Origin of the sequence: Sphingomonas sp. CD22, assembly GCF_034556155.1 — a bacterium.
In the GTDB taxonomy this organism is placed as follows: domain Bacteria; phylum Pseudomonadota; class Alphaproteobacteria; order Sphingomonadales; family Sphingomonadaceae; genus Sphingomonas.
Window position 1 is genome coordinate 1 of the sequence record NZ_JAYDYX010000006.1, and the last position, 230,686, is coordinate 230,686.

At 64.9% G+C, this 230,686-nt stretch carries 196 protein-coding genes, 1 tRNA gene, 3 pseudogenes, 2 riboswitches and 1 other annotated feature (1 of these 203 cut by a window edge); of the genes and pseudogenes, 112 read left to right on the plus strand and 88 right to left on the minus strand.

Annotated elements, in window-relative coordinates:
• Window positions 1–121 precede the first annotated feature (121 nt).
• Window positions 122–487: a bleomycin resistance protein gene (locus tag SFC76_RS12605; protein ID WP_322850035.1), complete on the minus strand. Its 366-nt coding sequence runs from the start codon at window positions 485–487 to the stop codon at window positions 122–124.
• Between the two features lie 167 nt (window positions 488–654).
• Window positions 655–1,575, minus strand: coding sequence for a LysR family transcriptional regulator (locus SFC76_RS12610; RefSeq protein ID WP_322849791.1), 921 nt, complete (start codon window positions 1,573–1,575; stop codon window positions 655–657).
• A gap of 177 nt (window positions 1,576–1,752) precedes the next feature.
• Here SFC76_RS12610 and SFC76_RS12615 point away from each other — a divergent pair, with 177 nt between their 5' ends.
• The 5 genes from SFC76_RS12615 to SFC76_RS12635 all read left to right on the plus strand — a co-directional run bounded on the left by SFC76_RS12615 (window position 1,753) and on the right by SFC76_RS12635 (window position 11,111).
• Window positions 1,753–3,975, plus strand: a complete 2,223-nt coding sequence (locus SFC76_RS12615) for a beta-glucosidase (RefSeq protein ID WP_322849792.1) — start codon at window positions 1,753–1,755, stop codon at window positions 3,973–3,975.
• Window positions 3,972–5,981, plus strand: coding sequence for a glycoside hydrolase family 3 protein (locus SFC76_RS12620; protein ID WP_322849793.1), 2,010 nt, complete (start codon window positions 3,972–3,974; stop codon window positions 5,979–5,981). The genes SFC76_RS12615 and SFC76_RS12620 overlap by 4 nt, the downstream gene beginning before the upstream one ends.
• A 344-nt stretch (window positions 5,982–6,325) precedes the next feature.
• Window positions 6,326–8,611, plus strand: a complete 2,286-nt coding sequence (locus SFC76_RS12625) for a TonB-dependent receptor (RefSeq protein ID WP_322849794.1) — start codon at window positions 6,326–6,328, stop codon at window positions 8,609–8,611.
• 7 nt (window positions 8,612–8,618) lie between these two features.
• Window positions 8,619–10,091, plus strand: a complete 1,473-nt coding sequence (locus tag SFC76_RS12630; RefSeq protein WP_322849795.1) for a tannase/feruloyl esterase family alpha/beta hydrolase — start codon at window positions 8,619–8,621, stop codon at window positions 10,089–10,091.
• 9 nt (window positions 10,092–10,100) lie between these two features.
• Window positions 10,101–11,111, plus strand: coding sequence for an amidohydrolase family protein (locus SFC76_RS12635; RefSeq protein ID WP_322849796.1), 1,011 nt, complete (start codon window positions 10,101–10,103; stop codon window positions 11,109–11,111).
• Between the two features lie 108 nt (window positions 11,112–11,219).
• Here the strand turns inward: SFC76_RS12635 and SFC76_RS12640 are convergent, their stop codons facing one another.
• Entirely contained in the window at window positions 11,220–12,890 is a 1,671-nt protein-coding gene (locus SFC76_RS12640) for a carboxylesterase/lipase family protein (protein WP_322849797.1), read from the minus strand.
• 47 nt (window positions 12,891–12,937) lie between these two features.
• Window positions 12,938–15,883 carry a TonB-dependent receptor domain-containing protein gene (locus SFC76_RS12645; RefSeq protein ID WP_322849798.1) on the minus strand — a complete coding sequence of 982 codons (2,946 nt, stop codon included), beginning with the start codon at window positions 15,881–15,883 and terminating at the stop codon, window positions 12,938–12,940.
• A gap of 359 nt (window positions 15,884–16,242) precedes the next feature.
• Between SFC76_RS12645 and SFC76_RS12650 the strand changes: the two genes are divergently transcribed.
• The 5 genes from SFC76_RS12650 (at window position 16,243) to SFC76_RS12670 (ending at window position 23,723) form a co-directional block, all read left to right on the plus strand.
• Window positions 16,243–18,510, plus strand: a complete 2,268-nt coding sequence (locus SFC76_RS12650; protein ID WP_322849799.1) for a beta-glucosidase — start codon at window positions 16,243–16,245, stop codon at window positions 18,508–18,510.
• Between the two features lie 231 nt (window positions 18,511–18,741).
• Window positions 18,742–20,052, plus strand: coding sequence for a citrate:proton symporter (locus tag SFC76_RS12655; protein WP_322850036.1), 1,311 nt, complete (start codon window positions 18,742–18,744; stop codon window positions 20,050–20,052).
• Window positions 20,049–21,392 carry an acyclic terpene utilization AtuA family protein gene (locus SFC76_RS12660; RefSeq protein WP_322849800.1) on the plus strand — a complete coding sequence of 448 codons (1,344 nt, stop codon included), beginning with the start codon at window positions 20,049–20,051 and terminating at the stop codon, window positions 21,390–21,392. Before SFC76_RS12655 ends, SFC76_RS12660 begins: the two co-directional genes overlap by 4 nt.
• 1 nt (window position 21,393) lies before the next feature.
• On the plus strand, window positions 21,394–21,702 hold the full coding sequence (locus SFC76_RS12665) for a hypothetical protein (protein WP_322849801.1): 309 nt from the start codon (window positions 21,394–21,396) through the stop codon (window positions 21,700–21,702).
• Complete coding sequence (locus SFC76_RS12670) at window positions 21,699–23,723, plus strand: alpha/beta hydrolase domain-containing protein (RefSeq protein ID WP_322849802.1); 2,025 nt, start codon at window positions 21,699–21,701, stop codon at window positions 23,721–23,723. Before SFC76_RS12665 ends, SFC76_RS12670 begins: the two co-directional genes overlap by 4 nt.
• 457 nt (window positions 23,724–24,180) lie before the next feature.
• Here the strand turns inward: SFC76_RS12670 and SFC76_RS12675 are convergent, their stop codons facing one another.
• Both SFC76_RS12675 and SFC76_RS12680 read right to left on the minus strand, forming a co-directional pair.
• The gene (locus SFC76_RS12675) at window positions 24,181–25,242 is read right to left on the minus strand and encodes a sensor histidine kinase (RefSeq protein WP_322849803.1); all 1,062 of its coding nucleotides are present in this window, start codon (window positions 25,240–25,242) and stop codon (window positions 24,181–24,183) included.
• A gap of 91 nt (window positions 25,243–25,333) precedes the next feature.
• A complete protein-coding gene (locus SFC76_RS12680) occupies window positions 25,334–26,638 on the minus strand; it encodes a sigma-54-dependent transcriptional regulator (RefSeq protein WP_322849804.1) in 1,305 nt (434 codons plus the stop codon).
• Window positions 26,639–26,889: 251 nt separating this feature from the next.
• On the opposite strand from SFC76_RS12680, the gene SFC76_RS12685 reads away from it, so the two are divergent.
• The 4 genes from SFC76_RS12685 to SFC76_RS12700 all read left to right on the plus strand — a co-directional run bounded on the left by SFC76_RS12685 (window position 26,890) and on the right by SFC76_RS12700 (window position 33,638).
• Window positions 26,890–29,313 (plus strand): ABC transporter permease, encoded by a 2,424-nt coding sequence (locus SFC76_RS12685; protein WP_322849805.1) that lies wholly within the window; start codon window positions 26,890–26,892, stop codon window positions 29,311–29,313.
• 330 nt (window positions 29,314–29,643) lie between these two features.
• Entirely contained in the window at window positions 29,644–31,206 is a 1,563-nt protein-coding gene (locus tag SFC76_RS12690) for a serine hydrolase domain-containing protein (protein ID WP_322850037.1), read from the plus strand.
• 171 nt (window positions 31,207–31,377) lie between these two features.
• On the plus strand, window positions 31,378–32,529 hold the full coding sequence (locus tag SFC76_RS12695) for a S41 family peptidase (protein ID WP_322849806.1): 1,152 nt from the start codon (window positions 31,378–31,380) through the stop codon (window positions 32,527–32,529).
• A 41-nt stretch (window positions 32,530–32,570) separates the two neighbouring features.
• Entirely contained in the window at window positions 32,571–33,638 is a 1,068-nt protein-coding gene (locus SFC76_RS12700) for a DUF5694 domain-containing protein (RefSeq protein ID WP_322849807.1), read from the plus strand.
• A 183-nt stretch (window positions 33,639–33,821) separates the two neighbouring features.
• Here SFC76_RS12700 and SFC76_RS12705 read toward each other — a convergent pair whose 3' ends face one another.
• Window positions 33,822–34,283 (minus strand): VOC family protein, encoded by a 462-nt coding sequence (locus tag SFC76_RS12705; RefSeq protein ID WP_322849808.1) that lies wholly within the window; start codon window positions 34,281–34,283, stop codon window positions 33,822–33,824.
• A gap of 196 nt (window positions 34,284–34,479) precedes the next feature.
• Between SFC76_RS12705 and SFC76_RS12710 the strand changes: the two genes are divergently transcribed.
• Window positions 34,480–35,708 (plus strand): IS3 family transposase gene (locus SFC76_RS12710; RefSeq protein WP_416222426.1). Its coding sequence is split into 2 segments (ribosomal slippage): window positions 34,480–34,812 and window positions 34,815–35,708, totalling 1,227 coding nucleotides; the frame shifts between segments, so codons are not numbered across the junction.
• Window positions 35,709–36,090: 382 nt separating this feature from the next.
• Window positions 36,091–38,115, plus strand: a complete 2,025-nt coding sequence (locus SFC76_RS12715) for a M13 family metallopeptidase (protein WP_322849809.1) — start codon at window positions 36,091–36,093, stop codon at window positions 38,113–38,115.
• Window positions 38,116–38,230: 115 nt separating this feature from the next.
• Here SFC76_RS12715 and SFC76_RS12720 read toward each other — a convergent pair whose 3' ends face one another.
• Window positions 38,231–38,491 carry a hypothetical protein gene (locus SFC76_RS12720; RefSeq protein ID WP_322849810.1) on the minus strand — a complete coding sequence of 87 codons (261 nt, stop codon included), beginning with the start codon at window positions 38,489–38,491 and terminating at the stop codon, window positions 38,231–38,233.
• A gap of 329 nt (window positions 38,492–38,820) precedes the next feature.
• Between SFC76_RS12720 and SFC76_RS12725 the strand changes: the two genes are divergently transcribed.
• On the plus strand, window positions 38,821–39,189 hold the full coding sequence (locus SFC76_RS12725) for a hypothetical protein (protein WP_322849811.1): 369 nt from the start codon (window positions 38,821–38,823) through the stop codon (window positions 39,187–39,189).
• 382 nt (window positions 39,190–39,571) lie between these two features.
• Entirely contained in the window at window positions 39,572–41,527 is a 1,956-nt protein-coding gene (locus SFC76_RS12730) for a CocE/NonD family hydrolase (protein WP_416222419.1), read from the plus strand.
• Window positions 41,528–41,730: 203 nt separating this feature from the next.
• On the opposite strand, the gene SFC76_RS12735 is transcribed toward SFC76_RS12730, so the two are convergent.
• The 3 genes from SFC76_RS12735 to SFC76_RS12745 form a co-directional block, all read right to left on the minus strand.
• A complete protein-coding gene (locus SFC76_RS12735; protein ID WP_322849812.1) occupies window positions 41,731–42,237 on the minus strand; it encodes a hypothetical protein in 507 nt (168 codons plus the stop codon).
• Entirely contained in the window at window positions 42,234–42,473 is a 240-nt protein-coding gene (locus tag SFC76_RS12740; protein ID WP_038661358.1) for a helix-turn-helix transcriptional regulator, read from the minus strand. The genes SFC76_RS12735 and SFC76_RS12740 overlap by 4 nt, the downstream gene beginning before the upstream one ends.
• A 464-nt stretch (window positions 42,474–42,937) precedes the next feature.
• A complete protein-coding gene (locus tag SFC76_RS12745) occupies window positions 42,938–44,098 on the minus strand; it encodes an FAD-dependent monooxygenase (RefSeq protein ID WP_322849813.1) in 1,161 nt (386 codons plus the stop codon).
• 51 nt (window positions 44,099–44,149) lie between these two features.
• On the opposite strand from SFC76_RS12745, the gene SFC76_RS12750 reads away from it, so the two are divergent.
• The 6 genes from SFC76_RS12750 to SFC76_RS12775 all read left to right on the plus strand — a co-directional run bounded on the left by SFC76_RS12750 (window position 44,150) and on the right by SFC76_RS12775 (window position 50,629).
• Window positions 44,150–44,812: a TetR/AcrR family transcriptional regulator gene (locus SFC76_RS12750; protein ID WP_322849814.1), complete on the plus strand. Its 663-nt coding sequence runs from the start codon at window positions 44,150–44,152 to the stop codon at window positions 44,810–44,812.
• 252 nt (window positions 44,813–45,064) lie between these two features.
• Window positions 45,065–47,638, plus strand: coding sequence for a M1 family aminopeptidase (locus SFC76_RS12755; protein ID WP_322849815.1), 2,574 nt, complete (start codon window positions 45,065–45,067; stop codon window positions 47,636–47,638).
• A gap of 159 nt (window positions 47,639–47,797) precedes the next feature.
• Entirely contained in the window at window positions 47,798–48,499 is a 702-nt protein-coding gene (locus tag SFC76_RS12760) for a TMEM175 family protein (protein WP_322849816.1), read from the plus strand.
• On the plus strand, window positions 48,499–49,008 hold the full coding sequence (locus SFC76_RS12765) for a DUF2306 domain-containing protein (RefSeq protein WP_322850040.1): 510 nt from the start codon (window positions 48,499–48,501) through the stop codon (window positions 49,006–49,008). Before SFC76_RS12760 ends, SFC76_RS12765 begins: the two co-directional genes overlap by 1 nt.
• A 205-nt stretch (window positions 49,009–49,213) precedes the next feature.
• Window positions 49,214–50,260, plus strand: coding sequence for a CBASS cGAMP-activated phospholipase (locus tag SFC76_RS12770; protein ID WP_322849817.1), 1,047 nt, complete (start codon window positions 49,214–49,216; stop codon window positions 50,258–50,260).
• Between the two features lie 6 nt (window positions 50,261–50,266).
• A complete protein-coding gene (locus SFC76_RS12775) occupies window positions 50,267–50,629 on the plus strand; it encodes a cyclic GMP-AMP synthase DncV-like nucleotidyltransferase (protein WP_322849818.1) in 363 nt (120 codons plus the stop codon).
• Here SFC76_RS12775 and SFC76_RS12780 read toward each other — a convergent pair.
• The 3 genes from SFC76_RS12780 to SFC76_RS12790 all read right to left on the minus strand — a co-directional run bounded on the left by SFC76_RS12780 (window position 50,626) and on the right by SFC76_RS12790 (window position 55,624).
• Window positions 50,626–51,348 carry an IS6 family transposase gene (locus SFC76_RS12780; RefSeq protein WP_322849819.1) on the minus strand — a complete coding sequence of 241 codons (723 nt, stop codon included), beginning with the start codon at window positions 51,346–51,348 and terminating at the stop codon, window positions 50,626–50,628. The two genes, SFC76_RS12775 and SFC76_RS12780, sit on opposite strands and share 4 nt — an antisense overlap.
• 420 nt (window positions 51,349–51,768) lie before the next feature.
• Complete coding sequence (locus SFC76_RS12785; protein WP_322849820.1) at window positions 51,769–52,521, minus strand: IclR family transcriptional regulator; 753 nt, start codon at window positions 52,519–52,521, stop codon at window positions 51,769–51,771.
• A 190-nt stretch (window positions 52,522–52,711) separates the two neighbouring features.
• The gene (locus SFC76_RS12790; RefSeq protein ID WP_322849821.1) at window positions 52,712–55,624 is read right to left on the minus strand and encodes a TonB-dependent receptor; all 2,913 of its coding nucleotides are present in this window, start codon (window positions 55,622–55,624) and stop codon (window positions 52,712–52,714) included.
• 354 nt (window positions 55,625–55,978) lie between these two features.
• Here SFC76_RS12790 and SFC76_RS12795 point away from each other — a divergent pair, with 354 nt between their 5' ends.
• Together SFC76_RS12795 and SFC76_RS12800 are read left to right on the plus strand one after the other, a co-directional pair.
• A complete protein-coding gene (locus SFC76_RS12795; protein WP_322850041.1) occupies window positions 55,979–56,614 on the plus strand; it encodes a GDSL-type esterase/lipase family protein in 636 nt (211 codons plus the stop codon).
• The gene (locus SFC76_RS12800) at window positions 56,611–56,877 is read left to right on the plus strand and encodes an alpha-L-fucosidase (RefSeq protein WP_322849822.1); all 267 of its coding nucleotides are present in this window, start codon (window positions 56,611–56,613) and stop codon (window positions 56,875–56,877) included. Before SFC76_RS12795 ends, SFC76_RS12800 begins: the two co-directional genes overlap by 4 nt.
• Window positions 56,878–56,924: 47 nt before the next feature.
• Here the strand turns inward: SFC76_RS12800 and SFC76_RS12805 are convergent.
• The 3 genes and pseudogenes from SFC76_RS12805 to SFC76_RS12815 form a co-directional block, all read right to left on the minus strand.
• Window positions 56,925–57,640 (minus strand): annotated as a pseudogene (locus tag SFC76_RS12805) (IS6 family transposase).
• Window positions 57,641–57,717: 77 nt separating this feature from the next.
• The gene (locus SFC76_RS12810) at window positions 57,718–58,938 is read right to left on the minus strand and encodes a glycoside hydrolase family 27 protein (RefSeq protein ID WP_322849823.1); all 1,221 of its coding nucleotides are present in this window, start codon (window positions 58,936–58,938) and stop codon (window positions 57,718–57,720) included.
• Between the two features lie 421 nt (window positions 58,939–59,359).
• Window positions 59,360–61,825, minus strand: coding sequence for a glycoside hydrolase family 3 N-terminal domain-containing protein (locus SFC76_RS12815; protein ID WP_416222420.1), 2,466 nt, complete (start codon window positions 61,823–61,825; stop codon window positions 59,360–59,362).
• 155 nt (window positions 61,826–61,980) lie between these two features.
• Here SFC76_RS12815 and SFC76_RS12820 point away from each other — a divergent pair, with 155 nt between their 5' ends.
• From SFC76_RS12820 to SFC76_RS12835, 4 genes are read left to right on the plus strand one after another with little or no spacing between them, the layout of a single operon-like run.
• Window positions 61,981–62,541, plus strand: coding sequence for a hypothetical protein (locus tag SFC76_RS12820; protein ID WP_322849824.1), 561 nt, complete (start codon window positions 61,981–61,983; stop codon window positions 62,539–62,541).
• A gap of 5 nt (window positions 62,542–62,546) precedes the next feature.
• Window positions 62,547–64,484, plus strand: a complete 1,938-nt coding sequence (locus SFC76_RS12825; RefSeq protein WP_322850043.1) for a glycoside hydrolase family 97 protein — start codon at window positions 62,547–62,549, stop codon at window positions 64,482–64,484.
• 18 nt (window positions 64,485–64,502) lie between these two features.
• Window positions 64,503–65,249, plus strand: coding sequence for an SGNH/GDSL hydrolase family protein (locus SFC76_RS12830; RefSeq protein WP_322849825.1), 747 nt, complete (start codon window positions 64,503–64,505; stop codon window positions 65,247–65,249).
• Window positions 65,249–66,715 carry a carboxylesterase/lipase family protein gene (locus SFC76_RS12835; RefSeq protein ID WP_322849826.1) on the plus strand — a complete coding sequence of 489 codons (1,467 nt, stop codon included), beginning with the start codon at window positions 65,249–65,251 and terminating at the stop codon, window positions 66,713–66,715. The genes SFC76_RS12830 and SFC76_RS12835 overlap by 1 nt, the downstream gene beginning before the upstream one ends.
• Before the next feature lie 35 nt (window positions 66,716–66,750).
• On the opposite strand, the gene SFC76_RS12840 is transcribed toward SFC76_RS12835, so the two are convergent.
• Window positions 66,751–67,647 carry an ROK family protein gene (locus tag SFC76_RS12840; RefSeq protein ID WP_322849827.1) on the minus strand — a complete coding sequence of 299 codons (897 nt, stop codon included), beginning with the start codon at window positions 67,645–67,647 and terminating at the stop codon, window positions 66,751–66,753.
• 194 nt (window positions 67,648–67,841) lie between these two features.
• Between SFC76_RS12840 and SFC76_RS12845 the strand changes: the two genes are divergently transcribed.
• Both SFC76_RS12845 and SFC76_RS12850 read left to right on the plus strand, forming a co-directional pair.
• Window positions 67,842–69,083 (plus strand): ROK family transcriptional regulator, encoded by a 1,242-nt coding sequence (locus SFC76_RS12845; protein WP_322849828.1) that lies wholly within the window; start codon window positions 67,842–67,844, stop codon window positions 69,081–69,083.
• A complete protein-coding gene (locus SFC76_RS12850) occupies window positions 69,080–70,927 on the plus strand; it encodes a glycoside hydrolase family 9 protein (protein ID WP_322849829.1) in 1,848 nt (615 codons plus the stop codon). The genes SFC76_RS12845 and SFC76_RS12850 overlap by 4 nt, the downstream gene beginning before the upstream one ends.
• Here the strand turns inward: SFC76_RS12850 and SFC76_RS12855 are convergent.
• Both SFC76_RS12855 and SFC76_RS12860 read right to left on the minus strand, forming a co-directional pair.
• Window positions 70,875–71,924 (minus strand): cupin-like domain-containing protein, encoded by a 1,050-nt coding sequence (locus tag SFC76_RS12855; RefSeq protein WP_322849830.1) that lies wholly within the window; start codon window positions 71,922–71,924, stop codon window positions 70,875–70,877. The genes SFC76_RS12850 and SFC76_RS12855 overlap by 53 nt on opposite strands.
• 108 nt (window positions 71,925–72,032) lie before the next feature.
• Entirely contained in the window at window positions 72,033–75,413 is a 3,381-nt protein-coding gene (locus SFC76_RS12860) for a TonB-dependent receptor (protein ID WP_322849831.1), read from the minus strand.
• 550 nt (window positions 75,414–75,963) lie between these two features.
• Between SFC76_RS12860 and SFC76_RS12865 the strand changes: the two genes are divergently transcribed.
• The 4 genes from SFC76_RS12865 (at window position 75,964) to SFC76_RS12880 (ending at window position 80,292) form a co-directional block, all read left to right on the plus strand.
• Window positions 75,964–77,307 carry a cellulase family glycosylhydrolase gene (locus SFC76_RS12865; RefSeq protein ID WP_322849832.1) on the plus strand — a complete coding sequence of 448 codons (1,344 nt, stop codon included), beginning with the start codon at window positions 75,964–75,966 and terminating at the stop codon, window positions 77,305–77,307.
• Window positions 77,304–78,320, plus strand: a complete 1,017-nt coding sequence (locus SFC76_RS12870) for a glycosyl hydrolase (protein WP_322849833.1) — start codon at window positions 77,304–77,306, stop codon at window positions 78,318–78,320. Before SFC76_RS12865 ends, SFC76_RS12870 begins: the two co-directional genes overlap by 4 nt.
• On the plus strand, window positions 78,317–79,414 hold the full coding sequence (locus SFC76_RS12875) for an SGNH/GDSL hydrolase family protein (protein ID WP_322849834.1): 1,098 nt from the start codon (window positions 78,317–78,319) through the stop codon (window positions 79,412–79,414). Before SFC76_RS12870 ends, SFC76_RS12875 begins: the two co-directional genes overlap by 4 nt.
• A gap of 71 nt (window positions 79,415–79,485) precedes the next feature.
• The gene (locus tag SFC76_RS12880) at window positions 79,486–80,292 is read left to right on the plus strand and encodes a polysaccharide deacetylase family protein (RefSeq protein WP_322849835.1); all 807 of its coding nucleotides are present in this window, start codon (window positions 79,486–79,488) and stop codon (window positions 80,290–80,292) included.
• Window positions 80,293–80,511: 219 nt separating this feature from the next.
• On the opposite strand, the gene SFC76_RS12885 is transcribed toward SFC76_RS12880, so the two are convergent.
• The 4 genes from SFC76_RS12885 to SFC76_RS12900 all read right to left on the minus strand — a co-directional run bounded on the left by SFC76_RS12885 (window position 80,512) and on the right by SFC76_RS12900 (window position 86,899).
• The gene (locus SFC76_RS12885) at window positions 80,512–81,804 is read right to left on the minus strand and encodes a sugar MFS transporter (RefSeq protein ID WP_322849836.1); all 1,293 of its coding nucleotides are present in this window, start codon (window positions 81,802–81,804) and stop codon (window positions 80,512–80,514) included.
• Window positions 81,758–81,973, minus strand: coding sequence for a hypothetical protein (locus SFC76_RS12890; protein ID WP_322849837.1), 216 nt, complete (start codon window positions 81,971–81,973; stop codon window positions 81,758–81,760). Before SFC76_RS12890 ends, SFC76_RS12885 begins: the two co-directional genes overlap by 47 nt.
• A 93-nt stretch (window positions 81,974–82,066) precedes the next feature.
• Entirely contained in the window at window positions 82,067–83,638 is a 1,572-nt protein-coding gene (locus tag SFC76_RS12895; protein WP_322849838.1) for a tryptophan halogenase family protein, read from the minus strand.
• Between the two features lie 84 nt (window positions 83,639–83,722).
• Entirely contained in the window at window positions 83,723–86,899 is a 3,177-nt protein-coding gene (locus SFC76_RS12900) for a TonB-dependent receptor (protein ID WP_322849839.1), read from the minus strand.
• 302 nt (window positions 86,900–87,201) lie between these two features.
• On the opposite strand from SFC76_RS12900, the gene SFC76_RS12905 reads away from it, so the two are divergent.
• Both SFC76_RS12905 and SFC76_RS12910 read left to right on the plus strand, forming a co-directional pair.
• The gene (locus SFC76_RS12905) at window positions 87,202–88,107 is read left to right on the plus strand and encodes an ROK family protein (protein WP_322849840.1); all 906 of its coding nucleotides are present in this window, start codon (window positions 87,202–87,204) and stop codon (window positions 88,105–88,107) included.
• A gap of 82 nt (window positions 88,108–88,189) precedes the next feature.
• Complete coding sequence (locus tag SFC76_RS12910) at window positions 88,190–91,660, plus strand: glycosyl hydrolase 2 galactose-binding domain-containing protein (protein WP_322849841.1); 3,471 nt, start codon at window positions 88,190–88,192, stop codon at window positions 91,658–91,660.
• A gap of 93 nt (window positions 91,661–91,753) precedes the next feature.
• On the opposite strand, the gene SFC76_RS12915 is transcribed toward SFC76_RS12910, so the two are convergent.
• The 6 genes from SFC76_RS12915 to SFC76_RS12935 form a co-directional block, all read right to left on the minus strand.
• Complete coding sequence (locus tag SFC76_RS12915; RefSeq protein ID WP_322849842.1) at window positions 91,754–92,791, minus strand: cupin-like domain-containing protein; 1,038 nt, start codon at window positions 92,789–92,791, stop codon at window positions 91,754–91,756.
• Window positions 92,792–93,205: 414 nt separating this feature from the next.
• Window positions 93,206–93,772: a hypothetical protein gene (locus tag SFC76_RS12920; protein WP_322849843.1), complete on the minus strand. Its 567-nt coding sequence runs from the start codon at window positions 93,770–93,772 to the stop codon at window positions 93,206–93,208.
• 377 nt (window positions 93,773–94,149) lie between these two features.
• A complete protein-coding gene (locus SFC76_RS19590; protein ID WP_416222421.1) occupies window positions 94,150–94,422 on the minus strand; it encodes an energy transducer TonB in 273 nt (90 codons plus the stop codon).
• 69 nt (window positions 94,423–94,491) lie between these two features.
• A complete protein-coding gene (locus SFC76_RS12925) occupies window positions 94,492–94,941 on the minus strand; it encodes a hypothetical protein (RefSeq protein WP_322849844.1) in 450 nt (149 codons plus the stop codon).
• 214 nt (window positions 94,942–95,155) lie between these two features.
• Window positions 95,156–95,410, minus strand: a complete 255-nt coding sequence (locus SFC76_RS12930) for a hypothetical protein (RefSeq protein WP_322849845.1) — start codon at window positions 95,408–95,410, stop codon at window positions 95,156–95,158.
• Between the two features lie 437 nt (window positions 95,411–95,847).
• Window positions 95,848–96,564, minus strand: a complete 717-nt coding sequence (locus SFC76_RS12935; protein ID WP_322849846.1) for an IS6 family transposase — start codon at window positions 96,562–96,564, stop codon at window positions 95,848–95,850.
• A gap of 81 nt (window positions 96,565–96,645) precedes the next feature.
• On the opposite strand from SFC76_RS12935, the gene SFC76_RS12940 reads away from it, so the two are divergent.
• Window positions 96,646–97,095 carry a hypothetical protein gene (locus SFC76_RS12940; RefSeq protein WP_322849847.1) on the plus strand — a complete coding sequence of 150 codons (450 nt, stop codon included), beginning with the start codon at window positions 96,646–96,648 and terminating at the stop codon, window positions 97,093–97,095.
• Between the two features lie 475 nt (window positions 97,096–97,570).
• Here the strand turns inward: SFC76_RS12940 and SFC76_RS12945 are convergent, their stop codons facing one another.
• A complete protein-coding gene (locus tag SFC76_RS12945) occupies window positions 97,571–98,413 on the minus strand; it encodes a TetR/AcrR family transcriptional regulator (RefSeq protein ID WP_322849848.1) in 843 nt (280 codons plus the stop codon).
• 168 nt (window positions 98,414–98,581) lie between these two features.
• Between SFC76_RS12945 and SFC76_RS12950 the strand changes: the two genes are divergently transcribed.
• The 7 genes from SFC76_RS12950 to SFC76_RS12980 all read left to right on the plus strand — a co-directional run bounded on the left by SFC76_RS12950 (window position 98,582) and on the right by SFC76_RS12980 (window position 110,968).
• Window positions 98,582–101,662 (plus strand): TonB-dependent receptor plug domain-containing protein, encoded by a 3,081-nt coding sequence (locus SFC76_RS12950; RefSeq protein WP_322849849.1) that lies wholly within the window; start codon window positions 98,582–98,584, stop codon window positions 101,660–101,662.
• Window positions 101,663–101,738: 76 nt separating this feature from the next.
• Window positions 101,739–103,286, plus strand: a complete 1,548-nt coding sequence (locus tag SFC76_RS12955; RefSeq protein ID WP_322849850.1) for a glycoside hydrolase family 30 protein — start codon at window positions 101,739–101,741, stop codon at window positions 103,284–103,286.
• A 10-nt stretch (window positions 103,287–103,296) separates the two neighbouring features.
• Complete coding sequence (locus SFC76_RS12960) at window positions 103,297–104,886, plus strand: long-chain fatty acid--CoA ligase (RefSeq protein ID WP_322849851.1); 1,590 nt, start codon at window positions 103,297–103,299, stop codon at window positions 104,884–104,886.
• 20 nt (window positions 104,887–104,906) lie between these two features.
• Complete coding sequence (locus tag SFC76_RS12965; protein WP_322849852.1) at window positions 104,907–105,644, plus strand: GDSL-type esterase/lipase family protein; 738 nt, start codon at window positions 104,907–104,909, stop codon at window positions 105,642–105,644.
• 147 nt (window positions 105,645–105,791) lie between these two features.
• Entirely contained in the window at window positions 105,792–108,065 is a 2,274-nt protein-coding gene (locus SFC76_RS12970) for a beta-glucosidase (RefSeq protein ID WP_416222422.1), read from the plus strand.
• Between the two features lie 227 nt (window positions 108,066–108,292).
• On the plus strand, window positions 108,293–109,582 hold the full coding sequence (locus SFC76_RS12975) for a sugar MFS transporter (protein WP_322849854.1): 1,290 nt from the start codon (window positions 108,293–108,295) through the stop codon (window positions 109,580–109,582).
• Between the two features lie 87 nt (window positions 109,583–109,669).
• Window positions 109,670–110,968, plus strand: coding sequence for a carboxylesterase family protein (locus SFC76_RS12980; protein WP_322849855.1), 1,299 nt, complete (start codon window positions 109,670–109,672; stop codon window positions 110,966–110,968).
• A gap of 556 nt (window positions 110,969–111,524) precedes the next feature.
• On the opposite strand, the gene SFC76_RS12985 is transcribed toward SFC76_RS12980, so the two are convergent.
• The gene (locus SFC76_RS12985; protein ID WP_322850044.1) at window positions 111,525–112,226 is read right to left on the minus strand and encodes an alpha/beta hydrolase; all 702 of its coding nucleotides are present in this window, start codon (window positions 112,224–112,226) and stop codon (window positions 111,525–111,527) included.
• A complete protein-coding gene (locus SFC76_RS12990) occupies window positions 112,196–112,501 on the minus strand; it encodes a hypothetical protein (protein ID WP_322849856.1) in 306 nt (101 codons plus the stop codon). The genes SFC76_RS12985 and SFC76_RS12990 overlap by 31 nt, the downstream gene beginning before the upstream one ends.
• 252 nt (window positions 112,502–112,753) lie before the next feature.
• Between SFC76_RS12990 and SFC76_RS12995 the strand changes: the two genes are divergently transcribed.
• Both SFC76_RS12995 and SFC76_RS13000 read left to right on the plus strand, forming a co-directional pair.
• Window positions 112,754–114,694, plus strand: coding sequence for a GGDEF domain-containing protein (locus SFC76_RS12995; RefSeq protein WP_322849857.1), 1,941 nt, complete (start codon window positions 112,754–112,756; stop codon window positions 114,692–114,694).
• A 455-nt stretch (window positions 114,695–115,149) separates the two neighbouring features.
• Window positions 115,150–116,136, plus strand: coding sequence for a GGDEF domain-containing protein (locus SFC76_RS13000; protein WP_322849858.1), 987 nt, complete (start codon window positions 115,150–115,152; stop codon window positions 116,134–116,136).
• 295 nt (window positions 116,137–116,431) lie between these two features.
• On the opposite strand, the gene SFC76_RS13005 is transcribed toward SFC76_RS13000, so the two are convergent.
• From SFC76_RS13005 to SFC76_RS13020, 4 genes are all read right to left on the minus strand, one after another.
• The gene (locus SFC76_RS13005) at window positions 116,432–117,904 is read right to left on the minus strand and encodes a carbohydrate porin (RefSeq protein WP_322849859.1); all 1,473 of its coding nucleotides are present in this window, start codon (window positions 117,902–117,904) and stop codon (window positions 116,432–116,434) included.
• Window positions 117,905–117,998: 94 nt separating this feature from the next.
• Entirely contained in the window at window positions 117,999–119,315 is a 1,317-nt protein-coding gene (dctA, locus tag SFC76_RS13010) for a C4-dicarboxylate transporter DctA (RefSeq protein ID WP_322849860.1), read from the minus strand.
• Between the two features lie 32 nt (window positions 119,316–119,347).
• Window positions 119,348–120,412: a 4-oxalomesaconate tautomerase gene (locus SFC76_RS13015; RefSeq protein ID WP_322849861.1), complete on the minus strand. Its 1,065-nt coding sequence runs from the start codon at window positions 120,410–120,412 to the stop codon at window positions 119,348–119,350.
• Window positions 120,405–121,076: a 4-carboxy-4-hydroxy-2-oxoadipate aldolase/oxaloacetate decarboxylase gene (locus SFC76_RS13020; protein WP_322849862.1), complete on the minus strand. Its 672-nt coding sequence runs from the start codon at window positions 121,074–121,076 to the stop codon at window positions 120,405–120,407. The genes SFC76_RS13015 and SFC76_RS13020 overlap by 8 nt, the downstream gene beginning before the upstream one ends.
• Before the next feature lie 106 nt (window positions 121,077–121,182).
• Between SFC76_RS13020 and SFC76_RS13025 the strand changes: the two genes are divergently transcribed.
• The 3 genes from SFC76_RS13025 (at window position 121,183) to SFC76_RS13035 (ending at window position 124,422) form a co-directional block, all read left to right on the plus strand.
• A complete protein-coding gene (locus tag SFC76_RS13025; RefSeq protein WP_322849863.1) occupies window positions 121,183–122,433 on the plus strand; it encodes a LysR family transcriptional regulator in 1,251 nt (416 codons plus the stop codon).
• Between the two features lie 79 nt (window positions 122,434–122,512).
• Window positions 122,513–123,535 carry an amidohydrolase family protein gene (locus SFC76_RS13030; RefSeq protein WP_322849864.1) on the plus strand — a complete coding sequence of 341 codons (1,023 nt, stop codon included), beginning with the start codon at window positions 122,513–122,515 and terminating at the stop codon, window positions 123,533–123,535.
• Complete coding sequence (locus tag SFC76_RS13035; protein ID WP_322849865.1) at window positions 123,535–124,422, plus strand: amidohydrolase family protein; 888 nt, start codon at window positions 123,535–123,537, stop codon at window positions 124,420–124,422. Before SFC76_RS13030 ends, SFC76_RS13035 begins: the two co-directional genes overlap by 1 nt.
• Before the next feature lie 18 nt (window positions 124,423–124,440).
• Here SFC76_RS13035 and SFC76_RS13040 read toward each other — a convergent pair whose 3' ends face one another.
• The 3 genes from SFC76_RS13040 to SFC76_RS13045 all read right to left on the minus strand — a co-directional run bounded on the left by SFC76_RS13040 (window position 124,441) and on the right by SFC76_RS13045 (window position 127,301).
• Window positions 124,441–125,160: a hypothetical protein gene (locus SFC76_RS13040; protein WP_322849866.1), complete on the minus strand. Its 720-nt coding sequence runs from the start codon at window positions 125,158–125,160 to the stop codon at window positions 124,441–124,443.
• 920 nt (window positions 125,161–126,080) lie between these two features.
• Window positions 126,081–126,494, minus strand: coding sequence for a lysozyme inhibitor LprI family protein (locus SFC76_RS19595; RefSeq protein WP_416222423.1), 414 nt, complete (start codon window positions 126,492–126,494; stop codon window positions 126,081–126,083).
• A 186-nt stretch (window positions 126,495–126,680) separates the two neighbouring features.
• Window positions 126,681–127,301, minus strand: coding sequence for a TetR/AcrR family transcriptional regulator (locus tag SFC76_RS13045; protein ID WP_322849867.1), 621 nt, complete (start codon window positions 127,299–127,301; stop codon window positions 126,681–126,683).
• A 79-nt stretch (window positions 127,302–127,380) separates the two neighbouring features.
• Between SFC76_RS13045 and SFC76_RS13050 the strand changes: the two genes are divergently transcribed.
• The 3 genes from SFC76_RS13050 (at window position 127,381) to SFC76_RS13060 (ending at window position 129,949) form a co-directional block, all read left to right on the plus strand.
• A complete protein-coding gene (locus tag SFC76_RS13050) occupies window positions 127,381–128,292 on the plus strand; it encodes an SDR family oxidoreductase (protein WP_322849868.1) in 912 nt (303 codons plus the stop codon).
• Between the two features lie 25 nt (window positions 128,293–128,317).
• Complete coding sequence (locus SFC76_RS13055) at window positions 128,318–128,689, plus strand: hypothetical protein (protein WP_322849869.1); 372 nt, start codon at window positions 128,318–128,320, stop codon at window positions 128,687–128,689.
• 120 nt (window positions 128,690–128,809) lie between these two features.
• Window positions 128,810–129,949: an epoxide hydrolase gene (locus SFC76_RS13060; RefSeq protein ID WP_322849870.1), complete on the plus strand. Its 1,140-nt coding sequence runs from the start codon at window positions 128,810–128,812 to the stop codon at window positions 129,947–129,949.
• Between the two features lie 508 nt (window positions 129,950–130,457).
• Here SFC76_RS13060 and SFC76_RS13065 read toward each other — a convergent pair.
• The 3 genes from SFC76_RS13065 to SFC76_RS13075 all read right to left on the minus strand — a co-directional run bounded on the left by SFC76_RS13065 (window position 130,458) and on the right by SFC76_RS13075 (window position 133,932).
• Entirely contained in the window at window positions 130,458–130,904 is a 447-nt protein-coding gene (locus SFC76_RS13065) for a hypothetical protein (RefSeq protein WP_322849871.1), read from the minus strand.
• An 851-nt stretch (window positions 130,905–131,755) separates the two neighbouring features.
• Window positions 131,756–133,099: an IS1182 family transposase gene (locus SFC76_RS13070; protein WP_322849872.1), complete on the minus strand. Its 1,344-nt coding sequence runs from the start codon at window positions 133,097–133,099 to the stop codon at window positions 131,756–131,758.
• Between the two features lie 323 nt (window positions 133,100–133,422).
• Complete coding sequence (locus SFC76_RS13075) at window positions 133,423–133,932, minus strand: hypothetical protein (RefSeq protein WP_322849873.1); 510 nt, start codon at window positions 133,930–133,932, stop codon at window positions 133,423–133,425.
• Window positions 133,933–134,034: 102 nt separating this feature from the next.
• Here SFC76_RS13075 and SFC76_RS13080 point away from each other — a divergent pair, with 102 nt between their 5' ends.
• The 3 genes from SFC76_RS13080 (at window position 134,035) to SFC76_RS13090 (ending at window position 135,797) form a co-directional block, all read left to right on the plus strand.
• The gene (locus SFC76_RS13080) at window positions 134,035–134,445 is read left to right on the plus strand and encodes an ester cyclase (RefSeq protein ID WP_322849874.1); all 411 of its coding nucleotides are present in this window, start codon (window positions 134,035–134,037) and stop codon (window positions 134,443–134,445) included.
• A 15-nt stretch (window positions 134,446–134,460) separates the two neighbouring features.
• Window positions 134,461–134,919, plus strand: a complete 459-nt coding sequence (locus SFC76_RS13085) for a MarR family winged helix-turn-helix transcriptional regulator (protein ID WP_322849875.1) — start codon at window positions 134,461–134,463, stop codon at window positions 134,917–134,919.
• Window positions 134,920–135,161: 242 nt separating this feature from the next.
• Window positions 135,162–135,797: a CPBP family intramembrane glutamic endopeptidase gene (locus SFC76_RS13090; protein ID WP_322849876.1), complete on the plus strand. Its 636-nt coding sequence runs from the start codon at window positions 135,162–135,164 to the stop codon at window positions 135,795–135,797.
• Between the two features lie 167 nt (window positions 135,798–135,964).
• Here the strand turns inward: SFC76_RS13090 and SFC76_RS13095 are convergent, their stop codons facing one another.
• Genes SFC76_RS13095 through SFC76_RS13110 form a run of 4 tightly spaced genes read right to left on the minus strand, consistent with a single transcriptional unit; the run spans window position 135,965 to window position 138,606 of the window.
• A complete protein-coding gene (locus SFC76_RS13095; RefSeq protein WP_322849877.1) occupies window positions 135,965–136,405 on the minus strand; it encodes a DUF6640 family protein in 441 nt (146 codons plus the stop codon).
• Window positions 136,405–137,307, minus strand: coding sequence for an NmrA family NAD(P)-binding protein (locus SFC76_RS13100; RefSeq protein ID WP_322849878.1), 903 nt, complete (start codon window positions 137,305–137,307; stop codon window positions 136,405–136,407). The genes SFC76_RS13095 and SFC76_RS13100 overlap by 1 nt, the downstream gene beginning before the upstream one ends.
• Window positions 137,304–137,738, minus strand: coding sequence for a pyridoxamine 5'-phosphate oxidase family protein (locus tag SFC76_RS13105; RefSeq protein WP_322849879.1), 435 nt, complete (start codon window positions 137,736–137,738; stop codon window positions 137,304–137,306). Before SFC76_RS13105 ends, SFC76_RS13100 begins: the two co-directional genes overlap by 4 nt.
• A complete protein-coding gene (locus SFC76_RS13110) occupies window positions 137,731–138,606 on the minus strand; it encodes an NmrA/HSCARG family protein (protein WP_322849880.1) in 876 nt (291 codons plus the stop codon). Before SFC76_RS13110 ends, SFC76_RS13105 begins: the two co-directional genes overlap by 8 nt.
• A 95-nt stretch (window positions 138,607–138,701) precedes the next feature.
• Here SFC76_RS13110 and SFC76_RS13115 point away from each other — a divergent pair, with 95 nt between their 5' ends.
• Window positions 138,702–139,577, plus strand: coding sequence for a LysR family transcriptional regulator (locus SFC76_RS13115; RefSeq protein WP_322849881.1), 876 nt, complete (start codon window positions 138,702–138,704; stop codon window positions 139,575–139,577).
• 450 nt (window positions 139,578–140,027) lie between these two features.
• Complete coding sequence (locus SFC76_RS13120) at window positions 140,028–140,267, plus strand: hypothetical protein (RefSeq protein ID WP_322849882.1); 240 nt, start codon at window positions 140,028–140,030, stop codon at window positions 140,265–140,267.
• A 229-nt stretch (window positions 140,268–140,496) separates the two neighbouring features.
• Here the strand turns inward: SFC76_RS13120 and SFC76_RS13125 are convergent, their stop codons facing one another.
• Window positions 140,497–141,000: a MucR family transcriptional regulator gene (locus SFC76_RS13125; protein ID WP_322849883.1), complete on the minus strand. Its 504-nt coding sequence runs from the start codon at window positions 140,998–141,000 to the stop codon at window positions 140,497–140,499.
• 266 nt (window positions 141,001–141,266) lie between these two features.
• Here SFC76_RS13125 and SFC76_RS13130 point away from each other — a divergent pair, with 266 nt between their 5' ends.
• Window positions 141,267–141,434: a hypothetical protein gene (locus tag SFC76_RS13130; RefSeq protein WP_322849884.1), complete on the plus strand. Its 168-nt coding sequence runs from the start codon at window positions 141,267–141,269 to the stop codon at window positions 141,432–141,434.
• A gap of 1 nt (window position 141,435) precedes the next feature.
• Here SFC76_RS13130 and SFC76_RS13135 read toward each other — a convergent pair.
• Window positions 141,436–142,665, minus strand: a pseudogene (locus SFC76_RS13135) (IS3 family transposase).
• Window positions 142,265–142,381, minus strand: a sequence feature (AL1L pseudoknot). (Overlaps the previous pseudogene by 117 nt.)
• A 475-nt stretch (window positions 142,666–143,140) precedes the next feature.
• On the opposite strand from SFC76_RS13135, the pseudogene SFC76_RS13140 reads away from it, so the two are divergent.
• From SFC76_RS13140 to SFC76_RS13155, 4 genes and pseudogenes are all read left to right on the plus strand, one after another.
• Window positions 143,141–143,607: pseudogene (locus SFC76_RS13140) on the plus strand (IS5 family transposase); the annotation flags it as partial.
• Window positions 143,608–144,110: 503 nt separating this feature from the next.
• Window positions 144,111–144,626 carry a DUF3489 domain-containing protein gene (locus SFC76_RS13145; protein WP_322849885.1) on the plus strand — a complete coding sequence of 172 codons (516 nt, stop codon included), beginning with the start codon at window positions 144,111–144,113 and terminating at the stop codon, window positions 144,624–144,626.
• A 5-nt stretch (window positions 144,627–144,631) separates the two neighbouring features.
• Window positions 144,632–145,039: a DUF2924 domain-containing protein gene (locus tag SFC76_RS13150; protein WP_322849886.1), complete on the plus strand. Its 408-nt coding sequence runs from the start codon at window positions 144,632–144,634 to the stop codon at window positions 145,037–145,039.
• Window positions 145,036–146,700 carry a recombinase family protein gene (locus tag SFC76_RS13155; RefSeq protein ID WP_322849887.1) on the plus strand — a complete coding sequence of 555 codons (1,665 nt, stop codon included), beginning with the start codon at window positions 145,036–145,038 and terminating at the stop codon, window positions 146,698–146,700. Before SFC76_RS13150 ends, SFC76_RS13155 begins: the two co-directional genes overlap by 4 nt.
• 7 nt (window positions 146,701–146,707) lie before the next feature.
• On the opposite strand, the gene SFC76_RS13160 is transcribed toward SFC76_RS13155, so the two are convergent.
• Window positions 146,708–146,902 carry a hypothetical protein gene (locus SFC76_RS13160; RefSeq protein ID WP_322849888.1) on the minus strand — a complete coding sequence of 65 codons (195 nt, stop codon included), beginning with the start codon at window positions 146,900–146,902 and terminating at the stop codon, window positions 146,708–146,710.
• A 73-nt stretch (window positions 146,903–146,975) separates the two neighbouring features.
• Entirely contained in the window at window positions 146,976–147,179 is a 204-nt protein-coding gene (locus SFC76_RS13165) for a helix-turn-helix transcriptional regulator (protein ID WP_179510124.1), read from the minus strand.
• A 121-nt stretch (window positions 147,180–147,300) separates the two neighbouring features.
• Here SFC76_RS13165 and SFC76_RS13170 point away from each other — a divergent pair, with 121 nt between their 5' ends.
• Entirely contained in the window at window positions 147,301–147,813 is a 513-nt protein-coding gene (locus tag SFC76_RS13170; protein WP_322849889.1) for a hypothetical protein, read from the plus strand.
• Between the two features lie 198 nt (window positions 147,814–148,011).
• Here SFC76_RS13170 and terL read toward each other — a convergent pair whose 3' ends face one another.
• The 4 genes from terL to SFC76_RS13190 all read right to left on the minus strand — a co-directional run bounded on the left by terL (window position 148,012) and on the right by SFC76_RS13190 (window position 152,071).
• A complete protein-coding gene (terL, locus tag SFC76_RS13175; protein ID WP_322849890.1) occupies window positions 148,012–149,499 on the minus strand; it encodes a phage terminase large subunit in 1,488 nt (495 codons plus the stop codon).
• The gene (locus SFC76_RS13180; RefSeq protein ID WP_322849891.1) at window positions 149,496–149,993 is read right to left on the minus strand and encodes a DUF5681 domain-containing protein; all 498 of its coding nucleotides are present in this window, start codon (window positions 149,991–149,993) and stop codon (window positions 149,496–149,498) included. The genes terL and SFC76_RS13180 overlap by 4 nt, the downstream gene beginning before the upstream one ends.
• Complete coding sequence (locus SFC76_RS13185; RefSeq protein ID WP_322849892.1) at window positions 149,980–151,398, minus strand: DNA methyltransferase; 1,419 nt, start codon at window positions 151,396–151,398, stop codon at window positions 149,980–149,982. The genes SFC76_RS13180 and SFC76_RS13185 overlap by 14 nt, the downstream gene beginning before the upstream one ends.
• 582 nt (window positions 151,399–151,980) lie before the next feature.
• Window positions 151,981–152,071 (minus strand) — tRNA-Ser (locus tag SFC76_RS13190).
• Window positions 152,072–152,157: 86 nt separating this feature from the next.
• Here SFC76_RS13190 and SFC76_RS13195 point away from each other — a divergent pair.
• Window positions 152,158–153,009, plus strand: a complete 852-nt coding sequence (locus SFC76_RS13195) for a peptidylprolyl isomerase (RefSeq protein WP_322849893.1) — start codon at window positions 152,158–152,160, stop codon at window positions 153,007–153,009.
• A 4-nt stretch (window positions 153,010–153,013) separates the two neighbouring features.
• Here the strand turns inward: SFC76_RS13195 and SFC76_RS13200 are convergent, their stop codons facing one another.
• The 7 genes from SFC76_RS13200 to SFC76_RS13230 form a co-directional block, all read right to left on the minus strand.
• Entirely contained in the window at window positions 153,014–153,601 is a 588-nt protein-coding gene (locus SFC76_RS13200) for an ABC-type transport auxiliary lipoprotein family protein (RefSeq protein ID WP_322849894.1), read from the minus strand.
• Between the two features lie 4 nt (window positions 153,602–153,605).
• Window positions 153,606–154,568 carry an MlaD family protein gene (locus SFC76_RS13205; RefSeq protein ID WP_322849895.1) on the minus strand — a complete coding sequence of 321 codons (963 nt, stop codon included), beginning with the start codon at window positions 154,566–154,568 and terminating at the stop codon, window positions 153,606–153,608.
• Window positions 154,568–155,473, minus strand: coding sequence for an ABC transporter ATP-binding protein (locus SFC76_RS13210; protein ID WP_322849896.1), 906 nt, complete (start codon window positions 155,471–155,473; stop codon window positions 154,568–154,570). Before SFC76_RS13210 ends, SFC76_RS13205 begins: the two co-directional genes overlap by 1 nt.
• Entirely contained in the window at window positions 155,473–156,573 is a 1,101-nt protein-coding gene (locus SFC76_RS13215) for an ABC transporter permease (RefSeq protein WP_322849897.1), read from the minus strand. The genes SFC76_RS13210 and SFC76_RS13215 overlap by 1 nt, the downstream gene beginning before the upstream one ends.
• A gap of 82 nt (window positions 156,574–156,655) precedes the next feature.
• On the minus strand, window positions 156,656–157,921 hold the full coding sequence (locus tag SFC76_RS13220; RefSeq protein ID WP_322849898.1) for a DUF445 domain-containing protein: 1,266 nt from the start codon (window positions 157,919–157,921) through the stop codon (window positions 156,656–156,658).
• 152 nt (window positions 157,922–158,073) lie between these two features.
• On the minus strand, window positions 158,074–161,304 hold the full coding sequence (locus SFC76_RS13225; RefSeq protein WP_322849899.1) for an efflux RND transporter permease subunit: 3,231 nt from the start codon (window positions 161,302–161,304) through the stop codon (window positions 158,074–158,076).
• 1 nt (window position 161,305) lies between these two features.
• Window positions 161,306–162,493 carry an efflux RND transporter periplasmic adaptor subunit gene (locus SFC76_RS13230; RefSeq protein WP_322849900.1) on the minus strand — a complete coding sequence of 396 codons (1,188 nt, stop codon included), beginning with the start codon at window positions 162,491–162,493 and terminating at the stop codon, window positions 161,306–161,308.
• A gap of 229 nt (window positions 162,494–162,722) precedes the next feature.
• On the opposite strand from SFC76_RS13230, the gene SFC76_RS13235 reads away from it, so the two are divergent.
• Window positions 162,723–163,430 (plus strand): SIMPL domain-containing protein, encoded by a 708-nt coding sequence (locus SFC76_RS13235; protein ID WP_322849901.1) that lies wholly within the window; start codon window positions 162,723–162,725, stop codon window positions 163,428–163,430.
• 62 nt (window positions 163,431–163,492) lie between these two features.
• On the opposite strand, the gene SFC76_RS13240 is transcribed toward SFC76_RS13235, so the two are convergent.
• From SFC76_RS13240 to SFC76_RS13250, 3 genes are all read right to left on the minus strand, one after another.
• Window positions 163,493–163,750, minus strand: a complete 258-nt coding sequence (locus SFC76_RS13240; protein ID WP_038665458.1) for a GlsB/YeaQ/YmgE family stress response membrane protein — start codon at window positions 163,748–163,750, stop codon at window positions 163,493–163,495.
• A gap of 107 nt (window positions 163,751–163,857) precedes the next feature.
• Window positions 163,858–164,157, minus strand: a complete 300-nt coding sequence (locus tag SFC76_RS13245) for a DUF1153 domain-containing protein (protein WP_037531838.1) — start codon at window positions 164,155–164,157, stop codon at window positions 163,858–163,860.
• 102 nt (window positions 164,158–164,259) lie between these two features.
• Complete coding sequence (locus tag SFC76_RS13250; RefSeq protein WP_038665457.1) at window positions 164,260–164,505, minus strand: hypothetical protein; 246 nt, start codon at window positions 164,503–164,505, stop codon at window positions 164,260–164,262.
• A 155-nt stretch (window positions 164,506–164,660) separates the two neighbouring features.
• Between SFC76_RS13250 and mnmA the strand changes: the two genes are divergently transcribed.
• From mnmA to SFC76_RS13265, 3 genes are all read left to right on the plus strand, one after another.
• On the plus strand, window positions 164,661–165,779 hold the full coding sequence (gene mnmA, locus SFC76_RS13255; protein ID WP_322849902.1) for a tRNA 2-thiouridine(34) synthase MnmA: 1,119 nt from the start codon (window positions 164,661–164,663) through the stop codon (window positions 165,777–165,779).
• On the plus strand, window positions 165,776–166,030 hold the full coding sequence (locus SFC76_RS13260; RefSeq protein ID WP_322849903.1) for a UvrB/UvrC motif-containing protein: 255 nt from the start codon (window positions 165,776–165,778) through the stop codon (window positions 166,028–166,030). The genes mnmA and SFC76_RS13260 overlap by 4 nt, the downstream gene beginning before the upstream one ends.
• 335 nt (window positions 166,031–166,365) lie before the next feature.
• The gene (locus tag SFC76_RS13265; RefSeq protein ID WP_322849904.1) at window positions 166,366–167,364 is read left to right on the plus strand and encodes an IS30 family transposase; all 999 of its coding nucleotides are present in this window, start codon (window positions 166,366–166,368) and stop codon (window positions 167,362–167,364) included.
• A 42-nt stretch (window positions 167,365–167,406) separates the two neighbouring features.
• On the opposite strand, the gene SFC76_RS13270 is transcribed toward SFC76_RS13265, so the two are convergent.
• Genes SFC76_RS13270 through pdxH form a run of 3 tightly spaced genes read right to left on the minus strand, consistent with a single transcriptional unit; the run spans window position 167,407 to window position 169,720 of the window.
• A complete protein-coding gene (locus tag SFC76_RS13270; protein ID WP_322849905.1) occupies window positions 167,407–168,201 on the minus strand; it encodes a PhzF family phenazine biosynthesis protein in 795 nt (264 codons plus the stop codon).
• The gene (locus tag SFC76_RS13275) at window positions 168,198–169,145 is read right to left on the minus strand and encodes a cation diffusion facilitator family transporter (protein ID WP_038665451.1); all 948 of its coding nucleotides are present in this window, start codon (window positions 169,143–169,145) and stop codon (window positions 168,198–168,200) included. Before SFC76_RS13275 ends, SFC76_RS13270 begins: the two co-directional genes overlap by 4 nt.
• Complete coding sequence (gene pdxH / locus SFC76_RS13280) at window positions 169,142–169,720, minus strand: pyridoxamine 5'-phosphate oxidase (protein WP_322849906.1); 579 nt, start codon at window positions 169,718–169,720, stop codon at window positions 169,142–169,144. The genes SFC76_RS13275 and pdxH overlap by 4 nt, the downstream gene beginning before the upstream one ends.
• A 243-nt stretch (window positions 169,721–169,963) precedes the next feature.
• On the opposite strand from pdxH, the gene SFC76_RS13285 reads away from it, so the two are divergent.
• Window positions 169,964–170,839 carry a Ku protein gene (locus SFC76_RS13285; protein ID WP_322849907.1) on the plus strand — a complete coding sequence of 292 codons (876 nt, stop codon included), beginning with the start codon at window positions 169,964–169,966 and terminating at the stop codon, window positions 170,837–170,839.
• Window positions 170,832–173,351, plus strand: a complete 2,520-nt coding sequence (gene ligD / locus SFC76_RS13290) for a DNA ligase D (protein WP_322849908.1) — start codon at window positions 170,832–170,834, stop codon at window positions 173,349–173,351. Before SFC76_RS13285 ends, ligD begins: the two co-directional genes overlap by 8 nt.
• 162 nt (window positions 173,352–173,513) lie before the next feature.
• Here ligD and SFC76_RS13295 read toward each other — a convergent pair whose 3' ends face one another.
• The 3 genes from SFC76_RS13295 to SFC76_RS13305 form a co-directional block, all read right to left on the minus strand.
• Entirely contained in the window at window positions 173,514–174,398 is an 885-nt protein-coding gene (locus SFC76_RS13295; RefSeq protein WP_322850045.1) for a transglutaminase family protein, read from the minus strand.
• A 163-nt stretch (window positions 174,399–174,561) separates the two neighbouring features.
• A complete protein-coding gene (locus SFC76_RS13300; RefSeq protein WP_322849909.1) occupies window positions 174,562–177,033 on the minus strand; it encodes a circularly permuted type 2 ATP-grasp protein in 2,472 nt (823 codons plus the stop codon).
• Between the two features lie 187 nt (window positions 177,034–177,220).
• Window positions 177,221–178,300, minus strand: a complete 1,080-nt coding sequence (locus SFC76_RS13305; protein ID WP_322849910.1) for a LacI family DNA-binding transcriptional regulator — start codon at window positions 178,298–178,300, stop codon at window positions 177,221–177,223.
• A gap of 221 nt (window positions 178,301–178,521) precedes the next feature.
• On the opposite strand from SFC76_RS13305, the gene SFC76_RS13310 reads away from it, so the two are divergent.
• The gene (locus tag SFC76_RS13310) at window positions 178,522–178,797 is read left to right on the plus strand and encodes a hypothetical protein (RefSeq protein ID WP_322849911.1); all 276 of its coding nucleotides are present in this window, start codon (window positions 178,522–178,524) and stop codon (window positions 178,795–178,797) included.
• Between the two features lie 72 nt (window positions 178,798–178,869).
• Here SFC76_RS13310 and SFC76_RS13315 read toward each other — a convergent pair whose 3' ends face one another.
• On the minus strand, window positions 178,870–179,868 hold the full coding sequence (locus tag SFC76_RS13315) for an NAD(P)H-quinone oxidoreductase (protein WP_322849912.1): 999 nt from the start codon (window positions 179,866–179,868) through the stop codon (window positions 178,870–178,872).
• A gap of 95 nt (window positions 179,869–179,963) precedes the next feature.
• On the opposite strand from SFC76_RS13315, the gene SFC76_RS13320 reads away from it, so the two are divergent.
• Entirely contained in the window at window positions 179,964–180,158 is a 195-nt protein-coding gene (locus tag SFC76_RS13320) for a DUF1192 domain-containing protein (protein ID WP_416222427.1), read from the plus strand.
• Between the two features lie 134 nt (window positions 180,159–180,292).
• Complete coding sequence (gene clpA, locus SFC76_RS13325) at window positions 180,293–182,608, plus strand: ATP-dependent Clp protease ATP-binding subunit ClpA (RefSeq protein ID WP_322849914.1); 2,316 nt, start codon at window positions 180,293–180,295, stop codon at window positions 182,606–182,608.
• Window positions 182,609–182,769: 161 nt separating this feature from the next.
• On the opposite strand, the gene SFC76_RS13330 is transcribed toward clpA, so the two are convergent.
• Window positions 182,770–183,177, minus strand: a complete 408-nt coding sequence (locus SFC76_RS13330; RefSeq protein WP_322849915.1) for an NUDIX hydrolase — start codon at window positions 183,175–183,177, stop codon at window positions 182,770–182,772.
• 195 nt (window positions 183,178–183,372) lie between these two features.
• On the opposite strand from SFC76_RS13330, the gene SFC76_RS13335 reads away from it, so the two are divergent.
• From SFC76_RS13335 to SFC76_RS13370, 8 genes are all read left to right on the plus strand, one after another.
• Window positions 183,373–185,058 carry a diguanylate cyclase gene (locus SFC76_RS13335; protein WP_322849916.1) on the plus strand — a complete coding sequence of 562 codons (1,686 nt, stop codon included), beginning with the start codon at window positions 183,373–183,375 and terminating at the stop codon, window positions 185,056–185,058.
• Window positions 185,059–185,116: 58 nt separating this feature from the next.
• Window positions 185,117–185,308: a hypothetical protein gene (locus SFC76_RS13340; protein WP_322849917.1), complete on the plus strand. Its 192-nt coding sequence runs from the start codon at window positions 185,117–185,119 to the stop codon at window positions 185,306–185,308.
• A gap of 90 nt (window positions 185,309–185,398) precedes the next feature.
• On the plus strand, window positions 185,399–185,638 hold the full coding sequence (locus SFC76_RS13345) for an exodeoxyribonuclease VII small subunit (protein ID WP_038665424.1): 240 nt from the start codon (window positions 185,399–185,401) through the stop codon (window positions 185,636–185,638).
• A 37-nt stretch (window positions 185,639–185,675) separates the two neighbouring features.
• Window positions 185,676–186,533: a farnesyl diphosphate synthase gene (locus tag SFC76_RS13350; RefSeq protein ID WP_322850046.1), complete on the plus strand. Its 858-nt coding sequence runs from the start codon at window positions 185,676–185,678 to the stop codon at window positions 186,531–186,533.
• 11 nt (window positions 186,534–186,544) lie between these two features.
• On the plus strand, window positions 186,545–187,051 hold the full coding sequence (gene coaD, locus SFC76_RS13355) for a pantetheine-phosphate adenylyltransferase (RefSeq protein ID WP_322849918.1): 507 nt from the start codon (window positions 186,545–186,547) through the stop codon (window positions 187,049–187,051).
• 326 nt (window positions 187,052–187,377) lie between these two features.
• Window positions 187,378–188,097, plus strand: coding sequence for a peptidylprolyl isomerase (locus SFC76_RS13360; protein WP_322849919.1), 720 nt, complete (start codon window positions 187,378–187,380; stop codon window positions 188,095–188,097).
• On the plus strand, window positions 188,094–189,128 hold the full coding sequence (gene queA, locus SFC76_RS13365) for a tRNA preQ1(34) S-adenosylmethionine ribosyltransferase-isomerase QueA (protein WP_322849920.1): 1,035 nt from the start codon (window positions 188,094–188,096) through the stop codon (window positions 189,126–189,128). The genes SFC76_RS13360 and queA overlap by 4 nt, the downstream gene beginning before the upstream one ends.
• Window positions 189,128–189,586, plus strand: coding sequence for an EF-hand domain-containing protein (locus SFC76_RS13370; RefSeq protein WP_322849921.1), 459 nt, complete (start codon window positions 189,128–189,130; stop codon window positions 189,584–189,586). Before queA ends, SFC76_RS13370 begins: the two co-directional genes overlap by 1 nt.
• Before the next feature lie 5 nt (window positions 189,587–189,591).
• On the opposite strand, the gene SFC76_RS13375 is transcribed toward SFC76_RS13370, so the two are convergent.
• Window positions 189,592–189,756, minus strand: a complete 165-nt coding sequence (locus SFC76_RS13375) for a hypothetical protein (RefSeq protein ID WP_322849922.1) — start codon at window positions 189,754–189,756, stop codon at window positions 189,592–189,594.
• A gap of 69 nt (window positions 189,757–189,825) precedes the next feature.
• On the opposite strand from SFC76_RS13375, the gene tgt reads away from it, so the two are divergent.
• From tgt to SFC76_RS13395, 4 genes are all read left to right on the plus strand, one after another.
• Window positions 189,826–190,962, plus strand: a complete 1,137-nt coding sequence (gene tgt, locus SFC76_RS13380) for a tRNA guanosine(34) transglycosylase Tgt (RefSeq protein WP_322849923.1) — start codon at window positions 189,826–189,828, stop codon at window positions 190,960–190,962.
• A 1-nt stretch (window position 190,963) separates the two neighbouring features.
• Window positions 190,964–191,152, plus strand: coding sequence for a hypothetical protein (locus SFC76_RS13385; RefSeq protein ID WP_322849924.1), 189 nt, complete (start codon window positions 190,964–190,966; stop codon window positions 191,150–191,152).
• A 334-nt stretch (window positions 191,153–191,486) separates the two neighbouring features.
• Window positions 191,487–191,690: a DUF5818 domain-containing protein gene (locus SFC76_RS13390; RefSeq protein WP_322849925.1), complete on the plus strand. Its 204-nt coding sequence runs from the start codon at window positions 191,487–191,489 to the stop codon at window positions 191,688–191,690.
• Complete coding sequence (locus SFC76_RS13395; protein ID WP_137899007.1) at window positions 191,687–191,962, plus strand: hypothetical protein; 276 nt, start codon at window positions 191,687–191,689, stop codon at window positions 191,960–191,962. The genes SFC76_RS13390 and SFC76_RS13395 overlap by 4 nt, the downstream gene beginning before the upstream one ends.
• 1 nt (window position 191,963) lies before the next feature.
• On the opposite strand, the gene SFC76_RS13400 is transcribed toward SFC76_RS13395, so the two are convergent.
• Window positions 191,964–193,097: a metallophosphoesterase gene (locus SFC76_RS13400; RefSeq protein ID WP_322849926.1), complete on the minus strand. Its 1,134-nt coding sequence runs from the start codon at window positions 193,095–193,097 to the stop codon at window positions 191,964–191,966.
• 53 nt (window positions 193,098–193,150) lie between these two features.
• The gene (locus tag SFC76_RS13405; protein WP_322849927.1) at window positions 193,151–193,366 is read right to left on the minus strand and encodes a hypothetical protein; all 216 of its coding nucleotides are present in this window, start codon (window positions 193,364–193,366) and stop codon (window positions 193,151–193,153) included.
• 181 nt (window positions 193,367–193,547) lie between these two features.
• On the opposite strand from SFC76_RS13405, the gene SFC76_RS13410 reads away from it, so the two are divergent.
• From SFC76_RS13410 to cobJ, 7 genes are all read left to right on the plus strand, one after another.
• On the plus strand, window positions 193,548–193,919 hold the full coding sequence (locus SFC76_RS13410; RefSeq protein ID WP_322849928.1) for a response regulator: 372 nt from the start codon (window positions 193,548–193,550) through the stop codon (window positions 193,917–193,919).
• 238 nt (window positions 193,920–194,157) lie between these two features.
• A riboswitch (cobalamin riboswitch) is annotated at window positions 194,158–194,388 on the plus strand.
• A gap of 179 nt (window positions 194,389–194,567) precedes the next feature.
• Window positions 194,568–195,629 carry a cobalamin biosynthesis protein CobW gene (gene cobW / locus SFC76_RS13415; RefSeq protein ID WP_322849929.1) on the plus strand — a complete coding sequence of 354 codons (1,062 nt, stop codon included), beginning with the start codon at window positions 194,568–194,570 and terminating at the stop codon, window positions 195,627–195,629.
• Window positions 195,630–195,638: 9 nt separating this feature from the next.
• Window positions 195,639–198,890, plus strand: a complete 3,252-nt coding sequence (gene cobN, locus SFC76_RS13420; RefSeq protein WP_322849930.1) for a cobaltochelatase subunit CobN — start codon at window positions 195,639–195,641, stop codon at window positions 198,888–198,890.
• Entirely contained in the window at window positions 198,887–200,005 is a 1,119-nt protein-coding gene (locus SFC76_RS13425; protein WP_322849931.1) for a cobalamin biosynthesis protein CobG, read from the plus strand. The genes cobN and SFC76_RS13425 overlap by 4 nt, the downstream gene beginning before the upstream one ends.
• On the plus strand, window positions 199,995–200,624 hold the full coding sequence (locus SFC76_RS13430; protein WP_322849932.1) for a precorrin-8X methylmutase: 630 nt from the start codon (window positions 199,995–199,997) through the stop codon (window positions 200,622–200,624). The genes SFC76_RS13425 and SFC76_RS13430 overlap by 11 nt, the downstream gene beginning before the upstream one ends.
• Window positions 200,621–201,346, plus strand: a complete 726-nt coding sequence (gene cobI / locus SFC76_RS13435; RefSeq protein WP_322849933.1) for a precorrin-2 C(20)-methyltransferase — start codon at window positions 200,621–200,623, stop codon at window positions 201,344–201,346. Before SFC76_RS13430 ends, cobI begins: the two co-directional genes overlap by 4 nt.
• Window positions 201,343–202,095 (plus strand): precorrin-3B C(17)-methyltransferase, encoded by a 753-nt coding sequence (gene cobJ / locus SFC76_RS13440; RefSeq protein ID WP_322849934.1) that lies wholly within the window; start codon window positions 201,343–201,345, stop codon window positions 202,093–202,095. Before cobI ends, cobJ begins: the two co-directional genes overlap by 4 nt.
• Here the strand turns inward: cobJ and SFC76_RS13445 are convergent.
• Complete coding sequence (locus SFC76_RS13445; protein ID WP_322849935.1) at window positions 202,074–202,820, minus strand: cobalt-precorrin-6A reductase; 747 nt, start codon at window positions 202,818–202,820, stop codon at window positions 202,074–202,076. The genes cobJ and SFC76_RS13445 overlap by 22 nt on opposite strands.
• Between SFC76_RS13445 and cbiE the strand changes: the two genes are divergently transcribed.
• The 7 genes from cbiE to bluB are packed head-to-tail and all read left to right on the plus strand — an operon-like array spanning window position 202,819 to window position 208,596.
• A complete protein-coding gene (cbiE, locus tag SFC76_RS13450) occupies window positions 202,819–204,021 on the plus strand; it encodes a precorrin-6y C5,15-methyltransferase (decarboxylating) subunit CbiE (protein WP_322849936.1) in 1,203 nt (400 codons plus the stop codon). The two genes, SFC76_RS13445 and cbiE, sit on opposite strands and share 2 nt — an antisense overlap.
• Entirely contained in the window at window positions 204,018–204,386 is a 369-nt protein-coding gene (locus SFC76_RS13455; protein WP_322850047.1) for a cobalamin biosynthesis protein, read from the plus strand. Before cbiE ends, SFC76_RS13455 begins: the two co-directional genes overlap by 4 nt.
• Window positions 204,383–205,171 carry a precorrin-4 C(11)-methyltransferase gene (cobM, locus tag SFC76_RS13460; protein ID WP_322849937.1) on the plus strand — a complete coding sequence of 263 codons (789 nt, stop codon included), beginning with the start codon at window positions 204,383–204,385 and terminating at the stop codon, window positions 205,169–205,171. Before SFC76_RS13455 ends, cobM begins: the two co-directional genes overlap by 4 nt.
• Window positions 205,168–206,487: a cobyrinate a,c-diamide synthase gene (locus SFC76_RS13465; RefSeq protein ID WP_322849938.1), complete on the plus strand. Its 1,320-nt coding sequence runs from the start codon at window positions 205,168–205,170 to the stop codon at window positions 206,485–206,487. The genes cobM and SFC76_RS13465 overlap by 4 nt, the downstream gene beginning before the upstream one ends.
• Window positions 206,484–207,206: a uroporphyrinogen-III C-methyltransferase gene (cobA, locus tag SFC76_RS13470; RefSeq protein ID WP_322849939.1), complete on the plus strand. Its 723-nt coding sequence runs from the start codon at window positions 206,484–206,486 to the stop codon at window positions 207,204–207,206. The genes SFC76_RS13465 and cobA overlap by 4 nt, the downstream gene beginning before the upstream one ends.
• A complete protein-coding gene (gene cobF / locus SFC76_RS13475; protein WP_322849940.1) occupies window positions 207,203–207,958 on the plus strand; it encodes a precorrin-6A synthase (deacetylating) in 756 nt (251 codons plus the stop codon). The genes cobA and cobF overlap by 4 nt, the downstream gene beginning before the upstream one ends.
• Window positions 207,955–208,596: a 5,6-dimethylbenzimidazole synthase gene (gene bluB / locus SFC76_RS13480; protein ID WP_322849941.1), complete on the plus strand. Its 642-nt coding sequence runs from the start codon at window positions 207,955–207,957 to the stop codon at window positions 208,594–208,596. The genes cobF and bluB overlap by 4 nt, the downstream gene beginning before the upstream one ends.
• Before the next feature lie 4 nt (window positions 208,597–208,600).
• On the opposite strand, the gene SFC76_RS13485 is transcribed toward bluB, so the two are convergent.
• The gene (locus SFC76_RS13485; protein WP_322849942.1) at window positions 208,601–209,149 is read right to left on the minus strand and encodes a histidine phosphatase family protein; all 549 of its coding nucleotides are present in this window, start codon (window positions 209,147–209,149) and stop codon (window positions 208,601–208,603) included.
• A 71-nt stretch (window positions 209,150–209,220) separates the two neighbouring features.
• A riboswitch (cobalamin riboswitch) is annotated at window positions 209,221–209,292 on the plus strand.
• A gap of 53 nt (window positions 209,293–209,345) precedes the next feature.
• On the opposite strand from SFC76_RS13485, the gene SFC76_RS13490 reads away from it, so the two are divergent.
• The 3 genes from SFC76_RS13490 to SFC76_RS13500 are packed head-to-tail and all read left to right on the plus strand — an operon-like array spanning window position 209,346 to window position 210,722.
• A complete protein-coding gene (locus SFC76_RS13490; RefSeq protein ID WP_322849943.1) occupies window positions 209,346–209,570 on the plus strand; it encodes a CbtB domain-containing protein in 225 nt (74 codons plus the stop codon).
• A gap of 22 nt (window positions 209,571–209,592) precedes the next feature.
• Window positions 209,593–210,315, plus strand: coding sequence for a CbtA family protein (locus SFC76_RS13495; protein ID WP_322849944.1), 723 nt, complete (start codon window positions 209,593–209,595; stop codon window positions 210,313–210,315).
• Window positions 210,312–210,722: a DUF1636 domain-containing protein gene (locus tag SFC76_RS13500; protein WP_322849945.1), complete on the plus strand. Its 411-nt coding sequence runs from the start codon at window positions 210,312–210,314 to the stop codon at window positions 210,720–210,722. The genes SFC76_RS13495 and SFC76_RS13500 overlap by 4 nt, the downstream gene beginning before the upstream one ends.
• A 219-nt stretch (window positions 210,723–210,941) precedes the next feature.
• Here SFC76_RS13500 and SFC76_RS13505 read toward each other — a convergent pair whose 3' ends face one another.
• Window positions 210,942–211,127, minus strand: a complete 186-nt coding sequence (locus SFC76_RS13505) for a hypothetical protein (protein ID WP_322849946.1) — start codon at window positions 211,125–211,127, stop codon at window positions 210,942–210,944.
• Between the two features lie 309 nt (window positions 211,128–211,436).
• Between SFC76_RS13505 and SFC76_RS13510 the strand changes: the two genes are divergently transcribed.
• The 5 genes from SFC76_RS13510 (at window position 211,437) to SFC76_RS13530 (ending at window position 216,331) form a co-directional block, all read left to right on the plus strand.
• Window positions 211,437–212,042, plus strand: a complete 606-nt coding sequence (locus SFC76_RS13510; RefSeq protein ID WP_322849947.1) for a hypothetical protein — start codon at window positions 211,437–211,439, stop codon at window positions 212,040–212,042.
• 19 nt (window positions 212,043–212,061) lie between these two features.
• The gene (locus SFC76_RS13515) at window positions 212,062–212,547 is read left to right on the plus strand and encodes a hypothetical protein (RefSeq protein ID WP_322849948.1); all 486 of its coding nucleotides are present in this window, start codon (window positions 212,062–212,064) and stop codon (window positions 212,545–212,547) included.
• A gap of 12 nt (window positions 212,548–212,559) precedes the next feature.
• A complete protein-coding gene (locus SFC76_RS13520; RefSeq protein WP_322849949.1) occupies window positions 212,560–215,118 on the plus strand; it encodes a TcfC E-set like domain-containing protein in 2,559 nt (852 codons plus the stop codon).
• 14 nt (window positions 215,119–215,132) lie between these two features.
• A complete protein-coding gene (locus SFC76_RS13525; RefSeq protein ID WP_322849950.1) occupies window positions 215,133–215,834 on the plus strand; it encodes a hypothetical protein in 702 nt (233 codons plus the stop codon).
• A gap of 98 nt (window positions 215,835–215,932) precedes the next feature.
• A complete protein-coding gene (locus tag SFC76_RS13530; RefSeq protein ID WP_322849951.1) occupies window positions 215,933–216,331 on the plus strand; it encodes a hypothetical protein in 399 nt (132 codons plus the stop codon).
• Between the two features lie 16 nt (window positions 216,332–216,347).
• On the opposite strand, the gene SFC76_RS13535 is transcribed toward SFC76_RS13530, so the two are convergent.
• The 3 genes from SFC76_RS13535 to SFC76_RS13545 form a co-directional block, all read right to left on the minus strand.
• The gene (locus tag SFC76_RS13535) at window positions 216,348–216,716 is read right to left on the minus strand and encodes a hypothetical protein (protein WP_322849952.1); all 369 of its coding nucleotides are present in this window, start codon (window positions 216,714–216,716) and stop codon (window positions 216,348–216,350) included.
• 40 nt (window positions 216,717–216,756) lie between these two features.
• A complete protein-coding gene (locus tag SFC76_RS13540; RefSeq protein WP_322849953.1) occupies window positions 216,757–217,074 on the minus strand; it encodes a 2Fe-2S iron-sulfur cluster-binding protein in 318 nt (105 codons plus the stop codon).
• Between the two features lie 78 nt (window positions 217,075–217,152).
• Entirely contained in the window at window positions 217,153–219,597 is a 2,445-nt protein-coding gene (locus SFC76_RS13545; RefSeq protein WP_322849954.1) for a TonB-dependent receptor, read from the minus strand.
• A gap of 205 nt (window positions 219,598–219,802) precedes the next feature.
• On the opposite strand from SFC76_RS13545, the gene SFC76_RS13550 reads away from it, so the two are divergent.
• From SFC76_RS13550 to SFC76_RS13560, 3 genes are all read left to right on the plus strand, one after another.
• The gene (locus tag SFC76_RS13550) at window positions 219,803–220,177 is read left to right on the plus strand and encodes a hypothetical protein (protein WP_322849955.1); all 375 of its coding nucleotides are present in this window, start codon (window positions 219,803–219,805) and stop codon (window positions 220,175–220,177) included.
• A gap of 97 nt (window positions 220,178–220,274) precedes the next feature.
• The gene (locus tag SFC76_RS13555) at window positions 220,275–220,607 is read left to right on the plus strand and encodes a UrcA family protein (RefSeq protein ID WP_322849956.1); all 333 of its coding nucleotides are present in this window, start codon (window positions 220,275–220,277) and stop codon (window positions 220,605–220,607) included.
• A gap of 83 nt (window positions 220,608–220,690) precedes the next feature.
• Window positions 220,691–221,587, plus strand: a complete 897-nt coding sequence (locus SFC76_RS13560; RefSeq protein WP_322849957.1) for an MBL fold metallo-hydrolase — start codon at window positions 220,691–220,693, stop codon at window positions 221,585–221,587.
• Window positions 221,588–221,860: 273 nt separating this feature from the next.
• Here SFC76_RS13560 and SFC76_RS13565 read toward each other — a convergent pair whose 3' ends face one another.
• The 6 genes from SFC76_RS13565 to uca all read right to left on the minus strand — a co-directional run.
• Window positions 221,861–222,817 carry a YncE family protein gene (locus SFC76_RS13565; RefSeq protein WP_322849958.1) on the minus strand — a complete coding sequence of 319 codons (957 nt, stop codon included), beginning with the start codon at window positions 222,815–222,817 and terminating at the stop codon, window positions 221,861–221,863.
• Between the two features lie 116 nt (window positions 222,818–222,933).
• On the minus strand, window positions 222,934–224,538 hold the full coding sequence (locus SFC76_RS13570) for a sulfotransferase (protein WP_322849959.1): 1,605 nt from the start codon (window positions 224,536–224,538) through the stop codon (window positions 222,934–222,936).
• Between the two features lie 14 nt (window positions 224,539–224,552).
• Entirely contained in the window at window positions 224,553–225,482 is a 930-nt protein-coding gene (locus SFC76_RS13575; protein WP_322849960.1) for a DNA-binding response regulator, read from the minus strand.
• Window positions 225,469–226,887, minus strand: a complete 1,419-nt coding sequence (locus SFC76_RS13580; RefSeq protein WP_322849961.1) for an ATP-binding protein — start codon at window positions 226,885–226,887, stop codon at window positions 225,469–225,471. The genes SFC76_RS13575 and SFC76_RS13580 overlap by 14 nt, the downstream gene beginning before the upstream one ends.
• Window positions 226,884–228,668 carry an allophanate hydrolase gene (gene atzF / locus SFC76_RS13585; protein WP_322849962.1) on the minus strand — a complete coding sequence of 595 codons (1,785 nt, stop codon included), beginning with the start codon at window positions 228,666–228,668 and terminating at the stop codon, window positions 226,884–226,886. The genes SFC76_RS13580 and atzF overlap by 4 nt, the downstream gene beginning before the upstream one ends.
• Window positions 228,665–230,686, minus strand: partial view of an urea carboxylase gene (uca, locus tag SFC76_RS13590; RefSeq protein ID WP_322849963.1) — the 3' portion only. 1,602 nt of this gene lie beyond the right edge of the window; the window shows 2,022 of its 3,624 coding nt (coding positions 1,603–3,624); the start codon falls outside the window, past its right edge; its stop codon occupies window positions 228,665–228,667. The genes atzF and uca overlap by 4 nt, the downstream gene beginning before the upstream one ends.

Here is a 230,686-nt window from a genome sequence, read left to right on the forward strand (position 1 = left end):
GTGGACGCTCACGCCCCTTCTCTCGCTTCCCAACTTCGGACGCTTGTTCATCATCGTGAATGACCGATTTTGACGCTTGGCTATCCCTTCGCGAATGCCTCAATGGAAGGATAATCGACATTCAATTCGGAGCCTGAACTAGCCGGATTAGCGAGCCGTCCGGGTCAATTAACGCGCCAACGAGGCCACCCCAAGGCTCCCTTTTCGGCCGATGAACGCGCGGCCAGCCCTTCGTGAGTTCGGGCACACCTGCAGATAGTAGAATTTCAAAGAACGCGCCGACGTCGTCCATCCTGAAACAGCAGCCAAACGAACTCTGTGCCGGATCAAGATCGGGGAACGGAAAAAATTCCAGAATTAGATCACCCCGTTTAAGGATCATCCAACCGGCGTCTTTCCAAGTCTGCTCGAATCCAAACTGCTCATAGAAACGGGCTGTAATCTCGAAATGCCTAGAAGGAAGGTTGGGCGTAGCTAAGTTGGGCATCTCAACGGCTCCCATCATGATCCGACTCCGGTAGATCAACTTCTCCGTTTTTCCGCAAGGCGCGAAGACGGCCAGCAGTGCGGATCCAGCGAGGACCCATACCCGGACATTCGCTCGCGCTTTCCCACTTCCCAACTTACGACACTCGTTCACATCTGGGCTAACCGTTACCCAGAGCTAGCTAAACTCACTGCGGGGCGCGACCAACTAACCAGAACATGCTGGAGAAATGCCGACGCGGCAGGTGGCAAGGTACGATCGGCGAGCCATGCCACGCCGATCGTCCGGCTGATCATCGGCGCCGTCAACGGACGTGACACAAGCGTTACCTGCCCAAGCATGGCGAGCGTCGATTGGGGTAGCGCGCTGATCCCTAGTCCCGCCGCAAGCAACCCCCCCATCGTCGCCAGTTGCGTACATTCATACAATGGCTTCACGCTGACCGCCGCCTTGATGAAGGCGGTATCGGTCAGGGCACGGACGCTACTCCGCGCCGCCATCGCGATGAACGGATTGTCTGCGAAGGTCGACCAGTCGGCCGCACCGGGCAGGTCGACCGGATGGCCAGTCCGACAGACCAGCACGTAATCGTCTTCAAGTAACGGTTCGAACTGGAAATTGTCCTCGTCGGGCGGCGTCGTGATGGCGAGATCGATCTGTCGATCCTGCATTTCCTGATAGAGCGTACCCGAGAGATGATCGTGCAGGATGATCTCGACCAACGGGTAAATTGCCTGGAAACCCGCGATCATGCCGGGGAGTGCCCCCGCCGCGACCGACGGCAGCGCACCGACGACCACGCGGCCTCGCTCTCCAGCGAAATTTTGCCGCACCGAGGTAAAAGCGTGGTCGAAGTCCGCGGTTAGACGCTCGACGATCGGCAGAAGAGTCTCCCCTGCCGTCGTCAAGGTGACGTTGCGAGAATTTCGGTCGAACAGGCGAACGTCCAGCGTCTCTTCGAGCAGGCGGATCGTACGGCTGAGCGCAGGTTGCGAGACGTTCGTCATCCGCGCGGTCTCGCTGAAGCTCAGATTATGGGCGATCTGCATGAACAGTCGAAGGCTAGACATGCTGGGGGACTTCGACATGCTGACCTCTCCATCGATACGGCGTTGGTCGCGAGCAATCACAAATACGAATTGATCTATGCGTAATCTCTATTTCTTAAATCATCGCGCGCCTTCGATAAGGGTGCAAGCGAGAAAAAGCGGGAGAGGCATATGACGAGAACGATCTGGCGGGCCAGCGTGGCTATAGCGGCGCTCATGACGAGCGTACCCATGGCGGCGCAGACCGCCCCGGCAAAGGCGTGGATGGACGCAAGCCGCACGCCCGACGAACGCTCCGCTGAGATCCTCGCGCAGATGACGCTCGACGAGAAGATCGCGATGGTGAACGGCACTTTCGGATCGGCGCTGAAGAGGGGCAATCCGAACGAGACGCGGACCGGCGCGGGGCATGTTCCGGGTGTTCCGCGGCTCGGTATTCCCGATCTGTACGAGAGCGACGCGAGTCTCGGCGTCGCGAACGGCGGCGAGATGCGCAAGGGCGATGTCGCGACCGCCCTGCCCGGCAGCCTGCTGACCGCGTCCACCTTCGATCCGACCATCGCCGAGGCCGGTGGGCGCATGATCGGCAGCGAATCCCGCGCAAAGGGCTTCAACGTGCTGCTGGCGGGCGGCGCCAATCTGGTCCGCGATCCGTGGAACGGCCGCAATTTCGAATATCTGAGCGAGGACGTGCTGCTGACCGGCGTGATGGCAGGCGCGGCGATCAAGGGCATCCAGTCGAACGGCATCGTCTCGACGATCAAGCACTACGCGCTGAACGCGCAGGAGAGCGGCCGCAACGTGCTCGACGCGAAGATGGCCGAAGCGCCAATGCGCGAGAGCGAACTGCTGGCCTTCGAGGTGGCGATCGAGGCAGGCAAACCCGGTTCGGTGATGTGCGGCTACAACCAGGTAAACGGGCATTATGCCTGCGAGAACGACTTCCTGCTGAATACCGTCCTGAAGAAGGACTGGGGCTATACCGGCTGGGTGATGTCGGACTGGGGCGCAGTGCACTCGACCGTCAAGGCGGCAACCGCGGGACTCGATCAGGAATCGGGCCAGGAACTCGACAAGCAGGTGTTCTTCGGCGCGCCGCTGAAGGCTGCGGTCGCCGCCGGCACCGTCCCGGCTGCGCGACTGGACGACATGGTCCGCCGGATCCTGCGGACGATGATCGCGCATGAGCTGGTCGATCGCCCGACCCCGGCAACGCCCCAGCCGATCGACTACGCCGCCAACGCGAAGGTCGCGCAGGCGACGGCCGAGGCGGGGATCGTCCTGCTAAAGAACGACCGCGACCTGTTGCCGCTGGCCGCGACCGCCAAGACGATCCTCGTGATCGGCGGCCATGCCGATGTCGGCGTGCTGTCGGGTGGCGGATCGTCGCAGGTCCGATCCGTCGGCGGCGTGCCGCTCGAACTGCCGATGCCCGGCGGCGGACCGCTCAGCAGCTTCATCAAGATTACCTATCACGCATCGTCGCCGCTCGCGGCGATCAAGGCGCGCCTGCCTCAGGCTCAGGTGACCTATCTCGACGGCAACGACGTCAGGGCCGCCGCCGCCGCCGCCCGCGCGGCCGATATCGTGATCGTGTTCGGCGAGCAGTGGCGCACCGAAGCGCAGGACGTAGAGACGCTCGACCTGCCGGGGACGCAGAACGCGCTGATCGACGCGGTCGCCGCCGCCAATGGGAAGACCGTGGTGGTGCTGGAGACCGGCGGCCCCGTGACGATGCCATGGGCAGGTCGCGTCGGCGCGATCCTGGAAGCGTGGTATCCCGGCCAGAAGGGCGGCGAGGCGATCGCATCGATCCTGGTCGGCGACGTGAACCCGTCGGGTCGCCTGCCCGTCACGTTCCCTGCCAACGCCGCGCAGGCGCCGCGGCCGACGATCCCCGGCCTGGCGCTCGTGAAGGCGGCGGAGGCGCGCAACGCCGTCAAGCCCAAGGCGACGACGCTCGACCTGAGTACGGTCGACCTGACCGGTGGCGTACCCTCGTTCCCGGTCGAGTATCCCGAGGGCGCGGACGTCGGCTATCGCTGGTATCAGCGCAAGGGTGCCGCCCCGCTCTTCGCGTTCGGTCATGGCCTGTCGTACACCAAGTTCGGCTATCGCGACCTCAAGGTGGTTGGCGACGCGATCAGCTTCTCGGTCACCAACACCGGCAAGCGCGCGGGCGCGGACGTGCCGCAGGTCTATGCCGCGCCTGCCGGCCAGATGCGCCGGCTGGTCGGATTTCAGCGCGTAATGCTGCAACCCGGCGAAACCAAGCAGGTCAGCGTCACGATCGATCCGCGCCTGATCGCGCGCTACGACACCGCACGGCCCGGCTGGTCGGTCGCGGCCGGTGCCGTGCCGATCACGGTCGGGCGACAAGCGGGCGACGCGGTCCTGTCGGGCACGATCCAAGTGGCGGCGCAGGCCATCAAGCCGTGACCGTGCGGTCCTCGTCGCCGTCGTCGTCGTCGCGCTGGTTGATCGGTGCGGCGCTTTCGGCGGTCGCCTTGCTGGCCCAACCGGCCGCCGCCGATCCGCACGTCCAGAGCCGCAAGGGCCCGATGCTGACGGTCGAGGGCAAGCAGTTCCGCGACCTCGATCGTAACGGACGGCTCGATCCGTACGAGGATTGGCGACTATCGCCCGAGCGGAGGACCGACGATCTGGTCCGTCGCATGACGCTGGAGGAGAAGGCGGGCACGATGATGCACGCTTCGCTACCGGGCGCGGGCAGCGGCGCCAACGCCTCGATCGGCGTCTCAGCCGACGGTTACGACCTGAAGCGCGTCGGTGAGATGATCGGCCAGCGCGGTATCACCAGCTTCATCACCCGGCTGGCGTTGTCTCCGCGTCGTTTCGCCGAAGCGAACAACGCGGTTCAGTTGCTCGGCGAGGACGCGCGGTTGGGCATTCCGGTGACGATCAGCACCGATCCGCGCAACCATTTCCAATATGTGCTGGGCGCCAGCGCGCAATCGAAGGGCTTTTCGCAATGGCCCGATCCGCTCGGCTTCGGCGCGATCGGCGATCCCTCGGTCGTGCGCGCGTTCGCGGATATCGCGCGACAGGAATATCGTGCGGTAGGCATCCACGAGGCGCTGTCACCGCAGGCCGACCTTGCCACCGAACCGCGCTGGTCGCGGATGACGGGCACGTTCGGGTCCAACCCGGCGCTCGTCTCGCCTCTCGTCGCGGCCTATGTCGAGGGTTTCCAACACGGCCCGAACGGTGTCGCGCGCGACGGCGTGATGGCGATCGTCAAGCACTGGGTCGGCTATGGTGCGGAGCCGAACGGGTTCGATGCGCATAACTATTATGGCCGCATCGCGCGCCTGGACGATCGCAGTTTCGCCGAGCACGTCGCCGCGTTCGACGGCGCGTTTCGAGCGAACGTCGCAGGCGTCATGCCGACCTATCCGATTCTCGACGGCGTGACGATCGACGGCACCCCGCTCGAACAGGTCGGCGCAGGCTTCAACCGCCAGCTGCTGACCGGGCTGTTGCGCGACACGAAAGGCTATCGCGGCATCATCCTGTCGGACTGGGCGATTACCAACGATTGCGGCCCCGGATGCGGCGCGCCCGACAAACCGCAAGGCGTGCGCGACATTGCGATGCCGTGGGGCGTCGAGACGCTGAGCGAGGCGCAGCGCTTCGAAAAGGGCATCGTCGCCGGGCTCGACCAGTTTGGCGGCGTCGACAAACCCGCCGCGATCATCGCCGCAGTGCGGGCGGGTCGCATCGCGGAAGCGCGGATCGACGACTCCGTCCGACGGATCATGATCGCGAAGTTCGAACAGGGGCTGTTCGACAATCCCTATGTCGATCCCATCGCAGCCGAACGTTTCGCCGCGCGTCCCGAGTATCAACGCATGGCGGACGCGGCACAGCGCCGGTCGCAGGTCCTCCTGGAGAACCGGTCAGGCGTCCTGCCCCTCGCGAGCAAGCGCAGGGTCTTTATCTACGGATTGTCACCTGACGCAGTGACCGCGAAGGGCTTTACCGTCGTCGCCCGCCCGGAGGATGCAGACGTCGCGATCATCCGACTGGAAACGCCGAGCGAGATGCTCCACCCCAACAACTTCTTCGGCAGCCGTCAGAAGGAAGGACGGCTCGATTTCCGCAACGGCGATGCCGGCTATGAGGCGCTGAAGACGGCGAGCGCGCATGTTCCGACGATCGTCTCGGTCTATCTCGACCGGCCGGCGATCCTGACCAATGTTCGCGACAAGGCGGCGGTGGTGCTGGCCAATTTTGGGGTGAGCGACGCCGCGTTGATGGATGTGCTGACCGGGCGCGCTAAGGCGTCGGGCCGGCTGCCGTTCGAACTGCCATCGTCGATGGCTGCCGTCAGCGCGCAAGATCCGGCGGTACCAGACGATTCCGCCAAGCCACTCTATGCCGTTGGTGCCGGCATTGGGGGCGCAGTGCGCCTCAGGCGATGACCGGCGCCGACATGCCTGCGGGACAAGCTTTCTCAGCCACATTGACCTCAGGCCAGGTCCCAACGAGGACTTGCGACGTCAGGTGAGCCTTGCAGCGCAGGCACGACGGGGAACGCGATCTATTGGCGTGGTTCATGACGGAATCTTGCTCGGACCGACGCAGACCCGACCAAGCCTCTCCTCGAGCATAACGGTATTGTATCGATCGATCACAAACTTGTATTTTACTGATCGAGATTAATCGTCGATCACGCTCTTTCAAGAATACGAGCCGGAGACGCTCGACCGTTCCGACCATTCGAAAACGAACGGCGGACAGGTGGAGCGATTAGGAGGGGAAGACGATGAGCAAGCGTTTGTTGGCATGTGGGGTTTCCGCGTTCGCGGTATTTGCGACACCGGTCGCAGCGCAGCAGATCGGACCGCCGTCGACGCTTCCCGAACAGAGCGTGCAACAGGTCGGCGAGGCCCCGGCCGCCGCTACCCCCGCGGAATCGAACAGCGCGTTGCAGGCGTCCGAAGGCGATATCGTCGTTACCGCCAACCGTAATGAATCACTCGCGTCCAAGACCCCGATCGCGCTGACCGCGATCACCGGGACGGCGCTGTTGTCGGCGGGCATCACCAATCCGACCACGCTGGGCGAGCAGGTGCCGAACCTTTCGATCGATCGGGGTAACGGCCTGCAGATCACGATCCGCGGCATCACGAGCACCGATGGCACCGAGAAGGGCGATCCGTCGGCAGCCTTCATGACCGACGGCATCTATATCGCGCGGCCGCAGACGCAGGAGGTCAGCTTCTACGACATCGCCCGCGTCGAAGTGCTGCGCGGTCCACAGGGTACGCTGTTCGGCCGCAACACGACCGCCGGCCTCGTCAACGTCATCACCAACCATCCGGTCGACCGCTTCGAAGCGTCGGTCGACGCGAGCTACGGCAATTACGACAGCCGCCTGCTGACGGGCATGATCAACGTGCCGCTCTCAAACTCGATCGCCGTGCGCGCCGCGTTCAACTACGATCGCCGCGACAGCTTCCTCGAGTCCGGGCCCCGCGTCCGTACTGACCTCAGCCCGTTCCGCGACAACGTGTCGGGACGCTTGTCCGCCTCCTGGTCGAGCGGCCCGGCCAAGCTGTTGATCGTCGGCGACTATTCGCATGTTGGCGGGCAGACCGTGAACAGCGTCCTGACGAGCAATTTCTACACCGGGTTCAACACCGTCGGGGTCGACCCCGTCTACAATCCCGTGTCGGGGAAGACGGCACAGCGTACCGTGGTCGCGCCCTATGCGACCAAGCTCGGTCGCGACAACGACGTCTACGGCGTGCTGGCCGATTTCAGCTACGACTTCGGCGGGGTGACGCTCAACTATCTCGGCTCCTACCGGAAGTTCGAGCGGCGCGAGGATCTGAGCCTGACGCCAGGCAGCGGTGCCACCGTGTTTCCGTCGCGCGACGATGCGGCGTACAAGCAGAACAGCCAGGAACTCCGTCTCTCGACCGACCTCGGGCCGCTCTCAATCCAGGCGGGTGGCTACTATTTCCACGAGACCGGGTTCCAGAATTACTACATCTTCGGCCTGCTCAACGCCACGCCCGGTGCGCCCGGCTATGTCTTCGGCTTTCCGCAGCGTTACGTGAAATCGGAATCGCTTGCCGGCTTCGGCCAGGCGACGCTGAAGCTGACCGACCGGTTTCGCGTGACCGGCGGGGTCCGCTATTCGCACGACGAGAAGGCGCGGATCGGGGCGACCGTCATCTGCGGCGCGGTCGCCTGCACCGGCGCGCGCGATACGAGCACGGTCAACAATGCGGCACGGACGTTTTCGAAGGTCACCTATCGCGGCGGGGTCGACTACGACCTGAACTCGCGCAGCCTGCTCTACGCGGTCGTCTCGACCGGCTACAAGGCGGGCGGATTCAACGATGGCTGCGAAGCCGGAACCGGCGCGGGCTGTACGCTGAGCGCAAACGCCCTCTATTATAATCCAGAGACGATCACGTCGTACGAAGGCGGCATCAAGACGCATCTGGCGGGCAACGTCCTGCGCGTGAACCTGTCGGGCTTCCATTACGACTTCGCCGGCATCCAGTTGAGCCAGCTCTCGACGATCTGCGGCGGCCCGTGCCAGGTGACTACCAACGCCGGCCAGGCGAAGGTCGACGGCGTCGAGCTGGAGACCGTGGTGAACCCAGGTCCTAACACCCGCTTCGACGCATCGGCCTCGTGGTTGAACGCGCGCTACACGAACTTCTTCCCGACACCGGCCGTCAGCTTTGCCGGCAGGAAGCTAGATAGGTCGCCCGAATGGACGGTGACGGCGGGGATTACGCAGACCGTCCCGCTCGCCGGCGGCGCGAACATCCAGGCCTCGGCACGCACGCGCCTCAGCGACAGCTATTATCTGGCCGCGCTGGGTACGCTCAACCAATTCCGCCAGCCGAGCTTCACCAAGACCGACCTGTCGCTCACCTACAATGCAGCGGGCGAGCGCTGGTATCTGCAGGGCTTTGTGCGTAATCTCGAGAACAGCCTCGTCGTGTCGGGCGCGTCGTCGGGCGCCTATAGCGGCGTGACGTTGCAGGATCCGCGCACCTATGGCGTGCGGACCGGCTTCCGGTTCTAGGCGCGTCATGCCGGGCATCCGCCGCCGCCGAATGGCCGCCGTCGGGGCGGCGATGGCGGCGGCGGCCGTCCTGATCGGGGCCGCGCCGGCGCCAGTCTGCGGGGATCTCGGGATAGGTCACCCTGGAAAGACGACGGCCGAGAGCGTCGCGCAGGGGCCTCGCTCGTTTGGCAATGGCAAGACGACCCCGCCCCTGCCCGGCTTTTGCCGCGTCACGGGCAAGCTGCGACCCGTGGCCGGTTCCAGTATCGGCTACGAACTCTGGTTGCCGGGCGCCGATGCCTGGACCGGTCGGTTCCAGATGGTCGGCAATGGCGGCTATTCCTCGGGTCTGCCGACCGCCGCGATGGTGGACGCGCTGCGGCGGGGCAGCGCCGTGGTCGCGACCGATACGGGCCATCAGGGCGACGATCCCGACTTCGCGCGCGGCCGTCCGGAGTCGATCGTCGACTGGGGCTGGCGGTCGGTCCATGTCACCGCGGTCACCGCTAAATCCGTCGTCCGTCGCTATTATGGCCGGCCGGCGACCTACGCATATTTCAACGGCTGTTCGACGGGCGGCCACCAGGCGATGATGGAGGCCCAGCGCTTCCCCGCAGACTTTGACGGCATCGTCGCGGGTGCGCCGGGTTCCGACCGGGTGCGGCTCAACGCGGCGTTTCTCTGGCAATATCTCGCCAATCACCGCCCGGGACAGGATGACTCCCCGATCCTAGGCGCCGGCGATCTCGCGCTGCTCCAACGTCATTCGCTCGCCCGCTGCACGGCGCGGATTGATCCCTCGGACGACTGGCTGGCGGAGCCGCTTTCGTGCCATCCCGATCCTTCGGCACTGCTATGCGCGCCCGGCCGGACGACCGGATGCCTGACCGCCGAGAAGATCGCCGCAGCCCGCGCGATGTACCGCGGCGCGCGCGACCCGCGGACCGGCGCGCAACTGACGTTTCCGTGGTTGCCGGGCAGTGAAACCGGATGGAGCGGCTATTGGGCCAACCCGCAAAAACCCGACGAACCGGCGCGGGCGAATTTCTGGCGGATCTGGGCGTTCGACAATCCGCATTGGAACTGGTGGCATGCCGCGTTCGCCAGCGATCTGGCCGCGACACAGGCGCGGCTGTCACCGATCATCGATGCGCAGAACCCCGATCTTTCCCGTTTTCGCACGCGTGGCGGCAAACTGTTGCAATATCACGGCCTCGCCGATCCCGTCGTGTCGCCGCTGAACACGCTGGCCTATCGATCGAGCGTCATGCGCGCCATGCAGCTGACGCCGGACCGGTTGTCGGCATGGTTTCGGCTCTTTCTCATACCCGGCATGGGGCACTGCGCAGGCGGTCCCGGGTTCACCACCTTTGATGCGCAGACCGCGATCGAGCATTGGGTGGAGGACGGTCGACCGCCCGACGCACTGTCAACGACATCGTCACGACAGCCCGGCCGCGCGAGGCTTCTGCCTCCGGCTGTTACACCAACCTCATGAGGACATGACATGACACGATTTGCGACATTGCTCTTCGGCGGATCGGCGCTGCTCACTCTGGGGATGACCGGCAACGCGGCTGCGCAAAACGCTCCGGCCGAGCCACCGCCGATCATCGACGTCCATGTCCACGCGATCGGCGACATTCCGGGGATCATGCCGATGTGTCCCAACGCCTCGCACTTCCTCGCATCCGATCCGAACACCAAGGAAGCGCCCTTCGGCTGGTCGCAGGAGCCGTGCAGCGCGCCGCTGCAACCCACCCAGAAGGGTGCGTACATGAAGGAGGTGCTGGACGAGATGGCACGCCTCAACGTGCGCGCGGTCGTGTTCGGCGATCCCGCAACGGTGACGCAGTGGAAACAGACCGCACCCGATCGCGTCATCCCCGGCACCAGCTTCGCGGGTGCAACACCCGACCGCAAACGCCTTTCCGAAGACGAGCTCCGCCGCCTGTTCACGTCGGGCGGCTTCAAGGTGATGGGCGAGATCGGCCTGCAATATGAGGGACTGTCGCCCAGCGATCCCTCGGTTGACCGGTATTTCGCGCTCGCGGAATCGCTCGATATCCCGGTGGCGATCCACATGGGGACCGGCGGATCGGGCCGCGCCAACATCGCCTCGCCGAATTTCCGCGGTTCGATGGGCGACCCGTTGTTGCTCGAGGGCGTGCTCGCCCGCCATCCCAAGCTGCGGGTCCAGGTTATGCACGCGGGCTATCCGATGATCGACAACATGCTGACGCTGCTCCAAGCGAATTCGCACGTGTATGTCGATATTGCCGGACTGATCTGGAGTTATCCGCTGAAAGAGGTCAACCGGTATATCCAGCGGCTGGTCGATGCGGGGTTCGAGGATCGCGTCATGTTCGGCACGGACGAACTGATCTGGCCCGGTCTGATGCGCTATTCGGTCGGGATCATCCAGAATGCCGACTATCTGTCGAGCGAGCAGAAGCGCGATATCCTATATAACAACGCTGCGCGCTTCCTACGTTTGGCGCCGGTCAAAGCCAGGTAACAGCACCGTATATACGGAAGAAATTAGGTCACGCAGCCGGTAGCGTGCACGTTTCAAAGAACACGTCAGGATCGACAGGCTGCTTGCGCGTCGATCCTGACTACTATCTCACGGACGCATCGGCACCTTTGCCAGATCGGCGTCGATCGCCTTTAGCTTGGCATCGGTCAGAGCGGGGATATAGGATTGCAGTGCCTCCAGCGTCACGCCGCGTGCCATGCCGATCTGTTCGCTCTTGATCACGTCGGGAATCTGGCGCTCGAGCACCGCCTTCGCCGCGGGATCGTCGAGCATCTTGCCGAGCGGCGTGGTGATCGAAGTGTAGTGCCCCGAGGCCTGCGCACTGGCCAAACGTGCCTTGCCGGCTTCGATATCGGCGCCCCACGGATCCTTCTGCGCCACAGCCTTGCCGTCCGCACCGAAATCCATCAGCTGGTCACCGGTGGCGGTATAGGCAGGCCAGGACGGCAGACCGCTTCCGTTCGGATTCCCGGTCTTGGCGAAATTGACGACATAACGGCTGATCGTCTTGCCGACCGCAATGTCCTTGGCGGTGGTCTTGTCGCCATACTTCACCTGCGTGGTATCGAAGAAGAACGGAATGTCCGTCGCATGCTGCGCGCCGGGCTGACCGACCGAGTCCGCGACGTAGGAGAAGCGATACTCCCAGACCGGTACGCCCTTGCTGGCGATCGCTGCCGACGCCTCGCGCGCGCCGGCGATCATGAAGCCCGACTTGCCACCCATGTCGGCACTGGTCGCACCGATCACCGTCGGCACCCGCGCGAAGCGGTTCGCGGCATATTCGCCGCCCAGATCGACGACGACCTTGCCGTCGACGAACGGACCGGTATTGGTCGGCGGCCCCGCCTTCGGACGGAACATCTGCATCATGCTGAGGCCGTCGGTAACCTCTTCGGCGCTCAGCGCGCGCAACTTGGCAAGCGCGTCGGGCGCGGCGGGATCAATGTTCTTCGACCGAGCAAAATTGGCGCCGATCTGCTCGACGTCGGCGAGCGTGCGCTTGTCCGACTGGCCATTGCCGCCCGACATCACGAAGGCCTTGCTGAACAGGCCGCGGGCCAGCGGCGAGGTGTTGAGCATGTGCACCGACATACCGCCAGCGCTTTCACCGATGATCATCACGTTCGCGGGATCGCCGCCGAACGACGCGATGTTGGCCCGCACCCACTTCAACGCCGCGATCTGGTCCATGATGCCGTAATTGCCGAGCATGCCATCATCGGCATTCTGCTGGGTAAGCGGCGGCATTGCGAACGTGCCGAACCGTCCGACACGGTAGTTGAAGCTGACGAACACCACGCCCTGCTTGGCCAAATTGGCGCCGGAATAGGTCGGCGGTGACGCACCGCCGTTCACGAAACCGCCGCCATAGATCCACACGATCACCGGGAGCTTGGCCGACGCGCTCGCCGCCGCTGGCTTCCAGACATTGGCGTACAGGCAATCCTCGGCAGGCTGCGTCCCGAGCGGTGCGGCGTCGCTGGGGAACGGGACCTGCATGCAGTCGTGCGAGTAGGCGGTCGCGTCCTTCACGCCTTTCCACGCCGCAGCTGGCTGAGGGGCGCGCCAGCGCAGCGCCCCGACCGGTGCGGCCGCGAAAGGAATACCCTTCCAGCTCGCGACTCCGTCGGCACTTGCACCGCGAACCTCGCCGCGGTCGGTGGCGACGACAGTGTCTCTGGCTTGGGCAGTCGCGAGCACAGGGCTCGTCAAGGCGACGATGGCGGCGGTCAGGAACAGGCGGTGTGCAATCATGAGCGGCAAATCTCCGAACGAGCAGGAATATGGCCAGGATGACCGGATCAGAAGGCCTTTGTCAGCTGGAAGGTGGCGATACGGCCGAAGATGTTGGCGTTGGACGGATCATACGCTCCGTAGTTGTTGCCCGCCTGCGTTAGCACCAGCGGGGGATCCTCGTTCGTCACGTTCTGGAAATTGGCGCTCAGGCGGACGCCACCCAGCACGCCGCTCGACCGCGGTACCGAATAGGTGATGCCGACGTCCAGCGTCTTCCATGACGGCACCTTGGTCTGCGGTCGGCCGGTGATTGGGATCGTGTTGTCGTAGGATCCGGTATAATTCAGGAAGGCGTTGACCCCGACCCGCCCCAGCGTCCAGCCGAGTTGGCCGCGGCCCCGCAGGCTCACCGGATAATAATAGGTATCGAGCACGTCCTGCTTCGGGCCGCCGGACACCTGTTGCAGCGACTGGTTCAGGATCTTGGTGACGCTTACGCCCACATTCCATTTTCCGATGCCGGTATCGAACTGGTAGGAGGTCTGGAAGTCCAGCCCGTCCTGCGAGGTGGTCGCGGCATTGGCGCTGCGTGCATCCAGGATGACCCCGACTGTGCAGGCGCTGAGCACGGGCGTATTGTAGAGCGCCGGATTGGCGGCGATGAAGTTCGCCAGTACCGGATCATAGGTCGCGGGGCTGCCATTCACGCAATTCGCCGGGTTGTTAACCGGCGTGATGTACGGGCTGTATAGCGCGGCATTCTGCGGATTCGATAGGAACAGTCCGACATTCTGGCCTACGATCTGGTTGGCATAGCGCGTCTTGTAATAGGTCCCGGAGAACCGAAAACCCGATCCCACCGGCTTGACGTCGAAACCCGCCGACCAGGTCTTGGCCGTCTCTGGTCGCAGGTTCCGATTGGCACCCAGCAACAGATAGGTGCTGCTGAACCCCGGGTATAACAGCGCGATATCGTTCCGCCCCGATGCGTTGGCGAATGGCAGGCCGATCACCGCCGACGAATAGTTTTCAGGATTGGTATCGGTCAGCGCCGGGGCGCGGAACGACGTGCCCCAGGACCCGCGGACCGAGAGGAAATCGTTCACGGTCCAGGTCGCGCCGATCTTGGGATTGGTCGTGCCCCCGAAATCGGAATAATTGTCGTAGCGTACGGCCGCGTCGATGTTCAGCGCCTGCACCAGCGGGATGTTCATGTCCTCGCCGACCAGCGGCACGAACAGCTCGGCGAACACGCTGGCGGTGCTGCGATGCGTCGTACTGTCGTTGGTGACCGCAAAACTGTTATTGGTGCGGTCCTGCTCGAACGCGTTGTTGCTGCCGTTCAGCAGGTGCTGGCGGTTGTAGGCGAGCTCTCCGCCGATCGCCGTGCGCACCTCGCCGCCGGGCAGCGAGAATAGCGGACCATCGACTTTGACCACGGAATCGATGAACGTGTTGTACGAGAACTGCGTATTGGTGCCCAAGAAGGTACCGTATTGCGCGGCGGTCAGCGGGGTCGACTGGTAAGGATTGATCGCTCCCGCCGTGATCTGCGATGCCAGCGCGGCACCATTGGCATTGTTGTCGAAGTTGCAGATGCCGCAGGTCGTATCGTGCGCGTAGGTGAAATAGGTATCGATGTTCCAGCGATTGGGCAGGTGACCGGTCACGCCGCCGGTCACGCTGATCGTTTCGGTCGGGTTCTTCGTGACCGACGGGCCGCCAAAGAACGTGATCGGGTTGACCGCCACCGTCTGAGCGAGCCCACCGCCGCAATCGGCGTTGGCGGCCGACGCCGAGGCTGCCGCACCGCTGATGTAATAGGGACTGCCCTGACAGACGAGCAGGTTGTTGCCGACGCGCGAGTTGCCATAGCTGCGGCTCGATGTCTGCCGCTTGGTGTAGAAGGATTCGAGGTAGACCGAGATCGACGGTGCCAGTTCCTGGTTAAAGAACAGCGCCGCCTGATCGCGCTTCTGTCGCGGAAGGAAATCAGTGTAGTCGGATTGGTCGGCGAGCGCGGCGCCTGGCGTCAGTTGTCCGAACGCGACGCCGGGGCGCGCGTCGGGCGCAACCGTATAATAACTGTACGGGACGCCGTTGCCGCCGACGATCAGTGCCGGGCTGGTGACGCCGAGGTTGGCGTTGTTGGCGCGCGAGTCGATACCCCCGAGCGGGCTGAGATCGCGCCGCAGGAATTTCGACCGACCGTTGACGAACGGTCGACGATCCTCGTGATCGTAGGTCAGGATGATATTGCCCGTATCCCAACTCTTGCCGCCGGTCACCGACACACCCCAGGTGTTGTGATAGCGATCGACACTGTCGCGACCCGAGACTTCGAGCCCGTCGAACCGCTTGCGCAGCACGTAGTTGATCACGCCGGATACCGCGTCGGAGCCGTAGATCGCGGAGTTGCCGTCACTGACGACCTCGATCCTTTCCAGCGCCGCGACCGGGATCTGGATGGATTCGGTGAACGTGCTGGCGGCACCGCTCGGCACGACACGGCGGCCGTCGACCAGCGTCAGCGTCGCCGAGGTGCCGAGGCCGCGCAGATTGATCGCGTTGCCCTGGGTCGAATTGCCGCCATAGCCGGACGTGCCGCCCTGCCTGTAGACCGGGCCGGACCCGCCCGAATTGGGGTTGTTCTGTACCTGTGGCAGCGTCTGCAGCACGTCGTTGACGTTGGTGTAGCCGGTGGCGAGCACCTGCGATCGATCGATCGACAACGTCTGCGATCCCACCGGCTTGACGCCCGAGATGTTGGTACCGGTGACGATGATGTCTTTTTCGCTCGCGACGTCCGCGGTGCTTTCGGTCGATGGCTGTTCGGCTGTCGTGACCTTTGCGCCGGTGGTCGTATCGGCCTGATCGGCGGGAGTCGCCTGTGCCGGCGCCACGGGCACGTCGGTGGTGGCCTGCTGCGCTAGCGCCGGCGCGGCCTGCGCCGCGATCACAAGTGCGAGTATGCTGGCGCCGCGATGGACCAAACGTAAGTTCGGATTCATGTCATCCCCCCTGTTCGCCGGGGTCGTTGATCCGCCCCGTGCTAAACCAACCGTTCGTTCGCGCTGCGGGACGTCGAGTCATGCCGGCAGGCCAGCATGGGATGACGTGTCGCGTCGGATCGACAGTCGATGCCTCTGCATGCGGCGCGCCAAGCCAATAGAAAAATACAATTTTCCGATCGACCTATTCATCTCGGACATGGATACTTGCTTGGGACCTATGACGAAGATGGATCGAGCGATCACTTTTTTCTGTTGGACGTCGCGGGTTTGATCCTCCTTGTTAGGGGAGACAGGTGTCCGAACCAGGATCGCCGCGCGGCTGAACTTGATCGGCCGAATACTGGGGGAGGCCAATGATGAGTGAACCACGTACCGGCAGGACGCTACGCACCGGCGCCGTCATCGCCACGCTCATGTTGGCGAGCACCCCGGTGGTCGGCCAGGCTCCAGCCGCGACACCATCCGCCTCGACCAAGGCGCAGCCGTGGATGAACGCGTCGATCGCCCCGGCGCGGCGCGTCGCGCTTTTGCTGCCGCAGATGACCCGCGCGGAAAAGCGGCAGATGGTGATGGGATATTTCGCGACCGATTTCCCGCCGAGGAAGTTCAAGGCGCCGGCGGAAGCGCGCAACGGATCGGCCGGTTACGTGCCGGGCGTTCCGCGGCTGGGTATCCCGCCGCAATGGCAGGCAGATGCCGGCATCGGCGTGGCAAGCCAGGGCGGCGCGCCCCGCAAGCGCGAAAGGACCGCCCTCCCCTCCAACCTGGCGATCGCTGCCACATGGGACATCGCTTTAGCCCGGAAGGGCGGCGCCATGATCGGCGCAGAGGCGCGTGCCTCGGGGTTCAACGTACTCCTCGCCGGCGGCGTCAACCTGACCCGGGAGCCGCGCAACGGCCGCAACTTCGAATATGGCGGCGAGGATCCGTTGCTGGCCGGAACGATGGTGGCGGCGCAGATCAACGGCATCCAGTCGAACCACGTGATCTCGACGATCAAGCATTTCGCGATCAACGATCAGGAAACCGATCGCAACGCGGGGAATGCCGTGATCGACCAGGCGGCTGCACGCATGTCGGACCTGCTCGCCTTTCAGTTCGCGATCGAGAAGGCGAATCCCGGGTCGGTGATGTGCGCCTATAATCGCGTGAACGGCCCGTTTTCGTGCGAGAGCCCCTGGCTGCTCGGCGACGTGGTGCGCCGCGACTGGAACTGGCAAGGCTATGTGATGTCGGACTGGGGCGGGACCCACTCGACCGGTCCCGCCATCGCCGCCGGGCTGGATCAGCAATCCGGCTATCCGTTCGACAAGGAACCGTATTTCGGCGCCAATCTGGACGCGGCGCTCGCCGCGGGCACGGTCAAGGACGCGCAGCTCGATCGCATGGTTGGACATATCTTACACGCGATGTTCGACAAGGGGCTGTTCGACCACCCGATCACCGCGGCGCCGCTCGACCTGCCCGACGCGATGCTTGCCGGTCACGCCGCGGTGACGGGACAGGCCGCGGCGCAGAGCTTGGTGCTGCTCAAGAACCAGAATGCCATTCTGCCGTTGTCGTCGTCGATCAAGTCGATCGTCGTGATCGGTGGCCATGCCGACAAGGGCGTCTTGGCCGGCGGCGGATCGTCGCTCGTCTATCCGAAGGGCGGCAACGCCGTGCCCGGTATCGCGCCGGCCTACTGGCCCGGGCCGGTCATGTATTATCCGTCGTCGCCGCTCGAGGCCATCCGGCGCCAGGCACCCAATGCGCGGATCAATTTCGTCGATGGCAGCGACCCGCGTGCCGCAGCGGAGCAGGCGCGCGATGCCGAGGTGGCGATCGTGTTCGCGACGCAATGGGCCGGCGAAGCGTTCGACGTATCGCTTGCCCTGGCCGATGGTCAGGACGCGCTAATCCAGAGCGTCGCGGCGGCCAACCCGCACACGGTCGTGGTGCTTGAGTCCGGTGGCGCGGTGCTGACGCCGTGGCGCGACAACGTCGCCGGCATCGTCGCCGCATGGTTTCCCGGAACGGCAGGGGGCACGGCGATCGCCGACGTGCTGTTCGGCCGCACCAATCCTTCGGGTCACTTGCCGATCAGCTTTCCGGCGGAGTTGAGCCAACTGCCTCGACCAGCCGTGCCGACACCGGGAAATGTACGATACATCGAGGGCGCGGCGGTCGGCTATAAATGGCTCGACCGGCAAACGCTGCGCCCGGCCTTCGCCTTCGGTCACGGCCTGTCCTATACCAGCTTCGCGTACGGCAAGTTGCGCGTGGCCAAGGACGGCGCGGGCTTGCGAGCCAGCTTCACGGTGCGCAACACGGGCAAGGTCGCGGGCAAGGCCGTTCCGCAGGTCTATATCGCTAGCGAGGGATGGGAAGCACCCAAGCGGCTAGGCGGATTCGCCGCCGTGATGCTGGCTCCGTCGGCTACGACGAACGTCACCGTGACGATCGACCCCCGCCTCCTCGCCAACTTCGATGAGACCACCCGTAGTTGGCGGATTGCCACAGGTACCTATCGCGTGATGCTGGGCGGAGCGTCCGATGCGCTTGGGCAACCCGTTACCGTTTCGCTCGACGCGCGCTCTCTGCCCGCTACTTGGCATCCGCTTGAAATTGCGGCGTCGCGCTGACCCGCAGCATCTACCGATGACATCGTCGATACTGGAGGGGGGCGTGTCGTAAGCGTGTCGCGGATGACGGGAAGCCGTTTTCGTCACGCTCCGATTTGCAGCAACGCTCATCCGTCCGTGAGCGACGATAGGTTTAGCTGATAGATCTATAATATAATGGTAATTGATGAATAGGTCTTCGCGGGGCAATATCTACCCGTAGAGACTGAACAGTTACGGGAGGGGATCATACTGGCTTTTGTCGCCGCAGCGACCATCCTGTCGTTGCTCGCCGTCATCCTGTCCAACCGGGTATCGCCGCTGGCAGCACTCATCCTCATCCCGATCGCGGGCGCGATCGCAGCCGGCGTAGCGCCCGGCATCCCCGGCTACATCGTCGATGGCCTTGCCAAGATCGCGCCGGTCGCCGGCATGTTCGTCTTCGCGATCCTGTTCTTCGGGATCATGACCGATGCCGGACTGCTGGCGCCGCTGGTTAATGCCGTCCTGCGCATGATCGGCGAACGCCCTTCGCGTATAACCGTCGGTACGGCGTTGCTGGCGCTCCTGATCCATCTCGATGGCTCGGGCGCGGTGTGCTTCCTGATCACCATCCCGGCCTTGCGCCCGTTGTACGATCGGCTCGGGATGGATCGTCGCGTATTGGCCTGCACCGCATCGATGGCCGCCGGCGTCAACTTCCTGCCCTGGACCGGTCCGACATTGCGCGCCGGGGCAGCGCTGAAGCTGCCGGTCGCGACCATCTTCACGCCGATGATCGGGGTTCAGGTCGTCGGTCTCGTCTTCGTCTTCGTCGTCTCCTGGTGGCTGGGCGTGCGCGAGGAACGGCGGCTCGGCACCGGTCGTCGTGTCGCGAACGCCGAGACGCCGGCTCTTTTCGGTGTCACGCCGAGCCACAGTGACGCCGAACTGGCCTTACGACGGCCTCGGCTTTTCGTCGTCAACGTCGCGATCACCTTGGTGGTCGTGGCGACGATGATCACCGGGCTGATCGAGCCCGTGGTCGTGTTCATGGCGGGCACCGCACTGGCGTTGATCGTCAACTATCCTTCGGCGGCACAACAGCGCGAACGGATCGACGCGCACGCTCGCGCCGCGCTGATGATGGCCGGCATCCTGTTCGCGGCAGGCGCCTTTACCGGCATCATGACAGGGTCCGGCATGATCAAGGCCTTGGCCCAAGCATCCGTCTCGCACGTCCCCGATGTGATCGGGCCGCGTATCCCGGTTCTGCTTGGCATGATCGCCATGCCGCTGAGCTTGCTGTTCGATCCCGACAGCTTCTATTTCGGGGTCCTGCCAGTGATTGCCGAGGTCGCCGGGCATTTCGGCGTGCCCGCGGTCCAGGTCGCGCAGGCCGCTTTACTAGGCCAGATGACGACGGGTTTTCCCGTCAGCCCGCTCACGCCGGCCACCTTTCTGGTCGCTGGGCTGAGCGGCGTCGAACTCGGCGCGCATCAGCGTTTCGCGATCCCCTGGCTGTTTGCCGCATCGATCGTGATGACGCTGGCCGCCGTCGCTTTTGGAACATTCTCGTTATGACCGGTCGAACCATCCGCATCGGCGCCGGAGCCGGCTTTTCCGGTGATCGGATCGAGCCGGCGCTCGAACTGGTCGAACACGGTACCCTCGACTATCTCGCGTTTGAATGCCTGGCGGAGCGTACGATTGCGCTCGCACAAGCCGCGCGGCGAACGAATCCGGATGCCGGGTTCGATCCTCTGCTCGAGGATCGCATGCGCGCGGTCCTCCCCGCGGCTCATGCCCGCGGCGTTCGGATCGTGACTAATATGGGCGCCGCCAATCCGATCGGCGCCGCGCGTCTGGTCACGCGGATCGCGCGCGAACTGGGCCTGACCGGACTGCGGACGGCAGCAGTCACGGGCGACGACGTCCTCGATATCATCCGAGCGGGTGATTTCCCGTTGATCGACCGGCCCGGCCGTAGTGGCGATCTTGGCGACGCGATCGTTTCCGCAAACGCGTACCTGGGCGCAGGCGGCATCGTCGAAGCGCTGGCGGGCGGCGCCGATGTCGTCATCACCGGTCGGGTCGGCGATCCAGCGTTGTTCCTCGGACCGCTTATCCACGAATTCGGGTGGACGATGGACGACTGGGAAAGGCTTGGCCGCGGTACCGTCGTGGGCCACCTTCTCGAATGCGCAGGCCAGGTGACCGGCGGCTATTTCGCCGATCCGGGCATCAAGGACGTACCCGACCTGGCACGGCTCGGCTTTCCTTTCGCGGATGTATCCGACGACGGCAGCGCGGTCCTGGGCAAGGTCGACGGGTCCGGCGGCTGCCTGACCTGTGCAACCTGCAAGGAGCAGTTATTGTACGAGATCCTCGATCCGGCCGGCTATCTGCAGGCGGACGTCATCGCCGACTTCACCGGCGTTTCCTTCGAGCTGACATCGCCCGACCGCGTACACGTACGCGGCGGCACCGGTCGACCGAAGCCGGATACGGTCAAGGTTTCGATCGGATACGAGGACGGCTTCGTCGGCGAAGGTCAGATGTCCTATGCCGGCCCGGGTGCCGTAGCGCGCGGACAACTGGCGTTGGACGTCGTACGCGAGCGCCTGCAGATGACCAGCGTGCCGATATCGGATCTCCGATGCGAACTCATCGGACTGAACGCCATCGACCGGACGGGACAGTTGGACGGACCGGAGCCCCGCGAGGTGCGCGTTCGGGTGGCCGGACGGACGCCGACCCGCGTCGCCGCCGAACGGATCGGTGCCGAAGTCGAGGCGCTGTACACCAACGGTCCGTTCGGTGGTGGAGGCGCTGTGTCGAGCGTCCGCGAGGTGCTGGCGGTCGCCTCGACCTTGCTGGACCGGGCGCAGATCTTCCCGGCCGTGCAGTACGAGGTCGCCTGACATGATCCTGCGCGACCTCGCCCATGTTCGCACCGGCGACAAAGGCGACATTTCCCAGATTGCAGTCATCGCCTATCGCAGCGAAGCCTTCGCGCTGTTGGCCAGCGCCGTGACCGCAGAGCGCGTCGTCGCGCACCTGGCAGACCTTTCGGTGCGCCGGATCACGCGGTTCGAATTGCCCGGACTGGGCGCGCTCAACTTCGTGCTCGAGGGTGCGCTCCGCGGTGGCGTCACACGGTCGCTGGCACTCGACGCGCACGGCAAGACGCTCGGCGCACAGCTGCTCGATCTCGAGATCGATCCTCAATGAAAGAGTCGCGAATGCGCCGGTGTTTTGTGCTTCTGGCAACGTCCGCGCTCGGCGCGCTGGCGGTCCCTGCCCCTGCGCGCCTGGTGCGGATACAGGTCGACAGCATCACGCCCGCACCGGTCGGCACCGCGCCTGCCTCGACGCTGCCGATACCGTATGAGATCGTACGGGGTCGGTTCTTCGGTACGCTCGATCCGGCGGACGCACACAATCACGTCATTACCGATATCGACGGCGCGCCCCGCGATGCGAAGGGACGCGTCCAGTATTCGGCGACATTCGCGATCGCCAGACCCGTCGATCGATCGCGCGCCACCGGCGTCTTGTTCTACGACGTGCCCAATCGCGGCGGTTCGCAAATCGGTGCGGATGCGGACGGATACGTCCGGGTTATCAGTGGCTGGCAAGGCGACCTTCCGCCCGGGCCGGATGTCCAGACCGCCAGTGTACCGGTCGCTCATGGAAAGAATGGAAAGCCGCTCACAGGCCCCGTCCTCGCCCGCTTCACCGATATGCCTGCCGGTGCGCGGTCGATTGCGATCGCCGGCAGCATCGGCAAACCGACTGCGCGGCCAGTGCCCGTGACATTCGATACGACGAAGGCGCGGCTGTTCCGCCAAACCGCCGATCTGGCACCGCCCGTGGACGTGAAGCCCGCGGACTGGGCCTTCGCCGATTGTGCGACGACGCCCTTCCCGGGCAAGCCCGACCCGACGAAACTCTGCGTGCGGGGCGGGTTCGACCCCGCCTACGCCTATACGCTGATCTATGAGGGCAAGGATCCGCTCGTCCAGGGGATCGGTTTTGCCGCGACCCGGGACCTTGTCGCCTATCTGCGCAGTGGCAAGCCGGACGATACGGGCAACGCCAACCCGGCCGGACGCATTCGCTGGACGGTGGCCAGCGGCACGTCGCAATCCGGCAATTTCCTGAAGAGCTTCGTCAATCTGGGCTTCAACGCGGACGAGTACGGACGCCGCGTGTTCGACGGGATCAATCCCAACATTGCCGCTCGTCAGGTCCCGTTGAACCTGCGCTTCGCCGTTCCCGGCGGTGCCGCGACCTTATACGAACCGGGTAGCGAGGGAACGCTGTGGTGGGGCCGGTACGACGATGTCGCGCGCGGCCGAGGCGTCAGCAGCCTGCTCGACCGCTGCACCGCGAGCAAGACCTGCCCCAAGGTGATCGAGACGTTCGGCTCGGCCGAGTTCTGGGGATTGCGCATGTCGCCAGGGCTGATCGGCACCGCCGCCTCGACCGATCTTCCGCTGCCAGCTGACGTTCGACGCTATTACTTCCCGGCGACCACGCATGGCGGATCCTGGACCGGAGGCTTTCCGTTCGCTGGCGATCCCAAGTTGCTGATCTGCGCATTGCCGGGCAATCCAAACCCTTCGATGGACAGCCTGCGTGCCGCCCAGGCCATGCTTGTCGCGTGGGTGCGCGACGGCACGGCCCCGCCCCCTAGCCGATACCCGACCTTGGCCGCCGGTGATCTCGTCGACGCGAACGGGGCGGCGATCGGATTTTCATCCTGGCCCGGAGCACCCAGGCCAGATGGCAAGCTGAACGCCTTTTTCGACTACGACATGGGGAAAGGATTTCGCTATCGCGACGTGAGCGGCGCGATCACGCGCCAGCCACCGGCGATCCGCGGGACGATACCGTCGCGCGTCCCCCGGGTCGATGCGGACGGTAACGAGACGGCCGGCGTGCCCTCCGTCCAGCTACAGGTCCCGATCGGGACCTATCTCGGCTGGAACGTTCAGTCCGCAGGGTTCGGCAAAGGCGGCGGATGCGGGTTCTTCGGGGGATTCATACCGTTCGCCAAGACGCGCGCCGAACGGTTGGCGGTCGGAGACCCTCGCTTGTCCCTTGTAGAGCGTTACGGCAATCACGCCGGATTCGTGGGAAAAGTCCGCGCGGCGGTGGCGCGACAGCGCGCCGCTGGTTGGCTACGCGAAGAGGACGCAAATAAAATCACCAGCCAAGCCCAATTCAGCCAGATCCTAGTTGATTGAAATTGGATACAAATACCAATCGTATTTTTGAGGCGCCCTGCTGGGCTTTCGAGATGTATTATCGTTTCCCCCGGTTACCACGCGATTAGCCCCCTACCCACCAAATGAACCAACGGCCGCTTGCAACAATCGCTGCCCGAAAGATGGCCGAGCCCCTATCTCACTGTTTCACCGTAAATGCGGACAGTCCGCTTACACAGGTTTTTTTGCCGTATATCGTAAAAAAGGTGCGCCCGTGCCGCTGCTGCATCCGCCAGAACGCGGCGCTGTTCTTCAGATCAGAGAGTTCTTTGACCCAATTGCGGACGCTAACGCCCCGTTTGGGGCCTCCCAACTCCGGACATTTGTTAATGTCTCGCTCGCGGGAGCATAAGCGATGGCCACCAATCGTGCCGGCAAGCAGGCTTTCCAGAGGACGATGGTGTTTTAGAACGCCATAATCATCGTGATGCGATGATCAGAATACGGAACCAGTTCCGTACAATGCCGCCGCGCCAGGCAGCTGTGCGCGGAAGGTCGTCGGAAATGGTTCAAGTAGCGTCAGAACACCGCCATGGGCCTGCACGACCTGGCGGGCCAAGCTAAGTCCGATCCCGCTCCCGCCCGCTTTAGAAGTATAGAAGGGGCGGAAGATGGTATGCGCGCAATCCGGCGGAATGCCGGGGCCATTGTCCGCCACCTCAATAATGAGAACGTCGTCGCCCGCGGTTGCCCGGATATCGATCCGACCGGATGGCACCCCACCCTGCTCGACCGCCTCGGCAGCGTTCTGGAGCAGTGCCCAAATCGCCTGATTCATCTGGTCGCGATCGATTTCGCCACACAGGCCAGGTTGAACGTCGATCGATAGATGAACGCCCGGCCAGCGGCTCGCGAACAGCCGCGCAAGGTCATCGATCATCTCTTCGATAGATACGGTCAGTCGCAAGGGCGGCGGCAGCCGTGCAAGCTCGCGATAAGCTTCAGTGAACCGCCGCAGCCCCTCGGCACGCCGCGCGAGCGTCGTCAGAATTTCGCCAAGTAGAGCCGAATCCCCTTCCCGGGCCTCTGCCGCGGCGACGCCGCACTCGGCCAGTGACACGATCGGCACCAGCCCGTTGAGCATCTCATGGCCGAGGACCTGGATCATTTCGGCGCTGGCGCGCGCTTCAGCGGTGCGCTCTTCCGCTTCGATGTCGATCAGCGCAACAACCGAACGGTCGCCGACCTCGACCCTGTCAGCGCGCCAGTTTCGGCCGGCATGGCGCAGGTGCGTCGCCGACTCATCGAACAGAGACGACGGGGGCGGCAATATGCGATCGTCACTCGCGAAGAGAAGGCGTGACGCCCGGTTCATCGTGCGCACAGTGGTTCCGCTTACCAGCACCAGCGGGGTTGGCGATGCATCGAGCAACAGATGATGAGCGATCTGCGCCTCGTCGGGCGAGCCGGACGGCACGACCTCAACGGCTTGGGACCGTCTGAGCAGAAGGAGCATGGCCACAAGCAGCCAAATCATCACCAGCAGTGCGCCGATCATAGCCAGCCATAAGGCATGGGTCCCGGTCACTAAAGCCATCGCCCCGCATAGGGCCAACCCCAGCCCTATGAACAAAGCACGGCAGTCCCACCTAAAGACCATGCTGTGCCATCCGACGATACAGGGTACCGCGACTGAGGCCCAAAGCTGCGGCGGCCCGTGACACGTTGTGCCGGTGCTCCTTTAACGCAGCTTCAATCATCAGCTTTTCGGCATCCTGCATCCCGAATGCCGGCGCTGTTCCACCCCCCGATCCGGCGAATGGGTCGGCCGGCCTGACCGCTGCAACGTCGATCAGGCCATCGTCCGACAGCAGCACAGCGCGCTCGATCGCCAACGCCAGCCCGCGCACCTCGTCCGGCCAGTCCGTAATGGCAACGAACGCCTCTGCTGCCGGTGTGAGCCGTGGCGTGGATCGACCGTAGGTCTCGCCGGCGACGCTCGCGAAATGCCGGGCGAGCAGCACCGCGTCGTCACGGCGCTCGGCGAGAGAGGGCACCACGATCTCGATCGTGCAGAGTCGCCGGCGCAGCGCGGGTAAGAATGGCGCGACGTCCTCGACGATCGTGATGCAACGCAATCCTGGCATCAGTCGGTCGAGCAGCCGAGCCTGCGCATGGGAGGTCAGTCGATCGACGTTTCGGAGCACGATCGTACCGGTGGTATTGTCCAGAGTGCACCATTGTTCGGGATCGGTCAGGTCGATCCGGGGCAGCCTGGTCCCGGCGTCAGGGGACGCCGCGTGCAACGCGTCGGCGACCAGCGAGCGTCCGCTGCCCGATGCCCCCATGACGCATACGGCGGCAACCGTCGGCCCGACACGCCGGACGAGAGCACGGACGCGCTCGATCGCCACCGATGTACCAAGCAGTACGCTGCCCGCCGATGGGTTGCCGACAGCGGAGCGATGCCCCTCACCATCAACGGCACTACGCCTGATTGCTGCATCGACCTTGCTGAGTAAGTCGTCCTTGCGCCACGGCTTGATGACGAAATCGCGCGCGCCCGCCTGCATGGCCGCCACAGCGATGCGAATACCACTGTGCGCTGTAATGACTACGACGCAGGCACGGGGGTCGTCTGCGACAATCCGGTCGAGGCACGCCAGCCCCTCCGCCCCATCCGAACGGCCCGCCGTCAAATTCATATCGAGCAGGATCGCGTCGTAGCGACGTCGTGCGAGCAGGGAATAAGCGGTGGTGGTATCGGCAGCAATCTCTAGTCGATGCCCAGCCAGCCGAAACAGGATCTCCGTCGTACGACCGACGACCGGATCGTCCTCAATAAGAAGGATATCTCGAGGACTTGCCTCGTGATTGAAGCGCCCGTCGGCGGACATAGTGTTCAAACGCGGCGGATCGCTGGTGAGGGATGCGGAAGAAATTCGTTTGATCATAGCATGTTAGCTTTTCAGATCGTGGGCAGTGACAGCCTGACTATGATGACTGACCCGCGCACATACGCAACACCCATGCCGGAGGCTGCCGAGGGACAACTCCTTGAGCGAAACAGCTTGGCCTCGATGGCGCCAGCGCTCGCCGGTGATTTCCCGCGACACCGCTTTCGGCGGTGCAGTTTGCGCTTTCGAGAGTGGTGCCCCCGCGCGCAGCGCCGGCGACAGCCCATCCTCTTGTCAGGATATTCGCGATGAACCGCTTCGTCCTGGTCTCACTCTACCGCTCGCTCACCCGCCACAAACTTTATGCCGCGCTGAATATTGGCGGGCTAGCTGTCGGCATCGCGGTGTTCCTGGTCCTCGGGCTCTACGTGAGGTTCGAGACGAGCTTCGAGCAGTGGCTGCCGCATCATGGCGAACTATACGTTGTGCAGACCCAGCTTCAGATCCCCGGCAGCCCCTTCAACGGGGCGTATCCCGTCACGATGCCCGGGCTGTTTGAAGAGCTGCGACAGGATTTTCCGGGACTGGTCGGCACGCGCATTCGTGGCGGTACTCAGGGCGGCAGCGTCATCCGTGCGAATGACGCGATCGACGCCGACGTGGCGCAGGTCGATCCCTCCTTTTTCGATGTGTTTGATATCCCCATGGTGCGCGGCGACGGCCGGCGGGCGCTCGCCGATCCGTCGGGCGCGCTTCTCAGCAGAAACGAAGCGCAGCGGCTGTTCGGCGACATCGATCCCATCGGCCAGACCATCACCATCGCAGTCGATGCGCCGCAGGCCTATCGTGTCGCCGGTATCTTTGAGGATTTACCCAAGAACACCGATCAGCGAGCGACCATATTGATCCCAATGCCGCGTACGCCGCCCGCACCTGTGCAATGGTCATGGTACAAATGGGGCATGGTCGATGGCGCGACTTATTTTCGCTTTCCGAACACGGCGGCCGCGCGTGCGTTCGAAGCAAAGATGCCGGCCTTCGTCGAACGTCACGCGGGGCAGGATTTGGGCCCCGATCCGGCAAAAATCATCGCTCTTTCGCTGCTTCCGCTCACTCGCCTGCATCTGCAACCGCCTGGCGGGGTGCAAAGCAGCGGCCGTACGCTGACGATTGTGACACTGGGGCTGGTCGGCGCGCTGACGCTGCTGATCGCAATCATCAACTATGTAAATCTGGCGACTGCCCAATCGGGACTGCGTGCTCGCGAAGTGGCGATGCGCAAGGTGCTGGGCGCGGATCGGACTATGCTGATCCGCCAATTCCTAGGCGAGGCCGCGGCAATGGCGGCGGTCGCCAGCTTGCTCGGTATGATCCTGGCTGAGGTCAGCCTTCCCATCGTAAATGCGGCGGGGGGACTATCACTGAGCTTTCCTTACGCTTTGGCGCTGCCGTTGCTGGTTGCACTGGTTGCCATTATCGCGCTGGCGGCAGGCTTCTACCCGGCGGTCCTCTTGTCTCGCTTTCCTGCCGCCGCTGTGCTGGCTTCGGCGCGGGCTCCGGGGGGCGGGCGTAGCGGCGCGCGATCGCGCGAAATCCTGGTGGTAATCCAGTTCGGGCTGGCCATCGCCTTCATGATCGGCACGGTCGTTCTGGTGGCGCAGACCACACATGTCCGGCGTTCGGATCTGGGTTTTCGGCGCGATGGGCTGTTGATCCTACCCTCACTGGCCGACAAACGCATCTTCCCCGCTCAGGCGCGACCAATCCTCGACGCTTTGCGTCGCTTGCCCGGCGTCATTTCGGTCGGATCGAGCAGCTCGGCTCCGGGCCTCGTCAATTCGAGCCTCGACATGATCGAACAGCCCACCGGACCAAATGTAACCCTCGCCAATATCCCCGTCGGGCCGGAATTCTTCCGCACCTATGCGCCCCGACTGCTGGCCGGGCGAGTATTTGACGATGCGCATGGCGCCGACGATTCCAGCGACTGGACCAAATGGAAATATGGCCGCAACGTCGTCATCAATCGCAAGGCGGTCGAGAAGCTTGGCTTCCATACGCCCGAAGAGGCGATCGGCAAGACCGTCGGGCAGGCCGCACCGCGCACGATTATCGGCGTGATCGACCAGCTTCGCTTCGCCTCGCCACGCACGGCCGAGACGGCGACCTTGTACCAATATGCCCGCGACGTACCGACGTCTGCGATCGCGGCCATCCGTTACAGCGGCGATACCGCCGACATGATCGCTCGCATCCGGTTGGCCTGGCGGCGCCTCTCGCCGCAAATACCATTGGTCATCGGTACGGCGGACCAGCGTCTGGCGGACTATTACAAAGCCGATGAACAGGCCGCGCATCTGTTCGGCATCGGTGCTGGGATGGCAGTACTGATCGGTTGCACCGGCCTTTGGGGCCTGGCCTCGTTCAACACGGCACGGCGGGTAAAGGAAATCGGCATCCGCAAAACGCTCGGCGCGTCCTCCGCCGATATCGTCAAGCTATTGATCGGCCAGTTCTTGCGGCCCGTGCTGATCGCTAACCTCATCGCCTGGCCACTGGCCTATGCCGCGATGCGGATCTGGCTTGCCGGCTTCGACGACCGGATCGCGCTGTCGCCGCTGTTCTTCGCCGGTGCCAGCCTGCTGGCGCTCGCGATCGCAATGCTAACCGTGCTGGCGCAAGCGTTGCGCGCCAGCCGGGCGGCTCCCGCCTGGGCACTGCGTCATGACTAAGTTGCTTTGCTCACGGATGGCTGTCCCGCTGGCTTACGGCCTACCCTCCGCCGCAGGCGAAAAGGTGCTATGGCGCAAGTCTCACCTGACGAGTCTCTATGGGTCGCGGCTCGCATCCGGCAGGTAGCGCTGACCCAGAACCGGTCATTCATGCCCCCTTCCCCGCTGCCCACCTTCAGCCGTTCGTTCATGTCGAACTTCTCAGCGGAGACCCTGCCAACCCAAGCTGCCGCCGAATTTCAGATCGGCGAATTCCGCCTCATCGATACCTCCCTTGACGAAACGACTACAACTGTGGTCGATGGCCAGCGGGTGATGGGGAAGATGATAATGGATGCTCGATCTAATACGTACCGGGCCGTGCTTCTCGCGTGCGCCGGTATAACCGCGGCAGTCCAGGCATACCCCGCTTCTTCGGCCAACGCTGCCGCCACCCGGTCGTCCGATAGCCCATCATCAGCCACTAGCGTATTACCTTTGGCGCAGAGGACAGCCATTGAAGGGATCGTTCATGCCGAGATGAAGCGCCGTCGCATTCCGGGCCTGCAGATCGCGATCGTACGGCACGGCCGTATCGCCTTCGACGGCGCCTATGGCACGGCGGACATGGAAAGCGGCATGCCGGTAACGCGGGACAGCCTTTTCACGCTGAATTCGTCGACCAAGTCCTTCACCGGTGTCGCGGTCATGCAGCTGGCTCAGGCCGGCAGGCTGTCACTAGACGTCCCGGTATCGACCTATGTCGATGATTGGCCCTCGCAGTGGGGAACGGTATCCGTCCGACAACTGCTCACCCACGTATCCGGTCTACCTGACGTGCTCGAGCAGCCGAAGGGCCAGGGTACCGGTAGCCTGATCGGTGACGGTGACCAGGCTTCGGCATGGGCGGCCGTTAAAGCACGCCCAGTAGAGGCCGCGCCGGGTGCCCGCTTCCGGTACAATCAGACCAATTACGTGCTGCTGGGCAAGATCATCGACAGGCTCTCCGGCACCCCCTTCACGCGTTACATGAAGACGCATGAGTTCGATCCGGTCGGTGCGTCGCATTTCGCGTTTGGCGAAACCCGCGACGTGATCCCCGGACGGGTCAGGATTTACCGCTACGCCAATGGCGCAGTCGACGGCTCGACCAAGAACGCGGCGCTCGAACACGCGTTTGACGAGTTCGCCCCTTTCATGCGTACCGCCGGTGGTCTCAACGGTTCTGCCACCGACGTCGCCCGGTGGCTGATCGGATTGCAGAACGGCACGCTGCTTGATCGGGCCTCGCTTGCGACGATGTGGACGCCCGGCCGCTATGCCAATGGCAAACCCACCCAATGGGGGATGGGCTGGCCGCTGCGCCCCGATGCGCGACATCCGGTCGCCACGGGTATCGGTGGGCGCCGCTCGGCCTTCTTCGTCTATCCCAAGGATGATCTGGCGATCGTTGTCCTGACCAACCTTGCCGGCGCCAATCCCGAGGAGTTCATCGCTGAGATTGCCGGCAGCTTCTATCCGGAGCTTCGCCTGGTGAACGGGGGTGGTCTGTCCCCCGCCGCCAATCGGCTTCGCGTGGCCCTCGCTGCGGCTCCAGCCACACCAGCTGAGGCGACATACACCCGACTCCAGCGTGGCGATGCCGGCTTCGTCGTTGGCGAAGACGAGTTGAACGAATGGGGCGGCCGATTGCTTGGGGCGGGGATGCGAGATGACGCATTACGGATATTCCTGCTCAACACCCGCCTCCATCCCGACAGCGCCAACACCTGGGACAGTTTGGGTGAAGCTCATGAGGCACGCCGCGAGCCTGCCGAGGCGATCACCGCCTATCTTCAGTCGCTGCGCCTGGATGGCAGCAACGACCACGCCAAAGCCCATCTCAAGCTGCTCGGCGCGGACGTGAGGGACTAACCGACAGCCTTCGACCACCATCTCCAGCTGCCCCTACCCCATGCCGATCGGAAAATTGATCCCGTGCAGCCCCTTTTGACCCGACGGTCACTCATCACCACCAGCATCGGCATAGTCGGTGCCCTGGGGATATCGTGCGCACCGGTGTGGGCGCGGGAGCCGCCCCATGACGTGACCTTCGCCGAGGATTTCGACGAACTCTGGCGGACCCTGGCAGAGCGTTATTGCTTCTTCGGCGAGAAGACGACCGACTGGAACGCGGTGCGCCGGCTGTATCGGCCGCTGGCCCTTGCAGCCGACTCCCGTGAGGCATTCGTCGCCGTCGTCAGCGACGTGCTGGGCGAACTGTACGATGCCCATACCCATATGGGCGACCTGCCGGCCGATGCGCTCCGCGGTCCCTATTTCGACCTATGGGTGGAGCCCGCCCACGATGGCTCGGCAACCATCACCAGTGTGCGGGCAAGCTCGGCGGCAGCCGATGTCGGCGTCAGGGTCGGTGACGCGATCACCGCAATCGATGCTCGACCGATCGCGACGATCGCCGCTAGTGTCATGCCGCGGTGCCTGTCACGTCCTGATCCAGCCGCCACCGCCTATGCCTTCAACGTCGCGGTCTCCGGTCGGCGGGGTCAGCCACGTACCCTGTCATTGCGGTCACAGGGCGGACGTGACCGGCAGCTGCTGATCCCCGTGAAGAAGCCAGCCGAGCTACCAAACGTCGATAGCCGCATGCTGGCCGACAACATCGGGTTGATCGTGATCCGCAGCTTCGCCGACGACGCGGTCGTTGCCGCTGTCGATACCACACTGCTCAGGTTCAGGAATACAGCGGGGCTCATCATCGACGTCCGGGAAAACGGGGGTGGTGATACCGCGGTAGCACGACCGATCATGGGCCGTTTCATCACCGAGACCAAACCTTATGCACGCATGCGTCGGCGCGATGGTGACGGGCTGAGCGCACCTTGGACCGAGATGGTCGAAGCTCGCGGCCCTTTCACCTATCGACAGCCGGTCGCCGTCCTGACCACCCGCTGGAGCGCGAGCATGGCAGAAGGCTTTCCGATGGGTATGCGGGGGATCGGGCGGGGATTGATCGTCGGCACGCCGATGATGCGGGTCGGCGCTGCGGTGTTCCCGCTGCGGCTCGATCGTACCGGACTGGAACTGCAATATTCCGCTGAGCCCGTGTACGATGTTCAGGACAGACCACGCTGGCTGCTCGATCCCGACATTCCGGTCGAAGGCGGCGCTGACATCCTTGCTACCGCCATGGCCGAGCTGACGCGGCGTAGCGCACGACGGGGCAAACCAGCATGACATGTCGCATTCGATCGATCACCGCCTGTGCAGCAGCCATCATGACGCTCGCACCACCGATCCCAGCCCGGCAGACCCTGGACCCAGCGCAGGCCAGGTCACGACTGATCGCCCCGGCGACGCAGGTCATGGTGCTGGGCATTTCCCACCTCGACAATGCGCCCAAGGCGTTTGATCCGACATGGCTGGAGCCGGTGATGTGTCGCCTGCGGGCCTATGCGCCCGACGTCATCCTGACCGAGGCGATGTCGGGCGAACAGCTTGCGGCGATCGAGGCCTACAAGGCGGTGCGCGGCGATGCCGGCAAATGGGCTGGCCCGACCCTGGCGTTCGCCAAGGATGCGCAGACGGCGCTTGGCATCACCGGAGCGGATGCACTGGTTCAGGCCGATGCCTTGGCTGCGAAACCCAAGCTGACCGCCATGGAGCGTCGTCATCTGGCTGCCCTCTTTCTGGCCGCAGGCGAGCCATTCTCGGCGGCGACGCAGTGGCTGCAGCTCGCCCCCGCCGAGCGGCTTGCTGAGGACGGTGTCAGCGAGACGATGAAGACCAGGATCGGACGCTTCGGGATTGGTCGCAGTGAGATCGTCTCGATCGCAGTCGCGCTGGCGGTGCAGCTTCGCCGACCCCGCGTGTACGGCGCGGGCGATCACCTGAGCGATGTGACGTTGCCTGACGATGCCGCCTTTGGTGCGGCGGTAAAGGCATCCCCCGATATCATCGCGCAACTCGACAAGGCCACGCCCGCCCTGAAACCATATGGCAGCAAGACATTGGTTCTGGATAGTCGCGAGCGTGTCCTGCCGGTGCTTCGCATCCTGAATTCCCCGGCATTCGCCAAGGCAGACGCACAGGCGCAATGGTTATCGCTTCAACAAAGCCCCCGTCTCGGCGCCGTGGGGCGGCAGCGGGTTGCCGCCTGGGAGGCCCAGAACCTGCGCATGGCAACCACGGTCCGCGAGGCGACCGCGTCGATCCCGGGCGGCAAGGCACTGCTGGTCGTCGGTGCATCCCACAAAGCGTTTATCGAGGCTTATCTCGGCACCATGACCGACATTTCGATCGTCTCGGTTACAGCGGTGCTTGATGCCCATCCCACAAGATGCTGACACACCCACTACCATCTCATCCCCGCGCTGACCCACTTGCGGTCATTCGCGGCCTCTTTCTAGCTCCCCAACTTCTGCCATCCATTCAGTATTGCAACAGAGAAGGTGCTGAGCCTCGGCCCTGCCCGCTGCCCTGCCAGGTTTCAAAAAGGATGATGAGGCGGCAAAGCTGCTGCCGGCCGACTAACGGGCCGTCGGCTGCATAAGCTCTATCGTGATATGATCGGGGCCTGAAACGTAGGCCACCAACGTCCCCTTCCGTGGACCACCCGGGATCGGCAGCGGATTGCCTTTCGCCTCCCATCCTGCTGCCTCGACACGGGCAATGGCGGCATGAATATCCTTCACAGTCAGAGCTAGGTGGGCCGCTCCGATCGATCCCGCGCCGCTGGGCACCGTCCCGTTCTGGAGCCCGTTCGAATATTCCAATAGTTCGACCACGTAGCCGTCTTGTGCCTTGACGATCGCCGTTCTCACTTTCGGATCATCGACACCTGTCACCTGATGCAGGAAGTCGCCCCCCATCTCCGATCGCCGCTCGAGTTTGAAGCCGAGCGCTCCCGTCCAGAACCGAACGGCTTCGTCCAGAGACGATACAGCAAAGCCTGTGTGGTCCACGGCAATTACGTTTGCGGCATCCGTCATTACTGCCCTCTCACCGGTATGCCGCCCGTGCTTACCACGCGACCGTTCACCATCGTAAACTGCTTTCCCTAAACCCTTCCCCGCATACACCTTCCCAATATGGAATGTTGTATGCGGAGAAACGGAATGAGGTGGCCCCTCAAATGACCTGACAGGATCTCGCTCTTGGATAAGAGTGAGGCATATGACTGACGGTATGACCAGGCGTTACAACGACGGCGAGGTCCTCTCCGGTGTTCAGCGCCGGAGGCGGTGGACACCGGAGGAAAAGGTCCGGATCGTCGAGGAGACCTACCTGCCGGGGATGAGCGTGTCGCTCGTCGCGCGCCAGCACGGCATCAGTGGCAGCCAGGTCTTTACCTGGCGCCGGCTGATGAACCAGGGTGCGCTGCCCGCTGCGGCAGCCGGTGAGGAGGTGGTGCCGGCGTCCGAGTACCGGGCGCTGGAGGCGCAGGTCCGCGAGTTGCAGCGGCTGCTCGGCAAGAAAGCTATGGAGAACGAGCTGCTGCGCGAGGCCGTATCCCGGGCCGCAGGCCCAAAAAAACTTCTCTTGCGCTCGACCTCGTTGCCGGGGGACGGTCTGTGACCGCGGTCGCCAACGCGCTCGGCATCGCCCGCCCGCATCTGTCTGCGACGCGTAACCGACCACCGCCACGACCGCGCGGACGGCCACCGTTGCCGGATGCGGAGCTGGTCGCCGACATCCGGCTGATCGTCGCCGATCTGCCCACCTACGGCTACCGCCGTGTTCATGCACTGCTGCGCCGCCGGGCCGAGAAGAGCGGGTGTGCAGCGCCTAACGTCAAACGCGTCTACCGCGTCATGAGGATACACGGGCTGCTGCTTCAGCGAGAAGGCGAACGGCGCGAGGAGCGCCGTCATGACGGCCGCGTTGCCGTCGACCAGCGCAACACTCGCTGGTGCTCCGACGGGCTGGAGATCGCCTGCGACAACGGCGAGAAGGTCCGCGTCGCGTTCGCGCTCGACTGCTGCGACCGCGAGGCGATGGGGCATGTGGCAACCACGAGCGGCATCACCGCCGAGGACGTGCAGGACCTGATGGTCGCCACCGTGGAGCACCGCTACGGCCGAGTGAACCGGGTGCCCGAGCCGATCGAGTGGCTGACGGATAACGGCAGCTGCTACACCGCTCGCGACACCCGAGCCTTTGCCCGCGACATCGGGCTGGTCCCGCGCACCACCCCGGTCAGCAGCCCGCAGTCCAATGGCATGGCCGAGGCGTTCGTCCGTACCCTCAAGCGCGATTACGTCCGCGTGAACCCCAGGCCCGATGCGCAGACCGTCATCGCGCAGCTACCAGCCTGGCTCGACCACTATAACGAGGTGCATCCACACCGCGCCCTCGGCTACAGGTCACCCCGCGAGTTCATCGCGAAAACCCGCGAGACCCTGTCAGCTAATTAGGGGGCAACAACACGGAAAGGCTTTAAGCCTCTCAAAGCAGCGAGTTCCAGGTTGCGAAACACCTTGGGAGCAGACGAGCTTGGTCATGCAGCAATCAGGCGACCAGCGGCCGCGGAGACCCAGTTGTGGACGTTCAAGCAAATCAAGCTGCTGCCCGAAAGCGGACATCGGTTCAGCTCTGCAAAGGCGCGGATTTCGCGATCAGTCCTTAGCTCCCGGCGCGTGCCACATGCAGCTGGAAGTGCGGGCTGAGGTGCTGGCCTCCATTGGCGAGAGCGACTGTTGCCCGACCCTACTGAAAAGTTCGTGATTGAGGTTGAGCTTGGTGACAGTCCCCCGGTACGCTTAAGCTGCCCCTCCCCGACCATCTCCGGAGTTCGCGATGCGCCGTACCGTTCTGCTCGCTCTAGCGCTTACGTCCGTCCCTGCCGTACTTGCCGCTCAAATCGGCAAGCCGCACTATGAGCCATGGGGGCTGGAGCTCAAGAACATGGACAGAAGCGTGAAGCCGGGCGACGACTTCTACGCCTTCGCTGTGGGCACGTGGCTTCGCGACCACCCGATCCCGGCAGACAAAGCGGGTGCCGGCTATAATTACGACCTGCCCGACGAGATCGAGACCCAGGTGCGCCGGATCGTCGAGGATGCGGCGGACACGCCAACAACGCCGACCGCCAAAAAAGTCGGAGATTTCTACGCCGCGTGGATGGACGAGCAAGCGATCGAGGGGCGCGGCCTGACCCCGCTCAAGCCCCGTCTCGCCAGGATCGACGCGGTTCGGACCCGGCTTCAGCTGATCCAGCTTATGATGCGCCCGGGCTATCCGTCTCCGGTCAACATTGTCATTTCGAACGACGCGGACGACCCGACGCGCTATATGGTTGATGCCGGGCAGGCCCGGCTCGGGCTGCCGACGCGCGACTACTACCTGCTGACCGGCGAGAAGTACGACGCGATCCGCCGTGCGTACCGCACCTACCTGATCAAACTGCAAGAACTTGCCGGCGTTCCGGATGCCGCTGCTAAGGCGGACCGGATTATCGCGCTCGAGACGCGTCTGAGCGAGGACCAGTGGGCACCGGAACAGCGCCGCGATCCCGTCAAGACACACAACCCGATGACGCGCGCCGAGCTGACCAAGCTCGCACCGGAGATGGAGTGGACGCCGACGCTCGCCGCCATGGGCCTGGGCGCCGCCGCCAAGATCAACGTGTCGGAGCCAAGCGCGGTTACCGCCGCCTCGAAGCGACTGGGCGACGTGCCGCTGTCGACGTGGAAGGAATGGATGACTGCACGGTTCATCTCGAGCGCGGCACCGTTCCTACCCAAGGCGTTCGATCAGGCGAATTTCGATTTTTATTCGAAAACGCTGCGCGGCGTGCCCGAACAGCGCGCACGCTGGAAACGCGGCATGGCGCTGATCGACGATGCGTTAGGGGAGGCAGTCGGCGCGATTTACGTTCAACAATATTGGTCACCCGCGACGCAGGGGAAGGCCGACGAACTCGTTGCCGACATGGAGGCGGCCTACAAGGACAAGATCGAAGCCGCGACGTGGATGGACGATGCAACGCGCAAGGCGGCACTCGCGAAGCTCGCGACGTTCGATCCTAGAGTCGGCCACCCCAAGAAGTGGCTCGACTATTCGACGCTGACGGTCGGCCGGACCGATCCGCTTGCGAACAATCTGGCAGTCGCCGACTTCCAGTGGCACCTCCAACTCCAGCGCTTTCCCAAGTCGGTCGACCGTGGCCTCTGGGACATGACGCCGCAAACGGTCAACGCTTACTACGATCCGACCATGAACCAGATCACCCTGCCCGCCGCGATCCTGCAGCCTCCCTTCTTCGACGCGAGCGCCGATCCGGCAGTGAACTACGCGGAGACCGGCGCCACCACCATCGGGCACGAAATGGGGCACGGCTTCGACGATCAGGGGCGGCAGTTCGACGAGAAGGGGCGACTGCGCGACTGGTGGAGCAAGGAGACCGCGGCCAAGTACAACGTCCAGGCCGATCGGCTGGCAGGACAGTTTGACCGGTACGAGCCCATCCCCGGCGTGAAGATCAAGGGCCGCCTGACCCTCGGCGAGAACCTGGCGGACCTGGGTGGGCTGGAGACCGCCTATGCCGCCTACCGCCGCTATGTCGCCCGTCACGGCGAACCGCCGGTGCTCGACGGGATGACCGGTGACCAGCGCTTTTTCCTCGCCTACGCGCAGGCATGGCAGGGCAAGCGGCGTGACGAAGCGGAGCGCCAGCAGCTGCTCAGCGACCCGCACTCGCCCGACAAGTACCGAGTGAATGGCATCGTTCGCAACTTCGGACCTTGGTATCAAGCGTTTGGCGTGAAGCCGGGCCAAGCGATGTATCTTCCGCCTGAGCAGCGGGTAAGCATCTGGCAGTAGTGGTCGCGTCTCTGAGCGTGGAACTTGGCAATAGTCTAAGGTCGGGTGCGACGATACCCTAAATATCCGCAACCGGTTATTCAGATAGCCAACAGCGCTGCTTAGAAGTGGACGTTCATTCAGGGACAACTCGGGCAGTGGATCCCGCTGCTAAGTGTCGTTTGATCTCATCCAATCGGAGCGTGGCCGCCTTGCTGGGAAGATGGATAGTCAATCTCTCTTGTTCAGCTTCGTCGAAACGAGCGGCCTTGAGCAACAGGTCACCGATGGCGGCGCGACCGACGACTCTGTCGCCACCGAGCCAGCCGCTCCCAAGCGCGACCTCAGGTGCGAGAATAAGGAGACCATAGGCGTCAGGTGCAAGCTGTTCTATCATGACTTTGGTCCCCGCTCAGCCCTGGTTGCGGCAATAGCTGTAGACTGAGGATCTCGGCTTGGCGACCGGTAGGCGTGACCCAGTCGCAGGCATTCAAACGCCTTTCCCCGCCGCCCACTTTCGGCCGTTCGTTTACCCGGTCAGACGGCAACTTCTTGGTGCGTAAAGCAGTCGCCTGTACGGCCTAAATTGTCACGCGCTAGTGCGATGCCGTCTGAACGTTGCCCTGCCGCAGCAACAATCCTATTATCTCGTCCCGAAATGTGTTTTTCGCTATGGTCACCGTCCTTTTGGGACATTAGGAAATGCTCAGGATCAATGGGGGACCGATGATGGTTTATACCTTCCCGTTTCTGTTTGCTGGCGCCGCACTCGCGATGTCAACGCCAGTCGTTGTCGCCCAAGGCAATTACGCCGCTGCACTGCGGACAATCCTTGCCAAAACGGCTGCCGGTACCTGCCCTGCGGACATGATGCAGCCGAAACTTCTCGAGGCGTGCAAACAGCAGATGCCCAAGATGGGACCTACGCTGGCAGCCAAGGGCCCGATTAAAAAACTGACTTTCTTGAAAGCGGAGCTGACGGGCGATCGCGAGGAGACTTACATGGTGACATTTGAAAAAGGCAGGCCGCAGACCTGGCTCATTGGCGGGCTTGAGAACGGGAAGTTTTCGGGGCTTTACACGGGCGACGAATAGCAGGAACCGTTAAAATTTAGATCTGCTGAGCAAATAGCTGACGTTTTGCTCGTGATTCGAGCACTCCACGATACGAAATGTTGGGCTTATTTGCGCTAAACGAATGACCGCTTTCGGAAATGCGAAATTTCGATTTGGTAGTTACGATAGTAGGCCCAGGTGGAACAGGGATTCACGGCCGAAAGGACCCACAAGCCGACGTTCAGTGGCCTCGTGGAGCTTCCCAAAAGCAGCGTCCATTCAGTTGTGTCTCCCCTTTGGTTCGCAGCAAGCGAAGGGCGGAAGCAATTAGAAGGGCGTCGGTCCGCTCTGCTCTTGAGGACATAGCTCAGAGATCATACGCCGATGCCACCCGGCCTAGCGCGCTATAAGGATGCCCGTTGTGATCCGCTCTTTGCTGCTATCAACCCTGCTGATCGGCGCTGCCGCTCCTACGCTTACTCAGACCGCGCCGACAGCGACTACGATCAGTCCGGTGCAAACCGGCACTGACATCGCGGTTAAATGGCAGACCCCCACCGCGGACCAGGACTTCACCAGCCGCGAGGTTATGATCCCGATGCGGGATGGGGTGAAGCTGCACACGCTCATCATCGTGCCCAAGGGCGCTATCAACGCGCCGATGCTTCTCGAGCGCACGCCTTACGACGCCAACAGCGTACTGTCAGGCAACAGCCCGCACCTGCGCGACCGGCTCTTCCCCGGCGATCGCACCTGGGCCGAGGCCGGGTACGTGATGGTCGAACAGGACATCCGCGGCAAATACGGCTCGCAAGGCAAGTACGTTATGACGCGCCCGGTGATCGGCGCTCTCAACCCCAGCAAGACAGACGACACCACCGACGCTTATGACACGGTCGAGTGGCTGACCCATCATGTGCCCGAGAGCAACGGGCGCGTGGGCATGATCGGCTCGTCCTACGATGGCTGGACGGTGGTGATGGCGCTGCTCGGTCCGCACCCGGCGCTCAAGGTTGCCGCGCCGGAAAGCCCTATGGTCGACGGCTGGATGGGCGACGACTGGTTCCACTATGGCGCCTTTCGCCAGGTCAACCTCGACTATTTCACTGGCCAGACCAGCGCCGCAGGTAAGGGGGAAGCCGTCCCGCGCAGCGGCCGGGACGATTATCAGGAACTGCTGAATGCCGGTTCCGCGGGTGCCTACGCGACGGCCCACGGTTTTGATCAGCTACCCTGGTGGCGGCGGCTGTCGGACCACCCTGCTTATGACGCCCTTTGGCAAGGGCAGGCGCTCGACAAGCTGGTTGCGGCGCATCCCTCGTCCGTGCCGACGATATGGCTTCAGGGTCTTTGGGACCAAGAGGATATGTATGGCGCAGTTCACTCCTACGAGGCACTGGCCGCAGCAGGCCATGCCGGCAACAACCATCTGGCGATGGGTCCGTGGTATCACAGCCAGATCAACGGCACCGGCCGCTCACTCGGCGCATTGAACTGGGCCGGCGATACCACGGCGCTATTCCGTCGCGACGTGTTGGTGCCGTTCTTCGACAGCTATTTGCGGGATGGAGCACCGACCCACCCCTTGCCCGCCGCGCTGATCTACAACCCCGCAGAGGATCATTGGGACCGGTTCTCCAGCTGGCCCGCGATCAGTTCGCAGGGCCTTACACCGATCTATCTGCAGGCCGGCGGCGGCCTGTCGTTTACCCGCCCCGAGGGCGGCGAGAGCAGCTGGGTGGCGGATCCCGCCAAACCCGTGCCCTTCGAACCGCTGCCGGTGAAGATGGGCGACCATCCTACGTGGTCAACCTGGCTGGTGCATGATCAGCGCTTTGTCTCGACACGTACGGACGTGATGAGCTTCGAAACGCCTGTGCTCGATCGGCCAGTGCGGCTGGAGGGTGCGCCCGTCGCCGACCTCTTCCTCAAGACGACCGGCACCGATGCCGACCTCGTCGTCAAGCTGATCGACGTTTATCCAGATAGCTTCGCCGACCAGCCGGAGCTGTCCGGCTACCAGCTGCCAATCAGCCTTGACATCTTCCGCGGCCGGTATCGCAAGAGCTTCGCCGAGCCGAGCGCGATACCGGTAGGCCTTGTGCAGGAGTATAAGTTTCGCCTGCCGACAGTGAACTACACCGTGAAGCCGGGTCACCGGATCATGGTGCAGGTGCAATCGTCACTATTCCCACTCTACGACCGCAATCCTCAGACCTATGTTCCCAACATCTTTTTCGCCAAGCCCGCTGATTACCGGCCGGCAACGATGACGCTGGAACACGGCTCCGCAGCGGGCACCGACGGCAGGGGGGCAAGCGCAGTCCTCCTACCGGTTGTTCCGACCTCCACCGCCAGCGGCCACGGGCTGGAGTAGGAACCGTCAATTCGGTGCAGAACCGAACCACTGGCGTTTAAGCGAGCGCGTCAAAAGGACCCACAAGTGGACATTCAGCCCATTCTTCCCGCTTCCAAACTTCGGACGCTTGTTCATCGGCGCGACCGACCAGCTTACCCCGGCTATCCACCGACGAATGTCGTGATCTGGTGGGGAGAGCGGTCCAACGGCTTTTCGGAACGCTAGTCCTCGTCGTTGAGCGGCCGTGTGTGCCAGCTTGCGTGAAGCGTCGGCACGGCGCTGAACAGCGCCATCATGTAAAACGCGAATGCGGTAAGTTCTTGTTGAGCGACAAGGGCTGACCACACTTGCATCGCGAGGAGGCCTACGGTTAGCCATATGCCTGCGAATGCCGCCACCGCCACCGTCGCCAGTCCGACTAGGAACGAGTCGCGCCGCTGCTGCCGCTCGAATTCGTCTGCGCGCTCGCTAAAGCGGCGCAGCGGACCCCAGATTGGCATGAGGTTGGCGATGAAGAAGCCCACCATGATCAGCCCATAGCCGATCCAGTAGCTGCGGTCCGGATTCACAACGCACCAAAACAGTCCTGCACTCGCCACGACCAGCGCCACCACGGGCGGCCAGCGCAAATGCCGCTTGCGCTGCATGCCCGCAGCCATTGCAGGCACGCCGGTCCACATCACTGACTGATCTAGCCAAGCTAGAAAACGGTGCTGTCGGTTGCTCATTGTTCCACTCCGATCCGCCGCAAGCTGGCGCCGATTGCTTCGAACGGGGTCAGCGAAAAGAGCAGCTCCACCGGTACGGAGAACACCGCGGCGACCTTCAGCGCCAACTCGAGGCTTGGCTTGTAGTCGCCGCGCTCAAGGTAGCCGATCGTCTGCGGATTGACGTCCACCGCCTCTGCAAGCTGCCGGCGTGACAACCCATGCTCAGCGCGAAAGACAGCAATCCTGTTGTGCATAATCTCATTCGAGCCCCGAATCACTACGATTCGTTGTCTTTACACAACATTTTGTGAGTGCCGTCAACACCGTTGGTGCGGTTGGGTACCGGTCAGGCCGCCTTCGCGTCGATGTGATGCAAAACGTTTGCCTTTAGGATCTGGAATGGCCGACATCGCTTCATCGTGATGAACGGACGTCCGCTTTCCAGGGTGCGAATTACCCACCGGAATGTCCGAAGATGGGCGCGAGCGGACGATAAGCTGAACTAAGTTCGTGCTTTCGAGTATATCATCCTCGGCATGATCCGGCGCTCTCATGACCCAATTGCGGTCGTTCCCGCCCCTGGCCGCCTCGCAGACTCCGGCTGTTTTTTAATTGTGAGGAGATGATCAGCGGCGCCAACCTCGTCCGTGGGCGGCGAGAGTTCGAGCCAATCACGCGCGCGATTGATCGGAGCGCTACACGCCGCCTGGCGAGCAGGCTACCAACCCATATCGCCTGCCGCGATCTCTCGATCACGCTCGGCAAGCTCTGCCTCGTCCGCCGGGCACATGGTCGACATGCCTTCGCTGGCCGCACGCTCCTGAATCTCTTCGACGAACGGCCGCAACCCGTCTTCATAATGACGGAACGCGGACGCATGATTGTCGGGATAGCGCTCCAGCGCGGATGCCAGACGACCGGCACCGATGATGGCCATCGAACCGCCGAGGCCCGCTAGCGGCGAGACGCAATACCCCGCATCCCCCACCAACACGACCCGCCCGCGAGACCAGCACGGCATCCGGATTTGATTGATCCGGTCAAAATAGAAATCGTCGTCCCCGGCGACGGATGCAAGCATGGCCGGCACCTTCCAACCCAGTTCGCCGAACTGTTCCTCGATCAACTGGTGCTGCTGCGCGCGATCGCGATAATCATATGCGATCTCGCTCTCCGTACGGAAACCGAAGCCGATGTCAGTACGATCATCATAGCCGTTAAGCATCGCCATCCGCCCGGGCGTCCGGAAAACCTCTGTCGTATCGGCGGGGAGCAACCCGGTGTCCGGTACGACCTTCAGGAAGAAGTACCCGCCCATGAAGTAGGTGAACTGATCGCCACCACCGAACACCAGCCGCCGCGTGTTCGACCGGTTGCCATCGCACCCGACGACCAGCGCGACGTCACGCCGCTCGCCATTGTCCAGGGTCACTTCTACCCCGTCGCCGCGCTCTTCAAGCCCCGTCATCGACCGGCCAAATAGCAGTTCGACATCGTCCGCCACCGCATCGAACAATATGTCCAGGAGGTCGTCGCGATGGATTTCATAACGTACCTCGGAGGCTTGATCCCCGCTCACGCCCATGAAACCCAAAGTGGAGTCATCCGCATTCTTAAACACAAAGCGGCGAGACGGCAGCGCCCTGGCCCTGACACGGTCAACGAGGCCCATCCGCTTGAGGATATCGATCGTCTCACCCTCGATGTCGACGGGCGTTCCACCACGCCGTAATCCCTGCGCCGCCTCAATGAGGGTGACGCGATAGCCAAGCCGGTTCAACCCATAGGCGGTTGCAAGACCGGCAAAGCTTGCACCGCTGATGAGGACGGCACCACGATCGGGAAGAAGGTCAAGCGTGTTGCGGGTTGACGGAACCATAAGGGCATCTCCAACATGGATATGCCCTAGATATATACTGAGTATACTTAGATGAGCAATACGGCGAATGATGCGCAGATGGACCGTCGGACCCGAAAGCGCCTGGCGACCCGCCAAGCCATATCCGACGCTGCGACGTGCCTCTTCATGGAGCGTGGTTTCGATCAGGTGACGATCGACGAGATCGCGAACGCTGCCGATGTCGGGCGCATGACGGTGTTCAATCACTTTCCCCGCAAGGAGGACATGTTCTTCGATCGAGAAGAGGAGGCGCGCAATCTCGCGTTTGACACGATCCGTTCGCGCCCATCAGGAACCTCGCCGATCGAAGCCCTGGGCGCACTGGCCCACCAGATGATTGAACAGCCGTCTGAGGCCTTTCCTCTATTCGAACATACGCAGGCCTTCGTCGAGACGGCACTGGCCAGCGAGACGTTGAAGGCACGCGGGCGCCAGATGCGCGACCATTTCGTTCAGGATTTGGCCGCCCTTTTTGAAAAAGAGCACCCCGATTGGGACGATGATATGCTCGCCTATTTGGCCGCCGGGCTGATCGCCTCGGCATGGAGCACGGCGTTCCTACGCGCGCACGCCGAACTCAGCCGTACGGGCGATGTACAGGCAGCGAAGCGCGTGTTCCTCGCCATCATCGACCGAGGCATCGTTGGCACGCTTGCCGCGCTTGACGGCAGACCCCTGTTAGGCACGACCTGACCAAGTTGCGGATGTTCAAGCCGGATAAGGTAAAGCTCGATATCGGACATCGAAAAAAATCGTGAAGCAGCGATGGGGTTGAGAAGAGACGGTTCGATCAATCGACACGCGGCGCGCTATGGCCTTAGGATCGCCGCTCCACCGCGACAGGGGGCCGAACTGCATTTCATCGACACGCGCCGCACACTTTTACGCTCGGCGATGCTCGCCCCAATAGGGTTTTGGACCCCAGGAAAAGCCCTCGCCGCCGGCATGGCGGCGGATGGCGACATCGGACGGGGCATTTCGATCGAACTCGCGCAGCGGCGCGCGGCGCAGATCTCAGCGATCCACTACGACTTGTCGCTCGACCTGACCGCGGCGGACACCGCAACGGGCACCGTCACGATACGCTTCGATCGTGTGCAGAACGGCGGTGATCTGGTCTTAGACTTTCGCGGACCGGTGTTGGCCGATTTGACCGTCAACGATCGCCCGCTGTCCACCACGGGGCGGGTCGACGGCCATCTCGTCCTGTCCGCAGCGCTCTTGAAGACCGGCGCCAACGTGGTCGCCGCGCGGTTTGCAACGCCGATTGCGGCATCGGGGGCGGCGATCATCCGCTATCACGACGACAAGGACGGCCAGACCTATCTCTATACGTTACTTGTCCCCTCCGACGCCAACCTGCTATTCCCGTGTTTCGACCAGCCCGATCTGAAGGCGCGGTTTCGCTGGACGCTGACAGCGCCACCAGCGTGGACGGTGATAGCCAACGGCCCGCTCGACACGCAACAGCCGACGACCGGCGTCACGCGTTGGCGCTTTGCTGAAACCGAGCCGATACCCACCTATCTGGCCGCCTTTGCCGCCGGGCCCTGGACGCACTGGACGTCGGCACCAGCGGGGGAGCGGCCGATCAACCTGTACGCGCGGACCTCGCGTCGTGCCGAGGTTGACGCCGAGGCGCAGATCGCGACCAACCGCGCTGCCGTACGCTGGCTCGGCGACTGGTTTGGTGTCCCCTTCCCCTTCGCCAAGCTCGACCTGCTGCTCGCGCCGGCCTTCCCGTTCGGCGGCATGGAGCATGTGGGCGCGGTCTTCTACAACGAGGATCGCTTCATCTTCCGCGAACCCCCGACGCTGCCGCAGCGGGTCGGCCGCGATGCCACCATCTATCACGAGATCAGCCATCAATGGTTCGGCGACGATGTCACGATGCGCTGGTTCGACGACCTGTGGCTGAAGGAGGGTTTCTCGACCTACATGGCCGCGCGCATCCAGGCCGAGCTTCAGCCCGACAGTAACGCCTGGACCACCTTCTTGCTGTCGACCAAGACGCCCGCCTATCGGGCCGATGCCACCAGCGGCACGCAGGCGCTGTGGCAGCCGCTAGACAATCTCGATGCCGCAAAGAGCAATTACGGTCCGATCGTCTACAACAAGGCACCAGCGGTCATCAAGCAGCTCGCTTTCCTAGTCGGCGAGACGGGGTTCCGCCGCGGCCTCAACCGCTTCCTGAGCGACCACGCTTATGGCAACGCGACCTGGCAGGACTTGCTTGGCGCGGTCGGTCACGCGTCGGAGTTCGATCTGACCGCCTTCGGCAGCCAGTATATGCTGCGCGCCGGCCTTCCGCGCGTGGATACGCAGATCGAGGTGACCGGCGACAGGATTGGGTCGCTGACGCTCGTCCAGCGACCGGTGCGATCACTTCCCGGCGACCGCGGCGGCGCATGGCCGATGAAGGTGCGCGTGCGGCTGGGCTATCGGGACCGGGCGGACGTCGTGCTCGACGCAGCATTCGACGGCGGCAAGGCCATCGTCGCGGGGGCGGCGGGGCTCCCCGTCCCGGACTATGTCTGGCCGAATGACGACGATCAGGGATATGGCCTGTTTCTGCCCGACGACCGCACCGTCACCTGGATCGTCAAGAATGTGAGCACGGTGAAGGATTCCCTGCTGCGCGCGCTGCTGTGGAGCGCGGTGTGGGACACGGTCCGCGATGTCCGCTTCGCCCCGATGCGTTACATCGCCATGCTACTCGATCACCTGCCCGCCGAAATCGACGAGCAGATTTCGCGCACCATCCTGTCGCGTGGCGCGACTGCGCTCGACGTCTACCTGCCCGACGGCGCGTCGGCACCGCTGCGGCCCCATTGGGAACAGGCGCTGCTCGCCCGCATCGACGGCCCCACCCTCGGCTACGGCCTGCGCAAGGATGCGCTCGATCGTTTGATCGCGACCGCGCGGACGCCACTTGCTCTCGCCCGGTTGCACGACCTTCTCGCCGGCCGCGCAACATTGTTCGGTGCCGCGGTCCGCCAGCCGACGCGCTGGGCGATCGTCCGCCGCCTTATCGCCGTTGGTGCGCCCGACGCCGCGGCGCTGTTCGCCGCCGAGCAGCGGCTCGATCGATCAAGCGAGGCGGTGAAGGACGCGTTCGTCGCCCGCGCCGCCACGCCTGACCGCTCGGTCAAAACGTCCTACTTCAGCCGTTACTTCGACGATGCCGCGCTCAACGAGGCATGGGCAAGCGAAAGCCTTGGCGCGTTCAACACGATCGAGGAGGCAGCTCTTACCCTGCCATTCCTCCGCCCTGCGCTCGACCGACTGGAGTGGATCCGCCAGAACCGGCGGATTTTCTTCCTGCCTGCCTGGATCGATGCATTCATCAGCGGCCAGCGCGATCCTGCGGCACTCCAGGTGGTTGACGGGTTTCTCGATGCGCACCCCGCCTTGCCGATCGACGTGCGCCGCAAAGTTCTGACCGCGCGCGACGAACTGGCCCTGACCGTCCGCATCAGAGCCGCGACATTCGAAGGGAGAGCCTATTCAAGCGAATGAAGACCCAGAACCGGTCATTCATCAGCAGCGGCGCGCATCGCAATTGCAGTCATCCGTTCATCAGGTGAAGTCGAGGTCGATCCTCAGCAAGGAGCGTCCGTGCGGCTTGATGAGCCATGGTCCATTGCCTGGTAACTGTGGCGCCCGGAGGGGTCCGATGTGCAGCAGCATCACCAACTGCTCACGGCGGCTTGCGTCCGATCGGGCGATCGGGGAGATGCTATCTCGGGGGTGACAATGATCAAAGACCGAGAACACGTAAAACTCGAACGGCTGAGCTTCTTCTCGGACGCGGTGTTCGCCATTGCGATGACGCTGCTGGTGATCGAGGTCCGCCTACCCGAATTGCACGGGGCGACAGACAGATCGCTGGCGCAGGCGCTGGTGAACCTGATGCCGAATTATATCGGCTTCATCATCAGCTTCCTGGTGATCGGTCGGTTCTGGACAGGGCATCATCGCTTGATGGCGATGATCGACGCGGCTGACCCGTCGCTGGTCCGCGCTAATCTGCTGCTGCTGATGGCGATCGCCTTCATGCCGTTCCCGACCGCGGTGCTGAGTGACTATTCGCTGCTGCGCGTCGCGATCGGTTTCTACACTGCCTATCTGATGGTGGTCGGTCTTGCGAACGTGCGGGTCATCACGGTGGCGTTGCGGCATCTCGCCCGGAACGATCCCGAGGCGGCGGAGGATGCGCGCCGGCTACGCCGATCGATGTGGTCGCCGATTATCATTGCTGGCGCCGGGTTCGCGGCGGGCATGGTGTCGCCGGCGGCGGGTCTCATTTCGATGATCGTGGTGACGCCGTTCGTCCTTCTGCTGCTGACCAGGCTCGGTGGTCGATCGGATCAACGGTGATGGCCGCCGTCGCGCATCCTGATCGGCGTCGGACCGCCGTCCGCCCCGAACGTACCGACCGACTATTGTCGCTCGGTGCCGCCATCCTGTTCGCAGCGGCGGTGGCGGCGATCGTGCGGGGGCATGCCCAATGGCGGATGGTGCCGCCACTGATCTGGTTGCACCTCCTGACCATCCTCGTCGCGACGACGCTGACACCGGTGATGCTACTGCGCATGCGCGGTGATCGGCGACATCGGACCACCGGCAAGGTCTGGATGGCCGCAATGCTGGCGACCGCGATAACCTCGCTATTCATCCACGTCTCCGGCCCGGGCCAGTTCAGCGTCATCCACCTGCTCTCGCTTTGGACGCTGATCCAAGTGCCGCTGATCTGGTGGACTGCACGCCGCCACGACGTCACCCGGCATCGCCGTGCCGTGCATGGCATGGTGATCGGCGCGTTACTCGTAGCCGGCTTCTTCACCTTCCCGTTCCATCGGCTGCTCGGTACTTGGCTATTTCGCTGATCTGCGCTGGTTAATTGTCCTGCTGGGCGACAGATGATCCATCACGCCACACACAGACCCAATGTCGGTCATTCAGCGCCCTCAAGGCAGCACCCAAACCGGCCGCCGGTTCATGTAAACGGACCGACCGCTTAAGCGCGCCCAGCCAGCCGCTCGGAACGGCCGAGATCGGGACTTAATTCCCGGCGAGCTATACTTTCGGCCGGTGAGCTGGTCGCCGTTGCATCCCCGCCCGTTCGCGCTATGTTCGAAGAAGGGGGTGCGCGTGGCCTTTCAAATCCTTTCGCTTTCTGGAGGCGGGTTCCTCGGCCTCTACACCGCCGCTATGCTGGCGGAGCTGGAGGAGCGGTCGGGCAAGCCGCTGAACCAGTGCTTCGACCTGATCGCGGGCACCTCGATCGGGGGCATCATCGCGCTCGGCCTCGCCGCCGGACGCTCGGCCAGCGACATCCGCGATGCCTTCATCGAACATGGACCACGCATCTTTCCCCGCGCCCAGCCGAAGACGAAGACCGCCTCGCTCGTCCGATTCGCGCGCAACGTTCCCAAGCCGCTCTACGGCCCCGCCCCGCTGCGCGACACGGTAGAGCAGATCGTCGGCAAGGACACCCCCATGTCGGACCTGGTCCGGCCCGTCGTGATTCCGGCCGTGAACCTTACCAAGGGCGGCCCCAAGGTGTTCAAGACCCGGCATCATCCGCGCTTCGTGCTGGACTGGCGCCTGAAGGTGGCCGACGTGGCGCTCGCCACCTCCGCTGCGCCCACATACTTCCCGGCGCACCGGATCGACGACGAGCTCTTCGCCGACGGCGGCATGTTCGCGAATTCGCCCGACATGATCGCGATGCACGAGGCCGAGATGTTCCTCGGCGCGCGGCGCGACGACATCCGAGTGCTCAGCGTCGGGACGACCACCACCGACTTCGCCATGTCCAGCTCGCTCAACCCGGACTTGGGGGTGTGGGGGTGGACGAGAAACCAGAGGCTCACCGACGTGATGATCGGGTCGCAGCAGGCGTTGACCAACGATATGATGAAGCACGTCCTCGACGACCGCTACATGCGCATCGACCGCCGTCAGGCCGACGAGCAACGCCGGGAGCTCGCGCTCGACGTGGCGACGCCAGGCGCGGTCGCGAACCTGCAGTCGATCGCCCGCGCCTCGTTCGCCGAGGTGTCGGGGGACGAACGCCTGCGTGCGTTCCTCGCGCACGAGGCGCCGCCATTCACGTTCGTCAACGCGAGCATCTGAGGCCCCATGTCCCGCGCCGCACGCCTGTTCCATTCCAAGTCTGACCAGACGCTCTACTCGCGCATCACGCCGTCCAGCGACCAATTCGCGACGCAGCAGGCGCGGTGGAACGACCTGGCCGACTTCCTAAAGTCGCGGCTCAAGGACGACACGGGCTACGCGATGAGCACTTGGCTCCAGGGCTCCTACAAGTTCGACACCCAAATCCGCCCGTGGGAATCCGGCGCCGAGTTCGACATCGACCTCGGCCTCTACTTCGAATGGTCCGGCGACGACGAGGACGGCGAATATGAGCCCGAAGGGTGCTGTCAGTCTAACGCGAACCGTTCTCCACACGATGCAGGCTGGTCTTTGAAGGTTGCAGCCTAGTTCGCAAGGATCTGCCACTCCGCCAGCGCGGCGGAGCGTCGTTCCTTGTAGGTCTGGCGGTCGATGAGGTGGCGTTCCAAGTTGAAGTGATTGTGGACGTTGGCGTGGACGGAAGCGAACTTCTGAAGCGTCTTCATCTGCCTGAAGCGCAGCATGGCTCGCTCCCGTCGTCGGAACGGTAGATGGCTGTTCTCGACCCGGTTGTTCGCCCAGCGACCAATCTCCTGGCGTTCCCTGCAGCCCAGTTCGTCCAACGCAGCACCGTAGCTGCGCAGACCATCAGTTGTAATGGTGTCGGGCGAGCCATGCCGCTTCATCGCCTTCTTCATGAAGGCCAGCGCTGCACCCTTGTCGCGTGTCTTGGTGACATAACTTTCTAGCACCTCGCCTTCGTGATCCACTGCACGCCATAGATAGACCATTTCGCCGTTCAGCTTCACGTACATCTCGTCAAGATGCCATCGCCAGTGGCGAAAGTTACGCATGCAGCTCACGCGTGCCCGTCGGATGTCACCGGCAAAGAGTGGCCCGAACCTGTTCCACCACAGCCGCACCGTCTCGTGGCAGATGTCGATCCCGCGCTCGAACAGCAGGTCTTCCACGTTCCGCAACGACAGCGGAAAGCGCACATACATCAGCACCACCAGCCGGATCACCTCAGGTGACGAGTTGAAACGTCGAAACGGGCTGGGCGGCAAGGCCCTCGATTTCCGGCTCATCCCCTACCGTTATCAGCCCCTGCCCCGCCTGCCACGTTGGTTTGACGGAGCCCCACAAATAGATCTGACACTTCGCTGGCACTGAAGGGACTGCTCGATCCGGCTACTGCCCTTCCCGCCAAGGAAGTCCGAATAGGGTGCTGTCAAACTAACCCGAAATTGGTTCGTTTTCATATTCGAAGGTGACAAGAGGCGTCATTCCGATTCAATTTAGCAAGAACGAAGTAGCGTACTATAAAGAACATAAGGAGCTTATGAACCTTGGAAATACGACGCCAACCACGCTGGTTTGTAGCTGCCCCATAGGTTTGACAGTACCGAGTTGGCGGCTCTTCTCCAGAAGCGACATTTCGCTTCTACTCACCTTTGGACGCTTGTACACTTCGCAACGGGAAACCACGACCAACGGTCTGGTCCCGCCTAGGCTGGTGGGACAAGCTGATTGGCAATGCTCATAGCTGCTGACCATACTGTTGCCCGCGCAGAGGCTAAATCCACGGGCGCGCCACGCCCATGGACGAATGGGACTGTAAGCGCCGCGCGCGCTTGTCCTGCTATACTGACCGGCGCCGAGATATCGGTGATGCCGGTTAGGACTGGGCTAGGAGCCACACATCCGCCATCTCTAGCAATCGTGTCGAGCTCAATCGCCAGGGCATGCTCATCGATAGGCTCCCCTGCTTCACGGATCTCGTCAATCATCGCCCGCCGCGCCTCCGCGGATTGGAATGCAAGTAAGACCCGACCTGACGCGGAGCGATGAAGCGGCCGTCGATAACCCGCGCGCACAGCAAAGCCAATAAATCCTGGCGCTTCCACGCCGGTAATGACGACCATCTCTGCGCTAGAATGAACCCCCAAATGACCACTCTGCCCGGACTTGCGTGCAAGATCATGCATTATTGGGACGGCAGCTGTTAAGAGGTCGCGGATCGCAGGCCGTCCCATGCTCAACGAGAGGAGACGGTTGGTCAAGCTAAAGCCGCTCTCGGTTCGCGATATGTAACCAAGCTCCCCGAGGACCTGAAGCACTCGGTAGATCTCGCCAACCGATCGCCCCAACCCCGTCGATATCTCACCAGCATTAAGCTCCTCACCGGCTTGCGCCAGATACTCCAAGACCTCAAGACCTTTGGTCAGCGCCGGCGCTTTGTAGCGGGATTGCTTGATCATAGATTTTCCCGCGTATTTCAACTATGCGGACAAAATGCAGACGGTCGACAAATTGCTCACGACGCTGCTCTCAGGAACACGGTCTTTATTAGCACAGCATCTCCGTTGTACGCAGCGATCGTGAACACCACCGCAAAGGCTTAAGAAAGCCGGGTCGGACTTCGAAGCCCGACCCGGAGATATAGGTCGGTCAATAAGTCAGGCGTGCGATCACGCTGATGCGCCGATCATTGAGTACATAGGATTGAGGACGGCTGGCAATGCCATAGTACGTACGGTTCTCGGTGTTGGTCAGGTTCGTGCCGTCCACTGTCAGCGCGAAATGGGGCGCTATGGTGTAAGTTATCGAGGCATCGAGCTGTCCCCGCGCCGCGTTGAAGATCGGCAGATTGCCGCTCCCGTTCCCCGCCGTCGTCACCACGTACTTGCTACGCCAATTGTAAGCGGCGCGTGCCGACAAAGGCCCACGATCGTAGAAGCCAATGACATTATAGCTGTACTTCGACAGTTGTTCGAGTGGGACCAGCAGGCGATTTCCAGACGTATCAGTTGCGCCCGGGCTAGGCGCCTTGCTGTCTACGAAGGTAAAGTTAGCTTGCGTTCCAAAACCCGAGAGCCACCCCGGCAAGAAGTCGAAGAAGGTGTTGGCGCCGACCTCGAAGCCCTTGATCTTACCGTTGTCGCCATTGACCGGCCGCGTAACCTGATACGTATACGTGTTGTTACCAAAACTGTAGTTTTCCGGTCCCGTTATATTGGCAATGAAACCATCGACCTTCTTGTAGAACCCGGCAGCGTACAAAGATCCGGTCCGCGAGAAGTAGTACTCCAGTGAGGCATCAAACTGGGTTGCCGTCAGGGGCTTCAAATTTGCATTACCTGACGTCGCTACGCGCTGGCCGCCGGTAGCGACAAACTCGTTGATGGAGACGTTTGGATTGAGCTGGGTGAAATCAGGACGGGTGAGCGCTTTCGATCCGGCGAGGCGAAGTTGTAGCTTCTCGGTGAGGTGGAAGGTGAGGTTAACGCTTGGCAAAAACTTAGTATAATCTGAATCAACCGAGATCGGCACGAACGACACCGGACCATTGCCGAAGATAGGCAGCCCGGTCGTCGTGTCCACGCCGGTCTGCACCTGAGGTGCACGGCTTTCGAAACCCGAGGTCCCGACCTTCGTCTTCACGACGCGCAAGCCGATGTTGCCGTCGAACGGCACGGCAAAGTCGCTCGTGCCAAATCGTGCCACGCCATAGGCCGTGTACGTCTTTTCACTCTGCGTATTGCGGTCGCTCGGCTGATAGCCAACACCGTTGAGAAGGGCTTGAGTTTGCGACGGGTCGACATAGGGGGCCAACGCAGCTCGCGTGGCGTCGTAATCGAGGACGATATTGCGATCGAAGAAGATCGCGCCCTCCGGCACACCCTGGTAGCCGCGGTACACTTCCCCGCGGAAGGGACGCAGTTCGTACAAGGATGACGCCAGCGGGCGGATCAGACCGTAGTAGGCATAGGTGCTGCTATCGGTCACTGCCGACCGATCGGTATAGCGAAGGCCGACTGCGATCGACTTCAGGAAACCGTCGAAGGTGTACTTCGCGTCGAGACGTCCAGCGTACTCCGTGCCCACCGAGTGCTCGATATGGTCCAGATAGCCCGCACCCGACGCGTAATTGGCGGGGTCGGTGGTCAAACCGTTGCCGTTCGCAGCGTTTGCGTCGGGCGAAATTAGCATTGTCGGGACGCCATTACCGGTCGCCAAGAACAAGCTTTCCGCAGTCGAGCCGAGGATGACGATTGATCGCTGTCCGTCAGTCGTTCCGCGGATATACTGGAAGTCGCCGTTGATCGTGAGGCGATCAGATGGCGTCCATTTCGCGTTCAGCGAATAGTCGCTGGTCACGGAATGACGCGTTTCCAGACTAGTATTGGCGTTTGTCGGAACGTTGACGAACGTTCCGCTGCGGAAGTTACCATCTTCGTCGTATGTGAACGGTTTGGTAAAATCCGGAGTGATTGGATTGTCGCCGGTATAAGCAAAGTAACTGTAGTCGGCATAACGGAATTTGTAGTCCGAACGGATATATTCGCCCGTAAACTGCAGCGTGTCGGTGGGCTTCCATTGCAGCGCGACGTCGATACCGAGGCGACGCCGGTCGCCGAGATATTCGCCGATGCCGACGCCGTGCGATAGATACGTCGGCTTGCCCGTCCGGCCCAGGCCCGCGGCTGTCGCTGCATCGACGGGGTTCACGAACGTGCCGTCCGCGTTACGTGCTTCGTTCAGCAAGTAGAACGGCTGGCTAGAGATTTGATCCTGACGGAAGGCCGTCTGCTGAAACGCAACATCAACCAGCACGCCGATCTCGCCGATGCCGGTGTTCCAGCGATCAGAGACCAGCAAGTTGGCTTGCGGTTTGCTGGCGCCGTACAGATCGTAATAATTCACTCCACCCGACGCGGAGAGCTTGAAGCCGTCGAAATCGAACGGCTTGCGGGTGCGAAGGTTGATGAGGCCGCCGATGCCACCTTCAATCAATTCCGCCGAGGGGTTCTTGTAGACGTCGACACCTGCAAGAAGCTCGGAAGGAACATCCTCAAGGCTGAGCGATCGGCCGCCGCTTGCGGTGAAAATGTCCCGGCCGTTGATCTCAGTGCGGACCTGGCTGAGGCCGCGGATGGCCACGGAGCTGCCCTCGCCGTAGCTGCGCTGGATCTGCACGCCCGTGATGCGCTGCAACGCTTCGGCCACGTTGCGGTCAGGCAGCTTGCCGATGTCTTCGGCAACGATTGAGTCAACGATCTGGTCGGCGTTACGCTTGATGCTCTGGGCACTCGACAGGCTTGCGCGGACGCCGGTCACGACGATGTCGCCGTCCGGCACGCCGCTGCCAGCCTGTTGGTCAGCGACACCCTGATCACCGCTGGGCGGAACGGTGGCACTCTGGCTCGCAGCGTCTGCCGGTTGAGTGGCGGGCGTAGGGAGCGGTGCAGGAGCGGTCTGGGCAAACACTGGCGTGGCCATGCCGATCAGCACAGCAGCAGCTGACACTCCGGTAGCTAGCTGAAGGGTGCGCACTCTGCGTGCAGCGGCCAATTTCTTCATCACATTCCTCTCCTGATCGCCGACCCCTGAACGGGATGCTGTGAGATCTCATAGACTTATGTACGACAATATGAAATATGAAAAATGCTTTTACCGGTGCATATGCCATGGGGGGGGGGCTCGAATGGCCGCATAGTTGGCGAACATCAGGAGGGAGCGCGTGCTGGTATGTCGATGAAGGTCACGAGCATGAGGGACGCTGCAGCCGCCTCGATTGGCCTGCTCCTGCTTGCAGCGCTGCCCGCATCAGCTACGGAAAAAACGTATTAAAGCTCGCCGGAGCGGCGCACCACGGTGGAACGGGATTGGGGACCATGGCTTGGTCCGTTTCGCGCCAAGTTGGTGCCAGTGCTGATGCAGGACTTTGGCGAGCGCTACATCTACCGTGATGCCAACGCCGCTCTTCCACCGCCGCATGTGAGCGAGCAGCGTGTCGTGTTTATCGGTGATTCGATCACAGATCGGTGGAACCTGGCGTCAAGCTTTCCAGGAAAGGCTTACGTCAACCGCGGTATCGGCAGCCAAGTAACGTCGCAGATGCTGTTACGCTTCCATCAGGATGTCATTGCGCTGCAACCTACCGTGGTGGTCATCCTCGCTGGGATCAACGACGTGCAAGGCTTCCTACAGCAGGAACGGCCGGATCAAATCGAGGCAAACTGGGAAGCGATGGCAGATCTTGCCGATCGCCATCGTATTTCAATCGTCTTCGGTGCCCTGCTTCCGATTAACGATTACACCAACGCCGCGCGCGACGTGGTCAAGGAGCGCAACCCAGCCGAGCTGCGCGCGCTCAATGCATGGCTGAAGGCATTTTGCGTGCAGCGTGGCTATGCTTTTGCCGACTATCATGAAGCGCTGGTGGATCGGCGCGGCCTGATGGATGCACGCTACACGAACGATGGCGTCCACCCGCTGGACAACGGCTATGCGCGCATGGCGCCGATTGCCGCTGCCGCCATCGCAAAGGCACTGAGGAAGACACGATGACGTCTATCGATCGCCGCACCCTACTCGCGGGAAGCGCTGCGCTGGGTATCGGCCATGCCGCAGGCGCGGTTCCTCAAACTCGTGCAACATCATCGCCGCGATCAGCATTGCGACCGGTGAGCGTACCTGCACCGCGTAGCTTTACCGGCGATTGGTCATCCCTTACGTCCGGCTACACAGCACCAGACTGGTTTCGAGACGCCAAATTCGGAATTTGGGCACACTGGTGCGCGCCATCTGTGCCAGCGGAGCTGTCAGTTTAATGCGGACGCGTCTCGGCAGGTTGAGGATGGTCTTTTGAGAGCGAGGTTTAGCTGACAAGCGCCTGCCACTCCGCCAGCGCGGCGGAGCGTCGCTCTCGATAGGTCTGTCTGTCGATGAGGTGTCGTTCCAAGCTGAAGTGGTTGTGGACGTTGGCATGCACTGAGGCAAACTTTTGCAGCGTCTTCATCTGCCGGAACCTCAGCATCGCCCGCTCTCGTCGTCGGAACGCCAGGTGGCTGTTTTCGGCCCGGTTGTTGGCCCAGCGACCCACCTCCTGACGATCACGGCAGCCAAGCTCGTTCATCGCAGCGCCGTAGCTGCGCAGACCGTCGGTGGTGATCTTATCTGGCGAACCATGATGCTTGAGCGCCTTCCTCATGAAGGTCAGCGCTGCCGCCTTGTCACGGAACTTGGTGACGTAGCTTTCCAGCACCTCACCTTCATGATCGACCGCCCGCCACAGGTAGACCATCTCACCATTCAGCTTCACGTACATCTCGTCCAGATGCCAACGCCAGTGGCGAAAGCCACGCATCCGGCTCACCCGCTGTTGGCGGATATCGCTGGCGAAGATTGGTCCAAACCTGTTCCACCAGAGGCGCACGGACTCGTGGCAGATGTCGATCCCCCGCTCGAACAGCAGGTCCTCTACGATCCGCACGAAAGCGGAAAGCGCACGTACATCAGCACCACCAACCGGATCACCTCAGGTGACGAGTTGAAGTAGCGAAACGGGCTGGCGGGCGTGCGCGGGCGGGGCATACCGCCGCCCTACCCGCTTTCGATTACCAGCGAGTGCATTTCGTTTGACGGGGCCGGTCTGACAATACTCTTCATCCTTATGAGCTTAGTCTCACCATTACGACGCCATGCGGAGCGACTTCCGCCTCGTATCGCCCAGCGAGGCGCCCTAGGTCCTTGTGCGTCCAGACGTCTCGACCGCGCAGTCGAAGCGAAGCGGGAAGGCCAAGATCGGTCCAGCTTGCCGTCATGCGCACCGGTGATTCCCCACGGTTCCAAAGAAGGAGGGTGCGTCCACCGTCAGCCATTTGCTTGACCCAAACCTCTTTGTCGCCATCGCGGATCGCCCTGTGACCCTGTTGGCCGAGCGTGTCTTGGTTGACCGCGATAACGTCTCGGTTGAGCAGGATGTCGCGAGTTGCGGGCGACATGTTCGCAACGTCGTTGCCCGCGATCAAGGGAGCGGCCATAATCGCCCAGAGCGAGAAATGTGAGCGATACTCGACATCGCTAAGCCCGCCATTGCCAACCTCGAGCATATCCGGGTCGTTCCAGTGACCGGGTCCTGCGAAGGGCCATAGCGGCTCGTTCATGTCGACAATTGACGCCACGCCCCAGCTATATTTGTGCTTGCCCTGCCACTTGTCTGTGATGTCGCCGGTGGTCCTCCACAGGTTGCCGATCTTCGCGCCCCAGAGCCACGGCTTGGAGTTGCCCCATTCGCACAGCGAGAAGACGATCGGGCGCCCGGTAGCCTTGAGCGCGTCCGCCATCGTCGCATAAGCCTCCTCGGCGTTTCGTACCCCGCTCGAGCACCAGTCGTATTTGAGATAGTCGACGCCCCAACGAGCATACTGCACAGCATCCTGATACTCGTGGCCCTGACTACCCGGTCGACCGCCGCAGGTCTTCGTGCCGGCGTCCGAGTAGATGCCGAACTTCAGCCCCTTGCTGTGAATGTAGTCCGCAAGCGCTTTAAGGCCGCTTGGGAAACGCTGCCGATCCTCGGTTATGAACCCATCGACGTTGCGGGTGCCATGCCAGCAGTCGTCAATCACAACGTATTGGTACCCCGCCGCCTTCATGCCATTCGAGGCGATTGCGTCTGCGGTGTCCCTGATCACGTTTTCGTTAACATCGCAGGCGAACTTGTTCCAGCTGTTCCATCCCATCGGCGGGGTGGGGGCAAGCCCATTAGCCACCCGCTTCGGATCCTTGGAAGGCGCGAGTGTGTTTGGGTCCGTGTCGAGCACCTCCTGCGCCAGCGCTGGTGTGACAGCATGAAGGAACAGCACGGCTGCAGACAGGAGCTGCGTCATTCGTCTCATCGAGGTCTTCTCTCTAGGTGTGGAGGTCGTTCATGCGATACAATGGCGAGCAACATAGTTCTCATTCGGTGGCCAGAGCTGCTTCGCTCGTAAAGAGCCTTTCAGGCCAGCTATCTGGCGGCGCAGGCTGTCACATGCGACCGAACCCAAGAGCGGATCGAGTTCTACCATGACTGAGGCCGCCCAGTGACAAGCGCGAGTAGACTAGCGACACAATATTCCTTACAGAAGTGGGAATATGGACTATCTCAAATATTACAACGTCGCCCGATTTCCTAAATCACTGGATTATCTTGGTTTTGCACCGCATAAATCATCCTCGACCTCAATTACCAGCTTGAAGTGCAAAGTAGATTTTTGATTGCAAGACAGTGGTTAATTAAGAAAATGATCTAAGCCCGTCGGGGCACGCTCACTTGGCACCGCAGGCGATCGGGGTGGTGGCGCTGCCGATGCGGATGCTCGACACGTCGATGCCGAGCGCACCGCTGCTCGCCAGTTCGAACGGCTTGGTCACCTTGTTCATCGCGATCCCCTGATTGGCGAAGCACCGCAGCGGCACCGCCACGGTCGCCCAATCACCCACCGCCAGCCGGTTCGTCAATGGGACCATCGCGGACTTACCCGTATCCGCGATGCCGACGCTGACCGTCCCGGTCGGCTTGGCGGTGACGCGGTAATCGACGATCAGGCTGAGATCGCCGTTGGATTCGCGCGTCAGGTCGATCGGCATCGCCTGTTCGATTCCGACGCTGCCGGCGCCCTTGTAGGCGAGGCGCAGGCTGTCCTCCTGCCCGCTGCGGTCGGTGCGGGTCTGCACCGCCGCGCCGGTCGTGCCGATTCGCGCGCCCCCGGCGACGCGGCCGCGGACGAACAACGCATTCTGGTCGCCCGCCGCGATCTTCGGCTTGGTCTCGTCGAGCCGGGCGAGTGTCGCCTTGTCGGAATAGGTCAGGCCGAAGCCGATCGGGAACAGCGGATCATAGCCCGGATCGGTGCGGTTGAGCACATTCTGGTCGATCCGCTTGGGCCAGCTGAAGCTCAACTTGCCGTGGAAGTCGGCGACCGGACGGCCGCTCTTGCCCGCGACCAGCACGTCGGCGACGCCGCCGCCCTCGGTCCCCGGCAGGAACGCCGCGACGAAGGCATCGGCGGCGTTCAGCTCGGGATTGACCCACATCGGCCGGCCCGAGAGGAAGACCGCGACGGTCGGCACCCCCGCCGCCTTCAGCGTCTTGAGCAAAGCGAGGTCGCTCTTGTCGTCGGGGCTGTATTCGAGGCTCGGCCGGTCGCCGGTGAATTCGGCATAAGGCGTCTCGCCGAACACGACGATCGCGACGTCGGGCTTGGCGGTGAAGGCACCGTCGACCGCCAGCGTCGCCTTGCCGCCGGCGGCACGCGTCGCCGCATCGATCCCCGACCAGATCGACTGGCCGTTGGGGAAATCCTTGTTGGCGACGTCGGTGCCCTGCCAGGTGATCGACCAGCCGCCGGCCTGCTGGCCGATATTGTCGGCACCGCGCCCGGCGACCAGGATGTTGGCGCCCGGCTTCACCGGCAGCACGCCGCCGTTGTTCTTGAGCAGCACGAGCGATTCACGCACCGCCTGCCGCGCGATCGCGCGATGCTCCGGCGCGCCGAGTAGCGCGAACTTGCCCGACATCGGCCGCGCCGAGGGCCGGCCGTTGTCGAACGTGCCGGCGATCACCTTGACGCGCAGGATGCGGCGCACCGCATCGTCGAGCCGCGCGGCGGGGATCGTGCCGGCCTTCGCCTCGCGCAGCGTATTGGCGTAGAGTTCCTTCCACTTCGGGCCGGAATACATGAACATGTCGAGCCCGGCGTTGATCGCGGGCGCGCAATCCTCGTTGGTACAGCCGGTCACCTGGCCGTGCGCGTTCCAATCGCCGATGGTGAACCCCTGGAAGCCCCAGCGGTCCTTGAGCACGCCGGTGAGCAGGCTCTTGTTGCCCGTCATCTTCTCGCCGTTCCAGCTCGAGAAGCTGGGCATCACGGTCAGCGCGCCGGCGGGCAGCGCGGTCATATAGCCCGCGCCATGTACCTCGCGCAGCACCGTCTCCGACACGCGCGTATCGCCCTGGTCGTGGCCGCCGGTGCCGCCGTCGCCGAGGAAATGCTTGACCGAGGCGATGACATGGCCGGGCTTCATGAAGTCCTGCCCGATCGTGCCCTGGATGCCCTCGACCATCTGGCCGGCATAGGAAGCGACGATCGCCGGGTCTTCGGAATAGCTTTCGTAGGTGCGGCCCCAGCGGTCGTCCTGCACCACCGCGACGGTCGGCGCGAAGCTCCAGTCGATGCCGGTCGCGGCGGTCTCGGCGGCGGTGACCGCGCCGATCTTCTTGATGAGCGCGGGATCGCGCATCGCGCCGAGGCCGATGTTATGCGGGAACAGCGTCGCGCCGACGATATTGTTGGCGCCGTGCACCGCGTCGGTGCCCCAGATCACCGGCACCACCGGGCGGCCGTCCGTGCGCTTGACCGAGGCGTCGTAGAAGGCGTCGAACAGCTTGAGCCATTCCGGCGCGGGCGCGAATTCGTCGCCGTTGGGCGCGGAATTGCCGCCGTTGAGGATCGAGCCGAGCTTGTACGTCTCGAGATCCCCGGGCGTGATGCTGGCGATGTCGACCTGGATGAGCTGGCCGACCTTGTCCTCGATGCTCATCTTGGCGAGGATCGCGGCGACGCGCGCCTCGACCTTGGCGTCGCGCTTCAATTGCATCGGCAGCAGCGGCCATTGCTCGGGATGCGCGGTGGCGGCGGCGGCGCTTGCCGCCTGCTGCTGCGCAACCGCGGGCGACGCGCCCGACATCAGCGCGAGTGCTGCGCAAGCCGTACCGAACCTCAAAACCATCATCCTCTCCCCGGGAGCCATCTTCGTGGCGATGATGCAGCCAAGCAGTGTCGCCACCCGGTTGTCAACAATACATATTTCAATTTGGCTTTTTCAACATGGTGTGCTTCCTGTCGGCGCAATAATGGCGTCCGACAGGATGCCGCTCAGGGAGGACGATGATGGCGGTACGCTCTGGCGCAGCAGGATCCGAATGGGTGCTGGCAACGATGTCGCTCACAGGCGATGCCAGTGCGCAGACCTACAATTCAATCGATGCCGATCTTCCTACCGGGGGCGAAGCCAACCGTAAGCCTACGTCCGCGTTGATCGCGAACGGCCTCGTGCTCGTCAGCCTGACGGCGACCGAGGCGACGGGCAACGCGCTTTCGAATAATCTCCATTCGCATGGAGCCAAGGATCCGGCCGATCACGGTCTGACCACGCTGGCGCCGATAACGCTAGCAACCGCCGTGGCCGGCACCGTGATCGGTGAAGAAACCGTATTACGCGTGACGCTTCCCAACCGAACCGCGACGCCGGCGATCCAAACCAAGCTGACGATCATGAACGGCGACGGCTGCCAAGTGCAGCCCGCCCGCTTTGGCGACAAACACGTGTCGCTGTTCCTGGGAGAGACACGGAAGGTCACCGTGCGCCATCCTACGACCAGGGCGAAGGCGACCCGCATGACCCTAGGTGACTGGAACGTCACCCCAACGATGGAGAAAGAACGTTGAAGACGATGCTTCTCGCTGCCGCGCTGATCGCCACGCCCGTCGCGGCGCAGACCATCGCCTCGCCAGATGGGCGACTGGCGGTCACGCTGGCTACGAGCAACGACGGCCAGCCGAGCTATACGCTCAACGTTGCGAGCCGCACCGTCGTTGCCCCATCGCCGCTCGGGCTCGAATTTGAACAGTACGCCAAACTGTCGAACGGCCTTCGCACCACGGCCGTCGAGACGACACGCGGTGAAGACCGCTATACGCTACCTGCGGGCAAGGTGGCCGCGGTCGCCGACCGCTACAACCAGATCGTCGTCCACATGGCCGAAGCGGAGGGCAAGCACCGCCGTCTCGACCTGATCATCCGCGCCTACGACACCGGCATCGCCTTTCGCTATGCCATCCCGCAGCAAAGTGACCTGACGACGCTGCGGATCGCCAACGAACTGACCCAATTTGCCTTCGCTGGTGACTATGCCTGCACCGGCCTCAATCTCGGCAGCTTCGGTACGAGCCACGAAGGCGAATACGATCCCGTCCAAGCTGCCGCGATCCGGCCGCACAACCTCTACGAACTGCCGCTCGTTTGCGACGCCGAAAACGGCGGCCCGACGATCGCGATCGCCGAGGCGGCGGTCGAAAACTGGTCCGCGATGTATCTCACCGGCACTGAGACCGGCGCGCTCGGCGTCGCAGCGAAGCTCACCCGACGTCCCGATGATCCCGCCATCGCGGTGAAGCTCGACGTGGGCGGTGGAGTGGTGTCGCCATGGCGGGTCGTCATGGTCGCCGATAATACGGGCAAGCTGATCGAGAACACGCTGCTGACCAGCCTCAACCCAGCGCCGCGGGGCGACTTTGCTTGGGTTAAGCCAGGCAAGACCGCCTGGGACTGGTGGTCCGGCCCGCTGCTCGCCGGCGTTCCACAAGCCGGGTCCAACGCTGCGACCGAACGCGCCTTCATCGACTTCGCGGCCTCGCTCAGACTGCCGTACATGATGATCGACGATGGTTGGTACGTTAACAGTGGTACCGGGCCGCTCGTCCTACCCGGCGCCGATCCGACGAAACCGATCGCCAAACTCGATCTGCCGGGTCTCGTTACTTATGGACGACAGCGTAATGTCGGTCTCATCCTGTGGATGAACTGGGAATTGCTGGACCGCAATATGGAGGCGATACTTGCCTCGGTCGAACGGCTCGGTGCGAAGGGGATCAAGGTCGATTTCATGAACCGCGACGATCAGGAGATGATAGGCTTCTACCACCGGCTCGCCGCCGCGACCGCGCGACATCATCTGCTGCTCGACCTGCACGGTGCGACGCATCCCTGGGGAATGACGCGGACATGGCCCAACTTCCTGACGCAGGAAGGCGTGCTGGGCGCGGAATATAACAAGTGGACGACGCGGATCACCGCGCGCCATAACATCACGCTCGCTTATACGCGGATGCTTGCGGGACCACTGGACTATACTCCAGGTGCGTATCGCAATGCGACACCGGCGACGTTCCGGATCGCCGCGACGGGTCCGCAGACCCAAACGACACGCGCCGCCGAACTCGCGAAATACGTCGTCTTCGAGAGCCCGCTTCAGTCCATCGCCGACACGCCCGATGCCTATCGCGGCCAGCCGGGTCTCGACTTCCTAGCCGAGGTGCCGGCGAGCTGGGATGAGACGCGTTTCATCGCTGGTACGCTCGGCCAGTCGATTGTGCTGGCGCGGCGCAAGGGCGACAGCTGGTATCTTGGCGCGATGACCGATGCCGCACAGACGATCGCCGTACCGCTGGGATTCCTCGGCGAGCGCCGCTACGTCGCCCGGACGTGGCAGGACGGCGCGACGCCCACCGACCTCGCTACCGCCAGCCGGACGGTCGGAGCCACCGACAGCCTCGCGCTGACCCTCGCCGCCTCCGGCGGCGCGGTCGCCGTCCTCGCGCCCGTCCGCTGATCCGCTGGAGACACCGTGATGATGAAGCTCGCTCTCGCCGCCCTGCTCGTCGCCGGCGCGGTCCCCGCAATCGCGCAAACGCCACCGACCGCCGCGCAGAACGCGCAAAGGGAACGCGAAGCCGAAGACCGGCTGCACACGGATTTCGCCTGGCTCCGTCGCTATCAGGATGCCAATGCCAAAGTGACCGGCCCGGTCAGCGTCGTCTTCATGGGTGATTCGATCACCCAGGGCTGGTACGACAAGGTGCCGACATTCTTTGCCAACGGTCGCTTAGGCCGGGGCATCGGCGGCCAGACTACGCCGCAAATGCTGCTGCGCTTCCGCCAGGATGTGATCGACCTGCACCCGCAGGTGGTACAGATTATGGGCGGAACCAACGACATCGCGGGAAACACCGGCGCGATGACACCCGAACAGACCGAAGCGAACTTGATGTCGATGGCCGAGCTGGCGCGTGCGCACGGGATCAGGGTCATTCTCGCTTCAATTCCGCCGGCGGACCATTTCGCGTGGCGGCCCGGCCTCGATACCGCGACCCGGATTACAGCGCTCAACCGCTGGATGAAGGATTATGCCGCGCGCACCGGCGCGACCTATGCAGATTACTGGACCGCGCTGCACGACGGCCAAGCGCTGAAGGCGGACTGGACCTATGACGGCGTCCATCCCAATGAGGCGGGGTATGCGGTGATGGCGCCGGTTGCCGAAGCGGCTATCCGCACGGCGATCGCTAAGACCGCCCCCCGGCCGATCGTGCGCTGATGATCGCGCTTGCTCTTGCGCTTGCCGGTGCGGCGCCCGGTCCGATGGTGCGGACCGACGACGGCCCCGTCCGCGGCGAGGCGGCGGGAAACGGCGCGATCTTCCGCGGCATACCGTTCGCCGCGCCGCCGGTTGCCGCACTGCGCTGGCGTGCGCCCAAGCGACCGAAGCACTGGACACAGCGGCGCGCGGCCGTGGCGCCGCATGCCGCCTGTCCGCAGATCGTCTATGGTGACTGGAACCGCTCCGCTGCGGAGGCGAGCAACGAAGACTGCTTGTTCGTCGACGTTCGCACGCCTGATCTGCACGGTACACTGCCGGTGCTCGTCTGGATCCACGGCGGTAGCAACCGCGCCGGCGCAGGTGGCGGAACGATCGAATCGCAAATTACCGATCAGGGCATCGTTCTGGTCAGCGTGCAATACCGGCTGGGCGCACTCGGCTTCCTGTCGCACCCGGCGCTAAGCCGCGAACAGGGCGGGCATAGCGGCAATTACGGCCTGATGGATCAACAGGCAGCGCTGCGCTGGGTTCGGCGTAACATCGCCCGCTTCGGCGGCGATCCCGCCCGCGTGACAATCGCTGGCGAATCCGCCGGGGCGATGGACGTCGGGCTGCACATGCTTAGCCCAGGTTCGCGCGGACTTTTCGGGCAGGCGATCGCGGAAAGCGGAACCGCCGGCTTCGGAACCGCCGCGCGCAGCCTCGCGGCGAACGAGGCAATCGGCGTCCAGATCGCCCGCCGCGCCGGGCTGGCGGCGCCCGCCACCGCGGCGCAGTTGCGCACCCTGCCGGTTGCGGCGGTGCTGGCCGCCGACGCCAAGGTCGATGTGCCGGCCCTCGACGACGACAGCTTCGTCTGGTTGCAGTCGATCGTCGATGGCCGAGTCCTGACGGATACGCCCGCGCGTCTATTGGCGCGTGGCCAAGTCAATGCCGCGCCGCTGGTCATCGGGATCAACGCCCGGGAGCTGACGCTGCACAATGGTCTGCCCGCGGCGGCCGCGACGGTGCAGCGCGAGTTCGGTGCCAGCGCGGATCGCGCACTCCGCCTCTACGGGCTGCAGCCCGGTGGCGTACCGATACGCGATCCCCGGGTAGGCGACGTCACCGAGCAACTGGCGGCGGACGTCACCTTCCGCTGTCCCGCGATCGCCGTTTCCAACGCCCTGACCGCGCATGGCCGCGCCGTCTGGCAGTATCAGTTCGATTATGCCCCGCCCGGGGGCAGCGTCAGCCATGCAAGCGAACTGGGTTACGTCTTCAACCCGCCGAAACCGGGGCAGCCGCCGTTGCAGGCCTATTGGATCCAGTTCATCAAGACGGGACAGCCGAACGGCAACGGCCTAGTCCGGTGGCCAGCGTACGACCGGATTGCGCGCCGGTACATGGCGTTCGATCAAGGCGGTCCAATCGCCAAGGCCAATCTGCGCCGCGACATCTGCGACTTGCGCGACGCGCCCTGACACCACCGCCGCGCCCGTCTGATTTCGCGGGCCACCTATCCCGGCCACAGCCGCGCCGCGCCGCGAACGCCCGAACTATCGCCCCAGCGGGCCGCCACGATCCGACCCTCCCAACGGCCGCCGAAGCTGTAGCGGTCGATCACGCCGGGCAAAGCGTCGTAGATCTCCGCGACGTTGCTCATCCCGCCGCCGAGCACGAAGACGTCGGGATCGACGATATTCGCGATCATCGCCATCGCCCGGCCAAGTCGGTCGACATAGGCATTGAGCGCCGCCACGGCGTGGCGCGCGCCGGCGCGTGCCGCGGCGACGATCGCAGGCCCGGTAACCGCCTCGCCGCTGCGCGCGGCGAAATCCTTCTGCAAACCAGTGCCGGAGACGAGCATGTCCAGGCAGCCGTGCTGCCCGCACCAGCAGGCTGGGCCGGGATATTCAGCGCCGGTCATCCACGGCAGCGGCACATGGCCCCATTCGCCACCCATGCCGTTCGCGCCCTCGACGATACGACCATCGACCACCAGCCCGCCCCCGACGCCGGTGCCGACGATCACCGCGAATGCAGAGCGGGCTCCGGCCGCTGCGCCGTCGACCGCTTCGGACAATGCCAGGCAATTGGCATCGTTGGCCATGCGCACGTCGCGGCCGAGCGCAGCGGCGAGGTCGGCGTGGAAGGTGCGCCCGTTGAGGAAGGTCGCGTTGGCATTGCGCATCCGTCCGTCGCGCGGATTGGTCGACCCCGGCGTGCCCACGCCGATCGTGCCGACGCCGCCCGCTTTGGACTCCGCCCGCGCAATCAGGTCGCGTATATCGCGGATCGCATGCTCATAGTTGCCCGGATTGGGCACCCGCAGGCGCGCAAGGAACTGCCCGTCGCTGGCAAGCGCCGCCGCCTCGATCTTGGTGCCGCCGAAATCGATCCCGATCTGGATCATCTTCCCCCTCCCATCATCCCGACCTTACCGTCCGCGTCACTAGCGCGACCGTGGTTTGGCTTATATTGGTATGGTGCATTGGCATTAAATGAGACAAATTGAAACATGACGGGGGCGGATAAAATATCTCGGCCCAGCTACGTGACGAACGCCCCCACCCCCCCTAGGGTCGAACGGCGCGAAAGAGGATGAGGATGGCGATCGGGTTCGGCAGCAAATCGAACGGGCGGAACGATCCCACCCTCGCCGATGGACGCGACGCCCGCCTGTCGCGCAGCCTGTCGGGCACCAATCTCGAACGCGCTGGCGACTATAATCTGCGCGCCGTGTTGCAGGCGGTGCGGCTAAGCGGCGATACCACCCGGGTCGCGATCGCGCAGCAGACCGGGCTTACCGCGCCGACCATCGCTAACATCACCAGCCGGCTAGTCGAGATGGGGCTGGTGCGCAACGCCGGCCGAATGCAGGGTGGTCGCGGTCAGCCGGCTCTGCGATTGCAGGTCAACCCGGATGGCGCCTTTGCGATCGGCCTCAACATCGATCGCGATCACCTGACGTTGGTCACGCTCGATCTTGCCGGACAGGTGCGCAGCCGCTCGACCCGGGAGATCGCCTTCGCCATGCCTGACGACGTCGTCGCCTTCGTAACCGAAGACATCGACCGGGTGATCGCCGACGGCGGCGTCGACCGCGACCGTATTCTCGGCGTAGGCGTCGCGATCCCTGATGACCTGGGCCGCATCGCCCTGCCCCACCGCCCCGCCGGCTACGATCGCTGGAACGCCGTCGACCTGTCCGCGATGCTATCGGTGCTGCCCTGGCCGATCCACTGCGATAACGATGCCGCCGCCGCCGCGCTGGGCGAGGCGGAATATGGCACCGGCTTCGACAATCCCAGCTTCTTCTATTTATTGATAAGCGCCGGCCTCGGCGGCGGTCCGGTGATCGACCGATCGTATCATCGCGGCGCCAACGCACGCAGCGGCGAGATCGGGTTGATGCCCGATACCACCGGTCCGCCCGGCGCGACGGTGCAGGATACGGTGTCGCTTTCGGCTTTGTTTGCCCGCTTGGAGAGGGCAGGCTTTGCCAAGCCGAACGTTGAGGATCTGGGCGGCGGCGACCCACTGATGGCGCCGGTCATCGAAGGCTGGCTGGCCGATGCGGTGCGCGCGCTGACCGCGCCGCTCGTCGCGATCAACTGCCTGCTCGATCCCGACGCGATCCTCATCGGCGGTCGGCTGCCGATGCCGCTGATCGAACGCCTTGCCGACGGCCTGACCGATGCGCTGAATGCAGTGCCGCAACCGTCGCGCGCGACGGTCATGCCGGCCGTGATGGCGCGCGATGCCCCCGCGATCGGCGCGGCGATCCTGCCGTTTCTGGATCATATTCTACCTTCCGATTCGATCCTCATCCAAAGTGGCCGCCGATGATCCTGCGTCGCACGCTATCCCTCGCCGGAGCTGCGCTTCTGCTCGGCGCGGGCGAGCCGGAGGAGCCGGCCGCCAGCACGATCCGGGTCGTTCAGATCGGCTATGAAACGGACGGACCGAAGACGGCGATCGTGGCGACCGCCGATGCGAAAGCGCTGTCCTGGCGATTGCTCAACTCCGCCGGCCGCATGGTTGCGCAAGGCAGGACATTGCCGTTCGGACCTGAACCGGCATCCGGCGAGACGGTGCAACGGATCGATTTCGGCAGCGTATCGCGCGGGGGTGCCGGCTATCGCCTGGCGATCGGTACGGTGATGAGCCAGCCGTTCGCGATCCGCGATCGACCGTTCGCCGATGCCGCGACCGCGGCGATGGGCTTCTTCTATCAGCAGCGCAGCGGCGTGCCGATCGTCGCGCGCTACGTGCAGCGGCCCGATCTCGCCCGTGCCGCCGGACAGCCGCGTGAACTCGTCACCTGTTTTGCGGGCAAGGACCAGCGCGGCGTGAAATGGCCAGGGTGCGACTATCGGCTGGATCCGGCCGGCGGCTGGTACGATGCCGGCGATCACGGCAAGTATACCGTCAACGGCGGCATCTCCGCCTGGACGCTGCTCGATCTGCATGAACGGCTTGCCGCCTGGGGTGACGGGGAAGCATTTGCGGATGGCCGACTGTCCCTGCCTGAAAACGGCAATGGCCAGGACGATCTGCTTGACGAGGCCAAGGTGGAAGTCGCGTTCCTGCTCTCGATGCAAGTGCCGCAGGGGGCAACATCGACGGTCGCGTTCAGCACAGATATCGGTCGACCGGCCACCGACTTTCGCGTGATTGATGCGGGCGGTCTGGTTCACACCAAGGTGGCGGACGAGCAGTGGACGGGATTGCCGATGGCGCCAGCGGCTGATCCGATGCGCCGCTTCCTCTATCCGCCGTCGACCGCGGCGACGTTCAACATGGTCGCGGTGGCGGCACAGGCGGCGCGGATTTGGCGTGTCACCGATCCTGTCTTCGCCGCGCGGGCGCTTGCTGCGGCGCGCAGGGGATGGGATGCGGCACGGCGTGTGCCGGACCTGTACGCCAGTTCGGATTTCTCCGGCAGCGGCGGCTATGGCGACAAGCAGATCGCCGACGAGCGCTTCTGGGCGGCCGCACAGATGTTCGTGACCACCGGTGAAGCTGGCTATCTGCAGGTGCTGATGGCATCGCCCTTCCTGCATGGCGGCGGCGTCGATCTAAGCTGGGGCGGCACGGAACTGGCAGGCCTGTTAGCGCTTGCGACCGTCCCGAGCGTCCTCCCCCCGTCGACATTGGCCGAGGTCCGCGCGCATGTCGTCACACTGGCCGACCGATTGCTCGCAGAACGAGAGCGCAGCGGCTACCGCCTGCCGCTCGCCGGATCGGACTATGGTTGGGGCTCGAATTCGACGCTACTCAATCGTGCCATCGTGCTTGGCGTGGCGTGGCAGATCACACGCAAGCCGCTCTACCGTGACGCAGTGGTAGACGTCGCCGACTATGTGTTCGGCCGCAACGCGCTCGACCGCTCGTTCGTAACGGGATTTGGCACGCGGACGATGCATCACCCGCATCACCGCTTCTGGGCCAAGGCGGCCGATGCACGCTTTCCGGCCCCGCCCCCCGGCGTGCTGTCGGGCGGCCCGAACGACGGCGCGCGTCGCGACGACGAAGTGTTGAAAGGGAAGTGCGTCGGTCAAACATGCTGGCGGGACGATTGGCGTGCGTTCACGATGAACGAGGTCGCGATCAACTGGAATGCGCCGCTCGTCTGGGTCACCGCCTTTCTGGACGCAACGCGGGTCCGCCGCGCTCCAGCGCCTGCATGACATAGTCGCGGATACGCTCGGCCCGTTCGTGCGAAGGCAGACCCAGCACGCCACGTACGGCAACTGGCAGATGATCGGCGGCATGCGCCGCATTGGTGCCGAAGACATAATGGTCGAACCAGCTGCGGACTGCCTCGCGTTCGCCGGCCGGCATGTCGCGCACCGCGAGCAGCGCGTGGATCAATGCCGCGAACGGCGATGCGGCGGCTTGTTGGCCCCACCAATAATTGACGAGCACATTGAGCGGCCCGCTCGCCTTGACGTCGTGCCACCATAAGGACGGGACGTAGATCGCATCACCGGGCTCCAGTTCCGCCACCTGCATCGCAGCCATGGCGTCTGCAAAGCGGGGGTAAGAAGCGAGATCGGGCGCTTCGAGATCGATCATGCTCGTGGGTTGGCCGGCAATCGTCCGGTCGAGCGGGCCGACATACAGGTTCGGACCCTGATCGGGCGGAAAGAGGACGAAGCGACGACGTCCTGCCACGACCGCGGCGATGTTGCTGGATACGTCGTAATGGGTGGAAACGCGACTAGCGTTGCCGATCCAAAGGCGTGGGGTCGCCTCGGGTGTCGCCAGGGGCAGGGGATTGGCCTCAATCCAGCCCGGGAACGTATCGGGCGCGGATGCGGCGCCGGAATAGATAGCAGGTGCAGCAGGATCGCCATCCTGCGCCAGCAGTTGGTCAAGCAGAATCGGTAGCAGCACCTGCGCGCGAGTGAAGTTGAATCCGGTCAGATCGTGCGTGTAGAAGAAGCGGCCCGCAACTTCGGGCGCGGCGATCATGACATTGGCCGGACGGCCGCCGTCGAAATGACGGATGTAATCCGCCATCGCGGCGGGGCCGCGTTGGCCCGCAGCGACCGCCGGCCAATGGCGCACGAGACCGCGCAGGATTACCGGCTGATAGGCAGGCACAATCTCGCCTGCAAATATCGCCGGGGTAACCTCACTAACCTCACGCACACGGACAGCGGCATTGATCGCGGAATTCATAGCATTCCCTTTTTTATCAACCGTTTAGCGGCAGCGCGTACAGACACAAAGAAGGGCGGGGTGCCGATCGGCACCCCACCCTTAGAGGGGGGACGGATAAGAAAGGGGTCAGAACGTCAAGCGCGTCGACAATGTAAACTGGCGATCGCTCTTGAAGAACGTTCGCGGCGCCTCAAGCCCCTGACCATTCAACAGGAAAGTAGTCTTCGTCGTGTTGTTGAGGATGTTCTGCACCTCGATACCGATCTTGAAGTTTCGGTCCACGGTCAGGAAAGCCGATCCATCAAGCTGCCCCGTCGGCAAAGCGTAGATAGGTAGGAACGGGAAGCAGCAGTCCCGGTTGTTCAACAGGAACTTCGAACGCCAACTATACGCGACCCGCGCCGAAAAGACGCTGAGATCATAGAATGCCGCCACGTTGAAGTTGTGCTTCGACAAGCCAGCGAGAGGCAAATTGTCGTACAAACCGCCCACGTCCAACGGTGGACGGTTGCCATCGCTGGCGGCGTTCGCCGGCAGCGAGTTCGGCAGATTGCCTGCATCTACGAACGTGTAGGTGGCTTGCGACCCGAAGCCGCGCAGGAATCCCGGCAGGAAGTCGTAGGTCTGCTGATAAGACACCTCGACGCCCTTGATCTTGCTGCTACCCGCACCGTTGTTCGGACCGGTCACGCTCGCCGTGAATGTCTGACCGTTATTGGTGAACGTCCGATTGTAGCCGAAGTTATCGAGAATTATGTCCGACAGGCTCTTGTAGAAACCCGCGACCGTCAACTGACCAACTTTAGCGAAATACCATTCAGCGGTCAGATCGAATTGATTGGCGAGAACCGGCACGAGAAACGGATTGGAGTTCGAGGTGGCACCGTCGAAATTGTAAACGCCCGACGTGTTGCCGCCGCTTGGACTGATCGACGTGACGTTGCGCAGGCTGCCGAAGTTCGGTCGCGATATTGCCTTCGAATAAGCGAAACGCATGAGGAACTTAGGGCTGAAGTCGAGGCGCAAGTTGAAGCTCGGCAACCAGCGATCATAGGATTGGCTGGCGATCGACGGCGTTGATCCGCCGTTAGCGAACGCCAACGCCGCCTGTGCTTGCGCTAGTGGAATCGTGCAAAGCGGGTCCACCGTATTGAACAAGCCAGGGCTTGCCGCGCGGAAGGCGCAGTAAGAGGCAATATCGGTATAGCGTGCCGGTCCGACCGTACCGTTGGGCAGTACGTTGTTGTCGGGACGGAACACCGTCGTGGATTGCGGAAAATTGATGCTACCGAACGCCTTGTCCTGCGTCCGAACCCACCGCACGCCTATGTTCCCGGACAGACTCATGCCGTCTCGAACGAAATCATCCTTGCCGAAATCCAGGCGGGCATACGCAGCATAGGTCTTCTCGGTGTTCCGATAGACCTCGTTCGGAAGGAAATATCCGTCCACCAGCGGCTTGCCGTCAGACCGCACGCGATCCTCGATCGGCACGTAGGTACCGCCGCCGGCCTTCGTGATACCACGGATCAACGAGATGAACGCATCGTGATTGCTGATGATGTCAGGATTGACGTAGTTTGCGCTTGGCGGCGCGGCAACTTCTCCGCGTAGGAAGTTGTCGAATACGTGTAATCCGTAAGTACCAGCAGGCGCTTGGGCGAACGACTGCGGGCCCGCACCTGTCCAGGTCTGCGATACCGCACCCCAATTGAGGTAATCATTCGTCCGGACCGTTTGATCACGCGACGCGTAGCGGCCTCCGACGCGGATCTTCCGCAGGAAAGAATCCTCTGCCAGGTCGTATTGTGCGTCGCCACGGAAGGCCCATTCCTGGCCATCGTTAATGTTGCGATTGTTGAATGCGTCGGCGAAATAGACGCTTTGGGGATTCGCGAAATAGCTCGCCGTATTGAAGCCGGGCGTCTGAAATTGAACGGTTGGGAAGCTGGTCCGCGTATCGATCGCCGCCTGCGTCTGCGTTGCCGTATCAAGAACGTCATCACGACCCTTAACGTTCGACTTCACATATTGCCCGTCGAGGTTCAGGTGGAGGCGATCAGTCACGTCCCATTTCACGTTGATCGCGTGATCCTGGGTAACGGAGTCGGAGTTAAAATATCGGTTGGTGAGGCCGGTATTCAGACCATTGGCGACGAACTGGGTCAGCGGGCCGTAGCCCCCTCCATTTGGCAGATTACCCTGCAGAGCCCCGGTATTGCGCCCAAGTACGCCCGACGTGAAAACCCCATTGGCGTCATAGGTCGGCGTTACCCCACCTACGGGAAACGTTGTAGTCGCGTCGGGATAATAGACTGACGGTTCGATCGTGCGATCGAGATGCTCCTCGTAACTGTCGGTTCGCAGATACTGCCCCGTAAACAAGAAGGTTTTGTCGGCGTTTTCGTACTGAAGTGCACCGGAGAAGCCGAGGCGCTCGCGGTTGATGTGCTCCTCCCGGTAGCCGGCACCAAGCGGCACATAGACGCGGCTGGCACCGTTGGGCACCGGATAGGTGTCGAACAACGTCGAGGCGAACGGCGTGCCGGCGTTGATCGTGCGGCCTTCGCCGGCATCCTGGACGCCGTTGCCATTCCGATCATCATTGTAGCGTGGCAGGTATGACGACAGGAACACGGAGTCGGCGCGGTTGCGGAACTGCGAGTAAGTAACGCTGCCAAGAATGCCGATGCGGCCACCGCCCACATCGAATTGCTTCGAGAACAAGGCGACACCCGATGGCGTACCGCGGCCTTCAAAGTCGCCATAGCTCATCCCGCCAGACACGTAGAGCAGGTTCTTGTCCGTATCGAACGGCTTGCGGGTATTGATGTTCACGGTACCCGAGATACCGCCCTCGATGAGATCGGCCGTCAGGTTCTTGAAGACCTCGACCGATCCAACAAGCTCGGACGGCACGTCGTTGAAGCCGATTTCACGACCACCATTCGCGGCGAAGGTGTCGCGACCATTGAACTCCCCGCGGACGTAGGACAGCCCGCGGATGACGACGCCCGATCCCTGGACCGAAAAATGCTGCGCATCCGTCGGCGCGGCAAAGCGGCTGATCGCGACGCCGGGAACGCGCTGGAGCGCCTCGTTGACCGAACGGTCCGGAAGCGCGCCGATGTCCGACGCCGTAATCGCGTCGACGACCGTGTCGCTGTTCTTCTTGATGTTTTGCGCGGTCGCCAAACTCTGACGGGTGCCGGTAACGACGATTTCCTCGCGATCGACGTCAGGCGGCGTGACCGATGCATCCTGCGATGCGCCCGATGTACCGGTGGTGGCAGCGGCTTGGTCCTGAGCCGTGGCGGCGGTTCCAGCCTGGACCGATGCGGCACCCGACGTCGTGCCCGGGGAGCCGGCGGTCACGGGCTTGGTCGGGGTCACGCCATCTTGTGCCACGGCCGGCACGGCGCAGAGAATGGCGATTACGGAAACGCCGACGCTCAACGTAGCCCGGCCAGCCTTGCGACCGGCATGCGAATTCGCGCGAGTAATCATGTCTTCCCCTTCAGTCCTCATCCCGCAACCGCCCCCCGGTACGAAGCCGGACAGTCTGGTCGTCGTTTGCGTGGCGTGTTGCTCAACGTGTCTGGCGAATTGCTATCGCGGCCAAAAAGAACCCACAAGCAAAATATCGCAACTTGATATAAGTATCTATTGGAGTAGGCTTTTGAGCAACAGGTATGGCCCGCGGGCTCGGTCCGGAGGCTCGCTGCGTTGGGAAGAGGCACGATGAAGGCGTACTCAGTGGCCGAGAATCCCCAACTGCGAGCCAGGGGCATTGCCGGGGCGGAGGCAGCTTTGCCATGCGGTGTCAGTGGCGTGCTGAATTCATCATCCTCGATGACGTCGCCAGTTGGCTCGACGACCCGACCGTTCAGCGCCATGTGGAGACGAGCTGATGATCAACGCGCTGGACCCACACCGCGTCGGGGACACGCTGCGGTGGTAATACCCGACCGCCGTTCAGCCGATGCCGATGTCGGGCTGATCCCGCGCCGCGTGGCACGGACATCTGACCCGACGCGATCCGAAGAAGGAGTTTGATATGGCGATGATCGATCGACGGACCGCGCTGCTGGGTGGCGTTGCGGCGGTGGCGGGATGCACGACGCTGCCGCGGCGCGACGGTGTGCGTGACCCATCGCGCTTCGTCACCGTCGACGGCGGCGGTTTCAGACGCGACGGCAGGCGCTATCGCTATGCGGGCGCCAATATCTGGTATGGCGCATGGCTGGGCGCGCACACCGCTTATGGGGACCGCGCGCGGCTTGGCCGCGAACTGGATCGATTGCACACATTGGGCATCCGCAACCTGCGTATCCTCGGATCGGCGGAATTGTCGCCGCTGAAGAATTCGATCACCCCCGGATTTCGTGATCGCACCTCGACCTATAACGTCGATCTGCTGAAGGGGCTCGACTGGACGCTTGCCGAAATGGCGAAGCGCGACATGACCGGAGTGGTCTACCTGACTAACTTTTGGGAATGGTCGGGCGGCATGATGACCTACCTGTCCTGGGTCAACGCAGGCCGCTTCATCGACATGAATGATCCGGCACACCCGTGGCCCGAATTCGCCGACTGGAACGCCGCTTTCTATACCAACGGCCAAGCGCAAGCGATGTACCGCGACTATGTTCGTGCACTGGTTTCGCGGACCAACAGCGTCACCGGGATCGCCTATGCCGATGACCCGACGATCATGGCGTGGCAACTCGCCAACGAACCGCGCCCGGCGGGCTCCGCGACCGTCGCCCTCCCCAATCTGCCGCACTTCTACCGCTGGGTCGACGAGACCGCACGCTTCATCAAGACGCTGGATACGAACCATCTCGTCTCGACCGGCTCGGAAGGGCTCAAGGGCTCTATCGAGCGGGAGGATGTCGTGCTCGCGACGCATCGCGCCGGCTCGATCGACTATCTGACGACGCATATCTGGCCAAACAACTGGAGCTGGATGGACGCCGGCAATCTCGTCGGCACCTACGAAACGGGCGCGGCGAAGGTTGCCGATTATATCAACGCGCACATCCGGATGGCGAACACTTTGGGCAAACCGTTGGTGATCGAGGAGTTCGGCTATCCGCGCGATGGGCAGCATGCCTATGATCCGTCGATAGGCACGACATACAAGGACCGGTTCTATCGGCAGATTTATGCCGCGGTGGAGGCGGATGCAGCGCGCGGCGGCCCCCTTGCAGGGTCCAATTTCTGGGCGTGGAACGGCGAGGCACGCACGCCGCATGCCGACCATCGCTTCCAGCGCGGCGACCTCGGCTATATGGGGGATCCGCCTCATGAGCCGCAGGGCTGGTACGGCGTCTTCGACAGCGATCAGACGACGCAGGCAATCATCCGCACGCACGCCGCCGCGATGGCCGCGCTGTGATCTTGACCCGGCGCGACGCGCTTGCACTCACTGCGGTCGCCGGCGTCGCGCAGGGGCTGCCGGCCTGGGCCGCCGGCTCCGGTGCCCGTGCGGGCACGCTGTGTAATCCGCAGGCTTCGGCCGCCGCGCGACGGCTCTATGCCTATCTTTGGAGCCAATACGGCAAGCGGACGCTGACAGGTCAGCAGGAACAGGGCGCGATCCCACCCAATCCCAACCGCGAACTCGCATATCTCGAGCAGGTGACCGGCCGGCTGCCCGCCATTCTCGGGCTCGATTATATCAATCCACCCGACAATGACGCGGTGAATGCGCGCGCGACCGAATGGGCGCGGGCCGGCGGAATCGTAACGCTGTGCTGGCATTGGGGGGCGCCCGACATCGGCACCGGCTATGAAAATTCCAAACAGGATTTCGATGTCGCGGCGGCGCTTCATGTCGGCACCGCGCAGCATGACGTGATGATGCGTGATCTCGACGAGACCGCACGCCTGCTCGCGGTACTCCGCGGCCGTGGCATTCCCGTGCTGTGGCGGCCGTTCCACGAGTTCAGCGGCGACTGGTTCTGGTGGGGCAAGCACGGTCCCGATGCCTTCAAGGCGTTGTGGGCATTGATGTACGACCGATTTACCCACGTCCATAAACTCGATAATCTGATCTGGGTGCTCGGCTGGGCGGGGCAGAACGTCGACCCCGCCTGGTATCCCGGTCGCGCGTCGGTCGACGTCGCCGGTGCCGACATCTACGCACACGATCACGGCAATCTCGCGCCGATGTTCGCGCAGGTGAAGGCGATCGTCGGCGACGATGTGCCGATCTGTCTGCACGAAAACGGGCCGGTGCCCGATCCGGCGGAATTGGGTCCGTCGGCGGACTGGCTGTGGTTCATGACCTGGCACAGCCGCTGGCTGATGGGCGACGACCAGAACCGGCCCGACCAACTGCGCCGAGATTACAACACGACGCGCTTCATCACCCGGGACGAACTTCCCGCATCGTTGAGGACCAGATGATGAGAACCGGATTTGCGCTGCCGCTCGCAATGCTGCTCGCGGCATCGGCGAGCGTCGCCGCCACTCCAACGGTCAGCCCAACCGCCGTCGCGGTCGGCACGCCGCTTGCGGTTCATGTCGGTGGCCGCGTCGAGCGGATCGCGACAGGATACCGGCGGCAATGGCCAGGCACCTATTTCGAGGCAGCGTTCCGGGGCCGAGAGGTGCTCATGAAGCTCGGCGCAGGTGACGTCATCCTGCGGGTCACGGTCGACGGACGCCCCATCGCGCCGCTCGTGAAGCCCGGCCCCGGAGTCTACAGGATCCACGGTCTGGCCGCGGGCGATCACATCGTCCGCGCCGATGTCGCAAGCGAAAGCCAAGCCGCGCCGACCGTGTTCGGCGGCTTCTATGCCACGCCCCGCACCCGTGGATTGGCCCCGCCCGCCCGGGCGCGCCAAATCGAGTTCATCGGCGATTCGCATACCGTCGGCTACGGCAATCGCGCGACCAAACGCGATTGCACCGAAGCGGAGGTTTGGGCGACGACGGATACGTCGCAAGCGATGCCGGCGCAACTCGCGCGCCACTACGATGCCGATTATCAGGTCAACGCCATTTCCGGCCGCGGCATCGTTCGCAACTACGATGGCATGGCGGCCACCACCCTCCCCGCCGCTTATCCCTTTACACTGTTCGATCGACGCGCACGCTATCGCGACCCGGCGTGGCATCCGCAACTGATCGTCATCGCGCTCGGCACCAATGATTTCACCACACCGCTTCGCCCCGGCGAACCTTGGCCGAGCCGCGCCGCGCTGCATGCAGACTTCGAACGGACCTACATCTATTTCGTCCACCGCATCCATGCCGACGATCCCGGAGGCCGTATCCTTCTATGGGCGACCGACATGGCGGGTGGCGAGATCGCGGCTGAGGTCGCAAAGGTTGCAGATCATCTGGCAGCGGAGGGAGAACCGGTCGCGTTCGTCCCCGTCCGTGGCCTGGCCTTCGATGCCTGTCACGCCCATCCGTCGATCGCCGACGACGGCAAGATCGCCTCGGCGATCACCGCCTATCTCGATGGCCAGCCCGGCCTGTGGGCACAGCGATGATCGGCCGGCGGCACGCCCGCTTCCCGGGGGGGGATCGATCGCGCCGAACGCGATGGTCCGCGATCCTCGGTTTGGCGATCGCCGTGACGGCGGTGCCCTCGTCCGTCGCGGCGCGCACCGCATGGCCGGGCAAGGCGAGAGCGGCGATCGTCCTGACGTATGACGATGCGCTCGTATCGCAGCTGGATCATGCCATCCCGACGCTGGATGCGGCAGGTCTCAAGGCGACGTTCTTCCTGTCTGGCGTCCGCCAAGCCGATGTCGCGCGCTGGCGTGCGGTGGCCTCGCACGGGCATGAGCTTGGCAACCATACGATATTCCATCCGTGTGCGGCGGCCACCTATCCTGCCGATCCGCACTACACCGCGGAGGCCTACACTCCGGCAACCATGCTGCGGGAGATTGCGGCACAGAACGTGTTGCTGAGCGCGCTCGACGGCAAAAGCCGTCACGCCTTCGCCACGCCCTGCGGCCAGACGGTCGCTGGCGGTGCCGACTATCTAGGTCCGCTCGCGGCCTCTGGCCTCGTCACTTCGGTTCGTGGGGTGTCGGCAACACCGGCCGACCTTGCCGTCGACGGTGCAACCCGCGACGTCATGCACATCCCCGCCCGCGGTTTCGCCGAACATACGTCGGGTGAACAATTGATCGCTTATGCTCGACAGGCGGAGGCCGCGGGCGGCATCGCGGTGTTCCTGTTCCACGGCATCGGTGGCGACCACCTCGCGATTTCGAACGAAGCGCATCGTGCTTTGATCAACTGGCTGCGTTCCCACAAACGGGACGTCTGGACGACGACGCTAAGCAAGGCGTTGACATGGGAAGCGACGCACCAGCGAGGGCCTTTTGATGCGAAACACCCGGCCAGCCGCCGCTGAGATCAGGTCCTATCGATTTGAACCTGGCGATCTATTCCCGATAGGAGACCTCGAGGCCAAGCATTCGAAGCGGTAAGCCGTCGATCGACACTGCACCAAGGTTGCGAGCGGCTTCCGACAGAGTCACTGAAGGGGCCTTGCGCAAGACCGCCTTCAGTCACCAATCCCATGCGCCCGGAAACCGCTGAAACCATGGATCCAACGAGCAAATGCCGGTTGCTAGGCTGTCGCGGCTGCCGGCTTGCGCGCATACAGGCCGTAGAGCAGGATCAGCGCGTAGCAGATCGCAGGCAGCAACAGCGCGAAATGCAGGCTACCCGATTTGTCCGCAAGCATGCCGGTCAAATACGGGATGATCGCGCCACCGACGATCGCCGTGGCGATCACACCCGAGCCTTCGGCCGCGCGCTTGCCGAGACCCTCGGACGCCAGCGAGAAGATCGTGGGAAACATCACCGCGTTCATCAACCCGATCGCCAGCAATGCCCAGCCGGAGACCGCGCCCTCGGTGTTCGCGGAAATCAGGATCAACGCCAGCGTGCCCGTCGCGACACCGGCCAGCACCTTGCCCGGCAACACCTTGTTCAGCACATATGCGCCGATGAACCGACCGACCAACGCCCCGCCCCAGTAAAAGGGCACGTGCTTGCCGGCAGCGACGTCGCTGAGGCCCATGACGCTCGGCTGCATCAGGTAATTGACGATCAGCGAGCCGACCGCGACTTCTGCGCCGACGTACAGGAAGATGCACGCCGTCCCCATCGCGAAACGCGGACGCTTGAGCAGCGTGAACGCGTGGAAGATGCTTCCGGTCTGGTCCTGCTCTTCGTTAAGCCGGTTGCGGCGGGTCCACACCACGGCGGCGACGATCAGCAGAGCGATCGCAAGACCGATATAGGTATGTACCACCGTCCGCGAGGATTCGGACCGATAGGCATCGAGCGCGGCACCGGTGAGCTTCGACGAGTCGACCGTCGCCAGGCCGCCGAGGATCAGCGCGGAGCCGACATACGGAAAGATCGTTGTGCCGAGCGAGTTGAAGGCCTGTGCAAAGGTTAGCCGGCTCGAGGCGGACTTCGGATGGCCGAGCGCGGAGATCAGCGGATTGGCGACAACCTGAACCACGGTGATGCCCGCGCCGAGCACGAACAGCGCGAACAGGAACATGCCGAAGCTCGCCTGCCCCGCGGCCGGAATGAACAACAGGCAGCCCGCCGTCATCGTCACGAGGCCGAGCGACGCGGTCCGCATATAGCCCGCTTTCCGGACGATCGCGGCGGCGGGGATCGAGAATAGCGCATACGCGAGGAAAAAGGCCGACTGGACCAGCATCGCGGTCGCGTGGTCGAGCGTGAAGAGCTCCTTCATCTTCGGGATGATGATGTCGTTGAGCGAGGTGATGCCGCCGAAGATGAAGAACAGCGCAAAAACAAACACCCGGAGGTCTGGCGCATCATAGCCGTGGCTAGCGTCGCCTGCGGCTGCTGGTGTGGATCCGATATCGACGTGCATCTGGTTTACGGCCCTTTACGAGAAACGCCGCGACATAAGCCGCGGCAGCCCGGCGCGGCAATGTCGCGCCATAGGCGATCGATCTCTGGATCGAGCGGTAGCGCGAGGCGAGACGAAGCCGCACCTCTTCAGCCAAGACAGGATCGTCGACGGCATCGATGTCGTCCACCGAGCGGTCCGGATTCGCCCCCGATGGGCCTGCCCCGAGCCGGGCCGAACGATGGGCTTCGGCGGCATCCTCGAAACCGGAGGGTCGGACGGTCTATACATCGGCGGCGCGATGCATAGATCGGATTGCAGGAGGCGCCGAAGCCCCGGCGGAAGCCTTGAGGAAGGTTTCGTGCGGTTCCGCCAGCGCGACGGCATCACGGATCGAACCCTTCATCCGCTCGAACGCCGCTTCGAGATCAGATACGGAGAAATGATCCGCTAGCGGGTCGTGCGCCGCGGCATCGATACCGAAACCGGCGTACATCGATAGCCAACTCGGATCCTGAAACGATTCCCATTCATACCGCACGAGGTGCCCGCGCGCCTTGAACAACCTCATCTTGCGCGCCAGCGGCTCGGGCAGGGCAGTATCTCGACAGCGATCCCACAACGGCTCGCCTCGCCTGTCGTTCGCGAAATAATGCAGGATCAGGAAGTCCCGGATACGTTCGTACTCGAGCCCCGTGGTCCTGTTGTATTCCTCCGCCAGAGCCTGATCAAAACCGCGATCCGGCAGCAGGGCGAGCAACTTCTCCAACCCGGTCTGAATAAGGGTGATGCTCGTCGATTCCAGCGGCTCCATGAAACCCGCGGCGAGGCCGAGCGCGACGCAGTTCCCCTGCCAAAAGGCATGGCGACGACCGGTACGGAAGCGGATGATGTTCGGCTCAGCCAGCGCTGCGCCCTCAAGCCGCCCCTTCAGGGTCCCAGCGGCCTCGTCGTCCGAGATGTGGCGGCTTGCATAGACGTAGCCGTTGCCGACCCGGTGCTGCAGCGGAATCCGCCATTGCCATCCGGCGGAAAGCGCCGTGCTGCGCGTGAAGGGCGTGAGCGGCCCCGAACGTTCGCACGGCATGGCAACCGCACGATCGCAGGGCAGCAGGTTGGTCCAATCCTCGTATGGCACGCCGAGCGCATCGCCGAGCAGCAACGACCGAAAGCCTGAGCAATCGATGAACAGGTCGCCTTCGATCGTCTTGCCGCACTTCGTATCGACGCCCGCGATGAACCCCGTGGCTCTATCGACGCGAACGTTGGTGATCGTGGCGTCGACATGCCCGACGCCCCATTCGCTCGCCTTCTTGGCAAGGAAGGTGGCGAACAGGCCCGCGTCGAAATGGACCGCCCAATCGAAGAAGAGGAGGTCGTGAACCGGACTGTCGGTTGGCTGCATGAAGAGGTTTCGTTCGGCGAGCGCGGTCGCCAGACAGAAATCGGACAGCGGCGTCGGGTGGCCCGCTGCGTTCATCTTGCGCCAATAGTGATGGAACGCCACGCCGCGTGACCGCATTCCATATAGACCAAACGGGTGGAAGAACCGCTCTCCTTGGCGCTTCCAATCCACAAACTCGATGCCGAGCTTCACGGTGCCCTGCGCGGCCGCCATTACCTCCTGCTCGGTAACGCCGATCTGCCGGAAAAAATCCCGTATGCCCGGGACGGTCGCCTCACCGACGCCCACGGTACGAATGTCGGCGGAGTCAACGACCGTGATGGCGACGGACTGACGATCGAGCCGGCGCGCGAGGAGCGTCGCCGCCATCCATCCCGCGGTCCCTCCGCCGACGATGACGATCGACCGCAGCGGTCCCGTTCCCGGCATTGGCTTCGTTGCATCCTTCACGATCACCTCCCCAACCCCTGCGTCCGAACGCAAACGCCCGCCATCCCCAAACAGGATGACGGGCGTTTGCGGTGTCAACGCGGATCAGAACTTGAAACGCGCGCCTGCCATGAACCGCCGCTCGTAGATGTTGTTGTACGCCTTCTCGTCCGGGAACGTCAGATAGTATTTCTCATACTCGCCGGTGAGGTTCGACCCCTGTGCGTAAAGCGTCAGATTGGGGGTGAAGTCATAGCTGATCGATGCATCGACATAGTTGGTCGGCTGTTGGTATAATTCTAAACCTCTGATGCCGCCGAAATCCTGCTGCACCGCGCGCTTCGATCGGTAGTTCCAAGCGACGCGCGCCTGAAAATGATTGTCTTGATAGAAGCCAGCCAAATTCGTCTGGATCTTCGAATTGTCCTGGAACGGTATCTTGTCGCCCTTGAGATCGATCGCTCCCGAATCTGACGGAGAGTAGGTGATGTTCGCATCGATACCGAAGTTCGATAGGATCGTCGGCATGAAGCCGAAGTCGTTGAACGACAGCTTGGCACCCGCCTCGACACCCTTGAGCGTCCCGCCATCGCCCTGAACCGGAGTGCTGATCGATACGGTTCGGTTGCGTACAACGCCGTCGTTGTCCGGCAGGTCGGTCCGCACGATGTTGCCGGATTGGATGAAGCTGGCGACATCGATGTAGAACGCACCGACGCTGAGCAGGCTGCTGCGCCCGATGTAATATTCTAAAGACCCTTCGACGTTGCTGGCGCGCCAGGGATCAAGCTGAGGATTGCCATTCGAGCTACCGCCGGTGACGCGGAACACCGGCGATCCCGGATTGCTCGTGTCAATCGCGTAGTTCGGATTGAGACCCCCGCCCCATTGGTTGAGATCGAGCAGCGTCATCGTCTTGGAATAGGCGAGACGCAGCTTCAGGTTGTCGGCGAAGCTGAACGCCAGATTGAATGCCGGCAGGAAATCGGTGAAGCTGCGCTTTGTCTCGACCGTTCCGTTCACCGTGTTGGCGACACCATAGGGGCGTGGCGAACCGGTGACGAACTGGGTGATGTCAAGTTTCGTGTTGATGACCTTTAGGCCGGCGTTCCCGGATACGGGAATGCCGAACACGTCGCCCTTCACGTTGAGCTGGGCGTAGCCCGAGATCTGCTTCACGCCTACGTTGAACGAAGCACCCGGATTCTGGATCTCAACGTTGCCAGGGTAGAAGCTGTTCTGGAACCCGAGCGCGTTGTCCATGACCTTGGGATCGAGCACGTATATCGCCGGTAGCCCGGCTCCAGGCAGATTGAACTGCTTGACCTGTCCGTTGAAGATCGGGTCGCTGGCCTTGCGGACGACACCTGACGTGTAGGGTCTGAAGCCAGGGGTATCGAACGTGCCGGTGCCAGCGTAGCAGGACTTGTCGCTCAAAGGCACGTCGAACGCTTTCCACTTGACCAAGCATCCGCCCGTTTGCGACGCCTGCCCCGCGTAAAGCGGCGCGGCTCGATCGAACTCGAAGTCATCAACCGAGCGCTCGCTGTACCTTCCACCGGCGCTCAGGCTGACGTTGTCGTTGGCCTCGTACGAGACGTCGCCGCGGATGATCTTCAGGTCGCCCTTCCGACGATAATTCCCCTCGGAAGACGTGGTCTTCATCGTGTAGCTGTCGATATTGCCGAGCCTCGACGTCAGGGCCGACGGCAAAGTGAACGCAGGCTGATTGCCGGTGAAGTCGACCGTTGCCGGCAACGATGCCGAACCGGCGATCGTGTTGACCACATAGCCGCTCGGATTGAAGGCAACATCGCCCATCGGATAATGGCCGATGCCGCCCGGCTGCCACTGCGCGCCGTTCGATGGGCTGAACTGCAGATAGCTCTGGTCGTAATTAGAATAAGCCTTGCCGTAGACGCCGCGCAGGCTTGCCTTGAAACGGCCGCCGTTGTCGTATTTCAACTCGACATTGTAGTTCTGTGACTGCGACTTGAAGCGGTCGTTCTGCGCATAGGAATCGAAATTGCCCAGATCATAATTATAGACCTGCGTCGTGTTCAAATCATAATCGCGGGTGACGCCGCCATTGCTGAGCGACACGACCGAGCCGGTGTTCCGCGATTGACCCGGCACGAATTCGCCAGCCTGCCAATTGACGTTCTGCATCTGGATGCCGGCGGTGCGATCGTTCTCGTTCTGGCGCGTGAAGAAGGCGTCGGCATTCAGCGTCAGAGCGTCACTGATCTCCCACTGCGCCGAGGCATTTACGCCGATACGCTCGCGCTGGTTGACCTTGTCCCAAGCGGTGAAGCCCTGAGGAACGATGAAGGCGTCGTTGGCGTCGCCATCGCCATTCACGTCGCGGCCGGTCCCGACGATTGTCCCCCTGGTGCGATTAGCCGGCGAGAAGCCGTTGCTAAGGTCGACATCGCCGGTGGGATTGGCCGCGGTGTTGAACTGCTCGTTGTGGAGCGCCGCACCATAGCCCTCCTGGATCCCGTTGTGGGAGTTCGAGAGATGCAGATTCGAATAGGCGCCGGACACCAGAAACCCGAACTTTTCGCCACGGAAGCCGAACAGCCCGTTCAGGTTCGGATCGAACTCCTTGGTCTTGTCCCCGTAGGCGCCTTCCGCGGCCGCGGCGACTGTGAACCCCTTCTTCAGATCGAACGGACGGCGTGTGCGCAGGTTCACCGTACCGGTGATGCCGGCGTTGAGCAGATCAGCCGTGCTCGACTTGATGACGTCCGCGCCTGCGAATAACTGAGACGGTATGTCGTTGAAGTTCGGTTGAATCGTCGTGATCGACTGCGCACCGAGATACGCTTCGCCGTTCAGCAGGGTCGTCACCTGCGGGAGGCCGCGGATGTTGATCGCGGCGCCTTCGCCGGCGTCGCGGCGGATCTGCACACCGGGGATGCGCTGAAGCGAGTCCGAGATCGTCACGTCGGGCAGCTTGCCGATGTCTTCGGCCGAGATGGAGTCCGTCACGGACGCCGCGTCGCGCTTGAGGTTGACCGCGCGCTGCTGCGATCCGCGGATGCCGGTGACGACGATGTCCTGCGTTTCGGCGGCCGCATCGCTGGCGGACGTCGGATTCTGGGCTTCGCTCGCCTGATCGGCCGCGGCGGCGGTCGGCGATGCGGCCTGATCGGTCGGTGCGTTCTGCAACACCCCCTGCGTCGTGGACGTCTGCTGCGCGAGCGCGACATCGCTGCTGACCAGCGCCGTCACGGAGGCCGCGACCATCAACATATTCTTGGACCGTGCACGCAACATTCGACCGTCTCCCTCAGCACCGAAGTCGCCAGCGACTGGCGAACGTTTTGACATGCTAAGATCGAGCCGATCGGCGATTCGTCGCCCCCACCCTCTCCCAGCCTGCCAGTCGCAACTTACCGTTGTCTCGACGTTATCGTTCTAGACATTGATTCCATACGGTCAATAACAAAATCAATTTGCGTTTATTATGATTCCCGGCATGCTTGGGAGTGATGATCGGGCAGCGGTCGCGACAGCAGAGAGAGGACGTCCGTTTTGCAGAACAATATGGCTGCCGCAGCCATCGAGCGCCCCGGGATATGATACCGGCCCTGGGTATCGACTTCGGCGGCACCAAGATCGAAGCCGTCTTGCTTGGTGCCGACGGCGAGACATTGTGGCAGCAGCGGGTGCCCAACCCCGGCACGTATGACGCCGCGCTCGCCACGATCGCCGGGTTCGTCGCGGCTGCCGACGTCGTGGGAGGAACGGCATGCTCCGTCGGCATCGGCGCACCCGGATCGCCATCGCCGCACACCGGATTGATGCGCAACAGCAATTCACTCTACTTGAACGGCCGATCGTTCGGAAACGACCTAATTGCTGTTCTCAATCGGCCGGTGAAGCTGGTCAATGATGCGAACTGCCTGGCGCTGTCGGAGGCGACAGACGGCGCCGCGGCCGGCGCGCGAAGCGTGTTCGCACTCGTGATCGGTACGGGGGTGGGCGGCGGCATCATATTGTCCGGCGCATGTCTCGACGGCGCTCACGGCATCGCCGGCGAGATCGGCCACTCACCTCTACCCTGGCCCCGCAGCGACGAGCTGCCGCCACCGGCATGCTGGTGCGGGCGAACGGGCTGCATCGAGAGCTGGGTCTCCGGCACGGGGTTCGCTCGCGCCGCCAAGGCCGAGCATAGCCTTTCTCTCAAAGCGCCCGAGATCGTCGCAGCGGCCCGTGCGGGCGATCCCGCGGCGCGTGCTGCGCTGGATGCGTACATCGATCGGCTGGGGCGCGTACTGGCCATGGTCGCCAACCTGCTCGATCCCGAAGTCGTCGTATTGGGTGGAGGCATGTCGAACGTCGCCGAAATCTATGCGGATCTTCCCGCGATCGTCCGCCGCCATGCCTTCTCGGACCTATGGGAAGGGCGCATCGTCCCTGCACGTTGGGGCGACGCGTCCGGTATGCGCGGAGCTGCGCGACTATGGACCGCGGAAGCCTGACCGACACGAGGTCGGGCATGATAAACGTAGAACCAATCAGCCGACGGAAAGTCGAGCCCGGAAACTCAGGAGAGGTCCCTTCATGCGATCGTTGCCGCTAACCGCCGCCCTGCTGCTCGGTACAGCATTTTCCTATGCGCTGGCTGCGCAAGCCGTGGCGCCAGTCATGCAGCCGGAAATCACGAATGCCGGCCCCTACAACGTCGCTATCCTGGAAGGCGGGATCGGGGTCGAGCGCGAGCTGACGGGTGGCGAGACAGCGGTCCGCGCCGACGCCCCATGGACACTGTCCGCCTGGATCCGTCCCAGCACAGCCAGCGCAACCGGTGCGGTGCTCGCCATCGGTGATCCGCTGGGGGCCTGTCGCTGCCTCAGCCTCGCCAACGGCCGCGCAGCCGCCGCGGATGGGGAGAGGACGATCACCGGCGGAGCCCCGCTGGCTGCAGGCCGTTGGACCCATGTCGCGGCCGTAGCGGACGGTCGAACACTGAAGCTGTACGTCAATGGTCGCGAGGTCGCGTCCGTCGCGAACCGCCCCACCCAAGTCGCCCCCCGCCTGGCGGTCGCACCGGTGACGAACAGCGGCGAAGGGCCGCGTCATTTCGGCGGATCGCTCGTTGCTGCGCGATTCGACGCCGTGGCGCTAGACACCGGCGAGATCGCGGCGGCCGTTCGCGCGCGGCCAGATTTCGACCTGGTGCAGTTCTGGCAGGTCGGCGTCGGCTGGCCCTTTCAGAAGCAGGCCAATATCGGCCTTACGCAGCAGCAGGATGCTTGGACCTTGCCGAAGGCCCGGGTCAGCGCGACCACCGCGCCAAGCGCACCCACGCCCTTACCCCCGACGGGGCTCGCACGTGAACGTGACGGTCGCTGGCTGGTGAACGGGTGGCAGCTCGCCGCGGCGCCCGAGGTGCGCGAAGATGCCGCCACCTTGTCGCGCCCCGGCCGGCCCACCGGAACGTGGCGAGCGGCAACCGTGCCTGGGACCGTCCTGACGACGTTGGTCGACCGCGGCGTATATCCCGATCCCTATTACGGGCTCAACAATCTCAAGATCCCCGAAAACCTGGCGCGGCAGGACTATTGGTACCGCACGAGCTTCACGGTGCCTGCCGATGCTGCCGGCAAGCGCCTCACGCTGGTCTTCGGCGGCATCAACTATGCGGCGGAAGTCTGGGCGAACGGCCATAAGCTGGGCGACACCCGCGGGGCCTTCATCCGTGGCCAGTTCGACCTTGTGCCCGTCGCGGGTGAGAACGTCGTGGCGGTCCGCGTTTCTCCGCCGCCTCATCCGGGAATCCCCCACGAGCAGTCGATCAGCGCTGGCGTAGGAGAGAACGGAGGGCAGCTCGCCATCGACGGTCCGACGTTCGTCGCCACCGAGGGCTGGGACTGGATACCCGGCATTCGCGACCGCAACACGGGGCTATGGCGGCCCGTCGAACTGTTGGCGCACGGAACGGTTCGACTGCTCGATCCGCATGTCGTCACCGACCTGCCCCTACCCCGTACCGACAGTGCAGACGTCTACGTGACCGTTCCGGTCCAGAACGCAGGTACCACCGCCAGCCGCATCACCGTGCGCGCTGCCTTCGGCGACGTCCGTGTCGAAAAGACGGTGATGGCGCCCCCCGGCGAAACCAAGGTCGTGTTCACACCCGCCGAATTCGCGCAGCTTCGCGTCGCCAACCCGAAATTGTGGTGGCCGAACGGCTACGGACAACAGGCTCTCTACCAACTTTCCCTGGAAGCGCTGGCCGACGGCCAGCTCTCGGACACGCGCACCGACAAGTTCGGCATCCGCGAAGTCAGCTACGATCTGTCGCTCTTCGATACAGCCGGCGCCCTTCGCCGGGTCAATCTCCAATTCACCGACGGCAGCCTGCGCGGCGAACGTCTGATCGACGTCCGCCATCAGGCCATCAAGCAGTCTCCCAACGGCTGGGCCGAATCTCTGACGCCCCAAGGGGAGCATTCTCCGGCGGTTACGACGATCACGTCGACGATGCCCGAACCGCACCTGACGATCCGCGTAAACGGCGTCCAGATCGCCGCCCGCGGGGGCAATTGGGGCATGGACGATGCCATGAAGCGTATCGGACGGGCCCGTCTCGCGCCCTATTTCCGTCTCCAGAAGGAGGCACACATGAATGTCATCCGCAATTGGATGGGCAACAACACCGAAGAGGAATTCTACGACCTCGCCGACGAAAACGGCATGATGGTGCTCAACGACTTCTGGCAATCGACCCAGAACTTTCAGGTCGAGCCGCAAGATCCGGCGTTGTTCCTCAAGAATGCCGACGACGTGGTGCGCCGCTACCGCAACCACCCTTCGATCATCCTCTGGTTCGGCCGCAACGAAGGGGTGCCCTATCCGGCCCTCAACGAAGGCCTCGACGATTTAATCGCGCGTGAGGACGGGACGCGTTGGTTCACGGGCAGCTCCAACGTCGTCAACCTGCAGGGGTCCGGACCCTACAATTATCGTCCGCCGGTGGGGTATTTCACCGGGCTTGCGACGGGCTTCTCGGTCGAGACCGGGACGCCGTCCCTGTCCACGATCGAGTCCGTACGCGCCAACATGCCGGACAGCGAAACCTGGCCGCTGAGCGACACCCTGGCGTACCATGACTGGCATTTCTCCGGGAATGGCGACACCAAGACGTTCATGACCACGCTCGACACCATGTTCGGCGCTGGAACCAGCTTCGCGGACTTCGAGCGCAAGGCGCAGATGATGAACCTCGAGACTCACAAGGCGATGTACGAAGGGTTCCTCGGCCATCTGTGGACGAAAAACTCCGGGCGACTGCTCTGGATGACCCATCCCGCATGGCCGTCGAACACGTGGCAGATCTACAGCTGGGACTATGACACGCAAGCCTCCTACTACGGTGCGAAGAAGGCCGCGGAGCCGCTTCATGTCCAACTCAACCTACCGGGCAACGAGCTCGTCGTCCTCAACACGACACAGGATGCGCAACCTGAGCTGAAGGTCCGCACGCGTGTCGTCGGACTCGACAACACCCAGCTCTTCCTCCGTGAGGACGCTGTCGATGCAGGCGCGAACATGGCCACGCCTCTGGCGCCGGTGCCACTCGAGCGATTGTTCGCCTCCAACCCGATGGTGTTGGTCAAGCTCGAGTTGATCGATCGTGCCGGCAAAACGGTTGCGGACAACTTCTATTGGCGCGGGAAGACCGAAGCCTCCTACCGGATGCTCGACACCTTACGGACCGTGGCGTTGACCGGCTCGGCCGCGGCTCAAGCGGTCGATGGCGAGGATAACGTCGTGACGGTGACGCTCGCCAATCATACCGCTGTTCCGGCGCTCAACGCGAAGCTGACGCTGGTCGATGCCGAGGGCAAACGGATCCTTCCGGCGTTCTACAGTGACAACTACGTGGCGCTCCTGCCAGGAGAGGAGAAGCGCATCGAGATCCGCTATCCCAGAGGTTCAGGCCAGGCGCCGGCAGCGCTGACGCTGCGCGGATGGAATGTCGCGCAATCGGATCACTTCATCACGCTCGCGCGGCAACCTGCGCGCTGAGGAAAGTGCGATGACGCGCGAAGGACGCAACCGGTGGTTGAGCCCTTCGCTCGTAAGCGCCACGACATCCCGGCGTCCCACCTCCCCTGAGCGTCAGCTGGGTTTGCGGCTTACGGGCGCGGGCTGAGGACTGAGACCCTCGGCAATCTGCGACGTGAAGTGGGCGTTCCGCATTTCTGACGGTGGCGCGAGCACCCCCCGGGCATGTGTCGGCAGGTGATCGCCGGCATGCGACGCGCCGTCGTCGAACACATAGTGATCGAACCAGCGCCGCCAGGCCACACGCTGTGCAGGCGGCAGATCGCGGATCGCGAGTATGGCATGGCTCAGCGCGCCCATCGGCGAGATCGCGTGCGGCTCGCCCCACCAGTAATTGACCATCACGTTGAACGCGGCGGAAGCCTTTACGTTGTGCCACCAGAACGGCGGAATGAAGAGCGCGTCGCCCGGATCGAGATCGGCCACGACCCCGTGCGGGATCGCCTCTGCGTACTTCGGATAGCGTTCAAGATCAGGGTTCTCGACGTCCACCATGCTGACCGGCGGTCCGGCGATGGTATGATGGAAGGGTCCTACATATAAATTGCCGACCTGCTCGGGCGGGAACAACGTAAAGCGCCGCCGGCCCGCGACCACCACCGCAACGTTGCTCGCCTCGTCGAAATGGGTGGAGACATGCGTCCGATTGCCGACCCATATGCGCGGCTTCGCATTCGGCAGCACGAACGGCAGGAGATTGTCCTCGATCCAGGCCGAGAGGTGATCATCCGCCGCGGCCGCGCCCGCATACAAGGCGACGGGCTCGGCCTCGCTGCGTAGCGAAAGCAGCTTGTCGAGCAGTCCGCTGAGCGATCCGAATCTCTTCTGAAAATTGCAGCCCCGCATCGTTGGGTCATAGAAGAACCGACCCTCGATTTCCGGCGGCCCGATGAGCACCTCGGCCGGGCGGCCGCGATCCATAGCCTTCATGTAGTCGACGAGTGTCTCGGTGGAACGGAGCCCCGCCATGACGGCCGGCCATCGCTCCGCCTGACCGCGCAGTACGATCGGCTGAGATCGCGTCGCGATCTCGTCTGCGAACCGCGCCGCATCAACCGGGCCGCTCTCGTCGACGCTGGCTTGGATGGTCATACTCGGTGCTCCTCAAAGCTTTCTAGCGTCGGGTGCCGCTGGGCTAAAGACCATCCGATCACAAAGTGCCGGCCTGGCTTGCTGGCCTCGGAAAAAATCAGTTACCACAATACCTTCCAGTTGAAGATCCGGCCGGCAAAGGGCCGAAGAAGCTTGGTCGCGATGAGCGCGGCGGCTGCCCATCACGACGCAGAGGCTGACCAGGAGGCAGATTACCGCAGAAGCAAAGTGGTAAGGACCCAAACCCGGACATTCGCGCCCCCTCCCCCACTCCCCATCTTCAGACATTCATTCATCTCCGCGCTGAATGGCCTTGTCGCATGATCGACCGTCATGGATGTCGTGAATGGAGAGGAGAGCGGACGTTCGCCTCATGGTGGCATGTTGAGCTGAGCCACAGTTCCGGTGCCTTCGTCATTCCGTTTTAGAAACAAGTGCCAGAGCTTGAGCTTGCCGCGCCGCTGTCGCCTCGGCGTTTTCGCGCCTTCTGGGATCAAGCGGCCAGACAGCCAGAACTTGTGGAGAGAGCCGAACGACGGCGTAACAAGACGTGATGATTAATGGTACTTTGACGTCAGAACCTGACGGCGTGGTATCCTGCTTCGGACACGCAACCTTAGGCTTGTCGTTAAACGGCTCTACAGCAGACAAAAGCTCAAAAACGTTTTTGTCTCCGTTGTAGTAAGCTTCGAGCTGCCTCAAATCGTGTTGGTCTACGAGCATAAAGCTCGCAGGAAGATCGTTGGCAACGCCAGCTTTGGCTGACCGGCAACGCCAGCTTACACAATCGATATTTGGCGGTCGCCCTTCGTAAAGTACGGTGGGAACAATTTGTAGAAGGCCAGCCGATACAGGCGCTGATGACCTTGAGGCGTCTCGTGCGAGCTTTTCAGCGTCAATCTTCCCGGTGTCCTCATCTTGGGGATTGTATGAAGTGTTACTGGCCTCGCCACGTTTCGAGACGAGCTGCACCTCTGCCAAGCGTGTTCTAAATACTCGGTCAGCAATTTTGACGAAGATGGGTGACCTTAGGACATCGTCCGACGCTCGATTAGATGGAGCCGTCGAGCATGCACCTGATAGCAGGAAACTAGTTATGGCCAACCGCATTGCCGCCGTGCGTAGGTGCACACAGAACGCGAAATGAGAAAACGGCCGCATCCGCGAATGATCGCTCTATAAGCAGACCTTTGCAAGTTACATTTGACTCCGAGCTTCCAATGTCCGGAAGTGGGCGTAAGCAGCAGGTCCGCTTTTGGGAGGAAAGCGGACTGACGGCTTTTAGAAGCGAATTGGCCGTGACTGCCGTTTCGGACGAGATGTTGTTGCGGCCCGTCAAAAAAAAGACTGCGGATTACCTAATCGACAGCTGGCAGCCATCTATTAAATATTAGCTGCTCCGATACGATCGCCGTATTCGAGCGGTCCTTCGCAGGAATATACCGCCCCTGTTCGACCAGCAGCTTGCAGGCGCGTTCGTCTATCGTTCGGCTTCCCGAGGACGTTACGGGTGTGCACTGCTCAATATGTCCAGTCGTACCAATTAGTACTCGCAATCCCATTTTGCCCTGCGCTCGCTGCGAGATAGCATCATATGAAATTTTACTGTCTCGTAACAGCTTATCAACCAACTTTGGTACTGCCGGCGTTTCAACCTGATGCTCGCGTTCTGGGTCAATACCGTAACTAACAATAAAGTCCTAAAAGCATTCCGCCATTGATTTTAGCAAAGCGTTCCACGCTCTCGTTTTGAAGGTAGCGAGTCTCTCCTTACCGTGTTCAAAGGATATGTCAGCAATAGCTTGCTGCGCAATCTCGTCACGGTCAATGTAAAGCCCGAACTCTGATGATTTCGCAATTGGCGAATTGAGGTCTATCGCCTTTCCTTCGAACCGTCGACCGCTTGGGCCTATCACAAGCGCCAAGGTTGTACCTCTTGGTAGTTTAACCGGTGATGCAACATTCGCAGAGATAACTAGCTTATGCTCAAGCGATGGCGTTGCGACTGAAAGCTGAGCCTGTCCATTGTTAAAATGCCGTGTAGCCACGCATCCGGATGATGCGAAATCGATCGCCCATTTGCCAGACGGTTCTAGCGCCGTTGCCGATAACGTTATCTGCATAAATGTCGCAGCGACCCACCACGTCATTGCAATATATCCCTACACCACGCGTTTGCTTCGATATATATGGCAGATTTAAATAATTTAAAATGATATTACGGGGCCAAGTGTCGGTTAGCGCGCTCTCCCGCTTATTAAAATAAACAGCGCTATGCGACAGCCCCGAGATAGTGACGCATTTGTAGGAAATGGTCTTGCCTTCTAAGTAAGGCGCTTAATATAATTACCTGACAATTGGGCGTCAGCCGTCATTATCGTTCTCCAAGTCGGTTAATAGGTCAGCGAGCTGGCTCCGACGTGCTGGCGCGTATGCGGGGTCTTTCGATCGGATGTCATCGTCGTCAGCCCAATAGCTCAGGCCATGCCACGCGTTACGCTCAGCACCTCGCAGCGCTGCGGGATCGACGGTAGCAGCGTTGAGCTCGTCGTTCGTCACGTCACCACCATCTATAATGCGCCGAAGGAAGCCGATTAGTAAGGTGCGAGCGTCGGTCATCTATAAGAAGCTGCCCGAACTCCAACGCTCAGGCAATGTCCGCTATCAAGATTGGGAGGCCGAGCCACCGACGTCTGCAACTGGGCGATAGCGGCCACGCCAGCTGCGTCTGGCAGGACCCACTTTCGGCCGCTCGGAGACTACGAACCGCCGCGCGAAACCGGCCGCTCGTTCAGCATCACCGACGGCCGATCAACCACATTTCCGAACCGTCGATTTACCGCGGCTGCGTACGCTCGATTGGCCGATCCGACCCTATGGAGATGATCGATGGGGCACTCGCCGATGGACCCCGCCTTTGACGAACTTCGACCCTGGAATGAGGGCCGGCTTATCGGTGCGAAGCGGGCGCTAAAACAGCAACAGGTCTGGGGGTGCTGTCAGTCTAACGCGAACCGCTCTCCACACGATGCAGGTCGATCTTTGAACGTGGCGGTCTAGCTTGCAAGGATCTGCCACTCCGCCAGCGCGGCGGAGCGTCGTTCCTTGTAGGTCTGTCGGTCGGTGAGATGGCGTTCTAGGCTGAAGTGATTGTGGACGTTGGCGTGGACGGAAGCGAATTTTTGCAGCGTCTTCATCTGCCTGAACCTCAGCATTGCCCGCTCCCTTCGTCGAAACGGCAGATGGCTGTTTTCCACCCGGTTATTCGCCCAGCGGCCGATCTCCTGACGTTCTCGACAGCCCAGTTCGTCCATGGCGGCGCCATAGCTGCGCAGGCCGTCGGTCGTGATAGCATCTGGTGAACCGTGGCGCTTCAGCGCCTTCTTCATGAAGCGAAGCGCTGCCGACTTGTCGCGGCTTTTGGTTATGTAACTCTCGAGGACTTCACCCTCATGATCCACCGCCCGCCATAGGTAGACCATCTCGCCATTCAGCTTCACATACATCTCGTCCAGGTGCCAGCGCCAATGACGGAACCCCCGCATGCGACTGACCCGCTGGCGGCGGATGTCACCGGCGAACAATGGCCCGAACCTGTTCCACCACAGCCGAACCGTCTCGTGGCAGATGTCGATCCCCCGCTCGAACAGCAGGTCTTCCACGTTCCGCAGCGACAGCGGAAAGCGCACGTACATCAGCACCACTAGCCGGATCACCTCGGGCGAGGAGTTGAAGTAGCGGAACGGCGATGCGGGCTTGCGGGGGCGAGGCATCTGAGAACCCTACCCTGCGCTGCTTACCGCCAGGTGCATTTGGTTTGACGGAGCCCTCTCGCGAGCGGCCGGGTCGAAGAAGTGCCCGGCACGGGCGCACCGATCCATGACATCGCGCCCGCACTAGGCAAGCCCGGCTGCGTCGTGCTTGCAATTGGGCTGGTGCTTTTCCTCCCTTCGGGCAAGCTCACTGAGCTATGCGGAAACCGGGCGCGCCGGCTGTATGCCCGTGCTTGGGAGGAGCAGGGCTTCAAAGCCAAGCCTGAGCAGCCCGGCGAGGACCCGTATCCATCGGTCGCCTTCTTCGGCCTCGCGCCTACCACCGACGGCAGCGTTCGGGCGATCGCGATGAACGGCGTCTACCGGATCGCGCGCGATGGCAACGTGAGCGGACCCGAGCGATTACCCGTGTTCGTGCCCAAAGGCGATATTCGCATCTCGACGGCGAACTCAGAGCCTGAGCTTGTATTGACGGGTGTAAATGGGCGCGCATCGGTAGGCGGGGCAATGCCAGTTGTCGTGCGACGCTGACCAGCCGCTCAATGGGTTCCGCCGCGCTTGCTCACGCTAGTCTTCCCCAAGTCGGTTACGACCCAAGAGCGGTCCTTCGAGCTCCCTTCGGCACTTGCCGAAAGCCGACATTTGTTCACGTCCCAGGCAGAATCCGGCAGCCGCACCCTACGGACTCTCGTTGACCCTGCGTCTCGCCTGTTGGCGTAACCACACGCCCAGGGGTCCAAATCAATTCAGACGTATCCCCTATTTAGCTAGCAGCCGCCACACTCCAGCGTTGAATGCCCGAGCACCATCGACACCAGGTCAACAAAATTGTGGATAACCGCAGATTATCAATCCCACTTCAACCACCTCAATGATCCGCCCAACATAATCTAGGATGAAATTCCTTCTTGCGGGATGGTCAAATCTCCTTTTTTACAAATCTTCTTGCACAAGAAATAAATAATATTTTATACTAAATTAGTAAATTGCCTATAATATAACCGGCTCATTTAACCTCACTTACCTCGTACTTGTTTTTCAAAGCAATGTACGCACTAGAAAATAGTTGAACACTTGAGCGTAGCACATTTTCATAATCAGCCGAACTGCACTTGCCCTTCGAGATACGGTCAATCCGTCCGGTTTGTGCCATCGAGAAGGTCAATGATCCTAGAAGGTGATGCGTGAACCAAAATAACTCGTCATCAGGCACATTTCCGATTCTGCGCATGATCTCCAAAAAACGCTGCACCACGTCGTCGAAGTGCTTGTCCATATAGAACGCGCCACAAAAGCGCGTTGTGTTCGTCATACCAATGAGGGACATAAAGTTTGACCAGCCGTCGCCAAGCGTAAATACATGATCGAAGATTGGTCTTAGAAAAGCGTCAATCGCCCCAGCTGCTTCCAATTTTCCTGCATTCGTCGCTTCGTATTCGTTTAAAACGCGAATGCGTATAGGGTTCAGGACGGAGGCCCGCCGAGACCATACGGCTTCGAAAATATTTTCCAGACCGTCAAAATAGTAATTTATGAGCGCGGGCGTAACCCCCGCAGCAGAGGCAATAGCCTTGATGGTTACACCGTCTCTACCATGATACGCAAAGAGCGTCTCCGCCTCATCTAAGATGACCTCTATCGTAGCTTCACGGCGTTCGGTTTGGGTACGAGCGGGCGCGCGAGTGCGGCGAGCCTTGTTTGGACGCGGTGTTGCGATGTCCTTAGCGGGTGTCATCTTCCCAACGTACTCTAGTCCATCGGCTATTGCGACTGGGGAGGCCAGCGTAGGCGTCCAGGCTTGGGAGACTTGGCCGTTGATAGCGGCGTCAACACCACCCTCATCCCGCATGTGCACCCCCTCTTAAAATGCGCTTGCCATCTGCAAAGCAGTAATGTTACTGTCGCTAACAACAATAACAAGACATACCGGAAATCGGGTCGAATTGCAATTGGGTGCTCGCGGATGGCCGCAGAGTAGCCTGTCTCCGTATGGGAGACGCTTTAGGAGGGGGTTAGCATGCGTAAGGCTTCGTCGCGGCTGCACACTGTCGGGTGCATGACTGCTGTGTGGCTTGCCTTTGCGAGCAGCAGTACAGCTCAGGCGCAGCAGGTGCCTGCAGAGGCAACTCCACCCGCTGACGCCGCGGCCAATCCTGCGGATGGGCAGGACGGTGCTCGCAAAGACGACATCGTCGTCACCGGCTCTCGCATCCGCCGCTCGGTCGATGAAACCGCCTCCGCACCCGTCGCCGTCCTTGACGCCGACAATTTCAAGCAGCGAGGTTTCAACCAGGCTGGCGACGCCCTCAACGAGCTAACCTCGAACACGCCGCAGCGCACGCCGCAACCCTATGTCTCCAACGGACAGGCTGTTGCCGGTGCCGACTTCCCCAACTTGTTCAATCTTGGGCCCGCTCGGACGCTGACACTTGTTAACGGGCGGCGCACGGTTTCGACCTCACTCGGCTTGGGCGATGAGGCAGTCGACACGAACATCATCCCGCTCGGGCTTCTCGACCGTGTCGAAGTCGTTCAGGGTGGCGGTGCCGCGGTCTACGGTTCGGGTGCAATCGGCGGTGTCGTAAACTACGTTTTGAAGAAGAACTTCCAAGGCCTTCGGTTGGAAGCACAGAACACCGTCACTGGCGATGGAGACTACTCCCTCCACACCGCCCGCCTCACCGCGGGCCACAATTTTGCTGGTGGCCGGGGGAACATCGCCGTTGAGGCCGACTATTCCAAGACGAGCTCTCTGGTCTTCAACCAGCGTTCGGATCGCTTCATTTCCGGCGCCGGTCTTAATCTTACGCCGGGAGCCGGCGCTAACGGCATCCCGTTCACGACCGCTTATAATGACGCGACCCAGTACGTCGATCAGAACGGCCTCGTCGTCACCGGGCCGTTCAATTATGATGTGAACGGCGTCCTCAAGCAGGGCGGTCAGGGCATAACGATCAACGGAAGCGGCAACATCGAGCTCAAGGGTCTCGGCATGCCGGTCCCTGGCGTGCCGACTTCAGCCACAGGCAGCCAGTTGCGCTGGCCGTTCAAGGACTACGGTACGCTCGTGCCCGGCGTAGAGCGCGCAATCGGATCGCTCGTTGGTCACTACGACATCACCAACAACCTGACGTTCTCGACCGAACTGCTGGTCGCACGGACGAGGTCGCAGCTCGTCAAGCGGGCCTCGCTGCTCCAGCAATACATCCCGGTTCTTTCATTCGCATATTCGGATCTGCAGCCGCTGCCGTTCACTCGCAACAACCCTTACCTGTCGCAGAGCACCATCCAGGCGCTTTCGGCCGCAAATCCCGGCTTTGCAGCAGGGCAGCCGTTGTTCCTCTCTAAGAATTTTCTCGACGCCGACCCCAACGGCGGTGACCACTATTTCACGACGACGACCTATCGGGCACTTGCCGCCCTCAATGGCAATTTCAACCTCGGCAAGCGGCGCTTCGATTATGAGGTTTCGTACTCGCACGGGCAGGTCAACACCGACATCGATGCCTACGCACCGATCTTTCCCAACATCCGCAACGCAGCGAATGCCGTGCGCAATGCTTCGGGTCAGATCGTCTGCGCAATCAACCAGACGACGGTCGTCGATGCGAATTGCGTTCCCTTCAACATCTTTGGCGTCGAACGGCCAAGCCAGGCCGCCCTCAACTACATCGTCGGCAAGAGCGGTGTAACGGATTCGGGCACCCTTGGACCTGTGAAGAACTTCCAGGACGACGTGCTTGCGACCATCAGTGGTGACATCGCGCGGCTCCCCGGCGGCATGGCCAAATTCAGCGCGACCTACGAGCATCGCGATCAGCGCGCGTCAATCAACCCGTTGCCGGGCGACATCGAAGGCATCTATCTGGCCGGGATTAAGGCGGTCGGGGGTCGCGGCGGCTTCAACACCGACGAGATCGCAGGCGAAGTCGCGGTTCCGATCGTCGGAGGCGACTTCCGCCTGCCGCTCGTTCAGGCCCTCGATTTCGACGGCTCCTATCGTCTGGTCAACAGCACACTGGCCGGCAACAACTCGGTCTGGGGTGTAGGCGGCCGTTGGCTCGTCGGATTAGGCTTCACCGCGCGTATCAATCGAAGCCGCAACTTCCGCGCTCCCAGCATCAACCAGGTGAGCGCGCCGGGCGCCGTCACCATCAGCGGTGCGGGTAACCCGTGTTCAAGCACGGCTATCAACAGCGGATCTAACCCGGCCGCACGTCGCGCGAATTGCGTCGCCCTTTTCACGGCGAACCCAAACTATGGCCTGAACACCTTGCCGGCTGGCCTTGCGCCAACCGTGGCGAACCGCCTTGCCAATTTCGTGGGGACGGGCACCTCTCAAGTGCAGCTGACGACCAGAGGCAATCCGGAGCTTCAGAACGAAACCTCCGACGCCTTGACGTTCGGCTTCGTGTTCCAGCCGACGTTCCTGCGTGGCCTGACCATCACGGCGGACCGGCTCGACCTCAAGATCGGCAATGCGCTTGCGCTATTCGGCGTGAACGAGTTCGCCTCGACTTGCTTCGATCAGCAACCGCAACAAGCGCAGTATTGCAGCACGATCGGCTTTGACAGCAACGGCGACATCAATCGCGGCGTTGCGACGACGGTGAACGCCGGTTCCGCTCGGCTGAAGTCCGACATCTACAATGTCGACTATCGCTTCGCGCTCAGCAGCATCGCAGCATCGCTGCCGGGTCAGCTCGCGCTGACCGCCTCCGCCACGCACAACCGCCTTGAGGAGGTCGTCTACCTGGGTGTCACGCAAAAGCTGGATGGGACCGTGGCATTGCCGGAATGGTCCGTTCATTTCGAAACCCGATACAAGATCGGCCCTGCTTTATTCACCTACGCTTTGAATTACCTGTCGCCTTCGCTGATTGGGCAAGGCGCCACCGTGGAGAATTCAACGGACGGTTATTATAAGGTTCGCGCCAATTATCGGCATGACGTATCACTCGAGTACACGATTGCCGATAAGTATGCCCTTCGCCTCGGTGTGAATGACCTCTTTGATCGCAAGAATGAATATCCTGTAGCCTCGTTCGGGGACATCATCGGTCGCCGCTTCTTCGCAGGAATTACCGCGCAGTACTAAAATAAGAATATAGACGGTCGGCTGCTTGAGGCAGCCGACCGTCGAAGAAGCGCATCTAGGCTTAGGAGAGGTTAGGATGACGAAGTCAAAGCGCATAAGTTTGACCGCGGTCGGCCTTCTGCTTGCGAGCAGCGCAAGCGCGTTGGTCTATGGTGTTTCGCAAGATGAGACCGTAGCCGGCGGTGTGACGGTGGTTCAGGGGACTGTGGCCAGCGTCAATTCAGCGGTCCTTCCAACGCCGACGCCTACGCCTCAGGCATTGGCCGGCTCACAGACTGGCCTGGTCGCTCAGGCATGGCTGACGACAGGGGATCAGCGGGCACTTCTTTCGCCTCAAGCCCCTATCCCCTTCTACACCGATGCGGGCACTACCAACGTCATAACCGTCGACCCATCGGTGCGTTATCAGACGATGGAGGGCTTTGGCGCGAGTATTACCGACGCGTCGGCCTACCTGATCCAGCATGTCTTGGGCCCGTCTCAGCGCACCGCGTTGATGAACGATCTTTTTAGCGTGAGCGGCAACCACTTCGGCATGACGCGCCTGACCTTGGGTGCGTCCGATTTCTCGCAGACCCATTACAGCTATGACGACCTTCCAGCCGGGCAGACCGACCCGCAGCTGGCTCAATTCTCGATCGCACCGGCGACGGTTGACGTCCTGCCGACCGTACGGGCTGCAAAAGCGCTGAACCCCGATCTTGTTGTAATGGGCACGCCGTGGAGCCCCCCAGGCTGGATGAAAACCAGTGGGTCGCTGATTGGTGGCACACTGCGCGACGACAGTTTCCACGTATTTGGCGCGTATCTAGCCAAGACGGCGCAGGCATTCGCGGCGGCCGGTGTCCCCCTCGACTACTTGAGCATCCAGAACGAGCCGGCGTTTGCCCCCACCGACTACCCGGGCATGCTGTTGTCGCCCGACCAGCGCGCCACCCTCTTCGCCGATCACGTCGGACCTCAGATGGCAGACGCCTCCCCGCAGACAAAGCTGCTCGAGCTCGATCATAACTGGGACCTCAATCCACAAGCCCTTCAGGTACTGTCGAACGCCCGCGCGGCTCAGTATGTGAGTGGGAGCGCCTTTCACTGCTATGGCGGTGACGTCTCGCAGCAATCGATCGTCCACAACCAATTTCCGAAAAAGGACGTTTTTTTTACCGAATGCGTCGGGTCGGCAACTGCAATCAACTGGGCGTCGAACCTCGGCTACGACATGCAGAACCTGATCATCGGCACGACCCGGAATTGGGCACGTGGCGTATCGTTCTTCAACGTCGCTCTCGATACGACGTTCGGTCCGCATAAGGGTGGCTGCGTCGCCTGCACGGGCATCGTGACCGTCGAGCCGATTACCGGCACCTACAGCCGCAACGTCCAATACTATTCGCTGGGCCATCTCAGCCGCTTCGTGCAGCGCGGCGCGGTGCGCATTGCATCGACGGAACGCGTCGACAACGTCCTGTCGGTAGCCTTCGCCAATCCCGACGGAACGGTAGCCCTGCTGGCCTACAATACCGGCAGCGCCGATCATGACCCGATTGTCTCGACGCCCTACGGCGCCTTCACTTTCCACCTGAAGGGGCAATCCGCAGTTACGTTCAAGTGGCGTGCGCCGTCGTGAAGGCGCGGCAATGATCGCGTCCATGCAGGACCACCAGCTCCGCGTGCCGCAGCTGCTCGATCATGCGGCGCGCTACCATGGCGACCGGGAAATCGTGACGGCTTGGCCCGATGGTTCCGTCACCCGGATCACGTGGGCCACACTTGCCAACGACGCACGCAAGATGGCCCAGGCCTTCGAGCGCTTAGGCATCAAGCCCGGCGATCGCGTTGCGACATTGGCCATGAATCATACTCCCCATCTGGTCGCATGGTTTGGTGCCATCGGAATGGGTGCCATCGTCCATACGCTTAACCCGCGCCTCTTCGACGAACAGCTGATCTACACCGTCAACCATGCGGCCGATCGAGTGCTACTGTACGACTGCGCCTTTCAGCAGCAGGTCGATCGGCTTCGTGATCGCTGGCCTACAATTGAGCGTTTCATCCGCATCGATGGTGACGGACCGGGAAGCCTCCTGGAACTGCTCAACGTAGAGGATGGGGAGTGCGACTGGTATGGCGGCGACGAGCGCGAGCCATCGATGCTCTGCTATACCAGCGGCACGACCGGGGCACCGAAAGGCGTGCTCTACACCCATCGATCGACGGTGCTTCATGCCATGGCCGGCGTCGCCCCATCGATGTTCGACCTCTCGGCCACCTCGGTCGTGCTGCCCATCGTGCCTCTCTTCCATGCCGCTGGATGGGGCCTGCCATTCGCTGCTGCAATCGCTGGGGCGAAAATGGTGCTCTGCCCGACCAACGAGCCAACGATCCTCAGCCAAACGATGACGAGAGAGCATGTCACCCATTCGGCGGGCGTGCCGACGGTGTGGCTCAGCCTTCTGGCACATGCGGACGCTGCCAACGCCTTTCCGCGTGCGTTACGGCACGTCAGCATCGGTGGATCTGCAGCCCCGGCATCTATGATTGCGCGCTTCGAGGCGGCGGGTGTCCGTGTTGCCCATATCTGGGGAATGACGGAAACGTCCCCCCTCGGCACGATGGGTCAACGGCCTGTGGGCTGGGCATTAATGGATGAAGCTCAGAAATTGTCGGTGGCATCACGTCAGGGCAAACCACCCTATGGCGTCGAGCTCGCCCTGGTTGATGACGCTGGCGAGCCTGTAACTCACGATGGGGTGTCGCCTGGCCGGCTACGAGTTCGAGGTCCCTGGGTGGTCCATCGCTACTACGCTGCTGATGCCGACGCGGTGGATGACGACGGATGGTTTGATACGGGCGACGTTGCGGTCATGCACCCTGATGGCACAATGCAAATTACTGACCGCGCCAAGGATATGATCAAGTCAGGCGGTGAGTGGATCAGCTCGGTTGAGCTTGAGAATGCTGCCATTGGTTGCGCTGGAGTTGCTGAGGCTGCAGCAATAGGTGCGATTCACCCCAAATGGGGGGAGCGGCCGATCCTACTTGTTGTGCGACGTCCAGGCAGCACCGTGACGTCAGACGAGCTCCGCTTGCACCTGCAAAACCATGTCGCAAAGTGGTGGCTGCCTGACGAGGTCATCTTCGTGGAGGAATTGCCGCATACCGCGACAGGGAAGCTTCTGAAGAGCGCCTTACGTGATCGGTACGCCAAAATCCTCATCGATGGTTAACTCAGACCCAAAGGAAAGTCATGCTTGCAACAATCATCGCGCTCGCTGCAGCAGCAGTACAGCCGCAGACGGCAATGACCGAGGATGCCTGCGCACGTATTGAGGCGCAGGTAAGTCAGAAAGCCAAGAACGAGCAAGACGGCATCCGTCGACAACTTGATTGGTCAAACCTGTGCCGTTATGCCGATGAAAATGCGAAGGTCACGACACCCCCACGCATTGTCTTCATTGGTGACTCGATCACGGAGTTTTGGAAGCGGGATCAGCCAACCTTTTTCTCCTCTGCGGTCCTCGACCGCGGGATCAGTGGGCAGACTTCGGAACAGATCCTGCTGCGCTTCTATCAGGACGTTGTCGTTCTCAAGCCGGCCGCCGTTCACATTCTGACTGGAGCCAATGACATTGCCGGAAATACCGGACTGATCACCCCCGAGGCTTGGCAGAACAACATCCGGATGATGGTGGACGTGGCTCGTGCGCGCCGTATCAAGGTCGTGATTGGATCACTGCTCCCAGCGGACGCCTTTTGGTGGAACCCCTCTATGCGCCCGGCGCAGCAGCTCGCCGCGATGAACACGTGGCTCCGGGAGTATGCAAAAAGCCAAAACGTGCCCTTTGTCGATTATTATGCGGCGATGGCGACGCCAACGGGCGGGATGAAGCGAGAGCTCACGGACGACGGCGTTCACCCCAATAAGCGGGGATATGACGTTATGAAGTCCGTTGTCGATCCAACGCTCCGCGTGCTGGCAGAGTAGCTGCACCCAACACTCACGAACGAGCCCAACGAAGCGAAACCCAAACAGCGTCGATGCTGGTTGGACAGCCGGGCTCATTCCCAATGCCGGCTGAGTCCCGTCCCGCACCGCCTTAGCCTGTGACCTTGCATAATCGGGAAGTGTCTTATGAAGCGTTCGAAATCCGTCCTGGCTGTCCTCATTCCAGCGCTTGCGAGCGCCGCGAGTGGGGGTGCGTGTGCGCAGGGCCAAGCCGACACGAGCGCTGGTATGCGTCCGGCTGAGAAGCGAGAAGCAGCGGACCAACAGGCTGCCACCCTTGCTGGCAAGATGACGCCTGCCGAAAAGCAGGCCTACGTGTTCGGCTACTTCCCGCCGCTCAGCAAAGACCGGCCTGCGGACATGATCCCTTCTGCCGGCTATGTACCGGGGGTTCCGCGGCTCGGTATTCCGCCACTCCGGGAGAGCGATGCATCGCTCGGGGTCGCCAATCAGATTGAGCAGCGCAAGGGCGATGTCGCTACCGCCCTGCCGGCCAGCCTGGCGATCGCAGCCAGTTTCGATCCCGATCTTGCCTATCGGGGAGGCGCGATGATTGGCGCCGAAGCTAGGGCAAAGACGTTCAACGTGCTGCTCGCGGGAGGTGTGAACCTGACCCGGGACCCTTGGGGCGGGCGGACGTTCGAGTATTTCGGCGAGGACCCGCTGCTTTCGGGTCTGATGGCTGGCGAGTCCATCCGGGGCGTCCAGTCCAACCGCATCGTGTCGACGGTCAAGCATTTCGCCCTCAATCCCCAGGAGACGCTGCGAACGACCGTGAATGCTCGCATTGGCGAGGCTGCCTTGCGCGAGAGTGATCTGCTCGCTTTCGAGATCGCGATCGAACGTGGTCGTCCCGGCTCCGTCATGTGCTCCTACAACAAGGTCAACGGAGACTGGGCGTGCGAAAACGATTTCCTGCTGAACCAAGTCCTGAAACGTGATTGGGGCTACAAGGGCTGGGTGATGAGCGATTGGGGCGCTGTTCATTCGACCGTGAAGGCAATCAACGCTGGTCTTGATCAACAATCGGGTCGCGAATTGGACAAGGCGCTTTTCTTCGGGAAGCCGCTCGCTGACGCGCTTGCTGCCGGCACGGTGTCTTCCACCCGCCTGACGGATATGAACAGTCGGATCCTGTGGGGCGTGGTCAGTACCGGCCTGATAAGCGATCCGGTGCCGCTCACGGCACAGACCATAGACTATGATGCTCACGCCCGTGTTGCCCAGGAGGTAGCCGAGAAGGGCAGCGTGCTCCTGAAGAACGAAGGGGACTTGCTGCCTCTGGCACGCACCGCCAAGTCGATCGTGGTCATCGGTTCACACGCGGATGTTGGCGTTCTGTCGGGCGGTGGATCGAGCCAGGTCCGCTCCGTTGGTGGCGCACCGGTCGAGATCCCGCTGAAGGAAGGCGCAGCTGCTTCCTTCGCCCGTGTGACCTGGCATGCATCGTCACCTCTGGCCGCCATCCGCAAGATGGTGCCGAACGCTAGTGTCAGCTTCGTTGATGGCGCAGATCCTGCTGCAGCAGCTTCTGCCGCTCGGAAGGCGGATATAGCGATCGTATTTGCCTCCCAATGGCGCACCGAAGCGCAGGACGTCGAGACGCTCTCTCTCCCTGACGGACAGGACGCGATGATCGATGCGGTGGCAGGGGCCAACCGGCGCACCGTTGTTGTGTTGGAAACGGGTGGTCCCGTGCTGATGCCCTGGCTTACTCGCGTGCCGACGGTTCTTCAGGCATGGTACCCGGGCCAACGCGGCGGAGAGGCGATCGCCAACATTTTGTTCGGCGTTACCAACCCTTCTGGCCGCCTGCCGATGACCTTCCCCGCCAGCGAGGCGCAAGCGCCTCGTCCGGTCGTTCCAGGCCTTGCAGCGATGAAGGAGGCCGACCGTGCTCAGAAGAAAGGCAGCACCTACGGCATGATCGAACGCTCGCTGATGGTGGATGTCGATTACCCTGAGGGTGCCGACGTCGGCTATCGCTCCTACCTGAAGCACAATGTCCAACCGCTGTTCCCATTTGGGTATGGCCTCTCCTACACCCGCTTCAGCTACGGCGATCTGCGTGTCACACCCGGTGCATCGCCAAAGGTCAGCTTCACCGTCACAAACATGGGGAAGGTTGCCGGGTCAGATTCACCACAAGCCTATGTCCGGGCTGGACAGCGCAACGGCGGGAGCACTCGCCTCGTCGGCTTCCAACGCGTGACCTTGGCGCCCGGTGAGAAACAGCAGGTCGAGATCACCATCGATCCACGCTTACTGGCGGACTTCGATACCAAAGCGAACGATTGGCATGTGGCAGGTGGTCGCTACCCGATCTCGATTGGCCGCTTCGCCGGTGATGCAGCACTCACGGCAGATTTGACGATAAAGGATGCGCGCATTCATCCCTGATACTGTGCCCCCGGCTCCAAGGTTGCCGATCGTCCTTTGACGATGGTGGGATCTGGGAGCCGGAAGCATATTCCTGATTGGCAGACGTCAATGTCAGCACGTGCGCAATGGAAGTGATCCTACGCTCCGATCCTTTGTAACGGATGGCAGCGATCGAGAGCTTTTATTCCTCGCAATCGGCCCCTTGTCCGACGTGAAACCACCAAATTCGAGCGGTAACCAAGCCAATGATTATGCACTCTCCTTCTTCCGCGAAGGTTGCCGATACGCCGTCGGGAGAAGGCTATGATGCTCCCGATCTCCGGGTCTTCGTCATAGCGCTGTTCTTCATCTTCGGTGGCATCACGAGCCTCAACGACATCATCATCCCGAAGCTGAAGGAGCTGTTCACGCTCGACCATACGACCTCCATGCTGGTCCAGTCGGCGTTCTTCCTTGCCTATGCCCTCTTTTCGCTGCCTGCAGCGGCGATCGTCCGCCGGGCAGGTTATATGCGAACGGCCTCGATCGGCCTCGTCACCATGATGATTGGATGCCTGCTCTTCATTCCTGCGGCGCGATCAGCGAGGTTCGAAATGTTCCTCGCTGCCTTGTTCGTACTCGGCGCTGGCATCACCATCGTGCAGGTCGTAGCCAATCCGCTCATATCGTTGCTCGGATCCTCAAAGACTGCGTCCAGCCGGCTTACGTTCGCGCAGGCGTTCAACTCACTCGGCACGACGATCTTCCCGCGTATCGGTGCCTCCCTCATTCTGGGCGGTCTTGCAGGTGTCAGCGCTGCATCTCTCAGCGGCGACGCTTTGTTGGCGTATCGTCAGCAGGCATCGCAGGTGGTCGTGCACACATATGTCGGTCTAGCTGTCGCGCTTGCCGTCATTGCTGCCGTGGTCTGGACCCGTCGTAATCGCCTCAACGAAGAGCAAGATCATTCAGGCAACATCTTCCACGCCTTCTCACTGCTGACGCGGCCACGGTTCGCGATGGGGACGGCGTGCATCTTCCTCTACGTGGGCGCGGAGGTGTCGATCGGTTCAGTCATCGTGCTCTACCTTATGCAATCCACCGTACTGGCCATCGATGCGCAGTCCGCTGGAAGCTATGTCGCCTACTATTGGGGCGGGGCCCTTCTTGGCCGGTTCATCGGCTCCTGGGTGCTGGCGCGAGTGGCACCGGGCAGGGTCCTTGCCTGGGTCGCCATCGGTGCGATCGCGCTAATCGCGATCTCGGCGAACACTGGCGGGCAGGTTGCAGCCTGGTCGCTGCTTGCAATCGGGCTGATGAACGCGGTGATGTTCCCGACGATATTCTCGATCGCCAGTGCGGGGCTCGGCGCACGAGCAGCGGAAGGGTCGGGTCTCATTGCAACTGCCATCGTCGGCGGAGCTGTAGTGCCTCCGTTGACGGGTCTTATCGCCGACAAGACGGGCTCGATGGAACTGTCCCTCGTACTCCCCGCGCTGTGTTATCTGATGATCATGGCATACGGCCTATATGCCGACCGATCGGCAGCGGCATAAACGAGAAGGTGAGACGTCGACCCAGCGGAGAGATGGATCATTCCTCCATCGGTATCGGATTGACGCTGCTACGCGTGGAGAGCTGAAATGATTGTGGCGATTGCGCTTCTCGCTTCTACCCCTGTCGTTACCGTTGACGGTCAGAGAGTGGCGGGGATCTCCAGCGCAACTCACCGACGGTTTCTCGGAATAGCTTATGCAGTCGCCCCCGTGGGCGAACGGAACGGTCGTCCACCGCAGCGATACCACCCCAGGCAGTCGAGGCGAGCCTTAGCGTTCGGCGCCAGTTGTTCTCAGACGCTGTCCCCAAACGGGTTTGGGCCCTGGACAAAAGAGTTTGTCGTGAGCGGTCCCGTCTCCGACGATTGCCTCTTCCTCAACGTCTGGGCTCCAAAACGCGCCAAGGGCGCGCCGATCCTCTTCTGGATCTACGGAGGCGGCTTTGTTTCCGGATCGGGCTCGGTTCCGATCTACGACGGCAGCACCTTTGCACACCAGGGCGTCATTGTTGTGACCGTGAATTACCGGTTGGGGGAGGCTGGCTTCTCGCAGTCAGAAAAGGCCCCGCCTAATTTGGGCGTCCTTGATCTGGTTGAAGCGCTTCAGTGGGTGCGGCGTAACGCAAAGGGATTCGGTGGAGATCCGCAGCGTGTCACGATTGCCGGCCAGTCAGCCGGTGCGATGTTGATCCACACCTTGCTGGCTATGCCTGCTGCAAAGGGGCTTTTCGATCGAGCGATAATGGAAAGCGGCCTGCCGCCTGAAGCCGGTGCGCCGGGGGCACGCCTCCAGCTTACTCCAGATCTTCCTAAATCCCCACCCTTGGCTTGGCATGATGGCACCGTCAGTGACGTCCCTATCCTCATTGGAATGACAAATGACGAGACCTCCGCCTTCCGTGGTGACCGCGATCCTCGCGCCGCCCCGGCAAATTGTGGTGCTGCTGGGCCTGCTCTACTAGCTGGCGGCCTAAGCTCGCGCGATGCCGCCAGCTGGTGTGGACGGCAGGCGCTTTTGGATTGGTGGAAGGATCGTAGCCCGCACCATCGCTCTCCGATCTACGCGTATCTATTCGCCCACATACCACCCGGCCCTGAGCAGGCGCATTGGGGTGCGTTCCATTCCAGCGAAATACCATATGTCTTCGGGAGCCTGGCTTCGACCTCGCTCAGACCATATGCTCCGGTCGACTACCGTATTTCAAAGCAGATGAGTGCGGCGTGGGTTCGCTTTATAAACGGACGAGCACCATGGCCGTCCCTAACCAAAAACAAAACTCAGCTTCAGGAATTTTGCCGCCGTTCTAAAATGGTAGATGTCATCTCACCGGTAGTCGGTCAGTTATTTAAGCGTTTACCTGTTAAAAATACCGCACTTTTTAAATGAAAAATATATACTCTAGTGCCGATCGCTAGGCAGAGGGGGTCAAAATTATACGTCCGTCTCATTGATCTTGGGTTGCGTCTCAACGATCGTGCGCCTGGCGTCGAGCTGTTTCACGCAATGTGAGCCGCCAACTGCCCTTTATTGCAGTTCCGGGCGATCACCATTGCAAGACGCTACACATAGCAGGGCAGTCGCCCAGAAGACCGGCAAAGGTACCCCGGGGCACCTGATTTCCCAAAAGCTGTTCCCGATTGCTCTTCCCAAATTGGCATATCGGAAACGGAGAAACAGAGAATATCGCTTTTAGCGAACGGTTGCTTTAAGGAGCCCAGATCGCCAGCCTAAATAAGCGGGTTTGAGCGAGTGCGGCCGCCCTGCCCTATTGCCGCAACGACCCACATCCGGTCACTCGCGGCCTCTTTTCGGCTCCTCACCTTCTGCCATTCATCCATGTTGGCAGCGGAGGAGGTGCTGAGCCTTAGCCTTTCCGGCTGCCCCGCCAGCTTTCCCAAAAAGGATCGAATTTCGGGAAAGCCGCTACTGGCTTCCCGTTACGTCAGCGATGACCGGTTACGATCAGGTCGGCCAAGACGACGGGCTGTTCGACATGCACGAAATGACCTGCGTCCGGTACGGTGACGATCTTGCCTCCGGCTTGCTGGACCGCGGCCAGCTCCCGGGGACTCGTGACATAGTCGCCGTCTCCCCGCACCAACAGCATCGGTTTCTTCCATTGTGTGATTGAAGACAGCATTGGTTTCCGGGTCGATGGTTCCGTGAGCAAAGCTTTGCCGGGAACTGCGCCTTGCGACCAGCGGGCTTCCGGCAAACCTGCCGTCGCAGCAAGCCGAGAGAAGATGTTGCGGTTTTTGGCGGCGCGAACGTAAAGATCCTGGCGACGCTCGCCTAACGCCGCCAATACTCGATCCATCGTCTCGATGAACCTGTCGTCGAAAGGGGTTGCCGGATCGGCCAGTCGTTCCGCTTGAACGGCCGCGGCGATATCGTGACCGTTGAGCGATTGCGAAGCTGCCGAGCAGAGCCAACGAAACGAACTGGCCAGATCGATCGAAGGGCATTCCAGTATCAGCCGTTCCACCCGCTGTGGATAGACCAGTCCGTAGCGAAGGGCGACCATACCGCCGAAGCTGTGCCCCAGGACCTGCCAACGGGAGATCGCCAACGCGGACCGGATCGCCTCGAAGTCGGCGATGAGGTCATCCACCGTCACCTTTGTGCTCTCAGGCAGGGGGAGGATCGCAGAACGCCGCGTTGATCCACGCTGATCAAGCGCACCCGCTTTTGAAGCGGGCCTTTCATATACTGTTCGAAGTCAAGCGCTCCGATGCCCGGCCCGCCATGGACATAGAGGAGGGCGGGTGCATCGCGTGGTCCGCTGTCGTCAATCCAAAGCTGCCTGCCGTTGATTGACAGGAGCCTGCCGGAATGACTGGCCTCGGCCAAAGCCGCCGGCGCGAGGGCGCTTACAGCCATGATGCCGGCCATTGTCTGGATCAGCTCTCGACGTTTCATATCCTGCGGTCCTTTGCTGCGACCGGAATACTAGGGGTCGCATCGTTTCTGACGCAACGTCGGCTGAACCGGCTACCGTCGTAGGAGCGCATTCCCGTATGAGAACTGATGGCGAGAAGAGGCTGGCGGTGATCGCCGACCATCTCGCCATCAGTTTCACGTACATCTCGGCATATATCCAAACAATTTAAACCAATATGGTTTCGTTTCGCTGTCTGGAACAGGATTCAGACACGAATTGTCTTCTTCACCATGAACTTTGCTGTTCAGAAATTATTTCTAAACGTAGTCTTGCTTACTGGCGCCATGCGACCCCTCCCCGATCTTTCATCCAGCACTGGCCTGGGCATGTCGCAAGGCGTTCTTCTGAAACTGCAGAATACCATCCTCGAGATGATTGCCAAAGGTGAGACGCTTGCATCCACGTGCCAACTCCTCTGTCTCGAGGTGGAGGCCCTGCTACCCGATGTGATCTGTTCGGTTCTGACCGTCGACGCCCTCGGCTTCCTGCACCCTCTTGCGGGACCAAGCCTGCCAGAAGAATACTCCTTGGCACTCGACGGTGTACCCATAGGTCCGATGTCGGGCTCGTGCGGCAGCGCCGCGCACTTTGGCACCGATGTGAGCGTCTCTAACATCGAGAACGATCCTCGGTGGGCAAAATACAAGCACCTTGCGCTACCGCATGGGCTCCGCGCCTGCTGGTCGAGCCCGATCCGCGACATGCACGGTACGACGATCGCGACCTTCGCTTTCTACTATCGAGATCGCAGGTCGCCGACAGACTTCGAACAGACCGTGGTCGCCAGCTGCGTCCACCTCTGCCTCATCGCCATAGATCGGCATCAGCGGGTGATCGAACGTGAACGGCGAGCCTTCACCGATGCCCTTACGGGCATGGCAAACCGTGCCGCCTTCAACGCTGCCCTGGCGGATCTCGATTGCCGAGCTGCCGATAGCTGGGCGCTGCTCGTCGTCGATCTCGACAATCTCAAGGTGGTGAATGACACCTTCGGTCACTTGGCCGGAGACACTCTGCTCCAGGTCGCCGCCAGTCGCATCACCTCAGCGGCCCACCCCGCCCGGGCATACCGCATCGGTGGCGACGAGTTTGCAATCATCATCGAGGCGCCACAGGCGCTTGTTTCGCTGGAGGAAACCGCGCAAGCCATTCTGAGCGAGCTTGCACTGCCTGTCGATTGCGGCGGCCAGATCGTGGTGCCGCGTGCCACGATCGGGGGAGCAGTACCCTCTGCAGGCGAGCCTTCGGGAGAGCGGGTACGGCAGAATGCCGATTTTGCGCTGTACCATGCCAAGGAGACCCGCCGCGGCGGCTTCGTGCGCTTCTGGCCGGGTCTGGGATCTAGCATGACGCGCCGCCTGACCGCGATTCGGGATGTCACGGCCGCGCTGCGTGAGAACCGGATTGACGCTTACTATCAACCGATATTTCGGCTCGATACCAGGGAAGTCGTCGGCCTCGAAGCCCTGTGCCGGATGCGCGTGGGCGACACTGTCGTTCCTGCTGCGTCCTTCCATGAAGCGACCACAGACGCTCATGTCGCGACGGCGCTGTCGGCTTACATGATAACGCTTGTCGCAGCAGACGTGCGCAGGTGGCTTGACCTGGGCATTCCATTTCAACACGTCGGGATCAACGTCTCGTCGGCGGACCTCAGCGGCGGGACGATTGAGCGCGTTTTGACCTCGGCGTTCGAACGCGAGGGCGTCTCCCTCGAACATGTTATCCTTGAGATTACCGAGACTGTGTACATGGGCGCCGGCGACCAGGCCATTCAGTCCGCGATCCGCAGTCTGCGAGCACGTGGCATTCGCGTTGCGCTCGATGATTTTGGCACTGGCTTTGCCTCCCTCACTCACCTGCTCACCGTGCCTGTCGACGTAATCAAGATCGATAAGACGTTCATCGACCACATGGGCCCCGATGGCGTGAGCACGACAATCGTCGAAGGGCTGATCCGGGTTGCCGAGAAAATGAATATCCGCATCGTCGCCGAGGGCGTGGAGACGGAGGATCAAGCCACTCAGCTCACCGCGGCAGGATGCGTGCTCGGACAGGGCTTTCTCGTGTCTGCAGCGGTGGATCGCCACCAGGCCACCGCTCTTCTGCTCGAACGATCGCAGCATGCCAGCAACCACCCTGCCCGGAAGCGATCCGGCGCGCCGGGCTGAGACTGGCGAAAATTGATGTCATGTATCGATCGGGCGCAAGCGGCTATTTGGCTGCTGGTGAGCGGTGGAAATGCTTTTTGGGCGGAGGCCCTTTCCATCTCAAATCCACGTCCCTTCGATGCGTGTTGAAATAGCCAAGCTGGCCACGCCGTCGGAACGTCATCATCGACCTGGCCTTGATAAGCGTGAAACTATCATTGCCTTGCTGACGCAAATCGAAGGTCTGCGCATCTGATCGAGTGGGCCTGCCATCGCCAGACGCGCGACAGGTTTCAGCTTGATCGTCGGATGGTCGCCACATCGCCGGGCCGCGCCCGACGTCACGACCCGCACCGGACGGTAAGACAGGACCGAACGGATGGGCTACCGGCTGAAGCGCGGTTGCCACCGCTGGATGCAACCCGTCGTTTACCCGTTTGCGATAAACCCATTTTGGGGCAGTGGGTAGGACACGGATGCTTGCGACTAAGAATAGCGGGAGGGGGCAACCCGCTGCTGCATCTACAGATTACGGCATCGGCGCGCGAACGCTTTCGTTTTTGCAAGAGCAACGCCTCGAGCCGACGCCAGCAAACTACTCGCTTGGCTATATCTATCTTACCGAACGCAAATCGCTGGCGGCTCGCGCGGTCGATTTAATCTTGATCGGTGGTGAACGCCTTGACCAGAAGAGGGCGGACCAGATCACTGCTGACCATGTTCGCGCCGGATCCGCAGATGGGCCTGATCAGCAAAGTGCGATCCGTCATCAGACCCTCCAGCTGTCTGAAATCGCGGCAGGCGCAACCGCGATCACCGGAAAGCTCAATCGCGACCTTAGCAGCGGCCTTACTGCGCTGGACGAAGGTGCTGACATCACTGCAATTGTCCGATCCATGGTTGAGCGATCGCGGGAATCCGAAGCTGCTCTCGCTTCAGCGTCACGACAGATCGAGGTGTTACGGCGGGAGGTCGAGACCGCGAAGGGTGACGCAGCACGGGATGCTTTGACCGGCCTTCATAACCGGCGCGGTGTCGAAGTGGAGGTCCGAGCTCTACCAGCGCGCGCAGACTCATCGTTGGTCATTTGCGACATAGACCATTTCAAATCAATCAATGATCGCTACGGCCACGTCGTTGGCGACCGCGTCCTGAAACTCGTCGCATCCTCGCTTGCAAAAAGCTGCCACCCGCATCTCGTCGCCCGCTGGGGCGGCGAGGAGTTCATCATCTTGCTGAACGGCCTGTCTCCGAAGGACGCTGCGGTGATTGTCGACAAGGCACGCCTCGATCTTAGTGAGCGTGACGTCCGCCTCCGAGCCACTGATAAGCCGATGGGGGCGATTACCTTCTCGGCTGGGGTTGCAGCGCTTAATGGTCGTCCGTTCGACGATGCCGTTAGCGAAGCCGATGCATTGTTGTACCAAGCGAAGGCTGCAGGGCGAAATCGTGTACTCGTTTGACCCATAAGCCGACATTCGCAGACCCTTTCTCCGTTCCCAACACCGGCCATTCGTTAATCTACCGCCACAACAGGGGAAGGGGTAATTGGGAGGGCCACTTGTTGCGATAAAACCCATCTTCGCGATGCTTCTTAGGTTCCGAAATAAATAGCAGGCTTCACCCGCGACCATGTCAACGTAGATTAGTGGCTCCGGCGGACCCTCGCCACAATTCGATGAGAGATCATAGCGATACAATTCGGTATTCCGCGGTATGCACATCTAAAACTAGCTGATTATCCACTGCTACCAGAGATTACCCTCCAAATACCTGGGCAAGACGTACGTCTAAACGCAACCCTAAAACGATAGCGGACGGGATGTCAGTTTTCCGGGTCGGTGCGAATATCGGATCTGGATTGATGACGTACTGAATGTTGGGAAGTATCCTGACGCCGGGCATGGCTGCAAATCCATAATTGATCTCGCCGATGATCTCGTTCGACTTCGGCGATCCCGTCCCGCCGACCTTCGTCCGTAGATCACGCAGATAATCGATCTGCTGATTGCTGAAATGCGTGTTGCTGACCAGGAAGCCAATCGTGTCCGCGTCGCGATGTTTGAACGTGCCGGTTTTGACAAAACCCGCGGAAGCGAACCAGTCGAGCTGAGCGACGTTGCCGACATTGTAAAACACCCGCCCGAACAGCGCGAGGTTGCGCGTACTCTTGCTTGCGGCGCGCTGGATCGTCTGGTCCGCCATCGCATACAGACCGACGCGGTTGCCACCTTGTGCGACCCGGGGAAGTCCGGACACCACGGACGAAGCGCCGTTGCGGTCGTAATACGGGCTCTGGCCGCCGTCGGTGTTGATATAGACGCCGGCCTTGTAACGGCGCGGCAGCCGTTCGTCCGCGAACGTCGTCTGATAGCCCACTTCGTTGGCGATGAGCACACCCGTGCCCTTGCCCAGCGAGAAGTCGAGGCCTCCCTTGCCCTTGAGATTCAGGTCGTTGTCATATTCGAACACGCCGGTCTGGACATACCACCGCTTGTCGATCGCGTACCGCACCTTGGCGGTCCACGACGAGTTGGGGAAGGCGGTGATGCCGATGTCGCTGATACCGCCATACGCCGTCAGGCAACTCGTGTTGCTCATGAACACGCAATTGAACGGTGAATTGTTGAAGTAGCTGTTCACCGCCCCGCGCCCGACGAGGATGTTGAGCTTGCCGAAATCATGCTCGATGTTGAGCTGGGTTAGCCGCGGGCCGGCGACCGGCCGCCAGGTCTGCTGGAAGCTGATCGAGTTGCCAATTGAATCGCGACCGAGGCTGTCGCCGCTGAACCATGCGCCCTGAATATGGATTTTGGTATCGGACAGCCCGATCAGCTTTTCGAGATCGATGTCCGCCGCTGTCGATACCCAGTGCGATTCCGCACTGCCCTGACGGATACCGCCGATCGGGTTGGCGGCCACGTTACCGACGAAGTCGAACACCAGATCGACCCCTTCGGCCTTTAGTGCACGGAGTTCCTTGCTGATCGGATTGTCGCGTTGGAAACGCGCGATGCCCGAGGGCACCGGCTGGTCCGCGGGGCCCTGCTTGGTATTGGGGTAGAAAACCGGGGGATATCGCCTGTCGGGAATGCCTCGCGCTACGCGGTCGTCCGTGTCCGTCGTCGGTACGGCCGCATCGGTGGGCGCGGTGACCGCCCGAGACGGTTGAGCCTGGGACGGGTCGGATTGAGCCGCGGCGGTCAGCGCGATGGCGATAGCGATAGACATGACGGTCTCCTGCCGAGCCGCATGTGAACGCGGCCGGCTGTTATCGTAGGACGGTGATTGTGGCGGCGATCACTGGGTGATCGCCGCGTGGCCTTCAGGCGGCTACCGGGTACTTCGCTCGCAGCCGCGCATTCCCGATCATCGCCGCGAGCGTGCGTTCGTCGAGCTTGCCCTCCCACTTGGCGATCACGATGGTGGCGAGCGCGTTGCCGACCAGGTTCACGAACGTCAGCCCCTCGGCGAGAATGCGGTGGATGCCGAGGATCAGCGCGATGCTGGCGACCGGGATCGTGCCCGTCGTGTTGAGCGTCGCTGCTAGGACCACGAACGCCGCACCGGCAACACCCGCCGCCCCCTTTGACGTCAGCAACAGTACCGCGATCAACCCGAGTTCGTGCCACAGCGTCAGATGCGTATTGGTCGCCTGCGCCAGAAACACCGCCACGGTAGTCAGGTACAGGCAGGTGCCGTCGAGGTTGAACGAATAGCCCGCCGGGATGACGAAGCCGACGACGCTCTCCTCGCAACCGACCTTGCGCATCTTCTGGATGAGACGCGGCAGGACCGTCTCGGTCGAGGTGGTTGCGGCGACGATCACGATCTCGTCCCACAAATAGCCGAGCAGCCGCCACAGGCTGACCCCGCACCAATGCGCGATCCCGCCCAGCACGATCGCGGTGAACAGGCCGCAGACCACGAAGAACTCGATGATCAGTTCGCCCAGCGACCAGAGCGACGCCGTGCCGAACTGGCCGACCGTGAAGGCGATCGCGCCGAACGCCCCGAGCGGCGCAAAGTACATGATGTAGCCGATGATCCGGAAGAACCCCTGCGAGGCGCTGTCGATCAGCGTGTAGACCGGCTTGCCGCGCTCGCCGATCGCCGCGATCGCGATGCCGAACAGCACCGAGACGAACAGCACCTGGAGAACATGGCCTTCGGTCAGCGCGCTGGCGAAGGTGTCGGGGATGATCCCCATAAAATAACCGGTGATCGACTGGTCGTGCGCGGTCGCGACATAGGTCTTGATCGAGGCGGTATCGATCGCCGTGACATCGATGTTCATCCCCGCGCCCGGTTGCCACAGATCGACCATCACCAGGCCGAAGATCAGCGCGAGGATCGTCACCGCCTCGAAATACAGGATCGATTTCAGCGCGACGCGGCCGACGCTCTTCATGTCGTTCATGCCGGCGATGCCGTGGACGACGGTGACGAAGATCACCGGCCCGATCATCATCCGGATGAGCTTGATGAAGGCGTCGCCGAACGGCTTCATCGCCACGCCCGTTGCTGGCGCGAAATGGCCAAGCAGAATGCCGAGAACCGTTCCCGCCAGCACCTGGAACCAGAGCTGGCCGAAAATGCCGAACCGGCTCGCCCGCTTGGTAGTCTCTCCTAGGTCCGTCATCGATTTTCTTTCGTTGTGACGTGTCGGCGGTCTCAGCCGAATAGAGTTCCGTCGAACAGCTTTCTCGCGGTGCGCAGCATGGCCGCACCGACGACGTTACCGTTCTCGTCCAGATCGATCACGCAGCCGGTCGCACCGCTGGGATGCTCGACGTCGAGCGATTTGGATTGCCCGTCCGGCACGACCGCGAGGCTATGCGCCGGCGACCCGTCGATTAGGCAGGCGGTCGCGACGCTGACCGCGCCCAGCACGCCGATCGAGGCGTGACAGCGATGCGGAATGAACGAACGCACGCTGATCGCACCGTCGTTGCGCGGCGCGGCGACCAGCATCAGCTTGGGCACCGATTGATCGGTGACGTCGCCAAGGTTCATCAAGGGCCCGGCCTTGAGCCGGATCGCCTCGATCCGCACCTTCAGCGTCTCGTCTGAATCGAGCGTCGCGCGGTCCTCGTAGCCGGTGATACCGACGTCGGCCGCGCGCAGCACGACGCAGGGCATGCCATTGTCGATCAGCGTCGCGTCGACGCCGTCGATGACATCGACGGCGTTACCCGTCGGCAGCAACGCCCCGCAGCTCGAGCCGGCGATATCGGCGAAGGCAAGTGGAACAGGTGCGGCCGTACCGGGAACCCCGTCGATCCGCGCATCGCCTTCGTAGGTTACGACGCCGTGCGGGGTATCAACCGTCGCGGTGGCGAGCTTGCCCGTGTTGACCATGAAGATCGAAACCTTCGTCTTCTCGTCCCTTGCCTCGACCAGGCCGCGTTCGATCGCGAACGGGCCTACCCCGGCCAGCATGTTCCCGCAATTCTGCGCGTCGCTGACGATCGCCTGGTCGACGAACACCTGGAGGAACAGATAATCGACATCGGCGCCGACTTCGGTCGAGCGCGACACGATCGCGACCTTCGACGTCAGCGGGTCGGCACCACCCATCCCGTCAATCTGGCGCGGATCGGGCGAACCGAACGCGCGCAGCAGGAACGCGTCGCGCAGGGCCGGATCGGCGGGCAGGTCGGCGGCAAGGAAGAACCCGCCCTTCGATGTGCCGCCACGCATCCACATCGCGGGGACGGCGTTCGGGTGCTCAGACATATTTCAGCCCCTTGGCGGCAAGCCGCTCGCGCATCGCATAGATGTCGAGCCCGAGTTCGCCGCTGGCCATCCGGTCGCGCTTTTCTGTCTCACGCGCCTCGCGCGCCTGCGCCTCCGCAAGCACCGCTGCCGCGTCCGCGCGGCGCACGACGCAGACGCCGTCGTCGTCGGCCACGATCACGTCGCCCGGCTCGATCCGCTCGCCCGCACATACCAGGGTCACGTTGACCGAACCCAGTGTCTCCTTGACGGTGCCCTGCGCGAAGATCGCCTTCGACCAGACCGGGAAACGCATTTCGGTGAGGTCGCGGACGTCGCGAACGCCCGCGTCGATGATGAGCCCGCGGCAACCCCGCGATATCGCCGACGTGGCGAGCAGATCGCCGAAATACCCGTCCTCGCAGGGCGATGTCGGCGCGACCACGAGGATGTCGCCATCCTTCACTTGTTCAATGGCGACGTGCATCATCCAGTTGTCGCCTGGCGGAACCGAAACGGTGACCGCAGACCCAGCAATCCGCGCGCCTGCATAGATCGGACGAAGACGGCTGCCGAGCAGGCCTATCCGGCCCTGTGCCTCGTGCACGGTGGCGACGCCGACCTTGGCGAGACCGTCGATGACCGACGGTTCAGCACGTTCGATATGAGTGACGACGCTGGGCATCTCTGATCCTCGATCCTTTTCTTCGTTACCCTCCCTAGGAACCGACGACGATCCAAAGGCAAAACGGATTTGCGCACAAGGCATAAGCTGTGCTGAGGTCCGAACCATGCCAAGCCTTCGCGACCTCAACCTGCGCCATCTCGATGCGGTCGCCACCGCGGCACGCCTGGGAAGCATCAGCGCGGCCTCGCAAGCGATGAACCTGTCGCAGCCTGCGCTCACGCAGGCCGTTGCCAAGGTCGAGACGGTGCTTGGGCACAGGCTGCTGGACCGGCAACCCGGAGGTGTGGTCGTGACCGAGGCCGGACGCCTAATGACCAGCCGGATCGAGCATGCCCTGGCGTATGTCGCGCAAGGCGGGCGGAGCGTACGCCGCGGGGCGCGCCTGCCGCCCCTGCCCAACGTCGAACGGCGGATCACGCTCGGCCAGTTGCTTGCCCTGATGGCGGTCGACCACGCAGGCAGCTTCGCGCTGGCCGCCAGGCATACCGGATTGTCCGAGCCCGCCGTTCACCGTGCGGCGCGCGACCTCGAACAGCTGTTAGAAGTCCCTCTCCTGGCCCGGCAGGGACGAACCGTCCAGCCAACCGCGGCGGCGATACGGTTGCTGAGATTTGCTCGACTGGCACACGCGGAACTGGAGTCAGGCTTCGACGAACTCGCGGCGCTGCATTCGGAAGGCGCAGGGCGGATAACGGTCGGCGTCATGCCCTTGGCGCGCGCGATCCTGCTCCCGCAGGCGCTCGCACGCTTTGCTCGCCTCTACCCGGTGGCCTCCGTCGATGTCGTCGAAGGACCCTATATCGAGGTGCTCTCGGCGCTGCGCGAAGGCGCCATCGACGTGGTCGTCGGGGCGATGCGCGATCCGCTGCCCGTGGCCGACGTCGTGCAGGAACCCTTGTTCGACGACGACCCCGTCATCGTGGGACGCCGGGGCCACCCCCTGCTGGGCGAACCGGGCTTCGTCTTCCAACGTCTATTGGATTTTCCGTGGGTTATCGCCGCAACGGGGGCTCCCGTACGGCGCCGGTGGGAACAGATGTTCAAGGAACAGGGGCTCGAACCGCCACGCCCCCGGATCGAGTGCGGGTCGGTGATGGTGGTGCGCGGGCTGATGCTCGAGGACGACTGGCTGACGCTCATGTCACGCGACCAGTTCCTGCTCGAGGACCGCGCCGGACTGCTAAGCGAGATTGCCGGAGCCGGCTCGTCGCTGCGCCGGCAGATCGGAATGACGACCCGCCAGGATTGGCGACCCACCCAACTTCAGCGTGAATTCCTGAGCATCTTCCGATCCACCTGCACCGAATGGACTTCAGGAAAAGTAATGGACGGACAGCCGTTTCGATACGCCTGACAGGCTTGGCGCGCTTAGATACCCCGCATCACGTCGCCGACAAGGCGAACGCCAACCCTCGCCTTCTGGGAACGCAGCCATGATTATCGACTGCCACGGCCACTACACAACCGCTCCCGCCAGCCACAATGCGTGGCGCGACGCGCAGGTCGCGGCGATCGGTACCGGCGGCGACATAGACCCGGCCTACCCCGCCATATCCGACGACGAGATCCGCGAGTCGATCGAGGCGAACCAACTGCGCCTGCTACGCGAACGCGGGGCGGACATGACGATCTTCTCACCGCGCGCCTCGGCGATGGCGCCGCATGTCGGGAGCGAGGCGGTCGCGCGCATCTGGGCCCGGCGCTCGAACGACCTGATCAAGCGGGTCATCGACCTGTACCCCGAAACCTTCGCCGGCGTATGCCAGTTGCCACAATCCCCCGGCATCTCGATCGCGCATTCGATCGACGAGCTCGAGCGTTGCGTGACGGACCTCGGTTTCATCGGCTGCAACCTCAACCCCGACCCGTCGGGCGGCAAGTTCGATTCCCCGCCGCTGACCGATCGCGCATGGTATCCGTTCTTCGAGAAGATGATCGAGCTCGACGTTCCTGCGATGATCCACGTCTCGGGCAGCTGCAACCCGGCGATGCATGCGACCGGCGCCTACTACCTCGCGGCCGATACGATCGCGTTCATGCAGTTTCTCGAAGGCGACCTCTTCCGGGATTTCCCGGACCTGCGCTTCATCATTCCCCATGGCGGCGGCGCGGTGCCCTATCACTGGGGACGCTATCGCGGCCTCGCCGACATGCTAAAGCGCCCGCCCCTTGCCGAGCACGTCATGAAGAACGTGTTCTTCGATACCTGCGTCTATCACCAGCCGGGCATCGACCTCCTGTTCAAGGTGATCGACGCCGACAACATCCTGTTCGGGTCCGAGATGGTCGGCGCGGTACGCGGCATCGATCCGGAGACCGGCCAGTATTTCGACGATACCAAGCGCTATGTCGACGCGCTGGACATCCCGGATGCCGACAAGCGCAAGGTGTTCGAGGGCAACGCCCGCCGCGTCTACCCACGCCTCGACGCGCAACTCGCCGCACGGGGGCTGTGATGCCCGAGTTCACGATGGATCCTGCCTGGATCTGCTACCACCCCGCTCCCAGCAAGCCCGCCTTCACCGTGCCCGCGGGCGCGGTCGATGCGCATTGCCACGTGTTCGGGCCGGGCGATGTGTTCCCCTACGCGCCGGAACGGAAATACACGCCGTGCGATGCCGGCAAGGACGAGCTGTTCGCGCTACGGGACCATCTCGGCTTTACCCGCAACGTCATCGTCCAGGCGACCTGTCACGGTGCGGACAACCGCGCGTTGGTCGATGCCCTGCGGACCGCCGGCGACCGCGCTCGCGGCGTCGCGACCGTACGCGATACGGTGAGCGATGCGGAACTGTCCGACCTTCACGCGGCTGGCGTGCGCGGCGTACGCTTCAACTTCGTCCGTCGCCTCGTCGATCCGAAGCCCGACGCGTATTACCGCGCGATCATCGACCGTATCGCTTCGCTCGGCTGGCACGTCGTGATCTACTTCGAAGCTGCGGATCTCGAAGAGCGCTGGGACTTCTTCACGTCGTTGCCGACGATCGTCGTCATTGATCACATGGGGCGCCCGGACGTGACGCAACCCGTCGATGGCCCCGAGTTCGGGCGATTCATCCGCCTGATGGACGAGCATGAGAATGTCTGGACCAAGGTGAGTTGCCCCGAACGCCTTTCGATGGTCGGTCCGCCTGATTATGACGACGTCGTGCCCTTCGCGCGGACGCTGGTCGAGCGCTTCCCCGATCGCGTCCTGTGGGGCACCGACTGGCCGCATCCCAACATGACCACGCACGCCCCTGACGATGGTGCGCTGGTGGACGTCATACCGCGTATCGCAACGACCCCCGCGCTCCAACACAAGCTGCTGATCGACAATCCAATGCGACTCTACTGGGCATAGCCTGATGGCAGGATTGGATCAGGCCTGATGATGCGGGTCGGCGTGGGACGTTTCTAGACCTCCGATACCCGTATCACCTGATCCTCCCGCGCCCATCCCACCACCGCCACCGCCACCGCCACCGCCACCGCCCGTTTTGGCGCCTTCGCCTCTTCCGCCAGCGTTTTTAGCCCCTCCTCCCGATGACGCTGGCCGTGTTGGGCCCTGCATCGGTATCTCTAGGTCTGTGGGTATGGGATCGAGGTCGAGGGCCTCGCGAACGAAATTGCGGAGCGATACCACGAGATCATGGGTGTGCACCGGATGCCCGGCTACCAGTTCCCGAACTGCCTTGTCGGCAAGTCTGACATGCTCTTCCGTACCAAGAAGAATGATGTCGGAAAGTGCGGCTTCCACCGCGTCACGTATTCTCCTCGTTCGGTCCGATTTCGAGGCTGTCTCCGCGGTAAGGTCAAGCTGTGCCATTGGCTCGGCGGGTGTAGGAGAAGCTAAGCCTCTGAGGTCCCGCTTGTGTGTCGGATCGACGGTGAGGTCGCCTGTGAATGATCCGCCCAACACCTTGTACGCCGCGATCAGGGTGCGCAGACGCTCATTAATCTGACGGTTCATCCGCTCACGGCGCTGCTGGAACGTCATCTGCGTTAGCAGACGAATGCCAACACCGAGTAGCGTGACCAAGATGATGCCGAACAACGTTGCGAGAAGGCTCTGCCAAGAGCTGAAGTCCAGATTGCGCAAACCGTTGACTCCTCCTGTGCCCATGGCGGCCGCTAAATGTACCAAAATCGGGGTAATCGAACTCTTAGGTCGTAACACCAAATTTATTCAGACTGCCTAACCGAGGACCCAGAACCGGACGTTTAGACCCTTCCCTCGCTTCTCAACTTCGGACGCTGGTTCATCCTTACGAAATGACCGATTTTGGATCCCGCCTATCCGCTCGCAAATTTCGTGATGAGGAAAGCGGACTGCCTGCCTTCGGGATGTGGAATGGCGACAGCCGACACTGCGCTGCGCTACCGCCTCCTCAAAAAATAGATAAAATGAAGCCGACGCACTTAGCAAAGAACGGTACAGCCAGCATTTACGTGTTACGACAGGAGGCACGCCACCCGCTTTGTCAGCTGCAATACCGAATTTGCCGCCTATCAAGCAAAACGGCTAAAGCTGTTCGCTCGTGGGAGATCATGGAATGTCGGGTAGCCTCGTGATGCTTATAGCCGCCGCAATGGCACCCGCGGTTACGGCCACCTTCTTCCATCCGGCCGCTCAGCGGGAAGGAATTGTGGCCGAGCAGATCATGCTACCCGAGACAATTTCGGCGATGACCTTCGCAGATAAACTTGTGGCTGCGGAGGGACTGACGTCGTGGAGCCCGCAGGACCCAACCAGCTCGCTACCAGGAGAGCCGTTGCAATGGCGAGCGCGCCACGCCTCAAATGGTCGTGAGGTCACCGTGTACTTTGCCCCGGATAAACAGTCGGTGTGCAGGGTGCGTCGGCCTCGCGGAGGCTTGTCCGATGGTCACTGGCAGGCGATCCGGTGGTGCGCCGCGTCGCTCGGCATCGTACTTCCCTTCAAACGGCAGCCACCTGTCCGTACGGACTAACCGCAGGTTCGATCGCGGCGCCACTCCGACCCCGTTGCACGTGGGTCGGCTAATCTTTGGCCCTCTGCAAGCGAAGACGGTATGTGACCTGGAGATAATCCAGACGATGCCGTGTTACGTCGTCGAGACAGGCTAGATAGGCCGGATTTCCCCCCGTACCCCCATCCCAGAGGCTCCTTTCCGCATTGCATGAAGCATCGCGGTACCGGACCCAGAGTCTTTGCGCATTTCGCAACTTTTGCTGATCGCCCGGATCAAGAACGCTCATGACCCGCCCGTATAGCTGATTGAGACTGCGATCCGCTTCTTTGCTCGATGCAGCGAAGCAGGCAGATATGGCGGCGGTCGTTCCCTGCTGCCAACAGGCTGCCTTGCTCGATGCGGTGCTAGCTGCGCCTGCCGCTCCTCCGCCGCAAAAGCTGCCAAACAGTGCAGCCAGGAAGAACAACGAAGTCCTGTGCATCTGCCTTGATCCCGGGATCGCTATTTGGTCATGCCACAAAAGCCTTGCCTCAGATAGCCCCCAACATGATCTGTGAGACGGGCGGCGATCGCTGGCTGGCGCCGTCTCACATTTGATTCCTGATCGGGAATTTAGGTTGAGACCGAAAAACAAGGCACGACCGCAATACAGGGTACCCGCAAGGATTCATGCTATCGTTGGTCTTCTATCCGATGCTTCCGTGATCAGGGCATCGAATGTTATGTCCAGAAGCTCGACGAGCATGCGCTTTTCATCCTCCTGATCAATGGCCTCGGTCGCAAGGCGGATTGCACCGATCGCGAGCATGGCGACCAAGCGCAACGCCGTCGCACGTGCGGGATCAGGCCATCGTTCACGTAAAGCGGTGAACAAGGTTCGTTCATGCTCGATGTAACTTGCCTGCTTACGCGCCTGTACCGCCGGGCTCGTTCGCATGAGCCGATCGATCGCGATCATGTCGTCAGCCGGTACATCGGCACAGACTGAGATCACTGCCGCGCGGATCGCATCAAGGGGGGTAGAGCCCGCGTCAGCCTGACGCACACGCTGTGCAATCATTTCCCCCATGCTGGACTGGAGCGATAGCAGTATGTCGTCCTTCGACTTGAAATAATGGAAGAACGTCCTGCGCGAGATGCCGGCCGTCACGGCGATCTCGTCCACTGTGGTCGCGTCGATACCTTTTTCGATGAACAGGCAGATGCCGGCATCGGTGATCCGGCGACGCGTCTCCTGCTTCTTGCGCTCGCGCGCTCCGGGCATGGAAGAGTGATCGTTGATCGACATTCTTGTTACTTCACGCTTGATTTCTGCACTGAGTGCAACATAATGTGTGCACTCAGTGCAGATATCAGGATCATCGACTATGGGAAAGTGGACAATAGGAGACATGCCCCGCCAGACCGGGCGTGTAGCAGTAGTGACCGGCACGGGCGGGCTTGGCTTCGAGGTGGCGCAGGCATTATCCCGGGCTGGTGCCGACGTGGTGATTGCAGGGCGAGATCCGCGCAAAGGTGCTGATGCCGTTGCGCAGATCCAGTCGGAGGTGCCGGTTGCGAAGGTTCGCTTCAGCGTTTTGGATCTCGCCTCGCTTACCTCGATCGCGCACTTCGCCGAGCGGCTGCGGGATGAGCAGCAACAGGTTGACCTCCTCGTCAACAACGCCGGCGTGATGGTACCGCCCGAGCGTCGCGAGACGGCGGACGGCTTCGAGCTCCAATTCGGAACCAATCATCTCGGGCATTTCGCGCTGACGGGACAGCTGTTGCCCCTGCTGCAGGCGTCGCCGGGGGCTCGGGTCGTGTCAGTGTCGAGTGTCGCGGCGCGGGCGGGATCGGTCGATTGGGACGACTGGAACGCGCGCGGCGGCTATGACGCGATGCCGGTTTATGCCCGTTCGAAGATCGCCTGCCTGATGTTTGCGTTCGAGTTCGAACGCCGCAGCGCAGCAGCCGGGTGGAACATTCGCAGCATTGCCGCCCACCCCGGCGTCGCGCGAACCGAGCTGCTCCACAATGGACCGGGGCGCGGGAGCATGCACAGCCGTGTCCGCTCGCTGCTGCCGTTCCTGTTCCAGCCCGCAGCGCAGGGCGCGTTGCCGCTACTTTTCGCTGCGACATCGCCGGATGCAGAGCCAGGCGGCTATTATGGTCCCGACCGCGTTGGCGAGACGCGTGGCCATCCCGCCAAGGCTAAAATTCCCCCGCAAGCGCTGGCCGGAGCAGCAGCCGAGCAGTTGTGGACATTGTCCCAGGACGCCACCGGAGTGCGCCTCTGAACAGTCCGGCAACAAGGAGGTATTGATGGCCAGATATCTGACCGTCGCCGCCTTCAGGTGGCTGGCGCTTACCGGCACGATGCATTTCGTGATCGATGTCGTGAGTCAGTATTGGCGTGGCAAACGCGCCCCGGGGCCGGAAACCACGCTCTATTACGGGCTCAACTCGGCGTTCGCGCTCAGCCAGGTGCTGTTCGGGCTGTTGTGCCTCTGGGCGATGCGGAAACAGCCCGACCTGCTGCGCGATCCTATGGTCATGGTGCTGTCTGTCGCCGGCGGAGCGGCATGGCTGACTCTGACCTTCCTCGCGATGGACTATTGGGAGCCTAAACTGAACGCGGGGATCTTCGCCGTGCTCTTGATTACCGCCATCGTGGTTGGGCGCAGTCAGCGATGATCGGTCCTGATTATATGGCAATTGTCGCTCGGCGATCGATCGCGAAGCCGCGCCAGCCAGGTGGCAGACTGACGGTCGCCCCCTTCATCGAACCGCATTCCAGCTTAAGCGGAGAACACCATGATTTCACCCTACACGATCAACATCCCTGACGAACGGCTCGCCACAATCAAAGCCAAGGTCGAGGCTTATGACTGGAGCCAGCTTCCGGATGCGGGGGGCTGGTCGGCGGGGGTCGGGGTTGATGACCTCAAGCGTCTCGCCGCATATTGGCGAGACAGCTATGATTGGCGTGCGGTCGAACGGCGCCTCAACGCACTCCCGAACTTCACAGCCGAAGTAGAAGGCGAGTACCTCCACTTCGTTCATGTGAAAGGCGACGGCTCCCAGCCGCCTGTTCTGCTTCTTCACGGCTGGCCGGGCTCGTATATAGAATTCGAGCGGCTGTTGCAGCCGCTAGCAGCGGATGGGCACGATGTCGTCGTCCCCTCGCTTCCTGGCTTCGCGTTCTCCAACCCGATCACGCACCCGATCGGCCCTCGACGGGCTGCTGCGCTCGTGCATGGGCTGATGATGCAGCTTTTCGGCGACGCGCGGTATTTCGTTCAAGGGGGCGATTGGGGCCACAGTATCGCGACTTGGGCAGCGCATGATCGACCAAACGCTTTACTCGGCATCCATATCAACATGATGACCATACGTGCGGAGGACGCCAATCCGACGACCGACGAGGAAAAGTCCTTCGCCGCCAGGCGGGCCGCGGTTGCCGAGCGGGAGAGCGCCTACTTTCACGAGCAGGAAACTCGCCCGCAGACGCTCGGCTTCGCATTGGCCGACAGCCCGGTCGGAGCGGCGGGCTGGATACTCGAAAAGTTCGGCAAGTGGGCCGATCTTCCGACAACCGCCGACGGCGACCCCGTCATCTGGAGCAAGTTTTCCGAGGAGGAACTCCTCACTAACATCATGCTCTATATCGCGCCGGCATCGTTCGTGACGGCAACCTGGATCTATTACGGCAGCCGGCTTGAGCAGTCGCGGATGCTTCCGGCCGGCACCTTCATCCAGGTGCCCACCGGCTTTGCGGCCTTTCCCGACCCGGTGTTCTTCCCGCCGCCGCGCTCGTTCGCGGAGAAGACCTTCAACATCGTGCATTGGACTGACATGCCGCGGGGTGGGCATTTCGCCGCGCTGGAAGAACCGGAACTGCTGCTGGCCGACCTACGCGCCTTTATCGCGACTGTGTCGGGCTCGCGCTCCTGAAGGTGGAAATCGCTGTTTTTCGAAGCGTGGTGGGTGGCGCTGGAGGCGCAGGGCTTCATGCCCGACGCCGTCACGAGCAAATCGGCGCGGCCAACTCCCACCGAAGCCTTCCTGTTCTGGACTACACGGTCGAAACCACGATGCTGAGAGACTTGTGCGAGAGTTTCCCGATTGGGAATTTTTGACAGAAGAGTAGCTCCCTAACCCCTCTAATGAAGGCAGTAGGATGCCAATTTCTCGAAACCCGTTCTCAATGACTACTTCTCTAGGATAACTTTGAAGAGAGAGAGTCAGTGAGAAAGCCGCGCGTTCCGCACGCGGGTTTCGGGAACGCGATTTTGACTCAGAAGTGGTCATTCGCAGCGCATTTTCGGATTCCCAATTTCGGCCTCGTTAATGTTGATCTCTTTTCTTCAGTAGAGGCGCGGGCGTGCCAACAGTTTTCCCGAAGGATGGTTGGTCAAGAAAAATAAGCCCGCTGGCGGCGCTATTCGACAACGGCTGACGTTCATGAGCACCACAACGCGCCGTTCCTGAGTATCGGCTTCGGGCAGCCGGACGCCGGTAGCGGCAGCTTCTGCCCCGGTCGCCACAATGACAGTCCGTGCAGAATCTGTGGCATTTCGGAATCGATTACCGGCAGTGCGTTGCCGTCGCCGTAGCGCGTTGCACTGCGGTAGCGCAGGACGGTATGGTATGGCGCTGTCTCGCCGCCAGATCGCGCGACCGTAACCCAGTAGCTGAATGGTGCATCGACGGTCGGCTCGACGGTGATGAAAGCGCCGCGCAGCGGCCCTGCCTCGATGAAGCGTACCTCCTGATTGTTGTTGGTGCCCGTGCTCTGGGCGAACACTTGGACGAAGCGATCAGTATCGCGGCGATAAGCAAGTGCCTGCGTGCCAACAAGTTGCCCACCATTACCGGCATGAATGCTGGCCAGCACGACGATCAGCACCGGCTCCCGATCACCTGCCTGACGATACGCGACGCGCGCCGTGTTAAGGTAATGCGGCTGGTCGAAATCGCTCCTCAGTCTATTAGGGTCGAGGCGGGCGCTTAGGGTGGGATCGCAAATCGGAGAATCCCTATGCCGAAGGCACGGCCTAATTACGCCGGGTTCGGCATCTACCGTCCTTGATTCACCGGGAAGTCCGCTTTGCATCACCGTCAAGCGCCACGGCGTCTGCGTCGCGAATGGGCCCGAAAGCGCGACGGCGGCGATTAGTCGGTCGGCACTGGGCGCGCCGCTCACGATTGATAGGCCGAAGAGCAAGGCGGCGGGGAAACGCGCTGTGATCATGGCTTAACTCCTGCCGGCACCTGACGACGCTTTGTTGGTGCAGGATCAGGGGATGCTCCCCAGCATAGCCCCCCCCGTCAAGCGCTCGGTGACGATCAGCCGAACAAGACCTTGATTACGCAAACCCATGCCCGGCACGACCCAGAACGCGACATTCAGACCGCCAGCCTGGCTCCCCGGAAGCGGACATTTGTTAATGTGATCCTTCGGTGCTCACAGCGACCAGATATCTCACGCCGAACGGCGACATGTGGGACTTTCCTGCCATTCCAGGTGACGGGGACGAACGACGGCTTCCGAAAAGAGCAGACCATCCGGGCTTCACCGGCACCGTGGCCGTGAATGAGCAACCCAAGTTAATCGCTGACCTTCGTCTTCTCGGCGCGCTTCGGCAGCGAGCGGGCTCGTTACCGGTGTCACAACCGTTCGAGACCGTTGAAAAAGGCCTGCGCGAAATCGGCGTGCGGATGGCTGGTGACGCCGGACACCGGAGGATGCGCCGCGTATCAGGCTGGCGCGGCCTGCCGGGCGAGCAGCTGAAGGTTGTATGCCGCGGCGGCCATGGTGAACTCCTCTGCGGCTCCTGACAGGCCCCGCAGCTTGAGCGTTCGTAGCCCCAGGTTGCGTTTCAGGTGGCCGAACACGCGCTCGATCCGCTGTCTTCGACGCCGTGCGTGCACATAGGCGTCGGTGCCGGCAAGGGCGCGCACGGTATCGCGGGCTTCCTCGCTGACGAGCCGGGTGACACTCCGCTTCGGACCGATGGTGCATTGCGGCTTCAGCTCGCAGGCGGCGCAATCGGCCGGCCGGCTTCGGTAGACGCGCACCTGCTTGGTTCGGTTGGTGCCGCAATAGCCGAGCAGCTTGTCCGCCGGACAGCGGTAGGCATCCGCTTCCCGGTCGTAGCGGAAGGCATCCCGGGTGAAGAAGGCGTCCCGCTGGCGGGTCCGGTCGATGACCGGGATGTATGGCGTGATGTTCCGGTCGATCAGCCAGCCGAGCAGCGGACCGCTACCATACGCCTTGTCGGCCAAGAGACTGGCGGGTTCGATGCCCAGCCTGGTGCCGGCGCGTGACACCAGCGTCCGGGTCGCCCTCACCTCGGCTGCGAAGCGGGCGGGCGTTGCCTCCACGTCGAGGATGCAGTCGGTTTCGAGGTCGAGCAGAGGGTTGATGGCGTATGCGTAGCGCGCCGGCCCGTGCTTGCAGGTGAGCGCCGCCTGCGGGTCGGTCGGCGAGATGCTGGTCGGATCGACGGACGCAGGTTCATCGGGATCTGGCGGCAACGCGGCATCCAGCGCCGCCAGATATTCGGCGACGGGTCGCGATATGTTTTCCCCGGCACGAAGCTCGTCTGCAGCGTCGGCCCCCTTCAGCTTCTTCTCGCGGCTGGCGTCGGCCATGATCGTGCTGCCGTCCACCGCCAAATCGCGCCCCGCTACCAGCCCGGCCGCGGCGCATCGCGAGACTACCTGCTCGAACAGCAGACGATGCAGGTCGCAAACGCGGAAGCGGCCGTGCCGGTTCTTGGAGAAGGTCGAATGGTCGGGCACCCGGTCAGCCAGATCGAGCCGGCAGAACCAACGATAGGCGAGGTTGAGGTGCACCTCCTCGCACAAACGCCGTTCCGAGCGGATGCCGAACAGGTAGCCGATCAACAGCATCCTGAGCATCAGCTCCGGGTCGATCGAGGGTCGCCCGCTCGTGCTGTAGCTGGCTGCCAGCGCCTCGCGCACGAAGCCGAAGTCGAGCAGCCCGTCGATGCGTCTGAGCAGATGGCTGGCCGGCACATGGTCGTCGAGCCGGAACCCGTAGAACAGTGCGCCCTGTGCCACCTGCCGACCCATCATGTCCCTGACCCCCCGACGCCTTGCAGGAGTGAATCACGCCCTCGTCACCGTCGCAAGCAGCCGTTTTTCAACAGTCCCGTTCGGTTCTGAAATCAAAACCCAGTCGCTCATTCACGGCTTAGCGAGCCGTTTTTAAAGCCTACCTTCATTCAGGCAATCAGGCAGCAGTAGTAAGGTGCTGCACCGGTAGGCTGGTGTCCGGGTGCAAGCCCCAACGAAAAGGAGGGCATGCGCTTCCGCTCCCTATCGGCTCGACGGACGAGCGGTGCCTTGTAGCAACGATTGATCTAGCGATGTAATTGCAAGTTACACACTCCGCCGAGCTAGCCGCCCGGTGAACTGCGCGATCGGGTAATCACCCAAGCGAAGCTCATTCCAGCTGCTGCGGAAGGTGCCACAACGCAAAGTCCTGCCGACAGGATACTGTTTTTGACGGCCGACATCCCTGAACCGGGCGCAACCAGACCATAGACGAGCATTAGAAGCGGCCAGCCGAGGACTGCTCCCACCAACCCTCCAATCAGCACAACATACCGCCTGCGCGGTGAACGAGCGATAATAAAGAAAGCCAGTGGCGTGAGGAGAAGCGTGATGGGCAGCATGATCAGCGCGGCGAAGGGCGTGAGTATCAGAACCGTGATGATGCCCCACAAGTAAGATGCGATCTCGGCGGCCAACTCGGACAAGCTGCACGACGAGCAGCGCGCCACAGTTTCAGCGATGCCTCTGGGCACCGACACTGCATAGAATGCCAGCATGAACGACAGCGCCGCAGCGGCATTCGCGGCGAGAAATTCTAAACATCCAATCGCTGTCCGATCGCTCCGCCGCATCGCAGCGCCTCTCCTTGCTTCTGACCGCCGCCGGAGATGCGGCCATATTGCCATTTATACAGCTTTACTGTACTCATGGTGTCACTAAGCAGGAGCACCATCTTGGTCAAGGACGCAAAGGAAGTGGTTCGGCGCTTCAACGAAGAGGTCATCGCCGGAGGCGACCGGGCTACTTTCGAGGCGCTGATGGCGCCGGGCTTTGTGAATCGTTCAGCGCCTCCCGGCGCCACCAACGGCCCTGAGGGTATGTGGAACACGTTCGATACTGTCCTCCGACCGGCGTTGGCGGGCTTGAAGGTCGTGATCCACGACCAAGTGGCGGAAGGCGATAAGGTGACGACACGCAAGACCATCTCCGGCATCCATGTTGCCGCGCTTCTTGGCGTCGAGGCGACGGGCAAGGCCGTTAATATCGACGTGATCGACATCGTTCGGGTGGAGGATGGCCGGTATGTGGAGCATTGGGGAGTGAATACGCTCTCCTCCGTGCTGGCCAGCTTAAGGCATGACTGAGCCAATTTTGCCGAGATGGCCATCGTGACCGATGTCGTCGCGGCCGGGCTCGCGCACGACCTCCGAAGGAGCATCAGCGATTTCGTTCGAGCTATCCGGCGAGACACGGGGACAGAACGATCAGCTCAATCGGAAACGCTCGACATCCTACACCTCTTCGGCCCGATGAACGTTGCCGCTCTGGCTGAGAAACGTGGCGTCACACATCAAACGATGAGAGTAGTCGTGGCGCAACTCAAAGCGAACGGCTTGGTAAGGCTGAACGCTGATCCCGCGGACCAACGAAGCAGGTTGGTGTCGATCACCGACGCTGGCCGCGACACGCTCGCGCAGGGGCAGCGTGCGCGAGCGTCGCTCATCGAGGATGCTATACGAACACGTTTGTCCGTTGACGAACAAGCCCTGCTTGGTGCCGTCATTCCGATCCTTGCCCGCCTGACGGAGCCCGAAGTCGATGAGCAGGAGCGTCGGTGATAGCATCAAACAAACGCGTCGTGATCTTTCTTACTCTGACGTGCCTGACCACCGCGCCGTTCTGGGCTTTGGCAATCTCTACGGGGGAGAACGCGGGCGGTCGGGGCGCTTATGCCGTTGGATCGATGTGGGGGCCCGGTATCGCAGCCCTCCTCACCTGCTGGATAAGCGGCCAACCAATCGCCTCTTTAGGTTGGAAGTGGGGCCGGACCCGGTGGCAGGCGCTTTCCTACCTCTTTCCGATGGTGGCCTGCTTCGTTGCCTACGGCCTTGTCTATACAAGTGGTTTGGGTGGCTTTCCCAATTCCGAGACGATTGCCGGACTACGCAAGAGCCTTGCGTGGACGGACACGGCACCATGGATGCTAATCTCAGGCTGGTTTGCCCTGCTCGCGACCACGGGGTTCATCAGAGGAGTAGCCGCCTCCCTCGGCGAGGAGATCGGATGGCGCGGCTTTCTCAGCCCACTCCTGACCAAGAAGTTTGGATTCACCAAGGGCGCGCTTCTCACCGGAGCGATCTGGGCGGCGTGGCACTTCCCTTTGATGTTCTTCTCCAATTACGACACCGCCACGCCCTGGTGGTTCGCGATGCCCTGCTTCGCCGTGGAGGTGCTCAGCCTCGCCGTCATCATGTCGTGGATCCGGATGCGGTCGGGAAGCTTGTGGACGGGAGCTGTCGCCCATGCCAGCGTCAACCTTTTCAACCAGGCTTTCTTCGCGCCGCTCACGATCCCGCGAGGCGGTATAACAGCGTACATGATCGATGAATCCGGTTGCGTGCTGCCGCTCATTCTTCTGCCAATGGCAATCTTTGCTTGGTCAAAGCGGAAGAGCTTGGCCGAGGCAGATAAGCCCTCTCTTTCGCCTGTTCTGTGAGGCAGTCTCTTGGCCTACCCCAAACTGGCGTTTGTCGCCGTCATTATCGAACAAGCCGGTTTCTACCAAATGCAAAGGTAAATGGTGTCAAAACCGGTCGGTTTTGACACTTAGAGGATGACCCGCTTACGTAAGTTCGAGTGATTTCTAGATTTAGGCGGACTTTCTCAGGCAGCAGGCTGTGAACGCCGCGCCCTCCACCACGCAAACCCGAGTAAGCACAGTAATACCACGTCGGCATGCGCTTGGGTGATCGTCATGCCTTTCACGCGCGGAAGCCGTTCGCGAAATTCAGGGTCAACGACTGCGGTGCCGGGAAAAAGCAATGCGCCCGCCTGCGTCAGCCAGAACCCGCCGGCAGCGATCGCCGACAAATCTATGCGTGACCGCACGCTTCCGCTCCTCGACCAAGCGAGTGCCAGCGTCAGGCCACCAAGGGTCGTGCCAAGCAGCATCGTCTGGGCGGCATGGAACTTGGCGTGCGGCGTCCATCGCGGATTATAGATATGGGTTTCGTTGAAGTCGGCGATGTAAGGCGAAACGGCGGTCAGAACGGCAATGCCCGACACCGTCAGCCGGTATCCTAATGGCGTCGTGATCGCACTCATCACGGCTTGCCTCCAAATGCTTCGGCCAGCACAGCACTCGCCGAGGTCCACGGACGGTTTCCGTAACGGTCATTGTCCAGCGGCGACAGCTCGCCCTCACCGCTCGACATATCGCGGAGGTACTGCATTCCCTGCCATGCCGGAAAGATCGCCTTTGGTTGCGGCGCTACTGTGCGGGCCACGCCGATCAGCAAACCAAGCCCGGCCAGCCCCCCGGCGCGCAGCAGACGATATCGCGTGTTCGTCAGATTGGTCATAATGCCGGCAAGATCGCGCGGTGACACGGTGTCGCCAGCAATCCGCAGGATGCGTGGTGTCTCGCTATCGATCGCGGCTGCGGCGGTATAGGCGGCCACGTCATCCTTGGTGGTGAAGTCATAACGTTGGTCTGCGCTTCCCCAATAGAGGATGCGCTTGATACTCGGCAGTACGATCGGCGCCTGGCCGGCCAGGAGATCGGCGAAGGCACCGTTGAGGATGGACGTCGCGGCGATCGGCGCTGCGTCGACCTGCGTCTTGAAGGTGCGGCGAAGGTCGAGGTTGCGGTTCCGCCCCGGCCGGGTGTGCGTGAAGTCGAGCGAGAAGTCCGATGGAATGAAGCGGGGCATCCCGACCGCGACACTCGCGTCGAGCAGCCGGGATTGCAGATCGATCACCACGTCGTCGAGACCATTGACTGCCGACACGACGCACGTCGCATCCCGCAGTGCCGCCTGAAGCAAACGCTTTTGTGTGTAGTCGACTTCGACGACCTCAACGGAACGCGGCAATGTGTCCCGTCGTGCACCGCGTCTGACAAGAACTTTGGTGCGCGTGCCGTTGGCAACGAGCGCCTGGACGATCCGAGATCCCAGATCACCCGTTGCACCAGCGACCACCACCAGAGGTTTAGCCGTCGTCACACCGTAACCTCGCCTTCATCTGCCCCGTCCCAGTAATGAATACGGACCGCCCGGACGTGGATCAGCGCCAGTCCCGGTGTGTCGATACCTTGTGGAAACCAGCGTTCCAGTTCGTCGGTCCAGTGTTCGGCGAAAGCGTTCTTGTCGCGGACGATCTGTGCATCCCCCTCCACCGCCACGAACAGGGGCGGCTTGCCGAGCAGGCCGGGCTTGCCCTGGAAGGAAAGCGCGACGTGCGGATCGCGTTGTATGTCTGCTACCGTTCGTGCGCTGTCATAGGAGAAGTAGTAGCTGTCGCCGCGCCACTCGACCTCGCCGTTGTTGCTCATCGGACGAGTGGCGAGCTGGTCACCGTCCGTTCGCGTCGTCAGCATCGCGAAGTCGATCCTGCCCATGTCGCGGGCCAGATCCTCGATCGTCTTGTCAGCCATGTGCGTTCTCCTGTGATGATGACGTGGAAACCTGCCCCCAAGCGGCTAGCGTAAGCAGGTCGGGATGCGCCCGGCGCACTGCGGCGATGTCGATGCGGAACCCCTCGCGGCCGATCCACTCGAACATCAATCGGAAGTCTTCAGGCAGCTTAGCGCGCAGGAAGCCCGGAATGGTGAAGGAAACCGCTGGTCGATGCGCCGTGCGGCGCAGCGTCGCCGCTGCCTCGTGCCTGTTCACGTCGTCGCCGGCGATCTCGATGGCCTGTCCGATAAAATCATTGGGCTGGTCGAAAGCTTCTGCCGCAAACCATCCGACGTCGCGCGCCGACGCGATCTGCATTCGTTGGCCCTCAGCGAGGTAGGTCCGCATCATGGCGAGCATCGTGGTCCTGAACACGAACGTGTCGAAGTTCTCCATGAACGCTGCAGGACGCAGTATCGTCGCCGGGAGCCCTAATGATGCGATATGCTCCTCGATCGCGCGCTTGCTCTCGAAATGGGGCACGCCACTGTTTCGATCGACCCCGGCAGCCGAGCATTGGATGAAATGCGAGACGCCCGCTTGGTGAGAGAGGGTAGCCAGCCGCTTGCCCTGGCGTTCCTCGCCTTCAGGTCCCTGACCCATTGGGGTCTGTACCGATAGAACGCCGCTCACCCCGGTCAGCGCAGACCGCAACGATTCCTCATCGTCGAGGTTACCGCGCACTAGTTCGACGCCACGCTCGGCGAGCGCCTTCGCCTTTGGAGCATCGGTGTTACGTACCAGCGCCCGTAGACGATGGCGGCTTCGCCGGTGCAACAGCTCGGCAATCGTCGCACCGCCCTGATTGCCGGTTGCGCCTGTGATAAGAAGGATCGAGGTAGCCATACATGTTCTCCGGTCAGGATAGAACATGGATAGTTCCGCGTTGGAGGACTAGCCGCGTCACCGTAGACGTAACGTTCCACAGTCCGGAACGACCAATGAATCCAGATGACCTTCGTGCCTTTGTCCGGATCGCCGATGCGGGCGGCGTGTCTCAGGCGGCGATCGCCACGGATACGCCCAAGTCGTCAATGAGCCGTGCTCTAGCCCGGCTTGAGGAAACAGTGAATGTCCGTTTGTTCGAGCGTGCGGGCCGATCACTCCGGCTTAGCGAAGCGGGCCACCTGCTGCTGCCCCATGCCCGACGTATCCTTGACGATGTGGCCGAAGCGGAAGCGGCGCTTGAAGGCATGAGCGGCAAACCCCGTGGCACGCTGCGGATCAACGCCGCGATGACTTATGCGCTCGGGATTGTCGCACCGATGCTGCCAGACTTCATCCGGCGCTACCCCGACGTGAGGGTGGTGCTCGATACCGAGAATCGGATCGTCGATTTTGTTCGCGAGGAAGTCGATGTTGCGATCCGCATCGGCACTCTTCCCGATTCCGATCTAATCGCCCGCAAGCTCGGGCGTATCGAACTCTGGCCATGTGCCAGCCCCGAGTATCTCGCACTCCATGGCATACCAAAAACACCTGTCGAGTTGTCGAGCCACATGCTGCTTGGTTGGCACGACCGACCTAGCGAATGGCAGTTTGTCGACGCATCAGAGACGAAACACCGTGTCCTTGTTCCTACCGGCACGGTCGCGCCCGAGCCTGCTGTTCTCCAGGTTCTTCTCACGGGAGGTGTAGGTGTCGGCCGTCTGCCCGACTTTCTGGCCCGTCCCGCCATTGCCTCAGGCACGTTGTGTCGCCTTCTAGAAGATTACGGATCCGAAATTGTTGAGGCACACGCTGTATATCCTCCACATCGAAGCTTGTCGGCAAAGGTCAGGCTCTTCATCGAAAGTCTAACCGCATACCTCTCTTAACAGCGCGGCTGCTCAGGCAATAAACCTTTGTGGTGTCAAAACCGGACGGTTCTGATCCTGCGCGTTGACGCACGGGTTTTTGCCGGCTTCGAAGTGTCAGAAGGCCACGTCACAAGTCCAGTCGCGGTACGAGGGACGACGCGTTCAAGCCCCTGCCCTCCCGGCTGAACGAACGTCCGCTTACGCCGATCGTCGCCCGCAAGCGGTCGTTCCGCTTTCCACCAAACCCGGCCATCCCAAGGTGTGGTTTTTGAGGAGATCTGCTTGCATCGCTTTGAACCGACTCTCAGCAGCACGCGTCGAGACAGGCACAATTCATGACCTGTCCGGGTATCAAAGCCGCATATTGCCGTAAGGATTGTTCGTTCAGAGCAACCACGGCATCGTTGGCGGGTTCAGGCTCCTCATGCCGATCCAACCACGGTGAGGCGTGCCCCCGAGAGGCAGACAATGGCATCAGCTAACGAAATGACCAACGCGCTTGATGTGGCGCTTGCTACCGCGCGCGCAGAATACAGAGACGCCGTCATCGAGCTTGCGACAGCTGAAGCAGCCAAGGATCTGGGCCCCGCTCGCGAACCTGCCGATATCGATCGTATCCATCATGCGCGGACGCGCGTGATTGGGCTGGACGCTGCCCGTGAGGAACTATCTCGCATGATCGACGAGGGGGTCGATAAAGTTGCGTGACGCCAAGGGTACAGTCACAAGGATGAACGAGATGGCTGACCGAGCGCGCAATGCCGGTTCGCTCCGCTTCATAAGCTCGATCATCTGTCCAATGGAGACAGAGGCTTCCACTCCGGTTCATGAATGACGAAAAGCGACCAATAGTCCGCCCGGCGCATCGGTCTCCGCCATCACAGAAGCTGGCTAAACATCGTTCGTCAGCCTGCTTCTGTGACGTGCGTCCGGGTATTTATTCGCTCGCGTCCGCGCCCTTTGCCTTCCGAGCAGGCTTAGCCTCCTTCTTTGGGGCATTCAGCTGTCCCGGCTTACGCCCTAGACCAATGGTCTTGGCCATGGCGCTGCGGCTTTCGCTGTAGGCTGGCGCAACCATCGGGTAATCAGCCTTGAGACTATAGCGGGTTCGGTATTCGTCTGGCGTCATGCCGTTGGTCGCGAGATGACGGCGCAGCGTCTTGTAAGGCTTGCCGTCAACCATCGAAATGATGTGGTCACGTGACGCGAGCGACTTCCTGACCGACACTGCCGGAGTATAGTCTTGCGTCGGAGCGACATCGTCGCTGCTCACAGCGCTGCCGGCAGACAGGCCAGAAACGGTGTCATGCATACGCTGCAAGAACGCAGGTACGTCATCGGCATTGATCCGGTTATTCGAGTTGCTCAGCCAGGCTACTGTCAGTTCGGTGGCCAGCTCGACCACGCTCGGCCCCATGTCAAAATCATTTTGCTCAGCCATGTTCTGCTCCCTTAGCGTTTCGAATTTTGTTCAACTAGCTTGCTAGTGGATGCAAGCGTTATCTAAGCTCAACGTCGGCCTATCAAAAACGATGCCAAATGGTACTGGCTAGCAGGGAAAAAGGCGCTTTTGTAAAGACTGATGTCCGTTGTGTGCTTTATGTCTTCTGACACACTCAAACGGATTAAAAATTAGTACTGAGCGACATGTCAGTAAGAAACGCTGCCGCATTAGCAACCCGCATCAATGTGGTGGGTTGAAGGCTCATGGCACCCTCCACCATTCCCTACGCCATCGTCGTGGAAGACGATCCGATCATCATGATGGAAACATCATACATTCTTGAGGATGCTGGCTTTCGTGTTTACGAATCCTTCGATGGCGACGAGGCGGTTGTGAACCGCCCCGGGTCTGCCGGAGGCCTTGGGTTGTGAGTCACGCCGCCATATCGATGTTGTCTGCGGCAGCATAATATTGATCTTCGGCTTCGGCAGGAGGGATGTTGCCGATGGGTTCGAGCAGTCGACGATGGTTGAACCAGTCGACCCACTCGAGCGTGGCATATTCGACAGCTTCGAAGCTACGCCATGGCCCCCGTCTGTGGATCACCTCCGCTTTGTAGAGACCGTTGATCGTCTCGGCCAAAGCGTTGTCGTAGCTGTCGCCGACGCTGCCGACCGACAACTCGATCCCGGCCTCGGCGAGGCGCTCAGTGTACTTGATGGACACGTATTGCGACCCGCGGTCGCTATGATGGACCAGGCCACCACGGTGGACCGGACGTCGGTCATGAAGCGCCTGCTCGAGCGCATCTAGGACGAAGCTGGCATGTGCTGTCCTGCTGGCACGCCAGCCGACGATCCTGCGGGCGTAGGTGTCGATGACGAAGGCGACGTAGACGAACCCCGCCCAGGTCGCGACGTAGGTGAAGTCCGACACCCACAGCATGTTCGGCGCGGGGGCATAGAACTGCCGGTTGACGTGATCGCGCGGGCACGGCGCCGATTTATCGCTGATGGTCGTACGCACCGGCTTGCCCCGGATAACGCCTGTCAAGCCCATCTCGCGCATCAGCCGTTCCACGGTACAGCGCGCAACCGCAAAGCCCTCCCGCATCATCTGCCGCCAGACCTTGCACGCCGTAGACCGCGAAATTCTCCGCGAACACGCGCGCGATCTTGGGCTTGAGAGCGACATCGTGCCGTGCCCGCGCCGACAGACGCGCTGGATCCTGTCGCTGCGCGACGCGCTCGTGGTAGGTGGATGGGGCGATCGGCAGGACCCGGCAGATCGGCTCGACCCCATAGACGTCGCGGTTACCGTCAATGAACGCGATCATCGCTTGAACGGGCGGTCGAGCTCCGCCTGAGCAAAATACGCGGACGCCTTGCGCAGTATCTCGTTGGCCTGTCGCAGCTCGCGAACCTCACGTTCCAGCGCCTTAACCTTGTCAGCGACTTCGGCCGGGACACCGGCACGCTTGCCGCTGTTGACCTCGGCCTTCTTCACCCACTCATGCAGCGTCTGCGGAACGCAGCCGATCTTCTCAGCGATCGACACCACGGTCGCCCATCTCGACGGGTGATCGCGCTCGTGATCGAAAACCATCCGTACCGCTCGCTCGCGGACCTCGGGCGCAAACTTGTTCGTCGTCTTGCTCGTCATGGCTCCACCTTCTCAGAAGTTGGAGCTTCCGACAAACCCGGGGCGGTTCACTGCACATCCGAGATCGAGCGCGATGCCATGCGCACGCAAGGGGCGCTGTCCACTCGTCTGTGTCGACGATTTTACGTTGCATCCGGTGCTCCTGCTCCCGATGCGAGGCATCACCATCCAGGCGTACCAATCACCCTTTGAGAAGAACGGTAAACTAGTACGAGGTCATCGAGTGACCGCACACGTTCCGTTTATCGGTAGCAAGTTGCTCTTATAGTTGCAGTCTGAGCCAGGCTTTCCATTCTCCTTTTGCGGGCGTGTCACGAAACATGCCTTACACCTTCACGGCATTCTTCCTAAATCGATGGACGCCAGTTTGGTCAGGCTGTTCAGGCTGAGCTAGAGCGCATCGATCCACTACTTAGGGTCAGGACCCATTGATGTGAGCGTCGCGATCTGATTCAGGCTCCGCAAGGAGACTGGGATGAGCGACCTATTTTGGCTGACGGACGATCAGATGGAGCGGCTGCGGCCGTTCTTTCTTAGAAGCCACGGCAAGCCTCGGGTGGATGACCGTTGGGTGCTGAGCGGCATCGTCTTCGTCAACCGCGACGGGCTGCGCCGGCGCGATGCTCCTAGCGCCTATGGCCCCCACAAGACGCTGTACAACCGGTGGAAGCGCTGAGGCGAGCGTGGCGTATTCACGTGCATGATGGAGGGGCTAGCTGCGGGCAATGCCGAACCCAAGACCGTCATGATCGACGCGACCTACCTGAAGGCGCACCGCGCGGCATCGGGCCTGCGGGTAAAAAAGCGGATCTCGGCCGCCTGATCGGCCGCACCAAAGGTGGCATGAACACCAAGCTCCATGCCGTCGCCGATGCAAACGGGCGCCCTTTGAGCTTCTTCATGACCGCCGGGCAAGTCAGCGACTACACTGGCGCAGCAGCGTCCACGATCGAGGCCGCTGTATCAACGTAGGCTGAGGATAGAGTGGCTCGACCGATGCTGAAGCCAGCAAGCCAGGCGCGGCAGAGCTCGATACGATCGTTACAGAACGGACAATCTGACCTGCTTGTGGCGGGATCGGCACCCGCTCGCAAACCGCACAAATGCACTAGTTTAACAAGCTCTTCGGTATCGCTAGAATCCATTTCGGAGCCGTCTCGCACCGCTCCACGATAAGCAATAGTGCAGAACTACCTACCTAGCACTGACTCTTAGATGCGCAATCAGGGCGGTCATCCACCGGAAACCCGCTTGTCCGCTGCCTTGTGCAGGATCCAATTGCTTTACGCTGCACATTCCATTCGACTTCACGGCGCACCAGAGCGACAGCGTCATCACACGAACCGCGGGGCACCAGGCGCCCCGCACCGCCCCAGGTGAGCTGCTCACCGGGGCTCTGGCTGGTGGGGCAGCATCGGTGCTGCTCCAAGCCGGAGACCAGCATCATGACAAAATTGAGTGACACCCAGCGCATCCTGCTTGCCGCCGCCTGCCAGCGCGCGGACGGCAGCGTTCTACCATTCCACGCCAGCATCAAGCGCGGCGGCGGCATCACCAAGGCCATCGCAGGACTTGTACGGCAGGCGCTGGTGGTGGAGCGCGAAACGACCGACCAGGTCGCCGTGCACCGTACAGACGGTGACCTGCGCTTCGGCGTGTTCATCACCGCGGCCGGCATGGCAGCAATCGGGGTCAGCGCGGAAGACGAGAATGCAAGCGAAGCCGCCTCCGCGCAGCTGCCCGAAATCATCGACGTCGAGAAAGCCCCGACGAAGATCGCGACCGTGTTGACGCTGCTGGCGCGGAAGGATGGTGTTCCTGTGACTGAGTTGATGACGGCTACCGGCTGGCTGCCGCACACCATCCGCGCCGCCATCACCGGTCTGCGCAAGAAGGGCCACAGCATCCAGCGGATCAAACGCGATGGCATGACCTGCTACCGCATCTTCGGAGTGGCGTGATGGACATGGCCAGCACTCTCGCGGAACTGGGGACGCTACCCTCCGATGTACTGCGCCAGCGATGGCGCAGTCTCGTCGGCAGCCCGGCACCCAAGGTGAGCCCAAGGATGCTCCGCCTGGCGCTCGCCTGGGAGATCCAGGCGCGCGCCTCTGCCGGCCTCGCCCGCACCGCAAGCCAGACGCTCGATCAGCTTGGCCGTGGGCAAACCCGCACGCAGGCGGCAACGCCCGGCATGCGGCTTGTGCGGGAGTGGCAGGGCCGTGCTCACGTCGTCACCGTCGGCGAGGATCAGGTGATCCGCTGGGACGAGCGCGAATGGCGCTCGCTGAGCGAGGTTGCCCGCGCGATCACCGGCACGCGCTGGTCTGGCCCTGCCTTCTTCGGTCTCAAGAAGAAGGCGGTGGCCGCATGAAGACGGTGCGTTGCGCGATCTACACCAGGAAGTCGTCGGACGAGGGTTTGGAACAGAGCTTCAACAGCCTTGATGCACAGCGCGAGGCCTGCGCCGCCTATATTCTCAGCCAGGCCAGCGAGGGCTGGTCGGCGCTGCCGGAGATCTACGACGATGGCGGGCTGTCGGGCGGCACGCTCGAGCGCCCTGCCCTTAAGCGCCTGCTCGCCGAAGTGGCCGCTGGCCGGGTCGACATCATCGTCGTCTACAAGGTCGACAGGCTGACCCGCTCGCTGTTCGACTTTGCCAAGCTGGTCGAGACGTTCGATGCCGCGGGTACGAGCTTCGTGTCGGTCACCCAGTCGTTCAACACCACGACCAGCATGGGTCGCCTCACCCTCAACATGCTGCTGTCCTTCGCGCAATTCGAGCGTGAGGTCACCGCCGAGCGCATCCGCGACAAGATTGCAGCGTCTAAAGCGCGCGGCATGTGGATGGGTGGGACACCGCCACTTGGCTATGCTCCCAATGACCGCAGCCTCGTCATCGTCGAGGAACACGCCACGCTCGTGCGTCATCTCTACCGACGATATCTGGCGCTTGGCAGCGTGCGGCGGCTGATGGAGGAGCTGGCACAACGCGGGGTGACGGTACCGCCCAGAACCACGGTTGGCGGCAAGCCGCTCGGCGGTGGGGCTTTCACCCGCGGGCAGCTCTACCAGATCCTCAAGAACGTCATCTACACCGGCAGGATCGGCCACAAGGACAAGGTCTATCCAGGGCTTCACCCGGCGATCATCGACGAGGCGACCTTTGCCGCCGTGCAGGCGATGCTTGCCGACCATCTCCAGGGTCACCGCACCCGTGCTGGTGTCGCCGAAAGCAGCCCGCTGGCGGGCAGGATCGTCGATGGAGATGGTGAGCCCCTGATTGCGACGCATGCGACCAAGAACAAGGTGCGCCATCGCTACTATGTCAGCCGCGCGCTGCAGCAAGCGACCAGCGACGCCGGAGTGCGGATCCCGGCGAGGGAGATTGAGGCGCTCGTCACTGAGCGGATGCAGCAGCTTGTTCGTCAGCCGCTCGAACTTGCCACCATGGCGGCGCTCGACGTGCAGGTTCATCAGGTGGCGGACCTGCACGCACGCTGTGAGGCATTGGCCGAGCAGCTTGGCGAGCGCCGTTCCCCTGCCCTTCGCGCCATCGTAACCAGGGTGCAGGTCGGCGACGCCACGGTAACGCTGACCTGCGACACCACAGCGCTTGGCCGCGCCCTTGGCATGGACCAGCACGCCGAGGCGCCAGCCACCATCGAGATCGGCTGTGCTGCCCGACTGACGCGGTCAGGTCGCGCATTGCGACTGGTGCAGGACAGCGGCGCCACCGCCCAGGCTACACCCGACCGCTCGCTGATACGTGTGCTTGTCCAGGCTCGGCGTTGGTGGGGCATGTTGCGCGGCGGCAAGATCAGCACCAGCGAACTCGCCGCACGCGAAGGCGTGACCAGTTCCTATGTAGCGCGTGTGCTCCGGTTGGCCTTCCTCGCGCCCGCCGTTACCGAGGCGATCCTTGCCGGGCGCCAGCGCGCCGGGGTGACCGTTGCTAGCCTGACCGCCGAAGGCGCTATTGTCGCCGACTGGGAGACGCAGATCGCGACGCTGCTACCAGCACGAGGCCGGTGACGCGTCTTCACTCACGGCTTGCAGGTCCAACACGGCGGATAGAGTCCACCGCCTCTGCGATGGTGTTCAGATCTCCCGCTAGCTCGCGCAACTCTTGCGGCCGGTCGGGGTGGAGCGGGTCGAGCACCACCTTGGCGGAGAGGTCCTCCATGAGCATGCCCGCGGCCGTCATCTGGATCCTGATCATCTCGTCTGCGGTCATCGCCTGCCTCCTGCCCGGACCAAGGCCCGGGAAGCATTCAGAAGTCGAGACGCAGCTTTTCAGGCACCCGCGATCAGGCGATCAGGTCGCTTGCCGTAAGATCAAAGGGTACGGCGAGCTTCTCGACCAGCGTGATCGTCGGATTGCGAGCGGCGCGCTCGAGATCGCTTACATAAGTGCGGTGGATGCCGGCGCGATCGGCATAGTCCTCCTGGCTCCAGCCATGCTGGTTCCGCAGGCGGCGCAGGTTGGTGGCAAGGCGCTGGCGAACATCCACACCCGCCTGAAGACCGCGCTGTCGACGATTGATCTACAGACGATCAGTGACATTCCCGTTGATTTCTCACGGTACTTCCGCATGGCTGCTGTCACTGATAGTCGACAGGAGGTCAGTAATTATGTCTTTCGGCAACGGCGCAGGCGGGAGTAGCGAGTTCAAGCGCCAACCGAATAACGCCCAAGCCTGCGTACCGGCGGCAATGGTCCATCACGAGAGATCTAACCTTCATAATGCAAACCAGTGGAGCATAAGCCGCGTCATCCTGACGGTCGTCGGGATGATCGGACTCGGCATATTCTTTCTCGTTCTATACGGCCTTTTGCATCCCAATCCTGCGGCTGAAGCGCTTAGGAACAGTAAGGCAGCTGTTGCATTTCATTTGAAAGACGCCGGCTCTGCCGAATATCGCAACTTGAGAGTCTATAGCATGAACGCTGGGAGACTGGTCGTCTGCGGGGAGGTCAACTCTCGCAACAGCTTTGGCGCAATGGCCGGTTACGTCCGCTTCATAGGCGTCAACGCCGGAGAAGCCGTTGTTGAGACAGACATGGTCGATCGAACATCGTTTGACGACCTTTGGGCGACTCGGGGCTGTACAGGCTCCACGGGTGACTTGGTAATGGCGGAGTGACGTTGCTTAGCCGGCGCTTTCACAGGCTCCGGTGCGCGACGGGTACGTGAATAGATGATTTTATATGCGTGTTTCGTCCCCCGGTCACCACCAGTATTTGCCACTATCGTTGATCAGGCCGAGGCCGTCGCCACGAATACCGGACCCACGTGCTTGGCCGGAGCCGCCACGCCGGACGCTGCCTCTCCGCTATAGCCGTCATGCAGGCCGTGGTGGGTCGGCAGGACGCCCCCAGGGGCGATACGAGTGGTGGATCGGACGCCGAACGCGCTGGGTAACCGGATCGATCTCCGTAATCACCCACGCCCAGTGGCGTTTTTGATGGTTGATGAACTGGCTCAGGCTATCAACCTGGTCGTCGTGTCGCCCGTGCGGGAAGGCGCGTAGCTCCTTGCGGAGCTCGTCCAGCCATGGTGCCTCAACCGGCAGAAGGATGTTCCCTGCCTCGATCTCGCCGAAGCAACCGGTAAAACGCGACATCTTGTCCGTTGCAACCTTGCACAGCATCGGCGTGAACTTGCCGGACAACCGTATGTCCTGCGCAACGGATTTGCCTGCACCGGCGTCTTCGATGAGCACCCGGTCGGGTTCCCACTGCTGCCAGAGCCGGATCATCGCGTTGCGCAGGTCCGGAAAATCGAGCCGCTGGCGGTAAACGTCGAGGAGGTACCATTTGTCAGTCCGGAACCCCCAGGTCGTGCAAACGGAAAAGTCGCTGGTGGGGGCCCCGCTCATGCCGGTGTCCCAACTCTGGATGACCTTGGTGAAGGCGTTACGAGCCGGTGGCTCGTCATACGTTCTGAACCACTCCATCCGGATCGCATTGCCCTCCGGAGCCACCGGATCCTGCTGATACTGTGCCGAGAAGACGGCCGGCCCGAGTTCGCGCCGGATGCGATCGAGCAGCGCGCGATCCTCGCGGGCCGGGTTGAGCAGGTCGCCAACCGCGCGTCGATGAACGCGCCCCGGCCCGATCGGGACCTCTTCCTCGCGTTCCGCAATCGCCGGCAGGTTGAGGTGACGGTAGCCGCGCTCGAGCAGCATCGCGGGCAGATCGTCTTCGTGAAGCCGCTGCTGGATCGACAGAATGCGCCCGGTTTGCTTGTCGTTGAGGCGCGTGAAGAGGGTATTGCCGAACCAGCCCTTGACCTCCTCGCGGCTGGTGACGCTCTTCACGTCGTCGGCCTTCATGCAGTCGTCGACGATGATGAGGTCGGCACCGAAACCGGTAACCGAACCGCCGACCGAGACGCCCTTGCGCATGCCCCCGCGCGTGGTGACGACTTCAAGCGCGCGATTGCCACCATCAGCGATCCGCGTGTTAGGAAAGAGACGCTGATACCATGCCGACTCCAACAGGGTCCGACATTGGACGGCATGCTGCCGGGAGAGCTCCTGGCTGTAGCTTGCGACCATGATCTTCAGCGTCGGGTCACGCCCCAGCGCCCATGCGACAAACGCAACGGAGGCAGTGACCGACTTCAGGTGGCGGGGCGGCACCGTGATTACGAGCCGCCGCTCCTCCCCGCGTTCGACTTGCTCGAGCGCGTAGCACATGGATTGAATGTACCAGCCGCACTGCAATGGCCGTTCGCCCGGATGCAGTGTCTCGAACGCCTTGACGAGGAAGAGACTGAGGCGCTGGCGGCGTGCGGCCGCCAGCGCTTTGTACTCCAGCGGTGTCATGACGCACCTGCCTCTCCTGCCGCCACATCCCCAAGCAGGATGTCACGCAGCAGCGCGAGGCTCGCCAGATCAGCGTCGGTGACGTCCTGCGCCGCTTCAGCTTCAGTCACCCCCGAACCCGTTGACGGGGACGCTTGTGCGTTCGCATAATGCCGCAGCATCTGGTCGATGGCGCGGGCATTGCCCTTGCCGGCGAGCTCCATGAGCTTGCGCAACAGCACCTCGACGCGCGAGACATAACGGCGGCCTTCCGGCGTGTTCACCGCGATCCGCTCGTCGAGCAGCTCCAACACCAGCGTGTTGAGGTTCTTCGAGCCTTTCTTGCGCCCCTTCGGATTACCCGATTGCCCTTTCTGGAAACGGGTGTGCACCGGCGGCTTGCCGTAGCCCACTTCATAGTCCGGCTTCTCCGGCACTGGCGGGGGCGCGGGCACCGGCTGGGGCACGGGACGCCGGCGTGGCCGGGCTGGCGGCAGGTTCTCATGCGGTGACATGGTCCACCTCCTCCTGATCAAGGCCAGCCTCGTCCGCTTGCGCGTCGTTCCGGAGCAGGCGTTCAGCGGCCACCTCGGTCCACGTCCGGCCATCGCCATCGAGCGTGGCGGCTTTCCCGGTCATCTGCTGCCAACGCTCAATGGCAACGTCGATGTAGCGTGGTTCGATCTCGGTGCCGTAGCCCACCCGGCCGGTGCGCTCGGCAGCGAGCAGCGTCGTGCCTGATCCCATGAAGGCATCAAGAACGATGTCGCCCTGGTGGGTGACGTCGCGGATCGCGTCCGCGACCAGCGCGATGGGTTTTACCGTCGGGTGATCGGCGAGGTCCTGCATACGGCTGGCGCCGAAGCTGTTTACCCCGGCATAGTCCCAGACGTTGGTGCGATAGCGGCCGTGCTTGCCGAGTTCGACGTTGTTGATGTGCGGCGCACGGCCCTTTTTCGCGATCGCGATCAGCTCGTGCTTGGACCGGTACAGCGACCCCATCCCCCCGTTGGTCTTGTTCCAGCAGCACAGGTTCAGCAGCGACAAGGCGTTGGTGTCGATGGCGGCGAGAAGTTCGCGCAGGTGGCGCCAGTCCATGCACAGATCGACGACACCGCCGTCGACGACGTGCGGCAGCATCGCGGCGAGGAACTGGGTGAGAAATGCGGTAAATTCGTCGCGGCTCATCTCGCCTGACGCCTGGGCGAACTCGGCGTGCTGCACCTTGCCAAGACCACTGACGTGGCCAGTGATCGGTACATTGTAGGGCGGATCGGTGAAGATCATCGTGGCGATTTGGCCGTTCAGCAGCCGGTCCCACGACGAAGATTCGAGTGCCGACCCACACAGCAGACGGTGCCGCCCGAGCAACCAGAGATCTCCGGGTTTCGCGACGGCATTTACCGGCGGGTTGGGCTGCTGGTCTGCGGGATCCGTGGCCGCTTTGGCATCGGGCTCCGCCTGCGAGAACAAGCTGTCCATCTCCGCTGACGACCAGCCCATGCTCTCGACCTGGATCTCATCGAGGGCGATGATCTCCTCGAGTTCGACGATCAGTGCGTCCATGTCCCAGGTGGCAAGTTCAGGCAGGCGATTATCCGCAAGGCGATACGCCTTCACCTGTGCTGGCGAGAGGTGGTCGGCAGAGATCGTCGGGATCTCGTCGAGACCAACACGCTTGGCCGCTTCGACGCGGGCGTGACCGGCGATGATCTCACCATCCACCGCGATAAGCACGGGTGCGTTGAAGCCGAACTGCCGGATGGAGGCTTCAAGCGCCACCAGCTGGCGCTCGGGATGTTTGCGTGCGTTGCGCTTGTAGGCAACGAGATCGGCGGGACGACGGTAGGTGACAGGCCCGAGGCGCGCGAACAGCATCTTGCTGTCCGCGGAACGGGCGCGGGTATTCGGTTGCGACATGGCGCGGCTCCTTCTGACGTCCGCCAGGCAAGAGGGCGCACCTCCTCAAGCGCTACTTACAGCAATTGAGGACCAGCGACTCGCCTGCCAGGCAAGACCGTTATCGATGTGCGGTGATGCCGCTGACGTGATGTCGCGGACTGCTCCGAGGCCGAGTGGCCTGGCCGGGAAGTGGGCCTGACGATTTAGGTTGACAAGATGGGAAAGGGCATTTTCCCATGAAGGCGTGCGTTCGACCTTGCGCCTCGCTGCTTACCGCAAACGCCAAGGTCCAATTCCCTGCAACGCAACTTAGGGAAAAGCGACGCCAATTGCTCGTAGATCTGTGGTTTGCCGGCTTCGTCTCCGGACCCTTGCGTGCTGATCCGCGCCTTTTCCCTGTAGAAGGCCGCTTTTAGGGAAAATTCGACCGCGGAAATGGCAAACGGTACTGCCGCCTCGCGCGGCGGAGAAAACAGGGAATTGATCGGCCTAGAATCGTAAGAGAGAAACTCTCCGCGCTACGGTTCTACAGGGAAATGCCGCGGAACTGCGCCGCATTCCGCCTGCCGCTTCGCAGCGAGGAAGCGTCAGCAGACTAGGTGGCGGAGCGGGAGGGATTCGAACCCTCGATACGCTTTTGACGTATACTCACTTTCCAGGCGAGCGCCTTCGACCACTCGGCCACCGCTCCGCATGTCCTGGAAAGGCGCGCGTAGCCGGTCCGCATCCGGGCTGCAAGTGATTGCGTGATCGGCGGGCCTGGGCCAGTCTCGCGGCATGCTCAGCCTGCTCCTTCTCGCCGCCGCGCCACCGCTCCAGGCCGCGCCCGCCGCCACCCCCGCCGACCCGGTCGAGGCCGATTGGCGGGCGGTGCCCGACGACGAACTGCTGGTGATGACGCTCGCCACGGGCAAGCAGGTCGTCATCCGCCTCGCGCCGGCCTTCGCCCCGGCGCACGTCGCCAACATCCGCGCGCTCGCCCGGGCGCGCTGGTGGGACGATGCCAGCGTCTACCGCGTGCAGGAGAATTGGGTGGCGCAATGGGGCGACGCCACCGAGAAGAAGCCGCTGCCCGCGGGCATCACCGATCATCCCGCCGCCGAATTCGAGATCGCTGCCTTCCAGCCCGCGATGCGGATGACCAAGGCGGACAGCTATTCCACCGCGAGCGGCATCACCGCCGAGGGCTGGCCGGTCGCCACCAACGGGCGGCAGGCGTGGCTGACGCATTGCTACGGCATGGTCGGCGTCGCGCGCGACGCGCTGCCGAGCACCGGATCGGGAGCGGAATTGTTCACGCCGATCGGCCAGTCGGCGCGGCGGCTCGATCGCAATTACACTGTCGTCGGGCGGATCGTCGAGGGGATGGGCTATCTATCGGGCCTGCCGCGCAGCGAGGCGGCGATGGGCGTCTATGCGACCGCGGCGGAGCGGCTGCCGATCGTCTCGGTACGGCTGGCGAGCGACATGCCCGCGGGCGACCGGCCGCACTTCCAATATCGCAGCGCCGACAATCCGCGGTTCGCCGCGGCGGTGGCCAAGCGCGAGACCCCCGACGCGCCCACGGTGGGCCTGGGCGGCGCGGCGGTGTGCGACGTGCTGCCGGCGGTCCGGCGCACGCCGCGCTAGCCGATCAGCTCGCAGCGACCCAGGTGGCGACCTCGACCGCGACCTGGTTGGCCGCCTGGCTGATCGCCGGGCCGGCGGTCGCCGCATCGATCGCGGTCACCGGCACGCGCGCCTCGAAGCGGCGCTTCTCGACCGTCTCCTTGCCGGCGCGGACCAGCGAGGCGTCATAGGTCACCACCGCCTCGCGCGTCGTCGCGTCGAGGCCGAAGCGGCGCAATTCGCCGGCGAGCGTCGCACTCGGGTCGCCGATCGACTGGACGGTCGAGAGCACCACCATGTTGCTGCGCGCCGACACCGTGTCGGACAATAGCCGCGCGAACAATCGGGCGGGCGGCTCGGCCCAGAGCGCGTCCTTGACGTAGGCGATCGTCGTCGGCGTCGCCTGCACCGGCACGCGGCCGCCGGCGATCGCGGTCGGCGTCGCGGGCACCTGGATGGTGATCGAGCGCGTCTTCGCCGAATTCTGATCGGCACCGACCGCGGGCGCGGAGATTGCGTCGAGGGTCAGCAGCGAGGGCGGCGGCTTGGCACCGAAGCTGATGCAGCCGGCGAGCGGCAGCGCCGCGGCGAGGAGGAGAAGCTTGGTCTTCATGATCTCACTTGCCCTTGTAATCGGGGAGCTTCTGCTGGCCGATCAGCGAGCTGGCGCCGCCCTGATCGACCTTGTCGGCGATCGACGACAGCGCCGTCGCGGTGACGCGCAGGTCGCGTACCAGCCGGTTCGCCTCCGGTATCGTCTGTTTCGAGAAGGTCTGCAGGCCGGGGCGCGCGTCCTGGATCGCCGAGTTGAGCGTTTCGGCGCTCTGCTGCGCCGATGCGATCGCCTTGTTGAGGTTCTGCATCGTCGGCTTGACGTCCTGGGCGAGCACGCCGTTGGTCGTGTCGGCAAGCTTGCCGATTGACTGGGCCGCGTCACCCGCCTGCTGGATGGCAATGCGCGTCTGCGCCAGCGTCGCGGCGATCTCCGGCCCGCGATCGGCGAGCGCGCCAGACAAGCGATTGGTATTGTCGAGGATGCCGGCGATCGACGCCTGGTTGCGATCGGTGAGCAGCCCGGTCAGCCGCTCGGTCAGCGTCGACAAACGCTCGAGCAGCTGCGGCGCCGAATTGAGGATCGCGCCGATACCGCCCTGCTTAGTCGGGATGACCGGCACGCCGTACGGGCATTGCGTCGCATCCGGATGATCGGGGCAGGCGATTGGCGGCGCCCCCTTGCGCGCACCGTCCAGCGCGACCGTGCTGGTGCCGGTGAAGCTGCCTTGGATGGTCGCGGTAGTGCCCTGAAGGATCGGCGTCTCATCTTTGACCGTCACGCGGACACGGACGAACTGTGGATCTGGCTTCCACAAGGCGATCGTCTTTACCTGACCGGTCGGTACGCCCGAATAGGTGACCGTAGACCCCACGGCGACACCGTCGACCGCCTGCTTGAAGAAGATGTCGTATTCACGTTCGCTCGCGCCACCCAACCGGGCGATCCATACGGTGAAGATCGCGAGCATTGCGAGGAGGATCAGCACCACCGCGCCGACGATCACATGGTTGGAACGGGTTTCCATCAGTCGGTCCCTACAGGGGGTCGGGCCGGTTCGGCCGGTTCGGTGGCGGCGGCCGGACTTGCCGCGATCTGCTGCGTCTTCACTTCGGTCGGATGCTGCGACGCCTCCGCCTGCGCTTCCTGCGTCGCGATCGCGGCGCGGCCGCGCGGACCCTTGAAATATTCCTCGATCCACGGGTGATCGAGCGCGAGCAGTTCGTCGATCGTGCCGACCGCGATCACCTTCTTGTCGGCAAGCACCGCGACGCGGTCGCAGATCGCATACAGTGTGTCGAGATCGTGGGTAATCAGGAAGACGGTGAGCCCCAGCGTCTTCTGCAACGATTTGGTGAGGCCGTCGAACGCCGCCGCGCCGATCGGGTCGAGCCCCGCGGTGGGCTCGTCGAGGAACAGCAATTCGGGGTCGAGCGCGAGCGCGCGGGCGAGGCCGGCGCGCTTCTTCATGCCGCCCGACAGTTCGGCGGGATATTTGGGGCCGGCGTCGGGCGACAGGCCGGTCATCACCACCTTATAGGCGGCGATCTCCGCCATCAGCGCCGGGTTGAGGTCATTGTAGAACTCGCGCAACGGCACCTGCACGTTCTCGGCGACGGTCAGCGTCGAGAACAGGGCGCCGCCCTGGAACAGCACGCCCCAGCGCTTGCGGATGTCGGTCGCCTCGGTCTCTTCGCGGCCGATCGTCGGTTCGCCGAAGACGGTGATGTCGCCCTCGACCGGGGTCTGCAGGCCGATGATCGAGCGCATCAGCACCGACTTGCCGGTGCCCGAGCCGCCGACCACGCCGAGGATCTCGCCGCGGCGCACGTCGAGATCGAGATCGTCGTGGACGACCGAATCGCCGAACGCATTCTTGAGGCCGCGCACCTGGATGATCGGTGCGTCGTCCTGCGGCTCGCGCTGCGCCATCAATTCCACCCCACCCAGGTGAAGAACACCGCGAAGAAGGCGTCGAGCACGATGACGAGGAAGATCGCCTGCACCACCGCCGACGTGGTGCGCAGGCCGACCTGTTCGGCGTCCGATTCGACCAGCATGCCCTGGAAGCAGCCGGCGATGGCGATGATCGCACCGAATACCGGCGCCTTGATCAGGCCGATATAAAGGTCGGTGATCGGCACGACCTCGCGGATGCGCTGGATGAAGGTGACCGGCGGGATGTCGAGCGACACCCAGGCGAGCAGGCCGCCGCCGATGATCGCGATCAGCGAAGAATAGAAGCCGAGCAGCGGCATCAGCAGCACCGCCGCGATCGTGCGCGGCAGCACCAGCGCCTCCATCGGCGAGACGCCGATCGTGCGCATCGCGTCGATCTCCTCGGTCAGCTTCATCGTGCCGAGCTGCGCGGCAAAGGCCGAGCCGGAGCGGCCGGCGACCATGATCGCGGTCATGAGTACACCGAGTTCACGCAACGTGAGCCGGCCGACCAGATTGATGGTGAACACTTCTGCGCCGAACTGGCGGAGCTGGACCGCGCCCTGCTGGGCGATGACGATGCCGATCAGGAAGCTCATCAGCCCGACGATGGCGAGCGCCTGGACGCCGACCACCTCGAACCGATGGACCGTCGCGTTGAAGCGGAAGCGGCTGGGATGGCGCACGACGTTGACGAAGGCGATCGTCGTCGCGCCCATGAAGCCGAGCAGCCCGTACAGCGTGCGCAGCGTGATGATGACCGCATCGCCGATCTCGCCGAGCATCTTGCTGAACGCGTTGCGCGCATGCGGGGGCAGCGCGACCGGCCGGTCGGCGGCGACCACCGAATCGAGCAGATAGCGGCCGTCCTCGTCGAGCCCCTCGATCGCCGCCTCGTGGCGGGTCGCGAGGCGATGGACGACCCAGGCGCCGACGGTGTCGATCCGGCCGATGCCGCTGAGGTCGATCCGCTCGACCGGGCCGCTGATCGCGTCGAGCCGATCGGGCAGCGTGCCGAGCGTCCGCAACAGCAGATCACCGGAAAAGCGAAGGGTTCCGCCGCTGTCCTGCTCGAATTCGGCTGTGGCGCTCATCGCCTGTGCTTGTGCGGCAAGTTCCGATCCACGGCAAGGCGTTTATCATACGAGACGGTTGGGTTGGCCGGACAGCGCGGGTTCACAACAGCACGTCGACGGCGTGGATGGCGAGGCCGACCAGCCCGCCGACCAGCGTGCCGTTGATGCGGATATATTGCAGGTCGCGGCCGACCGCATTCTCCAGCCGGCTGGTGATCGTATCGGCATCCCAGCCGCGCACCGTCTCCGACACCAAACGGACGATGCCGTCGCCGTAATCCGCGGCGATGCCGACCACCGCGCGGCGGACGAAGCGGTTGATCGTATGCGACAGTCGCGGGTCCTGCGTCAGCGTCTGGCCGAGTTGGCGCAGCATGTCGCCCAATTGCCCCTGCATCGCGCCTTCGGGGTCGCGCGCCACCCGCAGCAGCCCGGCGCGTGCGGATTCCCACAGGCCGTCGAGCCAGCGCTGCATCGCCGGATTGGCGATCAGCTCGACCTTCATCGCCTCGACCCGCGCGCGGGTGGCGGGGTCGAATTGCAGGTCCCAGGCGAGCCGGTCGAGCCCTTCCTCCGCCTTGAGGCGCAGCGGATGCTGCGGATCGTCGGCCATGTCGGCGACCAGTTTGTCGAGCCCGGCGATGAGCTTGTCCGCCACCGTCTCGTCGAGCCCGGTCCAGCGCAGGATCGAGCCGGCGCGGTCGTGGACCATCTGGCGGACGAGATGTTCATTGGCGGCGAGCGCCTTCGCCCCCCAGCGGATCGCGCCGTCGAGCAGCGGCGCATGGCGCTGTTCGGCAAGCGCGGCCTGCATCACCCGGCCGAGGATCGGCGCGACCTCGGTCTCGCGGAGGCGGGCGGCGATGCCGGCCTTGACCATGCCGCCCAGCCGCTGCGGATCGAGCCCGTCGAGCACCTGCGCGACGAGTTTCGACGCGCCCTGGCGGAAGCGGCCCCCTGCCCCCTCGGGCGGATCGGTGAGCCAGCGCGCGATCGCGGTGGCGACATCGACGCGGCGCATACGCCGGCCGATCACCGCGGGCTGGAGGAAATTCGTGCGCAAGAACGCGGCGAGCGTGTCGCCGATGCGATCCTTGTTGCGCGGGATGATCGCGGTGTGCGGGATCGGCAGGCCGAGCGGGTGGCGGAACAGGGCGGTGACCGCGAACCAGTCGGCAAGCCCGCCGACCATCGCCGCCTCGCCGAACGCCTGCGCGAAGCCCCAGCCGGGGTGCGTCGCGGCGAGCTGGCGACTGACGAGGAACAGCGCCGCCATCGCGACGAGCAGCCCGACGGCGATACGCCGCATCCGGACCAGCGCGGGCGGTGCCGCCTCGGTGGTGCTGGCGCGGGGGAAGGATGTCATGCGCGAAACAATCCCCGAGCGCGGGGGAAGTTCAAGTGGATTGGCTGATTGGGCTGGGCGATGGGGTGCGGGCGGTGCGCGGCTTGCGCCGATCGTCATCCCGGCGAACACCCGGGATGACGATCAGATGGCGCGTGCGCGCCGCCGCCCCATCACTCCGCCGGCTGCGCGCCCGGGTCGTCGCGGCCGATGCGGCCGGGGACGGGGGCGATGCTCGGCTGATCGGGGCCGGCGATGCCGACGACCGTGCTGCCGTCGTCGCCGGGACGGTAGGTGAGCAGGCGGCTGCCGAGGCGGGGGCCGATGTAGCGTTCGATGCCGACCGCGAGGCTGAAGGCCGCCGGTACGATCACCAGCGTCAGCAGCGTCGAGAGGAGCAGGCCGCCGATCACGACGATGCCCATCGGCGCCCGCCACGACCCGTCGCTGCCGATCGAGGCGGCGGTCGGCACCATGCCGGCGACCATCGCCACCGTCGTCATCACGATCGGCTGCGCGCGCTTGTGCCCGGCGTCGATGATCGCGGTGAGCGTGTCGACGCCCTTGTTGATCTCCTCCAGCGCGAAGTCGATCAGCAGGATCGAATTCTTGGCGACGATGCCGAGCAGCATGAGCAGACCGATGAACACCGGCAGCGACAGCGGATTGCCCGTCGCCCACAGCGCGATCAGCCCGCCCAAGGGCGCGAGCAGCAGCGAGGCCATGTTGACGAACGGCGGCAGCGCGCGGCGGTAGAGCAGCACCAGCACCGCGAAGACGAGGAAGGTGCCGGCGATCACCGCGACGACGAAGTTGTTGAGCATCTCCGCCTGCCATTTGGCCTGGCCGAGCGTCAGCTTGTTCACGCCCAGCGGCAGGTTCTTCATGATCGGCAGATTGTCGATCTGCTTCTGCGCGACGCCCGAGACGATGTTGGGGGCGAGATCGGCGCCGACGGCGATGCGGCGCTGCTGGTTGACGCGATCGATCTGCGTCGGCCCCGAGCCCAGGCTGATGTCGGCGATCAGCGACAGCGGCACCGAGCCGCCGGTCGCGGTGGAGACGGGCAGATTCTGGATCGTCGACAATTCGGTGCGTGCGCCCTGATCGAGCGCGACGCGGATCGGCACCTGCCGGTCCGACAGCGAGAAGCGCGCCGAATTCTGGTCGATGTCGCCGAGCGTCGCGATACGGATCGCGCTGGACAGCGCCTGCGTCGTCACGCCGAGATTGGCGGCGAGGTCGAAGCGCGGCTTGATGACGATCTCGGGCCGCTGGAGATTGCCCGAGATGCGCGGCTGGGTGAGCGTCGGCAGCGTCGCCATCTGGTCGACGAGCGTGTTCGCGGTCTTCTGCAGCAGGACGGGGTCGTCGCCGCCGAGCACGACGGTCATGTCGCGACCCGACGAGCCCCAGCCGAATTGCGAGCGGAAGCCGACGCGGGCATCGGCGATCTTGGCGAGTTCGGGCGCGAGGTTGCGCTCGAATTCGGTGCTGGTGACGGTGCGGTCTTCCTTGAGCGTCGCGGTGACGCGGCCGGTGTTGACCGCGCCGTTCGAGCCGGTGCGGGTATAGACCGAGGCGACCTCGGGCTGGCGGCGCAGCAGTTCGCCGACGCGGGTGACGACCTCGTCGGTCTGGGCGAGCGTCGCGCCCGGCACCATCTCGATCGTCGCGGTCGAATTGTCGCTATTCTCGGCGGGCGAGAATTGCATCGGGACCGCGCCGAACATCAGGATCGTCGCGACGAAGGTGAGGAAACCGAAGCCCATCACCCACATGCGATGATCGCGCCAGCGGCTGGTGAAGCGGTGGAAGCCGCCGCGCGCCGCGCTCGCCTTTTGCCGGCTGCTGTCGAGCGTCCAGCGCAGCACCGCCATATAGACGTCCATGAGCCTGCCCTCGCCATGGCTGGCGTGACCGAAGCTCTTGAGGAAATACGCGGCGATCATCGGCGTGATGAGGCGCGCGACGGCGAGGCTCATCAGCACCGAGACGACGACGGTGAGGCCGAAATTCTGGAAATACTGGCCCGAGATGCCGGGCATCAGGCTGACCGGCATGAACACCGCGACGATCGACATGGTGGTGGCGAGCACCGCGAGGCCGATCTCGTCGGCGGCGTCGATCGATGCCTGATAGGCGGATTTGCCCATCCGCATGTGGCGGACGATGTTCTCGATCTCGACGATCGCATCGTCGACGAGCACGCCGGCGACGAGGCTGAGGCCGAGCAACGTCATCTGGTTGAGGTTGAAGCCGAGCAGCTCCATGAACCAGAAGGTCGGGATCGCCGACAGCGGGATCGCCAGCGCCGAGATCATCGTCGCGCGCCAGTCGCGCAGGAACAGCAGCACGACGAGCACCGCGAGCACCGCGCCCTCGATCATCGCGTGGATCGCGGATTCGTATTGCGCCTCGGTATATTTGACGCTGTTCGACCGCAGGATGAAATGGACGTTGGGGTTGCGCTTCTCGAGGTCGGCGAGCTTCTTGACCGCCTCGTTGAAGACGGTGACGTCGGAGGCGCCCTTGGCGCGCTGGAAGTCGAAGCTGATCGCCTGGCGGCCGTCAACCGCGGCGCGGCTGCGCTGTTCGGCGTAGAGATCGCGGACGGTGGCGATGTCGCCCAGGCGGATGGTGCGGCCGTTGCCGACGTTGATCTGCGTCTGCGCGAGGTCGTTGGCGTTGCGGGCGTTGCCGAGCACGCGGACCGATTGCTCCGACCCGGCGATCTCGGCGCGGCCGCCGGCGGCGTTGAGGTTGATCTGGCGCAGCTGCGCGTTGACCTGGCTGGCGGTGAGGCCCTGGCTTTGCAGGCGCAGCGGATCGAGGATGACGCGGATCTCGCGGCTGACGCCGCCGTTGCGGTTGACCGCGGCCATGCCGGGCACCGACAGCAATTCCTTGGTCACCGTATTGTCGATGTACCAGCTCAATTGCTCGACGGTCATGTCGCTGGCGATCGCCGAATAACTGGCGAGGTCGTTGTCGGTGGTGTCGGCGCGGAAGATCTGCGGTTCGAGGATGCCCTCGGGCAGGTTGCTGCGGATCTGCGCGATCTTGTCGCGGGTGTCGTTGACCGCGCGGTCGATCGGCGTGCCGATCGCGAGCTGGACGACGGTGGTCGACTGGCCCTCGGTGACGGTCGAGGTGATCTCGTCGATGCCCTGGAGCGAGCGGACCGCGGATTCGACGCGGTTGGTGACCTGATTCTCCAGCTCGGTCGGCGCGGCGCCGGGCTGGCTGATCACGACGATGACGACGGGAAAGTCGATGTCGGGATCGTTGTTGACGTCCATCCGCATGAAGCTGACGATCCCCGCCAGCGTCAATGCGATGAACAGCACGATCGGCGGAACCGGGTTACGGATCGCCCAGGCGGAGATGTTGCGGAAGCTCATCTTAGCTTGCCCCTGACTGCGACTTGGCGATCACCGGTTTGACCTTCTGGCCGGGTGCCAGGAACCCGCCCGCCGAGCGGACGACGCGTTCGGTGCCGTCGAGGCCCGAAACCACCGTCACGCCGGCATCGGAGACCTGGCCGATCTTGATGTTGCGACGTTCGACCTTGTCGTCCTTGCCGACGATATAGACGAAGCTGCCCTTGTCGTCGCTCTGCAAGGCGGCATCGGGAAGCAAGGGCGCGACCGCGGCGCCGCCGACGATCGTCGTCGAGGCGAAGCCACCCGGGCGCAGCGCGGGATCGTAGCGCAATGCGATGCGGGCGATGCCCTGGCGCGTGGTCGAATCGATGATCGGCGAGACCTGCCACACTTCGCCGGCGAAGGTCCGGTCGCTGCCGACCGGCGTCACCTGCGCGCGCGCGCCGGGGCGCAGGCTGGCGAGATCGGCCTCGGCGAGCTGCGCGCGCATCTCGATCTGGCCGCCCTGCGCCATGCGGAACAGCACGCCGCTGCCCGAGCTGACGATCTGGCCGGGCTCGACGCCGCGGGTGAGGACGAGGCCGGCTTCGGGCGCGCGGATATCGAGCCGGCCGTTGCGGGCATTGGCCTCGCGCAGGCTGGCGGCGGCGACCTGGACGCGCGCGGCGGCGGCGTCGCGGGTCGCGGCCTTGCGCTGCAGATCGGCCTTGGAGATGAAGCCGCGGTCGACGAGCTGCTGCGCACGGTCCAGCTCGGCCTGTGCGATCGTCTGGTCGGAGCGGGCGACCGCGACCTGCGCGGCGAGCGATGCGGCGGTCTGCGTCTGCACCGAGCGATCAACCGTGGCGAGCACCTGTCCGGCGTTGACCCACTGGCCGGGCTCGACGAGGACGCGGTTGATCATCCCGCCCTCGCCGGCGACGCCGACCGGCATCTCGCGCCGCGCCGCCAGCGTGCCGGTGGCGGTGAGCGTGCGGTCGACCGTCTTGCGGCCGGGAACGACCACGGTGACGGTCGGCATCTGTTCGGTCTTCTGGCCGGCGGCGGGGTCGGCCTTCTTGCGGCCGAACATCGCCCAGGTGACGATCGCGAGCAGCAGCACGATGACGGCGACGACGACGATCTTGCGGCCGCGGCCCGACGGTGCGGGCTCACCCGGCAGAGCCAGCCGCTCCTCGTGACCGATCGAACCCTGATAGTCGTTCATGCCTGTCCCATCCCCGTGCCGGCCACTGCTGGGCCATCGTCCGTCGCGACTGTGTTATCTGAATATAGCACCGCGCTCAACCCCCGCCGACGCGATGGCGCTGCCATGCCCGAAATGCACAGTGTCCGCAACAAGATCGCCCGTTCAGCTAGGGTTGACCTCGATCAGGGCAAATGCTCGGCCTGGCCATCACCAGCACGGGAGAGACTAAGTGAAATATCTGTCAGCAATGGCGCTAATGATGATCCCGACGGCCGCCTTGGCGCAGAGCGCCGCGACCAGCGTCGAGCCGTTGGTGCCGGCGCAGGGGACGATCCTGGACGTCAGCGCGGAGGGACGCACGACGCGGGTGCCCGATCTGGCGACGATCCGCGCCGGCGTGGTGTCGCAGGCGCCGACCGCCGCCGCTGCGCTCGCCGACAATGCGCAGCGGATGCAGCGCGTGCTCGCGGCGCTGAAGCGCGCCGGCATCGCGCCGCGCGACCTCGCCACGTCGAACGTCGGGCTGAGCCCGCAATATCGCTATACCGACGGCCAGCCGCCGGCGATCACCGGCTATCAGGCGACCAACACGGTCAGCGTCCGCTTCCGCGACGTGACCAAGGCGGGCAGCGTGCTCGATGCCCTGGTGGCGCAGGGGGCGAACCAGATCGACGGCCCCAATCTGTCGATCGACAAGCCCGAGGCGGCGCTGGACGAGGCGCGGACCGATGCGGTGAAGCGGGCGCGGGCGCGCGCCGATCTGTATGCGGCGGCGGCGGGGATGAAGGTGGCGCGGGTGATCTCGATCGCCGAGGCGGGGCAGGATGCCGGCGGGCCGGGGCCGCAGCCGATGTTCATGACGCGCGCGATGAAGGCGGATGCCGCATCGACCGAGATCGCGCCGGGCGAGAAGGACGTCACCGTCACCCTGTCGGTGCGCTTCCTGCTGCAATGACGCGAAAAGGGCCGCCCGGTCGCCCGGACGGCCCTTTCGTTTCGCGTGACGAAGCGAACGTTTTAGCGGACGCTACCGCGACGCACGAGGTTCACAATCGCAAGCAGGATCACCGCACCGAGCAGCGACACCAGGAACGAGGTGATGTTGAGCGGCTGGTTGTTGATCGAACCACCCGACAGGATCAGGCCACCGATGAACGCGCCGACGATGCCGACGACGATGTTCAAAAAGATGCCCTGCTGCGCGTCAGTGCGCATGATGATGCTGGCGAGCCAGCCGATGACACCGCCGATGATAAGCCAAAGAATGATACCCATAGGTCCCTCCGTTGTGCCCGCCGTGGGCTCCGCTCGGAAAGACTCTCAACCCCGTAATAATGTTCCGCACGCGTTTCGTTTTTCGGGTGCCAGGGGTGCCGGATCGCTCAATATTTCTGCTGGCGTTCGTACAGCGATTTATAGTGCTGGATGCGGGTGACGCGCAGTCCGGGCATGCCGGAGCGGTCAATCGCGCGCTGCCAGCTGGCGAATTCCTCGACCGTCAGACCGTAGCGCGCGCAGACTTCGTCGACGGTCAGCAGACCGCCGTTGACCGCCGCGACCACTTCCGCCTTGCGTCGCACCACCCAGCGCGTCGTCGACGGCGGCGGCAGCGAATCCAGCGTGAGCGACTCGCCGAGCGGGCCTATCACTTTGGCAGGACGGATTTTCTGGTTCTCGATCATCACTCAACCTCGATCGGGGCTGGGGGCCCCCTCTCAAACGCGATACTGAACCCTAGCGAACGGTCTTGAAGATCGCCTTGCACGCCAAGGTTAACGGCGGATTCATTCTTCTGGACGCGGAATTCCGTCCCTCCATTGGGCGAGCAGCGCCGCGGTCGGACCGTTGAAGGCGCCGTCGAGCGGCTGCAGCAGGCGCGAGGGATGACCGATCCGGCCGAACCGCGCCTGTGCGACGGCGGTCGGCGATGCCGTCTGCCGTGCGGCGATCCCGACCATGAGCACCGCCAGATCGCCGGGAAGCTTGGTGACTTCCGTATTTCTGTCGAAGCCTGGAAAGCTGAGGTCCAACGCTGATCCACTCGTATTGCCTGTTCGAACCTCCCTTGTAGCGGCGAGCAATGAAGGCGGGGTAAAGCCGCCGTCACTTTCGTGTGAACCTATGTGAACCCATGTTAACCGTAGCTGGTTTTGCGGTTCGCCGCGGGAACGGGTATGATGCCGGCATGGATGATGTGGATTTCCAGCTCGGCGAAACGCTTACCGGCAAGAGGATCGTCGTGGCGATGTCCGGCGGGGTCGACAGTTCGGTGGTCGCGGCGCTGGCGGCGCAGACCGGCGCCGAAACGATCGGCGTGACGCTGCAATTGTACGATCATGGCGAGGCGACCGGACGCGCGGGCAGCTGCTGCGCCGGGCGCGACATCCGCGATGCGCGGGCGGTGTGCGACCGGCTCGGCATCGCGCATTACGTGTTCGATCACGAGACGCGGTTCCGCGAGACGGTGGTCGACACCTTCGCCGACGCCTATCTCGCCGGGCAGACGCCGATCCCCTGCGTCCAGTGCAACACCGGGCCGAAGTTCACCGACCTGCTGAGCCTGTCGCGCGACCTCGGCGCGGATTGTCTGGCGACCGGCCATTACGTCCGCCGCGTGCTCGGGCCGGCGGGGGCGGAATTGCATCGCGGCGCCGATCCGGCGCGCGACCAGAGCTATTTCCTGTTCGCGACGACGCAGGCGCAGCTCGACTATCTGCGCTTTCCGCTCGGTGCGCTGCCCAAGGCGCGGGTGCGCGAGATCGCCGCCGAACTCGGCCTCGGCGTCGCCGCCAAGCCCGACAGCCAGGACATCTGCTTCGTCCCCGACGGCGATTATGCCGGGCTGGTGCGCAAGCTGCGCCCCGAGGCGGATACCGCGGGCGATATCGTCGATCTCGCCGGGCGGCGGCTGGGAAGCCATCGCGGCATCATCCACTTCACCGTCGGCCAGCGCCGCGGGCTGGAGATCGGCGGCACGCCCGAGCCGCTGTACGTGGTGCGCGTCGATGCCGCGACGCGGCAGGTCGTGGTGGGGCCGCGCGCGGCGCTCGCGGTGGCGGCGGCGCAGGTGACCGGGCTCAACTGGATCGGCGGCGATCATGCCGGCCCGATCACCGCCAAGGTCCGCTCGATGGCCAAGCCGGTGCCGGCGCGGCTCGACGGCGACCGGCTGCGCTTCGCCGCGCCCGAATATGGCGTCGCGCCGGGTCAGGCGGCCGTTCTCTACGCGGGCGAGCGGGTGCTCGGCGGCGGCTGGATCGCGGCGACCGAAGCCGCGCTGGCGACCAAGGCGGTCGCGGCGTGACCGTCTCGATCGAGGCGCTGCGGCTGGAGATGGAAGCGGCCGCGGCGGCGCTCGATTTCGAGACGGCGGGGCGGCTGCGCGACCGGATCAGCCTGCTGCGCAGCGGTGGCGAGGATGTCGATCCGGCCGGACTGGAGCGGCAACGGCCGGGTGCGATGGGGCTCGGGACGAGCCAGTCGCGGGTCGTCCCGCCCGAGGGCTGGGTGAAGCCGGTGAAGCCCGATCCGATGACCAAGCGGCGGGGGCGGTAGCGCGGGGGGTGGCTGGGGCAGCGATCCCTCGCCTCATGCGCGCGCCCCTCCCCGATCGTCATCCCGGCGGACGCCGGGACGCATGGTTGCGGGCGGCTGGCGAGGGACACCACCATCCGCGACATCGTGTCCATGGGTCCCGGCGTTCGCCGGGATGACGACAGGGGGTAGCGGCCGGAGGGGCGGCGGCGGGCACCAGCGGCACCCCCATTTTCTGTTATCCCCGGCGAAGGCGGGGATCCATAAGCGCTGACGTTGCGGCTCGATCGAAGAGCCACGCGTCTGGATCCGCCGGACTCACGAAAGAAGTGCACCACTGGTAAGGTGGGTGCGCGATGGGACAGAGATACAGGCAGCTCGGCCTTGACGAGCGGATCGAGATTGCACGGCTGCGGGAGGCGGGCTGGTCAGGGCGTCGCATCGGCGCCGCGATCGGGCGCAGCCACACGACGGTCGGTCGCGAGCTAGGGCGCAACAGCCGTGCGACCAGGGCGTGGCCGGGCGGCTACGCTCCGGCGCGCGCGCACGGCCTGGCGCTACGCCGGCGACGATGGGACGGCCGCTTCAAGCTGGTGCGCCAGCCTGACCTGCGGGACCGCGTCAGGCAAAGCCTTGCGATGGGACATTCGCCCGAGCAGATCGCCGGCAGACTGGCGCGCGACGCTGGTCGCACCGTCATCAGCCACGAGTCAATCTACCGTTTCGTCTATCACCGGTCCGCCCAGAAGGAATATTGGCATCGCCTGCTCCCCCGCGCCAAATCCCGGCGCGGCCGTTATGCCAAGCGTGGCGGCAGCCCCGCCAGTTTCATCCGCCAGCGCCGCTCCATCGCCGAGCGCACCCCCGAAGCCGACGACCGCGAACAGCCCGGCCACTGGGAAGCCGACTATATGCTCTTCGCCCGCTATGGCGACAACGTGCTCGTCCTCCACGAGCGCACGACCCGCTTCACCCTGCTCGACCAGCCGCCTACGCGCAGGGCGGCGACCACCGCATTGCGCATCGCCCACCAGCTGCGCACCGTTCCGCACGCCCTGCGCCGCACCATCAGCTTCGACAACGGAACCGAGTTCGCCGAACATCATCGGCTGCACCGCCTCGGACTCCAGACCTTCTTCTGCGACGTCCGCAGCCCCTGGCAGAAAGGCGGCATCGAAAACACCATCGGCCGCCTGCGCCGCATGCTGCCCCGCAAGACCGATCTCCACACCCTCTCGCACAAACAACTGCAAGCCTATGCTCAGCGCCTCAACGACACCCCCAGAAAATGCCTCGACTTCCAGACCCCCGCCGAGGCATTCCTCCTAGCCTCAACCGGTGCACTTCAAACGTGACTCCACATCCCCGCCTGCGCGGAGATGACACTTCGGGGGGACTTACGGCAGCAGGAACGTGCCCTCGATCACCGTGACGCAGGCGCCGCCGAGCACGACGCGGTCGCCCTCCAGCCGGCAGGTGATCAGGCCACCCCGACGGCTTGCCTGAAAGGCGGTGAAGCGATCCTTGGCCAACGTCCCGGCCCAATAAGGCACGATCACCGCATGGGCGGCGCCGGTCACCGGGTCTTCGGAAATATCATAATAAGGCGTGAAGACGCGGCTGACGATGTCGGTCGCGTCGCCGCGAGCGGTGACGATGGCGACAATCGGCCCTTCTGCGACCAGCGCACGATCGTCTGCGCGCACGGCGCGGACCGCGGCCTCGTCTTCGACGACGACCACGGCATATCCCTTGTCGTGCCAAAGCGTTTCGACCGGGGTCACGCCAAGTGCCGCGACGATCCGATCGAGCGGCTTGGGGCTCGGCCCCCAGGCGGGCAGCGCCAAGCGATAACGATCGCCAGCACGGGCAACTTCCAGCACTCCGGCCTGCCGTGTCGCGAAGCGGACGCGGTCCTGCGCGCTATCCGACGACAGCACGAAATGCCCGCTCGCCAGCGTTGCATGGCCGCACAGCGCGACCTCCGCCGCCGGGGTGAACCAGCGCAGCTCGAAATCGGCCTCGCCGCTCGCGTCGGGGATGAGGAAGGCGGTTTCCGACAGGTTGTTCTCCGCCGCGATCGCCTGCAGCACGTCGTCGGCGAGCCAGGCGGACAGCGGCATCACCGCCGCCGGATTGCCGCCGAACGGCACGTCGGCGAAGGCGTCGATCTGCGCGAAGGGGATCCTCACAGGCGTTTGCCGAACCAATGCGGCGTGACGTCGGCCTCGACCAGCGGATTGTCGGTGTCGACATGGCCCTCGGGATCGAGGTGGATCAGCACCTCGACCTTGGGGAAGGTGCGGCGCAGATTGCGCTCGACCGATTCGACGATGTCGTGCGCCGCACCGACGGTGAGGTCGCGGTCGACCTCCATGTGGAATTGCGCGAAATCGTGGCTGCCCGAGCGGCGGGTACGGAAGTCGTGGATGCCCTTGAGGCCGGGCTGGCGCGCGGCGACGTCGAGGAAGGCGGCGCGCTCGTCGTCGGGCCATTCCTTGTCCATCAACTGGTCGATCGCGTTCGACGACGCCTGGAACGCGCCCCACGCCAGCCACAAAGCGATGACGATGCCGAGGATCGGATCGGCCTTGTGCCAGCCGAAATATTGATCGAGCACCAACGCGATGATCACCGAGCCGTTGAGCAGCACGTCGGACTGATAATGGACGTTGTCCGCCATGATCGCGACCGAGCCGGTCTGGCGGATGATCTGACGCTGGTACCAGAGCAGGACGATCGTCGCGCCGATCGCGACGATCGACACGCCGATGCCGAACTCCGCATCCGCGGTCGGGCCATTCTCCGACAGAGCGGTGATCGCGCGCCAGGCGATGCCCGCCGCCGAGGCGGTGATCAGCGCGACCTGGAACAGCGCGGCGAGCGCCTCCGCCTTGCCGTGGCCGAAGCGATGGTCGTGATCCGCCGGCGTCGCGGCGAGGCGGACGCCATACAATGTGACGAGGCTGGCGAGCAGGTCGAGCGCGGTGTCGGCAAGGCTGCCGAGCATCGCCACCGAGCCGGTATGCCAGGCGGCGAAGCCCTTGAGCGCGAGCAGGAAGCACGCCATCGCCACGCTGGCGAGCGCAGCGCGCGTCGCCAGCGGCAGGAGCCGGCGCTGTTCGTCACGCGTCATGGGAACAACAATCCTTCGTTCCAGCCATCGCCGGCGCGGGTGAACAACCGGCGTTCGTGCAGGCGGTGGGCGCGATCCTGCCAGAATTCGATCGCCTGCGGCGTGACGCGATAGCCGCCCCAATGCGGCGGGCGCGGCACGTCGCGGTCTTCGAATTGCGCCTTCGCGGCGTCGACCCGCGCCTCGAACGTCTCGCGCGAGTCGAGCGGGCGCGACTGGTCGGACGCCCAGGCGCCGAGCTGCGAATCGCGGCCGCGGCTGGCGAAATAGGCGTCGGATTCGGCATCGCTGGCGAGACTCACCGGCCCCTCGATGCGGATCTGGCGGCGCAGCGACTTCCAGTGGAACAGCAATGCCGCCTTGGGGACCGCGGCGAGATCGGCGGCCTTGCGCCCTTCGCGGTTGGTGTAGAAGACGAATCCGTCGGGGCCGTGCCCCTTGAGCAGCACCATGCGCACCGACGGCTGCCCCGCCGCATCGACGGTGGCCAGCGCCATCGCATTGGAATCGTTGATCTCGCTCTCGCGTGCCTCGGCATACCAGGACTCGAACAGCGCAAAGGGGTCGTCAGCCATGCGCGGCCCTTAGCGCATGTTGGCGCGACGGGAAATGCGCACACCCAATTCCTCCCCGGCACGGGGAGGTGGCACGGCGCAGCCGTGACGGAGGGGGGCCTCCCCACGCGAGGCGTTTGCGGCGCCCCCCCCTCCACCACCGCTTCACGGTGGTCCCCCTCCCCGTGCCGGGGAGGATTGACCTCGGCGGAACGACTCCCGCGCCCGGGGATTGAATCGCTTCCGCAACGGAAAGACCCAAACATGCCCGCACGCGCCTATTGGCAAGGACAGATCCGGCTCGCCTTGGTGTCAATCCCGGTCGAGATCTATGCCGCCACCAAGAGCGGCGCGTCGGTCGCGTTCAAGCAGATCCACGAGCCGACCGGCCAGCCGATCCATTACGAGAAGATCGTCACCGGCGTCGGCCCGGTCGATACCGACGAGATCATGAAGGGCTATGAGGTGTCGAAGGGCGAGTTCGTGCTGCTCGAGCAGGACGAGATCGACGCGGTGAAGCTCGAATCGAAGAAGACGCTGGAGCTGACCCAGTTCGTCGATGCGAGCGAGATCGACGTGCTCTATTACGAGAAGCCGTATTTCGTCGTGCCCGCGGACGATCTCGCCGAGGAGGCGTTCATCGTGCTGCGCGAGGCGCTGCGGCGGACCAAGAAGGTCGGGCTCGGCCAGTTGGCGATGCGCGGGCGCGAATATGTCGTCAGCCTGAAACCGTGCGGACGCGGGCTGGTGCTGGAAACGTTGCGATACGCCGACGAGGTCAACAAGGCGCAGAGCTATTTCCGCGAGATCCCGGAAGGCAAGCCCGATGCCGAATTGCTCGATCTCGCCGAGGCGCTGATCGACAAGAAGACCTCGGCGTTCGATCCGCAGGAATTCCACGACCGCTATGTCGATGCGCTGAAGGACCTCGTCGAGCGCAAGCGCAAGGCGAAGGGCGCCAAGGTGATCGAGGAGAAGGACGACGGCGGCAAGACATCGAGCAACGTCGTCGACCTGATGGCGGCGCTCAAGAAGTCGATGGAGAAATCGGGCGCGGCCAAGGCAGGGGCCAAGGCGGAGACGGGGGCGCCCGCGAAGAAGGCACCGGCCAAGAAGGCGCCGGCGAAGAAACGTGCCTGATCCGCTCGAACGCTATAACGCCAAGCGCGACTTCGCGAAGACCGCCGAGCCGGCGGGGACGCTCGCGCCCGGCCACGGCAACGGCTTCATGGTGCAGAAGCATGACGCGACGCGGCTGCACTGGGACTTCCGGCTGGAGGTCGACGGGGTGCTCAAGAGCTGGGCGGTGACGCGCGGGCCGAGTCTCGATCCCGACGAGAAACGGCTGGCGGTGCGCACCGAGGACCATCCCTTGTCCTATGCGACGTTCGAGGGAACGATCCCCAAAGGCGAATATGGCGGCGGTACGGTGATGCTGTGGGATCGCGGCACCTGGGCGCCGGTGGCGGGCAAATCGGCCAAGGACATCGACAAGGGCCATCTCCACTTCACGCTCGACGGCGAGCGGATGAAGGGCGAGTGGCTGCTGATCCGGCTGAAGCCACGCGCCAAGGAAAAGCGCGAGAACTGGCTGCTGCGCAAGCTCGACGACGCTTATGCCGGCGGCACCGATACGCTGGTGGAGGAGGCGCTGACCAGCGTCGAGACGGGCCGGACGATGGCGGAGATCGCCGAGGGCAAGCCACCCAAATCCTCCCCGGCACGGGGAGGGGGACCAGCGAAGCTGGTGGAGGGGGATGGCCGCAAGCGCGCTGCCCGCGGCAGCCCCCCCTCCACCACGGCGCGAAAGCGCCGCGGTCCCCCTCCCCGTGCCGGGGAGGATTTGCCCGCGTTCCGCGAACCGCAACTCTGCACGTTGGTCGATGGCGTGCCCGCCGGCACCGGCTGGCTGCACGAGGTGAAATACGATGGCTATCGCGCGCTGGTCGCGGTCGCCGGGGGCGAGGCGAAGGTCCACACCCGCAGCGGGCTCGACTGGACCGACAAATTCGCCGCGATCGCCGAGGCCGCTGCCGACCTGCCCGTCGACAGCGCGCTGATCGACGGCGAGATCGTCGCGTTCAAGGACGGGCGGCCCGATTTCTCGACGCTCAAGGATGCAATTTCGGCCGGCGGCGACATGACCTTGTTCGCCTTCGACCTCATCGAACTGAACGGCGAGGACCTGACCGCGCTGACCACCGTCGAGCGCAAGGACCGGCTGCGCGCGATCCTGACCGACGGGCCGCGCCTGCAGTTCGCCGAGCACGTGCTGGGATCGGGCGAGGCGCTGTTCGAGGCGATGTGCAAGGAGGGGCTGGAGGGCGTCGTCTCGAAACGCGCCGACGCGCCCTATGCCGGCAAGCGCAACCGGACGTGGCTCAAGGCGAAATGCACGCGGCGGCAGGAGTTCGTCATCATCGGCTGGACGCCGTCCGACAAGAAGCGCGGCTTCAAATCGCTGTTGCTCGGGCTGCACGAGGATGGCGGCTTCCGTTATGCGGGCAAGGTCGGCACCGGCTTCGATCAGGCGATGATGGAAGATCTCGCCGAGCGGCTGGCGGGGCTCGCGGTCAAGACGCCGCCGGTCGATGCGGAGAGCCTCAAGCCGTTCAAGGCGGCGCTCCGCGGTGCCAAATGGGTCAAGCCCGAACTCGTCGCCGAGATCGCCTTTGCCGAAGTGACACCCGACAAGGTGCTGCGCCATTCGAGCTTCCTCGGCCTGCGCGGCGACAAGGCGGCGGCGGACGTGGTCGCGGAAGTGCCCGAACCCGCGCCCGCCGCGCCCGAGGTGCATATCAAGGTCAGCAGCCGCGACCGCGTGATCTTCCCGGAGAGCGACGTCACCAAGGGCGAGCTCGCCGATTATTATGCGCAACTCTCGCCGATCATGCTGCCCTGGGCGGGGCGGCGGCCGGTCAGTCTGGTGCGCTGTCCGCAGGGACGCGCCAAGCAATGCTTCTTCCAGAAGCATGACGCGGGCAGCTTCGGCGACACGGTGCATCATGTCGACGTCACGGAGAAGGACGGCTCGGTACAGCCCTATCTCTATGTCGACGATGCCGACGGGCTGGTCGCCTGCGTGCAGATGGGGACGATCGAATTCCACGGCTGGGGCTCGCGGATCGACGCGCTGGAGAAGCCCGACCGGCTGGTGATCGACCTCGATCCCGATGAGGGGCTCGATTTCGCCGACACCAAGCGCGCGGCGGAGCACGTCAGCGCGCAGCTCGCCGAACTGGGGCTGGTCAGCTTTCCGTTATTGTCGGGCGGCAAGGGCGTGCACGTCGTCGTGCCGCTGACGCCGCAGGCGGAATGGCCCGCGGTGAAGGACTTCGCGGATCGCTTTGCGCGGGCGTTGGCGGCGGCGGAGCCCGACCGCTACGTCGCGGTGATGACCAAGGCGAAGCGCAAGGGGAAGATCTTCATCGATTATCTGCGCAACCAGCGCGGCAGCACCGCGATCATGCCCTATTCGGCGCGCGCGCGCGCCGGCGCCCCGGTCGCCGCGCCGGTGTCGTGGACCGAGTTGCGCGACATCGACACCGCGGCGCGCTGGGGCGTGCGCGATGCCGACGAGCTGATGCGGCGCGCGACGTCGCGGGCGCTGGCGGGCTGGGGCGTGGCGGACCAGGTGTTGCCGGATTTGTGAGGGCCAGGCCGGAACGACAATCAGTTCGGGGACTATAAAATCCTCCCCCGCCAGGGGGAGGTGGCATGCCGAAGGCATGACGGAGGGGGAGGTAAGCGACACCTCTGCTCCGTGTCCTTCCGGACAGGCGTCGACAGGCTCAGCGCAAACGGGGAACGTGAATCAGCCCTCGGCCAGCGGCGCGACGTCGACGCTCACCGCCATGTTCTGCGCCTGCGAGCCGAGCACGACGCCGTCGACCGGCGCGATCTCGGCATAGTCGCGGCCGACCGCCATGACGATATGGTCGCCCGCCATCCAGATGCCGTTGGTAGGATCGAGCCCGACCCAGCCGTGCACCGGCCCGCACCATAGCAGCACCCAGGCATGCGTCGCATCCGCGCCGACCAGCCGCGGCTGGCCCGCGGGCGGGATGGTGCGGATATAGCCGCTGGCATAGGCCGCGGGCAGGCCGGCAGCGCGCAGGCCGGTGATCATGATCTGCGCGAAATCCTGGCAGACGCCCTTGCGCTTGAGGAACGCCTCGTGCGGCGGCGTGTCGACGAGCGTTGCGGTCGCGTCGAAGGTGAAATCGTCCTGGATGCGGCGTGCGAGCGCGATCCCCGCCTCGAGCGCGCCGCGCGCCGGATCGAGATCGGGCGCGCAATAAGCGGCGATGGCGTGGTCGAGCGGGATCAGCGGCGACGGGAACAGGTAATTGGCCGGGCTCGCCGCCGACAGGTCGCGGCTGGCGCGCGCCAGCGCCGCGATCTCGCCGAGCGTCGGATCGTCGGGCGAGGCCATTGGCACCAGCCGGTCGACGCGCATCCGCGAGCGGCTCTCGATCGTCAGGCTGCGCACCGGCGTGTCGATCACCAGCCGCGTGACGTTGGCGAGCCCCGCCTCGGCGCGCGCCGGGCTGAGCCGGCCGACCGGCTCGACGGTGAGCGCATAATCCTCGAGGCTCTGCCCCGGCCAGTCGATCGGCTTCAGCCGCAGGTTGCAGCGCGCGAACTTGACGTTGCCGCCATAGTCGAACCGGGTGATGTGGCGGATATCGTAGAGCATTTCACCGATCATGCGGTTTCCGCCGGACAAGCGGCACGGGTGCCTATGATGAATGGCTTGGGGCAGCCGGTTTTCCTACCCATCCCGTCACCCCGGAACGAGTCCGGGGTGACGGGGGAAAGCAGGAAAGCGCCCGAACCCCATCCGCCGTGCTGCATTGCCCTCATGCCAGCGTCAGCCCGCCGGCGCGCAGCGGCTCGGCGCCTTGCAGGAAATAGCGGCGCGCGACGCCTTCCGACAATTGCGCCAGCCGCCGCTCGATATCGCCGAGCACGTCGGGTTCGAGCGTCGCCGCGGTCGTCATCGCCAGCGCCGCGGCGAGGCTGCGGCCGTGCGTCTGTTGCGGTTCGGGCATGCCGTCGTCGCTCAGCACCGGCAGGTCGCGCAGCCGCTCGTTGATCCGTTCCGCCTGATAGGCGAGGCTGCGCGGATTGCCCGGATCGAGCGCGACGAGGTCGACGACGGGGACGCGCGCGATTCCCGTGAGATAGCGCTGGCGATAGCTGATCTGGCTGTCGGCGAGGTCGAGCAGGGTCGACAGATCGTCCGCGGTCGCGCCGGGCATGCCGAACAGCCGCAGCGCGCGGGTCATCGCCATCGCCCGCTCGACGCGGCGGCCGAGGTCGTGGAACCGCCATGCCGCGGTGCGCCCCATATGCTCCGCCGACAGGCCGGCGATCGCGACATAGCGGCGCTGGAGCGAACCGGCGCGGTCGAGCATGCCGCGATGCGTCGGGAACGGCGCTTCGAGCAGCCGCACCATGTCCGCCGACAGCCGGTCGCGCGAGCCATCGCCGATGCCGCGCGCGAGCCGGTTGATCGTCGCGACCGAATGCCAGCCCTCGTCCTCCATCGCGGTGCGCGCGAAGGCGGTGAGGTCGCCGCGATGCAGCGAGGCGGGATGCGGCGCGGCGCCGCCGCCGGTGATGAGGCCGACCAGCTTGCCGACGGTGGCCGGCGACAGCGCCGCGCCGCCATCGGCGTCGATCGAATTGCCGAGCATGACGCGGATCGCCGCCAGCAACGCCTCACCGCGCTCCAGATAGCGGCCGAGCCAGTAGAAATTGTCGGCGACGCGGCTCGGCAGCGTGCCGGGATTGCGGCGGACGTGGTGCGAATCGGGTGCGGGGAGCAGCGACACCGGCTCGACCGTGTCGGCGCCGTGGATGCAGACGTCGGCGGACCAGACCCCCTCGCCCATCACGCTCGCGCGCGCATCGGTCGTCTCGCCGATCCGCGCGAAGCCGCCGGGCAGCACCGTCCATTCGCCATTGCCGTCGCGCGCGGCGAACACGCGCAGCGTGAACGGCCGCGGCACCAACCGGTCGTCGATCACCACCGGCATCGTCGACAGGCGGACGATCTCCTGCCCGACATAGTCCTGCGGCCGCCGCGCCATGTCGGCGAGCAAGGCGGCGCGCTGGCCGGCGTCGAGCTCGGCACCCGGCACGGTGCGGCCGCCGGGCAGGCCGAGCGGCACCGGGCCGAACGCCGCGCCGACCAGCAGCCGGTCGAGATCCTCCTCGACGCGCGCGCGCTCGGACGGCTGGCCGCACCACCAGGTCGCGATATTGGGCAGATGCAGGCTCTCGCCGCACAAGCGCGTCGCGAGTTGCGGCAGGAAGGCACCGAACGCCGGCGCCTCCAGCACGCCCGCGCCGGGTGCGTTCGACAGCACGACGTTGCCCGCAGCATAAGCGTCGATCAGCCCCGGCACGCCGATCTGCGAATGCGAATCGAACGCCAGCGGATCGAGCATGCGCGGATCGACGCGCCGCCACAAAGCGTCGACGCGCTTCAGCCCGCCGATGGTACGGACGTAGAGCTGGTTCTCCAGCGCGGCGAGATCGGCGCCCTCGACCAGCAGCAGGCCGAGATACCGCGCGAGATGCGCCTGTTCGGGATAGCTCGGGTTGAACCGGCCCGGCGTCATCAGGCCGATGCGCGGATCGGTACGCCGGCACATCGCGGCGATGCCGGCGCGGAAGGCGGCGAAGAACGGCGCATGGCGCTGGACGTTGATCCGCGCCTGTAACCCGCCGAGCGTACGGCTGACCGCGAGCCGGTTCTCCAGCGCATAGCCGGCGCCGGCGGGCGCGCGCAGATGATCGGCGAGCACGCGCCATTCGCCGGTCGGGCCGCGGCCGAGGTCGATCGCGATGAAATGGAGATGGCGGCCGCCGGGCGGCTCCAGCCCGACCATCGGCCGCAGGAAATAGGGACTGCCGGTAACCAGAGCGGCGGGGATCAGCCCGCGCTCGACCAACTTGCCGGGGCCATAGAGATCGGCGATCACCGTCTCCATCAGCGCGGCGCGCTGGGTGACGCCGCGGACGATATGCGCCCATTCGCGCGCCTCGATCAGCAGCGGCACGGGCGAAACCGGCCAGGGCCGCTCGTCCGCCTCGCCGATGATGCGGAAGCCCATGCCGATATCGGCGGCGTGGCGCTGCACCCGCTCGCGGACGTGATCGAGATCGTCGGAGGCGACGGTGGCGAGTTCCTCGAACATCGCCGCCCAGGCGCGATCCTCGCCGCCGCACAGGACGTCGCCCGCAGTGGCGCGGGCGCAATAATCGGCGATCCATTGCCGCGCATGCGTCGCGGCATCCAAAGGCGCAGCCTGCGTCGCCATAGCTTAGCGTGTCACCCTCATTCGCCCCGCCGGCACCGTCTACGCTTGCGCGCTGCGACGCAACCCATAACCGGCCGCCGCGGCCGATTGCGATCTCGCTTCGCATGGCGCGGGATCGGCAACCGGCGTCGGCCTGCGCGGGGAGAGGCAGGGACGTTCACGCGGAGGCGCGGAACGTCGATCCAAGCTACAGGCTGGCACGCGGCCGGCGCCGCGGCGGGGCGTCGGACTGGCGGCGGATCAGCGTATAGTCGAGCACCTGGTGGCGGGGCGCGTCGCCGCCGCGCTGGCGGCGGATGGTGCCGACGAGCAGCGCGACCGCGGCGCGCGCCATGTCGGCGATCGGCTGGTGGATGGTGGTGAGTTCGGGCCAGATCGCGGTCGACAGCGTCGTGTCGTCGAAGCCGCAGACGGTGAGGTCGCCGGGCACGTCGAGCCCGCGGCGATGCGCCACCGCCACCGTCGCCGCCGCCATGTCGTCGTTGGACGAGAAGATCGCGGTCGGCGGATCGTTGAGGCCGAGCAATTGCTCGGCGGCGTCGAGGCCGGAGAGATAGGTGAACAGGCCGTCGACGATCAGGTCCGCGTCGATCGCGATCCCGGCCTCGGCCAGCGCCTCGCGATAGCCCTCCAGCCGCTGGTCGCTGGCGGACAGATTGGGGTTGCCGGCGATGAAGCCGATGCGGCGATGGCCGAGGTCCATGATATGCCGGGTCATCGTCGCCGCGGCGGCGCGATCGTCGATGCGGATCGCCATCTGGCGTTCGGCGGGCAGGCCGGTGGCGACCGCGACGCTGGGGATATTGGCGGCGTCGAGCAGCGCGAGCAGCGCCGGCGCCTCGCACAGCGGCGGCGGCAGGATGATGCCGTCGATACCGCCGTCGATCAGATGCTGCGCGACCTCCAGCTCATGATCGCCGAGGTCGCATTTCTCGACGATGATCTGCACGTCGCTGCGGCTCGCCTGGTCGAGGCTGCCGAGCAGGAATTCGCTGAGGAAGCCGGCGCTGGGATTGCTGTAGAGCAGGCCAACGCGCGACGGCCCCGCCCCCGCCAGGCTGCGCGCGGCGGGATTGGGCGCGTAGTTGAGCGCGGAGATCGCGTCGTTGACCCGGTCGCGGGTGGCGGGGCGGACGTTGCTCTCGCCATTGATGACGCGCGAGACGGTCATCGGCGACACGCCGGCGCGGGTGGCGACGTCGCTGATCGTCGGCGCGGAACCCGCCCTGCGGGAGGAACGGGGCGGAGAAGCGGGAGGAAGAGTCATGACGCGCGCGGGACAATCCATTGGGGATGAACCGCAGGCATGGACGCAAGCGGCAAGGGGAGCAAGAGTTTCGCCAGTAAGAGCATGCCCGGTGCGGAACCGCACCTGCCGCGCGTCAAGATTCCACTTGCATCGCAAAGGACCTCCGAACACAAACCGCGGCGCACGTCCGTCGGATAGATTTCAACAAGTTACCGTTTAAAGACAAGGGAGTTAACGACATGACCACCATCAAGCGCATGCTCACCGCGATCGCCGGAACCGCATTGCTCGCCGCCCCCGTCGCCGCCTCGGCCGCGCCGGCCGCGCCGGCCGCGCCGGCCGCCAATCCGGCGGCGAGCCTGTCGGTCGCGCGCGCCGCGGCACCGGCGTCTTCGAAAAGCCACCTCGGCGCATCGGTGCCCGGCACCACGCTGATCAGCATCGGGATTCTGGCGGCGCTGGTCGTCGGCGTGCTGGTCGCCACCGGTGGCAGCGACGATTCGGACAGCAACTGATCCTTCGATCATCCTGAGGGGCCTCGTCACCGATGGTGGCGAGGCCCCAATGGTATCCAGAGCCGGCGCGGGTCAGACGGTGAGCACGATCTTGCCGACGTGATCGCCCTCTTCCATCCGGGCGTGCGCCGCGGCGGCTTCGGCGAGCGGGAAGACGCGGTCGATGATCGGGCGGAGCCGGCCCGCCTCGACATGCGGCCAGACGGTGCGGCCGATCTCGTCGGCGACCAGCGTCTTGAACGCGGTGTCGCGCGGCCGCAGCGTCGATCCGGTCAGCGTCAGGCGGCGGCGCATGATCTCGAACAACGGGATCGTCGCCTGCGCGCCGCCCTGCACCGCGATCGAGACGTGGCGGCCGTCGTCGGCGAGACATTGCAGGTTGCGCGGCACGTAATCGCCGCCGACCATGTCGATGACCGCCGTGACGCCCTTGCCGTCGGTGATCGCCTTGACCCGCTCGACGAAATCCTCGGTCTTGTAGTTGATCGCATGCGTCGCGCCGAGTTCGATCGCGCGCGCGCATTTCGCGTCCGAGCCGGCGGTGACGATGATCGTCAGGCCGAAGATGTTGGCGAGCGCGATCGCCATCGTGCCGATGCCGCTGGTGCCGCCGTGCAGCAGCACGCTGTCGCCCTCGGTCGCGAAGGCGCGTTCGAAGAGGTTGGTCCACACGGTGAACAGCGTCTCGGGGATCGCCGCCGCCTCGACCATGTCGAGCCCGGCGGGCACCGGCAGGCATTGGCCCGCGGGCGCGACGGCATATTGCGCATAGCCGCCGCCGGCGAGCAACGCGCAGACCCGCTGGCCGAGCAGCGCCTCGTCGACATCGGCACCCAGCGCGACGACGGTGCCGGCGATCTCCAGTCCCGGGATCGACGGCGCCCCCGGCGGCGGCGGATAGCCGCCCTTGCGCTGGAGCACGTCGGGGCGGTTGACCCCGGCGGCGGCGACGCGGATCAGCACCTCGCCCGCGGCGGGCCGCGGCACCGGCCGCTCGACCAGTTGCAGCACCTCCGGCCCGCCGGGCGCCTCCGGATCGATCGCCTGCATCGTCTCGGGCACTTCGCTCATCCGGTCGCATCCTGTCCGTAGCTCGCCCGACCGCAGGGATACGGGCCATAGGGCCTTATTGACATCGCGCGGGCGGGGGTCAACGTTATGCGATGATGGAATCGGACGACGCCCCGTCGCGTCCCAACGACGCATTGACCGAGCTGCTGCGGCAGGATCTCGATCCGCTGTCGGTTGCCGAACTCGATGCCCGTCTCGTCGCGCTGGAGGGTGAGATCCTGCGCACCCGGTTGGCGCGCGAGCGATCCGTTAACCACCGCGCAAGCGCCGACGCGTTATTCCGGCGATGAACCGGCACCGCACTGGACCGGCCGCGTGCAGGATGCCGGACGTGCGACGTCAAGTGCTTGATGCGGACGCCCGCGATACCGACATGGTTGGAAAGGGTTCGGCCACCCACCGCGACCCGACTGGAGTAATCTGAATGCCATCCTTCGCTCCCGCGCTCGAGACCACGCTGCACAAGGCGCTCGAAGCCGCGTCCTCGCGTCGGCACGAATATGCGACGCTCGAACATCTGCTGCTCGCGCTGATCGGCGACGAACATGCCTCCAAGGTGATGGAGGCGTGCCACGTGGAGCTCGGCGATCTCAAGACAACCGTCGCGCATTATCTCGATACCGAGCTCGACGCGCTCAAGGTCGATGCCGCGACCGATCCCTCGCCGACCAGCGGCTTCCAGCGCGTCGTGCAGCGCGCGATCCTGCACGTCCAATCGTCGGGCCGCGACGAGGTGACCGGCGCCAACGTGCTCGTCGCCTTGTTCAGCGAGCGCGAAAGCTATGCCGTCTATTTCCTGCAGCAGCAGGACATGAGCCGCCTCGATGCCGTGAGCTTCATCAGCCACGGCGTCGGCAAGGGTGCCGGAGCCGCCGAAGCCACGACGCCCAAGGGCGCCGAGGAGGATAAGCCCGCCAAGGGACAGGAGAAGGGCAAGACGGAAAGCGCACTCAAGCAATTCACGGTCGATCTCAACGAGAAGGCGAAGATCGGCAAGGTCGATCCGCTGATCGGACGCGGGCCGGAGGTGGATCGCACGATCCAGATCCTGTGCCGCCGGTCGAAGAACAACCCGCTCTATGTCGGCGATCCCGGCGTCGGCAAGACCGCGATCGCGGAAGGGCTGGCACGCAAGATCGTCGAGGGCGAGGTTCCCGACGTGCTGCTCGAGGCGGTGATCTACAGCCTCGACATGGGCGCGCTGCTCGCCGGCACCCGCTATCGCGGCGATTTCGAGGAGCGACTGAAGGCGGTCGTCAACGAACTCGAGAAGCTGCCGCACGCGGTGCTGTTCATCGACGAGATCCATACCGTGATCGGTGCCGGCGCGACCAGCGGCGGCGCGATGGACGCGTCCAACCTGCTGAAACCCGCCCTGTCGGGCGGCACGATCCGCTGCATCGGCTCGACCACCTACAAGGAATTCCGCAACCACTTCGAGAAGGACCGCGCCTTGCTGCGGCGCTTCCAGAAGATCGACGTCAACGAACCGACGATCGAGGATACGATCAAGATCCTCGCCGGCCTGCGCTCGGCGTTCGAGGATCATCACAACGTCAAATACACCCCCGACGCGATCAAGTCGGCGGTGGAGCTTTCGGCGCGCTACATCAACGACCGCAAACTGCCCGACAAGGCGATCGACGTGATCGACGAAGTGGGCGCGATGCAGATGCTGGTGCCGCTCAACAAGCGCAAGAAGACGATCACCGCAAAGGAGATCGAACAGGTGATCGCGACGATGGCGCGCATCCCGCCGAAGTCGGTCAGCACCGACGACAAGGCGGCGCTGGAAAGCCTCGAAACCGATCTGAAGCGCGTCGTCTTCGGTCAGAACAGCGCGATCGAGAAGCTCGCCTCGGCGATCAAGCTCGCCCGCGCCGGCCTGCGCGAACCGGAAAAGCCGATCGGCAACTATCTGTTCACCGGCCCGACCGGCGTCGGCAAGACCGAGGTCGCCAAGCAATTGTCGTCGATCCTGGGCATTCCGCTCCAGCGCTTCGACATGAGCGAATATATGGAGCGGCATTCGGTCAGCAGGCTGATCGGTGCGCCTCCAGGCTATGTCGGGTTCGACCAGGGTGGGCTGCTGACCGATGCGGTCGACCAGAACCCGCATTGCGTGCTGCTGCTCGACGAGATCGAGAAGGCGCATCCCGACCTGTTCAACATCCTGTTGCAGGTGATGGACAACGGCCGTCTCACCGATCAGCACGGCAAGTCGGTGGATTTCAGGAACGTGATCCTGATCATGACCACCAACGCCGGTGCGTCCGACATGGCGCGCGAGACGGTCGGCTTCGGCAATCTCACCCGCGAGGGCGAGGACGAGCAGGCGGTGCAGAAGATGTTCACGCCGGAATTCCGCAACCGGCTCGATGCGATCGTGCCGTTCGGTTACCTGCCGACGGAGGTGGTCGCGCGGGTGGTGGACAAGTTCATCCTCCAGCTCGAACTCCAGCTCGCCGACCGCAACGTCCACATCAACCTGGACGATGCCGCCAAGAGCTGGCTGACCGAGAAGGGCTATGACAAGCTGTACGGCGCGCGTCCGATGGGCCGCCTGATCCAGGAGAAGATCAAGCAGCCGCTCGCGGAGGAACTGCTGTTCGGCAAGCTTGTCCATGGCGGCGAGGTCACGGTACGGATGAAGGACGGCGCTTTGTCCTTCGGCATCGAGCCGGCGGCACCGAAGAAGCCGAAGAAGAAGGGCAAGGCCGAACCGGTCGACGCGAAATAAACGTCGGACGATGATGGCAGAGCGGGCCGGACTGGCGACAGTCCGGCCCGTTTTCGTTTGAGCAACGCGAGGGCCGCGACATTCCGTCAAATTCTTTCCCCGCCAGGGGGAGCACTTTGGTCGAAACCTGAATGTCGATCCACGCCAGCCCTCCGGTCGCGCTACCGCCCGGTCAGCGCCGCCACCGCGACCCGCGTCGGCGTGGTCAGCCGCTCCGGCAGCGCGTCGAGCGCGAACCATTGCGGTCCCTCATGCTTGGTCGGCTCGCAATTGCGCGGCGTGCCGGTGAAGTCGCGGACGCGATAGACCGGCGCGACCCAATGCGTGCCGGCGTCGGTATCGATCTGGTCGACCCAGCACAGCCAGTCCGCAGCACCGACGGTGATGCCCAGCTCCTCCGAAACCTCGCGACGCATCGCCGCCTCGGCTGTTTCGAACAGATCGATCTTGCCGCCGGACAGGCCCCAGCAGCCCGCCTCGGGCGGTTTCAGCCGGCGCAGCAACAGGATCTGGCCATCGACAACGATCGCCGCGCCGCAGCCGACGCGCGGTTCGGACATGGAATGCATGCGGTGCTCCCTGGGCGGAATCGATGATCATGGTTCGCAAAAATCCTCCCCCGCCAGGGGGAGGAATTAGGGTAGTCAACACGTTGAGCGTCAATCTTTTCTACAGTGCCATTTTGCCCGATCGCCCGGCACCGCGCAAATCGGCTTACCCCGTTGTTAACCAATGGTTTGCACTCGGCTGCTAGCCGCCAGCTCATGTCGAGCGCACCCGCAATACGATGGATCCTCACCGTCCTGTTGCTGGTCCTGACCGCGATCGCTGCCGTTCCCGCGCAGGCGGAGACGCACGTTCCGCTGCGCGCCTGCATCCTCCCCGCCGCAGGCCAGGCGGACGGCCGCACCGCCGCGACGCTGTTCGCGCAGCCGCAGCGCTTCGATTGCGCGGGCAAGCAGACCAGTTACGGCCCGGGCGATTATTGGGTGCTGTCGCAACCGTTGCCCGCCACCGACGACGCAGCGCTGCGGGTGCGCCAGGCGAGCCTGTGGCAGGCGCGCGCGACGCTCTACGTGCTCTATGCCGATGGCGCGATCCGCCACACCGGCTTCACCAGCGCCAATGCCGGCCGGCACCTGCGGCTCGGGGCGATCATTGAACTCGCGCTGCCGCGTCACGCCGCGCCGCCGGTGCGATTGCTGTGGCACGTCGAGGGTGCGCTCAACCGCCGCGGCGTGCTGGTCGGGCCGACGCTGATGGATCGCGACGCCGCCGCGGCCGCCGACATGACGATGGCCGCACTCTATGCGGCGTTCGCCGGCATGTGCCTCGCGCTGCTCGTCTACAATCTCGCATTATGGGCGGCGCTGCGCCAGGCGTTCCAGCCGGCCTATTGCCTGATGGTGCTGTGCCTGCTCGGTTACGCCTTCACCTCGTCGGGGCTGCTGGGCCAGATCAGCGGCATCGACAACAACGATCGCCAGCGGATCAACTACGTGCTGCTCGCCGGTTCGGCCGCCGCGGCGTTGGTCTTCGCGCGCGCCTTCTTCGAACGCCGCGTGTTCGACGGCTGGCTGCGGCCGTACAGCAGCGCGGTCATCGCCTTCGTCCTGCTCGCCGCCGGCACCTATGCGTGGCTGACGCCGCGCTTCGCCGCGGTCACCGACCTGATCAGCACCGCAAGCTATCTGTTCGTCATCACCCTGCTCGCCCCGATCCTGATCCGCGCCTATCGCCGGCGCAGCAACTATCTGTGGGTCTTCGGCCTCGCCTGGGGGGCGCCGGTGGTGCTCGGCAGCGTGCGGATCCTGGCGGCGTTCAACGTCTTCGCTTGGCAATTGTGGATCGACAATTCGACGCTGCTGGCGATGGCGCTGGAGGCGGCGCTGTCGTCGCTCGGCGTCGCCTATCGCATCCGGCTGCTCAGCCTCGAGCGCGACGCGGCGCGCGAGCAGGAGATCGCCGCCCGGTTGCTCGCCGCGACCGATCCGCTCACCGGCCTGCTCAACCGCCGCGCCTTCCTCGACGGCGCGATCGGCCGCGAGGACGAGCATCAGCTGATCCTCGTCGACATCGACCATTTCAAGCGGATCAACGAAACGATCGGTCATGACGGCGGCGACGAGGTGCTGCGCCTCATCGCCCGCTCGCTGCGCGCCGCCGCCACGCCCGAGGCGTTGGTCGCGCGGATCGGCGGCGAGGAATTCGCGATGCTGGTGCGCGCGGATACGCCGCTCGACGCGCGCGCGGTGCTCGACCGGTTGCGCATGGAGCGGATGCCGTTCGACCTCGTCGTCACCGCCAGTATCGGCACCTGCACCGGCACGCTGACCCGCGAGACCGACTGGAAGGCGATGTACCGCTGCGCCGATCGCGCGCTGTTCGCCGCGAAGGCGGCCGGGCGCGACCGCGTCCGCCACGGCGACGCCCTCGTCCAGGTGGCATGACCCGCTGGCCGCCGTACCGGCTTTCTGGTACGCTGTGCGCGATCGGGAGGATAACGCGATGAGGGACCGTCGGAAACTGGCCGTGGCAGGGCTCGCGCTGGCCATGCTGCTCGCCCTGCGTCACCCGACGCCGGATATCCGATTGCTCACCCACGACATCGGCGATCCCCGCCCGCATCGCGTCCAGGCGGCGATCGACCTCGGGCTGGTCGGCGTATCGGTGCTCTACACCTGGACCGCGCACCGCTGACCGGACGCGGCGATGCCGGCATGGCCGGGCGAAACCATGCCGGCGCCGCCCGCGCTTGCGCCTGCTTCGACGCTGCCGCATAGCGAGGCCATGGATAATCCTATCGAAAGCCTGTCGTTCGAAGACGCGCTCAAGGAGCTCGAACGCATCGTCGGCCGGCTCGAAAGCGGCGAGGCGACGCTGGACGAATCGATCCAGCTCTACGAGCGCGGCGACCGGCTGCGCCAGCGCTGCGCCGAGCGGCTCGACGCCGCGCAGGCGCGGATCGAGGCGATCCGCCTCGATGCCGAGGGCAAGGCGACGGCGACGCGCCCCTTTGCCGCAGGCTGATCGCGTGACGACGACGCTCGACGCGGCCCTGGCGCGCATGTCCGCGGACATCGACGCGCGGTTCGACCGGCTGCTCGCGATCCCCGACGATCCCCGTGCCGATCTGTATCGCGCGATGCGGCATGCGGCGATCGGCGGCGGCAAGCGGCTGCGGCCGCTGCTGGTCGGCGCGACCGCTGACCTGTTCGGCGTCGACCGCGATTGTTCGGGCGACGTCGCGCTCGCGGTGGAGGCGATCCACGTCTATTCGCTGATCCACGACGATCTGCCGGCGATGGACGACGACGACATGCGCCGCGGCAAGCCGACCGTGCACAAGGCGTATGACGAGGCGACCGCGATCCTCGCCGGCGACTGCCTGCACGCGCTGGCGTTCGAGATCCTCGCCGATCCCAGGACGCACGCCGATCCCTTCGTCCGCGCCGAGCTGGTGATGGAACTGGCGCGCGCCTCCGGGCCGAGCGGCATGGCCGGCGGGCAGATGATGGACCTCGTCGCCGAACGCTCGCGCTTCGATCTCGCCACCGTCACCCGGTTGCAGCAGATGAAGACCGGCGCGCTGATCTCCGTCTCGGTCGAACTGGGCGCGATCCTCGGCCGCGTGCCGCCGGAGGGGCGGCGCAGCCTGCACGGCTATGCGCACGACCTCGGCCTCGCCTTCCAGATCGCCGACGACCTGCTCGACGCCGAGGGCGACGAGGCGGTGGTCGGCAAGGCGCTGCGCAAGGACGGCGAGGCGGGCAAGGAGACGTTCCTGTCGCTGCTCGGCGTCGATCGCGCGCGCGAGCAATGCCGCATGCTCGTCGACCAGGCGGTACAGCATCTCCACGGCTACGGTTCCGAGGCCGACGTGCTGCGCGAGGTCGCGCGCTACGTCGTCGAACGCGATCGCTGAAGGGAAACGACATGGCAGAGCGGATCGGCGTCTATCCCGGCACCTTCGACCCCATCACCTTGGGGCATATGGACATCATCCGGCGCGGCGCGAAGCTGGTCGACCGGCTGATGATCGGCGTCACCACCAATCCCTCCAAATCGCCGATGTTCACGATCGAGGAACGGATGGCGATCGTCCGCCGCGAGGTGGCGGGGATCGGCGGCACGGTCGAGGTCGTCGCCTTCGATTCGCTGCTGATGGACTTCGCCGAACGCCAGGGCGCCAAGGTCATCATCCGCGGCCTGCGCGCGGTGGCGGACTTCGAATATGAATATCAGATGGCGGGCATGAACCAGCAGATCAATCCGCGGGTCGAGACCGTCTTCCTGATGGCCGACGTCGCGCTGCAACCGATCGCCAGTCGGCTGGTCAAGGAAATCGCGCTGTTCGGCGGCCCGATCGGCAAATTCGTCACCCCCGCCGTCTGTGCCGAAGTGGTCGCCCGCGTCGAGGTGATCGGCCGCAAGGGCAGCTGAGGGCGTTCCGCCCGTTACCGCACGGCCAGGGCCATCGGACAGGGGGGCATGACGAGGCTCGATCGATCTCCCCAACGACTCGTCACGCCGGACTCGTTCTGGGGTCCACCGGGCCGCCGTTGCGCGCCTGCCCCTCAAGCCTCTCTCCTCGCCGCAGGGTGGACCCTGGAACGGGTCCGGCGTGACGACGTGAGTGCGATAGGGGATCGACCAGCGGGGCAGCGACGCGAGACGCAGACAAGCATCAGGAACGTCTGACCACGTTCAGTTTGGTGCAATCCGCATTTTGTTCTAAGCCGCCGGCACCACCTAAGGTTGGATATTCCATGCGCCCGTTCGCCCGTCTGTTTGCGTTTCTTCTCTGCCTGTTCGCCTTGCCCTTCGCCGCGGCTGCCGCCGCCGCGCAGGCGGTGCCCGGGGTCGCCGAGCGGGCGACGCCGCCCGCGACCACCGACAAGGAGAATCTCTGGCTGATCGATCTGTCGGATGGCGGCCGGGTGACGATCTGGCTGCGCCCCGATGTCGCGCCGAAGATGGTCGAGCGGGTCAAGACGCTGACCCGGCAGGGCTTCTACAACGGCCTGCTGTTCCATCGCGTGATCGACGGCTTCATGGCGCAGGGCGGCGATCCCAAGGGCGACGGCACCGGCGGATCGACGCTGCCCAACGTCGCCGCGGAGTTCAACTATCTGCCGCATGTCCGCGGTGCGGTGTCGGCGGCGCGCGCCGACGCCGAGAACAGCGCCAACAGCCAGTTCTTCATCGTCTTCCAGCCGCGGCTCAGCCTCGACAAGAAATATACGGTGTTCGGGCGGGTGATCGACGGGATGCAATATGTCGACGCGATCGAGCGCGGCGAGCCGCCCGCCAATCCGACCCGCATCGTCCGCGCCTATATCGCCGCCGACAATCCCCCGCCCTACACGGCCGCTGCCGCACCGACGCCGGTGACGCTCGGCGCGCCGGTGACGCTGCCCGGCGCAGGCCCGGCCGGCACCGCCGCGCCCAAGCGTGCGCCCGCCGGGGCCGCGCCTGCGCGCAAGTGAGGGTCGACCTTTTCGACTTCGACCTGCCGGCCGAGCGGATCGCGTTGCGCCCGGCGGTGCCGCGCGACGCGGCGCGACTGCTCGTCCTCGACGGCGAGGCGACGCGTGACCTGACCGTCGGCGCCCTGCCCGGCCAGCTCCGCGCCGGCGACTGCCTCGTGTTCAACGACACGCGCGTCATCCCGGCACAGCTCGAGGGGCGGCGGGGCGATGCGGCGATCGGCGCGACGCTGCACAAGCGCGAGGGACCGCGCCGCTGGCGCGCCTTCATCCGCAATGCCAAGCGGCTGCGCGACGGCGACACGATCGACTTCGGCGCGGAGGTCGGCGCGCGCGCCTCCGATCGCGGCGAGGACGGCAGCTTCGCGCTCGACTTCGCCGGCGACGAGCCGGTCGAACTGCTGCTCGAGCGTGCCGGCCGCATGCCGCTGCCGCCCTATATCGCCGCCAAGCGCCCAACCGACGCGCAGGATGCGACCGATTACCAGACGATGTTCGCCGCCGAACCCGGGGCGGTCGCCGCGCCCACCGCGGCGCTCCACTTCACCCCGGCGCTGGTCGACGCGCTGGCGGCGGCGGGGATCGCGCACGAGACGCTGACGCTGCACGTCGGCGCCGGCACCTTCCTGCCGGTCAAGGCGGAGGACACCGCCGATCATCGCATGCACGCCGAATGGGGCCGGATCGACGCCGCGACCGCCGACCGGCTCAACACGGTGCGCGCGAACGGCGGCCGGGTGATCGCGGTCGGCACCACTTCGCTGCGCCTGATCGAGAGCGCCGCGCGCGCCGACGGCGTCATCGCGCCGTTCGAGGGCGACACCGCGATCTTCATCACCCCCGGCTATGCCTTCCGCGGCATCGACGGGCTGGTGACCAACTTCCATCTGCCCAAATCGACGCTGTTCATGCTGGTATCGGCGCTGATGGGGCGGGAGCGGATGCAGGCGGCTTACGCGCATGCGATCGCCGCGGGGTATCGCTTCTACAGTTATGGCGATGCGTCGCTGTTGCTGCCGGCGCGCGGGTGATGCTGCTCGCGCTCCTGCTCCAGGCCGCCGTTCCGGCCTTGCCGGTGCCCGCGGTGCCCGGCCAGCCGCCGGCGACCTTCGTCGTCGAGCCGGTCGGCATGGCGATCGCCGGTTTCGATAGCGATGGCGATGGCCGTACCTCCCGCGTCGAACTCGATGCGGGCGTGCGGCGCAGCTTCGCCGCGATCGACAGCGGCAAGGCGGGGACGATCGGCTATATCGCCTTCGCCGATTGGGCGGAGCGCTGGCTGGGCGACCGCAACGCGCTGCCGAGCCCGTTCGAGGTCGACAGCGACGGCGACAATCGCATCACGCTCGCCGAGTTGCAGGCGACGTTCGCGCGCATTTTCGCGCGACTCGACGTCGACAAGGACGGCGTCGTCACCCGCAAGGAGCTGCTGACGATCCGCGCCATGGCCGGCCGGACGATGGGACCGCCCGGCAAGCGCAAGCGCTAGGCGGCTCAGCCGCCGCCGATCCCCTCGATCACCACCCCCGACCCCGCGCAGGTCGGACAGGCGTCGTCGCCGATCCGTCCGCTGCCATTGCAGCGCGGACAGACGTTCTCGCCCGTGCCGGGGGTGCCGGCGGGGGCCTGATCGCCGGGCGCCATAGGTTCGTCGGCCATGATCCATCTCCTTGTTGTCGCGCCCCAACGCTCGACACCGCCGGCCGGCTTCGCCAAAGCGGAGCGATCATGTCCTCGCGTTTCGCCTTCACCATCGCCGCCACCGACGGCCGCGCCCGCACCGGCTCCATCCAGATGCATCGCGGCACGATCCGCACCCCCGCCTTCATGCCGGTCGGCACCGCCGCGACGGTCAAGGCGATGAAGCCCGCCGACGTCGCGGCGAGCGGCGCCGACATCATCCTCGGCAACACCTATCACCTGATGCTGCGCCCCGGCGCGGAGCGGGTGGCGCGGCTCGGCGGCTTGCACGGCTTCATGGGCTGGGAGCGGCCGATCCTCACCGATTCGGGCGGCTATCAGGTCATGAGCCTCGCCGACCTCACCAAACGCTCCGAGGAGGGCGTGTCGTTCAAGTCGCATCTCGACGGCACCCGCCATCTGCTCAGCCCGGAACGGTCGATCGAGATCCAGCGCCTGCTCGGCTCCAACATCGTCATGGCCTTCGACGAGCTGGTCCCGACCACCGCGACGCGCGAGGTGCAGGCGGCGGCGATGGAGCGGTCGATGCGCTGGGCGAAGCGCAGCCGCGCCGCGTTCGACGCGGGCGGCGAGCATGGCGCGAGCAATGCGATCTTCGGCATCCAGCAGGGCGCGCTCGACGAAGGGCTGCGCAAGGCGTCGGCGGATGCGCTGATCGACATTGGCTTCGATGGTTATGCGGTCGGCGGCCTTGCGGTCGGCGAGGGGCAGGAGGCGATGTTCGGCTGCCTCGACTTCGCGCCCGCGCAACTGCCCGCGGACCAGCCGCGCTATCTGATGGGGGTCGGCAAGCCCGACGATATCGTCGGCGCGGTCGAGCGCGGCATCGACATGTTCGACTGCGTCATGCCGACGCGGTCGGGGCGGACGGGGCAGGCGTTCACCCGCGACGGGCCGATCAATCTGCGCAATGCGAAATTCGGCGAGGACCAGGGGCCGCTCGACGCCGAATGCGCCTGCCCCGCCTGCACGACGTGGAGCCGGGCGTATATCCATCATCTCGTCCGGTCCGGCGAGATTCTCGGCGCAATGCTGATGACCGAGCATAATATCTGGTTCTACGAACGCTTGATGGCGGACCTGCGGCAGGCCATTGCAGCCAGGGAACTGACCCCGTTCGCGAACGCGTTCCGCGCGCGCTATAAGCGGGGCAAGGGAGAGTAATATGTCGGATCAGCCCAATGAGATTCTCGCCGCGGCCGCCGCGGCCAAGGCCCAGCAGGACGCCGCCGCGAAGACGCGCGATCCGTCGACCAAGAGCCATTGGCCGATGCGGATCATCGGCGTCGGCATCGGCTCCGCAGCGGTCGCGGCGGCGGTGCTGTTCGCCAATTCGGGCAAGAAGCAGGACTGACCGGCCCGAAACGCGTTTCCCATCGCGATTGCAAACTTTGCATGTTGAGCGCTACCATTTGCACTTGCGGGAACAGGTGCTGCGCTGCACAAAGAGCGTGCCTTTCAGGCATCCTCTCCTAAAAACTTTTACGGCCGGTCGTCTCGATCGGCCTTTCTTTTTGCCCTGACATCCGGCACGTCGTGGCCACCGTGTTCGGGCGGATAGACAAGAAACGGCAGGAGAGGAGCCGCCGGCAAGACCGGCAACGGCCCGACCGGATGGGCGGGGGATGCGAGCCCGCGGCTCTCCCCCGCCGCCTCTTCCGGCATCACCAGCACGAGGCACCGCCAAGATGATCGCGATCGGAACCAGGGTCGATGAAACCGGCACGTTGATCCGCGACGGCGGCGCCTTCTACCTGCGCCGCGATTCGGGCGGCCGGTTCGAGCTGGAGCTGCACCGCACGCCGGTCGATCTGGTCGAGAAGCGCGTGCGGCTGGTCGGCACGTTGGTCGGGCCGGATCTCGTCAACGCCGATGGCGTGGCGCCGGCGTGAAGACCCCGCCCCCGTCTGACGACTATGCCCGCGGCCGGCGCGACGGATTGCGGCTGGCGCTGGCGATCCTCGCCGTCGAGGAGGCGAAATGGGCGGCGTTGCTGGGCGAGAGCCCGTCGTGGCGGACCAATGCGACGCGTGAGGTACGCTACAAGACGCTGCAGGTCGCGCAGACCCGCGTGCAGACCGCGCTCAACCGCCTCACGCCGAAGGGCGAGGCGGCGGCGATCGACGCGGAACTCGCCGCCGCGCTCGACAAGCTCGGCCTGTAGCTCAGCCCGCCGCGGACGCGGTGCGGAGCGTGATCCGGGTGATCTCCGGCGGCCGGCCGAGGCGCAAGGCGAAGCCCGGCCACAGGCCGGTGCCGTTGCTGACGTAGAGCGTCATGCCGTCCACCGCATACCGGCCCGACACGAAGCCACCGTTCGCGGGCCTGAACAACCGGTCGAGCCCCGCGATCATCCCGCCATGCGTATGACCGGACAGTTGCAGCGCGACGCCGCGCGACGCCGCCAGGCGTGCGTTACGCGGCTGATGGTCGAGCAGGATGACCGGCGCGGCCGGCGGCCGGTGCGCCAAGGCGGCGTCGAGATCGGGGCCGGCCTCGCCATGCGACGGCGCGGACGCGTCGGTCACCCCGGCGAGCACGAGCCCGTCGCCACCGCGGGTCAGCACGCGATGCGCATTGGGCAGCATGCGAAAGCCGAGCCCGGACAGGTGCCGCATCCAGCCGGCATAATCGAAGAAATATTCGTGGTTGCCGGGAATCGCATAGACGCCGTCGGGCGCGCGCAACCCGGCGAGCGGGGCGACGTCGGCGCGGCGCATGTCCACCGATCCGTCGATGAAGTCGCCGGTGACGACGATCAGGTCGGCGCCCGCTTCATTGGTCCGGTCGACGACCGCCCGCGTCCAGCGCTGCGGGAACAGCCGGCTGATATGCAGGTCGGTGAGCTGCACCAGCCGATAGCCGTCGAACGACGGCGGCAGGTCGCGCACCGCGACGGTGACGTCGCGCACCGGCGGCACCCGGATCGCGCCGGCGACGCCGATCGCGGCGAGCAGCGCCGCGACGCCGGCGCTACCGTAGCGCGCCGCGTCGGGTGCCCCCGCCACCTCGCGCCGGACCAGCATCGTGGCGAGCGTGCCGAGATCGAGCACGATCTGGAGCAGCGCGAGCAGCACGAGCGCGCCGAAAGCCCAGTTGAACAGGATGACGATGCCGCGCGGGAATTCCGGGGCGAACACCGAGCCCGACGAAAGGCGGCTCCAGAAATGATATTGCGAGGCGGCAAGCAACGTCGCCGCGACGCCCCCCTTCGCCCAGAGCGGCAGGGACAGCGGCAACAGCCAACGGACGATGACGTACAGGGACGGCGTCGCAAAGATCAGGTGGAAGATCGTCATTCTCCTTGGCGCGCCACGCGGCCGCGTCGCCGTCCCGTCACGCCGCCCGTCGATCAGCTCGGGTGCGCGGCGCTCTCGACGGCGGCCTCGCTCGTGTCGGTCGGCGTCACCGCGACCGAACCGACGTCTGCCTCGGCCTGTTCGGCGAGTTTCATCTGCTCATAGGCGATTTCGAGATCCGCGACACCCGAACCGGTCGGCTGGATCGGCAGATCGCCGAAGCCTTCGGCGGGGCTAGCGTGGTCGGCGGGATTGGTGGTCTCGGTCATCATTCTCTCCTTGTCAGCGGCGTCAACGCATCGTCGCGGGGACCGGACGCATGACGCCTTCCGTCAAGACAAAAATCACCTCGATCAGGAACTTAGATCAGGATGGCGCATTAGGGGCCGGTTCGGGAGAAAGCATCGCCACCTTTGGCCTGCCGGCGTCCGGGCACTGCCGGGAGCGGTCATGACCCATGTGCTGATCATCGAGGATTCCTATCTGTTCGGGCAGTTCGTCTCCGACGCCGCGCTGCTCGCGGGGGCCGACAGCACCGAGATCGCCGAGACGCAGGCGGCGGCGGAAGCGGCGGCGCAGCGCTGCACGCCGGGGATGATCATCGCCGACGTCAAGCTCGCGCACGGTTCGGGGGTGAGCGCGGTCGAGCGGATCGCCGAGGGCCGCCACATCCCGATCCTCTACGTCACCGGCTATCCCGAGCGCTGCGGCGAATGTCCGCCGGGATCAACGGTGATCGAAAAACCGGTGTCGCACGACACGCTGCAACGTTCGATCAGCCGCCTGATCGACGATCAGGCCGCGCTTCTCGCCGCGCACTGACGCGGTCGAGGTGGAGCCGCCACCACGGATGCGGCGACGGCTCCGACAGTCCTGGAGAACTGCACACGAAGGATCGGGAGAACCCTTCCTGCTGCGCACGGGCTCTAATGGTTAACGGCCGCAAGTCGACCGGAAACGGGCTATGTACGATACCGTACAGAGTGCCGGTCGCCCGCGCTCGCCTGCGCGATTGGCAAAGCCGGCGGTAGCGGCTAAGTCGATCGGCGGTGCCGGTTCCCGGTGCCATGATCGCGTCGGTGCCCTTCGCAAGGGGGCGTAAATGGGAATGCGGTGCGGGGCCTCGGCTCCAATGCCGCGGCTGTCCCTGCAACTGTAAGCGGCGAGTGACGGACACATGCCTTCCCCTTCGGGAAGGCGGCCACTGGCAAGGGTTCGCCCGATCCGGGAAGGCCGTGCCCCGAACCATGACCCGCGAGCCAGGAAACCTGCCGGCGATAAGGTCGCTCTTGCTTTGGCCCAGGGGATGGCCGGGGCACGGTGTTCCGTCTGAGCGACGAAGACCCATGCGGTTGGCCCGCATCGGTGCGTGGCGCGGGCGACATGCGAAGCGCCCGTCCGTCGCTCGCGCATCGGCGATATGTGGCCCCACCGTGCTTTCGTCGTCGCGGCGCTCGCGAAGGAACATCCGTGGCCGATCCCCTGCCCCATGCCGCCTCCCGGCTTACCAAGGTGCCCGTCACCATCGTCACCGGCTTCCTCGGCGCCGGCAAGACGACGCTGATCAGCCATCTGATCCGCAACGCCAATGGCCGCCGGCTCGCGGTGGTGGTCAACGAATTCGGCACTTTGGGCGTCGACGGCGACATCCTGAAGGGCTGCGCGATTCCCGACTGCCCGGCGGAGAATGTCGTCGAACTCGCCAACGGCTGCATCTGCTGCACCGTCGCCGACGATTTCATCCCGACGGTGGAGACGCTGCTCGCGCTCGATCCGCGCCCCGACCATATCCTGATCGAAACCTCCGGGCTTGCGCTGCCCAAGCCGCTGCTGAAGGCGTTCGACTGGCCGGCGATCCGCTCGCGCATCACCGTCGACGGCGTCATCGCGCTGGCGGATGCCGAGGCGGTCGCCGCCGGCCGTTTCGCCACCGATGTCGCCTCGCTCGACGCGCAGCGCGCCGCCGATCCGGGGATCGATCACGAGACGCCCCTGGCCGAGGTGTTCGAGGACCAGCTCGCCTGTGCCGACATGGTGCTGCTGACCAAGGCCGATCTCGCCGGGCCGGAGGGCGTCGCCGCCGCCCGCGCGGTGATCGCCGCCGAGGCGCCGCGGCCGGTGCCGGTGGTCGAGCTGGTCGACGGCGTGATCGATCCCGCGGTGATCCTCGGCCTCGACGCCGCCGCCGAGGACGACATCGCCGCCCGCCCGTCGCATCACGATGGCGAGGACGAGCATGAGCACGACGATTTCGACAGCCTCGTCCACGAGACCGGCGAGATCGACGACCCCGCGGTTTTGGTCGCAGCGATCGAACGGCTCGCGCGCGAGTCCGACGTGCTGCGCGTCAAGGGCTATGCGGCGGTGCGCGGCAAGCCGATGCGGCTGCTCGTCCAGGCGGTCGGCGCGCGGGTGCGGACGCAATACGACCGGCCGTGGCGGCCGGACGAGGCGCGCGCCACCCGGCTGGTCGTCATCGCCGAGCACGACCGCATCGATCCCGCGACGATCGGACCCGTGCTGAACGGCTGAGCACCCACGATGCACGTCGTCTTCCGCGAGAGCCACGGGCTGGAGGAGACCGCGACGCCGCGCGATCTCGGCCAGCGGCCGGCGGATCTCGTCGTCCTGTCCTTCTCCGACAGCGACCTCGGCGCGTTCGCCGCCGGCTGGCATGCCGCGCGCGGCGGCGTGCCGCTGCCGTCGCTGCGGCTCGCCAACCTCGCCGATCTCGCGCATCCCTTGTCGGTCGACACCTATGTCGAGCGCACGCTGGCGGGTGCGAAGGGGATATTGATCCGGCTGATCGGCGGCCGCTCCTATTGGTCCTACGGCCTGCAACAGGTCGAGGCGCTGGCGCGGACGCAGGGCATCGCGCTGGCGGTGCTCGCCGCCGACGGGCGCGAGGACGCCGCGCTGGCCGCCGCCTCGACCGTGCCGGGCTCGACGCTCGGCCGGCTCGCAGCCTTGTGCGACACCGGCGGCGCGGTCGCGGCACAGGCGGCCCTCGCGCAGCTCGCGCTCGCCGCGGGGCTGGCGGCGGGACCGGTGCGCGGGGTGCGCGCGGTTCCGCCGGTCGGCGGCTGGACCCCGGCGGACGGCGTCACCTGCCCCGCGGCGCTCGCGATGCGGCCGGCGGCGCGGCCGCGGGTGCTGCTCACCTTCTACCGCTCCTATCTGCTCGCCGCCGATCTCGATCCGGTCGCGGCGCTCGCCGGGGCGCTGACGGCGCGCGGCTTCGACGTCGTTCCGCTGTTCGCGCCGTCGCTCAAGGATGCGCACGCGCGCGGCTGGATCGCGCGCTGGGTCAGGGCGCTGGCCCCCGTCGCGATCCTCAACGCCACCGCCTTCTCGGCGCGCGACGATGCCGAATCGCCGCTCGACGGCGCCGACGTGCCGGTCTTCCAGGTCGCGCTCGCCACCTCGACGCAGGCCGCCTGGGCGGAGAGCGCGCGCGGCCTGTCGCCCGCCGATCTCGCGATGCACGTCGTCCTGCCCGAGGTCGACGGCCGCATCTTCGCCGGGATCGCCAGTTGCAAGCAGGATGGGGTGCGCGATCCCGATCTCGATTACGCCCGCCGCGCGCATCGCGCCGACCCCGCCCGCATCGCGGCGATCGCCGATCGCGTCGCCGCCTGGGTCTCGCTCGGCCGGACCGCACCGGCGGCGCGGCGGCTGGCGCTGATCCTCTCCACCTATCCCGGCAAGAGCCATCAGATGGCGCATGCGGTCGGGCTCGACGCGCTCGCCTCGGCGGAGGCGATGCTCGCCGACCTCGCCACGGCCGGGCACGCGGTCGCGGCCGGCGCGCCGCTGGCCGAGGCGTTGACCGCGGAGCGGCTATGCTGGCCGGTCGCCGCCTATCGCGCCGCGCTCGCTGCACTGCCGCCGAGCCTGCGCGACGACCTCGCCGCCGCCTGGGGCGAACCCGAGCATGATCCCGCGGTTGCCGATGGCGCCTTCCGCTTCGCCGCGACGCTGCGCGGCGGGACGCTGGTCGCGCTCCAGCCCGAACGCGGCACGCCCGCGACCCGCGCCGACGACTATCACGACCTGTCGCGCGTCCCCCGCCACGGCTATGTCGCTTTCTATCTCTGGCTGCGCGCCCGTGGCTGCGATGCGGCAATCCAGATCGGCGCGCACGGCACGCTCGAATGGCTGCCGGGCAAGGCGGTGGCGCTCTCCGACGCCTGCTGGCCGGAGGCGCTGACCGGGCCGTTGCCGATCCTCTATCCGTTCATCGTCAACGATCCCGGCGAGGCGGCGCAGGCCAAGCGGCGCACCGCCGCGGTGACGCTCGGCCATTTGCCGCCGCCGATGATCGCGGCGGACGGCGGCGCGGGGCTGGGCCGGCTGGAAACGCTGCTCGACGAATTCTCCAACGCTGACGGGCTCGACCCGGCGCGGCGCGACCGGTTGCAGCGCGATATCGCCGACGAGGCGCAGGCGATCGGCCTTGCCGCCGAACTCGATCTCGCCGGTGCGACCACCGCCGCCGAGGCGATCACCCGCATCGACGCCTTCGTCTGCGACGTGAAGGACAGCCGCTTCGGCGACGGCCTGCACGTCTTCGGCCGCGGCGCGTGCGGCGTGGCGGAGCGCGACGGGCTGCTCGCCGCGCTCGCCGGCCGCCGCGTCGCCGCCGGCCCGGCGGGGTCGCCGCACCGCGGCCGTACCGACGTGCTGCCGACCGGGCGCAATCTGTTCGCGGTCGATCCGCGTGCGGTGCCGTCGCGCTCGGCGCATCTGCAGGGCCAGCGGCTCGCCGACGAACTGATCCGCCGCCACCTGCAGGATCACGGCGACTATCCGCGCGGATTGGTGGTCGACCTTTGGGGATCGGCGACGATGCGCACCGCCGGCGAGGAATTCGCGATGGCGCTGCACCTGCTCGGCGTCGCGCCGGTCTGGGACCTGGGCTCCGACCGCGTCACCGGGGTCGACATCCTGCCGCTGGCGATGCTCGACCGGCCGCGGATCGATGTGACGTTGCGCATTTCCGGCCTGTTCCGCGACACGTTCGCGCCGCTATGCATGCTGTTCGGTCAGGCGGTGCGGGCATTGGCGGCGCGTGACGAGCCCGCCGACTGGAACCCCTTCGTCGGCCGTGCCGCCGCGCCGCGCGTCTATGGCCCCGCGCCGGGCCGATACGGGCTCGGCATCGGCGACGCCGCGGACACCTATACCGACGCGGCGCGTGCCGTGGCGGGCGAGGCGTGGCTGGCGGCATCGTCCTTCGCCTTCGACGGGGCCGAAGACCATGCCGATGCCGCCGGCCTGCGCGCGCGCGTCGCCGCCGCGGACGCCTTCGTCCATCTGCAGGACCTGCCCGAAAGCGACCTGCTGCTCGCCGCCGATTATGCCGCGCACGAAGGCGGGTTCGCCGCCGCGCAGGCGGTCGCGGGCGGCCGGGCGGCGCTCTATCATCTCGACGCGCGCGATCCCGCGCGGCTGCGCGCGCGCACCCTGCGCGAGGAGATCGCGCGCGTCGTCCGCGGCCGGGCGACGCAGCCGGCGTGGATCGACGGCATGATGCGCCACGGCTTCCGCGGCGCTGCCGAGATCGCCGCGACGCTCGACCATCTCGGCGCCTTCGCGCATCTCGCGCGCGTCGTGACGCCCGAGCTGATCGACCTCTATTACGATGCGACGCTCGGCCGCGACGAGGTGCGCGCCTTCCTCGCCGCCGCCAATCCCGCCGCGCTCGCCGCGATGGAAGCGCGCTTCGCCGCGCTGCACCGCTCCGGCCTGTGGCCGACGCGGCGCAACGCCATTCTGGCGGTGCTGGCATGAGCGTCGTGCGCGGCTGGTGCCCGACCGCGTGGCGGCCGATGGCGGCGGGCGACGGGCTGATCCTGCGCGTCCGTCCGCGGCTCGCCCGGCTGACGCCGGCCCAGGCACGGACGATCGCGTCGGTGGCACGCACGCACGGCAACGGCCTGATCGACCTGACCAACCGCGCCGCGCTCCAGCTGCGCGGAATGCGCGAGGCGGACTGGCCGGTCGCGCTCGCCGCGCTGGTCGCCGCCGGACTGGTCGATCCCGATCCGGTGCGCGAGGCGCGCGCGCTGCTGGTCGCGCCCGACTGGCGGGAGGGCGACGACACGCATCGCATCGCCTGCGCGCTGCTCGATCGCCTCGACGCGCTGCCGCCGCTGCCCGGCAAGATCGGCATCGCGATCGATGCGGGGCGCGCGCCGGTGCTGACCGGCAGCCCCGCCGACTTCCGGATCGAACGCGGCGCGACCGGGCTGATCCTGCGCGCCGACGGCCGCGCCGGCGGGTACGCGCTGGCACGGGGCGAGGAAGCGACCGCGCTGATCGCACTGGCGGAGTGGTTCGTCGCGAGCGGCGGCGTCGCGGCGGGACGCATGGCGCGTCATGTCGCACCGTTGCCGGCAAGCCCTGCGGGGGTCGCCGCGCCCGGGGAACCCGAGACGCACCCGCCACGCCCCGCCTGCGGCACCGCGATCGGCCTGCCCTTCGGCCGGATCGACGCGGCGACGCTCGCCGACCTCGCCGGCCGGCCGGGCGTCACCGGCATCCGCGTGACGCCGTGGCGGACAGTGCTGGTCGAGGGGCTCGATCCCGCCGGCCCCGGCCTTCCCGCCTTGGCGGCCGCGGACCTCGCCGTCGACGCCTGCGTCGGCGCCCCCGCCTGCCCGCAGGCGACCGTCGCGACGCGCGCGCTCGCGCTGCGCCTCGCGCCGCACGTCGCCGGGCGGCTGCACGTCTCGGGATGCGCCAAGGGCTGCGCCCGCGCCGCGCCCGCCGACGTCGTCGCGACCGGCCGCGACGGCCGTTTCGATCTCGCCTTTGACGCGCGTGCCGGCGATCCCGCCGCCATCGCCGGCCTGTCGCCCGACGCCCTCATCGCCCTGCTCGAAAGCCCCTTCCGTGTCGCATAGCTACGAAACCGACGGCGCCGCAATCTATCGCCGCTCGTTCGCCATCATCCGTGCCGAGGCCGATCTCGCCCGCTTTCCGGCCGAGGAGGAGCCGGTCGCGGTGCGCATGATCCACGCCGCGGGCCTGGTCGAGCTCGCCGCCGCGATCCGCTTCTCGCCCGGCTTCGCGGCGCAGGCGCGCGCCGCGCTCGCCGGCGGCGCACCGATCCTGTGCGACGCGCGCATGGTCAGCGAGGGCATCACCCGCGCCCGCCTGCCCGCCGACAATCCGGTGATCTGCACGCTGCACGATCCGCAGGTGCCGGCGCTCGCCGCGGCGATGGCCAACACCCGCTCCGCCGCCGCGCTGGAATTGTGGCGGCCGCATCTCGCCGGTGCGGTGGTGGCGATCGGCAACGCGCCGACCGCCTTGTTCCACCTGCTCGACATGCTCGCCGACCCCGCCTGCCCGCGCCCGGCGGCGATCGTCGGCTGCCCGGTCGGCTTCGTCGGCGCGTGCGAATCGAAGGACGCGCTCTGGGCCGAGCAGCCGGCGCCGTGCGCGATCGTCGCCGGCCGGCTCGGCGGCAGCGCGATCACCGTCGCCGCGGTCAACGCGCTGGCGAGCCGCGCCGAATGACGATCGGCACCGTCCATGGCGTCGGCCTCGGCCCCGGCGCCGCCGACCTGATGAGCGTGCGTGCCGACCGGCTGGTGCGCGGCGCGCGCCACCTCGCCTATTTCCGCAAACAGGGCCGCGCGGGCCGCGCCCGCCGGCTGGTCGACGGCCTGTTGCGTACCGACGTCGTCGAATATGCGATGGACTATCCGGTGACCACCGAGATCGCCGTCGCCGACCCCGCGTATAACGACTGCCTCGCCGCCTTCTACGCCGACTGCACCGCGCATCTCGCCACGCTGGCGGAGGCGGGCGAGGACGTGGTGGTCTTGTGCGAGGGCGATCCGTTCTTCTACGGATCGTTCATGCATCTGCATGCGCGGCTCGCCGACCGCGTGCCGGTGCGGATCGTGCCGGGGATCACCGGCATGTCGGGCGCGTGGACCGCGACCGACCGGCCGATCACCTGGGGCGACGACGTGCTGACCATCGCCACCGCGACGTTGCCCGAGGCGGAGCTGACCCGCCGCATCCGCGATACCGACGCTCTGGTGGTGATGAAGATCGGCCGCCACCTCGCCAAGCTGCGCCGTGCGGTCGCCGCCGCCGGGCGCACCGATGCGGCCTGGCTGGTCGAATATGCCGCGATGCCCGAGGAACGCGTCACCCCGCTCGCCGCGGCGGGGGTGACCGCGCCCTATTTCGCGATCCTGCTGATCCACGGCCAGGGGCGGCGGCCATGAGCGGCAACGGCTGGCTGGCGATCGCGGGACTGGGACCGGGCGATGCGGCGCTGATCACGCCCGAGGTGACCGACGCGCTGACCCGCGCGACCGACGTGATCGGCTATATTCCTTATGTCGCGCGCGTCGCGCCGCGGCCGGGCCTGCGGCTGCACGCCAGCGACAATCGCGTCGAGATCGACCGCGCGGGCCACGCGCTGCGGCTCGCGGCGGAGGGCGGGCGCGTCGTCGTGGTGTCGTCGGGCGATCCCGGCGTGTTCGCGATGGCGGCCGCGGTGTTCGAGGCGCTGGAGGCGGGGCCGCCCGACTGGCGCGACCTCGACATCCGCGTGCTGCCCGGCATCACCGCGATGCTCGCCGCCAGCGCCCGCGCCGGCGCGCCGCTCGGCCATGATTTCTGCGCGATCAACCTGTCCGACAATCTGAAGCCCTGGCCGCTGATCGCGCGCCGCATCGCGCTCGCCGCCGAGGCGGATTTCGCCATCGCCTTCTACAATCCGCGCTCGCGCGCGCGGCCCGATACGCTCGATGCCGCCTTCGCGATCCTGCGCGCGGCGTGCCGCGACGATCGGCCGGTGCTCTTCGCCCGCGCCGTCACCACCGCGGAGGAAGCGCTGCGCATCGTGCCGCTGCCCGCGGCGCGGGGTGCGATGGCCGACATGCGCACGATGGTGATCGTCGGATCGAGCCGCACCCGGCTGATCGCGCGCGACGGCGCGCCGATCCTCTATACGCCGCGCTCGGCATGACCCAGCCACGTCAACACCGCGGCGACGTCGTGCACCTCGGCGCGCGCGGGCAGCATCGGCCGGTCGATCAGCAGCACCGGCAAGGCGAGATCGCGCGCCGCCGCCAGCTTCGCCGCCGCGCCGCTGCCGCCGGCATTCTTGGCGACGACCAGGTCGATCCCGTGCCGCGCGATCAACGCGCGGTCGGCGGCAGGGGTGAACGGACCACGATCGACGACCAGATCGTGCTGCGGCAACGCCGGAGGACGATCCGGCCGGTCGACGAAGCGGAGCAGATAATGGTGCTGCGGCTGCGCGGCGAAGGCATCGACGTGCATCCGGCCGAGCGCGAGCATCACCCGCCGTGCCGGCCCGTCGAGCGCCGCCACAGCGCCGGCGATGTCGGGTACGTGCGTCCAGCGGTCGCCGGCCTGCGCCACCCAGGCCGGGCGGGTCAGCGCGAGCAGCGGCACGGCCGCGGCGGCGGCGGCGGCGACGGCATGGCCGCTCATCTGCGCGGCGAAGGGGTGGGTCGCGTCGACCAGATGCGTGACGCGCTCCCGGCGAAGATGCTCGGTCAGCCCGGCCACCCCGCCGAAGCCGCCGATCCGCACCGCCACCGGCTGCGCCGCGGGGGCCTTTGTACGCCCGGCATAGCTCAGCGTCGCCGCCACCCCGTGCGCCGCGCAGGCGGCGGCGAGCGCGCTCGCCTCGCTCGTCCCGCCGAGGATCAGGAGATGGGGCATGGCTGAAGGCAATCCGTGGCTGACGATCGTCGGGATCGGCGAGGATGGACCGGCGGGCCTGTCGACGGCAAGCCGCGCCGCGCTCGACGCCGCGCAATGGGTCACCGGCGCGCGCCGTCATCTCGCGTTGCTGCCGCCGCTCGCCTGCCCGGCCGAACCGTGGCCGGTGCCGTTCGAGGCGGGCATCGCGCCGTTGCTCGCGCGGCGCGGGCAGCGGGTGGTGATGCTGGCGTCGGGCGATCCGTTCTGGTTCGGCGCGGGCGGTACGCTCGCCCGCCATCTCGCGCCCGGCGAGTGGGTCGCTCATCCCGCCCCCTCGACCTTCGCGCTCGCCGCCGCGCGGCTCGGCTGGCGGCTGGAGGAGACCGCCTGCCTCGGCCTCCACGCCGCGCCGCCGACGCGGCTGCGCGCGCATCTGGCGCCGCGCGCCCGCGCGATCGTGCTGGTCCGCGATGGCGACGCGGCGCTGGCCACCGCGCGCTATCTGACCGAACGGGGCTTCGGCGCGTCGCGGATCGCCGTCCTCGAAGCGCTCGGCGGTCCGCGCGAACGCATCCGCCACGCGGCCGCGGTGGATCTGGCGCTGGACGACATCGCGCATCCCGTCGCATTGGGCATCGCCTTCGCCGGCGACGGCGCGATCCTGCCGCGCACCGCCGGCATCGCCGACGACTGGTTCGCGCATGACGGCCAGATCACCAAACGCCCCGCGCGTGCGCTGACGCTCTCCGCGCTGGCGCCGCGTCCCGGCGAGACCTTGTGGGACATCGGCACCGGATCGGGATCGATCGCGATCGAATGGCTGCTCGCTTCCCCCTCGACGCAGGCGATCGGCTTCGAGCGCGATCCCGCCCGCGCCGCCCGCGCGCGCATCAATGCCGCCGCGCTCGGTGTCGACCGGCTCGCCGTCGTCGAGGGCGACGCCCCCGCCGTGCTCGCCGACCGGCCGCCGCCGGACGCGGTGTTCGTCGGCGGCGGGCTCGGCGAGGCGCTGCTCGCCAAGCTGTCCGTCGACCTGCCCGCCGGCACGCGGCTGGTCGCCAATGCGGTGACGCTCGAATCCGAAGCCTTGCTCGCCAGCTGGCACGCGCGGCGCGGCGGGCATCTGCTGCGCATCGAACTCGCCGAAGCGGTGCCGCTCGGCAGCCGCCGCGGCTGGCGGGCGAGCTATCCGTTGGTCCAGTGGAGCGTGACCTTGTGATCGTCGCCGGCTTCGGCTGTCGCGCCGGCGCCACCGCCGGATCGCTCCGCGCCGCGCTCGTCGTCGCGAGCGAGGGCCATATCGCGACGATGCTCGCCATCCCCGCCGACCGGCTCGGCATCGCCCGGCCGCTGGCCGACGCGCTCGACCTGCCGCTGGTCGGCATCGCCGCCGACACGCTCGCCGCCATCGCCACGCCGACCCGCTCGCCTGCCAGCCTCGCCGCACGCGGCACCGGCAGCGTCGCAGAGGCCGCGGCGCTCGCCGCCGCAGGTCCCGGCGCGCGCCTGCTCACATCGCGCCGCATCTCGCCAGACCGTATGGCGACCTGCGCGCTCGCCATCCCACAGGAACTCCCCGCATGACCGTCCATTTCATCGGCGCCGGCCCCGGCGCACCCGATCTGCTGACGCTGCGCGGCCGCGACCGCATCGCCGCCTCGCCGGTCTGCCTCTACGCCGGATCGCTGGTGCCCGCCGCGCTGCTCGACCATTGCCCGCCCGGCGCGCGGATCGTGAACACCGCGTCGCTGTCGCTCGACGAGATCCTCGCCGAGATCGTCGCGGCACATGCGGCGGGGCAGGATGTCGCCCGCCTCCATTCGGGCGACCTGTCGATCTGGTCGGCGATGGGCGAGCAGCTGCGCCGGCTGCGCGCGCTGGGCATCCCGGTGACGATCACCCCCGGCGTGCCCGCCTTCGCCGCCGCCGCCGCCGCGCTGGAGGCCGAACTGACGCTGCCCGGCCTCGCCCAGTCGGTCGTGCTGACCCGCACCTCCGGCCGCGCCAGCGCGATGCCGGCGGCGGAGACGCTCGCCGCCTTCGCCGCGACCGGTGCGACGCTCGCCATCCACCTGTCGATCCACCGGCTCGCCGAGGTCGCCGCCGAACTGGCGAACCATTATGGCGCGGACTGCCCGGTGGCGATCGTCTGGCGGGCGAGCTGGCCCGACGAGCGCATCGTCCGCGGTACGCTCGCGACGATCGTCGCGATGGCGGCGGGCGGCCCCGAACGCACCGCGCTGATCCTCGTCGGCCGCGTCCTCGACGCCGAGGGGTTCGCCGAAAGCAGCCTCTATGCGCCCGGTTACGATCGCCGCTTCCGCCCGCAATCGGCGGAGTCGCGCTTCGCCGGAGGCGATGCGGCATGACCCCCCGCCCCATTCCGGGCCTGATGATCGCCGCGCCCGCCTCGGGCGCCGGCAAGACGACGGTGATGCTCGGCCTGCTCCGCGCCTTCACCGACGCCGGGCTGACCGTGCAGCCGTTCAAGAGCGGTCCCGACTACATCGATCCCGCCTTCCACCGCGCCGCGAGCGGGCGCCCGTCGTTCAACCTCGACAGTTGGGCGATGCCGGCGGCGATGCTCGACGGGCTGGCCGACCGCGCCGGCGATGCCGATCTGGTGCTCGCCGAGGGGTCGATGGGGCTGTTCGATGGCGTCGCCCGCCCCGGCGCGACCGGCAATGGCGCCAGCGCCGACATCGCCGCACGGATGGGCTGGCCGGTGGTGCTGGTGCTCGACATATCCGGCCAGGCGCAATCCGCCGCCGCCACCGCGGCGGGCTTCGCGCGCTTCGATCCCGCGGTGCGGATCGCCGGGGTGATCCTCAACCGCGTCGCCAGCCCGCGCCACGAACGGCTTGCCCGGGTGGGGATGGAGGCGATCGGCATCCGCGTCTTCGGCAGCCTGCCGCGCCGTGCCGACCTCCAATTGCCCGAACGCCACCTCGGCCTCGTCCAGGCCGGCGAACATCCCGATCTCGACGCACGCGTCGCCGCTTATGCCGCGTTCCTGACGGAGCACGTCGACCTCGCCGCGCTGCGCGCCGCCGCCGACGCCGGCGCGCTCAGCCCGGTCCCACCGCCGCCGCTGGTGCCGCCCGCGCAGCGCATCGCGCTAGCCCGCGACGCGGCCTTCTCCTTCACCTATCCGCATCTGCTCGACGGCTGGCGCGCCGCCGGTGCCGAGATCCTGCCCTTCTCGCCGCTCGCCGACGAGGCGCCGGACGCCACCGCCGATCTGGTCTGGCTGCCCGGCGGCTATCCCGAGCTGCACGCCGGTCGCCTCGCCGCGGCGGAGCGGTTCCGCGCCGCGCTCCACGCGCACGCCGCAACGCGGCCCGTCCATGGCGAGTGCGGCGGCTATATGGCGCTCGGCGAGGGGCTGATCGACGCCGCCGGCGTGCGTCACCGCATGGCCGGGCTGCTCGGCCTCGTCACCAGCTACGAACGGCGGCGGATGCACCTCGGCTATCGCCGCGCCGCGCTGCACGCGCCGCTCGCCGCGCTCCCGGCGGGGACGACGCTCGCCGGCCACGAATTCCATTATTCGACGATCCTCGACCAGCCCGACGCCGCATTGGCGCGGGTCACCGATGCGGAAGGGACCGAGCTCGCCGACACCGGTTCGTACCGGGGCCGCGTGTCGGGCACCTTCTTCCACCTGATCGCGGTGGTGGGATGACCGGCTTCGTCTCCTTCGTCGGCTCGGGGCCGGGCGACCCCGAGTTGCTGACGCTGAAAGCGGTCGACCGGCTGCGCACCGCGGACATCGTGCTGTTCGACGATCTGTCGGCCGGGCCGGTGCTGCGCCACGTCCGCGCCGACGCCGATCTCGTCGCGGTCGGCAAGCGCGCCGGCCGTCCCTCGCCGAGCCAGCGCCACGTCTCGGCGCTGCTCGTCACGCATGCGGCGACCGGCGCGCGCGTCGTCCGCCTCAAATCGGGCGACCCCGGCATCTTCGGCCGACTCGAGGAGGAGATCGTCGCCTTGCGCGAGGCGGGGATCGGGTTCGAGATCGTCCCCGGCATCAGCGCGGCGAGCGCCGCGGCGGCGGCGGCGGCGATCCCGCTCACCCGGCGGCTGTCGGCGCGGCGCGTCCAGTTCGTCACCGGCCACGACGTCACCGGCACGCTGCCGCAAACACGCAACATGGCGGCCCTCGCCGACCCCGAAGCAACCACCGTAATCTACATGCCCAAACGCACCTTCCCAGCGTTAGCCGAAGACCTCGCTGCGCACGGCCTGCCTCCCCATACGCCCGCGCTGTTCGCCGAGAACGTCGGCCACCCCGACCAGCGGCTGACCCGCACCACCATCGCCGCGCTCGCCGACCGCCTACGTGACACCGTGTCGGAAGCACCGGCATTGATCCTCTACGGCCCGTTGATGGAGGAGGCATGATCCACCTCGACCTCATCGGTATCGGCACCGGCGATCCCGATCATCTCACCCGCGCCGCCGAACGCGCGATGCGCGCCGCCGACCTGATCCTGTTGCCGCGCAAGCGCGCCGACACCGCCGACCTCCTCGACCTGCGCCGCGCGCTCTGCGCCGAGGTGGTGACCGGCGCGACCCGCGTCGTGGCCTTCGACCTGCCCGAGCGCGCCGCGGACGGCCCCTATCTGGGTGCGGTGCGCGACTGGCACGACGCCATCGCCGCCGCCTGGGCCGACGCGATCGCGACCAACCTGCCAGCCGGCGGCCGGCTCGCCATGCTCGTCTGGGGCGACCCCTCGCTCTACGACAGCAGCCTGCGGATCGCCGCGCGCCTGCGCCGCGGCGGCATGGCGCTGACGGTCACCGTGGTGCCCGGCATCACCAGCCTGCAGGCGCTGACCGCCGCGCATGCCATCCCGCTCAACACGCTCGCCGCGCCGGTGCTCGTCACCACCGGCCGCCGGCTGCGCGCCGCGGGCTGGCCGGCAGGTATCGATACGCTGGCGGTAATGCTGGACGGCGATTGCGCGTTCACGACGCTCGATCCCGCGGGCGTCACAATCTGGTGGGGCGCCTATCTCGGCATGCCGCAACAGGCGCTCGCCGCCGGCCCGCTCGCCGACACCGGCGCGGCGATCGTCGCGCGGCGCGCGGCGCTGCGCGTCGAACACGGCTGGATCATGGACACCTATCTGCTCCGCCGGACGGCCGCGTGAGCGCACCCGAGTTCGACGCGGCGTTCCGCGACCGGCTCGACCTGCTGCTCCACTGGCGCCGCGACGTCCGCCATTTCCGCCGCGATCCCGTCGCGGCGGAGGCGATGCAGGCGCTGTTCGCCGCCGCGGCGCTGGCGCCCTCGGTCGGCAACGCCCAGCCCTGGCGCTTTGTGCGGCTGCGCTCGCCCGGGCTGCGCGAGACGCTAGCCGCGCATGTCGATGCCGCCAGTGCGGCGGCGGCCGACCGGCTGCCCGACGCCGCACGCCGCGCGCAGTACGCCCGGCTCAAGCTGCACGGCCTGCGCGAGGCGCCCGAATTGCTCGCGGTGTTCAGCGACGAGGCGCCCGCCGCCGGCCACGGCCTCGGCCGCGCGACGATGCCGGAAATGCTGCGCTATTCCACCGTCATGGCGATCCACGCGATGTGGCTCGCCGCCCGCGCGCGCGGCATCGGCCTCGGCTGGGTATCGATCCTCGATCCCGCGTATGTCACCGCCTTGCTCGACGTGCCGGCGGAGTGGACGCTGATCGCGCTGCTCTGCATCGGCTATCCCGAGGCGCCCGCCGCCGCCCCCGAACTGGAGCGTCGCGGCTGGCAGGCGCGCGAACCGCTCGCCGACCGCGTCATCGACCGCTGACCCGTCAGTCGCGGCGCAGCTCCTGCAACCGCCAGCGGCCGTGCCGCGACAGCACCACCGCCGATAGCGGCGCGACATCGATCGCCATCGTCGCCGCCACCGGCACGTCGAGCGCGTGCGCGATCGCCGCGCGCAGCACCGCGGCATGGCTGATCGCCAGCATCCGCCCCTCGCCCAGCGCGTCGAGCCACGGACCGACCCGCGCGCGCACCCCCGCCATGCTCTCACCGCCCGGCGCGCCCGCCTCGGGCGCCGCCAGCCACGTCGCGATCGCTTCCGGCGCAAGTGAATCGAGGCGGCGGCCCGTCCAAGCGCCGGCATCGATATCGCGGAGCGCCGGCGCCTCCTCGGCGGCGAGGCCGATCAGTTCGGCGGTCTCGCGCGCCGCCGCCGCCGGACTGACCCAGCAGCGTTCCGCCACCGGCCCGGCGCGATCGAGCGCCCGCACCTTGGCGCGCCCACCGGCGTCGAGCGGCTCGGCCAAGTCGGCGAAGCGCGCCGCGCGCGACGCGGCGGTGGCACCGGCGCAGAGCAGGACGAGGCGGGTCGGCATCGGGCGGCAATCTCCTGATCGGTTGACGCATCCCCGCCCCGCGTTCACAGCATGGCGGATCGGAGCCGGGCGGGAAGCCGGTGGAAATCCGGCGCGGTCGCGCCACTGTGATCGTCGGGCGCCAGCCTGTCGAGAGTCAGACCCCGCCCGGCACCTTCACCCATCCGGGCGCGCTTTCCCGGCAGGAGACTGACTGATGTCCGGCACCACCGCCGCCTTCGACGACGATTTCCTTCCCGTCGGCACCGCGCACATCCCGCTCGCCGACATCGCCCCCTGGGCGGTGTTCGCCGCGATCGTCGCGTTGATCCTGCTGTACTTCGTCAGCACCGAACAGGGCGCGTTCGCGCTGTTCGACGGCATGTACGTCCACGAATATGTCCACGACGGCCGCCATCTGCTCGGCTTCCCCTGTCACTGACGCCGACGGGTAGACGGTCATGATGAGGACGTTGCTCTGGCGGGGGATGCTCGCCGGACTGATCGGCGCGCTGGTCGCCGCCACCTTCGCGCTGCTGTTCGCCGAACCGCAGATCGACGCCGCGGTCGCGCTGGAGGCGCATCATGCCGTCCATGCGATGGCGGCGGACGAGGAACTGGTCAGCCGCGCGACGCAGAAGACCTGGGGCCTCTATACCGCGATGAGCCTGTACGGCACCGCGCTCGGCGGGCTGCTCGCGATCATCTTCGCGGGCCTGTACGGCCGGGTCGCGCGGGTCGGGCCGCGCAGCCTCGCGCTGCTGCTCGCGATCGCCGCCTTCGTCGTGATCGTGCTGGTGCCGGCGATCAAATATCCGCCTACCCCGCCCGCGGTCGGGCTCCACGAGACGGTGCGGCTCCGCACCGCCGCCTATTTCGCGATGCTCGCGCTGTCGGTGGCCGCGGCGACCCTGGGCCTGTGGAGCTATCGCCGGCTCGCCGGCCGCGTCGCCGCGCTCGACCGGCTGCTGATCGCGGTCGGCGTCTATGCCGGTGCGGTGGCGCTTGTACAGCTGCTGCTGCCGGTGATCGACGAGGTGCCGGCACGCTTCCCGGCGACGCTGCTCTGGCAGTTCCGCCTCGCCGCGATCGGTACGCAGGCGCTGTTCTGGCTGGTCGCCGCCGATCTGTTCGGACGCGCCGCGGAACGAACGGTGATGGACGAGCAACGCCGGATCGCCCGATGAAGCTCACCCCCGTCGCCGCCGGACCCGCCGTGGTCGCGTGCAGCACCTGCCGCCTCACCGCGGATGCGCGCGAGGATGGCGAGGGCCGCCGCGGGGGCGCGCTGCTCGTCGACGCGCTGCGTGCGGCGCGCGCCGCCGATCCCGCGCTCGCCGGCGTCGCGGTGCAGGAGATGCCGTGTCTGTTCGCCTGCGCCGATTTCTGCACCGTCCATCTGCGCGCGCCCGGCAAGGTCGGCTATGTCCTCGGCCGCTTCACCCCCGACGCGGACGCGGCACGCGCCATCCTCGACTATGCCGCGCTCTACGCCGCCAGCGACACCGGGCAGGTTCCGTTCAAACAATGGCCGGCGGGCGTTAAGGGCCATTTCATCACCCGCACGCCGCCCGAGGGCTTCCTCGTCGAGTGAACGCTCCGGCCGTCGAACAATCGGCCGGATCGACAGGCGAAGTTTAAAGAAAGTCCTCCCCCGCCAGGGGGAGGTGGCGCGGCGAAGCCGTGACGGAGGGGGAGGATACGGAACCGAGGTGTCGCTTACCTCCCCCTCCGTCATGCCTGCGGCATGCCACCTCCCCCTGGCGGGGGAGGACTTTGGTCGAAGGTCGACCGGTCCTAAACCACCCCCACGTCAGCGCGCGGCAAGCGCGACGCCGTCGCTACGCGACATGGCCTCTGCGGCGGCGATTTCGACCGGGGTCAGGCCGGCGAGGCGATCCTGCGCTTCGATGCTGCGCGCGTCGCTCGGCGCTTGCAGATCGGCCGAAACGCTCGACGGACGGGCGGCCCCGAACAGGCCCAGCTTGATACGATTCATAATGTCCTCAGGTCGATGGCGCGGCGCGTTCGCCCGCGCACCGTCCGCACAATTCCGCAGCGACCATGAGGTTCCCGATGCGGCGGTTCGGCTGATCCACCCCGATGCGACCGTTCAACCCACTATATTGTATAAGGTAGATAATTGTTGCTGGGATATAGAACAATTCCGGTTCTAATCGTCTTATACCCACATCATAGTGGTTAAAATGCTACACCCATTGTTAACGGCGCCATGAGATTAGCCGATTAACGCCGAACTATTCGGACGATCCGAGCAATCGATCGCTCCCGCGGCACATTCACCGGCATGAATATCGCTGGTCAACTTGGGTGGCGCAACATGAAGCAGAACATCATCGCTTTCGGAAAGTTCCTGCCGGGCCGCGCGGTCGCGTTGCTTGGCCTCACCGCGCTGGCCGCGACGCCGGCTGCGGCGGCGACGAACGGCGCGCTCGGCGCGACGTCGACGGGCAGCGTCCAGATCACCGTCTCGGTGCCGAGCCGGGTGCAGATCACCGGCCTCACCGACATCAGCTTCGCCAATGCCGAACCCAACGGACCCGCGCAGAGCGCCCAGAACAACTGCGTCTGGAGCAACACCGCCACCAAGGGCTATACGATCACCGCGACGGGCAGCGGCACCGGCGGCGCGTTCACGCTCGCCTCGGGCGCGCTGACGCCGGTGTCCTATGCCGTGCAATGGAATCAGAGCTCCGGCCAGACTTCGGGCACCGCGCTGGTCGCGTCGACCGTGTCGGGCAATTTCGTCTCGACCGCCGCGGTGCCGACCTGCGCGACCACGCCGAGCTCGACGTCGAGCCTGATCGTCACCATCGCGCAGTCGCAATTGCAGGCGATGCCGTCGCTGACCACCTACACAGGCACGCTGACGCTGCTCGTCAACCCGCTCTGACGGAAGCGGGAGCGTGGCCATGGGATGTCCGCGCGTCCTGCCCGGCGGCATGATGCTGGTCGCCGCGCTCGCCGGCGCCACGCCGGCCGCGGCGCAGCAGATCCAGCTCACCCGGCTCGCCGACTTCGCTTTCGGCACGGTCGGGGTCGATGCGGACATCAGCAGCAGCAAGGACGTGTGCGTCTCCTCGTCCGGCGTGCTCGGCCGCTACAATATCGTCGCGACCGGCAGCGGCACCAATCGCGCCTTCACGCTCGCCGGCGCCGGGGCGCCGATGGCCTATGAGGTGCAATGGAGCGGCACGGCGGGCCGGGCGACGGGCACCGCATTGACTTCCGGGATCGCGACCACCGGACTGGCGACGACCGGCCTCGGTCTCAACCTCGGCTGCGTGCTCGGCAACGACAGCGCCAGCCTGATCATCGTGTTGCGGTCGAGCGAGCTGAGCAAGGCGACGGCGGGTCCCTATACGGGCACGCTGACGCTGCTGATCGCGGCCGAATAGCGGCGCGACGGTATGTCCGGCGCTTCCGTTTCCCGGTGCCGCCCCGCCAGGGGCTGGCGGCTGGCGCTGGCCGCGGCGGCGGCGCTCTGCTGGTCGGACGGCGCGCATGCGGATCGACCGTCGGATGCGCCGCAGCTGCGCGTCGGCGCGCCGGCGGGTTTCGACCAATTGCTCAAGCCGCAGGAGGCGATGGTCGACGTCTTCGTCGGCGGCCGGGCGATCGGCCAGACGCGGCTGCGCTACGGTTCGGGCCGGGTCACCTTCCTAAACCTCGACGCGTTGCTCGCCTTGGTCCCCGATCTGATCGACGTCGCCACCGCACGCGCGGCGCTCGCCGCGCCGGAGGTCGATGCGCACCCCGAGCTGGTCTGCCCGCCCGATGCCGATCCGGCGAGCTGCCGGACGCTGATGCCCGCCGATGCCGGCGTGATCTTCGACGCGGCCCGGTTCCGGATCGACCTCTTCTTCCATCCCCGGCTGCTCGCGGTGCATCCGGCGAGCGAGCGCCGCTATCTGCCGCCGCCGGAGGCACGCCTGTCGCTGGTCGACCAGATCGGCGGCACCGTCGCGGGGAGCGGCGGCTATGTCGACTATACGCTGCTCAACCGCGCCATCCTCGGCTACGGCCATGCCCGCCTGCGCAGCGAAATGTCCTATTCGTCGCGCTACGGCCTGCTCGCCGATACGCTGGCGGCCGAACTCGACACGCCGGGCTATCGCTATGCGGCGGGCGTGCAATGGACGCCGGGCATCGACCTTACCGGCCGGCGGCGGATCGTCGGGGTCGGCATGCAGAGCCAGCTCGACACCCGGCTCGATCGCACGCTGATCGCGGGCAGCCCGCTCGTCGTCTCGCTGGCGGCGCGCGCGCGCGTCGACGTGCTGCGCGACGGCCGCCTGCTGACCTCGCGGACCTATGACGCGGGCAATCAGGCGCTCGACACCTCCAGCCTGCCCGACGGCGCCTACGAATTGGTGCTGCACGTCACCGAGGCCGGTGGCGCGGTGCGCGACGAGCGACGCTTCTTCACCAAGAACGCCGCGATCGCGGCGATCGGCGACCCCATCGTCTTCGCTTATGCCGGGCTGCTCGCCAACGATCGCGTCGGCACCTTCATCGCGACCTCGCGCACGCCCTTCTACGAAGCGGGCGTCGCGCGCCGGCTGACGCCGCAGCTCGCGCTCGACGCGACCGTGCTCGGCACCGATCGCAACGCGCTGCTCGAACTGGGCGGCTATTGGCTCGGTCATGCCGCGCAATGGCGCGCCGCCGGGCTCGCCTCGCTCCATGGCCAATTCGGCATGCTGGTCCAGGCCACGTCGTCGGGCACGGCGCGGCTCAATTATGCGGTCGATCTGCGGCGGGTGTGGAGCCCGGGCGCGCGGCCGTTGATCCCGCTCGGCGACAGCGTCGCGACCGCGTTGCTCCTGCGCGCCGATCCGGCGGCGCGGATGTCGACCGGCGGCTTCACCCAGGTCAACGGCACGCTCAACTACGCACTGCCGCGCGGCCAGTTCGCGATATCGGGTTTCTACCGCAGGGATCGCGGCACCCGCGCCTCTTATGGCCTGGGGCCGAGCCTCACCGTACCGCTGATCCAGCGCGGCGGGTTGCAGGTGACGGTGCGCGGCGATGCGACGATCACCAACCAGGGGCGCGCGGCGTTCATCGGCATTAGCCTCCAGCGGGTGCGCGGCACCGCCGCCTGGAGCGCCAGCGCCGGGCTGCGCGCCAGCGATGTCGGCGGCACGCAGAAGGGCGTCTCGGCGGTCGGCGGCATCGCCGGGGCATGGCAGCGCGATCGCGTGCTCGGCGGCGAACTGGCGCTGTCGGGCGGGGTGGAGCGGGAGGTCGGCGGCACGCTGGCGCGCGGCCACGCCGACCTGCGCACCGCCGCCGCTGCGCTCTATGCCGATGTCGCGCAGCCGCTCGCGGGCAGCAACGGCGCGACCCAATACAGCCTCGGCTTCCAGACGACCGCGGCGGCAACGCGTCGCGCGCTCGTCCTGCAAGGCCGCGATCGCAACGATGCGATCATCGTCGTCTCGGTGCAGGAGGATGGCGAGCCCCGGCGCAAGGGCGCCGCCGGGGCGCCGTTCGAGGTGCTGGTCGACAATGGCGCACGCGGCACGGTCCGCCTCGGCGAGACGCTGGCGGTGTCGGTGCCGGCCTATCGCCAATATGCGGTGCGCCTGCGCTCGACCGGCGAGGAATTGATGCATCTGGATGGCGGCACGCGCAAGGTGAGCGTCTATCCCGGGACCGTCGCGCGGCTCGAATGGAAGACCCGGCACGTGGTCGCGATGTTCGGGCGGCTGCTGTGGCACGACGGCACGCCGGTCGCCAATGCGACGATCCACGCCGCCGGCGCGATCGGCGACACCGATGCCGCGGGCTATTTCCAGATCGAGACGATCCGCAACGCCGTGCTGAAGATCCAGGCGCCCGACGGCCGGTCCTGCCAATTGCCGGTCCGCGCGTCGCCGACGCCGGACGGTTATGCGGCGCTCGGGACGCTCGATTGCGTCGGTGCTTCGTTCGTCAACCAGATCGCCGACCTGCGGCCATGAAGAAGGAGAGGATCATGACCATGACCTGGATGCGGCGGAGCATCGCGACCGCCGCCGCCGTCGCCGCCATCGGGCTGGGCGCCCAGCCCGCCGCGGCCAATCTCGTCCTCAGTCAGGTCGTCGTCGACCTCACGCCCGCCGGGCCGCCGCGCACCGACGTCGAGGCGTGGAACACGGGGACGGAGCGCATGTACGTCATCGCCGAACCCGCGAGCATCGTCGATCCCGGCACCCCGACGGAACGCCGCGTCGCCAGCGCCGATCCGGCCGAAAGCGGCCTGCTGGTGACGCCGCAGAAGATGATTCTGGAGCCGGGCGAGCGCAAGCTGATCCGCATCGCCGCGGTGGCGCCGCGCGGCGCGCGCGATCGCGTCTATCGCGTGACGGTCAAACCGGTAGCAGGCGACGTCTCGGCCGCGGGGTCGGCGCTCAAGGTCCTGGTCGGCTACGACATGCTGGTCATCGTCCGCCCCGCGGTGATGACCGGCGAGGTCGCCACCCGCCGCGACGGCGCGACGCTCGCCCTGACCAACACCGGCAGCACCAGCGTCGAACTCTACGATGGCCGGCAATGCACCGCCGCCGGCGACGACTGCCACCCGCTCCCCGCCAAGCGCCTCTACGCCGGCGCGACCTGGTCGCAACCGATCGATCCCACCCGCTCCGTCGCCTACAAGATCAAGACCGGCTTGGTGGTGAAGGCGGTGACCTATTGATCGCCGGCATCGACGGGGATCATCGTCGGTTGTGCCGGCTGCCGCCGGTGCGTAGGGCGCCCGCGACGCCGCCGATCCGGCGAGCCCGTGGAAAGCGTATGAGCAGAATCCCATTGATCGGCGTTGCGATCGCAGCCGCGCTCGCCGGTGCAGCGCCGGCATCGGCGCAGATCGTGCTGGAGGCGAACGGCGCGCGGGCGGATGGCCGTTGGGGCGGCGAACTCGGCGCCGGCTACGGCTTCGGCGCGGCCGGCTTCCGCTTGACGCCGATGGTCGGCGCGCTCGTCGATCGCGGCGACGACGATGCGGTCAAGCCCTATGGCCGGGTCGAGGCGACCTATGCCGTTCCCCTGATTGCAACGGTCGGCGCCGGCGTTCGGGTCGGCAACGACCTGCGTCCTTATGGCACGGTGGCGGTGCCGTTGCTGCCGGCGATCAGCCTGAAAGGCAATGCCGGACCGCATTATTACGCCCTGGGGCTACGGCTCGGCCTGTGACGCCGGGCTGGCCGCGCTACAGCCCGCCCTGAAACGCGAAGGTGAAGCGCGACGGCACCGTTTTCGCCGATTGGCCGGCCCTGCGCGCCGGCGTCACCCTGGTGAGCGTCAGCTTGCCGTCGGCGACGATGACCGGTACGCCCAGGATCAGGTCGACGGGCTTCGACCAATCGCCGCCCGAGACGGTGGCGCGCACCACCACCCGGCCTTCCCAGACGCAGCGGGTGCCGACCGGGCAGCGGCTGTCCTCGACCACATGATCGGGCCGCACCCGCGGCCCGCCGACCAGCGCGGTCTGGCCGAGCCCCACCGGCCCCTCGACCGCCGCGGTCTGCGAGCAACCGGCGAGCGCGGTGGCGATCAGGGACGAGAGACGGAGCGACATGCGTTTGGAGGGTATCGGCACGGCACCATGTCGTCCATCGCTATGCGTCGGGCGCGACCGTCACCCGCAAGCCATCCAGCGCGTCGTCGAACGGGATCTGGCACGCCAGCCGCGAGGTCGGCGCGCGGTGATCGAGACCGTCGAGCAGGTCGGCCTCTTCGCTGCTGATCGGCAACAGACGCCCGGCATCGGCGGGATCGACGACCACGTGGCAGGTCGCGCAGGACAGGCAGCCGCCGCACAGCGCCAGCAATTCGTCGATCCCGCCGTCGCGGATGACCTCCATCACCGACAGTCCGGGGGTGGCATCCAAGGTGCGCAGGTCGCCCTCGCGCGTCGTCACGAACAATTGGGTCATATCGTCCTTGTGGATAACGGAAACCGCAGGCGGGCAGGTATCGCCGCTCCGAGCGGCGATACCGGTCCCGGGCACGGCTCAATAATGGATGCGGAATTCGACGCCGACGCGCCGCGGCGTCAGCACGCCGCGCGAATAATAGCGCTCGACCACGTCGGTCCGGACCTGATTGTACGACGAAATGTCGTTGCCGATCGCCGTCACCGCATATTTGTCGAAGATATTGTCGGCGAACAGGCCGATCTGGAACCGGTTGGTGATGTAGTTCAGCGCCGCGCTGTGCGTCACATAGCCGGGGATCGCCTCGCCGTTCCCTTGCAACCCGACCCGCGAATAGATCTCGCCGCGATAGATGGTCGCCCAATTCGCCTCGACCCGGTTCCCGCTGCCGAGCGGGTAGGCATAGATGACCTGCGCGCTACCCGAATTCTTCGCCGATCCGGGCAGGCGATCGCCGGCGAACGCGTCGTAGCGTATCCCCTGGCTGACGACGAGGCCGGTGACGTCCTGCGTCAGATGCGCATCGACGTAGGAATAGGTGCCGATCAGCGAGAGATTGCGGACCGGTCTCACCGTCGCCTGGACGTCGAAGCCGCGGGATACCGCATCCGCCCCGTTGACGGTGATGCCGATCGCACCGTTCACCGTCTGGCTGGGCACCTGGACCCCCGTCCAGTTGATCTCATAGCCGTCGACGGTGAACTGGAGCTTCTTGTCGAACAGGCTGGCGCGCAGGCCGATCTCCTTGTTGCGCGTCCGGTCCGGTCCGTAGATCAGTTCGTTGGGCAGCGCACAGAGGTTCTGGCCGGCGGGCAGCGGCTGGATGCAGGGAACGACGCGGTTGACGCCGCCGACGCGATAGCCGGTCGAATAGGTGAAATAGGCGAGCAGATTATCACTGAATTTGTACGAGGTGTTGGCCTTCCACACCACGCCGTCCTTGGCGGTATCGCCGGTACGGATGCGGCTCGCGGCGATCGTGGTCGACGGATAGGGCATGCGCGTCAGGCCGCCACCGAACAGCGGCGTGTCCGATCCGCCCTCCACGCTCGCGTCATATTTGAAGTAGCGGATACCGCCCGTGACCTGCCACGCCTGGGTCAGATGCAGCGTGCCTTCACCATAGGCCGCCTTCTCGGTCGTCTTGCTGTTGACCAACGAGATATATTCCAGGTCGTCCGGCCGGTTGATGCCGGCGAAGGCGGCAAAGCCGGGCGTATATTCGTTGCGGGTGCTGGAGAAGCGCAGCCGGTTGTAGAAGCCGCCGATCACCCAGTTGAACGGCCCGCCATGCGTGGACACCAGGCGGACCTCCTGGTTGAGCTGCTTATAACGCTGCTCATTGTTGGCGTAGGAGGAAAATTCCGGGAATGCCTCATAGCCGTAATTGAGGTCGAGCAGCAGATCGGTATTGTCGTCGGTGGTGGTGATATGCTGCTTGGTATAAGCGGTGGTGCTGACCAATTGTGCGATGCTGGCGAGATTGATGTTGAATTCGGCGGCGAAAAGATCGGCGCGGCGGTCCACGGGCTCGAGATAGCGCCACGGACCTTCGTAATCGCCGGTGCCGAGCACGCCGGCGCCATTGGCCTGCCGTCCCCCCGTCTTGGTCGTCTGGTGCGCGTAGGTGAGATAGGCCTTGATGTCGGGATTGACCTCCAGCAGCAACTGGTTGCGCGTGGTGAAGGTGTGTTCGTAGTTCACGTCCTTCTTGCGCGTGAAGTTCGCGCCGTAATCGGCGTTGTCGCCTAGCGAACCGGTCGAGGCCGCCGTCGCGCGACCCGGCTGCGGGTCGGAGACGCCGGGCTGCCGCAGCAGGTAATTGTAATCGATGAAGCCGGCATTGTCGTAATAGCCGGTGGCGGTGCGGAAGGCGATATGATCCTTGACGATCGGCACGTTGATCGCGACGTCGCCGATCGCGCCGAGGGTGTCGGAGTGGGACTGGGCATAGCCGCGGCCGTGGGCGTCGATCGTGATTCGGTCTGTTTCGGGGCGGTTTGGGATGTAGCGTACCGCACCGGCGAGCGTGCCGAGCCCGTAGAGCGTGCCCTGCGGCCCCTGCAACACCTCGACCCGGCCGACGTCGATCAGCTTGAAGTCGAGGTAGAGCGGCACCTCGCCGAGATAGACGCCGACCGCATTGCCGCTGTTCGCGCCGGTGACGCTGGTGTCGCCCGAGGCGATGCCGCGCAGGATGATGTTGCCGGTCGATGCCGGCCCGGTGTCGGCGACGGTGACGCCGGGGGTGAAGGCGGCGAGCGAGCGGATGTCGTCGAGCCGCTGCGACTGGATGGTCTCGGCGGACACCGCGCTGATGTTGATCGGCGCATCCTGCAGCGTCGTGCGCCGCCGGCTGCCGGTGACGACGATGTCGTTGGCGTCGGAGGCGAGCGACGGGTCGGCATCCGCACCGGCACCGGTGGATTGCGCGGGCGCCTCCTGCGCCAGCGCGGGTGCGCCGGCGACGCCGATCAGCGCGGTCGCGCACAATAAGCCTGCGCGAGAGAAACGTACTGCCATCAATGCCCCCTTGTCACAAAAACACGCCCTTCCGCGAAGCGCCGGTCCGCGTCAGCGCCTCGATGGGGCCGTTCGCTCGTGCAGCAGACTGTGGACATTGGCGGCGAACCGACATGGGGTGTTTGACGTAAGCGGCGAATGAGCGGCGCCCGCCTACGTCAAACGGCGAATGCCGCGCCCGCCCCAGGCGCGATACCCCAATGCCATGGCGACCCGAGCTATCCTGTTTGCGACGATCCTGGCGCTGGCGCCCTCCCCCGCGCTGGCGAGGCAATCGCCCAGTGCGACTTTGGTGCACTGCGGCGCCGACACCTGCCTGCGCCTGTCGGGCCATCGTGCCCGCGCCACCGTCGCAGTGCGGATCGACGGGCACAGGCTCGCCGTCGAGGGCGCGCGCGCCTGGCGGATCACGGTGCCGCTGTCGACCGCCCGCAGCTGGCGGATCGCGCGCGGCGATACGCTCGCGGTGACGCTCGCCGATGACGATGCCGGCACCGAGCATATCGAGACCGCGATCCTGCCGCCCGGAGCGCTCGGCAGCCGGCTGGAACTCGCCGCGCTGGAGGTGCGCGCGCACTGACCTTTCCGCGTGCGCTTGTGGACGTCCCCGGCGCCTCCTACATTCCTGCAACCCGCGTCGCCGGAAGAGCGATGGGTGACATATGCAGGAGATGACGATGAAGATCGGTGCAGCGGCCCTTGCCGCAATTCTGGCGGCCACCCCGGCGCTCGCCGCGCCAGCCGGCAACAATCCCTTTTCGGCCGATAGCGCGGTGCTCAACCTGCGCGGCATCGATCTCACCACCGTCGACGGCCAGCAGCGCCTCGCGATCCGCATGGATCAGGTGGCGAACACCGTGTGCGGCGAGAAGATGAGCAGCATCCATCTGGCGCTGGGCGCACAGGCGCGCGGTTGCCGCGCCGACGTGATCGCCGACATGCGCACCCGCATCGCCGCGGCGACGGCGGCGCGCGCCACCGATCGCGGTACGCAGCTCGCCATGCGCTGACGCTTCGACGGAGCGGTCGCGGCATGCGGCGGCTCCGTCAAACGCCGTATGGCCGGGCATGCCGGCCCGCCTAGGCTGGCGGGATGAAACGCTGCCTTCCCGACGTTCGCCGCGCGGTCGCGGTCCTGTTCGCCGCGGTGTGCGTCACCGGCGCCGCGCCGGTCGACGTCGGCCCGCGCTTCGCGCCGTGGATCGACGGCACCTCGCCGCACGAACCCGCGGTGCAGGTCCAGCGCATCGACGCCGACACGTTCGTCATCCGCCAGTCGGTGCAGACCAATTTCGAGGCGCCGTTCCTCTACCTGCTGTTCGGTCGCGAGCGCGCGCTGCTGATCGACAGCGGCGCGGGCGGGGTCAGCCTGCGCCCGACGATCGATCGGCTGATCGCCGGACACGGCAGCCGGCCGGTCCGCCTGATCGTCGCGCATTCGCACGGCCATGGCGACCATCATGCCGGCGACGAGGAATTCCGCGACCGCCCCGACACCGAGATCGTCGGGCTCGACCCCGCAGCGGTCGCCGCAGCCTTCGCCGTCGCCGACTGGCCGCGGGGGATCGGCCATTACGATCTGGGCGGCCGCAGGCTCGACATCGTGCCGACGCCGGGACACGAGCCGGCGCACATCATGATCTATGACGCGCGTACGCGGCTGCTGTTCTCGGGCGACATGCTGTACCCCGGCCGGCTCTACGTGCCGCGCGATCGTTTCGACGCCTTCCGGGCGAGCGCGCACCGGCTCGCCGCCTTCGCCCGGACGCACCCGATCCGCGCGCTGCTTGGCGCGCATATCGAGATGACCACCACCCCCGGCCGCGATTATCCGATGCAGGCCGCGGCGCACCCCGCCGAACACCGGCTGGCGCTGCCCACGAGCGCGATCGGAGAGCTCGACAAGGCGGTGACCGCGGCACCGTCGCCACCCGCGATCGATCGCCACGCCGACTTCATCCTCTACCCGGTGGCTCCCCGACCGGCGTGAGCGGTGGGCGCCACGGGGCGATCGGGCTCGCACCCGAGCGCACGGCCTCTGCGGTTCCGCACACGGCTGATCTACGACACCTTCGGTCCTTCGCCCCGGAGTTGATCAAGACCTCTACAAAACACCCGACGTACCCCAGCGAAGGCCGGTCCAGTTGGGAAGGCCGTTGTAAGTCATTACAAACCTTCACCCAACTGGGCCCCGGCGTCCGCCGGGGTACAAGGTGACGTAAGTCGGACCGACTTCCAGCAGGCTCGTTCCGCGCGACCCGCGTCAGTCGCCGATCTTGCCCGGCTTCTTCCACCACGACAGCGTGTGCGCGTCATGTGCGCTCGTCCACACGCCGGCGCGGGTATAGCGTAGCGCGCCGCTGCCCGCGGCGGCGCCGACGCGTGCCTTGATCGCCAGCGTCGCGGGATCGATGACGACGAAGGTCTGGCCGGCGGTGGTGCGCAGCCACACCTTGCCGCCGCCGGTATCGATGTCGCCGTATTTGAGCGTCTCGTCCACCTTGACCCGGCCGGACACCCGAGCCGTGGCGGGATCGATCCGCGCGACGGTGCCGTCGCCCTGCTCCTGGACCCAGACCGCGCCCTCCCCCACCGCGAGGAAGCCGGGCTCGCGGCCGAGCGCGACGGTCGCGACGACGCCGTTGGTGGCGGGATCGATCTTCTGGAGGCTTTGGCCGACGCCGCTGACCGCCCATAAGGCGCCCATCCCGAACGCGAGATAGAAGCTTCCCGGATTGGCCCGGATCGACACGGTCACCGCGTTGGTCGCCGGGCTGACCCGCGCGATCGTGCCGCCCGCATCGCTCGCCACCCAGATCGAGCCGGCACCGGCGACGACGTTCAGTTCGCCCTTGGGGTTGGCGATGCCGGTGGCGATCACCGCGGTGATCGCGGCGGTCTTGAGGTCGATGCGGTTGAGCGTCAGGTCCTTGCAATCCGCCACCCACAACGACCCGAAGGCGATCGTCATCGCGCCGCAGGGATGCGCCATCGCGACCGCGGCGTGCTTGCCGTGCAACGACCAACGTTCGACCCGGCCGACGTTGGTCGCCCACACGCTCTTGCCGTCGACCGCGAGGAAATCGGCGAAGCCCGGGACGGCCAGTACGCGCGCGTCGGGCGTCGCCGCCACCGCCGGAGTCAACGTCAGGCCGGCGGCGATCGCCGCGGCGACCGCCCTCCTGATCTTCGGCCCGATCTTCGGCATGATCGTCTTCATCGCATTCCGCCCCGCCAGATCGGCGCCCCCCGCGGCCGACAGCATTCCGGACGATAAGGCGGGCGACCGTCCGCACAGGTGGGCAAATGACGTACGCGGGCTCGCGGATCGCCGCGTCATTCGACGACGATGCCATGCTGCGCGAGGAAGGCGCGTGCGGGAGCCAGCGCGTCGGCATGGCGCCGCCAGCGATCGACCGCGTCCCGGTATAGCGGCCGGCGGACCTGCGCGGCGCTCGGCGTCGAGACCGGCGCGGCATTGGCGTGGAAATCGAGGCAGGCGTCGGACCAGTCCAGCCCGCAATGATCGAGCAGGCGACGCGTCTCCTGCTCCTGATTGGCGACCAATGCCTCGTAGCCGAGTTCCAGCACGCGTCCGGGGAGCGCCGTGCGCCACAGCGTCATCATCCCATCGAAGCGCTGGTAATAAGCCGCGATGTCGAGCAAATCGTAGCTATAGTCGTAATAACGCGAGCCGATCGCGAACAGGTTGCGGAAATTGGCGAGGATCGTGTCCATCGGATTGCGACGCAGGCAGACGATGGCGGCGTCCGGCAATGAGCGGGCGATCATGCCGACATACAGGAAATTGCCCGGAAATTTATCGACGAACCGCGGCCGGACGCCGGAGACGTGCGCCGCCGCGCGGGCGAGATAGTCGCGGCCGATGGCGGCCGGATCGGCGCCGGCGGCCGCCGCGATCGTCTCGGGATCGAGCACGGTACGGCTGCGCGTGCCCGCCGCCGCCTTCACCGCGAGCGGCATCGCCTGGAGTTCGCCGGCGCTCTCGACGTCGGGGTGCGACGACAGGATGCGATCGACCAGCGTCGTCCCCGTCCGCGGCATGCCGACGATGAAGATCGGTGCGGCGGTCGGCGCGTTCGTCACCGCGGCGGCGGCGATGCGCGACCAGGCGGTTTCCATCGCATCGAAATTCGCCGCGTCGTCGGCGAAGCGATACGGCAGCCGGGCGCGATGTTCGGCATTGGCGTCGGCGAGCGTCGCGAAGGCCGCGACGGGATCGGCGAGATCGTCGAGTTCCTTGGCGAGCGCATAGCCCAGCAGCAGCCGGTCGCGCGGTGCGCGCGCCGCCCGGCGTGTCGCGGCGAGCCGATCGACGTGGTTGCGCGCCGGCGTCTGCCGCCGCAGCCCGGCGAGCAGATGGTGCGCGCGCGCATCGGCGGGGGCGCGCGCGAGCAACGCCTCCAATTCCTCCTCCGCCGCGTCCTGCTCGCCGACGAAACTCAGCGCGGCGGCGTGATTGTAGCGGAAGGCGGTGTTCGCCGGTTCGAGCCGCACCGCCGCGGCGAAATGCGGCAGCGAGGCGGCGTGGTCGCCGAGCCGCGCATAGACGCACCCGATCGTATCCCGCCCCAGCGCGTCGGCGGGCGGCGAGGCCTCAGCGGCACGAAGCGCGCGCGCGGCGTCCGCGTCGCGGCGCACCAGCGTGTACAGGCGGGCGAGCTGGGCGTGATATTCGCCCTGGCCATCGCGGCCGACCGCGTCCTCGACCAGCTGGATGCCGATCGTCACCTTGCCGAGCAGCGCGGCGGCGATGCCGGCGAGGAAATGCGCCTCCGCCGCATGCGGCGCGGCGGTACGCCAGCGGGTGGCGGCGTCGAAGGCGGCGGCGGTTTCGCCGCGGGCGAGCGCGGCGCGGATCGTCGCGGCGCGTGCGGACGGGTGTGGGGGTGGGGGCGGCGGCGGGGGTGGCGACGTCATCGGCTGCGCCCTCCCTAGCGCGTCAGGGTGGTGACCGCGATCGCCGTCGCCGACGCGCGATTCTCCACCCCCATCTTCTCGAATATCTGTTCGAGATGCTTGTTCACGGTGCGCGGGCTGATCTGCAGGATCTCGCTGATCTCGCGGTTCTGCTTGCCGCGGCTGATCCACAGCAGCACCTCGGCCTCACGCGAGGTCAGGCCGTGCTGCGCGGCGAGCATCGCTTTCTCCTCGCCTTCGTGCCGCTCGGCGAGGCGGAAGACCCATTGGTCGGCGGCGGTGCAGCGCAACAGGCCCGCTTCGAGCGTCCGTTCGCCCGCCGCGACGGTGATCCGTGCGCCCGGCGTCGGCGCGCTCGCCTGCAACGCGTGCAGCGCCGCGCGGACGGGATCGGGCAAGGCGCCGGCGGCGGCGGACCAGTCGGGGAACAGCCGCTCGAGCATCTTGCTCGCCGCCGGGGTCAGCCATTGCGGCGCCCCCGCCCCGTCGACGGCGAGCGCCGGCCGCCCGCTGACGTCGAGCGCGAGCTGGCTGCCCTGCGCGACGCGCGCGGTGGCGAGGTGGACGCGGATGCGCGCCAGCAATTCATCGACGACGATCGGCTTGGCGACGAAATCGACGCCGCCGACGGAGAGGCCGCGCACGACATGCTCGGTCTCGGTCAGCCCGGTCATGAAGATGATCGGCAGGTGGCGGAAGGCGGGCTGGTCCTTGATCCGCTGCGTCGTCTCGAACCCGTCGAGCCGCGGCATGACCGCGTCCATCAGCACGAGGTCGGGCGTGACCGTCTTCAGCAGGTCGAGCGCGGCCAGCCCGTCGATCGCGACCAGCACGCTCATGCCCGCGCCTTCCAGCGTGATCGTGAGAAAACGCAGCGCCTCGGGCGTGTCGTCGACGACCAGGATCACCGGCCGCACCGCCGCGACGGGGTCAGGATGCGGCATCGTCGATCGTCGTCAGTAGCGAGCGCAGGTCGAAGTCGGCGAGCTGGCGGCGCAGCGTCGCGACCAGCGGCGCGGCGGCGGGCACCGCCCGGTCGAGCGCGTCGATCGCCTGTTCGACGCCGCGCACATGCCCCACCTCGGCCCGCGCGCGCACCGCATCGAGCAGCGGCCCCGCCGCACGCGGCAGCGGCCCGGACGGCGCTGCCTGCGCCGGTGGAGGCGGCGCCACCGCGGCTTCCTCCCACCGCAGGTCGAGCTGCGCGCCGATCAGCGCGACGAGCGCGTTGAACTCGACCGGCTTGGTCACGAACGCATCGTGGGCGTCGCGCCCGTCGCCGCGCGCGTCGACCTCATGCGCGTCCGCCGAGACCATGACGATTCGCAACGCGTCGCCATGATCGGCGCGGAGGCGGGCGGCGACCTCCCACCCGCTGATCCCCGGCATCTGGATGTCGAGCAGGACGATGTCGGGCGCGATCCGGCCGGCCAGCGCGAGGCCGTCGTGACCGTCCGCCGCGGTCTCGACGACGAAACCCAGGGCACCGAGCAACGTGCCGAGGATGGCGCGCTGCGCCGGGTCGTCGTCGATCGCCAGCACGGTGCGCCGCGGCCCCTGATAGCCGGTGATCGCGACCCCCTGCGTCGCGCCCCGGCCGGCGAACACCGGTGCGGGCAGCATCACCCTGAAGCGGAAGGCGCTGCCGGCGCCCGGCGTGCTCGTCACCGCGATGTCGCCGCCCAAGATGCTGGCGAGCACCCGCGTGATCGCGAGGCCGAGGCCGATCCCCGGCTGGCGCTGCGCCTCCGCCGAGCTGCCGCGGTCGAACGGCGCGAAGATCCGCTCCAGATCCGCCGCGGCGATGCCGATGCCGGTATCGCGGACGGTGATGTCCGCGACCTGGCTGCGATAGCCGACGGTGACCGCGACGCTGCCCGCCGGCGTGTATTTGATCGCATTGGCGACGAGGTTGATCAGGATCTGGCGCAGCCGCTTCTCGTCCGCCTTGACCTGATCGGGCAGCCGCGGATCGATCGCCAGCGTCAGCGCCAGTCCCTTCGCCGCCGCCTGCATCCGGAACATGTCGATGACCTGCTGGAGCAGCCCGCGGATATCGACCAGGTCGGTGCGGATCGTCAGCACGCCGCTCTCGATCCGCGAGATTTCGAGCAGCCCCTCGACGAGGTTGGTGACATGCTCGGCCGAGCGGCGGATGATCGTGCCCGCCTCGGCGCCGGAGATGCCGGAATCGCGCTCGAGCAATTGCGCATAGCCGTAGATCACGTTCAGCGGCGAGCGGATCTCGTGGCTGACCGCGACGAGATAGCGCGTCTTCGCCTCGTTCGCGGCCTTGGCGCGGTCGAGCTCGGCGACCAGCGCCGGATCGGGGGCATCCGCGGCGGTCATGATCCCCCCGGACGCGCGAGGCCGTCGATATAGGCGCGCCAGCCGCCCAGCGCGGTGATGTCCTGCGCACCGTCGATCGCGCGCGGCTCGGCGACGAAGCCCTTGACCACCGACCCGTCGGCGAGCGTCACCGACCCGATCGCGAGCGGCGCCGGCACCTCGACCACGAAGCTGCCGAATGCGGCGACGTCGAGTTCGTACACCTCCACCGCGATCGCGGCGCCGCCGGCGTCGTGGATCAGCGCCGGCTTGGGTGGCGTGGTGTTCGCCATCGCATAGAGGCGATAGGTCGGCGCGGTGGTGGTGGCGGCGACCAGCCGCGCCGCGCGCGAGGTCAATTGCCAGTGCAGCGGCATGCCTTCGAGATGGGCGCCGACGACGGCGAGCTTCACGGTTTCCATAGGGTCCTCGATGGTCAGGGGCGGTGGCGGGGGAAGCGCGGCGGCGGCGACGAACGCCTCGCCCGCGTCGAGCAGGCTGCGATCGGTCCATGCCGGCGCGATCAGCGTGATGCCGAAACCGGTGCGATTGTCGCGCCAGCCGGCGGGCAGCGCGAGCGCCGCCATGTCGAGCAGATTGACGAAATTGGTGTAGAGGCCAAGGTTGCTGTTGAGCGCGACCGGCGCGGCGCGCATCTCGGCGATACGGTAGATCGTCGGCGTCGTCGGCAGCGCGAGCAGGTCGACGTCGCGCCACATCGCCTCGGCACGGCGCTGCAATGCGGCGAGGCGATACTGCCCCTCGAACACCTCGACCCCGGTCACCGTGCGCCCGCCGGCCATGATCGCGCGCACCGTCGGATCGATCGCCTCCGGCCGCTCGTCGAGCAGCGGCTGCGCGGCGGCAGTCCGCTCCGCCACCCAGGGACCGCCGTAGAGCAGCATCGCCGCCTCGCGCAGCGGCGCCATATCGATCTCGACCAGTTCGGCACCATCGGCGGCGAGCGTCGCCAGCGCGCGCTCGTACAAGTCCGCCGCGGCGGTATCGCCGAGGAACAGGCGCTGGTCCGGCGGCGGCACGCCGATCCGGCGGGGCACGACCGCACGGTCCTCGCACGGGCGGGAATAGGGATCGGCGGCGTCGAAACCGGCGACCACCGCATCCACCGCACGCGCGTCGGCGATGTCGTGGGTGAGCACGGTGATGCAGTCGAGCGTGCGGCAGGCCGGGACCAGCCCGCCGGTGCTCCACCGGCCCTTGGTGGGCTTCATCCCGACCAGCCCGTTGAACGCGGCGGGCACGCGCCCCGAGCCGGCGGTATCGGTGCCGAGCGCGAAGGCGACCAGCCCCGCCGCGACCGCCACCGCCGAACCCGAGCTGGACCCGCCGCTGACAAAGGCGCGATTGAACACGCAGGCCGGCGCGCCATAAGGGCTGCGCGTGCCGTTGAGCCCGGTCGCGAACTGGTCGAGGTTGGTCTTGCCGATCGGCACCGCACCGGCCGCCACCAGCCGCGCCACCACCTCCGCCGACGCGTCCGGCACATAAGCGAAGTCGGGACAGGCCGCGGTCGTCGGCACGCCGGCGAGGTCGATATTGTCCTTGATCGCGAACGGCACGCCCGCCAGCGGCAGCGTCTCGCCCGCCGCGATCCGGGCATCGACCGCCGCCGCCGCGGCCAGCACGGCGGGCTCGGCCAGCCGCGTGATCCACACCGCGGGCTGGATCGCGGCATAGGCCGCGACGCGCGCCAGCGCCGCGCGCGCGACCGCGACCGCATTGGTCTCGCCCGATGCCACCGCCGCGGCGACGGCGCCGACCCCAAATGGTCCGTCGATCATGCCACCTCCACCGCCAGCATCGCCCCGCCGGGGGCAAGCGACTGCTTTTCCTGCACATATACCGCGCGCACAATGCCGGTGACGGGGCTGACCACGGGGGATTCCATCTTCATCGCCTCGATGATCGCGATCGTCTCGCCGGCGGTCACGCTGGTGCCGTCGGCGACCAGCAGCTTCCACAGGCTGCCGCCGAATGGCGCCTCGACCAGTTCGCAGCCCTCGGGGATCGCGATCTCCGCCGCGGCGGTGCCGGTATCGGCTTCCTCGGTGAGCGCGGCGACCCGGTCGAACTCGCCGCTACGCTCCCACGCCGCGCGTTCGTCGTCGAACGCCGCCTGCCGCTGCGCCTGGAAGGCGGCGATCGCCGCGTCGTTCTCGGCGAGGAAGGCGCGATAGTCGGACAGGCGGAACACCTCCTCCTCGATCCGGATCGCGCGGCGGCCGAGCGGGAAATCGCGCCGCCATTCGGTCAGTTCGTCGTGGCTGACCGGGAAGAAGCGGATGCGATCGAAGAAGCGCAGCAGCCACGGCTTGCCGTCGCGGAAGGCGTCGGTCTGTCGCCAGGCGTTCCACACCTGAATGGTGCGGCCGAACAATTGATACCCGCCCGGCCCTTCCATGCCGTAGATGCACATATAGGCGCCGCCGATGCCGACGACGTTGGGCGGGGTCCAGGTGCGCGCCGGATTGTATTTGGTGGTGACCAGCCGGTGGCGCGGATCGATCGGCGTGGCGACGGGCGCGCCGAGATAGACGTCGCCCAGCCCCATCACCAGATATTCGGCGTCGAAGACGATCCGCTCGACCTCGTCGATGCTGGCGAGGCCGTTCACGCGGCGGATGAATTCGATGTTGTCGGGGCACCAGGGCGCATCGTCGCGCACCGATTCCATATATTTGTCGATCGTCTGATAGATCGCCGGGTCTTTCCACGACAACGGCAGATGGACGACGCGCGAGGGTATCTCGAAATCGTCGAGCCCGCCCAGCCGCTCCTCGGCGGCGACCAGCGCCGCGATCAAAGCGGCCTGCGACAACTGCCGGCTGTCGTAATGGATCTGCAGCGAGCGGATGCCGGGGGTGACGTCGACGATCCCGGGCAGGCCCATCGTCTCGATCTCCAGCATCAGCGCGTGGACGCGCAGCCTCAGCTCAAGGTCGAGGACGATCGGACCATATTCCACCAGCAGGTTGCGGTCGCCCTGCTGGCGATAGGTCACCGCCGGGCGAACGCCCTGCGCGTCGATCGCGTGGAGGATCGGCGAGCCCAGCGCATCCGCCGTCCCGCCCGCCCCGTCGGGATCGGCGGGTGCGGCCGCGAGCGTGGCGACCAGCCGGTCCTGCGCCTGCTCCGCCGCCACCGCGGTAGCATTGTCGACCGGCACGAAGCGCACGGTGTCGCCGGGCGCCAGCTGGCCGACCTTCCACAGATCCGCCTGCGCGACGACGAACGGGCAGACGAAGCCGCCGAGCGACGGGCCGTCGGGGCCGAGGATGATCGGCATGTCGCCGGTGAAGTCGACCGCGCCGATCGCATAGGCATTGTCGTGGATGTTGGACGGGTGCAGCCCCGCCTCGCCGCCGTCCTTGCGCGCCCAGTGCGGCTTGGGGCCGAGCAGGCGCACCCCGGTGCGGTTGGAATTGTAATGCACCTTCCAGGCGGTGGCGCGCAGCATCGCGATATCGTCGGCGGTGAAGAAATCGGGCGCGCCGTGCGGGCCGTAGAGCACGTCGAGCGTCCAGTCGCGCGTGATCGCCGGCCGGTCCGCCGGCGCCAGCGCCGCCCACGCCACCGATGCGGGCGGATCGGCGCGGGCGAGATGGAGCGTGTCGCCGGTCATCACCGCGCGCCCGGCATGACCGCCGAACTCGCCGAGCGTGAAGGCGCTGCGGCTGCCGAGGAACAGCGGCACGTCGAGCCCGCCCGCGACCGCGATATAGCCGCGCATCCCGCCGCCGGTGACGCGGCCGATCTTGAGCGTCTCGCCCGCGGCGATGTCGACGGGCTCGTAGCAGCG

What these genes read in the sequence shown, in the direction of transcription:
- SFC76_RS12605 (WP_322850035.1), bottom strand. Translation starts at nt 487, where the DNA reads ATGCCCAACTTAGCTACGCCCAACCTTCCTTCTAGGCATTTCGAGATT.
- SFC76_RS12610 (WP_322849791.1), bottom strand. Translation starts at nt 1,575, where the DNA reads ATGTCGAAGTCCCCCAGCATGTCTAGCCTTCGACTGTTCATGCAGATC.
- SFC76_RS12615 (WP_322849792.1), top strand. Translation starts at nt 1,753, where the DNA reads ATGACGAGCGTACCCATGGCGGCGCAGACCGCCCCGGCAAAGGCGTGG.
- SFC76_RS12625 (WP_322849794.1), top strand. Translation starts at nt 6,326, where the DNA reads ATGAGCAAGCGTTTGTTGGCATGTGGGGTTTCCGCGTTCGCGGTATTT.
- SFC76_RS12630 (WP_322849795.1), top strand. Translation starts at nt 8,619, where the DNA reads ATGCCGGGCATCCGCCGCCGCCGAATGGCCGCCGTCGGGGCGGCGATG.
- SFC76_RS12635 (WP_322849796.1), top strand. Translation starts at nt 10,101, where the DNA reads ATGACACGATTTGCGACATTGCTCTTCGGCGGATCGGCGCTGCTCACT.
- SFC76_RS12640 (WP_322849797.1), bottom strand. Translation starts at nt 12,890, where the DNA reads ATGATTGCACACCGCCTGTTCCTGACCGCCGCCATCGTCGCCTTGACG.
- SFC76_RS12645 (WP_322849798.1), bottom strand. Translation starts at nt 15,883, where the DNA reads ATGAATCCGAACTTACGTTTGGTCCATCGCGGCGCCAGCATACTCGCA.
- SFC76_RS12650 (WP_322849799.1), top strand. Translation starts at nt 16,243, where the DNA reads ATGAGTGAACCACGTACCGGCAGGACGCTACGCACCGGCGCCGTCATC.
- SFC76_RS12660 (WP_322849800.1), top strand. Translation starts at nt 20,049, where the DNA reads ATGACCGGTCGAACCATCCGCATCGGCGCCGGAGCCGGCTTTTCCGGT.
- SFC76_RS12665 (WP_322849801.1), top strand. Translation starts at nt 21,394, where the DNA reads ATGATCCTGCGCGACCTCGCCCATGTTCGCACCGGCGACAAAGGCGAC.
- SFC76_RS12670 (WP_322849802.1), top strand. Translation starts at nt 21,699, where the DNA reads ATGAAAGAGTCGCGAATGCGCCGGTGTTTTGTGCTTCTGGCAACGTCC.
- SFC76_RS12675 (WP_322849803.1), bottom strand. Translation starts at nt 25,242, where the DNA reads ATGATCGGCGCACTGCTGGTGATGATTTGGCTGCTTGTGGCCATGCTC.
- SFC76_RS12680 (WP_322849804.1), bottom strand. Translation starts at nt 26,638, where the DNA reads ATGATCAAACGAATTTCTTCCGCATCCCTCACCAGCGATCCGCCGCGT.
- SFC76_RS12685 (WP_322849805.1), top strand. Translation starts at nt 26,890, where the DNA reads ATGAACCGCTTCGTCCTGGTCTCACTCTACCGCTCGCTCACCCGCCAC.
- SFC76_RS12690 (WP_322850037.1), top strand. Translation starts at nt 29,644, where the DNA reads ATGGATGCTCGATCTAATACGTACCGGGCCGTGCTTCTCGCGTGCGCC.
- SFC76_RS12700 (WP_322849807.1), top strand. Translation starts at nt 32,571, where the DNA reads ATGACGCTCGCACCACCGATCCCAGCCCGGCAGACCCTGGACCCAGCG.
- SFC76_RS12705 (WP_322849808.1), bottom strand. Translation starts at nt 34,283, where the DNA reads ATGACGGATGCCGCAAACGTAATTGCCGTGGACCACACAGGCTTTGCT.
- SFC76_RS12715 (WP_322849809.1), top strand. Translation starts at nt 36,091, where the DNA reads ATGCGCCGTACCGTTCTGCTCGCTCTAGCGCTTACGTCCGTCCCTGCC.
- SFC76_RS12720 (WP_322849810.1), bottom strand. Translation starts at nt 38,491, where the DNA reads ATGATAGAACAGCTTGCACCTGACGCCTATGGTCTCCTTATTCTCGCA.
- SFC76_RS12725 (WP_322849811.1), top strand. Translation starts at nt 38,821, where the DNA reads ATGATGGTTTATACCTTCCCGTTTCTGTTTGCTGGCGCCGCACTCGCG.
- SFC76_RS12735 (WP_322849812.1), bottom strand. Translation starts at nt 42,237, where the DNA reads ATGAGCAACCGACAGCACCGTTTTCTAGCTTGGCTAGATCAGTCAGTG.
- SFC76_RS12740 (WP_038661358.1), bottom strand. Translation starts at nt 42,473, where the DNA reads ATGCACAACAGGATTGCTGTCTTTCGCGCTGAGCATGGGTTGTCACGC.
- SFC76_RS12745 (WP_322849813.1), bottom strand. Translation starts at nt 44,098, where the DNA reads ATGGTTCCGTCAACCCGCAACACGCTTGACCTTCTTCCCGATCGTGGT.
- SFC76_RS12750 (WP_322849814.1), top strand. Translation starts at nt 44,150, where the DNA reads ATGAGCAATACGGCGAATGATGCGCAGATGGACCGTCGGACCCGAAAG.
- SFC76_RS12755 (WP_322849815.1), top strand. Translation starts at nt 45,065, where the DNA reads ATGGCGGCGGATGGCGACATCGGACGGGGCATTTCGATCGAACTCGCG.
- SFC76_RS12765 (WP_322850040.1), top strand. Translation starts at nt 48,499, where the DNA reads ATGGCCGCCGTCGCGCATCCTGATCGGCGTCGGACCGCCGTCCGCCCC.
- SFC76_RS12775 (WP_322849818.1), top strand. Translation starts at nt 50,267, where the DNA reads ATGTCCCGCGCCGCACGCCTGTTCCATTCCAAGTCTGACCAGACGCTC.
- SFC76_RS12780 (WP_322849819.1), bottom strand. Translation starts at nt 51,348, where the DNA reads ATGAGCCGGAAATCGAGGGCCTTGCCGCCCAGCCCGTTTCGACGTTTC.
- SFC76_RS12785 (WP_322849820.1), bottom strand. Translation starts at nt 52,521, where the DNA reads ATGATCAAGCAATCCCGCTACAAAGCGCCGGCGCTGACCAAAGGTCTT.
- SFC76_RS12790 (WP_322849821.1), bottom strand. Translation starts at nt 55,624, where the DNA reads ATGAAGAAATTGGCCGCTGCACGCAGAGTGCGCACCCTTCAGCTAGCT.
- SFC76_RS12795 (WP_322850041.1), top strand. Translation starts at nt 55,979, where the DNA reads ATGCAGGACTTTGGCGAGCGCTACATCTACCGTGATGCCAACGCCGCT.
- SFC76_RS12800 (WP_322849822.1), top strand. Translation starts at nt 56,611, where the DNA reads ATGACGTCTATCGATCGCCGCACCCTACTCGCGGGAAGCGCTGCGCTG.
- SFC76_RS12810 (WP_322849823.1), bottom strand. Translation starts at nt 58,938, where the DNA reads ATGACGCAGCTCCTGTCTGCAGCCGTGCTGTTCCTTCATGCTGTCACA.
- SFC76_RS12815 (WP_416222420.1), bottom strand. Translation starts at nt 61,825, where the DNA reads ATGATGGTTTTGAGGTTCGGTACGGCTTGCGCAGCACTCGCGCTGATG.
- SFC76_RS12820 (WP_322849824.1), top strand. Translation starts at nt 61,981, where the DNA reads ATGATGGCGGTACGCTCTGGCGCAGCAGGATCCGAATGGGTGCTGGCA.
- SFC76_RS12825 (WP_322850043.1), top strand. Translation starts at nt 62,547, where the DNA reads ATGCTTCTCGCTGCCGCGCTGATCGCCACGCCCGTCGCGGCGCAGACC.
- SFC76_RS12830 (WP_322849825.1), top strand. Translation starts at nt 64,503, where the DNA reads ATGATGAAGCTCGCTCTCGCCGCCCTGCTCGTCGCCGGCGCGGTCCCC.
- SFC76_RS12835 (WP_322849826.1), top strand. Translation starts at nt 65,249, where the DNA reads ATGATCGCGCTTGCTCTTGCGCTTGCCGGTGCGGCGCCCGGTCCGATG.
- SFC76_RS12840 (WP_322849827.1), bottom strand. Translation starts at nt 67,647, where the DNA reads ATGATCCAGATCGGGATCGATTTCGGCGGCACCAAGATCGAGGCGGCG.
- SFC76_RS12845 (WP_322849828.1), top strand. Translation starts at nt 67,842, where the DNA reads ATGGCGATCGGGTTCGGCAGCAAATCGAACGGGCGGAACGATCCCACC.
- SFC76_RS12850 (WP_322849829.1), top strand. Translation starts at nt 69,080, where the DNA reads ATGATCCTGCGTCGCACGCTATCCCTCGCCGGAGCTGCGCTTCTGCTC.
- SFC76_RS12855 (WP_322849830.1), bottom strand. Translation starts at nt 71,924, where the DNA reads ATGAATTCCGCGATCAATGCCGCTGTCCGTGTGCGTGAGGTTAGTGAG.
- SFC76_RS12860 (WP_322849831.1), bottom strand. Translation starts at nt 75,413, where the DNA reads ATGATTACTCGCGCGAATTCGCATGCCGGTCGCAAGGCTGGCCGGGCT.
- SFC76_RS12865 (WP_322849832.1), top strand. Translation starts at nt 75,964, where the DNA reads ATGGCGATGATCGATCGACGGACCGCGCTGCTGGGTGGCGTTGCGGCG.
- SFC76_RS12875 (WP_322849834.1), top strand. Translation starts at nt 78,317, where the DNA reads ATGATGAGAACCGGATTTGCGCTGCCGCTCGCAATGCTGCTCGCGGCA.
- SFC76_RS12885 (WP_322849836.1), bottom strand. Translation starts at nt 81,804, where the DNA reads ATGCACGTCGATATCGGATCCACACCAGCAGCCGCAGGCGACGCTAGC.
- SFC76_RS12900 (WP_322849839.1), bottom strand. Translation starts at nt 86,899, where the DNA reads ATGTTGCGTGCACGGTCCAAGAATATGTTGATGGTCGCGGCCTCCGTG.
- SFC76_RS12905 (WP_322849840.1), top strand. Translation starts at nt 87,202, where the DNA reads ATGATACCGGCCCTGGGTATCGACTTCGGCGGCACCAAGATCGAAGCC.
- SFC76_RS12910 (WP_322849841.1), top strand. Translation starts at nt 88,190, where the DNA reads ATGCGATCGTTGCCGCTAACCGCCGCCCTGCTGCTCGGTACAGCATTT.
- SFC76_RS12915 (WP_322849842.1), bottom strand. Translation starts at nt 92,791, where the DNA reads ATGACCATCCAAGCCAGCGTCGACGAGAGCGGCCCGGTTGATGCGGCG.
- SFC76_RS12925 (WP_322849844.1), bottom strand. Translation starts at nt 94,941, where the DNA reads ATGACGTGGTGGGTCGCTGCGACATTTATGCAGATAACGTTATCGGCA.
- SFC76_RS12930 (WP_322849845.1), bottom strand. Translation starts at nt 95,410, where the DNA reads ATGACCGACGCTCGCACCTTACTAATCGGCTTCCTTCGGCGCATTATA.
- SFC76_RS12935 (WP_322849846.1), bottom strand. Translation starts at nt 96,564, where the DNA reads ATGCCTCGCCCCCGCAAGCCCGCATCGCCGTTCCGCTACTTCAACTCC.
- SFC76_RS12945 (WP_322849848.1), bottom strand. Translation starts at nt 98,413, where the DNA reads ATGCGGGATGAGGGTGGTGTTGACGCCGCTATCAACGGCCAAGTCTCC.
- SFC76_RS12950 (WP_322849849.1), top strand. Translation starts at nt 98,582, where the DNA reads ATGCGTAAGGCTTCGTCGCGGCTGCACACTGTCGGGTGCATGACTGCT.
- SFC76_RS12955 (WP_322849850.1), top strand. Translation starts at nt 101,739, where the DNA reads ATGACGAAGTCAAAGCGCATAAGTTTGACCGCGGTCGGCCTTCTGCTT.
- SFC76_RS12960 (WP_322849851.1), top strand. Translation starts at nt 103,297, where the DNA reads ATGATCGCGTCCATGCAGGACCACCAGCTCCGCGTGCCGCAGCTGCTC.
- SFC76_RS12965 (WP_322849852.1), top strand. Translation starts at nt 104,907, where the DNA reads ATGCTTGCAACAATCATCGCGCTCGCTGCAGCAGCAGTACAGCCGCAG.
- SFC76_RS12970 (WP_416222422.1), top strand. Translation starts at nt 105,792, where the DNA reads ATGAAGCGTTCGAAATCCGTCCTGGCTGTCCTCATTCCAGCGCTTGCG.
- SFC76_RS12975 (WP_322849854.1), top strand. Translation starts at nt 108,293, where the DNA reads ATGATTATGCACTCTCCTTCTTCCGCGAAGGTTGCCGATACGCCGTCG.
- SFC76_RS12980 (WP_322849855.1), top strand. Translation starts at nt 109,670, where the DNA reads ATGATTGTGGCGATTGCGCTTCTCGCTTCTACCCCTGTCGTTACCGTT.
- SFC76_RS12990 (WP_322849856.1), bottom strand. Translation starts at nt 112,501, where the DNA reads ATGAAACGTCGAGAGCTGATCCAGACAATGGCCGGCATCATGGCTGTA.
- SFC76_RS12995 (WP_322849857.1), top strand. Translation starts at nt 112,754, where the DNA reads ATGAACTTTGCTGTTCAGAAATTATTTCTAAACGTAGTCTTGCTTACT.
- SFC76_RS13000 (WP_322849858.1), top strand. Translation starts at nt 115,150, where the DNA reads ATGCTTGCGACTAAGAATAGCGGGAGGGGGCAACCCGCTGCTGCATCT.
- SFC76_RS13005 (WP_322849859.1), bottom strand. Translation starts at nt 117,904, where the DNA reads ATGTCTATCGCTATCGCCATCGCGCTGACCGCCGCGGCTCAATCCGAC.
- dctA (WP_322849860.1), bottom strand. Translation starts at nt 119,315, where the DNA reads ATGACGGACCTAGGAGAGACTACCAAGCGGGCGAGCCGGTTCGGCATT.
- SFC76_RS13015 (WP_322849861.1), bottom strand. Translation starts at nt 120,412, where the DNA reads ATGTCTGAGCACCCGAACGCCGTCCCCGCGATGTGGATGCGTGGCGGC.
- SFC76_RS13020 (WP_322849862.1), bottom strand. Translation starts at nt 121,076, where the DNA reads ATGCCCAGCGTCGTCACTCATATCGAACGTGCTGAACCGTCGGTCATC.
- SFC76_RS13025 (WP_322849863.1), top strand. Translation starts at nt 121,183, where the DNA reads ATGCCAAGCCTTCGCGACCTCAACCTGCGCCATCTCGATGCGGTCGCC.
- SFC76_RS13030 (WP_322849864.1), top strand. Translation starts at nt 122,513, where the DNA reads ATGATTATCGACTGCCACGGCCACTACACAACCGCTCCCGCCAGCCAC.
- SFC76_RS13035 (WP_322849865.1), top strand. Translation starts at nt 123,535, where the DNA reads ATGCCCGAGTTCACGATGGATCCTGCCTGGATCTGCTACCACCCCGCT.
- SFC76_RS19595 (WP_416222423.1), bottom strand. Translation starts at nt 126,494, where the DNA reads ATGCACAGGACTTCGTTGTTCTTCCTGGCTGCACTGTTTGGCAGCTTT.
- SFC76_RS13045 (WP_322849867.1), bottom strand. Translation starts at nt 127,301, where the DNA reads ATGTCGATCAACGATCACTCTTCCATGCCCGGAGCGCGCGAGCGCAAG.
- SFC76_RS13050 (WP_322849868.1), top strand. Translation starts at nt 127,381, where the DNA reads ATGGGAAAGTGGACAATAGGAGACATGCCCCGCCAGACCGGGCGTGTA.
- SFC76_RS13055 (WP_322849869.1), top strand. Translation starts at nt 128,318, where the DNA reads ATGGCCAGATATCTGACCGTCGCCGCCTTCAGGTGGCTGGCGCTTACC.
- SFC76_RS13060 (WP_322849870.1), top strand. Translation starts at nt 128,810, where the DNA reads ATGATTTCACCCTACACGATCAACATCCCTGACGAACGGCTCGCCACA.
- SFC76_RS13070 (WP_322849872.1), bottom strand. Translation starts at nt 133,099, where the DNA reads ATGATGGGTCGGCAGGTGGCACAGGGCGCACTGTTCTACGGGTTCCGG.
- SFC76_RS13075 (WP_322849873.1), bottom strand. Translation starts at nt 133,932, where the DNA reads ATGCGGCGGAGCGATCGGACAGCGATTGGATGTTTAGAATTTCTCGCC.
- SFC76_RS13085 (WP_322849875.1), top strand. Translation starts at nt 134,461, where the DNA reads ATGGCCATCGTGACCGATGTCGTCGCGGCCGGGCTCGCGCACGACCTC.
- SFC76_RS13090 (WP_322849876.1), top strand. Translation starts at nt 135,162, where the DNA reads ATGGTGGCCTGCTTCGTTGCCTACGGCCTTGTCTATACAAGTGGTTTG.
- SFC76_RS13095 (WP_322849877.1), bottom strand. Translation starts at nt 136,405, where the DNA reads ATGAGTGCGATCACGACGCCATTAGGATACCGGCTGACGGTGTCGGGC.
- SFC76_RS13105 (WP_322849879.1), bottom strand. Translation starts at nt 137,738, where the DNA reads ATGGCTGACAAGACGATCGAGGATCTGGCCCGCGACATGGGCAGGATC.
- SFC76_RS13110 (WP_322849880.1), bottom strand. Translation starts at nt 138,606, where the DNA reads ATGGCTACCTCGATCCTTCTTATCACAGGCGCAACCGGCAATCAGGGC.
- SFC76_RS13115 (WP_322849881.1), top strand. Translation starts at nt 138,702, where the DNA reads ATGAATCCAGATGACCTTCGTGCCTTTGTCCGGATCGCCGATGCGGGC.
- SFC76_RS13120 (WP_322849882.1), top strand. Translation starts at nt 140,028, where the DNA reads ATGGCATCAGCTAACGAAATGACCAACGCGCTTGATGTGGCGCTTGCT.
- SFC76_RS13125 (WP_322849883.1), bottom strand. Translation starts at nt 141,000, where the DNA reads ATGGCTGAGCAAAATGATTTTGACATGGGGCCGAGCGTGGTCGAGCTG.
- SFC76_RS13130 (WP_322849884.1), top strand. Translation starts at nt 141,267, where the DNA reads ATGGCACCCTCCACCATTCCCTACGCCATCGTCGTGGAAGACGATCCG.
- SFC76_RS13145 (WP_322849885.1), top strand. Translation starts at nt 144,111, where the DNA reads ATGACAAAATTGAGTGACACCCAGCGCATCCTGCTTGCCGCCGCCTGC.
- SFC76_RS13150 (WP_322849886.1), top strand. Translation starts at nt 144,632, where the DNA reads ATGGCCAGCACTCTCGCGGAACTGGGGACGCTACCCTCCGATGTACTG.
- SFC76_RS13155 (WP_322849887.1), top strand. Translation starts at nt 145,036, where the DNA reads ATGAAGACGGTGCGTTGCGCGATCTACACCAGGAAGTCGTCGGACGAG.
- SFC76_RS13160 (WP_322849888.1), bottom strand. Translation starts at nt 146,902, where the DNA reads ATGACCGCAGACGAGATGATCAGGATCCAGATGACGGCCGCGGGCATG.
- SFC76_RS13170 (WP_322849889.1), top strand. Translation starts at nt 147,301, where the DNA reads ATGTCTTTCGGCAACGGCGCAGGCGGGAGTAGCGAGTTCAAGCGCCAA.
- terL (WP_322849890.1), bottom strand. Translation starts at nt 149,499, where the DNA reads ATGACACCGCTGGAGTACAAAGCGCTGGCGGCCGCACGCCGCCAGCGC.
- SFC76_RS13180 (WP_322849891.1), bottom strand. Translation starts at nt 149,993, where the DNA reads ATGTCACCGCATGAGAACCTGCCGCCAGCCCGGCCACGCCGGCGTCCC.
- SFC76_RS13185 (WP_322849892.1), bottom strand. Translation starts at nt 151,398, where the DNA reads ATGTCGCAACCGAATACCCGCGCCCGTTCCGCGGACAGCAAGATGCTG.
- SFC76_RS13195 (WP_322849893.1), top strand. Translation starts at nt 152,158, where the DNA reads ATGCTCAGCCTGCTCCTTCTCGCCGCCGCGCCACCGCTCCAGGCCGCG.
- SFC76_RS13200 (WP_322849894.1), bottom strand. Translation starts at nt 153,601, where the DNA reads ATGAAGACCAAGCTTCTCCTCCTCGCCGCGGCGCTGCCGCTCGCCGGC.
- SFC76_RS13205 (WP_322849895.1), bottom strand. Translation starts at nt 154,568, where the DNA reads ATGGAAACCCGTTCCAACCATGTGATCGTCGGCGCGGTGGTGCTGATC.
- SFC76_RS13210 (WP_322849896.1), bottom strand. Translation starts at nt 155,473, where the DNA reads ATGGCGCAGCGCGAGCCGCAGGACGACGCACCGATCATCCAGGTGCGC.
- SFC76_RS13215 (WP_322849897.1), bottom strand. Translation starts at nt 156,573, where the DNA reads ATGAGCGCCACAGCCGAATTCGAGCAGGACAGCGGCGGAACCCTTCGC.
- SFC76_RS13220 (WP_322849898.1), bottom strand. Translation starts at nt 157,921, where the DNA reads ATGACATCCTTCCCCCGCGCCAGCACCACCGAGGCGGCACCGCCCGCG.
- SFC76_RS13225 (WP_322849899.1), bottom strand. Translation starts at nt 161,304, where the DNA reads ATGAGCTTCCGCAACATCTCCGCCTGGGCGATCCGTAACCCGGTTCCG.
- SFC76_RS13230 (WP_322849900.1), bottom strand. Translation starts at nt 162,493, where the DNA reads ATGAACGACTATCAGGGTTCGATCGGTCACGAGGAGCGGCTGGCTCTG.
- SFC76_RS13235 (WP_322849901.1), top strand. Translation starts at nt 162,723, where the DNA reads ATGGCGCTAATGATGATCCCGACGGCCGCCTTGGCGCAGAGCGCCGCG.
- SFC76_RS13240 (WP_038665458.1), bottom strand. Translation starts at nt 163,750, where the DNA reads ATGGGTATCATTCTTTGGCTTATCATCGGCGGTGTCATCGGCTGGCTC.
- SFC76_RS13245 (WP_037531838.1), bottom strand. Translation starts at nt 164,157, where the DNA reads ATGATCGAGAACCAGAAAATCCGTCCTGCCAAAGTGATAGGCCCGCTC.
- mnmA (WP_322849902.1), top strand. Translation starts at nt 164,661, where the DNA reads ATGGATGATGTGGATTTCCAGCTCGGCGAAACGCTTACCGGCAAGAGG.
- SFC76_RS13265 (WP_322849904.1), top strand. Translation starts at nt 166,366, where the DNA reads ATGGGACAGAGATACAGGCAGCTCGGCCTTGACGAGCGGATCGAGATT.
- SFC76_RS13275 (WP_038665451.1), bottom strand. Translation starts at nt 169,145, where the DNA reads ATGACGCGTGACGAACAGCGCCGGCTCCTGCCGCTGGCGACGCGCGCT.
- pdxH (WP_322849906.1), bottom strand. Translation starts at nt 169,720, where the DNA reads ATGGCTGACGACCCCTTTGCGCTGTTCGAGTCCTGGTATGCCGAGGCA.
- SFC76_RS13285 (WP_322849907.1), top strand. Translation starts at nt 169,964, where the DNA reads ATGCCCGCACGCGCCTATTGGCAAGGACAGATCCGGCTCGCCTTGGTG.
- SFC76_RS13295 (WP_322850045.1), bottom strand. Translation starts at nt 174,398, where the DNA reads ATGCTCTACGATATCCGCCACATCACCCGGTTCGACTATGGCGGCAAC.
- SFC76_RS13300 (WP_322849909.1), bottom strand. Translation starts at nt 177,033, where the DNA reads ATGGCGACGCAGGCTGCGCCTTTGGATGCCGCGACGCATGCGCGGCAA.
- SFC76_RS13305 (WP_322849910.1), bottom strand. Translation starts at nt 178,300, where the DNA reads ATGACTCTTCCTCCCGCTTCTCCGCCCCGTTCCTCCCGCAGGGCGGGT.
- SFC76_RS13310 (WP_322849911.1), top strand. Translation starts at nt 178,522, where the DNA reads ATGACCACCATCAAGCGCATGCTCACCGCGATCGCCGGAACCGCATTG.
- SFC76_RS13315 (WP_322849912.1), bottom strand. Translation starts at nt 179,868, where the DNA reads ATGAGCGAAGTGCCCGAGACGATGCAGGCGATCGATCCGGAGGCGCCC.
- SFC76_RS13320 (WP_416222427.1), top strand. Translation starts at nt 179,964, where the DNA reads ATGGAATCGGACGACGCCCCGTCGCGTCCCAACGACGCATTGACCGAG.
- clpA (WP_322849914.1), top strand. Translation starts at nt 180,293, where the DNA reads ATGCCATCCTTCGCTCCCGCGCTCGAGACCACGCTGCACAAGGCGCTC.
- SFC76_RS13330 (WP_322849915.1), bottom strand. Translation starts at nt 183,177, where the DNA reads ATGCATTCCATGTCCGAACCGCGCGTCGGCTGCGGCGCGGCGATCGTT.
- SFC76_RS13335 (WP_322849916.1), top strand. Translation starts at nt 183,373, where the DNA reads ATGTCGAGCGCACCCGCAATACGATGGATCCTCACCGTCCTGTTGCTG.
- SFC76_RS13340 (WP_322849917.1), top strand. Translation starts at nt 185,117, where the DNA reads ATGAGGGACCGTCGGAAACTGGCCGTGGCAGGGCTCGCGCTGGCCATG.
- SFC76_RS13345 (WP_038665424.1), top strand. Translation starts at nt 185,399, where the DNA reads ATGGATAATCCTATCGAAAGCCTGTCGTTCGAAGACGCGCTCAAGGAG.
- SFC76_RS13350 (WP_322850046.1), top strand. Translation starts at nt 185,676, where the DNA reads ATGTCCGCGGACATCGACGCGCGGTTCGACCGGCTGCTCGCGATCCCC.
- coaD (WP_322849918.1), top strand. Translation starts at nt 186,545, where the DNA reads ATGGCAGAGCGGATCGGCGTCTATCCCGGCACCTTCGACCCCATCACC.
- SFC76_RS13360 (WP_322849919.1), top strand. Translation starts at nt 187,378, where the DNA reads ATGCGCCCGTTCGCCCGTCTGTTTGCGTTTCTTCTCTGCCTGTTCGCC.
- SFC76_RS13370 (WP_322849921.1), top strand. Translation starts at nt 189,128, where the DNA reads ATGCTGCTCGCGCTCCTGCTCCAGGCCGCCGTTCCGGCCTTGCCGGTG.
- SFC76_RS13375 (WP_322849922.1), bottom strand. Translation starts at nt 189,756, where the DNA reads ATGGCCGACGAACCTATGGCGCCCGGCGATCAGGCCCCCGCCGGCACC.
- tgt (WP_322849923.1), top strand. Translation starts at nt 189,826, where the DNA reads ATGTCCTCGCGTTTCGCCTTCACCATCGCCGCCACCGACGGCCGCGCC.
- SFC76_RS13385 (WP_322849924.1), top strand. Translation starts at nt 190,964, where the DNA reads ATGTCGGATCAGCCCAATGAGATTCTCGCCGCGGCCGCCGCGGCCAAG.
- SFC76_RS13390 (WP_322849925.1), top strand. Translation starts at nt 191,487, where the DNA reads ATGATCGCGATCGGAACCAGGGTCGATGAAACCGGCACGTTGATCCGC.
- SFC76_RS13400 (WP_322849926.1), bottom strand. Translation starts at nt 193,097, where the DNA reads ATGACGATCTTCCACCTGATCTTTGCGACGCCGTCCCTGTACGTCATC.
- SFC76_RS13405 (WP_322849927.1), bottom strand. Translation starts at nt 193,366, where the DNA reads ATGACCGAGACCACCAATCCCGCCGACCACGCTAGCCCCGCCGAAGGC.
- SFC76_RS13410 (WP_322849928.1), top strand. Translation starts at nt 193,548, where the DNA reads ATGACCCATGTGCTGATCATCGAGGATTCCTATCTGTTCGGGCAGTTC.
- cobN (WP_322849930.1), top strand. Translation starts at nt 195,639, where the DNA reads ATGCACGTCGTCTTCCGCGAGAGCCACGGGCTGGAGGAGACCGCGACG.
- SFC76_RS13425 (WP_322849931.1), top strand. Translation starts at nt 198,887, where the DNA reads ATGAGCGTCGTGCGCGGCTGGTGCCCGACCGCGTGGCGGCCGATGGCG.
- cobI (WP_322849933.1), top strand. Translation starts at nt 200,621, where the DNA reads ATGACGATCGGCACCGTCCATGGCGTCGGCCTCGGCCCCGGCGCCGCC.
- cobJ (WP_322849934.1), top strand. Translation starts at nt 201,343, where the DNA reads ATGAGCGGCAACGGCTGGCTGGCGATCGCGGGACTGGGACCGGGCGAT.
- cbiE (WP_322849936.1), top strand. Translation starts at nt 202,819, where the DNA reads ATGGCTGAAGGCAATCCGTGGCTGACGATCGTCGGGATCGGCGAGGAT.
- SFC76_RS13445 (WP_322849935.1), bottom strand. Translation starts at nt 202,820, where the DNA reads ATGCCCCATCTCCTGATCCTCGGCGGGACGAGCGAGGCGAGCGCGCTC.
- cobM (WP_322849937.1), top strand. Translation starts at nt 204,383, where the DNA reads ATGACCGTCCATTTCATCGGCGCCGGCCCCGGCGCACCCGATCTGCTG.
- SFC76_RS13465 (WP_322849938.1), top strand. Translation starts at nt 205,168, where the DNA reads ATGACCCCCCGCCCCATTCCGGGCCTGATGATCGCCGCGCCCGCCTCG.
- cobA (WP_322849939.1), top strand. Translation starts at nt 206,484, where the DNA reads ATGACCGGCTTCGTCTCCTTCGTCGGCTCGGGGCCGGGCGACCCCGAG.
- cobF (WP_322849940.1), top strand. Translation starts at nt 207,203, where the DNA reads ATGATCCACCTCGACCTCATCGGTATCGGCACCGGCGATCCCGATCAT.
- SFC76_RS13485 (WP_322849942.1), bottom strand. Translation starts at nt 209,149, where the DNA reads ATGCCGACCCGCCTCGTCCTGCTCTGCGCCGGTGCCACCGCCGCGTCG.
- SFC76_RS13490 (WP_322849943.1), top strand. Translation starts at nt 209,346, where the DNA reads ATGTCCGGCACCACCGCCGCCTTCGACGACGATTTCCTTCCCGTCGGC.
- SFC76_RS13495 (WP_322849944.1), top strand. Translation starts at nt 209,593, where the DNA reads ATGAGGACGTTGCTCTGGCGGGGGATGCTCGCCGGACTGATCGGCGCG.
- SFC76_RS13500 (WP_322849945.1), top strand. Translation starts at nt 210,312, where the DNA reads ATGAAGCTCACCCCCGTCGCCGCCGGACCCGCCGTGGTCGCGTGCAGC.
- SFC76_RS13505 (WP_322849946.1), bottom strand. Translation starts at nt 211,127, where the DNA reads ATGAATCGTATCAAGCTGGGCCTGTTCGGGGCCGCCCGTCCGTCGAGC.
- SFC76_RS13510 (WP_322849947.1), top strand. Translation starts at nt 211,437, where the DNA reads ATGAATATCGCTGGTCAACTTGGGTGGCGCAACATGAAGCAGAACATC.
- SFC76_RS13515 (WP_322849948.1), top strand. Translation starts at nt 212,062, where the DNA reads ATGGGATGTCCGCGCGTCCTGCCCGGCGGCATGATGCTGGTCGCCGCG.
- SFC76_RS13520 (WP_322849949.1), top strand. Translation starts at nt 212,560, where the DNA reads ATGTCCGGCGCTTCCGTTTCCCGGTGCCGCCCCGCCAGGGGCTGGCGG.
- SFC76_RS13525 (WP_322849950.1), top strand. Translation starts at nt 215,133, where the DNA reads ATGACCATGACCTGGATGCGGCGGAGCATCGCGACCGCCGCCGCCGTC.
- SFC76_RS13530 (WP_322849951.1), top strand. Translation starts at nt 215,933, where the DNA reads ATGAGCAGAATCCCATTGATCGGCGTTGCGATCGCAGCCGCGCTCGCC.
- SFC76_RS13535 (WP_322849952.1), bottom strand. Translation starts at nt 216,716, where the DNA reads ATGTCGCTCCGTCTCTCGTCCCTGATCGCCACCGCGCTCGCCGGTTGC.
- SFC76_RS13540 (WP_322849953.1), bottom strand. Translation starts at nt 217,074, where the DNA reads ATGACCCAATTGTTCGTGACGACGCGCGAGGGCGACCTGCGCACCTTG.
- SFC76_RS13545 (WP_322849954.1), bottom strand. Translation starts at nt 219,597, where the DNA reads ATGGCAGTACGTTTCTCTCGCGCAGGCTTATTGTGCGCGACCGCGCTG.
- SFC76_RS13550 (WP_322849955.1), top strand. Translation starts at nt 219,803, where the DNA reads ATGGCGACCCGAGCTATCCTGTTTGCGACGATCCTGGCGCTGGCGCCC.
- SFC76_RS13555 (WP_322849956.1), top strand. Translation starts at nt 220,275, where the DNA reads ATGAAGATCGGTGCAGCGGCCCTTGCCGCAATTCTGGCGGCCACCCCG.
- SFC76_RS13560 (WP_322849957.1), top strand. Translation starts at nt 220,691, where the DNA reads ATGAAACGCTGCCTTCCCGACGTTCGCCGCGCGGTCGCGGTCCTGTTC.
- SFC76_RS13565 (WP_322849958.1), bottom strand. Translation starts at nt 222,817, where the DNA reads ATGAAGACGATCATGCCGAAGATCGGGCCGAAGATCAGGAGGGCGGTC.
- SFC76_RS13570 (WP_322849959.1), bottom strand. Translation starts at nt 224,538, where the DNA reads ATGACGTCGCCACCCCCGCCGCCGCCCCCACCCCCACACCCGTCCGCA.
- SFC76_RS13575 (WP_322849960.1), bottom strand. Translation starts at nt 225,482, where the DNA reads ATGCCGCATCCTGACCCCGTCGCGGCGGTGCGGCCGGTGATCCTGGTC.
- SFC76_RS13580 (WP_322849961.1), bottom strand. Translation starts at nt 226,887, where the DNA reads ATGACCGCCGCGGATGCCCCCGATCCGGCGCTGGTCGCCGAGCTCGAC.
- atzF (WP_322849962.1), bottom strand. Translation starts at nt 228,668, where the DNA reads ATGATCGACGGACCATTTGGGGTCGGCGCCGTCGCCGCGGCGGTGGCA.